General features: G+C 59.0%; 164 protein-coding genes, 3 tRNA genes, 3 pseudogenes and 1 riboswitch (1 of these 171 cut by a window edge). Of the genes and pseudogenes, 94 read left to right on the top strand and 76 right to left on the bottom strand.

Annotated features, from left to right (window positions below; translation table 11 throughout):
• Nucleotides 1–95: 95 nt before the first annotated feature.
• Both PSJ8397_RS12150 and PSJ8397_RS12145 read right to left on the bottom strand, forming a co-directional pair.
• A complete protein-coding gene (locus PSJ8397_RS12150) occupies nt 96–767 on the bottom strand; it encodes a PQQ-binding-like beta-propeller repeat protein (RefSeq protein ID WP_085864858.1) in 672 nt (223 codons plus the stop codon).
• Between the two features lie 36 nt (nt 768–803).
• Nucleotides 804–1,538: a hypothetical protein gene (locus PSJ8397_RS12145; RefSeq protein WP_085864857.1), complete on the bottom strand. Its 735-nt coding sequence runs from the start codon at nt 1,536–1,538 to the stop codon at nt 804–806.
• Nucleotides 1,539–1,718: 180 nt separating this feature from the next.
• On the opposite strand from PSJ8397_RS12145, the gene PSJ8397_RS12140 reads away from it, so the two are divergent.
• Entirely contained in the window at nt 1,719–2,213 is a 495-nt protein-coding gene (locus PSJ8397_RS12140) for a TetR/AcrR family transcriptional regulator (RefSeq protein ID WP_159453143.1), read from the top strand.
• A gap of 12 nt (nt 2,214–2,225) precedes the next feature.
• Here PSJ8397_RS12140 and tnpC read toward each other — a convergent pair whose 3' ends face one another.
• From tnpC to PSJ8397_RS12075, 13 genes are all read right to left on the bottom strand, one after another.
• The gene (tnpC, locus tag PSJ8397_RS12135; protein ID WP_085864855.1) at nt 2,226–3,737 is read right to left on the bottom strand and encodes an IS66 family transposase; all 1,512 of its coding nucleotides are present in this window, start codon (nt 3,735–3,737) and stop codon (nt 2,226–2,228) included.
• Nucleotides 3,738–3,792: 55 nt separating this feature from the next.
• Nucleotides 3,793–4,146: an IS66 family insertion sequence element accessory protein TnpB gene (gene tnpB, locus PSJ8397_RS12130; RefSeq protein ID WP_085864854.1), complete on the bottom strand. Its 354-nt coding sequence runs from the start codon at nt 4,144–4,146 to the stop codon at nt 3,793–3,795.
• Nucleotides 4,143–4,529, bottom strand: a complete 387-nt coding sequence (locus tag PSJ8397_RS12125; protein ID WP_085864853.1) for a transposase — start codon at nt 4,527–4,529, stop codon at nt 4,143–4,145. Before PSJ8397_RS12125 ends, tnpB begins: the two co-directional genes overlap by 4 nt.
• 210 nt (nt 4,530–4,739) lie before the next feature.
• Nucleotides 4,740–6,032, bottom strand: a complete 1,293-nt coding sequence (locus PSJ8397_RS12120; RefSeq protein WP_085864852.1) for a hypothetical protein — start codon at nt 6,030–6,032, stop codon at nt 4,740–4,742.
• Between the two features lie 313 nt (nt 6,033–6,345).
• Nucleotides 6,346–6,816 (bottom strand): P-loop NTPase family protein, encoded by a 471-nt coding sequence (locus PSJ8397_RS12115; RefSeq protein WP_143515454.1) that lies wholly within the window; start codon nt 6,814–6,816, stop codon nt 6,346–6,348.
• Nucleotides 6,817–6,903: 87 nt separating this feature from the next.
• A complete protein-coding gene (locus tag PSJ8397_RS12110; RefSeq protein WP_085864850.1) occupies nt 6,904–7,566 on the bottom strand; it encodes an ATP-binding protein in 663 nt (220 codons plus the stop codon).
• A 173-nt stretch (nt 7,567–7,739) separates the two neighbouring features.
• Nucleotides 7,740–9,068 carry a hypothetical protein gene (locus tag PSJ8397_RS12105; protein WP_143515453.1) on the bottom strand — a complete coding sequence of 443 codons (1,329 nt, stop codon included), beginning with the start codon at nt 9,066–9,068 and terminating at the stop codon, nt 7,740–7,742.
• Between the two features lie 243 nt (nt 9,069–9,311).
• Nucleotides 9,312–9,590: a site-specific integrase gene (locus PSJ8397_RS12100; RefSeq protein WP_085864848.1), complete on the bottom strand. Its 279-nt coding sequence runs from the start codon at nt 9,588–9,590 to the stop codon at nt 9,312–9,314.
• Between the two features lie 30 nt (nt 9,591–9,620).
• Nucleotides 9,621–11,153: a site-specific integrase gene (locus tag PSJ8397_RS12095; protein ID WP_085864847.1), complete on the bottom strand. Its 1,533-nt coding sequence runs from the start codon at nt 11,151–11,153 to the stop codon at nt 9,621–9,623.
• A gap of 150 nt (nt 11,154–11,303) precedes the next feature.
• A tRNA-Gln gene (locus tag PSJ8397_RS12090) sits at nt 11,304–11,378 on the bottom strand.
• A gap of 62 nt (nt 11,379–11,440) precedes the next feature.
• Complete coding sequence (locus PSJ8397_RS12085; protein ID WP_085864846.1) at nt 11,441–12,760, bottom strand: mechanosensitive ion channel domain-containing protein; 1,320 nt, start codon at nt 12,758–12,760, stop codon at nt 11,441–11,443.
• A gap of 100 nt (nt 12,761–12,860) precedes the next feature.
• Entirely contained in the window at nt 12,861–14,480 is a 1,620-nt protein-coding gene (locus PSJ8397_RS12080; protein ID WP_085864845.1) for a capsule biosynthesis protein, read from the bottom strand.
• Nucleotides 14,422–15,117: an ABC transporter ATP-binding protein gene (locus PSJ8397_RS12075; protein WP_085864844.1), complete on the bottom strand. Its 696-nt coding sequence runs from the start codon at nt 15,115–15,117 to the stop codon at nt 14,422–14,424. The genes PSJ8397_RS12080 and PSJ8397_RS12075 overlap by 59 nt, the downstream gene beginning before the upstream one ends.
• Nucleotides 15,118–15,304: 187 nt before the next feature.
• Between PSJ8397_RS12075 and PSJ8397_RS12070 the strand changes: the two genes are divergently transcribed.
• Both PSJ8397_RS12070 and PSJ8397_RS12065 read left to right on the top strand, forming a co-directional pair.
• Complete coding sequence (locus PSJ8397_RS12070) at nt 15,305–15,889, top strand: uracil-DNA glycosylase family protein (RefSeq protein ID WP_085864843.1); 585 nt, start codon at nt 15,305–15,307, stop codon at nt 15,887–15,889.
• Nucleotides 15,882–16,670, top strand: a complete 789-nt coding sequence (locus PSJ8397_RS12065) for an SseB family protein (RefSeq protein WP_085864842.1) — start codon at nt 15,882–15,884, stop codon at nt 16,668–16,670. The genes PSJ8397_RS12070 and PSJ8397_RS12065 overlap by 8 nt, the downstream gene beginning before the upstream one ends.
• Nucleotides 16,671–16,759: 89 nt before the next feature.
• On the opposite strand, the gene PSJ8397_RS12060 is transcribed toward PSJ8397_RS12065, so the two are convergent.
• From PSJ8397_RS12060 to PSJ8397_RS12030, 7 genes are all read right to left on the bottom strand, one after another.
• Nucleotides 16,760–17,689: a 2-hydroxyacid dehydrogenase gene (locus PSJ8397_RS12060; RefSeq protein WP_085864841.1), complete on the bottom strand. Its 930-nt coding sequence runs from the start codon at nt 17,687–17,689 to the stop codon at nt 16,760–16,762.
• A gap of 4 nt (nt 17,690–17,693) precedes the next feature.
• A complete protein-coding gene (gene rodA / locus PSJ8397_RS12055) occupies nt 17,694–18,833 on the bottom strand; it encodes a rod shape-determining protein RodA (RefSeq protein WP_085864840.1) in 1,140 nt (379 codons plus the stop codon).
• A 2-nt stretch (nt 18,834–18,835) separates the two neighbouring features.
• Nucleotides 18,836–20,800, bottom strand: coding sequence for a penicillin-binding protein 2 (gene mrdA / locus PSJ8397_RS12050; RefSeq protein ID WP_085864839.1), 1,965 nt, complete (start codon nt 20,798–20,800; stop codon nt 18,836–18,838).
• The gene (locus PSJ8397_RS12045; RefSeq protein ID WP_085864838.1) at nt 20,797–21,432 is read right to left on the bottom strand and encodes a hypothetical protein; all 636 of its coding nucleotides are present in this window, start codon (nt 21,430–21,432) and stop codon (nt 20,797–20,799) included. The genes mrdA and PSJ8397_RS12045 overlap by 4 nt, the downstream gene beginning before the upstream one ends.
• The gene (gene mreC, locus PSJ8397_RS12040) at nt 21,425–22,348 is read right to left on the bottom strand and encodes a rod shape-determining protein MreC (RefSeq protein ID WP_085864837.1); all 924 of its coding nucleotides are present in this window, start codon (nt 22,346–22,348) and stop codon (nt 21,425–21,427) included. Before mreC ends, PSJ8397_RS12045 begins: the two co-directional genes overlap by 8 nt.
• A gap of 30 nt (nt 22,349–22,378) precedes the next feature.
• On the bottom strand, nt 22,379–23,416 hold the full coding sequence (locus PSJ8397_RS12035; RefSeq protein WP_085864836.1) for a rod shape-determining protein: 1,038 nt from the start codon (nt 23,414–23,416) through the stop codon (nt 22,379–22,381).
• Nucleotides 23,417–23,598: 182 nt separating this feature from the next.
• Complete coding sequence (locus PSJ8397_RS12030; protein ID WP_085864835.1) at nt 23,599–25,158, bottom strand: 2-isopropylmalate synthase; 1,560 nt, start codon at nt 25,156–25,158, stop codon at nt 23,599–23,601.
• 315 nt (nt 25,159–25,473) lie between these two features.
• Here PSJ8397_RS12030 and PSJ8397_RS12025 point away from each other — a divergent pair, with 315 nt between their 5' ends.
• From PSJ8397_RS12025 to PSJ8397_RS12015, 3 genes are all read left to right on the top strand, one after another.
• A complete protein-coding gene (locus PSJ8397_RS12025) occupies nt 25,474–26,133 on the top strand; it encodes an SDR family NAD(P)-dependent oxidoreductase (protein ID WP_085864834.1) in 660 nt (219 codons plus the stop codon).
• Nucleotides 26,127–27,653: a cryptochrome/photolyase family protein gene (locus tag PSJ8397_RS12020; protein ID WP_085864833.1), complete on the top strand. Its 1,527-nt coding sequence runs from the start codon at nt 26,127–26,129 to the stop codon at nt 27,651–27,653. The genes PSJ8397_RS12025 and PSJ8397_RS12020 overlap by 7 nt, the downstream gene beginning before the upstream one ends.
• Nucleotides 27,654–27,787: 134 nt before the next feature.
• Nucleotides 27,788–28,243 (top strand): GNAT family N-acetyltransferase, encoded by a 456-nt coding sequence (locus PSJ8397_RS12015; RefSeq protein WP_235000714.1) that lies wholly within the window; start codon nt 27,788–27,790, stop codon nt 28,241–28,243.
• Here the strand turns inward: PSJ8397_RS12015 and PSJ8397_RS12010 are convergent.
• Both PSJ8397_RS12010 and PSJ8397_RS12005 read right to left on the bottom strand, forming a co-directional pair.
• A complete protein-coding gene (locus PSJ8397_RS12010) occupies nt 28,240–28,872 on the bottom strand; it encodes a MarC family protein (RefSeq protein WP_085864832.1) in 633 nt (210 codons plus the stop codon). The genes PSJ8397_RS12015 and PSJ8397_RS12010 overlap by 4 nt on opposite strands.
• Before the next feature lie 58 nt (nt 28,873–28,930).
• Nucleotides 28,931–30,370, bottom strand: a complete 1,440-nt coding sequence (locus tag PSJ8397_RS12005) for an MORN repeat-containing protein (RefSeq protein ID WP_085864831.1) — start codon at nt 30,368–30,370, stop codon at nt 28,931–28,933.
• A 136-nt stretch (nt 30,371–30,506) separates the two neighbouring features.
• On the opposite strand from PSJ8397_RS12005, the gene PSJ8397_RS12000 reads away from it, so the two are divergent.
• Both PSJ8397_RS12000 and PSJ8397_RS11995 read left to right on the top strand, forming a co-directional pair.
• Nucleotides 30,507–32,165: an NAD+ synthase gene (locus PSJ8397_RS12000; RefSeq protein WP_085864830.1), complete on the top strand. Its 1,659-nt coding sequence runs from the start codon at nt 30,507–30,509 to the stop codon at nt 32,163–32,165.
• Between the two features lie 86 nt (nt 32,166–32,251).
• Nucleotides 32,252–32,680, top strand: a complete 429-nt coding sequence (locus tag PSJ8397_RS11995; protein ID WP_085864896.1) for a DUF1801 domain-containing protein — start codon at nt 32,252–32,254, stop codon at nt 32,678–32,680.
• A 6-nt stretch (nt 32,681–32,686) separates the two neighbouring features.
• On the opposite strand, the gene PSJ8397_RS11990 is transcribed toward PSJ8397_RS11995, so the two are convergent.
• Nucleotides 32,687–33,073 carry a metallopeptidase family protein gene (locus PSJ8397_RS11990; protein WP_085864829.1) on the bottom strand — a complete coding sequence of 129 codons (387 nt, stop codon included), beginning with the start codon at nt 33,071–33,073 and terminating at the stop codon, nt 32,687–32,689.
• 60 nt (nt 33,074–33,133) lie between these two features.
• Here PSJ8397_RS11990 and gltX point away from each other — a divergent pair, with 60 nt between their 5' ends.
• Nucleotides 33,134–34,456, top strand: coding sequence for a glutamate--tRNA ligase (gene gltX / locus PSJ8397_RS11985; RefSeq protein ID WP_085864828.1), 1,323 nt, complete (start codon nt 33,134–33,136; stop codon nt 34,454–34,456).
• A 62-nt stretch (nt 34,457–34,518) separates the two neighbouring features.
• On the top strand, nt 34,519–35,913 hold the full coding sequence (locus PSJ8397_RS11980) for an MATE family efflux transporter (protein ID WP_085864827.1): 1,395 nt from the start codon (nt 34,519–34,521) through the stop codon (nt 35,911–35,913).
• A 237-nt stretch (nt 35,914–36,150) separates the two neighbouring features.
• Here PSJ8397_RS11980 and PSJ8397_RS17405 read toward each other — a convergent pair.
• From PSJ8397_RS17405 to PSJ8397_RS11965, 3 genes and pseudogenes are all read right to left on the bottom strand, one after another.
• A pseudogene (locus PSJ8397_RS17405) lies at nt 36,151–36,438 on the bottom strand (gamma-glutamylcyclotransferase family protein); the annotation flags it as partial.
• Nucleotides 36,435–38,960 (bottom strand): ABC transporter permease, encoded by a 2,526-nt coding sequence (locus PSJ8397_RS11970; protein WP_085864826.1) that lies wholly within the window; start codon nt 38,958–38,960, stop codon nt 36,435–36,437. The pseudogene PSJ8397_RS17405 and the gene PSJ8397_RS11970, both read right to left, overlap by 4 nt.
• The gene (locus PSJ8397_RS11965) at nt 38,957–39,643 is read right to left on the bottom strand and encodes an ABC transporter ATP-binding protein (RefSeq protein ID WP_085864825.1); all 687 of its coding nucleotides are present in this window, start codon (nt 39,641–39,643) and stop codon (nt 38,957–38,959) included. The genes PSJ8397_RS11970 and PSJ8397_RS11965 overlap by 4 nt, the downstream gene beginning before the upstream one ends.
• Between PSJ8397_RS11965 and PSJ8397_RS11960 the strand changes: the two genes are divergently transcribed.
• The 3 genes from PSJ8397_RS11960 to PSJ8397_RS11950 are packed head-to-tail and all read left to right on the top strand — an operon-like array spanning nt 39,642 to nt 41,171.
• Nucleotides 39,642–40,316, top strand: coding sequence for an arylesterase (locus PSJ8397_RS11960; protein ID WP_085864824.1), 675 nt, complete (start codon nt 39,642–39,644; stop codon nt 40,314–40,316). The two genes, PSJ8397_RS11965 and PSJ8397_RS11960, sit on opposite strands and share 2 nt — an antisense overlap.
• A complete protein-coding gene (locus tag PSJ8397_RS11955) occupies nt 40,316–40,930 on the top strand; it encodes an SOS response-associated peptidase (RefSeq protein WP_085864823.1) in 615 nt (204 codons plus the stop codon). Before PSJ8397_RS11960 ends, PSJ8397_RS11955 begins: the two co-directional genes overlap by 1 nt.
• A gap of 37 nt (nt 40,931–40,967) precedes the next feature.
• Nucleotides 40,968–41,171, top strand: coding sequence for a dodecin family protein (locus tag PSJ8397_RS11950; RefSeq protein WP_085864822.1), 204 nt, complete (start codon nt 40,968–40,970; stop codon nt 41,169–41,171).
• 62 nt (nt 41,172–41,233) lie between these two features.
• On the opposite strand, the gene PSJ8397_RS11945 is transcribed toward PSJ8397_RS11950, so the two are convergent.
• A complete protein-coding gene (locus PSJ8397_RS11945) occupies nt 41,234–41,443 on the bottom strand; it encodes a cold-shock protein (RefSeq protein ID WP_085864821.1) in 210 nt (69 codons plus the stop codon).
• Nucleotides 41,444–41,746: 303 nt separating this feature from the next.
• Here PSJ8397_RS11945 and PSJ8397_RS11940 point away from each other — a divergent pair, with 303 nt between their 5' ends.
• A complete protein-coding gene (locus PSJ8397_RS11940) occupies nt 41,747–42,007 on the top strand; it encodes a hypothetical protein (RefSeq protein ID WP_085864820.1) in 261 nt (86 codons plus the stop codon).
• 58 nt (nt 42,008–42,065) lie between these two features.
• Here PSJ8397_RS11940 and ettA read toward each other — a convergent pair whose 3' ends face one another.
• Both ettA and PSJ8397_RS11930 read right to left on the bottom strand, forming a co-directional pair.
• Nucleotides 42,066–43,721: an energy-dependent translational throttle protein EttA gene (gene ettA, locus PSJ8397_RS11935; RefSeq protein ID WP_085864819.1), complete on the bottom strand. Its 1,656-nt coding sequence runs from the start codon at nt 43,719–43,721 to the stop codon at nt 42,066–42,068.
• Nucleotides 43,722–43,792: 71 nt separating this feature from the next.
• A complete protein-coding gene (locus tag PSJ8397_RS11930; protein ID WP_085864818.1) occupies nt 43,793–45,655 on the bottom strand; it encodes a putative bifunctional diguanylate cyclase/phosphodiesterase in 1,863 nt (620 codons plus the stop codon).
• Nucleotides 45,656–45,800: 145 nt separating this feature from the next.
• Between PSJ8397_RS11930 and PSJ8397_RS11925 the strand changes: the two genes are divergently transcribed.
• Nucleotides 45,801–46,436, top strand: coding sequence for a nicotinate-nucleotide adenylyltransferase (locus PSJ8397_RS11925; RefSeq protein ID WP_085864817.1), 636 nt, complete (start codon nt 45,801–45,803; stop codon nt 46,434–46,436).
• 9 nt (nt 46,437–46,445) lie between these two features.
• The gene (gene dacB, locus PSJ8397_RS11920) at nt 46,446–48,014 is read left to right on the top strand and encodes a D-alanyl-D-alanine carboxypeptidase/D-alanyl-D-alanine endopeptidase (protein WP_085864816.1); all 1,569 of its coding nucleotides are present in this window, start codon (nt 46,446–46,448) and stop codon (nt 48,012–48,014) included.
• On the opposite strand, the gene PSJ8397_RS11915 is transcribed toward dacB, so the two are convergent.
• Together PSJ8397_RS11915 and PSJ8397_RS11910 are read right to left on the bottom strand one after the other, a co-directional pair.
• A complete protein-coding gene (locus tag PSJ8397_RS11915; protein ID WP_085864815.1) occupies nt 48,015–48,296 on the bottom strand; it encodes a DUF6525 family protein in 282 nt (93 codons plus the stop codon).
• Nucleotides 48,297–48,374: 78 nt separating this feature from the next.
• A complete protein-coding gene (locus PSJ8397_RS11910) occupies nt 48,375–48,794 on the bottom strand; it encodes a tellurite resistance TerB family protein (RefSeq protein WP_085864814.1) in 420 nt (139 codons plus the stop codon).
• 111 nt (nt 48,795–48,905) lie between these two features.
• On the opposite strand from PSJ8397_RS11910, the gene PSJ8397_RS11905 reads away from it, so the two are divergent.
• From PSJ8397_RS11905 to PSJ8397_RS11895, 3 genes are all read left to right on the top strand, one after another.
• Entirely contained in the window at nt 48,906–50,543 is a 1,638-nt protein-coding gene (locus PSJ8397_RS11905) for a lysine--tRNA ligase (protein ID WP_085864895.1), read from the top strand.
• A gap of 68 nt (nt 50,544–50,611) precedes the next feature.
• Entirely contained in the window at nt 50,612–51,010 is a 399-nt protein-coding gene (locus tag PSJ8397_RS11900; RefSeq protein ID WP_085864813.1) for a DUF4864 domain-containing protein, read from the top strand.
• A 149-nt stretch (nt 51,011–51,159) separates the two neighbouring features.
• Nucleotides 51,160–53,448 carry a glycosyl hydrolase family 28-related protein gene (locus PSJ8397_RS11895; protein ID WP_085864812.1) on the top strand — a complete coding sequence of 763 codons (2,289 nt, stop codon included), beginning with the start codon at nt 51,160–51,162 and terminating at the stop codon, nt 53,446–53,448.
• Nucleotides 53,449–53,481: 33 nt separating this feature from the next.
• Here PSJ8397_RS11895 and PSJ8397_RS11890 read toward each other — a convergent pair whose 3' ends face one another.
• Together PSJ8397_RS11890 and PSJ8397_RS11885 are read right to left on the bottom strand one after the other, a co-directional pair.
• Nucleotides 53,482–53,940, bottom strand: a complete 459-nt coding sequence (locus tag PSJ8397_RS11890) for a HugZ family pyridoxamine 5'-phosphate oxidase (protein ID WP_085864811.1) — start codon at nt 53,938–53,940, stop codon at nt 53,482–53,484.
• Nucleotides 53,941–53,979: 39 nt separating this feature from the next.
• Nucleotides 53,980–54,426, bottom strand: a complete 447-nt coding sequence (locus PSJ8397_RS11885; RefSeq protein WP_085864810.1) for a hypothetical protein — start codon at nt 54,424–54,426, stop codon at nt 53,980–53,982.
• A 57-nt stretch (nt 54,427–54,483) separates the two neighbouring features.
• Here PSJ8397_RS11885 and PSJ8397_RS11880 point away from each other — a divergent pair, with 57 nt between their 5' ends.
• Nucleotides 54,484–54,831 carry a rhodanese-like domain-containing protein gene (locus PSJ8397_RS11880; RefSeq protein WP_085864809.1) on the top strand — a complete coding sequence of 116 codons (348 nt, stop codon included), beginning with the start codon at nt 54,484–54,486 and terminating at the stop codon, nt 54,829–54,831.
• Nucleotides 54,832–54,883: 52 nt separating this feature from the next.
• Here PSJ8397_RS11880 and PSJ8397_RS11875 read toward each other — a convergent pair whose 3' ends face one another.
• From PSJ8397_RS11875 to uvrB, 3 genes are all read right to left on the bottom strand, one after another.
• Complete coding sequence (locus PSJ8397_RS11875) at nt 54,884–55,069, bottom strand: PLDc N-terminal domain-containing protein (protein ID WP_085864808.1); 186 nt, start codon at nt 55,067–55,069, stop codon at nt 54,884–54,886.
• Between the two features lie 152 nt (nt 55,070–55,221).
• Complete coding sequence (locus PSJ8397_RS11870) at nt 55,222–56,055, bottom strand: hypothetical protein (protein WP_085864807.1); 834 nt, start codon at nt 56,053–56,055, stop codon at nt 55,222–55,224.
• Between the two features lie 89 nt (nt 56,056–56,144).
• A complete protein-coding gene (gene uvrB / locus PSJ8397_RS11865) occupies nt 56,145–58,349 on the bottom strand; it encodes an excinuclease ABC subunit UvrB (RefSeq protein WP_085864806.1) in 2,205 nt (734 codons plus the stop codon).
• Nucleotides 58,350–58,535: 186 nt separating this feature from the next.
• Between uvrB and PSJ8397_RS11860 the strand changes: the two genes are divergently transcribed.
• A complete protein-coding gene (locus PSJ8397_RS11860; protein ID WP_085864805.1) occupies nt 58,536–58,847 on the top strand; it encodes an ETC complex I subunit in 312 nt (103 codons plus the stop codon).
• Between the two features lie 56 nt (nt 58,848–58,903).
• Here the strand turns inward: PSJ8397_RS11860 and PSJ8397_RS11855 are convergent, their stop codons facing one another.
• The 3 genes from PSJ8397_RS11855 to PSJ8397_RS11845 all read right to left on the bottom strand — a co-directional run bounded on the left by PSJ8397_RS11855 (nt 58,904) and on the right by PSJ8397_RS11845 (nt 61,412).
• A complete protein-coding gene (locus tag PSJ8397_RS11855) occupies nt 58,904–59,521 on the bottom strand; it encodes a DUF998 domain-containing protein (RefSeq protein WP_085864804.1) in 618 nt (205 codons plus the stop codon).
• An 85-nt stretch (nt 59,522–59,606) separates the two neighbouring features.
• Entirely contained in the window at nt 59,607–60,554 is a 948-nt protein-coding gene (locus PSJ8397_RS11850) for an alpha/beta fold hydrolase (protein ID WP_159453142.1), read from the bottom strand.
• A 159-nt stretch (nt 60,555–60,713) separates the two neighbouring features.
• Nucleotides 60,714–61,412, bottom strand: coding sequence for a dienelactone hydrolase family protein (locus PSJ8397_RS11845; protein WP_159453141.1), 699 nt, complete (start codon nt 61,410–61,412; stop codon nt 60,714–60,716).
• 257 nt (nt 61,413–61,669) lie between these two features.
• Between PSJ8397_RS11845 and PSJ8397_RS11840 the strand changes: the two genes are divergently transcribed.
• The 4 genes from PSJ8397_RS11840 (at nt 61,670) to PSJ8397_RS11825 (ending at nt 64,535) form a co-directional block, all read left to right on the top strand.
• A complete protein-coding gene (locus PSJ8397_RS11840; protein WP_085864801.1) occupies nt 61,670–62,362 on the top strand; it encodes an AraC family transcriptional regulator in 693 nt (230 codons plus the stop codon).
• 85 nt (nt 62,363–62,447) lie between these two features.
• A tRNA-Arg gene (locus tag PSJ8397_RS11835) sits at nt 62,448–62,525 on the top strand.
• A gap of 188 nt (nt 62,526–62,713) precedes the next feature.
• The gene (locus tag PSJ8397_RS11830; protein WP_085864800.1) at nt 62,714–63,367 is read left to right on the top strand and encodes a GNAT family N-acetyltransferase; all 654 of its coding nucleotides are present in this window, start codon (nt 62,714–62,716) and stop codon (nt 63,365–63,367) included.
• Between the two features lie 31 nt (nt 63,368–63,398).
• The gene (locus PSJ8397_RS11825) at nt 63,399–64,535 is read left to right on the top strand and encodes a GNAT family N-acetyltransferase (RefSeq protein ID WP_085864799.1); all 1,137 of its coding nucleotides are present in this window, start codon (nt 63,399–63,401) and stop codon (nt 64,533–64,535) included.
• On the opposite strand, the gene PSJ8397_RS11820 is transcribed toward PSJ8397_RS11825, so the two are convergent.
• Nucleotides 64,507–66,099 (bottom strand): lipid II flippase MurJ, encoded by a 1,593-nt coding sequence (locus PSJ8397_RS11820; protein WP_159453140.1) that lies wholly within the window; start codon nt 66,097–66,099, stop codon nt 64,507–64,509. The genes PSJ8397_RS11825 and PSJ8397_RS11820 overlap by 29 nt on opposite strands.
• A 256-nt stretch (nt 66,100–66,355) precedes the next feature.
• On the opposite strand from PSJ8397_RS11820, the gene PSJ8397_RS11815 reads away from it, so the two are divergent.
• The 8 genes from PSJ8397_RS11815 (at nt 66,356) to PSJ8397_RS11780 (ending at nt 76,305) form a co-directional block, all read left to right on the top strand.
• On the top strand, nt 66,356–67,423 hold the full coding sequence (locus tag PSJ8397_RS11815; protein WP_085864797.1) for a lipid II:glycine glycyltransferase FemX: 1,068 nt from the start codon (nt 66,356–66,358) through the stop codon (nt 67,421–67,423).
• Nucleotides 67,420–68,805: an alpha-amylase family protein gene (locus PSJ8397_RS11810; RefSeq protein ID WP_143515452.1), complete on the top strand. Its 1,386-nt coding sequence runs from the start codon at nt 67,420–67,422 to the stop codon at nt 68,803–68,805. The genes PSJ8397_RS11815 and PSJ8397_RS11810 overlap by 4 nt, the downstream gene beginning before the upstream one ends.
• Before the next feature lie 2 nt (nt 68,806–68,807).
• On the top strand, nt 68,808–70,472 hold the full coding sequence (locus PSJ8397_RS11805; RefSeq protein WP_085864795.1) for a GumC family protein: 1,665 nt from the start codon (nt 68,808–68,810) through the stop codon (nt 70,470–70,472).
• A 1-nt stretch (nt 70,473) separates the two neighbouring features.
• The gene (locus PSJ8397_RS11800) at nt 70,474–71,607 is read left to right on the top strand and encodes a polysaccharide deacetylase family protein (RefSeq protein WP_085864794.1); all 1,134 of its coding nucleotides are present in this window, start codon (nt 70,474–70,476) and stop codon (nt 71,605–71,607) included.
• Nucleotides 71,604–73,052, top strand: a complete 1,449-nt coding sequence (locus PSJ8397_RS11795) for an O-antigen ligase family protein (RefSeq protein WP_085864793.1) — start codon at nt 71,604–71,606, stop codon at nt 73,050–73,052. The genes PSJ8397_RS11800 and PSJ8397_RS11795 overlap by 4 nt, the downstream gene beginning before the upstream one ends.
• A complete protein-coding gene (locus tag PSJ8397_RS11790) occupies nt 73,028–74,233 on the top strand; it encodes a glycosyltransferase family 4 protein (RefSeq protein WP_085864792.1) in 1,206 nt (401 codons plus the stop codon). Before PSJ8397_RS11795 ends, PSJ8397_RS11790 begins: the two co-directional genes overlap by 25 nt.
• Nucleotides 74,234–74,362: 129 nt before the next feature.
• A complete protein-coding gene (locus tag PSJ8397_RS11785; protein WP_235000712.1) occupies nt 74,363–75,388 on the top strand; it encodes a glycosyltransferase in 1,026 nt (341 codons plus the stop codon).
• Complete coding sequence (locus PSJ8397_RS11780) at nt 75,385–76,305, top strand: sulfotransferase family protein (protein WP_085864791.1); 921 nt, start codon at nt 75,385–75,387, stop codon at nt 76,303–76,305. The genes PSJ8397_RS11785 and PSJ8397_RS11780 overlap by 4 nt, the downstream gene beginning before the upstream one ends.
• Here the strand turns inward: PSJ8397_RS11780 and PSJ8397_RS11775 are convergent.
• Entirely contained in the window at nt 76,257–77,378 is a 1,122-nt protein-coding gene (locus tag PSJ8397_RS11775; protein WP_085864790.1) for a glycosyltransferase, read from the bottom strand. The genes PSJ8397_RS11780 and PSJ8397_RS11775 overlap by 49 nt on opposite strands.
• Before the next feature lie 484 nt (nt 77,379–77,862).
• Here PSJ8397_RS11775 and PSJ8397_RS11770 point away from each other — a divergent pair, with 484 nt between their 5' ends.
• A complete protein-coding gene (locus PSJ8397_RS11770; protein ID WP_085864789.1) occupies nt 77,863–78,969 on the top strand; it encodes a sugar transferase in 1,107 nt (368 codons plus the stop codon).
• Between the two features lie 204 nt (nt 78,970–79,173).
• Nucleotides 79,174–79,623: pseudogene (locus tag PSJ8397_RS17265) on the top strand (integrase); the annotation flags it as partial.
• A 169-nt stretch (nt 79,624–79,792) separates the two neighbouring features.
• Here the strand turns inward: PSJ8397_RS17265 and PSJ8397_RS11760 are convergent.
• Complete coding sequence (locus PSJ8397_RS11760) at nt 79,793–80,689, bottom strand: LysR family transcriptional regulator (RefSeq protein ID WP_159453139.1); 897 nt, start codon at nt 80,687–80,689, stop codon at nt 79,793–79,795.
• Nucleotides 80,690–80,874: 185 nt separating this feature from the next.
• Between PSJ8397_RS11760 and PSJ8397_RS11755 the strand changes: the two genes are divergently transcribed.
• The 16 genes and pseudogenes from PSJ8397_RS11755 (at nt 80,875) to PSJ8397_RS11690 (ending at nt 97,585) form a co-directional block, all read left to right on the top strand.
• Nucleotides 80,875–82,257, top strand: coding sequence for an aspartate ammonia-lyase (locus tag PSJ8397_RS11755; RefSeq protein ID WP_085864787.1), 1,383 nt, complete (start codon nt 80,875–80,877; stop codon nt 82,255–82,257).
• A 37-nt stretch (nt 82,258–82,294) separates the two neighbouring features.
• Nucleotides 82,295–83,308: an amino acid ABC transporter substrate-binding protein gene (locus PSJ8397_RS11750; RefSeq protein WP_085864786.1), complete on the top strand. Its 1,014-nt coding sequence runs from the start codon at nt 82,295–82,297 to the stop codon at nt 83,306–83,308.
• A 71-nt stretch (nt 83,309–83,379) separates the two neighbouring features.
• Complete coding sequence (locus PSJ8397_RS11745) at nt 83,380–84,597, top strand: amino acid ABC transporter permease (protein WP_085864785.1); 1,218 nt, start codon at nt 83,380–83,382, stop codon at nt 84,595–84,597.
• 1 nt (nt 84,598) lies between these two features.
• Complete coding sequence (locus PSJ8397_RS11740) at nt 84,599–85,873, top strand: amino acid ABC transporter permease (protein ID WP_085864784.1); 1,275 nt, start codon at nt 84,599–84,601, stop codon at nt 85,871–85,873.
• Between the two features lie 9 nt (nt 85,874–85,882).
• On the top strand, nt 85,883–86,644 hold the full coding sequence (locus tag PSJ8397_RS11735) for an amino acid ABC transporter ATP-binding protein (RefSeq protein ID WP_085864783.1): 762 nt from the start codon (nt 85,883–85,885) through the stop codon (nt 86,642–86,644).
• Between the two features lie 293 nt (nt 86,645–86,937).
• A complete protein-coding gene (locus PSJ8397_RS17040) occupies nt 86,938–87,294 on the top strand; it encodes a LysR family transcriptional regulator (protein ID WP_159453138.1) in 357 nt (118 codons plus the stop codon).
• 15 nt (nt 87,295–87,309) lie between these two features.
• A pseudogene (locus PSJ8397_RS11725) lies at nt 87,310–87,867 on the top strand (LysR substrate-binding domain-containing protein); the annotation flags it as partial.
• A 66-nt stretch (nt 87,868–87,933) separates the two neighbouring features.
• A complete protein-coding gene (locus tag PSJ8397_RS11720; protein WP_159453137.1) occupies nt 87,934–88,908 on the top strand; it encodes a tripartite tricarboxylate transporter substrate-binding protein in 975 nt (324 codons plus the stop codon).
• Nucleotides 88,909–89,041: 133 nt separating this feature from the next.
• On the top strand, nt 89,042–89,539 hold the full coding sequence (locus PSJ8397_RS11715) for a tripartite tricarboxylate transporter TctB family protein (protein ID WP_159453136.1): 498 nt from the start codon (nt 89,042–89,044) through the stop codon (nt 89,537–89,539).
• 4 nt (nt 89,540–89,543) lie between these two features.
• Entirely contained in the window at nt 89,544–91,034 is a 1,491-nt protein-coding gene (locus tag PSJ8397_RS11710) for a tripartite tricarboxylate transporter permease (RefSeq protein WP_085864778.1), read from the top strand.
• A 3-nt stretch (nt 91,035–91,037) separates the two neighbouring features.
• Nucleotides 91,038–91,238 carry a sulfatase-like hydrolase/transferase gene (locus tag PSJ8397_RS17260; protein ID WP_235000710.1) on the top strand — a complete coding sequence of 67 codons (201 nt, stop codon included), beginning with the start codon at nt 91,038–91,040 and terminating at the stop codon, nt 91,236–91,238.
• Between the two features lie 256 nt (nt 91,239–91,494).
• Nucleotides 91,495–91,680, top strand: a complete 186-nt coding sequence (locus PSJ8397_RS17255) for a hypothetical protein (RefSeq protein WP_235000708.1) — start codon at nt 91,495–91,497, stop codon at nt 91,678–91,680.
• Between the two features lie 36 nt (nt 91,681–91,716).
• Nucleotides 91,717–92,550 carry a sulfatase-like hydrolase/transferase gene (locus PSJ8397_RS17250; RefSeq protein WP_235000706.1) on the top strand — a complete coding sequence of 278 codons (834 nt, stop codon included), beginning with the start codon at nt 91,717–91,719 and terminating at the stop codon, nt 92,548–92,550.
• A gap of 265 nt (nt 92,551–92,815) precedes the next feature.
• Nucleotides 92,816–95,509: a hypothetical protein gene (locus tag PSJ8397_RS11700; protein WP_085864777.1), complete on the top strand. Its 2,694-nt coding sequence runs from the start codon at nt 92,816–92,818 to the stop codon at nt 95,507–95,509.
• Nucleotides 95,510–95,529: 20 nt separating this feature from the next.
• Complete coding sequence (locus PSJ8397_RS11695; RefSeq protein WP_143515450.1) at nt 95,530–96,384, top strand: hypothetical protein; 855 nt, start codon at nt 95,530–95,532, stop codon at nt 96,382–96,384.
• A gap of 247 nt (nt 96,385–96,631) precedes the next feature.
• Nucleotides 96,632–97,585, top strand: coding sequence for an SDR family oxidoreductase (locus PSJ8397_RS11690; protein ID WP_085864775.1), 954 nt, complete (start codon nt 96,632–96,634; stop codon nt 97,583–97,585).
• A 130-nt stretch (nt 97,586–97,715) separates the two neighbouring features.
• Here the strand turns inward: PSJ8397_RS11690 and hppD are convergent, their stop codons facing one another.
• The gene (gene hppD / locus PSJ8397_RS11685; RefSeq protein ID WP_085864774.1) at nt 97,716–98,810 is read right to left on the bottom strand and encodes a 4-hydroxyphenylpyruvate dioxygenase; all 1,095 of its coding nucleotides are present in this window, start codon (nt 98,808–98,810) and stop codon (nt 97,716–97,718) included.
• 127 nt (nt 98,811–98,937) lie between these two features.
• Between hppD and PSJ8397_RS11680 the strand changes: the two genes are divergently transcribed.
• The 4 genes from PSJ8397_RS11680 (at nt 98,938) to PSJ8397_RS11665 (ending at nt 102,859) form a co-directional block, all read left to right on the top strand.
• Nucleotides 98,938–99,411, top strand: a complete 474-nt coding sequence (locus PSJ8397_RS11680; protein ID WP_085864773.1) for an Lrp/AsnC family transcriptional regulator — start codon at nt 98,938–98,940, stop codon at nt 99,409–99,411.
• Between the two features lie 98 nt (nt 99,412–99,509).
• Entirely contained in the window at nt 99,510–100,658 is a 1,149-nt protein-coding gene (locus tag PSJ8397_RS11675) for a lytic murein transglycosylase (RefSeq protein WP_085864772.1), read from the top strand.
• 45 nt (nt 100,659–100,703) lie between these two features.
• Nucleotides 100,704–101,963, top strand: coding sequence for a glycerate kinase type-2 family protein (locus tag PSJ8397_RS11670; protein ID WP_085864771.1), 1,260 nt, complete (start codon nt 100,704–100,706; stop codon nt 101,961–101,963).
• A complete protein-coding gene (locus tag PSJ8397_RS11665) occupies nt 101,960–102,859 on the top strand; it encodes an endonuclease/exonuclease/phosphatase family protein (protein ID WP_085864770.1) in 900 nt (299 codons plus the stop codon). The genes PSJ8397_RS11670 and PSJ8397_RS11665 overlap by 4 nt, the downstream gene beginning before the upstream one ends.
• Before the next feature lie 64 nt (nt 102,860–102,923).
• Here PSJ8397_RS11665 and PSJ8397_RS11660 read toward each other — a convergent pair whose 3' ends face one another.
• From PSJ8397_RS11660 to PSJ8397_RS11590, 15 genes are all read right to left on the bottom strand, one after another.
• Complete coding sequence (locus tag PSJ8397_RS11660) at nt 102,924–103,868, bottom strand: phosphatidate cytidylyltransferase (RefSeq protein WP_085864769.1); 945 nt, start codon at nt 103,866–103,868, stop codon at nt 102,924–102,926.
• A complete protein-coding gene (locus PSJ8397_RS11655; protein WP_085864768.1) occupies nt 103,865–104,530 on the bottom strand; it encodes a lysophospholipid acyltransferase family protein in 666 nt (221 codons plus the stop codon). The genes PSJ8397_RS11660 and PSJ8397_RS11655 overlap by 4 nt, the downstream gene beginning before the upstream one ends.
• 82 nt (nt 104,531–104,612) lie before the next feature.
• Entirely contained in the window at nt 104,613–104,906 is a 294-nt protein-coding gene (locus PSJ8397_RS11650; RefSeq protein WP_085864767.1) for a hypothetical protein, read from the bottom strand.
• Between the two features lie 24 nt (nt 104,907–104,930).
• The gene (locus PSJ8397_RS11645; protein ID WP_085864766.1) at nt 104,931–105,614 is read right to left on the bottom strand and encodes a PspA/IM30 family protein; all 684 of its coding nucleotides are present in this window, start codon (nt 105,612–105,614) and stop codon (nt 104,931–104,933) included.
• A 110-nt stretch (nt 105,615–105,724) separates the two neighbouring features.
• Nucleotides 105,725–106,312, bottom strand: a complete 588-nt coding sequence (locus tag PSJ8397_RS11640) for a TetR/AcrR family transcriptional regulator (protein WP_085864765.1) — start codon at nt 106,310–106,312, stop codon at nt 105,725–105,727.
• 146 nt (nt 106,313–106,458) lie between these two features.
• Entirely contained in the window at nt 106,459–107,691 is a 1,233-nt protein-coding gene (locus PSJ8397_RS11635; protein WP_085864764.1) for a mandelate racemase/muconate lactonizing enzyme family protein, read from the bottom strand.
• 109 nt (nt 107,692–107,800) lie between these two features.
• Nucleotides 107,801–108,883 carry a zinc-binding dehydrogenase gene (locus PSJ8397_RS11630; RefSeq protein WP_085864763.1) on the bottom strand — a complete coding sequence of 361 codons (1,083 nt, stop codon included), beginning with the start codon at nt 108,881–108,883 and terminating at the stop codon, nt 107,801–107,803.
• Nucleotides 108,884–109,012: 129 nt separating this feature from the next.
• Nucleotides 109,013–110,254 (bottom strand): TCR/Tet family MFS transporter, encoded by a 1,242-nt coding sequence (locus PSJ8397_RS11625; protein ID WP_085864762.1) that lies wholly within the window; start codon nt 110,252–110,254, stop codon nt 109,013–109,015.
• 105 nt (nt 110,255–110,359) lie between these two features.
• The gene (locus tag PSJ8397_RS11620) at nt 110,360–110,956 is read right to left on the bottom strand and encodes an AAA family ATPase (RefSeq protein WP_085864761.1); all 597 of its coding nucleotides are present in this window, start codon (nt 110,954–110,956) and stop codon (nt 110,360–110,362) included.
• On the bottom strand, nt 110,949–111,740 hold the full coding sequence (locus PSJ8397_RS11615; RefSeq protein ID WP_085864760.1) for an alpha/beta fold hydrolase: 792 nt from the start codon (nt 111,738–111,740) through the stop codon (nt 110,949–110,951). Before PSJ8397_RS11615 ends, PSJ8397_RS11620 begins: the two co-directional genes overlap by 8 nt.
• The gene (locus tag PSJ8397_RS11610) at nt 111,724–112,950 is read right to left on the bottom strand and encodes an endonuclease/exonuclease/phosphatase family protein (protein ID WP_085864759.1); all 1,227 of its coding nucleotides are present in this window, start codon (nt 112,948–112,950) and stop codon (nt 111,724–111,726) included. Before PSJ8397_RS11610 ends, PSJ8397_RS11615 begins: the two co-directional genes overlap by 17 nt.
• Nucleotides 112,951–113,029: 79 nt before the next feature.
• Complete coding sequence (locus PSJ8397_RS11605) at nt 113,030–114,010, bottom strand: threonine ammonia-lyase (protein WP_085864758.1); 981 nt, start codon at nt 114,008–114,010, stop codon at nt 113,030–113,032.
• The gene (locus PSJ8397_RS11600) at nt 114,007–114,849 is read right to left on the bottom strand and encodes an alpha/beta fold hydrolase (RefSeq protein ID WP_085864757.1); all 843 of its coding nucleotides are present in this window, start codon (nt 114,847–114,849) and stop codon (nt 114,007–114,009) included. Before PSJ8397_RS11600 ends, PSJ8397_RS11605 begins: the two co-directional genes overlap by 4 nt.
• Nucleotides 114,850–114,855: 6 nt before the next feature.
• Nucleotides 114,856–115,482 (bottom strand): hypothetical protein, encoded by a 627-nt coding sequence (locus PSJ8397_RS11595; protein ID WP_085864756.1) that lies wholly within the window; start codon nt 115,480–115,482, stop codon nt 114,856–114,858.
• Entirely contained in the window at nt 115,482–116,159 is a 678-nt protein-coding gene (locus PSJ8397_RS11590; RefSeq protein ID WP_085864755.1) for a haloacid dehalogenase type II, read from the bottom strand. Before PSJ8397_RS11590 ends, PSJ8397_RS11595 begins: the two co-directional genes overlap by 1 nt.
• 179 nt (nt 116,160–116,338) lie before the next feature.
• Between PSJ8397_RS11590 and PSJ8397_RS11585 the strand changes: the two genes are divergently transcribed.
• Entirely contained in the window at nt 116,339–116,773 is a 435-nt protein-coding gene (locus PSJ8397_RS11585; RefSeq protein ID WP_085864754.1) for an FKBP-type peptidyl-prolyl cis-trans isomerase, read from the top strand.
• Nucleotides 116,774–116,825: 52 nt separating this feature from the next.
• Here PSJ8397_RS11585 and PSJ8397_RS11580 read toward each other — a convergent pair whose 3' ends face one another.
• Entirely contained in the window at nt 116,826–117,368 is a 543-nt protein-coding gene (locus PSJ8397_RS11580) for an alpha/beta hydrolase family protein (protein ID WP_085864753.1), read from the bottom strand.
• Between the two features lie 433 nt (nt 117,369–117,801).
• Here PSJ8397_RS11580 and PSJ8397_RS11575 point away from each other — a divergent pair, with 433 nt between their 5' ends.
• Nucleotides 117,802–118,761 carry a helix-turn-helix domain-containing protein gene (locus tag PSJ8397_RS11575; RefSeq protein ID WP_143515449.1) on the top strand — a complete coding sequence of 320 codons (960 nt, stop codon included), beginning with the start codon at nt 117,802–117,804 and terminating at the stop codon, nt 118,759–118,761.
• A 125-nt stretch (nt 118,762–118,886) separates the two neighbouring features.
• Here PSJ8397_RS11575 and PSJ8397_RS11570 read toward each other — a convergent pair whose 3' ends face one another.
• Together PSJ8397_RS11570 and PSJ8397_RS11565 are read right to left on the bottom strand one after the other, a co-directional pair.
• Nucleotides 118,887–119,684 carry a metalloprotease gene (locus tag PSJ8397_RS11570; RefSeq protein WP_085864751.1) on the bottom strand — a complete coding sequence of 266 codons (798 nt, stop codon included), beginning with the start codon at nt 119,682–119,684 and terminating at the stop codon, nt 118,887–118,889.
• Nucleotides 119,684–120,472, bottom strand: coding sequence for an enoyl-ACP reductase FabI (locus PSJ8397_RS11565; RefSeq protein ID WP_085864750.1), 789 nt, complete (start codon nt 120,470–120,472; stop codon nt 119,684–119,686). The genes PSJ8397_RS11570 and PSJ8397_RS11565 overlap by 1 nt, the downstream gene beginning before the upstream one ends.
• Nucleotides 120,473–120,728: 256 nt before the next feature.
• On the opposite strand from PSJ8397_RS11565, the gene PSJ8397_RS11560 reads away from it, so the two are divergent.
• On the top strand, nt 120,729–121,739 hold the full coding sequence (locus tag PSJ8397_RS11560) for an ArsJ-associated glyceraldehyde-3-phosphate dehydrogenase (RefSeq protein ID WP_085864749.1): 1,011 nt from the start codon (nt 120,729–120,731) through the stop codon (nt 121,737–121,739).
• Nucleotides 121,736–123,001 carry an organoarsenical effux MFS transporter ArsJ gene (arsJ, locus tag PSJ8397_RS11555; protein WP_268794669.1) on the top strand — a complete coding sequence of 422 codons (1,266 nt, stop codon included), beginning with the start codon at nt 121,736–121,738 and terminating at the stop codon, nt 122,999–123,001. Before PSJ8397_RS11560 ends, arsJ begins: the two co-directional genes overlap by 4 nt.
• A 49-nt stretch (nt 123,002–123,050) precedes the next feature.
• Here the strand turns inward: arsJ and PSJ8397_RS11550 are convergent, their stop codons facing one another.
• A complete protein-coding gene (locus PSJ8397_RS11550; protein ID WP_085864748.1) occupies nt 123,051–124,280 on the bottom strand; it encodes a beta-ketoacyl synthase N-terminal-like domain-containing protein in 1,230 nt (409 codons plus the stop codon).
• Between the two features lie 163 nt (nt 124,281–124,443).
• Here PSJ8397_RS11550 and PSJ8397_RS11545 point away from each other — a divergent pair, with 163 nt between their 5' ends.
• Nucleotides 124,444–125,817, top strand: a complete 1,374-nt coding sequence (locus tag PSJ8397_RS11545) for an NAD-dependent succinate-semialdehyde dehydrogenase (RefSeq protein WP_085864747.1) — start codon at nt 124,444–124,446, stop codon at nt 125,815–125,817.
• 73 nt (nt 125,818–125,890) lie between these two features.
• On the opposite strand, the gene fabA is transcribed toward PSJ8397_RS11545, so the two are convergent.
• Nucleotides 125,891–126,400 carry a bifunctional 3-hydroxydecanoyl-ACP dehydratase/trans-2-decenoyl-ACP isomerase gene (fabA, locus tag PSJ8397_RS11540; protein WP_085864746.1) on the bottom strand — a complete coding sequence of 170 codons (510 nt, stop codon included), beginning with the start codon at nt 126,398–126,400 and terminating at the stop codon, nt 125,891–125,893.
• Between the two features lie 168 nt (nt 126,401–126,568).
• On the opposite strand from fabA, the gene irr reads away from it, so the two are divergent.
• Together irr and PSJ8397_RS11530 are read left to right on the top strand one after the other, a co-directional pair.
• On the top strand, nt 126,569–127,018 hold the full coding sequence (irr, locus tag PSJ8397_RS11535; RefSeq protein WP_085864745.1) for a Fur family transcriptional regulator Irr: 450 nt from the start codon (nt 126,569–126,571) through the stop codon (nt 127,016–127,018).
• Between the two features lie 144 nt (nt 127,019–127,162).
• Nucleotides 127,163–127,606 (top strand): hypothetical protein, encoded by a 444-nt coding sequence (locus PSJ8397_RS11530; protein ID WP_143515448.1) that lies wholly within the window; start codon nt 127,163–127,165, stop codon nt 127,604–127,606.
• Nucleotides 127,607–127,711: 105 nt separating this feature from the next.
• Here the strand turns inward: PSJ8397_RS11530 and PSJ8397_RS11525 are convergent, their stop codons facing one another.
• Nucleotides 127,712–128,575 carry a hypothetical protein gene (locus PSJ8397_RS11525; protein WP_407691744.1) on the bottom strand — a complete coding sequence of 288 codons (864 nt, stop codon included), beginning with the start codon at nt 128,573–128,575 and terminating at the stop codon, nt 127,712–127,714.
• Nucleotides 128,576–128,716: 141 nt separating this feature from the next.
• On the opposite strand from PSJ8397_RS11525, the gene miaB reads away from it, so the two are divergent.
• From miaB to PSJ8397_RS11460, 13 genes are all read left to right on the top strand, one after another.
• On the top strand, nt 128,717–130,036 hold the full coding sequence (miaB, locus tag PSJ8397_RS11520) for a tRNA (N6-isopentenyl adenosine(37)-C2)-methylthiotransferase MiaB (RefSeq protein ID WP_085864742.1): 1,320 nt from the start codon (nt 128,717–128,719) through the stop codon (nt 130,034–130,036).
• Between the two features lie 246 nt (nt 130,037–130,282).
• The gene (locus PSJ8397_RS11515; protein ID WP_085864741.1) at nt 130,283–130,843 is read left to right on the top strand and encodes an OmpA family protein; all 561 of its coding nucleotides are present in this window, start codon (nt 130,283–130,285) and stop codon (nt 130,841–130,843) included.
• A gap of 12 nt (nt 130,844–130,855) precedes the next feature.
• Complete coding sequence (locus PSJ8397_RS11510) at nt 130,856–131,194, top strand: hypothetical protein (RefSeq protein ID WP_085864740.1); 339 nt, start codon at nt 130,856–130,858, stop codon at nt 131,192–131,194.
• 204 nt (nt 131,195–131,398) lie between these two features.
• Nucleotides 131,399–132,370 (top strand): PhoH family protein, encoded by a 972-nt coding sequence (locus PSJ8397_RS11505; RefSeq protein ID WP_235000720.1) that lies wholly within the window; start codon nt 131,399–131,401, stop codon nt 132,368–132,370.
• Between the two features lie 78 nt (nt 132,371–132,448).
• Nucleotides 132,449–132,937, top strand: a complete 489-nt coding sequence (gene ybeY / locus PSJ8397_RS11500) for an rRNA maturation RNase YbeY (protein ID WP_085864738.1) — start codon at nt 132,449–132,451, stop codon at nt 132,935–132,937.
• A 53-nt stretch (nt 132,938–132,990) separates the two neighbouring features.
• Entirely contained in the window at nt 132,991–133,878 is an 888-nt protein-coding gene (locus PSJ8397_RS11495; protein ID WP_085864737.1) for a hemolysin family protein, read from the top strand.
• A 7-nt stretch (nt 133,879–133,885) separates the two neighbouring features.
• Nucleotides 133,886–135,412: an apolipoprotein N-acyltransferase gene (gene lnt, locus PSJ8397_RS11490; protein ID WP_085864736.1), complete on the top strand. Its 1,527-nt coding sequence runs from the start codon at nt 133,886–133,888 to the stop codon at nt 135,410–135,412.
• Between the two features lie 15 nt (nt 135,413–135,427).
• Nucleotides 135,428–135,476, top strand: a riboswitch (SAM-SAH riboswitch).
• A 4-nt stretch (nt 135,477–135,480) separates the two neighbouring features.
• Nucleotides 135,481–136,659: a methionine adenosyltransferase gene (gene metK / locus PSJ8397_RS11485; RefSeq protein ID WP_085864735.1), complete on the top strand. Its 1,179-nt coding sequence runs from the start codon at nt 135,481–135,483 to the stop codon at nt 136,657–136,659.
• A 102-nt stretch (nt 136,660–136,761) separates the two neighbouring features.
• Nucleotides 136,762–137,463, top strand: a complete 702-nt coding sequence (trmB, locus tag PSJ8397_RS11480) for a tRNA (guanine(46)-N(7))-methyltransferase TrmB (protein WP_085864734.1) — start codon at nt 136,762–136,764, stop codon at nt 137,461–137,463.
• A gap of 131 nt (nt 137,464–137,594) precedes the next feature.
• Nucleotides 137,595–138,947: a 3-phosphoshikimate 1-carboxyvinyltransferase gene (gene aroA / locus PSJ8397_RS11475; protein ID WP_085864733.1), complete on the top strand. Its 1,353-nt coding sequence runs from the start codon at nt 137,595–137,597 to the stop codon at nt 138,945–138,947.
• Nucleotides 138,947–139,423: a hypothetical protein gene (locus PSJ8397_RS11470; RefSeq protein ID WP_235000704.1), complete on the top strand. Its 477-nt coding sequence runs from the start codon at nt 138,947–138,949 to the stop codon at nt 139,421–139,423. Before aroA ends, PSJ8397_RS11470 begins: the two co-directional genes overlap by 1 nt.
• Entirely contained in the window at nt 139,420–140,037 is a 618-nt protein-coding gene (locus tag PSJ8397_RS11465) for a (d)CMP kinase (protein ID WP_085864731.1), read from the top strand. Before PSJ8397_RS11470 ends, PSJ8397_RS11465 begins: the two co-directional genes overlap by 4 nt.
• Nucleotides 140,038–140,089: 52 nt before the next feature.
• Complete coding sequence (locus PSJ8397_RS11460; protein ID WP_085864730.1) at nt 140,090–140,605, top strand: polysaccharide deacetylase family protein; 516 nt, start codon at nt 140,090–140,092, stop codon at nt 140,603–140,605.
• A gap of 59 nt (nt 140,606–140,664) precedes the next feature.
• Here the strand turns inward: PSJ8397_RS11460 and PSJ8397_RS11455 are convergent, their stop codons facing one another.
• Nucleotides 140,665–141,312 (bottom strand): histidine phosphatase family protein, encoded by a 648-nt coding sequence (locus PSJ8397_RS11455; RefSeq protein ID WP_085864729.1) that lies wholly within the window; start codon nt 141,310–141,312, stop codon nt 140,665–140,667.
• A gap of 56 nt (nt 141,313–141,368) precedes the next feature.
• Entirely contained in the window at nt 141,369–142,001 is a 633-nt protein-coding gene (locus PSJ8397_RS11450; RefSeq protein ID WP_143515446.1) for a hypothetical protein, read from the bottom strand.
• A gap of 72 nt (nt 142,002–142,073) precedes the next feature.
• Between PSJ8397_RS11450 and PSJ8397_RS11445 the strand changes: the two genes are divergently transcribed.
• On the top strand, nt 142,074–142,469 hold the full coding sequence (locus PSJ8397_RS11445; protein WP_085864727.1) for a rhodanese-like domain-containing protein: 396 nt from the start codon (nt 142,074–142,076) through the stop codon (nt 142,467–142,469).
• A gap of 167 nt (nt 142,470–142,636) precedes the next feature.
• The gene (locus tag PSJ8397_RS11440; RefSeq protein ID WP_085864726.1) at nt 142,637–143,797 is read left to right on the top strand and encodes a DUF2130 domain-containing protein; all 1,161 of its coding nucleotides are present in this window, start codon (nt 142,637–142,639) and stop codon (nt 143,795–143,797) included.
• Nucleotides 143,798–143,806: 9 nt separating this feature from the next.
• Here PSJ8397_RS11440 and PSJ8397_RS11435 read toward each other — a convergent pair whose 3' ends face one another.
• Nucleotides 143,807–144,415: a hypothetical protein gene (locus PSJ8397_RS11435; RefSeq protein ID WP_085864725.1), complete on the bottom strand. Its 609-nt coding sequence runs from the start codon at nt 144,413–144,415 to the stop codon at nt 143,807–143,809.
• A gap of 344 nt (nt 144,416–144,759) precedes the next feature.
• Between PSJ8397_RS11435 and PSJ8397_RS11430 the strand changes: the two genes are divergently transcribed.
• The 7 genes from PSJ8397_RS11430 to trpB all read left to right on the top strand — a co-directional run bounded on the left by PSJ8397_RS11430 (nt 144,760) and on the right by trpB (nt 150,970).
• Nucleotides 144,760–145,827, top strand: a complete 1,068-nt coding sequence (locus tag PSJ8397_RS11430) for a LacI family DNA-binding transcriptional regulator (protein WP_159453135.1) — start codon at nt 144,760–144,762, stop codon at nt 145,825–145,827.
• 245 nt (nt 145,828–146,072) lie between these two features.
• Complete coding sequence (gene rpsA, locus PSJ8397_RS11425; RefSeq protein WP_085864723.1) at nt 146,073–147,737, top strand: 30S ribosomal protein S1; 1,665 nt, start codon at nt 146,073–146,075, stop codon at nt 147,735–147,737.
• A 294-nt stretch (nt 147,738–148,031) separates the two neighbouring features.
• Entirely contained in the window at nt 148,032–148,313 is a 282-nt protein-coding gene (gene ihfB, locus PSJ8397_RS11420; RefSeq protein WP_085864722.1) for an integration host factor subunit beta, read from the top strand.
• Nucleotides 148,314–148,322: 9 nt separating this feature from the next.
• Nucleotides 148,323–148,673, top strand: a complete 351-nt coding sequence (locus PSJ8397_RS11415; protein ID WP_085864721.1) for a LapA family protein — start codon at nt 148,323–148,325, stop codon at nt 148,671–148,673.
• 17 nt (nt 148,674–148,690) lie between these two features.
• On the top strand, nt 148,691–149,344 hold the full coding sequence (locus tag PSJ8397_RS11410; RefSeq protein WP_085864720.1) for a phosphoribosylanthranilate isomerase: 654 nt from the start codon (nt 148,691–148,693) through the stop codon (nt 149,342–149,344).
• Between the two features lie 23 nt (nt 149,345–149,367).
• Complete coding sequence (locus PSJ8397_RS11405) at nt 149,368–149,619, top strand: N-(5'-phosphoribosyl)anthranilate isomerase (protein ID WP_085864719.1); 252 nt, start codon at nt 149,368–149,370, stop codon at nt 149,617–149,619.
• A 103-nt stretch (nt 149,620–149,722) separates the two neighbouring features.
• Nucleotides 149,723–150,970, top strand: a complete 1,248-nt coding sequence (gene trpB / locus PSJ8397_RS11400) for a tryptophan synthase subunit beta (RefSeq protein WP_085864892.1) — start codon at nt 149,723–149,725, stop codon at nt 150,968–150,970.
• 3 nt (nt 150,971–150,973) lie between these two features.
• Here trpB and PSJ8397_RS11395 read toward each other — a convergent pair whose 3' ends face one another.
• Genes PSJ8397_RS11395 through pth form a run of 4 tightly spaced genes read right to left on the bottom strand, consistent with a single transcriptional unit; the run spans nt 150,974 to nt 153,976 of the window.
• Complete coding sequence (locus tag PSJ8397_RS11395; protein WP_085864718.1) at nt 150,974–151,672, bottom strand: SEL1-like repeat protein; 699 nt, start codon at nt 151,670–151,672, stop codon at nt 150,974–150,976.
• Nucleotides 151,669–152,049 carry a DUF2237 family protein gene (locus PSJ8397_RS11390; RefSeq protein WP_085864717.1) on the bottom strand — a complete coding sequence of 127 codons (381 nt, stop codon included), beginning with the start codon at nt 152,047–152,049 and terminating at the stop codon, nt 151,669–151,671. The genes PSJ8397_RS11395 and PSJ8397_RS11390 overlap by 4 nt, the downstream gene beginning before the upstream one ends.
• On the bottom strand, nt 152,049–153,230 hold the full coding sequence (locus PSJ8397_RS11385; protein WP_085864716.1) for a serine hydrolase domain-containing protein: 1,182 nt from the start codon (nt 153,228–153,230) through the stop codon (nt 152,049–152,051). The genes PSJ8397_RS11390 and PSJ8397_RS11385 overlap by 1 nt, the downstream gene beginning before the upstream one ends.
• A 59-nt stretch (nt 153,231–153,289) precedes the next feature.
• Nucleotides 153,290–153,976 (bottom strand): aminoacyl-tRNA hydrolase, encoded by a 687-nt coding sequence (gene pth, locus PSJ8397_RS11380; RefSeq protein WP_085864715.1) that lies wholly within the window; start codon nt 153,974–153,976, stop codon nt 153,290–153,292.
• A gap of 100 nt (nt 153,977–154,076) precedes the next feature.
• On the opposite strand from pth, the gene PSJ8397_RS11375 reads away from it, so the two are divergent.
• On the top strand, nt 154,077–155,342 hold the full coding sequence (locus PSJ8397_RS11375; RefSeq protein ID WP_235000702.1) for a sensor domain-containing phosphodiesterase: 1,266 nt from the start codon (nt 154,077–154,079) through the stop codon (nt 155,340–155,342).
• A gap of 210 nt (nt 155,343–155,552) precedes the next feature.
• On the opposite strand, the gene PSJ8397_RS11370 is transcribed toward PSJ8397_RS11375, so the two are convergent.
• From PSJ8397_RS11370 to trpA, 3 genes are all read right to left on the bottom strand, one after another.
• The gene (locus PSJ8397_RS11370; protein WP_085864714.1) at nt 155,553–156,197 is read right to left on the bottom strand and encodes a 50S ribosomal protein L25/general stress protein Ctc; all 645 of its coding nucleotides are present in this window, start codon (nt 156,195–156,197) and stop codon (nt 155,553–155,555) included.
• A 158-nt stretch (nt 156,198–156,355) separates the two neighbouring features.
• Nucleotides 156,356–157,519 (bottom strand): alpha-hydroxy acid oxidase, encoded by a 1,164-nt coding sequence (locus PSJ8397_RS11365; RefSeq protein ID WP_085864713.1) that lies wholly within the window; start codon nt 157,517–157,519, stop codon nt 156,356–156,358.
• A 130-nt stretch (nt 157,520–157,649) separates the two neighbouring features.
• Nucleotides 157,650–158,441 carry a tryptophan synthase subunit alpha gene (trpA, locus tag PSJ8397_RS11360; protein WP_085864712.1) on the bottom strand — a complete coding sequence of 264 codons (792 nt, stop codon included), beginning with the start codon at nt 158,439–158,441 and terminating at the stop codon, nt 157,650–157,652.
• 153 nt (nt 158,442–158,594) lie between these two features.
• On the opposite strand from trpA, the gene ychF reads away from it, so the two are divergent.
• The 9 genes from ychF to PSJ8397_RS11315 form a co-directional block, all read left to right on the top strand.
• Entirely contained in the window at nt 158,595–159,692 is a 1,098-nt protein-coding gene (ychF, locus tag PSJ8397_RS11355) for a redox-regulated ATPase YchF (protein WP_085864711.1), read from the top strand.
• A gap of 325 nt (nt 159,693–160,017) precedes the next feature.
• Nucleotides 160,018–160,107: transfer RNA gene (locus PSJ8397_RS11350), tRNA-Ser, on the top strand.
• Between the two features lie 348 nt (nt 160,108–160,455).
• Nucleotides 160,456–160,773 (top strand): LysR substrate-binding domain-containing protein, encoded by a 318-nt coding sequence (locus tag PSJ8397_RS11345; protein WP_085864710.1) that lies wholly within the window; start codon nt 160,456–160,458, stop codon nt 160,771–160,773.
• Nucleotides 160,774–160,860: 87 nt separating this feature from the next.
• Complete coding sequence (locus PSJ8397_RS11340; RefSeq protein ID WP_085864709.1) at nt 160,861–162,948, top strand: hydantoinase/oxoprolinase family protein; 2,088 nt, start codon at nt 160,861–160,863, stop codon at nt 162,946–162,948.
• Nucleotides 162,945–164,654 (top strand): hydantoinase B/oxoprolinase family protein, encoded by a 1,710-nt coding sequence (locus tag PSJ8397_RS11335; protein WP_085864708.1) that lies wholly within the window; start codon nt 162,945–162,947, stop codon nt 164,652–164,654. The genes PSJ8397_RS11340 and PSJ8397_RS11335 overlap by 4 nt, the downstream gene beginning before the upstream one ends.
• Nucleotides 164,584–165,075 (top strand): FAD-dependent oxidoreductase, encoded by a 492-nt coding sequence (locus PSJ8397_RS11330; RefSeq protein WP_306372142.1) that lies wholly within the window; start codon nt 164,584–164,586, stop codon nt 165,073–165,075. Before PSJ8397_RS11335 ends, PSJ8397_RS11330 begins: the two co-directional genes overlap by 71 nt.
• Nucleotides 165,076–165,392: 317 nt before the next feature.
• Nucleotides 165,393–166,439 (top strand): peptidase M29, encoded by a 1,047-nt coding sequence (locus PSJ8397_RS11325; protein ID WP_085864707.1) that lies wholly within the window; start codon nt 165,393–165,395, stop codon nt 166,437–166,439.
• Nucleotides 166,436–167,743: an acyl-CoA dehydrogenase family protein gene (locus PSJ8397_RS11320; RefSeq protein WP_085864706.1), complete on the top strand. Its 1,308-nt coding sequence runs from the start codon at nt 166,436–166,438 to the stop codon at nt 167,741–167,743. Before PSJ8397_RS11325 ends, PSJ8397_RS11320 begins: the two co-directional genes overlap by 4 nt.
• Nucleotides 167,744–167,746: 3 nt before the next feature.
• A protein-coding gene (locus PSJ8397_RS11315; protein WP_085864705.1) for an alpha/beta fold hydrolase crosses the window boundary here: on the top strand, nt 167,747–167,916 show its 5' portion. 1,828 nt of this gene lie beyond the right edge of the window; 170 of the gene's 1,998 nt are visible here — the first part of the coding sequence; it begins with the start codon at nt 167,747–167,749; its stop codon lies beyond the right edge, outside the window.

Below are 167,916 nucleotides of genomic sequence, written 5' to 3'. Positions count from 1 at the left end.
ACAACACGAAACGACCACACAGTGCCTTGGGCTACCGCCCACCTGCCCCGGAAACCATCGTCCCGATGGAACCCAGGCCAATAATGCACTAACATTCAAACTGGACCGCTTAGGTGGGGCTGATCAAAGACTGTCGGCGTCTCGGCGTCGGGGCATTTGAGCAGCGCTTGCCCACCACGTTCAGGGCAGGTGCGGTCGAGCGGCTTCACAAAAAGCATGCCATCAGATGTTGTGATGAACCCATTATAGGAAACATCATTAGGCTTGGAACTAGGCAGTTCAGTTTGCTGCAGGATCGCTCCAGTATCGGGATCTAACATAGCTAGGATGTCGCCGCCCACCGCATAGAGACGCCCGTTACCATGCAGGGACAAAACGCCTGGATAGTTCCACTTTTCAACACCAAACGCGGCAATCTGTGTGTTCCAGACCTCATCGAAAGTGTCCGAGTTGAGCTTTGCCACTGTTGGGCCAGTTGAAGCGTCCACATCGCCGTAGACGCCGTAATAGACAAAAATCTCATCTGCGGCGCGGGTGACGATATTGTAGGCGCCAGGATAGCGGCCCATAGCCTCTCTAACCTTGACGCTGTAGTCCGCTGTCTCGGACATATCCTCCGCGAAAATCGCCTCGCCGAATGTGTGGCTTCGCCCTGCATCGCCGTGTTCGAACGCCGTTGCTGTGTTTTGATAAATTCCAAGATTTTCTTGCGCCGCCAAGGGAAGCGCGCAGACAAGGCCGAGACAGGCCATGGCAATCACTTGCATGGTGCATCCTTTCCAAATGTTTTGATGGTCAATCCCTTACGGGTTCACGCGCTGATAGGAGTTTCCAAGAACGTCATTGATGACGAAAGCCAACCCGGTTGCGATGAGGAACTCGTCTTCGTCCAAGACCCTCACGGCGAACGTCCAGCCCTCTGGTAATTGCAAGCGCGGGCCGATGTCAGAAAGATCATCAATGGTCAGGGTCGGATCGACGATCTGAGCATAAGATTGCATGCGATACACACCACCTTCTGGGGACGTCAGTTCATAGACCTCTGCGCCTGCCGAATATGTGAAGGTCGTAAATCGCTGCACCTCGTTTTCTTGGTAGACCGAACCGCCCACTGTACCCTGACCAATGCGTGTCACGATTTCAGCCGCCCAGACCATTTCGATCCCGCCGAAATCGACCACTTTGCCTTCCGCTGTCTTACCTTCACCCTTGATGGCGTTGATGGTCCAATAGCGCGGACCGTTCATTTTGATATCCATTGCGTCATAGGAGGTCTTGAGTTCCTCCGGATCAAGAGCGTCCCACAAGTCCGCAGGGCATTCGTTCAGCCCAATCGTGTTGTAGACTTCAGCGGTGATCTGAAGCCGCGTGCGGAAAATCGGGATGATCTCGCAATAGCGATAATTTCGAATGTCAGTGGGAACTTCGGCAAACTGAGTTCGCGTGACCTCCGGGACGGTCTTGTCTTCCGCTTGCACTGAAGCCGCGCAGGACGCCAGAAGTGCGGCAGTGACGAAGGTCAGTTTTGGATATATCATTAGCGGTGGCCCCCTTGTTGTTTTGCTCTTTGAAAAATCCGGATAGGTTGGTGCTAACTTTCGTGATCTGAGGGAATTTGGCTACTCGGGTTTTTTCCAGGCAACTCAGTAGGCGGAGAAATTTCGCAAGGCATTGGTTTATTGAGAGAAACGCCCAAGCAAATTCGATCTGAGAAGACAGTGGAGTTCATTTCCGAAGCCACTATTCAGGTTTTGGTTGGAGGCGACGGATCAAGTTTCACAACCAATCATATCGCCGAGCGGGCGGGCATATCCGTTGGGACACTTTACCGGTACTTTCCTGACAAGGGCGCAATCCTGCGGTTTGTCGTCCGCCGAGAAATCAAACGCACGTCTGCTTTCGTGCTAGCGGTAGTCGAAACGTCTGGGGCAAACAGCGCGGACAAACTTGTTCGAGACGTGATTGAAGCCTCACTTACAGCATTCAACCGACGTGCCAAAGCGACCATTGCTATTCGCGAGCTGGCACAAAAAGATGACCAACTTTTGTCGGAAATGTTGGACCTACGGCTCGCTATTGTGAAACGTCTACACCACCGTTTGCAGGTTCTTGAACCGGAACGATTTGGGTCGATCTCCTCCGAAGAGCTTGATGCTGCCGGGGAAGCCTATCGCGCTGCCCTTCTCAAGCTTAGTTCTGCCGAACAGGTGTAAGCGGTGCGCCGGTCACACGGGTCTGACAAAATTCCAAGGCAGCAACGCGTTGATTTCCGTTTGTTTATGCCCGCCAGCAATGGCTGTCAGGACGCCGGACAGATAGCTGTGAGGCTCGATCCTGTTGAGTTTACACGTTTCGACAAGAGACGCGATGGTGGCCCAGTTTTGCGCGCCAGCATCGTGACCCGCGAAGAGGGCATTTTTGCGGTTGAGGGCTATGGGACGGATGGTGCGCTCGACGGCGTTGTTGTCGAGTTCGATGCGACCATCGCTGAGGAACAGGCACAACCCGTCCCAGTATTTGGCGATGTATTTCAGGGCTTCTCGGGTTGGCGACTTTGAAGAGACGCGGGTGCGGCTTTGGGCATGCCAAAGCGCGAATGCGTCGATGTTGGGTTTTGAGCGCTCTTGCCTTGCAGCGTGCCGTTGATCGACACTTTGACCGCGCATATCTTTTTCGATGCGGTAGAGCGCCTGGATTTGAGCCAGGCCTTCCTGTGCAATCGGGGCCGCGCCGGATTGGGTGACATCGTGCAATTTACGCCGCGCATGGGCCCAGCAATAGGCCAAAGTAACGTCCTGCGCAGGCCGTTTGAGCAAGCGGTTATAGCCAGCGTAGCCATCCACCTGCAGGGTGCCGCTGAAGCCTTTCAAAATATTGTCTGCATGCTGCCCCGACCGACCGGGCGCATAGGTGAAGGCCACTCCGGGAGGATCATCGCCACCCCAGGGTCGATCATCGCGGGCCAGTGCCCAGAAGTATCCGGTTTTGGTACGTTTGCGCCCGGGGGCCAGAACCGGCGCGGGTGTTTCGTCCATGAAGAGCTTGGTTGAGCGCTGCAGATTGGCCATGAGCGCCTCATAGACCGGGGTCAGTTCAAACGCTGATTTGCCGACCCAGGCAGCCAATGTCGAGCGGTCCAGATCAATGCCCTGGCGGCTGTAAATCTGGGCCTGCCGATAGAGCGGCAAATGATCGGCATATTTTGAGACGAGCACATGGGCGAGCGTCGCTTCGGTTGGCATACCGCCCGCGATGATGTGGGCGGGTGCAGGAGCCTGAGCAATCCCGCCCTCGCAGGATCGGCAAGCGTATTTTGGGCGACGGGTGACGATCACGCGGAACTGGGCGGGGATGATGTCGAGCCGTTCGCTGACGTCTTCGCCAATGACGTGACGCTCTGCCCCGCAGGCGCAGGAGAGTTCAGGCTCAAGGATCACCTCCACGCGCTCCAGATGCTTGGGCAGTGAACCACGATTGGTCTGGCGTGGCTTCGGTGGCCGCACCGGCGCGGTGCGCGCGTCGGCATCGATCTCGGCTTCTACCTGCGCGATGGCCGTCTCGATATCCTCCAGTTCCAGCTCATATTGGGCTGGAACAATCTTCTCGGATTTGCTCCCGAAGAGGGCCTTCTTGAAGGAAGCGACCAGAGCCTCAAGCCGCGCATTCTGATCCTGCTGCGCACGGATGATCGCCTTCAGTTCGGCAATGTCATCGGGCAATGTGTCAGGCTCGGTCATGCCTGTTCCCATAACAAAACAAGGGCAGAATGACCCGTGCAAAGGGGCCCGTGAGTCATTCCGCCGCAGAGGGCGCTGCCACCTCCAAAGGGCGCACGCGCCGCCAATCCAACCCCGCAAACAGCGCCTCAAACTGGGCCGGTTCCAGACGCATCACCCCGTTCTTGATCGCGGGCCATGTGAAGCTGTGATCTTCGAGCCGCTTGTACGCCATCACCAGCCCACTGCCATCCCAATAGATCAGCTTCAGGCGATCAGCCCGCTTGGCGCGGAAGACATAGACCGACCCATCAAATGGCTTCTGGCGCAGTTGGCTTTGCACCAAGGCAGCCAGTCCATCATGGCCTTTGCGGAAGTCCACCGGATCACTGGCTACAAAAATCCGGACATTGTGGGATGGCGTGATCACCTGGACAGGGCCTTTGCGATCTCGGCGATCCGTGTCGCGGGCGTTGCAGCATCAAGACGAACGGTGACGTCCCCCTTGATCACATCAATCATGCCGGAGGATGTCACCGCAAAAGGCTGGGGCACTGGCGCAGGCGCTTCAATTTCCAAAGGCACAAAATCGATGCCCTCCAAGTTCGGCAGGACCAGCTTGCCTTGCCGCGCCAGCCGCCTCCAATCCGACACCGTACTGGGGATCAACTCATACCGCCTCGCAACGGCTTTGACCGTCTCGCCTTCGAGCAGCGTCTCCGCCACAATCCGAGCCTTCAACTCAGGCGGCCAATTCCGCTTGCCATCCGCCCGACGCGGCACACTTGCCAGAAACTCGCTTATAGCTCCCATCGAGAAACTCCCCACAAAACAAAGAAGCCTCTGAATCGCAGATCAAGCGCTATGCTGTAAGTGTGGGAGCGGCGCACCGCTTACGAACAGGTTAGGCAAATCGACATAAGCACACGTGCTGATTTGGCGCTTGCTTTATTGTCATCACTTTCGAGATAGCGACAGCGGTCCGGTACGGCCCAAAGAAGCCTGCGGTGAGGAACTGCTAGGTTAAATGCTGAGCCGAAGACGGTATGTATATCGATCATAACCGTTCATAAGTTGAGGCGTGCTGGTAACGACAAGGTAGGCGTTTGATACACCGGCTAGATCCATGGTGTCGCCGTCATTGACCTCTTCAATCCGCCAGGACTGCCCTTGCAATGTAACCAAACGCAGACGCATTTCTTCACCTTCGAATTCCAGTATCGGAGTGCCACTGGGGTTCTCGATCGCGATGACGTTGTAGCCCCAACCATAAGGCCTTGCATCCCTACGAGGCTGGGTCCAATTTTGGAGGTCTGACGTCATGTCAATAGATGCCGCGACTGGTCTGATTAATGCGCGATCGGCACGCTGCATCTGATCGCCAAAATAATCCTCAAGGCCAGCCACCGCCTCGCGACGTTGGGCACCTGTAAAGACAAAGTTGCTTAGTGTACGGCCAGTGTTTCCAAGGATCATCATTGCCGTCAGTTTGGCATTAAAGTCGGCATAACTATTGGCAAAACCATCAAATCCAAGGGTTTCAACAAATACCTCACGAGGGGTGTTGTCACCTCGATAATAGCCCTGAGAGATCTCTCGCCTGGTCATTGGAGTGTGACGCTGCAGGTACACAAGCAGGGCGTGGAGGGCATAAGGCCGTGTAAAAACAACGTTACCGAAAGGCTTCCCTCGCGGCCATGTTTGCCATTCAGACCAGAACGGCAAATGAGGTGTCGCGACAATAGAAGCAGCCGCATCAAACGCAGTTGCTGAATTTGGAACAAGGTTCCAAGCAAACCAATCGGCACTTGCCTCAGCAATCCAGTAACTGCCAGCTGCCACGCTCTCATACCGATTGGCAACTTGATCCTGCATCACATGAAAGCCTTCGTGATCTAATGTGTAGAGGTCGAACGGGACTGGCTCGTCCAGCTCCATTTGAGAATAGCCGTCGTCGTTTTTCCCGACAGCACTCCCCCAATCGTTTGGAATAGCGTCTTGCACAATGTCATCGTCCGTGACGTGCAAAATGACGTTCGTATAGTAGCCTTCAAAAGCCGCAGTTGGATCAATCATTCCAAAATCATTCACAGCGGCACAACGCATCTTCTCCAAACGGCGTGCCACGAACAATGCGTCGTCCTTCGTATAGGCCAGCGGATGATACCAAACAGCCCAAATATCGTAGGTCACAACGTCATGAATATCTGGGTCGGTGTCAGGGCTGAGCACAGAAAGGTTTTGATAACGTGGGCACGCGTTGATGGTGCCAGCAAAGGCGAGGCAAAAGACAGCAGCGACAAGTATTTTAGACATAGTTCAGGCTCCCTCATACCTTAGCCTTTTACCTTGGTTTAGGTAGATGATGCGACGTACCCACGCAAGACGCAGAAAGTTTCAGACTTTCGGAAGTTGAGAACTGTCAATTCTCACGGGCGGACAGACGCTATTTTCTGACCACATTCCGCAAATGGGAAGATGAAAGGAACTGCCAAATTCAAGTCTGCTTTTTTTGGTCCAGAAACTGATTTTTTGCTAGCGCAGCTAAGGTCCACTTCCCGCCCTCTTTGACCACATGACGAACCTGATGGTAGCGAGAGGCTTGAACCGCCCGTCAACCCTTTCCATCTCAATGCAGCACCGGATCCTCGCTGACAGCGGCGGCTTCGTCGATCAGTTGACTGATGCGCCGCAGTGATGGCGGACGGCCATTGGCGACCGCTGCCAACACCCGCGCGATCAGGCGGTTGGTGACTTCATCAAAGATGCGGCCCGTCGCGAGGGTTTGGATCAACCCCGCCCAATCGTCCCCCTCGGGATAGTCGATATCGAACACGCGGCAGCGGTCCAGCAAGGGCGCTGGGATGCCGGTGCGGGTGTTGGCGGTTAGAATCCAGGTGATCTGGCTCATGTTGTAGCTGCGGCGGGTGTAGGGGCATTCCCATGACGTGGACGAGGACGGCTCAAGCAGGCCGAGCAGTGCGTCGGGCAGCGACACGCGCGACCCTCCGCTGGCCGTCATGGTGCCTGCCTTTTCGATTTCGTCGACGATCGTGATCGGGTTGGCGATGCCTGACTTGGCGATCTCTTGCAGGGGCACGCCGGCCTGCGCGCTTCCCCAAGTGGCGTCGCATCCGGCCACGGTGAAGCTGGCGTTTGAGGCAGCGGCGTCTAACTTGCGCGCAGATTAGCCTGATAGTGCCGCAAGCTTACGGGCGTAGGTCGTCTTCCCGCACCCGGGCGGTCCGATTAAGATCACCGGCGGGAAGGTCAACCAGGTTTGACCTGCGCTGTAGCGTCCGCGCAGCGCCTTGTAGATCCATGTCGATAGATCCCGCATCCACGGGGCACAGGCATGCAATTCGGCGATCATCTCATCCAAGGCATGGGCCGTTAGTGGACCTGCGAGGGTGGGATGATCGGTGGCCAGCTCTGTCACAAACCTCTGCACCTCCTCTTTGCGCCCGTCGGTCTTGAGCGCGCGATCATATTGGCGTTCTTGCAAGCGGTGGCGCTGATGGGCGGCGTCATAAACAAAGCTGACCTGCACGGCATCACGGACAGCGGCCACAAAGGTCTCGCTGGGGTCCTCATGCACAAAACCCAGCAGATCGACGAGGTCCTCATCGATCAGCCCGCGCGCCTCAACGATTTCAGCCACTTGAGCCGTCATCAGGTCGGTGATTTCGTCTTTCACACGCGCCTCGACCATCGCAGGAGAGACCGCACGTGCGCGCAGGTAATCTTCAATGCCGGTGGCTTCTGCATCGCGGAGAAAGTCGGCTTTCATCTCGTCGAGTGATGTGCGGGTGGGGAGGAGTTCGGTGAAGTCTTTGAGCATATGTGTCATCAGTCCATGCCTTTTTGGAGGCCATCAAAGGCGGCTCAATCGGCGCAGTGGATCTGAGAACGTGGGTTTACAGCTTTGGCGCTGCGATAATCGTCGGTGTGTGTATCAACGTTATCGGGTTGATATCTACGCGTTGCGGGTCCGGTTCAAGCCCTTTCATCGGTTTTTGTATCTCAGCCAAGGCCGGGTCCATCCTCCACGGCGTCCCGGACAATCGCCTCGGCCTCCTGCCGCGCCTCCTGCGCAATATCAGGCCGCGACAAGAATGTTCTGATCCGATCAATCGGCGCATCGAGCCGGAAGATCCGAGTGAACAGTTTGTCTTCAACGAAGGCGAAGCGTTTGGCCAGTTTCGTGATCTGTTTGCGAAGCTTCGGGGCCGCAGCCCTCACCGGCGTCGGATCCTTCATTGTCGTGCGTTCTGTTTCGGGGTCATAGGACAGCGTCTCGTTTTCGGCTTCTGACAGCACCGCTTCGATTGCACTCACCTCAGTCTTATAGGTGTCTTTGGCGCGCCGCACGGCGGCCATCTCTTCTTTGACCTTTTGCCGGTCCATCCCAACGGCCTCGTTTTCGGCCTCAACCCGCCTCATGGCCTCTTCCAACGCACTTCTGCGGGCCTCCAAAGCCTTCATCTCTGCCACCATATCCGCCTGCTTCTTTTCCAGCCGTCGACTATAAGTTTCTTGTCTCTTGGCCTCCTTCTCCGTCAGCTCCTTTTTTGCTTCCAACTTTTCTAAGAGCCTTTGGGTCTTTTCCAAAGACGCCCTCTGCTCTGCCACTTTTGCCTCGCTGTCCGCGATCTCGGCCTCCAGCGCGTTCCGCTCAAGGGGTAGGTCTTCGTGCAGCTGTTTCACCGTCCGGTGCCGTGTGTCTGCATAATCCGCACCCGCCTGCAGCCTGTCTTTCTTCTTCCGCCCCCGTTCGATTTCAGGCGCATACCGCTGCATCACTTCCGCCGCTAGATCCTGCAGCGCAGCCATGTCACCCAAACGCGTGGCGTTGCTGATCGGCTCCCCGCTGTCAGTGTACGCCCGCAAGGTGAAGTGCGCGTGGATCGCGGTTTCATCGAGATGCACGACCAGTGCTTCCAGCTGGGTGTTCAATTGCACCGCGATCTCCTGCGCCAGTTCTGTGAAGGCGCGGTCCTGCATCTTGATCGGCAACCGGTTGAACACGTTCTGCGCAGCGCAGCCGAAGGTGATGATGCTAGCCGTTACCACGGCCGCATTGGACTTCAGCTTGCGGGTTCGGCCCGCGCGTCTCCGCAGTGCCTCATTTTCTCGCTGGATGTCCGGCAATGGGCGAAGCTCCATAAGGTAACGGTTCAGATGGCTGAGGTCACCGTCCACGTAGGCAGGCTGCGCCCCGATCCTAAAATCATGGCGTCGCTGGAACTGCGCCTTCGACATGGTCTTAGGCTCAATGCGGACAGAGACCGCGTTGGGGTTGGAGCCTGTGGCGTTCGGGCGGGTCTTGGGTTTGTATGTGTCATGAGACAAGCATCCGCGAGGTCCATGAAAGTTCAAAACCATTCCTGAATAAACTATGTTTGTCATATACTTAATGAAGGCCAACCCAATCACACAACCTACTCGGCATAACCAAGGTTATCCCGCTCCGGTGAAGAGGCGTTGCCCCTTTCAAATCCCCACCAAAGAGGATGCTCCGCCCTCTTTGGAAACACCAAGCCAAGGGGTGCAATGCCCCTTTGGAAACCCATGCAGCCTCGGAATTGACCTGTTCTACTTAAGTTGGCCCAGCCAATTATCGGCAGGTAACTTGTTTACGACCGGTGCGAGTTTTTCGAGGATTTGATCCCGAAAATCGATCATCTTGCGATACCGGCCGTCTGTTTCATCATGGTGTCTATGACCGACCAAGTCCTTAACCAGATCTTTCGGCGCATCCGTTTCATGGCGCAAAACCGAGATGAAGTGGTGTCGGAAGCTGTGGAATGTCCGGCGTTGCGCGCGTTCGCCGAGCTGGCTGTCCGTGACAGGTTTCCACTTTCCATAAAACACATCTCCAAAACTGCCGTTCTCAGTCTGCGGTTACAGCTCCGGAAAGAGGTCAACCTCGCCACGCGCCTTGAGATCAGCCACGTAATCGTGGAAGCCCATCTGAGCCAGTGCATCATGTAAGGGGACCAACCGTTCTGATGCTGCATTCTTGAGGCGCCTATTGTGGTTTTTCCGAATATGGAGGTGCGGATATTTATGCGTCAGGTCAATTTCATCAAGGGTCATCCCCATAATCTCTTCCCGCCGTGTTCCGGACAGACTGGCAACAATCGGCCCCCAATAGAGCCCGTCTTTGATGACCATTGAGCCCTTTTCATTACGACGGATAGAGCTTTGACAGCCCGTCCAAACGGGGTGGCGGGCAATACTCGCCATGTCATCCTCTGAGAACGCCAGCCGTGCGCTGCGTTCATCATCGTCACAAGGCTTGCGCAAACACGACAAGTCCAATGTTTCAGCGGGCTTTGTCCCACGGGATTTAGCAAACTTAAGAAAGCCCTGAAGCGCTGTTACGTTCCGGTTGATTGTTGCAGGAGCAAGACCGACTTTATCTGCAGACAGTTCCTCAGCCCGCTCCAAAATCTTTTCCAATGTCCGGGCTTGGTCCACGGCATTCTTGCAGTAGATCTTAGGCAGCCGCTCCAGAACGCTGACGTAGTGGAACAGGTTTTCCTGGCGCAGGTCGGTGAGCTTTTTGACCTGGGTCGCTTCTGCAAATTGCGCGAGGATCGCCCGCTGCTGTGACACGTCTTTCGCAATTTTCTTTTGTTCGGCTGGGTCATCTACAATGCGGCTTCTGCTGGCGATGTAGTCGGAGACGATCGAGGCCATCACAGTGCTGTACCGTTTGTTCGCATCTTCCTGCGGTTGTTCTGGTGCGGCCAGAGGCTTGTGGAAGGCGTTCTCGGAAGTTTCCAGAACTGGGACGAGGGTGTCTGTGGTAAGGCGGTCAGACCGTTCCAACGCTTCGGCTTGAGCCAATAGACGTAGGGCGCCCACCTTACGGATTGCGAAGGTATCACACTCCGGACGTCCCAAAGCCGTATCAGCCATTGCCCGGCTTTCATCTTTGTAGCTTTGCGATGAGATTTCGGTCTTCAGACGAACAATTTCACTCCGGACAAAGTCAATGTCGTGGGCAGAGAACCCATCCTTCTCAAGGTCTAGGATATCTTCTTGAAAGAGATCGGCAGCGCCCCCACGGGCGGCTACGAAGCGGGCGGCGACAGCGCGACCCCTCTCATTGAGGTATCGCTGCCGCCAATCCTCTGGCGATGGAGTATCTGGCTTGTAACAGCGTTCTTCTTCGATTTTCTCGAGCCGTTGCACGACCAAATCAGACAAGAAGCGCTGGGCCTTTGCTTGAGTGATCCGCTGGCTCTTCATGTGACAAATACAGGTCGCGAAACCGGCGTTCACAAGATTGGACAAAATCTTAGCTGTGGAAAACTTCGGCGTCCGAAGACTGATTTGCAGATATGACGTCTTGGATGCCCAGGCGGGCAGGCGCCTGCGCCAGACATAGATTGCGCCGCGGCGGGTGACATAATTTAGGCCGGTCATCTCAACTTCCCCTCAGACTCGAAGGTGTCGATACTTTCAGTCGCAAACCGAGTGAGATGCATAGACGAGATGCACCTACGAGATGCAGCTGGGACTCAAATCCCAAAACGCGCATCGCGTCTCAAATATTTCAATGGGTTAGGGGAAAGCTGGCTGGGATGGTAGGATTCGAACCTACGGTACACTGTACCAAAAACAGTTGCCTTACCACTTGGCTACATCCCAGCAGCGAGGGTTGAGATACGCAAAACAGAAGACGGGTTCAAGCCCTGAATCATCGATATTTATCATTCCTTCGCCGCGTCTTCGCGCAGCAGGTCTTCGGCCTCTTCTGTTTGACGTTCTGCATCGATCAGCTTGTCTAGGTCTTCGTCGGATTGGGCGGAAACTTCTGCGATTTCGGTTGTCTCATTCGGAGGCGTGTTGGTTGCGTCCGTCTGAGGGCCTGGGTCAGCCGTCAGCGTGCCCCCGCCCATTTCAATGGTGTAGGTGGTGTTGGGCAGGCTGACGCCCGAGGCTTCGATGGCGTATTTGACCAGACGCAGGGTCTCTCCGCGGGCGCGCACCATTGATGTTTCGTTCTGGTTGATCCACCCGACCACGATAATTTCGATGCCCGCGTCGGTGATATCGCCGATCCACGCGTCTGCGGCAGGTTCATCAAGGACAAACGGCAAGTCCTTGACCGTTTTGATGACCAGTTCACGTGTGGACCCCAAGTCAGCGGCGCTGTCGATGCCGATGGTAAAGGTAAACCGGCGTTCGCGGTTCTGGCTGAAATTGATGATCCGCGATTTGAAGACAGTCGCATTGGGAATGCGGATATGGTTGCCATCAAACGAAAGCAGGATCGTCGCGCGGGATGTCAGGCGGATGACCTTGCCCTGATCGCCATTGATTTCCACCACATCGTTGGGGCGGAAGGGTTGGCGGATGGACAGCATCACCGAGGCAATGAAATTCTCGACCGTATCGCGCACGGCGAAACCAATCGCCAAACCGATCAAACCGGCAGCACCCAGGATCGTGGACAGCAGCGCCGTTGCATTCATGATATCAAGAGCAATGACAATCGCCGCGATGAGAAACGCAATGCGCGCCACCGTGCGAAACAGATCCGCGATAAAGGCATTGGGGGCCAACCTGTCCCATGGGTTGCGCCACCGGCCCACCCATGCGCCCAGCCAATTGATCAGCAAGAACACCGTAAGCGCGATCAGGGCCAAGGGCAGTTGCACCAGCAGCGCCTCGATCCGGCCCATAAAACGTTCCATCGCGGGATCCAGCCGCCGGGCCAGATCTGTCGTCTCGGTCACGTCATTCTTAACGGCAACCACACCTTCGATCCGGTTGACCAAGGTGTCCAGATCTTGGGCTTCGATCAGGGAATTTGTGGTCCCACGCAAGGTTACGACACCGTCTGACACGGTGACGGTGACATCGCTGTAATTCCCCAATTCTCGAAGGATATCGCGGATGCGGTTGGCGATATCGGCGTCTTGTTGCACCGATTGTTCTGTCGCGATGGGGCCTGAGGGGGCCTCTTGTGCTGCGGTGAAGGTCGCACAAATCATAAAGGCGGAGAGGAGAAGGGAAAAAAGGCGCATGGAAATACCAAACTCAGAAACTTTCCTGACGTTAGGCATTTCATGGGCAGAGCACCAGCCCGATGGCGCGGCGGTCCGTGCAGACCGCCGCAGCGCAGATTTAGGAGCTTACCTGTTCACGCAGGATGGACGAGGTGAGGGAGATCATCAGGTAAATCCCTGAAAAGATCAAAAACGCCACCAAGGTGTTTTCGAAGGCCCGAGGATATGTCGGCTCATCCGGTGCGATGGGGGCGACGGACACAGACAGATACCTGACTTGCCGGTTGGCTTCGATGCGCGCGGTGTCCATGGACGCCTGTGCGGCCTGCACGTTGGCAACCTCAAACGCGTAGTTTTCTTCGGCCAACCGCAGGCGGGCATCGTTTTCGACAATGGTGCCTTCACCCGACAATTGGGACCGCAAAATATCGATCTGGTTTTCAAGGATCAGGATCTGGCTTTCGACGGCGCGCACCTGCGCCTCATTCGGGCGCCGGTTGTTGTTTAGGGCGGCAAGATTCAGACGTTCGTCATCAAGCTGGACCTGCAGGTTCACGATCCGCTGTTGCAGCGCGGAACTTTCGGCACCAATGGGGCCTTGTTCTGTGTCTTGCTGGATGCTCACCAATTCGGCCAAAGCATCGTTGCGGCGCACCGTTGCCTCTTCGAAGGTGGCGAGGGCGCCGGCCATCTGATCCTCACGAATGCGCTGGGTCAGTTGGTCGACCTGTTCTTCGGCATAGCCCAACAACGCCTCGGAAAATTCCTGGCTTTTGGCCGGATCGGCAGCAATGACTTCCATTTTCAAAAGACCTTCGGTCGTGTCGTATCCGATCTGCACGTTGTCTTGGAAAATGGAATAGGCGGCTTCGACCGTGGCGTCGGGGTCCAGCCGTTGGATCGGGTCAATTGACGGATCTGAGAAATGTTCACGGAACCCGTGGTCCCCATCAAGCCGCATAAATGCCTCACGGGAGGTCATGTAGGACTGAACGGTGATACTGTCCGTCTGGGTGGCGAGGCCCGTGCCCTGGAACAAGCTGCCAAAGCCGCCGCCGCTTTGGCTGTCGGCCTGTTGGATGACAAATTCCGATTTGGTCCCGTACATGGGCGTGGCGATGGCGTAGAAATAATAGCCCGCGGCGACGGTCGGCAGGATGACAAACATCCCCAAACGCACCATCAGCAAATACAGGTTACGGCGGCGCCTGCGGGCAATGTCGCGCTGGATTTCACGGATTTCGTTGATCCGGTCATTGGCAGGATTGGGGGCCGCCCCGACCTGTGTTGACGGCAGGCCTTGCTGGCGCTGAACAGTTTGCGGCAATTGCACGCGCGCCTGATCCGCCGGAACTTTCGCTGTAGCGGCTTGCATCTGGTTGCCCGCGGCGGCCGGACCGGCGGTGGGGGCGACCAGTTCAAGGACATTTGCCCGCTGGAACGGGTCAATGCCGCGTTGACGGAGCTGACGGACAGCGTCAAAATCCGACGTGACAGCAAGCCCTTGTTTCTGGGCCACGCGGCGCGCCATCCGCAACTGACGGCCTGTCAGGCCTTCTTGTCGGATCGCGTCCAGATCCGCCTCAGCCGAGACAGTTTGGGCGCTGTCGACAGCGCCAGAAGCCGCGCCCTGCGGGGCGGCGGTTTCGGTCGGATCAGACGGTGCTGCGTCGGCGGCCTCAGCCGCTGTTGACGAACGTCGTATCCGGAATTTCGGTGCCTTGGGTTTCGTAGTCATAGAGCTGTTTCGCTTCTTCCAAGGTGTCAAACATGGTCAGTCGTCCGTTTTGCAAAACGGCCGCCGACCGGGCGAATTTTTCAAGAATACCGGCTTGGTGCGATACGATGATCACGGTGGTGTTGGCCAGACGTTCGCGTAGGATTTCACCGGCTTTGCGGTTGAATTCCGCATCCGTTGTCTGCGGCATGCCTTCGTCGATGAGGTACATATCGAATTCAAGGGCGAGCATCAGGGAAAACGTGAACCGCGCCCGCATGCCTGAACTGTAGGTGCCGATGGGCATATCAAAGTATTCTTCGATACCGGTCAGCCACCGGCAAAATGCCTCAACATAATCGGGGTCGAGGGAATAGAGACGCGCGATGTAGCGGCAGTTTTCACGCGCGGTGTGCTTACTGACAACGCCGCCCATAAACCCCAGTGGAAATGAAATGCGGCACGCACGGTGGATTTCGCCCTCATCCGGTTTTTCAAGGCCGGCCATCATATTGATCAAGGTACTTTTGCCGGTGCCGTTTGGGGCCAGGATGCCAAGAGAATTGCCCAGTTCCACGCGAAACGATGCGCGATCAAGGATGACCTTGCGCTGGGTGCCTGTCCAAAAGGACTTACTGACGTTTACAAATTCAAGCATCGCTGCGACTGAGCCTCTGATCGGGTCTTTGGTTTGGACTTAGACCCGTTACTGTTCCTATTAAGTGAACAATCTGGCCATATTATGTCGACTTTTAAAGTTATACGCCAATGAAAGTGATGGGGAATTTACTAAGGTTGGCGCATTCGGGCTGGCCAAACGGGTCCATCGGCACAGTTTCGCCCGTATGAGCCTGCCTGATGACATCCGCGCCTGCCGTATTTGTGCTGAGCGTTTTGCCTTGACACGAACGCAACACAGACCGAAGCCGATTGTGTGGTTCCGCCCCACTGCGCGGGTGTTGATCGCGTCTCAAGCGCCCGGGGCGCGGGCCCATGCGGGGCAGCGACCGTTTATGGATCCGTCGGGGGACCGTTTGCGGGACTGGATGGGTGTGGATGAAACGGCGTTTTATGACCAATCCAAGATTGCCATCGTGCCTATGGCCTTTTGTTTTCCGGGATACGACAAGAACGGATCGGATATTCCGCCGCCCAAGGTTTGCGGGGATACGTGGCATCACCGGATTTTTCCAACGTTGCCGAACATCCGTTTGCGATTGATCATCGGGGCGTCGTCCATGCGGTATCATCTGAAAACCCGTGCACCTGTGACGGAGGTCGTGCGGGGCTGGAGGGATCATGCGCCGCACACCTTTGTCTTGCCTCATCCGTCGTGGCGCAATACGGCGTGGCTGAAGAAACATCCGTGGTTCACGGACGACGTTTTACCAGCCCTGCAAGCCCGCGTGAAAGAGGTTTTGAATGACTGAACACACAGAGATCGACACCGCCCACGGCGCAATGATGGCCAATGAGGAAGACGATCTGGCACGGCTGCGGTTTTACGAGCGGTTGGCAGACACGGAACTGTTCATGCTGCTTAAGGGTGAGGCCGAGGGAGATCAGATCAGTCCCGCGATGTTTGAAGTGGAAGATCAGCAATTCGTGCTGATTTTTGACCGCGAGGCGCGGATGGTCGAGTTTTATGGCAAGATTGCGCCTTATGCCGCGCTGTCAGGGCGCGCGATGTCTCAGATGCTGGAAGGCCAACGCATTGGCATGGCCCTCAATATGGGGGTGGCCCCGTCCGCTATGCTGATCCCAGCGGAGGCTGTGGATTGGTTGGCGCAAACATTGGGGGCGGAGGCGCAGCAGGTTGAGGGGCAGATCACCGAGCTGACCGCACCAACCGGCCTGCCTGAGACTCTCCTTGAAGCGCTGGATCGCAAGCTGGCGACCGCTGCCGGTCTGGCGGTGGAGGCCTATTTGTGCGGTGTGACCTATGAGGGCGGGGGGCGCGGTCATATGCTTGCGTTTGTGGGCACGATCGAAGGTGCCGAGGGTGCGCTGACCGCCGCTGTCAACGAAGCACTGGTGTTTTCCGGTGTTGAGGCGGGCATGTTGGATGTGGCCCATCTGGAAGGTGGTGATCCTGTGTCTGAACGGGTCGCCAAAGTTGGTTTGCGCTTTGACTTGCCGAAACCTCAGATGCCACAGCAACCGGGATCCAACCCCGGAATGGACCCCGCGAAACCACCGAAGCTACATTAGGCGCGCCTAAAATTCCGGAATTTTAGGGATAACAAAATTCGAGAATTTTGTTGCCTCCGGCGGGAGTTTTATGGGCCAAGATGAAGGGGTCAGTACCCGGCGGTGCGGTCCACTTGGTGCAGGAACTCTTCGCCGCTTTCCCCACGTTGAATGTTCTGAGCGATGATCTTTGCGGCGGGGTCTGCACGGGTTTGTGAGGCGATATGGGGCGTGACCGTGACCTGCGGGTGATGCCAAAAGGGATGATCTTCGGGCAAGGGTTCTTGCCGAAATGTATCAAGGGTCGCGTGGGCGATTTGGCCACTGTCCAAAGCTGCGATGAGAGCGTCGTCGTCAATCAATGGGCCGCGTCCGGGATTGAGGATGAAGGCGCCTTTTGCCGTTCGAGAGAGTGCCCCGGCATTCAGAGTATTTTCGGTCTGCGGTGTCTTGGGCAGCAGGAGAATCACGATTTCAGCACCGTCCAGCGCATCCCCGACGTCTCCTGACAAGCAGCGGATGTTTGGGATAGACTTTTGCGTTCTCGACCAGCCGGTCACCGGAAAGCCCAAACCGGCGAGCGCTTGACCGCAGGCCGCGCCCAATGCGCCAAGGCCAAGGATGGTGATCGGCCGATCCTGTGCCAAGGGCGGCACGAACCCGTCGCGCCATACGCCATCTTGGCCGTGAATGTGGGTGTCCATGCCTATGTGATGGCGCAGGGTGTGCGCTGTCACCCAGTCGATCATCCCTTGGTCGAGGCCCCCGCCAACCATACGGCAGATCGGGAAGGTGATGGTGGGGTTGTTGACCACATCTTCGACCCCTGCCCAAAGGCGCAACATCGCTTTGCACCGCACGAAAGGCGAAAAATCATCAAGGATGCGGGACCCCGCCATCACGATGTAATCGACGGTTTCGGCTGCATGATCTCTTTGCAGGGCAACGGGGGTGCCGAGGTTGGCAAAAGCGTCGATCAATGCGGGGGCGTAGGTATCCCAGTCTTCTTGGGTGCCTACGAAAAGGGCGTTCACGGTCATGTCGCTATCTTGGTTTGTGGACGTGGGCGGATTGGACCAGGCCGAAGGCGACCATCAGGACGAGCATGGCTGATCCGCCATAACTCACCAAGGGCAGGGGCACGCCCACAACAGGGGCGAGGCCCATGACCATTGCCATATTGACGGCGAAGAACAAAAAGAAGGTTACGGCGACCCCCATCGTGACCAGCGACGCAAACCTGTCTTTGTTGGTGATCGCAGACATCACGCAAAAGATGATGATCAGCGCATAGAGGACCAGCAGACCAAATGCGCCCACAAATCCGAATTCTTCGGCCAATGTCGTAAAGATAAAGTCGGTGTGTTTTTCTGGCAGAAAGTTCAGCCGGCTTTGGGTGCCTTGCATATAGCCCCGTCCCGTCCAACCGCCTGAGCCAAGTGCGATTTTGGCCTGCGTGATGTGATAGCCCGCGCCCAAGGGGTCTTGGGTTGGATCGAGAAAGGTATCGATACGGCGATACTGGTAGTCCTGCAAAATTTGCCATGGGGTGCCGCGGGTTTGGAACACCGCTGTCACCAAGCCCACGCCGCCTGCGATGACTGTCGCGAAATAGGCCCAATGGACCCCTGCGAGGAACATGATCGCCCCGCCGCCCGTCACCAGCAGGATCGTGGTCCCAAGATCAGGTTGGCTGAGGACAAGGTATGCGGGGGCGGCGATAAACAGAAGCGGGATAATGATCCAGAGAGGGCGGCTTACTTTCTTGAGGGGCAGCCAATCATAGTAGGCGGCCAGAAGCATGATCAGGGCGATTTTCATCAATTCGGATGGCTGTAAATCCATCGGTCCCAGATCAATCCACCGTTGGGATCCGTTGCGTTCTACGCCAACAAACTCAACCGCCACCAGCAGCAGCAGCGCCACGACATAGGCCACCACGGCCATGTTGCGCCAAAACCAGATGGGGATCAGGGCCATGATCATCATCACAGCCATCCCCAGGCCGAACCGCTGGCTTTGCGCCGTCACCCACGGATCCATCGATCCGCCCGCCACGGAATACAGCATCAAAAAGCCAAATCCCGAAACGGCGGTGATCAGAAACACCACCGGCCAGTTGAGATACATCAACTTGCGAAAGCCTGATGGGACGTATTTGACCTGATATTCTAAATAGGACATCGCTACGCCTGATCGGCCGTCCGGCCTGGTTGGATGTCGCGGATCATTGCGCTGAGACGGCGTTGTTGTTCTGCGATCCGCCCGCGCATCGCGGATGGATAGGCCTCAAGGGGCGGTGTGCCTTCATAAAGCGCCTGCAGCAACACATCACGGGCGATGGGGGCTGCGGCTGTTGATCCGCCGCCGCCATGTTCCACCACCACAGCGACCGCGTACTTGGGGTTGTCCATGGGGGCGAAGGCCACGTAAAGCGCGTGGTCGCGACGGTTCCACGGCAGATCTTCGTTTCGGGTCACGCCCCGTTCGCGTTCCTCTGCGGTGATGCGACGGACCTGACTGGTGCCGGTCTTGCCGGCCATCTTGAACCGTTCTTCCGCGATGCGCGATCGGTAGGCCGTGCCGCGGTTGTTGTTGACCACGTCGAACATGGCGCGCCGGATTCGTCGCAGGTTGTTTTCATTCAGACCGAGGCTTTCGCCCTCACCGCTGGGTTGTTCAACCCCCCCGATGGATTTCACAAGCCGTGGTTTGACGGCTTTGCCGGTCGCAATGCGCGCGGTCATGACGGCCAGCTGCAAGGGTGATGTGGCGACATAGCCTTGCCCGATGGAGGCGTTCACAGTGTCGCCCACGCGCCATTCCTCGCCCCGTGTTTCCTGTTTCCAGACCTTATCGGGCATGATGCCGGAGCGGACCGCAGACATGGGCAGATCGTGACGTTCGCCAAGGCCCAGTTTGCGCCCCATAGCGGCGATCTTGTCGATGCCCACGCGCTGGGCGATGTCGTAATAATAGACGTCGCAGGATTGTTTGAGGCTGTTGTTCAGATCCATGTTGCCGTGGCCGGATCGTTTCCAGCAGTGAAAACGCACGTCAAACACGTCCGAATGACCGACACAGCGTATGGTTTCATCGGCTGTCACCTGTCCGTCCTCAAGGGCGGCCAAGGCGGTGACCATCTTGAAGGTCGATCCGGGCGGGTAGGTGCCTTGCACGGTTTTCGCAGCCAGCGGTCGGCGGTGCAATTTGGCGTCGATGTCGCGTTCGTTCAGTTCATCCCAAAGGGCGACCGAAATGCCCTGCACAAAGACATTGGGGTCATAGGTCGGGGCCGAACCGATGCCTTTGAGGTCACCGTTGGTGACATCCATGACGATGGCGGCGGCACTTTCACCGCTGAGCCGGGCTTGAATGTAGTTTTGCAGGCGGGCGTCGACGGTCAGCTGCACGTCCGCGCCCGGTGTGCCTTCGACACGGTCGAGTTCGCGCATCACACGGCCTGCTGCGTTCACCTCAACCCGTTTGGTGCCTGCGGAGCCGCGCAGATCCCGTTCTAGGTTGTTTTCCACCATCGTTTTGCCGATCTGGAAACGGGGGATTTGCAACAGCGGGTCCTGGTCGTCGATGCGGCTGAGATCGAAGTCGGACACAGGGCCCACGTAGCCCACGACATGGGCCATGTCTGTGCCTTGCGGATAATGGCGGCTGCGGCCCAACTCTGCCACGACGCCGGGCAGGGCCGGGGCGTTGACCGTCACGCGGCTGATGTCTTCCCATGACACGCGTTCGGCCACGGTGACGGGCACAAAGGCACTGCGCGCCTTGAGTTCTTCGCGCGCCTTTTCCAGCTGTTCGGGGTCGATTGCGATCAGACGGTTGAGGCGGGCCAGAACCTCATCCACGTCGCCTGCGCCCTCGCGGGTCATGGTGATGGTGTAGTGCTGTTCGTTGTCGGCCAGAACCACCCCGTTGATGTCGTAGATCAGACCGCGGGCGGGGGGGATCAAGCCGATGTTGATGCGGTTTTCTTCGGCCAGCATCCGGAATTCGTCCGCCTGATCCACCTGAAGCGTCGCCATGCGTGCGCCCAGCACCCCCACAAGCCCCAGCTGTGCGGTGCCCAGCAGGACGGCACGTCGCGACAGGCGGCGCGCGCTTTCGGCTGTTTCCTTTGGTCCGCGTTTCATAATCGGTGTCCCAATTCGTCAACTGCGCCGGGGGCAGGGCGGCTTACGCCGAAGACGGCGTAAGACACAAAAACCACGGCTGGATAGGCCAGTATTGTAAGGATCATCTGGATCAATGTCAGCCCCAGCGACGGCTGTGCGACCAAAAGCATCGATAGCGTGAAATGGTAGATCAAAGTGATCAGGGTAATGCCCGACCCCACGGTGATCCATTCCAGCATAAACGGCAAGGTGCGCATGGACCGCGCGCGTGATCGCAGGATCTCTGACAGGATCAGGACCAAGGCCGCCCAAAGACCTGGGGGGCGTTGAAACATCAGGTCGGATAACAGGGTGACCGCTGCGATGACAACGACAGGGGCAAACGACGGGCGCCGCGCGACCCAGGCCAGGATCAAGAGCAGCAACAGATCTGGCGCAATCCAGCGCACGGGCGTTGAGAATACCTCAGGCGCGGGGGCGATCGCGTCCGCTGTGATTGAGACGACGTCGTCATTTGGAATGAGGGCCTGCCCGCCAAAGCTGGGCGGGACGGTTTCCAAGGGGATCAGGTGCGAAAAGATGACGCCGAGCCCCAGAAACGTGAAGGTCAGGCGGCCAACCCAGCGGCGGCGGACGATCGACTCATCCATCGTTTGACGCCTCTGACGGTGTGTCGCTGTCCTCGGGGCCAATCAGGACCATAGGCGGCGTGGTCGGGGCCAAAAGAGTGCCCGCGTCTTCGATGCGTGCGGTGGGCTGGCTGCGCAAGACCCGCAAAAACTCCAACCGTTCCAGATCAGCCGACAGCCGTGTCCGCAGCCGCCCGTCCGTTCCGCGCGCCAACTGGCCCACCAAGAGGTCCGCCGGAAACACGCCTCCGTCGCCAGACGTCACTACACGGTCGCCGGGTTTGACCAAGTCGGGGTCTTCGATGAACTGAAGTACGGGGTTGATGGTGTTGTCGCCCGCCAAAATCGCCCGTTGGCCGGAGGGCTGGATGGTCACCGGGATGTTGGAGGACGTGTCGGTCACAAGGATCACACGGCTGGTGTCCTCCCCCACGCCGGAAATGCGCCCCACAAGGCCGATCCCGTCCATCGCGGGCCATCCATCAAGAATACCGTCGTTCGATCCAACGTTCAGCAGCACCGATTGCCGAAACGGAGAGCCGGAATCGGCAACCACAACGCCCGTGATACGGGTCAGTTGCGGGTCCAGCTGTACGTTGATCAGATCACGAAGGCGCGCGTTTTCCTGATCAAGCTGGATGGCGGCCTCGCGCCAGCTTTTCATGTCCTGCAATTCGCGGCGCAGATCCCGGTTTTGCTGGGCAAGCCGCTGATAGGATTGGAAATCGGACAGCAGGTTGACCACACCTGTCACCGGCGCCATGGCCCAATCAAAGCTGGGCACCACGGTGTCGATGACCATCATGCGGAACCGTTCCACGCGGGGGTTGTCGATCCGCCAGATCAAAAACGTCGCAAGCAAAAGCAGCACAATCACACCGACCAGCAAACGCCGGACGGGGCTGACGAAATCCTCGGACTGATCCTTGCGTGCCATGGGGGCAACCCCCGCTTCCTGAGCCGTATTTTAGCTGTCGTAGTCGATAACGTGCCGCAGCTGGGCCTCATATTCCAGTGCTTTGCCCGTGCCCAAGGCCACACAATTGAGGCTTTCATCCGCCACCGAGATGGCAAGGCCGGTCTGTTCGCGCAGGGCGAGGTCAAGTTCCCCCAAAAGCGCGCCACCGCCTGTCAGCATCACGCCACGGTCCACAATATCGGCGGCCAGATCGGGCGGGGTCGCCTCAAGCGCGGTCATCACAGCCTCGCAGATTTGCTGAACCGGTTCGGCGAGCGCCTCGGCCACTTGGGCTTGGGAAATCTCGGTCTCTTTTGGCACACCATTAAGTAGGTCGCGACCGCGGATTTGCATCGACTGGCCGCGCCCATCGTCGGGCATGCGGGCTGTCCCGATAGAGGTTTTGATGCGTTCTGCCGTGGATTCACCGATCAGAAGGTTATGCTGACGGCGCAGGTAGCTGATGATCGCTTCGTCCATACGGTCCCCCCCGACGCGGACAGAGCGGGCGTAAACGATGTCGCCCAGGGACAGCACTGCAACCTCTGTCGTGCCGCCGCCGATGTCGACGACCATATTGCCGGTGGGGTCTGTGATCGGCATGCCTGCGCCGATGGCCGCCGCGATGGGTTCGGCGATCAGGCCCGCGCGACGGGCACCCGCACTTAGAACGGATTGACGGATCGCGCGTTTTTCAACTGGCGTGGCCCCGTGTGGCACACAGACAATGATCTTTGGTTTTGAGAACGTCGAACGACGGTGCACCTTGCGGATGAAGTGTTTGATCATTTCTTCGGCGGTGTCGAAGTCTGCGATCACACCTTCGCGCATGGGGCGGATGGCCTCAATGCTGCCAGGTGTGCGGCCCAGCATCAGTTTGGCGTCTTCGCCCACGGCCAGAACTTTCTTCTGTCCGTCCTTCATGTGGTAGGCCACGACCGACGGTTCGGATAGGACAACGCCTTTGCCCTTCACGTAGACCAGCGTGTTCGCTGTCCCAAGATCGATCGCCATGTCAGACGAAAAGAGGCTGCCAAGTCCAAACATTATCGTGCCGTTCCCATATCAAGTTTGGCCCGCGACTCCCCCGTGGGTGCAGGCTGCGTGGCTTATAGTGGTATGGGGCCAGAGGGGAAAGGGGGATGGGGCGCGCCTTGGCGTAATTTCGCTTTGCAGCGCGGGGACAGGCCGGCCCTGTAATTGGGCCGGCCTGTTAAGTGTCTGCCGCTTTATTCGCCAGCGTCCGTATACCGGATTTCCTTGGTATCCGCGCCGGGGCCGGTTTTCTGGCGGCGCACGATCAGCCGGTTGAGCGCGTTGATATAAGCGCGCGCTGAGGCGACCACGGTGTCGGTATCTGCAGATTGACCCGTGGCAATCCGGCCCTCTTCTTCCATCCGGACGGACACTGTGGCCTGCGCATCGGTGCCCTCGGTGACGGCGTGCACCTGATACAGTTGCAGACGCGCGCCGTGTGGGAAAATTTCTTTGACCGCATTAAAGGTCGCATCGACGGGGCCGTCGCCCGTGGCCTGCACTGTTTTGGTCTCACCTGCGACCTCCAAAACCATGGTGGCCTTCTGCGGGCCGTTCATGCCGCAGATGACCGTCAGATCCTTGAGTTTCAGGTGATCCTCGGCGCCCTCCGACATTTCAATCAGGGCGATCAGGTCTTCGTCGAAGACCTCCTTTTTGCGATCGGCAAGGTCCTTGAACCGGACAAACACGTCCTTGAGTTCATTGTCACCCATCGTATAGCCGAGCTTTTCCAGCTTATCGCGCAGGGCCGCGCGACCCGAATGTTTGCCCAAGGGCAGGGAGGTGCCGGACAGGCCCACATCCTCGGGCTTCATCACCTCGAAGGTTTCGCGGTTTTTCAGCATGCCGTCCTGATGGATGCCGCTTTCGTGGGCGAAGGCGTTTTTGCCGACAATGGCCTTGTTGAACTGCACCGCAAAGCCCGACACAGTGGCCACGCGGCGCGAGATATTCATGATCTTGGTCGTGTCGATTTTGGTGTCAAAGGGCATGATGTCGTGGCGGACGCGCAGGGCCATCACGACCTCTTCCAACGCGGTGTTGCCTGCGCGCTCACCCAGACCGTTGATCGTGCATTCGATCTGGCGCGCACCGCCGTTCACGGCGGCAAGGCTGTTGGCGGTCGCCATGCCGAGGTCGTTGTGACAATGGGTGGAGAAAATCACCGTATCCGCCCCTTCAACCTCAGCGATGAGACGGCGGATCAGCTCTGCGGATTCGCCGGGTTCGGTGTAGCCCACGGTGTCGGGGATATTGATGGTGGAGGCGCCTGCCTTGATGGCGATGTCCACGGTGCGTTTCAGGAAATCCCATTCCGTGCGGGTTGCGTCCATGGATGACCACTGCACGTTGTCACACAGGTTGCGGGCGTGGGTGACGCAGTCGTGGATCCGTTCGGCCATTTGATCCATGTCGAGATTGGGGATCGCACGGTGCAGGGGTGAGGTGCCGATGAAGGTATGAATGCGGGGCCTGGCGCTGTGTTTAACGGCCTCCCAGCAGCGGTCGATGTCTTTGAAATTGGCGCGTGACAGCCCGCAAATTTGGGCGGTCTTGCTGCGCTCGGCAATTTCAGACACCGCCTTGAAATCGCCCTCAGAGGCGATGGGAAAGCCTGCTTCGATGATGTCGACACCCATGTCATCGAGCATCTCAGCGATCTCGAGCTTTTCATGATGCGTCATCGTCGCACCTGGAGATTGTTCGCCGTCGCGCAGGGTGGTGTCAAAGATCAGTACATGATCGGTCATTTTAAAAGTCCTTGTTTATCCTTTGAAAATTGGCGCGTCGTCCCCTCTGAGCGGTCGCGCCAAAAGGCACGCTCAGAGGCGGCTAAGGAGTAGGCCAAGGCGGGCCAAGATATGCGGAGTACGCGTCATAAGGCGGACTATACGCAGGAAACCATGATTGAAAAGTGAATTGTTGAAAAATTGTGTGCCTGCGGCACCCATGATGTTTGATTTGGCGCGTGACTGGCTGGGGCCGGGCTTGGGGCTGGTGTGGATTTAGGTATTTGGGACCCAAAGAAGCTGGAACGCAGCGCCCTTAGGGCTAGGTCGCGCGTTATGAAAAGAGCATTGGTGATCGGGGCACGGGGCGGCATTGGAGCCGCTTTGGTGCAGGAATTGGAAACGCGCGGATATACGGTGACGGGGGTGTCACGGTCGGGCGATGGTTTGGATGTGACAGATGCGGCCTCCGTGGAGCGGATCATGGGCGCGTTGGAGGGCCCGTTCGAGGTGGTCTTCGTGGCTGTTGGCACCTTGGCGGCCGGAGGCGTGCCGGAGAAGTCTTTGGGCGCGATTGAGGCGCGGCGGATGCTGGATGTCTATGCTGTCAATGCTGTGGGACCGGCGTTGGTTTTAGCACAGCTGGAGCGTTTGTTGCCCAGCGATGGGCCGTCCTTTGTGGGCGTTTTATCGGCGCGGGTCGGATCGATCGGGGATAACAAGATTGGTGGTTGGTATTCGTATCGCGCGTCCAAAGCCGCCGTGAACCAGATTGTGCATGGGGCGGCGATTGAGATTGGGCGGAAACGGAAACAGGCGGTGATTGTGGCCTTGCATCCTGGCACCGTTGAGACGCCGTTTACGGCTGGTTACGCGGGTCACAAGAAGGTGGGGGCCGATGCCGCGGCATCGAATTTGTGTGATGTATTGTTGGGGCTGACGGTGGATCAGTCCGGGGCTTTCTTTGATTACGCGGGCGAGGGTGTGCCATGGTGAAGCTTGTTTTGGTGCTGGGTGATCAGCTGTCGGACGATCTGTCGGCATTGGCCAACGCGAACAAAGAAGAAGATGTTGTGGTCATGGCCGAGGTGATGGGGGAGGCGAGCTACGTCCGGCACCATCCAAAGAAAATTGCCTTTCTGTTTGCGGCCATGCGCAAGTTTGCGGATCGGCTTCGCGAGAGCGGATGGGACGTGCGCTATTCCAAGCTGGAGGATGACGACACGCCCGACAGTTTGAATGCGGTTTTGTTGCAACGGGCCGAGGAGGTCGGGGCGACAACAGTGTTGACCACTGAGGCGGGCGAGTGGCGGGTGATTGAGGCGTTGGAGGAGCTGCCTTTGGAGGTCGAGACGCTGGCCGACGACCGCTTTATCGCGACCCATGCCGAGTTTGAGAATTGGGCCGAGGGACGCAAGGCACTGCGGATGGAGTATTTCTACCGTGAGATGCGGCGCAAGACCGGGTTGATGATGGAGGGTGATCAGCCGGCGGGTGGCAAGTGGAACTTTGACCACGACAACCGCAAATCGGCCCCCAAGGATATCGACTATTCCGGGCCTATGCGGTTTCAGACCGATGAGACAACGCGAGAGGTCATCGATGTTGTTCGAGCGAGATTTGCGTCTCATTTCGGGACCTTGGACGATTTTTGGTTCGCCACGGATCAAGGGCAGGCGCGACAGCATTTGGCCCATTGGGTCAAAGGGGGGCTGCCGAAATTTGGCGATTTCCAAGATGCGATGATGGGGGATGAACGGTTTCTGTATCACGCGATTGTGGGGCTATACATCAACGCTGGGCTTTTGAACCCGCTAGAGGTGTGCCGCGCGGTTGAGGATGCCTGGAAAGCGGGTGATGCGCCGATCAATGCGGCGGAAGGATTCATCCGCCAGATCATTGGGTGGAGGGAGTATATTCGGGGCATCTATTTTCTGGAAGGGCCGGAGTATACGTCGCGCAACGCATTGGGGCATCACCTTGATTTACCTGCGTTTTTCTGGGGCGAGAAGACCTGGATGCGTTGCGTTGAAAAGGCGGTTGAACAGACCCGTGAGGAGGCCTATGCCCATCACATTCAGCGGCTGATGGTGACGGGCAATTTTGCCCTGTTGGCGGGGGTTGATCCGCGCCAAGTGCATGAATGGTATCTGGCGGTTTACGCCGACGCCTATGAATGGGTTGAGGCCCCCAATGTCATTGGAATGAGCCAGTTTGCCGACGGCGGGATAATTGCCTCAAAGCCTTATATTTCCAGCGGAAATTACATCGATAAGATGTCGGATTACTGCAAGGAGTGCAGCTATAAGGTGAAGGACAAAACGGGCCCCGACGCATGTCCGTTCAACCTATTATACTGGCATTTTCTGGACCGTCATCGTGACCGGTTTAAGGACAACCACCGGATGGGGAATATGTATCGCGTCTGGGACCGGATGGATGAGGACAAACGAACCACAGTCCTGCGCGAAGCGGATGCCTTTTTGGCAAAACTGAATGCAGGTGAGACGGTCTGAAGGTGAACGCCATTTGGAGATCTGTTCATCAATGTTAACGAAAAAACAGGGTATGGTTTGCGTATGGCACGCGTATGGCTGGCGTATGGCAGGCCCGTGTGGCTTTAGGGGCGGACAGGCCCTAAGCTTTTGATATGGAAGCCGATATTCGAAATTTGCCGTCTGACAGTCCTGAAATGGTTAATGCCTTTGACGTGATGGTCGAGGCTTTCGCTGGCATGGAGGGGCGGATTGATCCCCCGTCGTCGCTCAATTCCATGACTGTCGATGATTTGCGGGATCCGGCGTTGGAGGTCTGGGTGCTGGGGAAACCGATTGTCGGAACCGTTGTGCTGACGCCCAAGCCGAAGGTGCTGTATGTGGGGAAACTGGCGGTGCGGGACCGGCGCCGCGGGGTGGGGCGGCAGCTGTTGGCGCTGGCGGAACGCCGGGCAGGCGAGCTGGGCCTTACGTGGCTGGAACTCGAAAGCCGGGTTGAGCTGATTGAGGTCCATATGGTCTTCAAACGCCTCGGGTTTCGGGAGGTGATGCGGACGACCCATGCGGGGTATGCGCGGCCCACGAGCATTACGTTCCGCAAGCCGGTTTAGCCCAAACCCGGCAGCACGACCTTTACCCCCGCCACAATCATTTCCACGGCAATGGCCAGTAGGATCATGCCCATCAGGCGGGTCATGATCACGCGCATGGTGTCGGTCATCACCTTGGAGATGCTGGCCGCGAAGAACATGACCACAAACAGCATCAAGATGATCATACCAACGACGGCAGCAATCCCCGCGATGTCCAACACACCGGACGCGTTGCCGCCGTAGATGATCAACGTGGCGATGGTGCCGGGGCCCACCAGCATGGGGAAGGTAATGGGATAGAAGGCAAGACTGCTGAGGGTGTTGAGGTGGTCTTGTTCGTCGGTTGATCCATGGTGGGCTGCGATTTTCTGACCCTGCAGCATGGACCATGCGATGCTGGCCAACACGATGCCGCCTGCGATGCGGAACTGGTCCACGGTAACACCGAAGAAGGTGATGATCTGGTTGCCCGCAACAAGGATGATCGCACTCATCACGGCGCAATAGACCGTGATACGGATGGCGAGGCGGCGTTGGTCGGCCACCGAATACCCTTCGGTGAGGGCAAGGAACACCGGAAGGTTCACGAAAGGATTCATGATCGCAAAGAACGCGCCAAAGGCTTTGGTCAGCTCGGTGTAATCCATTGGCGGTCCTTTGGGGGTCAGCGCAAGGCCGCAGCCCGTGTTCCCGGATTTTTCGCGTTTATTGGGTTGCGGTCTCTTCTTCGGGTACCACGCCTTCCGTTGCAGGACTTGTGGCGCTTTGGGTGACCAACGCGCCGTCTTGCCAGTCACCTTCGGCCACCTGACCGGATGAATAGGTCATTGTGCCGGTTCCCTGTCGGCGTCCGGACCGGAACTGGCCGGAATAGACATCGCCGTTGGTGTAGGTCGCAACGCCAAGGCCCGAGATTTCGCCGGTGTCCCACTGGCCTTCGTACACAAAGCCATCGGGCATGGTGATTTTGCCGGTGCCGTGGCGTTGGCCTGCCAGAAATTCGCCTTCGTAGACGGTGCCGTCGGCGTAGGTGGCGGTGCCGAACCCTTCGCGTTGGCCATCCGCCCATGTGCCCACATAGGTGTAGCCGTCCGCATAGGTCATTGTGCCTTGGCCATGGTTTTTGGCGTTCAGGAACTCTCCTTCATAGACCAGACCATTGGCGTAGGTGGCGATGCCGCTGCCTTGGATGACGCCTGCGGACCATTCGCCTTCGTAGGTGGAGCCATCGGGATAGGTGATTTTGCCGCTGCCATCTGCCAGGTCATCAACGAAGGTGCCCGCATAGGTGGAGCCGTCGGGGTAAGTGACTTCTCCGGTGCCTTCGATCTGGCCTTCGGACCAGTCGCCTGCGTAGCGGTAGCCGTCCGCACCAGTGAACGTGCCGGTGCCATGGCGCAGATCGTTGAGGAATTCACCCTGATAGACGTCGCCATTGGCATAGGTCACGGTGCCTGTGCCTTCGCGTTTGCCTGCCACCAGATCGCCCTCGTAGATGTCGCCATTGGGTTGGGTCAGGCGACCTGTGCCTTCGATCTGGCCTGCGGCCCATGTGCCTGTGTAGACCAACCCATCGGGCATCGTCAGGGTGCCCACGCCTTCGCGTTCGCCGTCGGCCAAGGTGCCTTCGTAGATCGCCCCATCGGGATAGGTGATGCGGCCTTCGCCTTCTTTCACGCCGTTGACCCAGGGGCCTTCGTAGATGTAGCCGCCTGGCGATGTCATTTTGCCTTGGCCGTGGTGCATGGCGTTGCGGAAGTCGCCTTCATACACGACACCGTTGGCGTAGCGGGCAATGCCGCGGCCGGTGATTTTGCCGTCGGCCCAATCGCCTTCATATGTGCCGCCATCGGAGAAATTGATCAGGCCGAAGCCTTCGGGTTTGCCAGCGGCGAACTGGCCTTCGTAGATGGATCCGTTGGGGAAGTTGGCCACACCTTGGCCGCGAATCTCTCCCTCGAACCACTCACCCTCGTAGCGGTAGCCGTTGGGCAGGGTGTAGCTGCCTTGACCGTGCTGCAGACCGTTCAGGAACTGGCCTTCGTAGATGCCGCCGTCGTCATACTGCTTGGTCTGAATGGACTGCGCGGTTGCGGATGTCGTCAGCAAAAGGGCTGCGATCAAAGATGGTGCGATGCGTTTCATGCGGGCTGCTCCCCCCAGAGGCTTTTGCGCAGGATAAGGCGAAGGGATGCGTCGCGCAACGGGGGTTTGTGCGCTTCGGCTTCCCCTTGCCGTCTTTGCGGACTAGATGGTGGGACATGCAAGGAAAGGCAGACCCATGACGACCCGTTTTCGCGTGACGATGGCACAGTTGAACCCCACGGTGGGCGACATCGACGGCAATGCCGCCAAGGCCCGCGCGGCGTGGGCTGAGGGGCGCGATGCGGGGGCTGATCTGGTGATGCTGCCAGAGATGTTCATCGCCGGATATCAGACTCAGGATTTGGTGCAGAAACCTGCGTTTGTAACCGCCTGTCAGCAGGCGATTGAGGCCTTGGCCGCAGAGTGTGCCGACGGCCCCATGTTGGGCATTGGCGGGCCGCTGGCCGAGACGCCGAAACTGCACAACGCCTATTTCATCCTGAAAGAGGGCGGCATTCACAACATCACGCGCAAGTATTTTCTGCCCAATTTCAATGTCTTCGACGAAGTGCGCCTATTTTCGCGAAGCGATATGCAGGGCCCGTGGGATGCAGGCCCCTTGCGCATCGGCACGCCGATTTGTGAGGACGCGTGGTACGAAGACGTCTGCGAAGCGATGGTGGAATCCGGCGCGGAGCTGTTGCTGGTGCCCAACGGCAGCCCCTATTTTCGCGAAAAGTTTGATGTGCGTCTGAACAATATGGTGGCGCGCGTGGTCGAGAATGAGGTGCCGCTGGCCTATTTGAACATGGTGGGGGGACAGGACGACCAGATTTTTGACGGGGGGTCGTTTGTCCTGAACACCGGCGGCCACCTTGCGGTGCAGATGCCGTGGTTTGAAGAGGCGGTGTCACAGGTGGATTTCGTCAAGACAGAGGCCGGTTGGGCCGCTGAGGACGGCCCAAAAGCAATTTTGCCCGACGCGTTGGAGACCGATTACAACGCCATGGTGCTTGGCCTGCGCGATTACATGGCCAAGACGGGGTTTAAAAAGGTGCTGTTGGGCCTGTCGGGCGGGGTGGATTCGGCCATCGTGGCGGCCATTGCGACGGATGCGCTGGGGCCAGAGAATGTGCGCTGTGTGATGCTGCCCTCTGAATACACGTCTGAGGGGTCTTTGACGGATGCGAGGGCGGCGGCGGCGGCCTTGGGGGTGCGATATGACACGGTGCCCATCGGGGATGTGCGCGGGGCGGTGACACAGACATTGGCGCCTTTGTTCGAAGGGTACGAAGACGGCCTGACGGAGGAAAACATCCAAAGCCGCATTCGTGGGCTGTTGTTGATGGCCCAATCCAACAAGTTCGGTGAGATGCTGTTGACGACCGGCAATAAATCCGAGGTCGCGGTGGGGTATGCCACGATTTATGGCGATATGTCGGGGGGCTATAACCCCATCAAGGACATGTACAAAACGCGCGTGTTCTACGTCTGTCAGTGGCGCAATGAAAACCACCGAGATTGGATGATGGGCCCTGCGGGCGAGGTGATCCCGCAGGCGATTATCGACAAACCCCCGTCAGCGGAGCTGCGCGAGGACCAGAAGGACAGCGACAGCCTGCCCGATTACCCGATCCTCGATGGTATCCTTGAGATGTTGGTGGACGGGGAGGCGTCTGTCGCTGACTGTGTGGCCGCAGGATATGACCGCGATGTGGTGAAACGGGTCGAACATCTGCTGTATATTTCGGAATATAAGCGGTTTCAGTCAGCGCCTGGACCGCGATTGTCGAGATCGGCGTTTTGGCTGGATCGGCGCTATCCGATTGTGAACCGGTGGCGCGATAACGGCTAAGACGTCGTGTGACGCTCTTTCCCTGCGGAAAAGACGCCCCACCCGCCGTCCCTTATGTGCTATCCATGGCGGAGGAGGGCGACAGGATGGCAGACAACAAGACCAAACCAACCAATGTTGCCGTGGCTGATTTTTTGAGCGCGGTGGCGCATCCTGTGCGGCGGGCCGATGGGTTCGTTCTGGATGAAATGTTTCGCGGTGTGACGGGCTGGACCCCGCGCATGTGGGGGCCGACCATCGTGGGGTATGGTGAATATCACTACAGATATGCCTCTGGTCGGGAGGGGGATTCGCTGGCAACTGGTTTCAGCCCGAGGGCCGGCAGCCTGAGCCTGTATATTATGCCGGGATATCAGGATTATCAGGAGATCCTGGGACGTCTTGGCAAGCACAAGATGGGCAAAGCCTGCCTTTATATCAACAAGTTGGCCGATGTGGACATGGCTGTTTTGGAAGAGTTGGTGCGGCGTGGGCTGGATGATCTGACCCAGCGCTATCCTGTCAAAGGCAGCTGAGGCGGGTTATTCCCACCACCGATCAATGGCTGCGATGTCATCGTCGGACCAGCCGAAGTGATGGGCGAATTCATGGATTGTGACGTGGGACACGAGTTCGGCCAATGTGACGTCTCGGTCTGCCAGTTCCATCAGGATCGGCTGACGGAACAGCCAGACGACATCGGGGCCCATTGGCATGTCGAGGGTGCTTTTCTCGGTCAGGGGGATGCCGTCGTAGAGGCCGGTGATCTCGTCCCGCTGGGCTGTTCGGTCTTCGTCAGGGTCAATCAGGTGGTCCGGTATCCAGTCTTCGACCTGCACGACCACGGCCTGCGCGAGTTCACCAAATGGTGCGGGCAGGTGGGCCACGGTTTCAAGGGCAATGCGTTCAATCTCGGACAGTGTGGTCATGGGGCGGATATGGACATCTTCGCGCCGCTGTGACAAGCGGGGCGCAATCAGGAGACAGCCATGACCACGACCCGTTTTGCCCCATCGCCCACAGGTTATTTGCACATCGGCAACCTGCGTGCGGCGTTGTTCAACTATGCGATTGCGCGCAAGGCGGGCGGGCAGTTTATCTTGCGGATTGACGACACCGACCCTGAACGGTCGAAACAGGAATACGTGGATGCCATTCAGGAAGATCTGACGTGGTTGGGCCTGACGTGGGACCGGATAGAGTACCAATCCAAGCGGTTGGCGCAGTATGATGCGGCCAGCGACAAGCTGATAGCGGATGGCCGCCTGTATGAGTGTTTTGAAACACCGGTCGAGCTGGACCTGAAACGTAAAAAGCAGCTGAACATGGGCAAGCCGCCGGTTTACGACCGGGCGGCTTTGGATCTGACAGAGGATCAAAAAGCGGCGTATCGGGCGGAGGGGCGTCTGGGCCACTGGCGGTTCAAGCTGGATCAGCAGCGGATCGAATGGACGGATGCGATTTTGGGCGATCTGTCGATTGATGCAGCGTCCGTGTCGGATCCTGTTTTGATCCGTGGCGACGGCCAGTATCTGTATACTTTGGCGTCTGTTGTGGACGACACGGAATTTGGCATCACCCATGTGGTGCGCGGATCGGATCACGTGACCAACACGGCGACGCAGATCCAGATGATCGAGGCGCTGGGCGGGACGGTGCCGACTTTTGCGCATCATTCGTTGCTGACCGGACCACAGGGGGAGGCCTTGTCGAAACGGCTTGGCACGTTGGCGTTGCGCGATATGCGGGCAGCGGGCGTGGCACCGATGGCGATTTTGTCCCTGATGGCGCGGCTCGGGTCGTCTGATCCGGTGGAATTGCGAGAGGCCGTGGAAGAGATTGTGGAGGGGTTTGATCTGTCGAAGTTTGGATCGGCCCCGACCAAATTTGATGCGGATGATTTGCAGCCCTTGACGGCTCGTTGGCTGGCGGCGCGGCCGTTTGCGGATGTGGCAGAAGATGTTGCGGCCCTGGGCGTGCCGGATGCTTTGGCGGAACGGTTCTGGAATGTGGTGCGTGAGAACATCCAGTCGAAAGAGGAAATGGGCGATTGGTGGGCTGTGTTCCGCGAGGGGGCTACGCCGCAGATTGCCGATGACGATGCGGCTTTCGTGGCTGAGGCGGTGGGCCTTTTGGGGGAGCCGCCTTATGCAGACGACACATGGGCCACGTGGACTGCGGCTGTGAAAGAGGCCACGGGCCGCAAGGGCAAGGGCCTGTTTATGCCTTTGCGTCAGGCGGTGACGGGGCGGTCGCGCGGGCCGGAAATGGCTGATGTGATGCCCTTGCTGCAGGTGAAGCCCCGCGTTTAGGGGTGGCGCAAACTCTTTGAAAAGAGTTTGATCCCAGAAAATCAAAGGATTTTCTACGCGCCATGGCTGATGCACAGGCAAAATTTCTGACCGGTTCCCTGATGCGGCACATCACAGTTATGGCGCTGACGTCATCTGTGGGGCTGATGGCTGTGTTTGCCGTAGACTTTATCGACATGATTTTCATCGCCATGTTGGGAAAGGCCGAACTGGCGGCGGCCATTGGGTATGCGGGCGCGATCTTGTTTTTCACATCGTCCTTTGGGATCGGAATGGCGATTGCGGGCGGTGCCTTGGTGGCGCGGGCCTTGGGTGAAGGCGACCACGAAAAGGCGCAACGGCAGGCCACCAATGTGCTGATTTATGGCGCGGTGTTCGGGGCTGTGTTCGCAGCGGTCGTGTGGGTCAACTTACCCCCAATCGTGGCGCTTGTGGGGGCCAGTGGTGAGACTGCGGATTTGGCGGTTGCCTATTTGCGCGTGATCATCCCGTCCTTGCCCTTGTTGTTGGTGGGCATGGTCGGCGGGGCGATTTTGCGGGCGCATGGGGATGCGCGCAGGTCGATGATGGCGACCATTGTAGGCGCGATTGTGAATGCGGTTTTGGACCCGATCCTGATTTTTGGTCTGGGGTTGGAATTGCAGGGGGCTGCATGGGCCAGTGTCGCGGCGCGGGCCGCGATTGGTGTGACCGCGCTGGTGCCGATTGTGCGATATTACGGTGGGTTTGGGCGGCCGAATTTCGCGTCCGTGCTGCCGGATCTGCGGCCCGTGGCGATTATCGCGTTTCCTGCGATTTTGACGCAACTGGCGACCCCGATTGGGCAGGCCTATGTCACCCGCGCCATGTCGACGTACGGCGAAGATGCGGTGGCAGGCATGGCCATTGTCGGGCGGCTGACGCCCGTTGCGTTTGCCGTGATTTTTGCCCTGTCAGGGGCCATCGGGCCGATCATCGGCCAGAACTATGGCGCGCGGCAAAGTGAGCGTGTGCGCGGTGCGTTTCGGGACGGGGTCATCTTTACCGGCGCCGTGGTCGTGGGGATGTCGGCCCTGTTGTTTGCGTTGCGTCCGGCATTGCAGATCCTCTTTGATCTCGACGGGCAAGCGCGGGCTTTGGTCTTCTTGTTTGCGGGGCCGCTGTCGCTGTTGTGGTTCTTCAATGGGTTGATTTTTGTGAGCAACGCGGCCTGCAACAATATGGGCCATCCGTTTTATTCCACATGGGTCAACTGGGGGCGGCACACGGTGGGCACGGTGCCGTTTGTTTTGCTGTTTTCTGCGTGGTTCGGGGCGTCGGGCGTGTTGATTGGGCAGGCTGTGGGCGGTGTTTTATTTGCCGGGCTTGCCGTTTGGTTGGCCCTGCGCATCATGGACGACGGAGGCGGGGACACCGGCGCCTTTGATAGCATCGACAAGCAGGCCCGCGTTTTCAGCTGGCTGCACCGGAACCGCTAGCGCCTTGAGGTGGGCGTCGACGATGTCTCGCGTCCTCGCGGCCAAGCGCTGCGCGCGCGGATAAAGCGGATCGGAACGGTCATCAAGGACAGGCCCCCAGCCGGTGGTCGTTTGAAAGAAATGGTCTGGGCCGTCGGGGCCCAAGGTGGCAAAGCCCGCGATGACCACATCGAGATAGCTGAGAAGGATGGGATGACCGGTGGACGGGGGGGCCGTAAGTGCGGGGTTCGCCTCATACACCGCTGTTGCGGTCCTGAACTGGTCGGAGACATCGCGGCGTAGGTAGGCGTGTTCGCGGGCGTCCAGTGCGGCCCAGTCTGCGTTTGGGACCGCCGCGGTGATGCCATGGATGGTGCTGGTGTGGGGTTCGACAGACAGAAACGCGACCGGTCGCGCCTTGGCCTGACACCAGACGCGCCGCCATCCCTTCAGCGTCGCAGGTCGTGGATCGGGGTAGCTGTGGGTGGCCAGATTGACGAGCGACCCGTAGCCGAAAAAGCGTGGCCAATGGGTTTGGTCGGTCATTCGCGGGCCCGAAGGACGCGGGCGGGTTTGGCGGCCAGCGGGCGCAGCGCAAAGAGCAATCCGGCCAGTGATGTGGCCCCCATGCCGCCCAGGATAATTGTGCCCGCAGAGGACCAGATGGGGCGATAGTCCGTTTCCATGATGAATGTGCTGACCGCCCAGCCGCCTGCGATCCCCGCCGCCAAGGCGACGAGACCCGCAGCCAGCCCCAACAAGGCAGACCTCAGGGCAAAGCTGCGCAGGATGCGTCCGCGAGACGCGCCGAGGGTTTTCAGCACGGCCGCTTCGTATGTGCGCGCGCGTTCACCGGCGGCAGCCGCGCCGATCAGGACGAGGAACCCCGTGATCAGTGTCGCAAGCGCGCCATAGCGTGTGGCGGCTGCGATGCCGCCCAAAAGATCAACGACCTGATCGATGGCGTCGCGCACGCGGATGGCGGTGATGTTGGGGTAGGCGGTGGCGAGATCACGCAAGATCGCGGCCTCTGCCTCTGGGTCGGAATAGACCGTGCTGATCCAGCTGTGGGGCGCGCCCTGCAATGCTGCGGGGTTCATGGACATGATAAAGCCGATGCCCGCATCCTCAAACGAGACTTCGCGGAAGGATGCGATGGTGGCGGTGATGTCGCGGCCCAGAATGTTCGTGGTGATCGTGTCGCCAATTTGCAGGCCCATTTCAGCGGCCTCTTCCGCGGCGAAGCTGACCAGGGGGGGGCCGGAATAATCCGTGTCCCACCACGCGCCTGCGGTGATGATGGTGCCGGGTGCGGGGTCGGTGGAATAGGTCACGCCGCGGTCGCCTTGCAGGACCCAGTGGTCGGTCACGTCACGCGCGGGGGTGCCGTTGATTTGGGTGATGATGCCGCGCAGCATGGGGGCTGCTTCATACGAACTGACCTGGGGGTCATTGTCCAACCGGTCGCGGAAGCCATCGATCTGGTCGGGCTGGATGTCGACGAAGAAGTAGGAGGGCGCGACTTCTGGCAGATCGTTGTCGATGGCGGAGCGCAGGTTGCCGTCAATCTGGCCTACAGCCGCCAAAACGGCGAGGCCGAGGCCGAGGGACAGCACCACCGAAGTCGTCTCCCCGCCGCGCGCGCCGATGGACCCCAGCGCAAACCGCAAGGCAGGCCGCCCGCGTGAGAACCGGCGGAACCGCCGTGCGGTCAATCGTGCTAGCGCCGCTGCGATGACCAAAAGGCCCAGCGCAAAAAGGATGCCGCCTGCGGTCCAAAGCGTCAGAAACGCGGTGCCGGAGAAGAGGATCGCCGTGCCAATCAAGGCACCCACAAGCGCGATGGTGGCGATCAGATAGCGCGTTGCGGGAAGGGCGCGCCCTGCACCGAAGGCATCCCGCAAGAGCGTTGCAGCTTTGATGTCTTCGGTTCGGGCCAGTGGCCAGAGCGTGAAGATAAGGGCTGCGAGAAGGCCATAAATCGCGGCCTCAACCAAGGGGGCTGCGTGCAGGGTGAAATCAGCGGGGATGGGCAGGCGAGCCTCAATGATCGGGGAGAAGGCCAGCGGGATCGCAGCGCCGAGAAAGAGGCCAATGGCAATGCCTGCGAGGGTCAGGACGCCGATTTGCAAAAAGTACGTCAGAAAGATCGTGCGGCGGGTGGCGCCAAGGGTTTTCAAGGTGGCGATGACGCCGGTTTTGCCTTGCAGGTAGGAGCGCACGGCGGCCGATACCCCAACGCCGCCCACGGCCAATCCAGACAGGCCGACAAGGATCAAAAACGCCCCGATCCGGTCCACAAACCGCGCGACACCGGGCGCACCCGCGCGCGCATCGCGCCAGCGCAGGCCGCTGTCTTCGAATTGGGTCAGGGCCTCCGCCTCAAGTGCGGCCAGATCGGACCCTTCGGGCAGGCGCAGGCGGTAATTGCTTTCCATCAATGTGCCCTCGGCCAAAAGGCCGGAGTTCGCCAGATCGTTCAAGCGCACCAAAGACCGTGGCCCAAGGCCAAATCCGCCGCCTGAATTGTCCGGATAGCTGAGAAGGATCGCGCTGAGGGTGAAGGTTTGATCACCCAATTTGAAGGTGTCCCCCGGTGCGAGCGCCAACCTGTCGGCCAGCACCCGTTCCATCACACCGCCAGGGTAAGTGCCGTCACCGGCAAAGGCCTGGGCCAGTGGCATGGCCGGGTCAAGTTCTACCGCGCCAATGAGGGGGTAGAGGTCATCGACGGCTTGCACCTGTGTCAGGCCGCGTTCGGTGGTGTCCCGTTCAACGACGACCATCGACCGGAAGTCGGTGGTTTCAGAGACGTCCCTCGCGATGCTGTCCATCCAATTCCGCTCAGCCTCATTGGCGAAGCGGTAGGTGAACCGCACGACGGCGTCGCCGCCCAGCAAGGACGCGCCCTCCGCCTCAAGCCCCGATTGGATCGACGCGCGGACCATGCCCACAGCGGCAATGGCGGCAACGCCCAAGGCAAGACAGGCCAGAAAGATGCGAAAGCCGCGCAAACCGCCACGCAGTTCACGTTTGGCAAAGGTCCAGGCGAGGGCCAGCTGGGTCATTCTGCGGCCCGAAGGGTGGTGTCGATCCGTCCATCGCGCAGCCGCAAGACATGATCACACCGGTTGGCCAATTCATTGCTGTGGGTGACCATGACCAAGGTTGCGCCGTGGCGGTCGCGCAGGCCGAACAGCATGTCGATGATTGCGGCGCCGTTTGTTTCATCAAGGTTGCCTGTGGGTTCATCCGCGAGCAGCAGTTTGGGGCGGGGGGCCGCCGCACGGGCCAGCGCCACACGTTGTTGTTCGCCGCCCGACATCTGCGCGGGGTAGTGATGGGTGCGGTGGGCGAGGCCCACGGCCTGCAATTCCGCCTCGGCCCGATCGAAGGCGTCGCGGTGGCCTGCCAATTCCAGCGGCGTGGCGACGTTTTCAAGGGCGGTCATCGTGGGGATCAGGTGGAAAGATTGGAACACCACCCCCATATTGTCCCTACGAAAGCGTGCAAGGTCGTCTTCGCCCATTGCGGTGATGTCAGTGCCAAGCGCCGCGATGGTTCCAGAGGTGGCGGTTTCCAGCCCGCCCATCAACATCAGGAGAGACGATTTGCCCGACCCGCTTGGCCCCACCAACCCCAATGTGTCGCCCGCATTCACCGTAAGGGAGATGTCATGCAGGATGTCGACAGTTCCCGCATTTCCCCGCAGGGACAGGGAGACGTTTGAAAGCGAGAGGGCATCAGTCATGGGGCGGGCCTTTGAACAGGTCGGATCATGGTCATGTAAGGTGCTACGCACGGCCCGCAACCTCGGATTGGGATTGATTTTAGGTATCTCTGCTGCGCAGGCCGAAACGGTGACCATCGCGGCCCTGGGGGACAGCCTGACACAAGGGTACGGTTTGGTGCAGGAGGACGGATTTGTGCCGCAGTTGGAGGCGTGGCTGCGCGCGCGAGGAGCGGATGTGACCGTGATCAACGCAGGCGTATCGGGAGATACGACGGCCGGGGGGCTTAGTCGGGTTGCGTGGACCTTGACGCCAGAGGTGGATGCCATGGTGGTCGCACTTGGCGGCAATGATCTGTTGCGGGGGATTGACCCCGCGACCAGCCGCGCCAATCTGGATGGGATTTTGCAGGCGGGCGATGAGGCGGGAGTGGATATGTTGCTTGTCGGGATGGAGGCCCCGTTGAACTACGGCGCGGATTTCAAGGACCAGTTTGACGGGATGTATGGGGAGCTGGCCGAGGCCTATTCCATCCCGCTTTATCCGACGTTCTTTGACGGTTTGCTGGCCGAGGGTGACATCAACGCGGCCCGTGCGGCCTATATGCAGGCGGACGGTATTCACCCCAATGCGGACGGTGTTGCCCGCATCGTAGAGGCGATGGGACCTGCCATTTTGGCCCTGATCGAGTAGTGCCGGGACGGTTTTATCTGACAGCACCCCAAGCGGAGGTGTCGGCATTCGCGCGGGCCGATCTGCCGCCCCTTGCCCCACGCCTCAATATAGCCCCGGGGGAAGAGGCCTTGGCCCTGACCGCGGGCGGCCCGACGACGATGCGGTGGGGGATGATCCCCGTGGGCCGCACCAATGCCCGCGGGCGGCCTGTGATGGACACGCTTGTGAACGCGCGGTCCGAAACGGTGTTTGACAAATCGGCCTTTGCGGGTGTTCAGCGGGCCGTTGTGCCTATGAACGGCTGGTACGAATGGACGGGAGAGGCAAAACGCAAAACGGTTTGGCGCCTGCGGCCCAAATCCGGGGATGTCGTTGGGTTTGCATCTGTATTCGATATTTGGAACGGACCTGGCGGTGTTAAGGTGCCCCAATTTGCCACGCTGACCTGTGCGCCCAACACCGATGTGCGCGATATTCACCACCGTATTGGGGTGATCCTGATGGCGGATCAGGTGCAGGATTGGCTGTCAGGTGACGAAGAAACCGCGCGCGCCTTGATGAGGCCTTTGCCCGACGGTTTGCTCAAGATCGAAAAGGCTGATGATGTGGACCTCGCCTACGTTGGCCATTAGCGTGTGACCGGCAAGCCAACAAGAAAGGGAACACATCATGTCGATTGCAAAAGTCACCGAAGTCATCTCGTCCTCATCCAAGTCATTTGATGACGCGATTGAAAATGGGATTGAGCGCGCGTCCAAGACCCTCAAAGGGATTACGGGCGCTTGGGTGGCAGACCAGAAAGTCACCGTGAAGGACGGCAAGATTGACGAGTATCGGGTCGTCTTGAAAATCACGTTCGTATTGGACGATTGATCAAAAAAAAACGGGCGCGGCAGAGGGATCTGCCACGCCCGTTCAATTAGTCGATCCCGGACTTAGTCGTCGAGAGACAGGTTGATCGCGCTTTCGCGGCCGTCACGGCCTGCTTCGATGTCGAAAGTCACTTTCTGGTTGTCTGCCAGACCTGTCAGGCCAGACCGCTCAACCGCGGAAATGTGAACGAAAACGTCCTTGGAGCCACCCTCAGGGGCAATAAAGCCGTAGCCTTTGGTGGTGTTGAACCATTTTACGGTGCCGTTAGCCATACCGTCATTCCTTTTGTAGTTCCGCTCGCAACATGCAGCGGACCGGCGCGTCAGTGCAGAGGATCAAGTGACTGGGCCGAAAGGTGCAGTATGGATCGTGTAGTAACGTAGCACTTGAGGATATGGGGCTGACAGGCCGGTAAAGCAAGGGCAAACGCGCATTGCGTTGATATTGGGCAAAGTCCAGCTTGGTGCGTACAGGGTGGGCATTTGGCAAAATTATGGGAATGTCGGCGGTCGTTTCCCCTGATGCCCATCGTTGGGGGCGTCTATGTTTGAAGCCTAGCAATTATGGGGGTTCAAATGTTTAAGTTCTTGTTTTCCAAGGCTGGTGCCGCGCCTGTTGAAACCCAACGTGAGACAGTTGAACGCGCATTGGGGGAGTTGAACGGCGTGCTTGCCCTGATGGCGGACAAAGCCAAGATCGGCGTCAATCTAAATACGTCGTTGATCGAAATTGATCTGCCGGATCAAATGCCCGACGAGGCCCTTGCCCTGCCCAAGCCGGATGACACGGCTGATGAGGGCGAGGCCACATTGGCGGACGAAAAGGCTGCTGCGTAAGAAAATGGCCGCTGTGTAGGAAAAAGGCGGCCTGACTGGGCCGCCTTTTGTGTTGGTTTTAACGCGCGAATTTCTTGTGTTTCATCCGCTTGGGTTCCATGGCATCGGCCCCCAGCCGCCGCTTTTTGTCTTCTTCGTAGTCCTCAAAGTTGCCTTGGAACCATTCCACGTGTGCTTCGCCTTCGAAGGCGAGGATGTGGGTGCAGATCCGGTCAAGGAAGAAGCGGTCGTGTGAAATGACGACGGCGCAGCCCGCAAAATCAACGAGCGCGTCTTCAAGCGCGCGCAACGTTTCGACGTCCAGATCGTTGGTCGGTTCATCGAGGAGCAAAACATTGCCGCCGGATTTCAACAGCTTGGCCATATGCACGCGGTTGCGTTCACCGCCCGACAGAACGCCGACCTTCTTTTGCTGATCGCCGCCTTTGAAGTTGAAGGCAGAACAATAAGCGCGGGAGTTCATCTGCGCATCACCCAGTTGGATGATTTCGCCCCCCGATGAGATTTCTTCCCAAACGGTGGCGTTGGCATCCAGCGCGTCACGGGACTGGTCCACATAACTCAGCTGCACCGTATCCCCGAAGCTGACAGACCCCTGATCCGGTTCGATCTGACCGGTCAGCATGCCAAAGAGCGTGGATTTACCCGCACCGTTCGGCCCGATGACCCCGACAATGCCACCGGGCGGCAGATCAAAGCTGAGGTTTTCGACAAGGAGTTTGTCGCCCATGGCTTTGGACAGACCCTCAACCTCGATCACTTTATCCCCCAGGCGGGGGCCGTTGGGGATGATGATCTGCGCGCGGCCCATTTTTTCGCGTTCGGACTGGTTGGCCAGCTCATTATAGGCGCTGATCCGTGCCTTGGATTTTGCCTGGCGGGCTTTGGCGCCTTGGCGCATCCATTCAAGTTCCCTCTCAAGAGTTTTTTGTTTGGATTTGTCTTCCTTGGCCTCACGTTCAAGTCGCTTTGCCTTGGCCTCAAGCCAGCTGGAGTAGTTGCCTTCGTGCGGGATGCCGGACCCGCGGTCGAGTTCAAGAATCCAGCCGGTGATGGCATCAAGGAAGTAGCGGTCGTGGGTGACGATCAGGATTGTGCCTTTGTAATCAATAAGGTGCTGCTGTAGCCATGCGATGGTTTCCGCGTCGAGGTGGTTGGTCGGTTCGTCCAACAGCAACATATCCGGCGCGTCCAGCAAAAGCTGGCACAGCGCCACGCGACGTTTTTCACCGCCCGACAGGGTGGTCACATCGGCATCATCGGGCGGACATCGCAAGGCCTCCATCGAGACATCAATTTGCGCATCGAGATCCCAAAGGTTCTGGCTGTCGATCTCATCTTGAAGTTTCGCCATCTCATCGGCGGTTTCATCGGAGTAATTCATGGCGAGTTCGTTGTAACGATCAAGGATCGCCTTTTTGTCAGCGACACCCAGCATGACATTTTCACGCACTGTCAGATTGGGATCGAGTTCGGGTTCCTGCGGCAGATAGCCCACGCGCGCGCCTTCGGCGGCCCAGGCTTCGCCCTGAAATTCTTTGTCCTGACCGGCCATGATCCGCATCAGCGTTGATTTACCTGTGCCGTTCACACCGACCACGCCGATTTTCACGCCGGGTAGAAAGTTCAAACGGATATTTTCAAAAACCTTTTTGCCGCCGGGGTAGGTTTTGGAAACGCCGTCCATGAAATAGACGAATTGATAGGCTGCCATGTGCTTTGATCCTACTTCAAAGGAATTTGCATCGTGATACGCAAGCGGCGCGCGGGGTGCAAGGAAGGGGATCAGGCGCTTTTGTTGTGTTGCTCACGCTCAATCAGCCACGCGCCCACATCGTGTGACGCAATCGGTCGGGACAGCCAATAGCCTTGGAGGAACGAGCAGCCCATTTCGTGCAAGACCTGCGCTGTCGCGTCATCTTCGACGCCCTCTGCGATGACCACAATGCCAAGGTCGACGCAAAGTTCGATGGTTTTCTGGACGATTTTGCTGCTGACGGGGTCGGTCAGCATTTTGGCAACGAGGCTTTGGTCAATTTTCACCCCGGAGACCTGAAGGGCCGCCAGGTGTGAGAGGCCTGCAAAGCCAACGCCGAAGTCATCAAGAAACACCTGAAACCCTTCATTGCGCAGATCGCGGATGACAGCCGCCTGAGACGACGTTTCTGCCGCATCCCCAAAGTCGGTGGTTTCCAAGACTTCAATTGTGATCTGGGACTTATCGATACCGGCGGTTTCGACGCCCCATAGAAGCCGACTTAGAAAGTCCGGTCGCGCCAAAAGGTCGGGCGACGCGTTGAACGACATCCGTTTGTCGCTGAGCCCAGCTGAATTCAAAGCCTTTTTCATCTTGATGGCATTTGACATGGACAGCATATCCAGTTCGCCCAACAAGCCGATGTCTTCGACGATCGGTATGAAATCGGCGGGCATCATAGCGCCGCGATCGGTCGTGGGGCCCTTTCGGACCAGGGTTTCAAACCCAGCGATGTCACCCGTCTGCATATCTATGACCGGCTGAAACGCATATTCGAACGCGCCGGATGCAACTGAATTTGCCAATTCCTGGGTCATTTTGATTTGCGCTGCGTGTCTGTCGTGAAGGACGCGGTCATACAGCTCAATCCGGTTTCGACCCGCATTCTTCGCCTCGTAGAGTGCGAAATCCGCCTTGATGAGGAGTTTGTCGCCGTTCGTTTCGCCCGGTGCCGCCTGAGAGGCCCCGATGCTGGCACCGATTTGCAATTGGAAACCAGACCACCCGAAGGGTGTATTAATGGCTTCTATCAGGCGCTGACCGACGCTGTTGAGGTATTCGAGATCTGAGCTGTTCGGGCAGACAACCACGAATTCATCCCCTCCGATGCGCGCAACCATGTCTGACTGCCGTAGGTTGTTTCGAAGGGTATAGGCCGCGTGGCACAAGACTGCATCGCCAGCTGAATGACCGTGCGTGTCATTGATGTCTTTAAAGTTATCAAGATCGACGTGCAAAAGACCGACAGTGCCCTGCAATGCGTCCTGCAGGGCAGTGTCGATGAACGACAAGAACGCCGTGCGATTTGGAAGCCCCGTCAGTTCATCATGGGTTGCTTCATGTTCGAGTTGGGCGCTGATTTTCTTGAGCGTGCTTTCTTTTTCAACTTGATCGGTCACATCGCGGCACACCAGGATCGCATATTCCTTGGCATCGTTGCTGCGGTGAAAGGAAACACTGATCTGGTTCCAAAAGATCTCTCCGTTGCTGCGTTGATTGGGGAACAGCTGAAGGCGGTCCCACGTGGGGTCAGCAGGGTCGTATTCAAAGGCCGCAATTTCCGCCTTCGACAGACGCTGATCCGGCGGAACCGCAAATTCCATTGGGTTGCGTCCAATAATGTCGTCCGATGTGACGCCAAGGACGTTGCAGTAGGCTGCATTGCACCACAGGACTCTGCCCCGCATGTCCTGAACAATCAGGCCATCTGATGTAAATTCAGCGGCGAGCTTATATCGGTCACGGTCACTGAGGATTTGACTGATGTCGAGATGGCATTGCGTGATCATATCGTTCAGATCGGCGTTGTCTTTCGACACACGCCATGCCCAAGGACCAAGGATCATGACGGCCGAGGCAAGTCCGATGAAGATGATGATGAAGCTAGTCAAGATCTGCTCAAGTCAAAATTTCCAAACCAATACCAGCGCAAGTATTTTGTTTGTGTTAATCAACGTCCTCCAAATGTTTCGATTTTTAATGATCTGAAGACCGTGTGAATTGCCTTTGCGCCGGCTGCTGCGTAAGGGTTCGGGCATGAACAGATATGGGAATCCGATTGCCCGATCAGGACAGGTCGTGGGGCTGTTGGGCGGATCATTCGATCCCGCGCACGCAGGCCATGTTCATATCACGAAGGCCGCGCTTGAACGGTTTGGGCTTGACCGTGTTTGGTGGCTGGTCAGCCCTGGCAATCCGTTGAAATCCCGTGGCCCTGCCCCGATTGAGGACCGGATGGGACGCGCAGCGAAGCTGATGCAGCATCCCAAGGTGCAGATCACGGATATCGAAACCAGATTGGGTACGCGGTATACGGCGCAAACGCTTGCCGCATTGCAAATGCGATATGACGGGGTGCGGTTTGTCTGGCTGATGGGGGCCGATAATCTGGCGCAGTTTCATCAGTGGCAGGATTGGCAGGAGATCATGGCGCGGGTGCCTGTGGGCGTTTTGGCGCGGCCCGGTGATCGGTTGGCGGCGCGCATGTCGAAGACCGCCCGCATGTATCGCGAAAGCCGCCTGATTGGTCGGGCCGCGTTCACATTGGGGCAGGCCACGGCCCCTGCGTGGTCGTTTGTGAACCTGCCCATGAACCAGATGTCATCTACCGCGATCAGAAAGGCGGGCCGGTGGACGTCGGACGCGGTTGTTGCGGATGCGTCAGGCGCGTAAGGATACACCATGTCTTCGTTTGTTTCTCGCAGAGCTTTGTTAGGCGGTTTGCTGTCCAGCGCAGCAGGGGCAGCCACTGCGGGGGCGCCTTTGTCGTCGTTGCGACCCGTCGCACGGACCGCTGCCGAAGCGGCCCCCCTGACCGAAAGTCTGATCCCGCGCATCGCCCCGAGGGTCCGTGCCCGCATTGAGGACATCATCGCTGAGGCCAACCTGGGCGGCACGGTGGGGTGTGTTCTGGCCCGTGCAGATACGGGTGAGATTTTGGAAAGCGTCGAGGCTGATGTGGCGGTGCCGCCCGCCAGTGTCACCAAGTCCGTGACGGCGCTTTATGCCTTGGATGCGCTGGGCGGTTCGCATCGGTTCACAACGCGCGTTTTTGCTTTGGGGTCGATTGAAGCGGGTGTTTTGCGTGGTGATTTGATTTTGGCGGGCGGGGGCGACCCTACGTTGTCCGCAGATCATTTGGCCGATTTGGCCCAGGCGGTGGCTGATGCCGGCATCACACGGGTTGAGGGGCGGTTTTTGTGTTTCCGAGGGGCGCTGCCCTATGCGGAAGAGATCGAACCCTCGCAGTTGGATTACCTTGGCTATAATCCGGCCGTCAGTGGGCTGAACCTGAATTACAACCGTGTGCATTTCGAGTGGAAACCGGTTGGCGGGCAGTGGCAGACGACGATGGACGCCCGCACGGAGACCCGCGTGCCGCCTGTTAGCATGGCGCGGGTGTCGATCGTGGATCGCCGGACGCCCGTGTTTGACACGAGTGCGCCCGATGTCTGGACGGTTGCGCTGTCGGCCCTTGGCAATGGCGGGTCACGGTGGTTGCCTGTCCGGCAACCCGCGCTTTATGCGGGCGATGTGTTCCGCACTTTGGCGCGCGAGGCAGGTGTGGACATGGCGCGGCCCGAGGTGGTGGATGATCTGCCGCCCGGCGGGGTAGAGGTTGCAGCCCATCAAAGCCCCACGTTGCGCACCATCTGTCAGGAAATGTTGCTGTATTCCACCAACCTGACGGCGGAGGTCTGCGGGTTGGCCGCGACCCAAGCCAAGATGGGGCGTCCGGTGGATATCGTTGGGTCGGCGGCCGAGATGACCCGTTGGTTGGGCGAGACCTATGGCGTTGAATGCGATTTCAAGGACCATTCGGGCCTGAGCGATGAAAACCGGATTGCCGCGTCAGCCATGGCGAAAATCCAGCTGGAGGTGGGGGCGGGCGACCCGCTGCGCCCGATCCTGCGGCGCATTCCGCTGCGGGATGCGGACAACAATCGTTTGGACAGCTATCCCGCCGTCGTCCGTGCCAAAACTGGTACGTTGAACTTCGTCAGCGCCTTGTCGGGGTATATCGAGACCGTGGACGGCACGGATTTGGTGTTTACGATCTTTACGGCAAATCTGGACCGGCGGGCGCGGGGCAAGGCCTCGGGCGATGAGGTGCCCGAGGGGGCCATCGCGTGGAACAGACGGTCCAGACGCCTGCAACAGCGGCTTTTGCAACGGTGGGGGCTGATCAACAGCCAGGCCCCAGCACCGGACCTTGAGGACCGCGAGGTTGAGGTTTTTCTGGTCGATTGATCAGCGCAGGTTGGCAACCTCAAGGTAATCCGGTCCCCAGACAAATCGTGCATCCTTGGCAATCAGGCGATCCTGCAAAGCGTCCAGTTCGGCCAACGCGAGGGCCGCATCGCCCGTGCGCTGCAAGGCGCGATCATAGGACCGGGCGACGGTCTTTGCGCTCCATGGACGTTTGGCGTGGGCCATCCAAAGGCGAAGCGGCGCGGGAAGGCGGTCATATCCGAGCATCGGATCGCCGCTGGCGCGGGATTTCAGGCGGGTTCTGCCACGGTTGGTCGGCACGGCTCATGTCCAATCAGGTGTTTGAGTGGATTTGATATGTTATAACATAACGGGCCGCAAGACGGATGTGTTGATCTGTTAAAGCACCATGTGCCGCGCGCGCGCACCCCGTTCGATGGCGGCCGCATGCAGGCGGTCAATCTCAAGCTCGTACCGCAGTTCTTCGAGCAAACGCAGTTCAGACTGGCGAATGTCCCCGTCTGCTGCGGCCACGTCACAGGCCAGCGCATAGGCGGTTTCATTCAGACGTTCCGGCAGGGCATCGCGGATGAGGCCAAAGAGCGCATCCAGCCCGTCTTCTTGATCAAAAAGATCAAACACCGTTTGGGAAATGCGCGGGACATGATCCGCGTCGTAATTGGCAAAGACGGGCAGGTTGTTGATGATATTGGTGATTTTCACCAACTCGGCTGTCCGGATTTCCTCATCGCTGGCGGAGACTGCGATCATGACGGCGCAGAGTGCGTCTTGAGAGGTGAGAGAGGGCGTTTCGGACATATGCTGGACCTTTCGTGTTCCTTACCCATTTATTGACGCGGATGCTGCACTGCAATAGGTGCAGCGACGTCCCGCCTATGGGGCGCGAAAACGAATAGATTGGAACCTGACATGACTGCTTTGCGTGATGCTGCGATGACCTCAAAGGCTTGGCCTTTCGAAGAGGCGCGCCGGTTGTTGAAACGGGTGGAACGGTCGGGTAAGGATCATGTGTTGTTTGAAACGGGCTATGGCCCATCAGGCTTGCCGCATATCGGGACGTTTGGGGAAGTGTCGCGCACCACGATGGTGCGCCGCGCGTTTGAGGTGATTTCCGATATTCCCACACGGCTGATTTGTTTTTCGGACGATCTGGACGGGATGCGCAAGGTGCCGGGCAATGTCCCGAACCCTGAGCGGTTGCAACAGTATTTGCAGCTGCCGCTGACAGAGGTGCCGGACCCCTTCGACACATACGAAAGCTTTGGCCACCACAACAACGCCATGTTGCGGCGGTTTCTGGATACGTTTGGGTTTGAATATGAATTCATCTCCGCCAAGGACTATTACGAGAGCGGCCAGTTTGATGAGGTGCTATTGCGGGCGGCGGACCGTTACGATGATGTGATGGCCGTGATGCTGAAGTCTTTGCGTGAAGAGCGGCGTGCGACCTATTCGATCTTTTTGCCCAAACATCCTGAAAGCGGGCGGATCATGTATGTGCCGATGAAGAACGTCGACGCGCGCGAAGGCACGGTCACGTTTGATGATGAGACGGGCCGGGAGTGGACGGTGCCCGTCACGGGGGGCAACGTGAAACTGCAGTGGAAGCCGGACTTTGGCGCGCGCTGGGCGTCGCTTGGCGTGGATTTTGAGATGTACGGCAAGGACCACAGCACCAACACGCCAATTTACGACCGGATTTGTGAGATTCTGGGCGGCAAAAAGCCAGAGCATTTCACCTATGAGCTGTTCCTAGACGATCAGGGCCACAAGATTTCAAAGACGAGCGGTAATGGCGTGTCGATTGATGAATGGCTGACCTATGCGGCCACGGAATCCTTGTCTTATTTCATGTACCAAAAGCCAAAGACGGCGAAGCGGATGCATTTCGATGTGATCCCCAAGGCGGTGGATGAATACCACCAGCAGCTGCGGGCCTACCCGGGCCAGACGCCGGACCAGCAGGCGAACAACCCTGTGTTTCACATCCACGGGGCGGACGTGCCTGCCTCAACCATGGTTGTGCCGTTTGCGATGTTGCTGAACCTCGCCTCTGTCAGCCAAGCTGAGGACAAAGACAAGCTGTGGGGCTTTATCAACCGTTACGCGCCTGCGGCGTCGCCGGAGTCGAACCCTGATCTGGACGCCGCCGCAGCCCATGCCGTGCGGTACTACAAGGATTTTGTGGAGCCCACGAAGGAATTCCGCGCACCCGAGGCCCACGAGGTTGCGGCGCTGACGGCATTGGCTGATGCGTTGAAATCCGATGAGGCGGCGTTGGCCATCATCGCTGAGAAGAACGCCAAAGAGGGCAAGGACGCAGAGGCCCCCGCCGTGGATTGGGGCAATGATGAGTTCCTGCAATCCATCGTGTTTGCGGTTGGCAAAGTGCATGGGTTTGATCCGCTGCGGGCGTGGTTCTCGACCCTCTATGAGGTGCTGTTAGGCGCCAAGCAGGGCCCTCGGTTCGGCGGGTTTATTGCCCTTTACGGGCGCGAAGAAAGCATCGCGCTGATCGAGGCCGGCGCGCGGGGCGAGTTGGCCTGAGCCTGCCCATTTGAAACCATTCGCCGATCCTTCGCGTATCTTTCACAGGATATGCGAAGGAGACGGCGATGAAATCTTGGATTTTGGCAGCAGGTTTGGCGGTCACCCCACTGGTGGCCTATGCGCAGGAAACCTCGATCGAGGGGGTGATCACCCAGCAGCTGCAGGCGTTCAATGACCGCGATGTAGCCGGGGCGTGGCAGTATGCGAGCCCTTTGATCAAAGGCATTTTTGGCACGCCGGACAACTTTGGAAATATGGTTCGAAATGGCTATCCGATGGTGTGGGACAATTCCGATGTGCGGTTTCTGGACCGAACCGACATGGGGCAGGTGACCCGACAGGAGGTCCAGATCCAAGGGCCGGATGGGCTGTTTTATATCCTTGATTATCAGATGGTTGAAACCACCGACGGATGGCAGATCAACGGCGTTCAAGTGATCCCCGCGCCCGACATTGTGTCGTGACTGTTGCGCACGAGGGCGGGGCACCGTGACGGTGGCCTCAGACCTCATTTACTGATCCGATTTACCCCTTTTGTCGAAGGTCGCCCCGTCTCGGGCGGCCATGGGCTTGGGGGTTGCATGGCGTGACCCCGTAAAGAAGGGGTTTTGCGATGAACAAGGTAATCACCGACGGTCTGGACCTGATGCCGCCGCCATTTGTGGATGGATTGGATGTATGGTCCAGCGGCGATGGCACTCCGGGGTCTGATACCTATGCCGGTGCGGGTGGCGGGGCGTTCGTGCCTGCGGATCAGGATTTTGCCGGTGCGCTCGAAATCGTCAAAAGCAACAGCGTGCAGCAGCTGCGCTACATGGGCGAAACGACGATCCTGCCCGGTTGCTATCTGAAAGTGACGGCGCGGGTAAAGTGCCTGTCGGGTGCGCTGCCAAGCGTGCGCATTGCGGGTTGGCCTGGGCAAGCGGGCGGGTCCGAACTGACGGGTGTAACAACGACGGGGCCGTCGGTTGCGTTGACGGCTTACGGCCAGGTGTTTGAGGTTACGGCGATCATCGGGACGGGCCAACGCAACGGCGTCGATATGGTCTGGGCGGATGCCAATTACGGGCACATCGGTCTGGATTTGACCGGGCCAAACGGGGCCGTTGTCCGTGTCGATGATATCGAGATTGAGGACATCACGAGCGCGTTTTTGCGCGACATGTTGGGCATCGTTGACGTGCGCGATTATGGCGCCGTGGGGGATGGTGTCACCGATGATGCCGCAGCCTTTGAGGCCGCAGACCGCGACGCCAATGGGCGTGAGGTAGTGGTGACGGCGGGCACCTATTTTCTTGGCGACCATGTGACATTCCAAAGTCAGGTCCGGTTTGAGGGCAAGGTCATTATGGGCGAAGAGCACCGCCTGATCTTCCAGAAGAACTTTGATTTTGAAACCTATGCAGATGCGTTCACCACCGAAGAGATCGCGTTCCGCAAAGGGTTTCAGGCCTTGTTGAACTTCTCCGATCACGAGTCCCTTGATCTGGGTGGACGTCGCATCGCGGTCAGCGCGCCGATCGATATGCACGCGGCCGTCAACAACCGCCCGGAATTCGCGACACGGCGCGCCATCCGCAACGGCCAGCTTGAGGCGATCCCGGGAACCGCGTGGGACGACGAGGTGGTCACGGCGCAAGCGACCTATGCCAATAGCGATCCGCTGGTCCTGACGAATGTGACCAATGTGGCGGCGATCCAGCCCGGATCCTTGATCACTGGCAATGGTGTGGGGCGTGAGGTTTATGTCAAATCCGTCGATGTGTCGGGCAGCCGCGTTTATCTGAGCAATCAGCTGTTTGATGCGCAGGGCACGCAGCAATATACGTTCACCCGCTTTAAGTACATTCTCGACTTCAGCGGCTTTGAAAAGATCTCTGACTTGATCTTTGACCACCTTGAATTCCGCTGCAATTCGGCGGCCAGCGCCGTTTTGTTGCCAGAGCGTGGATTGATCATTCAGTTCCGCGATTGCTGGTTCAACAAACCCAAAGACCGTGGGATCACATCCCATGGGGAGGCGTGTCAGGGGATGATGGTGGACCGGTGCAATTTTGAATCCGCCGAAAGCCCAATCCCGACGCAGCTGCGCAAGTCGCTGTGTTTCAACACCAACAAAAACGATGTCAAAATCCGCAACAACCGGTCTGCACGGTTCCGTCATTTCGGGATCATGAACGGGTCTGGCAACATCATTTCCGGCAACCACTGGTTCAACGGCGATGATGAGGTCGCAGGCGTGCGATTGGGCGGTTTGATCCTGACCAATCCAAGCCCGATTACGACGGTGACCGGCAACTACATCGACAACAATTTCGTAGAATGGACGAATGAACATGACGCATCGCCTGAGGTGTCCGGTTTTTCCTTCAGCGGGTTGTCGATCACCAACAACATCTTCATGTGCATTGATGCGACACCGGCGTTCCGTTGGATCGTGATCAAGCCATACGGGCCGGGCCATTACATCAACGGTATGAACGTTCAGGGCAATATTTTCCGGACCTTCGGTGTTGATATCGAACGGGTTGAGGATGTGGACACGACCTTTGCTGAGCTCAATCACGACCGTGCGCGCAATGTGATTTTTCAAGGCAATTCGTTCCACGGCATCGAACAGCAGACCCGCAACCCCTACATCGACGTTCACACGCAAGCGACCGAAGATCAGACATGGGTGGTGGACACCGCTGGTTACTTGCCCTTTGGCGGCCAAGCCCGGGTTTTGGATTCGATTGTACCTGTTTTCGCGGTGCGCAATGCGTCTGGTGATGCTGTGTTTGCCAATCCCTATACGTCGCAGGAACAGGGCGCCGATGATACGCAGTTCTATGTTGTCTGGCCGGAACCTGTCCGTGGGCAGGTGCGGTTCTCCGTTCGGATGGACAATCCGGCGGTATAACTGGATTGGGGCGTCCTTCGGGGCGCCCCTTTATTAGGTCAGGTCTTCGGGGGTTAGATGAAAGGCTTTTCCAAAGCCACCATTCAGATGGGCTTCGGAGACGATAAGGGTCAGGAAATGGAAGTCGGTAAAATCGATGTAGAGCTTTGATTTAGGATGCAATGACAGCCACGGTGCCCTTAGGGCGCCCTTATCTGCCATCACGGTCTTGCACTGCAATGTCAGCCGGGGGTGAGTCAGTGGATCGCCTTTGTCCCCAGGCTCCCCCACCAGAAGGGAACAGATGGGCCTGTCTTTCAGCGCCTTCGAATGAGCGGACAGGTCAGAGACCAGAAGGCGCATCGCGCCATCAATCCAGCCACACGCGACACGGGTCACCATCGGGCTGGCGTCGGGTGTCAGGACGCCCAAGGCCGCATGTCGCGCGCCGTGCAACAGCGATGTGGCCAAGGATCGGGCGTCGTCATCGGTGGGGCGGATCGGATTGGTCATGGGACTATGGTGGCGGCAAATACGGACAGCGACAAGCGACTAGGACAGCGCGGGGATGTCTGCGGGGCAGGCGCGGAAGGCTTGCACTGCCTCGGCCGCATCACGTGTATCCGCGGTCACCCTTGCGCCCCCCGCCAGTGCGGCAAGGCCTGCGTTGAATTCAATCCCGTCGAGAACATTCCCGAAACCGCGATCCCGCACGCTGAGCGTGGCGCCATCTGCGCTGATCACGTGGCGCGTGGTGCCGATGGTGACGGGGATGCCGCCCTGAAATGTCATTTCAAACGACGCCGACGCGGGCCATTCACCCTGCCTTAGGGTGATGAACAAGGCGTACTCCGGTAAGCTGTCGTCATAGGTGATCGCGATTTCCGCCGCGTCTGCCTGATGGGTCAAGGTGCAGATGGGATCGGGTGAGAACGACCAGGCTTGGCCCATCGTCGGGGCCATTGCGGCAATCAGAATGAGGGGCGCACGAAGGGTCATGAAATAGAGGTAGCAGTCTGTTTGGTTTTGGCTAGTCTGATCACAAAGGAGACCGCAATGACACAGACCCCCAATGATATGGTTGCCGCTGCTTCAACCGAAGTGCCGCGTATCTCACACGGTGACGCACGCGCCCTGCACGGGCAAGACGGCGTTGTTTTTCTGGATGTCAGAGAACCCGCAGAGCTTGCCGGTGGGAAGGTCGCGGGCGCGGTGGCCATCCCGCGCGGCGTTCTGGAATGGCAGACGGCGGAGCTGGGTGATGCAAAGACCGTCGTGATCTACTGCGCCGCCGGAGGGCGAGCGGCCTTGGCCGGAGAGACGTTGAAGAAATTGGGATTTGAGGACGTCCGCAATGCGGGCGGTTTTAAGGACTGGGCCGAAAACGGTGGCCCGGTCGAATAGGGGACGTGCGACAGCCCCACATTGGCACATGCGGGGCTGCCTGCAGGGTGATTTAGGCCACTGTGGTGGAGCCGCGTGGACCCGCGAAAAACCACACGATCAAGCCGACGACTGGCAGGATCAGGATCAGTAGCGTCCAAAGCACTTTGGCGCCGGTCGTGGCGCCGGATCCGATGATTTGCACGATGGCGTAGATGTTCGCGATCAGGATCAGAAGACCCAAAATTCCATATTCCATTTTCTCTCTCCAAACGTTGGATGTCTGGGAAATGAACAAGGATATGATGCCGAATGTTCCGAAAAAATCTGGTGGGCGGAATAGGGGGTGGGGTTTTAGGGGTAATCTTATGCGCGGGTAAGATATTGTTAATATTGTGTTAATTCTGAGGTTTAGCCGTGTATGGACCGCACGGCTAACACCACCGCACCGAGCAAGATACCTAGAAAGGTAAAGGGGAATTGGTGAATGTTGGAGTTCAACGCCAACCATTGATTGACGCGCAACATCTTGGAGGCGACGCGCGCAAGACCGCCCACAAAGAATGCAATGCTTTGCACAAGGGTCAGTAAGAACATCGATGAAATCCCAAGGCCGATCCCCAGAACCAGCATACCTTTTATGCCCAGCTCTGGTGCGGCGGCGGCAAAGTTGTGCATTTGAACAGGCGGGGCGCCTTCAGGGCGTGCTGGCGCATCAAGAAACCCCAAACTAGAGAGCAGCGCCATAAAGCCGAACCACAAGAACAGTGACAGAACAATGTCCAGCAAGATACAAAGAGGATATATTTCCCATGCTCGTTGCTTTTTGCAAAAAATTTGGCGGGTGATCAGTGTGCTCATCAGGTCCAAAGGCATGCTAAATGCCGCCACAATCGATAGGGTGACAGCAAGACCAAGGGTAGAAATAGCCTTATGAACAAGGTTGGTATTCTCTCCATTGGGCAGATTTGGCACTCCGCCGAGAATAATTGAAAACATTGCTAACGCACCGACAAAAGAAATGGCGGACAACATCCATAACCGGATCGGCCTGAGCCACAGATTGTCGGGCAGGGCAAAGGACACAAGTCCCCCGACAAGCGCCTGCTCCATCTTTGGAAAATCGGTTCCCTCGAACCCAAAAAGATACCAAGATACCTTTTCGCGCACAGGTTTGTGCAGCATCGCATCAAGCAGGCCGAAAAAGGCCGCATAGCTGGCGATCAGTGAAATCACGTTGGACATGGCGCGGCCGCCCCTTCTTGGCACCCTTTAAGGGAAGGCTGCCAAAAGGAAATTCGTCTGACAATCTTTTCCTTTGAACACCGAGGGGATTATCCGCCCCGTTTCTTCCGCGGCTTCACACCACCGCGCTGCCCCGGCCGGCCTGCGGTGGAGCGGCCTGTCATTTTGTTGGCTTCTGACACGGCCTTGTCGACGGCCTGCTGGCGCGCCAGGGGGTCGTCGGAGACGACGAGGTCCACGGTCTCTAGGCGTTTGACTTCGTCGCGCAGGCGGGCGGCCTCTTCGAATTCGAGGTTCTCGGCGGCCTTGCGCATGTCGGTGCGCAGCCCTTCAAGAACTGCCTGCATATTGGCGCCTGGGTTTTCGACCGTGGCGGTGACGCGGTTCATGTCCACGTCGCCTTTGTAAAGACCGGCCAGAATATCTTCGACGTTCTTTTTGACCGTCTCGGGCGTGATGCCGTGTTCCTCGTTGTAGGCGATCTGTTTGGCACGGCGGCGTTCGGTTTCGCCCATGGCCCGTTCCATCGAACCGGTGATCTTGTCGGCATACATGATCACGCGGCCATCGGCGTTTCGGGCGGCGCGGCCAATGGTCTGGATCAACGAGGTTTCAGACCGCAAGAAGCCTTCTTTGTCGGCGTCCAAAATGGCCACCAGCCCGCATTCGGGGATGTCCAAACCTTCGCGCAACAGGTTGATGCCGATCAGCACGTCAAACGCGCCCAGCCGCAAATCGCGCAGGATTTCAATGCGTTCGATGGTGTCGATGTCGCTGTGCATGTAGCGCACGCGGATGCCGTTTTCGTGCAGGTATTCTGTCAGATCCTCGGCCATGCGTTTGGTCAGCGTCGTGACCAGCGTGCGGAAGCCGTCCTGTGACACGCGCCGGATTTCGTCCATCACGTCGTCCACCTGTGTCTCCACGGGGCGGATTTCGATCACGGGGTCCAGAAGGCCCGTGGGGCGGATGATCTGTTCGGTGAAGACACCGCCCGTCTGGTCCAACTCCCACGACGCGGGCGTGGCGGAGACGAAGACGGACTGGGGGCGCATGGCGTCCCATTCCTCAAACTTGAGGGGGCGGTTGTCCATGCAGCTGGGCAGGCGGAAACCGTGTTCGGCCAGCGTGAATTTGCGCCGGTAGTCGCCTTTGTACATGCCGCCGATCTGTGGGACGGAGACGTGGGATTCGTCTGCGAAAACAATGGCGTGGTCGGGGATGAATTCGAACAGGGTGGGGGGCGGTTCCCCCGGTGCGCGCCCTGTCAGATAACGCGAGTAGTTTTCGATCCCGTTGCAGACGCCTGTCGCCTCCAACATCTCAAGGTCGAAATTCGTGCGCTGTTCCAGGCGCTGGGCCTCAAGCAATTTCCCCTCAGCGACAAGTTGATCCAGCCGCATCCGCAGTTCTTTTTTGATGCCGATGATGGCCTGCTGCATCGTGGGTTTCGGCGTGACGTAGTGGGAGTTCGCGTAGATGCGGACCTTGTCCATCGACTGCGCTTTTTCACCGGTCAGCGGGTCGAATTCGGTGATGCTTTCCAGTTCTTCCCCGAAAAACGACAGCTTCCACGCGCGGTCGTCCAGGTGGGCGGGCCAGATCTCAAGGCTGTCGCCGCGCACGCGAAAGGTGCCGCGCTGAAAGGCGTGGTCGTTGCGGCGGTATTGCTGGGCGATCAGATCCGCGATGATTTGACGTTGATCGTAGTCGTTGCCTGCGTGGATGTCCTGGGTCATCGCGCCGTAGGTTTCCACGCTCCCGATGCCGTAGATGCACGACACGGACGCCACGATGATCACATCGTCCCGTTCCAAGAGCGCCCGCGTGGCCGAATGGCGCATGCGGTCGATCTGTTCGTTGATCTGGGATTCTTTCTCAATGTAGGTGTCGGACCGCGCGACGTAGGCCTCGGGTTGGTAGTAGTCGTAGTAGCTGACGAAATATTCGACGGCGTTGTCGGGAAAGAAGCCTTTGAATTCGCCATATAACTGCGCAGCGAGGGTTTTGTTGGGCGCAAGGATGATGGCGGGGCGTTGGGTTTCCTCGATCACTTTTGCCATGGTGAAGGTCTTGCCGGTGCCCGTGGCCCCCAACAACACTTGGTTCTGTTCGCCGTCCAACACACCTGCGCTGAGTTCCTTGATCGCGGTGGGTTGGTCGCCTGCGGGTTCAAATTCTGTGTTCAGTTTGAACTGGATGCCGCCTTCCATTTTTTCGCGCGTGCGCACGTCCTCTGCCGGATTGGCGAGGTAGGTTGGCGTCTCGGATTTATCGGAATGAGCGTAAGGCATGCACGATATGTGACACGGGGGGGCGGATGTTCAAGGGGGGCTGCTGACAGCGGGGTGTCAGCAGTCTGTCAGCGCGGCGCGGGCGCCTGCGTTCAAATGCGACCATTTCACCCCGTTGGGCACGCGCTGCCCTCTTGCGCGACACACCGGAATCCACGATATAGCCCCCAGCCAAGGGAGACCGCCATGCGTGCACGTATCTATCAGCCAGCCAAAACTGCCATGTCTTCGGGTGTGGCAAAGACCAAAGGTTGGGTTCTGGAATTTGCGCAAACCTCTGCTCGGGAAGTGGACCCGCTGATGGGGTGGACATCATCGAGCGATACGCAAACGCAGGTCAAAATGACCTTCGACAGCAAAGAAGCGGCCATGGACTACGCTGAGGCCAATGGGATTGAGGCCGTCGTGCAGGACCCCAACAAGCGTCGCGCAAACATCCGCGCAGGCGGCTACGGCGAGAACTTTGCCACGAACCGCCGCGGTGCCTGGACCCACTAAGGCCGCTCATGTCCCATGCCGCGATGAGTGTCCTGGGGGACAGACGCGTCCTTGTGCTAGGCCGGGGACGGCAAGACCAGACTAAGGTGTAGGATGAGTGCGAACATGGTGTAATCAGCCAACCTTTGCCAAAAGCCACGCAAATCTGCCTGTTCGGGGCTGAGCATCATGAAAAAACCGATGCCGCTGCACATCGCGACGCAGAGTATGGCCGCCCGAGTTTGCGGCGACACCTTATTCGCAAGGCCCATGGCCAGCAGAATAAGCCCGAAGGTTCCCGATAGATATGCCACAAAGCCCGACAGGTTATGGATGAATTGCCGGACACTGCCTTCAAGGGGGCAGCCGAAATCACATGGGAAAAGGACGGCGAACAGGTATCCAGCGGATAGGCCGAACGACCAAAGGCCAAGGGCGAATTGCGCAAGTCGGAACCCTGTCAGACGTGCGCAAAGGCCGTAAAGTGCAATCGCGCTGGACAGGGCGACGGGCAGGAACCCAAACCCGTTGATGAACGCCGCAAATGGCGCATCTTTCGCGCCCAATTCACTGATATAATTGCCGTACCACGTGTAATCGGGTCGCAGTGACGCGATCACAGCGGGCACACCGACCCCAGAGATCACGAGGACAGTTACAGCCCAATAAAAGAGCCGGACGTTCAAGGCGGTCATGGGTCACTTTCCGTAAAATGAAGCCGGATTCGCGTGATGAAAGGTGGTGGCCCCAACTGCTGGCGCGTGTTTGGACGCCTGTTCTTTATGTCGGGTCCACGGCGCGTAGGAAGTCGAGATAGATGTCAGCCGTCGCGCGCGGCTGATCCAACATGGGCAGGTGCCCGCACCCGTCCATCACCCGAAGTTCACCCTGCGGCAGTGCCGCAACCAAGGGTTCGGCGCCGCTCACATGGAAGATGCGGTCAGGGGTGCACCATACGACAAGGGCGGGCATCGGCAAGGTCGGGGCGAGGTCCAGCACGGTTGGTGGTTGTGACTGGTGATGCACAACATCCCAAATCTCCAGATTGTGGTCGGCTGTCGCGACCTCTGCCTGCATCCAAAGCGTCAGGATGGGACCGGGAACATAAGGAATGTCGGGCGAAAGCCATGCGTTGCGTTCGGCAAAATCCGCTTCCGATTGGACCACAAGGGGCAAATCGCCCGCTGCGCGGGCGGTGTCCATGTCGCTGGGCACAGATGTGGGCACGCCCAATGGGCTGCCGATGTAGGCAAGGCTCAGGACACGGTCCGGCGCATCCGTTGCCAAAAGGCTTGCCACATATGCCCCCATGGAGTTCGCGCCAATATGAACGGCGTCAAGATCAAGCGCATCCAGGACGGCGGTCAGATTGGCCGCTTGGATGCCAAGCGCATAGTCGTCAGCCGGCAGTTTGGCGTTGTCCCCAAACCCCGGCAGATCAAGGAGGATCACGTGATAGTCATCAACCAAAGGGCGCGTCATCTCAATCCAGTGCTCCTTGCGGGCATAGATGCCGTGCAACAGCAGAACGGTCTCGCCCGTGCCGCCCTCAAGGTAGTGAATATCGCCAACAGGGGTTGAGACCGTTTTCGCCTCAAGACCTGCGGAGGTGTTGTTGATCTGGATCAGCAGCCGCGCGGTGGGGAGTGGCGCAAAGATCCAAGCGATTGCCAGCACCACAGCCAGCCCCGAGACCGCTATGCCAAGTTTTTTTGCAAGTCGTTTCATGTTTTTCCCCCCCAATGATGAACGGTGATTGCGACCACCGGTTGCGGGCGTGCTTGCCACAAGAAAGCAGCGCGGCATTGAAGAAACGTGCGGATGGTGTCGGGAGGGGGCGGGGCCCAGGGGATGGGGACCGGGGGATGGTGACCGGGGAGGGGGGTGTCAAAGTCGCTCCCGAAGGAACGCCAGCGCATCGCGGTACACTGCGTCGCTTGCGCTGTTGGTCGTGAGCGTGGCGTGGCCCTTGCCCGGCAAATCTGGATGTCTTTCGAAATACGACCCCAAAATCTCAGCCGCGGCCTCCAGATGCGTGCTTCGGCACAGATGATCGCGCTGATACCGATAGGCTTTCACGCAAGGCATGGCTTTGCCTGAAAGACCATTTCGAACATCCGCCCGTTCACGATCCGACAGGCCCAACGTTTCGATTCCGGTGAAAAAGGGAGCGGACGGTTGGCAGGAGACGACGGCTTTCACACTGGGTTCCGCTATGGCCGCTATGGCAAATCCTCCCGTCATGCACATACCGATCACGCCCGTCTTCGCACCCCCATTTTGCGCCGCGACTTCAACGGCCAACTCGCGCAGCCACATGGAAATGGGGCGGGCCTTCGTGGCCGGATCAGCGGCAAAAAGGGCGCGAAACTCTCTTGAAAGGCAAAATCCCAACATACGCGCGGCCCCCATTTCAGTGCCAGGCGTCATGTAGAGGAGAGGCATGTACACCTTAAAACCCTCACCGGCCATCCGGCAGCAAAAATCAAGAAAGGATGGCGACATGCCGGGCAGCTCATGCAGAATGATCAGGGGCTTTGTGCCGGTCTTGCTGACGTAAACAGGTCTCGACAGGGACACCCCCATGTGGATCGGATCTTCAAATCCAGATAGCCTTGACGGATTGACCATGGCCTTTGCCCCTGTGTTGAAAACGCAGGCATATCGCGCCGCTTAAATGGCGGTGCACATGCGTTCGGTGGGGATGCTTCCAACCTGAAGGCGATTTCGCATTGAAGAAACGTGCAACTTTTTGGCAGGCCCTCCTCCTTCCCAAAGACGCAATGCTTGCGGGCTGCTAGGGTGTTCCACGAACCACAGTGTCCGTAACAAAGCCCGCGATCATGCAGAGTATTCATTTCCGCAATCATCTTTTCGCCTTTCAGCCGGGTGATCTTGCAATGCATGAAAACCTGATGCCGTGCATCATCCTTGGCCGCCGCGCCCCCGTTCGTGTCAGTGGCCAAACCACGGACATCGAGGCAAACGCGGAGTGCATCCGGCCCGGCGTGCCGCATTGCGTCACCGTCCGTGATGGCGGCGCGGATATCGTCTATTTCGATGGGCTGCGTCTGGAAGGCAGCAATGATTTTGCGTCTTTGGATGGGGAGTGGCACGGCCTTCCCGATGCGTTCAAGACGGCGGACCGCGTGCGCATCACGTCCTTTCGAAACAGGCTGAACGGGGACACGGTGCCGCCTGATCAAAGCGTGATGCAGCTGATCCGCCAGATCTATGACGATCCCTTGCGTCGCATGTCACAAACCGATCTGGCCCATGCGATCGGAATAGAGCGCACGTTGGCCTTGCGGCATTTCAAGGACACCACGGGCCAAACGTTTCGGAAATTCAAAATCTGGGCAGCGATGGTGCGGGCCACGCAGCTTGCCCTGCGGGGGGAGGGCATCGGGAATGCCGGACTTGCCGCTGGCTTTTCGGACGCCTCACATCTGACACGGACAGCTGCCACCGTTTTTGGCGTGACGCCGACGCAGGGGCTTTCTGGGCTATCGGGGCTAATCAGCGTTGAAGCCTGAGGGGCTTTGGGTGGCCATGAATAAGACAGCCAATGCTGAGGCCTCTTGCACCCCAAGCCCTAGCCCCGTTATGAGGACAGCGTGCGGGCCGTTAGCTCAGCTGGATTAGAGCAGGGAACTTCTAATTCTCAGGTCGGGGGTTCGAGTCCTCCACGGCTCGCCATTATGCCATTTTGCCAATGTCCGATGATACATTTGTCCCACGACACCCAAGGATTTACGCGATTGCGCGTGGCGCTGACTTGACCAATTCGGGCAGGCAGGGAAAAGCGGTCCTGCGCTGATGGTTCGTGATTCAGATGGGGCAATCTGTATGACGCAAGCCGGTCAGGCGCGTTGAGGGAGGACAAGATGCAGAAGATGGTCGAGAGCTTGCGCGCACGCGGGCTGTGGGGCACGGCCAAAAAGGCGTGGACCGTCTACGTCTATCGCGCCACCCATGACATGCAGTTTCGGCGTGATTTCAATGACATCAAGTCAGAGCCTTATGACGAGGGCACTCCTTATCATGTGCATGCCATCACGGCGGTGGATGATCCGGCCGTCACACAGCTTCGCCAGGATTTTCCCAAAGCCGCCCCCTCTCTTGTCGGTTATGTGCAACGGGGATGTGTTGTGCATACCTTGTCCAAAGAGGGCGCCATTGTCGGGTTTCTGGTGACGGCGCTGGTCGATTTTTATGACACCAACCACTTTCGGCGTTGGTTTCGCCTTGCACCGGATGAGGGGTATTGTTTCGGCTTTTTCGTCGCACCCGAAGCGCGCAAGGGGCCGGGGGCGAAGATCCTGATGATGGAGGTGTTTCGCTGGCTCAAGACGCATCGCGGGATCACGCATATTCATGCTATGTGCGACACCGAAAATCGCCCTCTGGTGAGGTTCTACAAGATGAACAAATTTCTCGAAACCGGACAGGCGGTGGATCTGTTCAAGATCTTTGGCTTTCACTGGTCCCGTATGACCGCGTTCCGCGGACATCCCCCGCGCAAAACCACCAAGCGCTGAGGTGCTTGTTTTGACGGAGGAGAGCCAAGTCATGACGGACGTCAAAGTTTTAAAGTCTCTGGCAGAGATCAATGAGATCGCGACCGAATGGACCGAGTTGCACACGGCAGCCAATGGATCCCCGTTTTCCCATGTGGGCTGGCAACAGGCTTGGCTGAAGGTTTATCTGGAACCGGATGTGACGCCGGTTGTCATCACCGTTTGGAATGCGGGTCAGTTGGTGGCCGTGGCACCCTTTGCGATCCGGCGGGCGCCCATTGGCAAGTTCAAACGCTTTCGCCCCGCCCACCTGACCATGCTGGCCCCAGATCGCACCGGGTTTCACGATCTTCTGGCCCGCCCCGGATTTGAGGACGCTTTCCGGGCTGTGTTCAAAGCTGCGGCAAACCTTGAGGGCGTCGCCTATTTTGACCTGACCCCGATGCAGGACAACCCCGCGTTGGGCGTGTTTTGTGACGCCGCACGGACGGCGGGCGCCTGGGTACACAGCCGCGATGAAATCACCACCAGCATCGCCGATCTGTCGGGCGATTGGGACGATTATCTGGCCCGGCGGGGGGCGTCGATGCGCAAGGGCATCCGTCGCAACCAAAAGAAACTGGCACAGGATGCGTTTGAATTTCGTGTTGTCGAAACGCTGGATGACGACGGGCTGGAGGATATGTTCAGCATCTCCGAGAGGTCATGGAAGGCCATCGGCGGCACGGACATCGGCAGCGATGACACCCATCGTCGCTTTATTGAGGAGCTTTTCGCGACATTCGGCCCCAGCGGTGCGATGAGCTGTCTCGTCCTCTATCACGAAGGCGTCGCGGTGAGTTCTTGTCTTGATCTGTTTGCAACTGGAACGGCTTACGGTCTCATTTCTGATTATGACGACAGTTATGCCAAAATGGGGGTCGGGCGTTTGGTCCATGAAGAGGCGTCCCGCCTCAATCAACAGCGTGGGATCACGACATATGACTTTCTACGTGCGACCCATTTCACGCGGTCCTATGGGGATAGGGACACCAGTTATCAGCGCATCCGCATCTCAACCCGTCCTGGACTGACGCGGATGTTGGCGCAGGCGGAACGGCGATTGGCGGCTTTGCAACGGGCTTACGGTCTGCGCCGCAAGAAGGGCACGGGCCGACGGTTTATTCTGGGCGAGCGACCGAAGGACTAAGGCCCAGTTTTCGCAAAATGGCCAAGGCCTCGGGCAGACGGAACGCGGCGCAAAGCGCCATATAAACCAACCCGAGGGCGCCGAAGCCAAGCCCCAGCCCAACAATCGCCCACAGGGTGTCCGCCCCGGCAAAAAGGGTCGAGTAGCCCGCATAAGACAGCGCACTGGCCAGGATGGCAGCCACAAAAATGACAGCCAGATGCCGGGTCTGGTCCGGATCAAGCACAGGCCCCACGATCCCGCGGACCCGCACGGCGTTGAACACCAAAAAGACCAGGGGGCCTGCAATGGCCGCCAAACCAATGGCAGCCACCCCCATGACAGGCAACAGCAGCATACAGATTGCGATCCGTATGCTGAGCGCGACCGCACTGGTGATCACATAGTGGCGTGCGATGGGTTGCGCACGTGATGACAAGATCACGGCGTCCAAGATGGAGGCAGGCGTGTTCACCACCGTCGAGATTGAGAAATAGACGATAAAGCTGGCCACCAGCAGGGCGCTGTCGGGGGCGAAATTTCCGTTGGCCAGCAAGACCAGCGACACCGGCTCGCTGAGGGCTGCCAACCCCAGCGCAAGGGGGGCCACGCAGAAGAGCGCCAGCCGGATGGCCTGCGCGATGGATGCGCGCAGGGCCTCGGCTTGGGCGGGCGTGGGGGATGCGACGGCCAGCTCGGAGAAGTCTGTGTAATTGACCGACAGGATGGATTTGACCACCTCCACCGTGGCAATGGTGCTGATGCGTTGGCCGAGACTGAGCGCGGTGATCGTGCCGACCGCGAGGAAGGAGGCGAAATAGCTTTCGGACAAGGTGGACAACAGGAAATACAGGCTGAGCGCGATCGTGGCGATGACACGGTTTCGAGTATCGGCAAAGCGGGCCGGATTGGGGGCCGTATCTGCGACAGCCTCGGTCAATTCAGCCTCGCGCATAAGCTTGCTGCGGGCGCGGTAGATCACGACCGCGGTCAGCACATGACCGACCAACAGACCGACCACCACCCAAGAGATCCCGCCCCCGAACGGCACGGTCAGAAGCGCCAGCAGGATCAACACGCGCGGCAAAAGCCGGGCCGCCACGGGCAGGGAAAACAGCCGCAAGGATTGCAGCGTGGCGCCAATCAGACTGGTGGATAGGATCAGCGGCAGGGAGATGGCAACAATGGCAAAGAACTGTGCGGCTTTCTTGCCCGTCGCGGGATCAAGACCAGGTGCGATCAGGCCCACGATGAACTGCGGGAAAACCAACAAAAGAACGGCAAACACCAGACCCACCGCCAGAAACCGCCGCTCCAGTCGCAAGGTGCCATCCAACACGTGCCGCAACGATGTCTCACGTCCTTTGGCAACCAGATCGGGGACGAAAATTGCCTCGCTGAAGGAATCGGCCAACAGCGTCCAGCTGCCGATGGTCCGCCGCACCAGGAAAAAGGCGTCGGTGGCCGTGGTTGCACCGAACAGGAACGCCACCCCGAAGGTGGCGGCAAAGCTTAGGACTATGCCCACAAGCCGCAAGGCCAGCACCCGTGTGACACTGAGCGCGGTTGAGACAGTCTTAACCATCTGTAAACGTCTTGATGTGCTGTCCCCAGATATCTTCCCGGACATGGGCGCCCAGCGATATGTCGGAAAGGCCTTTGGTCACTGTGGGTCCAGTCTAATTGCGGTTGTGTCCGGCGCCGCGCGAATTGCGGGCTGCAACTTGCAAGGTTAATTACAGTGGTTTGAGGGATTACGATAGGCTAACTGCCGGAAATTGTTTAAAGAACCGCAGAACTGAAGCGCAAGCCGCCACGCGCCGCTGGCATGTAGGAGCAAAATGAACCCGCTACAGGTCGATATCCTGGAGGCCTTGGACGAGGCGGCCCGCGCTGAGGCGCGCCGGTTCATGTCCGGCTGCGTGTCGCAAAGCATCCACCAATCGCTGGACTGGCCGCTGCTGAACCCGCCAACGGCGCGGCAGACCTATTTGTATTTTCTGGTGCGCGATCAAGAGCGCCTTGTGTCCGCCGGGGTACTGCGGCTGACAGCCGTGGTTGCGGGCCTCAAGGTCGCCGCGATCCATCGCGGGCCGGTGACGGCCACACTTGAGGAATTGCCTGCCGTTTTGCAGGTGTTGTCGCAGGCGCTGCGTGGGCGGGGTGTCGTCAGTTTGACCGTGAACCCCCATTGGACCGGTCAACAGGGTGCCGAAATCCCTGACGTTTTAGCTCCTCTTGGCTTTGCACCAGTGCCGGAGGGCTTGCAGAATTTCCCAACGGCGACCGCACTGATCGACTGTACACAGACCACCGATGACATGATGGCCGCCATGACCCAAACGGGCCGCCGCCACCTGCGCAAATCAGCCAAGGCGGGCGTCACCTGCAGGCCCATGGCCACCCGTGCAGAGGCAGAGCTGGCCAACCAGATCATGGCCGCGATGAGCGTTGAGACGGGCCTCACCCTCGACAGTCAGCATGATTTCACGGCCCATTACGATTTCCTGTCCGCCTACCCCGATCGAGGATCCATTCTAGTGACGGAGGTGGAGGGCAAAGTGTTTGGCGCGGCAGTCAATTACATGGAGGGCGCGCGCGGGTTCAACATGTTGCTGACCACATCGTCACAGGTGACCGTGCCGCGGGCCTATCAGCTGATGTGGGACAGTATCCTGTCCGCCAAATCCACGGGAGCCACCTCTTTCGATATGGTGGGCTTCCCGGATGAGGACCGGGAAAGCGACGCAGGCATGAAGACCCGTGGGGCGTTCAAACGCGGGTTCGGGCCGCAGATCGTCAAACTGCCCCCCTTGATGACAAAGCCCCTGCGCCCTGTGCTGCATCACATCATCGCCCAGGCGCGGATCCTGCGCCGGATGCGCAATCGCGTGAAAGGGCGGACATGATAAAGGTGTTATGGATTTGTATGGTGCTGGTGCTGGCACTGCCCTTTGGGGTGCGGGCGCAACCTTTGGACGGGGACGCGCTGTGGTCCTTGCAGGCGCGGCCCAATGCCCGCCTTGGCCTCGCGTTTCCGGGGGCGGACCCGCAGTTTTACCCGCTGATGTCGCAGGCGGGTCTGGGCGTGGTGCGGGTCACTGCGAACTGGGGCCGGATTTCGCCGCAGCGGGGCCAGTGGAATTTTTCAGGCCTGGATCGCCGCGTGCGGGCCCTGGGCGATCTGGGGATTGACGCCTTCATCACCTTTGAAAGCACCGCGGACTGGGCCACGCAGCAGGGCCAACCTGTTAAGAACGCGACCCCGAATGACATGGCCGAATGGGCACAATTCGTGGCCACGGTGGTTGAACGTTACGACGGAGACGGACAGGGTGACATGCCAAGGCTGCGCCGTCCCGTGCGCTACTATCAGGCGGCCAACGAATTCATGAGCCCGACCAACAGGTCAGGCGGTTGGGCGGGCACCCACGCAGAGCTTTTGACCTATATCAACACAGCCCATGACGCTGTGAAATCCGCCGACCGTCGTGCAGTCTTTGTGTTGGGCGGCATTGCGGCCTTCAACATGGATATCGCCCTGCTGGATGCCGGACTTGCCCGGTTTGAGGTGCGCCAATCCTGGTCGGCCAGATCACAAACCGTTTTTGATCCCCGCGACTTGGACAATCCGGTCATCCGCGATCTGATCGAAAACCGGTTCAAACAGATCATCACGCGTGCCCGCTATGACATGGCCGATGTGCATCTTTATGGTCCCGAGAGCCGTGATGGGGCCCGTCTGGCCTACATGCGGCAGCTTTCGCGTCGGCCGGTGCTGTCCAGCGAATGCGGTGGCCCGTCGCTGGATTACGGCGGCCAATACAGCGGGCAGGCCCATTATGCGGCAGTCTTGGAACGCAACCTTGAAACACTGGCTGCAGGTGCTTCGTTTTGCCTGTGGTTCGGCCTGGGTGAAGGGATCACTGCGACCTATGGCAACCGCCGCGTGCAGTTGTATGACCGCCAAGAGCGCGAAAAGCCGGGCGTGCACGCCTACCGTTTGTTGGCCCGCCTGATTGACGACCGGACCGAAGTCACGCGGTTGGGTGCGGATGCCTTTGTCTTGCGAACCGGATCGGACCGGGTCTGCATCGCCACCCACGGGCGCGGCCACGGCGCCCTCGCCCTTGCCTGCGGCGCGGATGCACCCGCGCTGTGTGTGACAAATGCACAAGACCAGCGCACCTCTGCAGGGGATCTGCGCAATTTGCCGCAATTTTGCCCCGAAGATGGTGTTGTGATCGCCGGATCCGGGCTTTCCCAACGTCTTGCCGTTTTGGATGAATAATTATGCTGTCGCACTATTTTGAACTGTTGTCTTTGTACCGGCTCCGGATTTTGATCGGGGCTGTGGTGTCGGGCGTTGTGGTTTTGTGCCTGTCGTTTGTGCTGCTCAAGACCAGCCCGACCTACACGGCCTCCGTAACGATGAACATGCAGCCCTCCGAAGAGGCGCTGTTGTTCAACCGTCAATTCTTAGGCCAAAGTCAGTTCAACCCCGCCACGATCATCACCCAGACGCACATCGAACGCTTGCTCAGCCGTCCGGTTGCGGAACGCGCGCTGGATGCCTTGCTGGCGGATGTGCCCGACGAACCGCTTGATCCTGAGGTTTCCTTACTCGGGCAGATCAAAGGCTGGATCTGGCGCACCTGGACCCGCATCAACTACGGTGAATTCCGCGAAGTGCCCGAACGGGTGCAGCTTCTGAATGATCTGCGTGAGTCCCTCAATATCGAAACCGTGGAAGGCTCTTACATTCTGCTTGTCGAGGCGAGCTATAAGTTCCCCAGTACCGCCGCCGACATCGCCAATGCGGTCGCCAACGCTTACGTAGACATCGCCGGTGAGGAATTTCTGCAAGAGGCAGACCGCGCGGCCGAAGGGTTGCGTGTGCGCGTCGATCAGGGCGACGAGGAGTTGCGCCGTCTTGTCGCCGCCCGTGATGCCTTCCGGTTGGTCAACGACATCTCGGACGTGGAACGCCAATCGACCCTATTGTTGACCACTATTCAGGCAGGGCTGTCGTCTCTGGCGGAAGACCAATTGCGCCTGCGCACCAAACAGGCCGAACGGGCGACTTTGTTGGAGGAGATTGGCAATTCGTCCTCGAACTCGCGCGGGCCGCTGCAGACCCTGGACCGTGAGATCGAAGAGTTGCAGCAACTGATCGAATTTCGGCAGGATTTTCTGGATGAACAAAGCCGCGAGGTGCAAACCCTGGTGGAGAGGGATACGGAAATCCGCACGCTGAGCGATGAGATCGCGGTGAAACGCGAGGATCTGCGCGCCCTGCGGCAGCAATTGCAAAGCTTCGAACTGGCAACCGGATCACAAGCGCGCCAAATCCGTCTGATCGCACCCGCCGTTCCGCCGGTGTACCCCCGTTCGCCCAAGGTCTTCATCAACACGGTCGCCGCAGTGATCGTTGGCGGCCTGCTGGTTTTTGTGGTCGCCGTGATGCAGGACATCCTGGGGTCGTTCATTCGCACCCGGTCTGATCTTGCGGCGGTGGTGGGCAATCGCGCGCTGCCTACGGTCGATCCGGCCTGGCTGCGAAAGGTGCCGATCTGGCGCCCCCTTCGTCGCATCCGCAACGCACGCCGCCTGCGCCGCTTTATCGAGGATTTCGGCCAAAAAATGAGCGTCGAGGCCGGCTGGACCAAGCCGAACCTGTTCCTGACCGGCTACATGGATCAAGAAGAGCTGATCGACGTGCGCAATTTTATCGCTCAGGTCATCAAACGCTCTATTGCGCGGCCTGGCGTCGATGAAAGTTTTCGCGTCTCGGCTGTGGGGCCCATTCACACGATCAAGAACTGGGACGAGTTGCCCGAAGGTCAGGTCATCGTCGTGACGCATCCCGATCAGAAAAGCGATTTTGATTTCACCGGTGTGATGCAGCTTGGCACGGCCCCGCCCCGCAGCCCGTTGTTTATGTTGTGGAAAACCTGACATGGCAGACCGGCGCAAAATTCGTGCGCTGAGGGTTGGGCTGGCAGGCGCGGGCGTCCTGCTGGGGCTGGTGTTGTTTGCAGCGGGGGCCGCTATTTGGGGCGCTGCTGTGATCGCGGCCTCGGTGGTTTCATTGGCATGGCGGCGGGGCGTGCCGATCATGGTCTATCATTCGGTGTCGCCCGATGCGTCCTGGCTGCCTTGGGCACGCAATATCTCTGTTCGGCCCGAGGTCTTTGCCCGTCACATGGGTCATCTGGCCCGCAGCGGCTGGACCGTTGTGCCTGATCAACTGCTGGGCACGGATCGCCCTGTGCCGCGCCGGGCGGTGGTTCTCCATTTCGATGATGCTTATTTGAACACGCTGATTCACGCAGTGCCTGTGCTGCGCGACCATGCACTGCCCGCGACGATCTTTGCCTCAAGCGATTTTATCGATCCTTCGACCGGCCTGCGGACCCAAGAGCGCGACATAGGCTATCTGAACGGGGCCGAATTGCGCCACATCGACGAAGACCCGCTGTTCGAAATCGGCTGCCACGGCAAGGACCACGCGCGTGTGCCGGTGGCGGGGCAGGGACACGACAGGCCGGATGCCTGCGCCTGGGGGCCAGAGACGGCCTGGCTGTGGTCGCTGATGCCTGGCAACAAGTCCCGTTGGTTCGAAGGCGCGCCGCCCGCCGCCCCCTATGTGCCCGCCAATGATTCCAGTTTAACGGGCCGGATTGTGCAGGATGGATCGGTCGAGGACGAAGCCGCCTTTCACGCCCGTGTCCGCACACAGTTACAGCAGGCCCGCATCCATCTGTCGGGCCTACTGGGCCGTGATATCACCTATCTGTGCTGGCCCTTTGACCGCGTCACGCCAGCGGCCTTGAAGGCTGCGAAAGCGGCTGGTTTTCAGCGGTTTACAGGCGGTCGGGGCGACAACCGAAATGTGACGGACCCCGTCGTTCTGTCACGGACCCATGTGAATGACTTTGCCGCGGGCGCGGCCCCGCTGTGGGTCGAAACGCTCGTGTTCCGGGCCAAGCTTGAGGTCGCGTCCGGCAACCTGTTGTGGTTGCCCATCACGCTTGTGGCCAACCGGCGCCGCAAACGGGCCTCTCCGTTCCTGCATGGTCATATCGCATGACCGCGCGGCCCGCCCCCACAAAACCACTGTTGCCAGAGCTGGCGATTGGCCTCGGGCTTGGCCTGATTGCGGCGCTGATGACGCTGGTGTTTGCGCTGGCGATCCATCCGGTTGTGGCGATTGCACTGCCGGTTGTGATGGCCGTCGGGCTGGCGCTGGCAGCGCGTCCCGAAGTGGGCGCGTTCTTTCTGATCTTCTTTGCCTATCTTGACGGGATTTCGGACAAAATCTTTGCGGTCAGCCCGATTTCAGGGTTCAAGCTGATCACCGCGGCCACGATTTTCGGCATCGCCGTGATTGCCCATAAACACCGCACCCAGTTTCGCGCGATCCTGGCTTCTCCCATCGCACTTTGGGCCTTCGGGTTTTCCTGCGCCTGGTTGATCGCGATTTTGCTGGCCGACAGCAAATCCGTAGCCGTTGAATGGGGCAGCCGGTTGGGCACCATCAAGCTATTGTTGTTCTTGATTATCTTGTCTTTGCGCAGCCAAAGCCAGATCACCGCCGGAATTTTGTGCCTGGCGCTGACATCGGCGATCTCGGCGGTGTTGCTGATTGTGGATACGATGTTGGGGATCACCTTGGTCTCCACCAGCGAAGCGGCGACGACGGCACGCACCGCCGAAGGGTTCGATCGCTCATCGGGCGGGTCGCAATATAATCCCACAACGGCTGCGACGATGTTGCTCTGCGGGACGATCATCGCGCTGGTTCATGCGGTGGAGTCCCCCAAGTGGCGCCATTACATGGTGGCTTTCGCCCTGCTTGGCACGGCGGCGGTGGTGCTGTCCTTCGCCAGGTCGGCGGCCTTGGTCTATGCCATCATCGCGGTCGCGCTGGCGGTGCGCTATGGCAAGCACCGTTTGTTCATGCCCTTTGCGATCCTGGGCGCTGCAGCGGCGATTGCCATGCTGCCCTTCGTGCCCGCCAGCTATTTTGAACGCATCGCGTCGATTATGAACGTGTTTTTGGGCGGCGGCGGGGATTGGACGCTGGGCCGCCGCATGACCTACAATGTCATCGGCATGGACCAGCTGTTGCAAAACCCGATCTTCGGGATCGGCCCCGGCAATTTCGCAGAGGTCTTCACCCATCAGGACTATCGCTATCTGCCGGGTAGAACCCTATGGGGGCGGCAGTTGCACAACATGTATCTGTCTGTGGCGGTGGAATACGGGCTGGTCGGGTTCACCTTCTTTGCGGGGTTGATCATCACCGCTTTCCGCATGGCGCGCAGCGTCGCCCGAACGCCTGCCAACGAGGACCTGCGCGCCTTGGCCGTGGCGCTGACGTATGGGATGGCCGCCTATTACATCGTCAGCGTGTTCGTCCCCAATGAGTACAACAAATACACGTGGATCCTGCCGGCCCTGTCGGGTGCCCTTTGGCTGCTGAATACGCGCAAACTGCGGGAGGCGGCATGGCCCACATCCTCATCACCGTAAGTGAATTTCCGAAGGTCACGGAAACCTTCGTGCTGTCCAATGCGCTGCATTATCAGGAACAGGGGCATCGCGTCGGCATCTTCCACGTCAAACCGTTCCGTGACGCTGAGGTCGTGCACCCCCACGCGCGGCCGATCCTGCAGGCAGGGTTCACCTTTGGCTGGTTTGACAGGCGCAGTGCCGCTGCCTTGGCCGCTGAAACCTTGCGGGCACCGCACCGCGTGCTGGGCCTGTTTGGGCAGATCGGGGCCGCGTTCTGGCGGGAGCCGAAACGGCTGGCGGCCACGCTGGCCCTCTTTCCCAAGGCCACGGCGCTAGCACGGCATTGCCGCCGTGAAGGGGTTGATCACATCCATGCGGAATTCGCAGGCTACCCCGCCACCGCCGCATGGGTCGCGGCCAAGCTGTCCGGGGTGCCGTTTAGTTTCTCGGCCCATGCCCACGATATTTTCCTGACCCAATCACTGTTGGTAACCAAGGCGACGGAGGCATCCTTTGTCCGCGCGATTTCCCATTTCAATCGCGATTTTCTGGCGCGGATTGACGGGTTCCCCGCAGACAAAATCTGCGTGTTACGCTGCGGTGTCAGCTTGCCGCAAGAGGTCCCAGTGCCGGACCTGCAGGCGGGACAGCCGTTGCGCATCGTCTTTGTGGGCGCGCTGTTGCCGCGCAAGGGGGTGGATGTTTTGCTGCGGGCTTTGTCCGATCTGCCGCAGGGATTTGAGTGGTCCCTCGATATCATCGGTGGTGGGTCGCAGGATGCAAGCCTGCGCAAACTGGCCGCCACACTGACGCTGAAAAACGTCACCTTTCACGGCCCGCAATCCTCTGACGTGGTGCGCGCAGCCATGGCGGAGGCCCATGTGGTCGTCGTCCCCTCGCGGGAGGGGGAAGGTGGCCGGTCCGAAGGGATCCCCGTTGTCCTAATGGAGGCGTTGAGCCTTGCGCGGCCGGTGATCACCACCCGTCTGTCGGGCATTCCCGAACTGGTTGAGGATGGCGTCACGGGCCTGCTGTGCCCCCCTGATGATGTGGACGCTTTGCGCGCGGCCCTTTTGCGGCTGCGCGAGGATTACCCCGCCGCCCGCGCCATGGGCCGACGCGGCCGCGAACGGGTTGCGGAAGATTTTGACATAACAAAAACCGCCGACGCATTGCTGACGCGTATTCTTGAGGTCTGAAGGATGATCGTTTTTCTGTTCTGGTTCAGCATCTTGGCGATGGCATACGTTCTTGTCGGTTACAGCTTATGCCTGTGGCTGCTTCACCGCATCAAGGGCAAACGCCCGGTCCCCGCGATGCCTGCCCCCATGAAGGTCAGTTTTCTGATCCCGGCCCACAACGAAGGCGCGATCATTGCCGAAAAGATCGAGAACACACTTGGTCTGTCCAACACAGGCGGACACGAGATTGAGGTTTTGGTCATTTCGGACGGGTCCACCGATGATACCGTCGCCAAGGCCCGCGGCATTGATGACCCCCGCCTGCGGGTGGTTGAAACGCCCGGGCGGTCGGGCAAACTCAAGGCGCTCAATCAGGCGTTGGAGCTTCTCAGCGGCGATGTGGTGATCTTCTCGGACGCCAATGCGCTGCTGTCCGATGGTGCCTTGGATGCGATCATGGTGCAGTTTGGCGACCCTCACGTGGGCGGCGTATGCGGCCAGATCACGGTCGAGGGTAAATCCAAAGGCGGCATTGCGGGGGCGGACGCGCTGTTCTGGCGGTATGATCAATGGCTCAAGGGGGTCGAAAGCGATCTGGGCGGTGTGGTGTCGGCGCAAGGGTCGATCTATGCCATGCGCCGCCATTTGACCGGCCCCATACCGCAAGGCGTTGCCGATGATTTCCTGATGTCCGTGCGCGGTGTGGCGCAAGGCTATCGGCTGGCCTTCGCCCCGCAGGCGCAAACCGTTGAACGGGTCACGGAACGGGTGGGTGATGAAATGGGGCGCCGCGTGCGCAGTACGGAAATGGGTTGGCGCGGGCTGATGATGATGCGGTCGGTCATGAACCCCGCGCGCACCGGGATCTATGCGTGGCAGTTGATTTCGCACAAATTTCTGCGCCGCCTGATGCCGCTGTTTCTGGCTGTCGCTTTCTTGGCCAACCTGGCCTTGATGGGAAGCGGGACGGGCTGGTTTGTCTTGGGGCTGTTGCAAATCCTGTTCTACGCTCTGGGCCTTGGCGCGGCCTATGTGCCCGCGATCCGTAGACTGCCCCTGGCCCCGAAAGTGATGTTCTTTTGCATGGGCAACCTCGCTATGGCGCTTGGGATCTGGAAATACTACCGCGGGGTCGAAAGCTCTGTCTGGACGCCTATTCGGGATGACGCATGATGGCGAAACGCATTTTTATCCTTGGGCTGCAGCGTTCCGGCACCACGTGGCTGGCGAATATGCTGGCCGCCCTGCCACAGGTCGCCGCCGTCGCCCATGAGGATCACCGCGGCGTCCATGAAAGCGTCTTCTTTTCGCATTTTGCGCGCGGGTTCGGGCCATGGCAGGATGCGGACGCGCGAAAGGCCTTCTGCGAGGCTTTCGCCGCAAGCGATTATTACCAACTGACCGAACATGAGCCCGAGTTGCTGCCGGAACTGGTCGACAGCAGCGATGATTACGGCGACGTCTTTGTGCGCGTCATGGACCTTTATGCCGCCGTCGAAGGCGCGGAGGCGTGGTTGGAAAAGTCACCGCATCATACGCTGATGGCGCGGCAGCTTTTGCGCGCGGCCCCGGATGCGCATCTGGTGATGGTCGCACGGCGCACGCAGGATCTGATCCTGTCGCGCCTCTATGGGTTTGGGCGCACACCGCAGGCCGGGATCAAACGTAAGCTGGATGTCCTGCGCGGCAGTCTGACGGCGGCCCTTTATCGACGTGAGATGCGCCGCCTTGCGGCCAGCGAAAACGCGCTCTTCGTCACCTATGAGGCGCTGAAAAACGACCCTGATCATGCGACCCGGAAGACCATCCTGTCGTTCCTTGAGATTGAGGCCGACCCCGCCCAGATGGAAAGCACCTATTCGGCCAACACCAGCCACACCAACGATGAGGCCCGCCAGCTCAGTCTGGATGAGCTGTGCATCATGTATCTGGGTTTGGGTCTTGCGCGTCTTGTGCCTTTGTCCGCGCTCAAGGCGGTGCAGCGTCGCCGGGCCCATCTGCGCGGGGTGGATTGGCCGGACTGGGTCTGGACGATGACGTCCTACGATCCCACGGTATCTGACCCGTCGGAGTTGTCCGACAAGGACTGAAAAAACGCCACATGGGCCTGCACGGCGCTGTCCTTGGTGTAGCCCGCAGCGATTTTGAATCCCTCGGCCTGTGCCGTTTCGCGGGCGACACGGTCCTGCGCGAACGCGGCGATCTGCTGGGCGAGCTGTTCGGGGTTCCGCGTGTCACACAACAGCCCCCCGCGACCACCGGCCAACAGATGCGCAGGCCCGAAGGGGCAATTGACCGAGGCCACGGGAACGCCGTGGGCCATCGCCTCAACCAAGACGTTGCCGAAACCTTCTACGTGGGAGGTGCACCAAAGCATATCCGCGCCCCTGAACGCCGTCTGCGCGTCAGGCACCGCCCCCGCCAATGTGACCACATCGCCCAAGCGCAACCGCGCAATCAAAGCCTGCAGCCGGTCCCGTTCCGGGCCGTCGCCATGCAGTGTCAACCGCGCATCAGGCTGGACCTTGTGCAGCTCTGCGAAAGCCTGAATTGCTAGGTCATAGCCTTTCTCGGGGCTCAGCCGGCCCAAGGTCACAAAGTGCCGCGCACGATCCGGCAGGGGGCGGGCGGTCGCGATGGCGTCCACAACCGGATTGGGCAGGACCACACAGGGCGGACAGCGACGACCAATCATGGCGCGGTGTTCGTCCAGAATGGGTTGCAAGGGGGCCGTGATCGCCACCGCATCCGGGTAAAGCTGCCGCATGATCGCACGGCGCAAAGGCGCGAAGCGGCGCGTGTCGAGGAAGGCCTGCAGGGGAATATGTTCGCCCAGCACAAGGCGCGGCGCGCGCCGACGCCCCATCCGCCGCGCGGCCAGCAGCGCCATCACATTGGCCGCATTCGTCGCCGTCCAGACCAGATCGACAGCTTCGCGGTGCAGCAGATAGGCCAGCACCTTCGATCCGCCCACGACTTTGGCGCCCTGCAGATCAAGCACTTGAACATGGGGCGGCACATGGTCCAACAAATCGCCCTTTCGCGACTGTAGGATCAAGATCACCTCAAGCCCGCTGTCATCGGGCCAGCGTTGTAGCAGGCTCAGCATCCCACGTTCGATCCCGCCGGTCCGCAGATGGGGCAATAGCACTGCAATTTTCATCGCGGGTTCCTTACGGCGGGGCGTTTCCAAGACGGGCTTTGCGCACAATGGCGCAGGACACTCCTACAGAACAGCCATAATGCGAGGGGTGAAATTATACGCCTTTTGCCGAATCAATCGGGCCACTTGCCGAATTTATCTTGGGTGAAATTTGGCCAAAATAGGGCACGGATTGTAAATTGTGTGGGCTCCTCAATTTTGACGTGTCTCCCTATTGTTTACCTTAGGGAAACAATAGGCTGCGTTTGCAGTCGAATGTTTGATCAAATCACTGATTTTATTCAAAAAAGAAGCAATTTCGCGCAGAGTTTCTACCTTTCTCGCGCAAAGGCTGAGACTGGTTGCCCTAAGGGTAAACAATTCGTTAATATTGAGGCGGAACTGAGGCATCTGCCGTCTCGGTTTTCAACGATCAACACAATCTGATGTAACGCGCAATTTCGTCTGACTTGCGCGAACCAAGAAATTTGGGACGACGCTGCCAATGTTGGATTCTTCTCCGTTCGATTTGAAAGCATTCGATGCGCATGTGCGCGCAACACGGGCGCGTACGTTGCAGGTCTTGCAACGCTCAGCGCCGGGTGGCTTCGTGCCGGTTTATCCGCGCTTTCATGCGGCCTACAACCGCATGATCGGTCTGGTCCTGTTCTTGGCAGCTCTCCCCCTTTTGGTGGTTTTGACTGTCTTGGTGTTGGTGATCCAGGGCCGTCCGATTTTCTACGCAGGGCCCCGCTTGGGTAAGGATCAGGTTTCGTTTAACATCTTCAAATTCCGCACTTTGGATACTGCCAAAGCCAAAGCCCTGACCGCAGACAAAGTGCTGCCGCGCAATTCCAATATCGAAACCCGCATGGGCAAGTTCTTACGTGGCTCCCGTTTGGATGAACTGCCGCAGCTGTGGAATATTGTGCGCGGTGATATGAACATCGTCGGCCCCCGACCGGTTCGCCCGGAATTGGCCCGCACGGAGCAAATGCTAAATCTGCACTACAATATCCGCTTTGCCGTTGTCCCAGGTTTGATCGGGCCAACCCAGGCCTATCTGTGCCACGGGACGTCCAAGCGCATCCGCGCCCGGTACAATTACGGCCTATGTTCGCGTCGCGTGTCCTACATTCGGGAAATTGCCCTGTTTACGCGTGTTGGCTGGGCTGTGTTGTCCACAACAGGGCGCTTGGTGATGAAGAAGCTTCGCCCCAATCAGGCGGCTGCGGACAGCGCGCAGACTGCACAGCTTTGGAATTTGCGCTTGAAGACTGCAGGCGGACAGGTGCTGCCGGCATTGGCCTTCGAGGGGATGAAAATCGGTCTGCCGCACGGTCAGAACATCACAGCCGGAATCTTGTTGATCGACCAAGCCAAGGGCCTGCGAAAGGCCAACGTGGTCCTGCGACGTCTAAGCGCGCCAGACGGCGATTTGACACATCAGGTCGTCCCAGCGGATGAGGTCGCAGTGCATTTAGTTGGACGATATTTGATGAAAGACGCCGTCGTTCAGCCGGTCCAACCCAGGCCGCGTCCGGAACATGACGTGGCAATCCTGCGGGGCAAGCGCCCGATCTTACGCCCGGAACAGACTGTCATTTCCTGATTGGCGAAACCAGGTCTCCGTGTTTGACATGACCACTTGCTGCGGCAATCCGGTCACATAAACCACCCCAATATGATGCAGCGAGGCAAGGTGATCTGTTCGTTGCACCTCACGGCTGCGTTGCGAACACTGGCTCATTCGCTGAGTGACCGCAGGGCGTGAAGCGTTCGACGCGCGCTTGGACGGTGGATCGGAGGGCAAAATATACCAAGGGTCCGACTTCCCGCAACCACCCCGAAATACAGAGCCTTAAACAAGAGGCGAATTATCGGTCAAAAGCGGTCATTTCTGCCAAAGCAGGTCTGGGCGATCCGGGCGAGACTTGAGTTGGCGGGTTATCTGCGCGATCTGAATTTGTTCAACGTCGCCATCGACAGCAAGCTGCGCGGCTGTGATCTGGTCAAAGTGGTCTTATCCGACCTGGTAAAGGATGATCGCGTTCGGGAACGCGTTTCAGTGACCCAAAGCAGGACGAAGCGCCCGATCCAGTTTGAGTTGACGGAAAACACGCGTGAAACTGTACTGTCCTGGGTCAAATCGCCCCAGATGTTTGCGTGCCGGTTTAAGTTTCCTGGTCGCTTCCATGACAGGCCACATATCTCAACACGACAGTATGGGCGGCTCGTTCGTGATTGGGTCGCATGGAACGGAATCTTACGCGTTTTGTTATTCTCGCACGAGCGAGGTTTCCCTTCAAAGCTTTCGTCTTCTTTGCATGATCCAGCTGTCGCAGAAGCCAAGTGTACGTTTCATTTCACTCGAGAAGGGCATTTGACGTCTGCGATCAGAAGGTGTGATCATCCTTGAGGTTCCCTGTCTGCCATCACTCAGCCAACAATCTGACTTTGTCCCAAAATCTTCCAGTTGATCGCGTCTCTTTTCTCTTGCCTTCATAAAGGCTGACTTTGATTGGTACCTCGAAGAGCCCCGCATCGGGAGAAATGTTCTGAAGCGTTCCTGCAGCAAGTTCATCTTGCACAAGAGCTTTGGGCAGCCAGGCGATCCCAAGTCCTTCAATCACTGCTGACTTGAGCGCCGCTGCAATCGAATCTTCGTAGACTGGCAAAAGGCTGGGTGGCTCTGGGCAGCGTTCAATCATCAGATTGGTCGTACGCCCCAGAAAGCTGATCTTGCTGTATTTCAGGTATGGCACGTCTTGGTCCCGAAGTGAGAAGACTGGCTCATCATGATCAACACGACTAACGGGGATTAGGCGATCTTCACCAATGCAATAGCTTGCTCGGTCAAGGACGTGATCACCCGTCTGGATATCCTTGTGAGAGTAGCACAGCATAGCATCCACATCGCCAGAAATCAGCGCTTCAATGCAGCCTGCAAAATTGTCTGCGACAATCTGAAAATAAGGTGCACGACCGTTCGGATAGAGGTTCTTTATCATATTTGGTACGTAGGAGACGGACAAAGACTGGAGTGTCGCAATACGTATTTTTTCTGATGATGCCCCTGCTTCGGACAGCTCCGTTCGGGATCTTTCCCATTCATAAATCATACTTTGCGCTGTCGGCAAAAACTTTTGACCGGCCTCCGTTAGAACGACAGGGTGAACGGAGCGGTCAATGATTTCCGCGCCCAGCGCGTATTCCAGCCGTTTGATCCGCCGTGTAAAGGCAGGTTGCGTCACATTCCGTTTCTCGGCGGCGCGCGCAAAAACCCCCGTTTGAGCCAGCGCGACAAAGTCCTGAAGCCAAGCAATTTCCACGACGATGCTCCTTTCCCTGAATCTCCAGCTGTACACAAAAGCATACAAATAAACATTGCCGTTTCGGTAATGCGCCTGCTGTTTTCGCAAGATGCACGACGAGCAATTAAGATGCCCAATCGGCATTTCCCAAATCAACAGCGTTTCGACCAACCTTAGGCCAACGGCAAAATAAGGTTTCAAAAATGCGCTGCGAACGAGACACGCTTGGTGAGGTGGAGATAGCGACGGACGACGCCTTCGGGAGCCAGACGGCGCGCGCTGTTCAGAACTTCCAGATCTCTTCTAAGCGGTTGTCCGACTATCCTGACATGGTGGCTGCGCTGGCGACGGTGAAGCTTGCTGCCGCGAAAGCAAATGCTTCGGTCGGCGCATTGTCCAAAGAAAAAGCGCAGCAAATCGCCCTTTCGGCTGAAGAAATAATCGGTGGCAAACACCACCAGCATTTCCCAATCGACATGATGCAAGGTGGGGCGGGCACCTCATCCAACATGAACTGCAACGAAGTCATCGCGAATGTCAGTCTGAAACGTATGGGCCATGCTTATGGGGACTACGCCCATTTGCACCCCAATGACGATGTGAACCGGTCACAGTCAACCAATGACGTGTATCCAACGGCCATTCGCATCGCGCTGTTGAACGGGTCTGCCAGTCTCTTGAAGGAGTATGGATTGCTCCGGGACTCTTTGCGGGCCAAGTCGGAAGAATTCAAATCCATCACCAAAGTGGGTCGTACACAGTTGCAGGATGCCGTGCCTATGACGGTTGGCGACGAATTTGGCGCCTTTGCCTCGACACTTTCAGATAATATCGAGCGCGTGCGTCAAACCCGTGAAACCCTACGTGAGGTCAATCTCGGCGGCACAGCAATTGGGAATGGCATCAACGCACCCAAAGGGTATCGCGAACGCGTCATCCAGATCCTGTCGGAAACCACCGGCTATGATTTCTACAGTGCTGAGAACCTGTTCGGCGCAACCTACGATCAAGGAGCACTCGTCCTCTTCTCAAGCGCGCTGAAAAGCGTCGCCGTCAAGCTTTCCAAGATTAGTTCTGACCTGCGCCTTTTGGCCAGCGGCCCACGTGCCGGCATCGGAGAGTTGCAGTTGCCCGCCGTTCAGGCCGGATCCTCCATCATGCCCGGTAAGGTGAACCCAGTGATCCCTGAAGTGGTCAACCAGGTGTGCTACGCGGTGATTGGCAACGATCTGACGGTCACGCTGGCGGCGGAGGCGGGCGAGCTACAGCTAAACGCAATGGAGCCTGTGCTGCTTCTGCGGTTGATGGATTCCATCAATCTGCTTGAGAACGCCATGCGAACCCTGCGCGAACGCTGCGTCGTTGGCATTAAGGTTGATACCGAACGGTGCGACGCGCTTTTCAAAAACAGCCTCATTCTGGCAACCGAGCTGGCGGTCCATGTCGGATACGACCGCGCCAGTGCGATTGCCTATCACGCCAAGAAAGAGGGGCTGGGCCTGATCGAGGCCATCAGAGCATCCCCCGATATCCCACCCGAGGTTCTGTCCGCGCTGACCGGACAAAGAACAGACCGCGTCGCATGACGCATTTCAAGTCAGCATCAAAACAGTGGAGGAAACCATGAAATTTCTTAGAAACGGAGCCGCCATCGCGCTCGCCTTTGCGCCGGTGTCCGGCTTTGCTGATACGCTCGAAGATGTGCAGGCGCGCGGTCAATTGCTGTGCGGCGTGAACACCGGTCTGTCCGGCTTTTCATTTACGGATGCGGACGGCAACTGGACCGGCTTTGACGTTGACATGTGCCGCGCGGTTGCGGCGGCGGTTCTAGGGGACGCCGACGCCGTGGAGTACATCCCGCTCACTGGCAAGACGCGCTTTACCGCGCTCAGCTCCGGTGAAATCGACTTCCTGTCGCGCAACACGACCTGGACCTATTCCCGTGACAGTGATCTTGCGGCCAACTTTGTTGGCACCAGCTATTATGACGGTCAGGGTTTTCTGACGCGGGCCGAATTGGGCGTTAGCTCCGTCATGGATCTGGATGGTGCAACGATTTGCATCAAGACAGGCACCACAACAGAACTCACCCTTTCCGAGTTCTTCCGCTCGAACGGCATGACTTATGAACCGGTGCCGATTGAATCAGATTCAGAAGCACAACAGCAGTACAATGCAAAGTCTTGCGATGTGTTCACCGCAGATGCCTCGGCTCTGGCTGCCAACCGCGCGAGCTTTGCCGACCCAGACGCCCACGTCATTTTGCCGGAAATCATTTCCAAAGAGCCGCTTGGGCCCGCTGTGCGTCACGGTGACGACCGCTGGCACGACATCGTTGGCTGGACGTTGAACGCGCTGATTGCTGCGGAAGAACTGGGTATCACGTCTGAGAACGCCCGCACGCTGGGAGACACGACGAACTCGCCTGAGATCAAGCGTTTGCTGGGTGTTGACGGTGATCTGGGTGCGATGAACGGATTGTCGGCCACATGGGCCCAAGATGCCATCGCGGCTGTTGGCAACTACGGTGAGATATTCGACCGCCATCTGGGCACCGACACCGTGATCGGCCTTGAACGGGGCCTGAACGCACAATGGTTCAACGGCGGGCTGCAATACGCACCTCCCTTCCGTTAATTGATCCTCCCTGAGATCAGCCGGGTCTTCTCCTGCTTGGCTGATCTCCCTTTCAGGCATTCGCTATGACTATGAACTCTACTCCGACGGAGAGCCCAGACGCCTTCCGCGTCTCGCAACTCCTTTCCGATACGCGATATCGGGCCAAAACGCTTCAGACCATTGCTGGTGTCCTTATCATGCTGTTCCTTGGATGGTTGGCCGCGAACACGCTGTCGAACCTCAATACCTTGGGCAAACCACTTTCGTTTTCCTTTCTGGGGGACAAAGCGGGGTATGACATCAATCAAAGACTGATCCCCTATACGGCCGAGGACACGCATCTGCGGGCGGCCCTGACGGGCCTGATGAATACGCTTGTTGTCGCTGTGCTTGGATGCCTGACTGCAACCATCCTGGGCCTGTTTATCGGCATTGCGCGGCTTAGCCCCAACGCCGGGCTTGCGCGCCTTGCCCGCGTCTATGTCGAAATTTTCCGCAACGTACCGCTGCTGCTTTGGTTGCTGTTGATCTTTGCGCTGTTGACCGAAACGCTCCCCGCACCGGATGCGTTTCGAGGAGAAGACCCGTCCGCGACCCTGATCTTTTCAGACAGCGTCGCGGTCACAAATCGCGGCGTCTTTGTGCCGAGCATCTCGTTCAACCAACCCCGGTTTGGCTGGCTTTTGCTTGGCTTGATCGCAGGACTGAGCGTTCTGGCGGGCCTACTGCGAAGCGCGGCAAAACGGCACCAGTCGAAGACAGGTCGTCCTGTGGCCCTCGGCCTTCCGATACTAGCGACCTGGGCTCTGTCCCTTATGGCGCTCGTTTACTGGGCCGGACCAACGGTATCCTACCCAGAGCTTCGCGGCTTTAACTTCAGGGACGGTATTCACCTGCGCACGTCCCTTGTGGCGCTGTGGCTTGCGCTGGCGCTGTATACTGCTGCCTTCATCGCGGAAATCGTGCGGGCGGGCATTACCGCCGTAAACAAAGGCCAAAAGGAAGCCGCAGCCGCACTTGGCCTGCGCGGCGGTCAAACCATGCGACTGGTCGTGCTGCCACAGGCGCTGCGCGTGATCATTCCGCCGTTGATCTCGAATTATCTCAATCTCACCAAGAACTCATCGCTTGCTATCGCAGTTGGCTACATGGACCTCACCGGGACATTGATGGGCATCACACTCAATCAAACCGGGCGCGAGTTGGAAACTGTTCTTCTTGGCATGAGCTTCTACCTCGCAGTCTCCATCTCAATCTCGCTTGTGCTGAATTGGTACAACGCCCGCGTTCAACTTCGGGAGAGATAATATGTCCCAGTCAAACGACCTTATCCCGCCCCGCCCAGCACCTCAGAGTGCGAACGGCATCCTAGGCCGCATCCAAGCGCTCGCGGCCCAAGGACCATCACATCTGATCCTGTCCGTGATCTCGTATGCTGCCATGGCGGCGATGATCTGGCTTATCCTGCGGTGGGCGATTTCGCCAACATGGACTGCCGGATCGCTGGCCGAGTGTCGCGAAATCCTGCAAGGCCAACACGGCAAAGCCTGTTGGGGCGTGATCAACGAACGGTGGTCGCAGCTTTTGATCGGCTTTTATCCAAAGGCGGAATTCTGGCGTCCTGCCTTGGCGTTCGTCCTGCTTGGATTGGCCATATTTGCAATGCTTCGGGTGAATGCACGGGCAATGGAACGCAAACTAGCAGTCATCCCCTTTGTCCTGACGCCCTATCTGCTCTGGGGCGGCCCAATCTGGAGTTGGGTCGTCCTGTTCGGGGCCGCTTGCCTATTGCTTGTTATGAACAAGTTGCTGCGATCCACCAACGCAAAGGCAGACTTTGCCATCAGGATTGCGTTCATCGGTGCAGCAGTCTGGCTGGCAATGAACATTTCCGATGCCTTGCCCCCCAGCCTCAAAGACCTTGGTCTTGAGCCTGTCAAAAGTCGTGAGTTCGGCGGGTTCTTGTTGTCATTCCTGATCGGGTTGTCCGCCATTCTGTTTTCGCTGCCCATGGGCGTTGCCCTTGCACTTGGCAGAACGTCAAAGCTGCCGCTTCTACGCGTTGTCTCGACGGGCTTTATCGAATTCATCCGTGGCGTTCCCCTGATCACACTGCTTTTCATTGCGTCCACGTTGCTCAACATCTTTCTACCGCCAGGAACAAATTTCGACATCATCGTGCGCGTAATCATCATGGTGACGCTGTTCGCATCCGCCTATATCGCCGAGATTGTGCGCGGCGCCTTGGCCGCCGTCCCCAAAGGACAAACAGAAGGGGCAGCCAGCCTTGGGCTGAACTACTGGCAGACCCAACGTCTGATCATCCTGCCCCAAGCCTTGAAGATCTCGATCCCTGGCATCGTGTCGACCTTCATCGCAGTCTTCAAGGATACGACGCTCGTGTCCATCATTGGCCTGCTCGACCCGCTGGGGCTTGCAAACAACATCCGCGCCGACAGCGCCTGGACCGGAATCGTCTGGGAAATCTACGGCTTCGCGGCGCTCATCTTCTTCATCTTCTGCTTTGCCATGTCCCAGTACTCCATGTGGCTGGAACGGCAATTGCAAACCGGACATCGCTAGGAACACCCCATGAAACACGCCGTCCAACAAACCCCCGACACTGCAATCCAGATCACCGGCCTGAACAAATGGTACGGGGCCTATCACGCCCTGCGCGACATTAATCTAACGGTGAGACGCGGCGAAAAGATCGTGATCTGCGGGCCGTCTGGGTCAGGCAAATCAACGATGATCCGCTGCATCAACGCGTTAGAAGAACATCAAGAAGGGCAGATCACTGTGGACGGCACGGTGCTGTCGTCCGATCTGAAAAACATCGACACTGTCCGATCCGAAGTCGGGATGTGTTTTCAGCACTTCAACCTGTTCCCGCATCTGACGATCCTGGAGAACTGTACTCTCGCCCCGATCTGGGTGCGCAAAATCCCGCAGGCCGAAGCGGAAGCGACGGCGATGCACTATCTGGAAAAGGTCAAAATCCCCGATCAGGCGCACAAGTATCCCGGCCAGTTGTCAGGCGGCCAGCAGCAACGTGTCGCCATCGCCAGATCCCTGTGTATGAAGCCTCGCATCATGCTCTTCGACGAGCCGACATCGGCGCTTGATCCTGAGATGATTAAGGAGGTTCTCGACACAATGGTGGCCCTCGCCAACGATGGGATGACGATGCTCTGTGTCACCCATGAGATGGGTTTTGCCCGTCAGGTCGCAGACCGCGTGATCTTTATGGATCAGGGCCAAATCGTTGAAGAAAACACCCCCGAGCCCTTCTTCGAGAGTCCGAAAAACGACCGCACTAAGCTGTTTCTCAGCCAGCTTCTTGGTCATTAATCGTCCTGAACAGTGCAAATAAGTTGTATATATCTGCACGCTTGGGAGGCCGGATCAGAACCGAAAGCCGGCGTCAAAAGTGGATGGACGCCGACAACACCACCCGCCGGCATTTCGCACGTGCCGGCGAACGACCCGTTGTGATCAATTGGCAGCGAATGGCAGAATCCAAACCCGATCAGCAGGTGAAAAAAGTAGCTTTATCTACGCCAGATACCGTCCAACAATGGGGAGTAGCTCACCGGAAACACGCTATAGACAGTGGGGGCCTTGAACCGCCAGTGTCCCCAAGTATGACCTTAAGAATCCGGCTTAAACATCTTCCGGCGTTTCGCGCGATCATGAATGCGGGGTCGATTACGGCGGCGGCCCGTATGGTTAACCTGTCGCAACCTGCGATCAGCCGGTTGCTGGCTGTTTTGGAGGAAGAACTTGGGTTCAAGCTTTTCTACCGTCGGGGACGCCGCCTTGTTGCGACCGTCGAAGGGCAATCGTTCTTTCGCCGCATCGAGGGAACGCTGAGCGGCATTGACGACATCCCCTCAATCGCGGCGGATGTTCGGGTCAACAGCTACGGGCGGTTGCGCATTTGCAGCATCGGCCCCCTGCTTTTGGGGGATTATCTGCCGAAAGCAACGGCGCGCTTTTAAGGAGAGTTTCCGGACGCCAAAGTCACGATGGAATGGCGGCGGCGCGAAGACATCGACGAATGGGTGTCAAGCCGTCAGGCCGACATTGGCTTCACGCTTTTGCCAATCGAAAGCAATTCCGTGACCTGGCGCAAGCTGATCACAGTGCGTGCTGTGGCGATCTTTCCCAAGGGCCACCGTTTTGACGGGCGCGAGACCGTACATGCGTCCGAGCTACGGGATGAGACGACAGTTCTGCCGAAACAAAACGTGCGCCTCAGGCAGTATAGCGACGCCGCCATGTTCGGCGATCAGGGCGATATGCGCGTTGATATCGAAACCTCGACCGCCGTGACCTCCTGCCATCTGGTGGCCAACAATGTCGGTGTCGGCATCAGCGATCGGTTCAGTGTTTCCGGTCTGGGCCGCGACCGGTTGGCGATCGCGCGCCTGGAGCCGGAGCTGACCCTAACCTATTGCGCAATTTGGCCCAAAGATCGGGAGCCCTCACAGCAAGCCATGGATTTTCTGGATGCGGTCGCACAGGTCGGTGGCGAATTTTTTGAAGCCTTTCCAGAGGCTTGCCCTGTGTGATCCTCTGAGACTAGGCGCGGGAGGACGCGCATGTGCCAACATCTCGGGCACACAAGAGAGGAAAAAATGCTGAAAAAAACAACAACTGTTACGGCGGCTCTGGTGGCCGTTCTGGCCACGCCTGCACTGGCGGAATGGCCCGAGCGGCCCATCAACATCACCGTACCGTGGCAGGCCGGGGCTGGCGCCGTCGACCAGATGACGCGTCAGTTGCAGGCCACCGTGGCCGAGGGTGACTTGTCGTCCCAACCGATCACCGTCTTCAACGTCGGTGGTCCGAACCCCGTGGGATTGCGCCAGTCCATGTCCGCGCCGGCTGATGGCTACAACTTCGTCGTCGTGCACACCGCCATGATGACGCTTGAGGCCGCGGGCAAGATCGATTTTGGCTATCAGGATTTTGAACCTGTGGCGCGTTTGGGGCAGTTCTGCCAGACGACGTCCGTTCACAAGGACACGGGCATCACCTCGCTGGATGAGCTGCTTGAAAGGGCCGCGTCAGAGCCAAACACATTGGTCCATGGCGCGAACCTTGGGGCGATCAACCACGTCTATGGCATTATGGTCGAAGACCTGATGGAAGGCGCGGAGTTCCGCTTTGTCCAGACGGGCGGTGACGCAGGCACCTTCCCTGAAATGAAGGGTGGGCGCGTGCAGGTTACGGGCTATTCCGCCGCCGGTGCCACGAACTTCGCCCTGGGTGCCGACGGCGCGCCGGACCCCGAAAGCCCGGTGCAGATGCTGGCCTATGCGGGGCCAGAGCGTCACCAGAACTTCCCCGATGTGCCGACCTTTGTTGAGCTTGGCCATGACCTGATCTTCTGCGTGGATGGCTGGTACTTTGCGCCCGCAGGCACGCCGCAAGAGGCGATTGATGGCTTTGCCGCGATGATCGAGGCCTCATTGGCCGATGAAGGCATGCAGACCTTCCTCGACAGCAAGGCGATGGTCGGCAACTTCCAGGCTGGCGATGCTCTTAGCGCCGAGATGGATCGGCAATGGGCCGCCATCAAGGATGTCGCCGCGCGCGCCGCAAATTAAGAGGATGCGCTTGGGTGAAATGGGCGCGGTGTGCCGATGAGTGTGCCACGCCCGTTTTCCCGGATCCTAGTTCCTCTGGATGAAACGAAACCGCGATTGGTGTGCCCCCGCGCAGCCAGTCCACAGGGTCCTTATGCAACGCTATTTTCTCCCACTCGAGGCTTTGGTGTCCGCTGGCCTGTTTGGTGTCAGCGCCATCTTTCTGGTATCATCGCTGGGCTTGCCTGCGGGCACGTTTGACCCGCTTGGGCCGGGGGCAGCGCCGGAAATGGTCTCTGGCTTGCTGTGCCTTTTGTGCTTGGTTGTGCTGGTGCGGGGCATGCGGCGCGCAGCAACCGGTGCCGAAAACGAGGTAGAGGTTGCCGTCGACATCATCAAGCGCGAGGGCGAGGAAAGCCCCTTTGCACTGGCCGGGTTCTTTGGCCTGCTTGTCGCCTACCTTCTGGCGTTCCAGTTCCAGCTTGGCCATTTCATCGCCATTACCATTCCTTTTGTTTTTGCCACGGTGCTGCTTTTGGGGGGCCTGAGCTTGCGCAATGGTCTCATTGCGCTGCTGCTGTCTGTTGGGCTGTCGGTCGGCTTTTTCTATGTGATGACGGATTTCTTCACCATCCGCCTGCCGGGGATCTAGGGTCATGATCGACGGTCTTCTCGCCACGTTTGAGCCGTTCCAGATGCTGATGATCTTCATCGGTGTCTTCTCTGGCATCATCGTCGGCGCCATCCCGGGGCTGACCGGTTCGATGTTGATCGCCCTGACCTTGCCGATCACGTTTCATATGACGCCGCTGCACGCGACCAGCCTGTTGGTGGCGATGTATGTAGACTCGATCACCGGGGCGCTGATCTCAGCCACGCTGTTGCGCATGCCCGGCTCACCGGCGGCGGTCATGACCACGCTGGACGGCTACCCTTTGGCCAAATCCGGCCAACCGGGCGGCGCGTTGGGCCTGGGCATCGCCGCGTTGTTCTGGGGGTCGCTCTTGGCCTGGATCGCGCTGGCCACATTAACCAAGCCGCTGTCAGAGCTGGCGGTGATCCTTGGCCCATTCGATTACTTTGCGCTGGTGATGATGGCGATGGTACTGATCGCCTCCGTCGCGGGCGGCGATATGATAAAGGGGCTGATCGCGGGCTTCCTTGGTATGCTGGTGACCTTCCCGGGCATTGATCCGTCGGGGGGCGAGATGCGGCTGATGTTCGGCGTCGATGGCCTGATCGGCGGGTTCAAATTTCTGCCCGTGCTGATCGGTGTCTTCGCGGTCAGGCAGATCTTTGCGGACGTGCTGACCATCAAGCACAGGCCTGAGCCGGTGATCAACACCAACAAGGGCCTGTTCATGTCCTGGGGGGACCTGCGACGGTTCTCGCCCAATATCCTGCGCTCCTCCTTCATCGGGACCATCGTAGGGATCCTGCCAGGCGTGGGGGCCTCTGTGGCCTCGGCGATTTCCTACCTTGTCGCGCGGCTGCAATCCAAAACGCCAGAGAAATTCGGCAAAGGGTCCGAAGAAGGCATCGTCGCCTCAGAGGCCGCAAACAACGCCAGCGTCGGCGGGGCGCTGATCCCGCTGCTGGCGCTTGGCATTCCAGGTTCGGTGGTGGACGCGATCCTGATCGGCGCGTTGACCATCCATTCGATCCAACCGGGGCCGCTCATGTTCGCCTCGAACCCCGATATTGTCTGGAACGTTATCGCTGTCGATCTGGTGGCCACGTTTGTGATGTTCGCGCTGATGCTGGGCCTCGTGCGCTTTTACATCCGCGTGGCAGCCGTCCCCAAAACATACCTTCTGCCGGTGATCATGGTCTGCTGCGTCGTCGGGGTCTACTCTCTCAACAACACGATGTTCGACGTCTGGACCATGTTGGGCTTTGGCGTCGTGGGCTTTCTGCTGGAACGCGCAGGCTTTTCGCTGGGACCCTTCGTGATCGGTTATATTCTGGCCAAGGTGGCCGAGGCCAAGCTGCGTCAGGGCCTGATGTTCACCGATGGCGATATCTCTCCGCTGTTTACCTCACCCCTGTCCGCGTCGCTGCTGGTCATCGCGGTGATCCTGCTTGTCTGGTCGCTCCGCCCGGAACGCCGCCGAAAATCCGCCGCACGCCACGCCAAAGGGGCCTAGTCGATGAAAACCGTTTTCCTTTTGTTTGACAGCCTCAATCGCCGCGCGCTCAGCTGCTATGGCGGCGACACGGTGACGCCAAATTTCCAGCGGCTCGCGGATCGGGGCATCACCTTCGACAACCATTATGTCGGCTCATTGCCCTGCATGCCGGCGCGGCGCGACATCATGACCGGGCGGCTGAACTTCATGCACCGCTCCTAGGGGCCGCTGGAGCCGTTTGACCAGACCGGGTCAGAGATCCTGAAGGCCAACGGCACCTACAGCCACCTGATCACCGACCATTACCATTACTTCGAGGATGGCGGGTTGAACTATCAAAACCGATTTAACTCCTGGGAGCTTGAGCGTGGTCAGGAATGGGACCCCTGGAAAGCGGTGGTGGACGCGCCCTTTTGACCACTTCAAACAGACCTACCACCCCCTGCAATACGAAGAGGAAGGCGGGCGCGCGCGCGGCATGATCAACCGCCATTTCATCGCGCGCGAGGAGGACTATTCAATGGCCCGCACCTTTCAGCGGGGGATCGAATTCCTCGACCAGAACGGACAGGCGGACAACTGGTTCCTGCAGCTGGAGTGTTTTGACCCGCATGAGCCCTTCGCCGCGCCAGAGGCGTACCGCGAACACTATCCCACCGGCTAAGACGGCCCGATCCTCGATTGGCCGCGCTACAAACGTGTGGAGGAGACCGAGGACGAGATTGCCGAGATCCGGGCCAATTACGCAGCACTGGTCACGATGTGCGACGCCTATCTGGGCAAGTTGCTCGATTACTTCGACGCCCATGACCTTTGGCAGGACACCGCGCTGGTCGTGTCAACGGACCATGGGTTCATGCTGGCCGAACATGACTGGTGGGCCAAAAGCCGGATGCCGTTTTATAACGAGATCGCGCGTATCCCGTTCCTGATCTATTCGCCTGCGCATGCGCATCTGGGCGGCGAGCGCCGCAAGAGCCTGACGCAGAATATCGACATTATGCCGACGCTGCTTGATTTCCACGCGGCACCGATCCCGGGTACCGTCACGGGGCATTCCCTGCGCGGCGTGATGGACGACGACACGCCTGTTAGACGCGCCGCAATCTACGGCCAGTTCGGAGCCGCGACCAACGTGACCGATGGGCGCTACACCTACTTCAACTACCCCGATAACATCGCTGATCAGAAGATTTTCGAATACACGCTGATGCCGAACCACCAGCAGGCCCCCTTCGCCGTCGAAGAGTTCGAAGGCGCGTCCCTTGTAGAAGGTTTCGGCTTCATGCGCGGCTATCCGGTCCTGAAGCTTCCCGCCCGCCCTCACCCGCGCCGCGGGCAGGGATCGGTGATTGCCGATACACAAACGGTGCTGTTCGATCTGCACGCAGACCCGGGCCAAATGCGTGCGATCCGAAACGAGGCGGTGGAAGACATCCTGCGCAGCGCCACGGCAGAGATTTTGCAAGACCACGAAGCACCCCAGGAGGCGTATGAACGACTGGGCCTTTTGGCGTTGGACGGCGTCGACTAAGGGGGCTTATGCGTGCCGGGGGCGTTCGTCGGAATTGACGGCTTGGGCGGCAAAACCTTCAATCGGTCGCCACGGTTGCACACATCCGGCTTGTCCAACGATCACTGAGTTGGAGTGCCTTACGGTATCGCATATGCAGCGAACACCCAATGGGCGCAGTGTCGTCGCGCTTGAATGCAACGGCGAAATCCGTCAATCTCATCCTGAAGAAAGACCGCTTGAGATAAATTATTTAACATTTCATGATCTAAATTGATGGTGCAATATGGCCTCTTCCGCACTTAGTCATCTCCGTCAAATCATTGATGACGGCACACACGATCCCGACACGATCTACCAGAAGCAATTAAGCTGGTTTGTTGAGACATCAGACCCGGTTGAAGGGGCCTATGTCGAATATGTGGTCCGCCCGATGTACGAATTATTCGGCAAGCGGGCTTTGCATTTGGAGGATGCGGACCGCCACAGGTTCGGCAAAGTTGTTCAATGGATGTCCAATCATGCGCAGGACAGTCCTTGGACCGGTTTTGACAAGTTTCAGCATTTTGTTGCCGGACAATATCTGTCCCATGAATATGGCTATTGGGCATCAGCGACAGCAGGTGTCGGCGTTGAGATTTTTGACGAATTCAAAGCGAAATGGCTGACCTTTTCCGATTATGTGGGGCTTACAGAAAACGCGTTGCGCCCGCACCATGTTGGCTTTGATACAGTCGATGCCGACTTCACGCTTCAGGGCGCTTTGTGGGCGGATGTCGTTGACGATTTGACCCCTGCGCATCGGCTTAGCTTTTTCCGGGCTGTGACGTCGAGCGGGTCTCGCTATTCGGAATTCTTCGCTCCGGCGTCAAACGGGGCTGCAAACGCCGTATCAGAAGACGCCTTTTCCCTTGTCACGTCTTCTTATGATTTTGATGAGACGCTCGCGCAATTAGGGCTTCCGGCAGAGCTTAACGATTATCTCAAAGACCCGGAAAACGACGCTTCAAATTATGTCTTGCGCCGCACTTTGAAGAAATTCCCAGGTGTTACCCCCGAGAATCCGCAGGCGTTAAAACAACCCGATGAAGCCCTACCTGCAGTCCTCTTGAATGCGGTCGATAAGGTGAAGTTCGTTGACGTCAGCACGCTTGTTCCGTCCGAGTGGACCACGCAGCAATTGGCAGAGTTCGAACGCAAAGCGGATGCTCTCAAAAAGGCGAATGCGCAACTCAGCGCCAAGGAATTACGTTACCAAACTTACAAAACACAAAAGAAACAACTGGATAACGCATATTCTGTGGTGTCGGGTGTCAATGACATCCTGTCTGTTTTTTTCCCAGACTCGCCAGAACTAGACAAGGCCTTTAAAGCCTTCAAGGTTGTGCACAAGATCGCCTCCATCACCACGGCCCTCAACTTCAAGCAGATCGGCGCGATGGCGGCGTTTGGGGGGTATGCGGCAGCCTTTTCGTTGGCGGCCGGGCTTTTTGGCAAACGCAAAGACCCCAATGCGCAAGTTTATAAGATGCTTAACGCATTGATGAAACAGGTTGCGAAATTGTTTGAAGCGATCCGGGTGATGCGCCGCGAAATGCACGAGCGCTTCGACCAGCTTACCAAACAGCTGCGGGATCTAAGCTTGCAAATTGCTGAGCTTACCGAGCTTGTTGAGGCCGGACACGCCCGTATTGAAGATAAGCTGGCCCGGATCGAAACTGTTTTGGCCCGCGATCTGCCGAAAATCATTTCAACCCAGCAAGACATCATCCGCCTGATGTACCGGATCGAAGAAAACAACCTGCTATCGGAGGTTGACGGCCTGTTCTTGACGCGCCTGCGCCATGACACCCCGGTCGCCTTTGACCATTATTTGGAAAAAGGACCGGTCAATCTGATCAGTTGGGTGCGCAATCACGGGTTGGACGCATCGCATGCCCGCCAGATTGGGTCACCAGGAGCACATACAAAACTGGCAGAGCTGAGCAGTTCGCGTCAGTACAAGGGCCGGCTTTTGCATCAAGACGGAAGTCTTCTCTCAGAGCGTCTCGCAGATTTGGTTGAAACGGATCCCGATACCGGCGCACAGTATTTTGACGTGATTGATCGGTTTTTGCTGTTGGAGATCATTCAGTATTACAACACGCTTGTGGCCGTGTTTCCTGAATTCAACTTTGCGGCCCCACGGGACAGTGAAGATGTTGCGAATGCCAAAGACGACATCAAAGAGCTGTTGCGCTTTATCCAAAAGCATCAGGAACTGGCGCAAAGTGTGTTCTTTGACGTGGCTGAAATCTCAGACAAGGCCGCAGTCGACCGCGGTTTTCTTGGGGTTCTTTATGGCATGCTGCGGCATGACATCAATGACTTGAGGAGCCGTGTTTACAGAGAGCAAATTCGCCTGCAACGCTCAACGTCTAATGCACAAGCACGCGAAGTGGACCTTCTTGCCCTTACGCATATCGACAGCCTCAAGAACCCGGGCACAACCTGGATCCAAGGCCCACTGGATGATCCAACATTTGATAAAACACCTTTGGCAGTTTTCGAGGATCCGCAAAGGTTTGAACGTCTGCTGGAATTGCTTTTTGATGATGCGGACCGCACAGAAGAGATGTTGGAGGCCCAGCACACCGAAGCGGCTGAGCTTTTGACAACACCGGAAAACGAGGCTGCTGTGGAAGAGGCACGGTTCAACAGCCCGTTGCCGATGTCTTTGATCAACCGGCTTCGAAACATATCGTGTTTTGTCGAAAGTGACGCAGGTGACGAGGTCGCGATCAAGCTGGACTTGGGATCTGAATGGTTGCTCAAGCTTCCCGTGGAGATCGCGTTGCAAATCGCCGATGGCTCTGCGGTTTTTGAGTTGGAGATAGAGGAAGAGCGGCTCGAGACCTATAATACCTTGGCTGATATCCCCAGAGGGGTCCCACGGGGAGGGCGAACGGATCGGCACGGGCGCACCTTTATCGATCCTTAAATCAGGACAGGAGACAAACCATGAGTTGGACAAAATGGAACGGTCGTGCTGTCGAAGGCGGAAGGATGGTGAATTCTGCGCGCTTTTACACGCGCTATCGGGGCAATCTAAAGGTGACACTTCGGGTCAAAAAGCGCCCACAAGATGGGGGCGACGTGCTTCTGACATCTGTTGTCGAGGTGCCGATACCAGACCAAACCTATGAAGCAAAGATCAGCCACACCGATAGCATTCGCGCCAAGCAAGGGAAGATGGCCAAAACAATTGCGGAAGATTTCGAGAAACGGATCAAGAAATATCTCTCCGATGTTGATCGCAACGCTTTCAGACGCGCGATGGCATATGAGGCGCCCGCGGGAAAGGCGGCTTATCTCACTCCATTGCGCAAAACCCTGATCGAACAAGTATATAATCTCACCAGCCAATCAGACGAATTGGACCAGCTCATAGATACGGTAGAGGCGATCACTGCTTTTGTCGAATTGGGCCTTTTGGACGCACTGGATCAAATCAACCCAGAAATGCAGGCTGCTTTGACACGGTTTCGGCGTGCCAAACTTTTCCTGGGAGAGGCGGGCGTCAAGGCCGGCTTCCAGGACACGCTTAACGGTCTGACTGATGAAGTTTCCGCGCCTCTTGGCGATCAGGGCCTGTACGGACTTGGTGGGAAATGCCTGGACCAGCTCGATTTGGCGGCATGGGATTTTATGGCGTCGCTCTACGATCTTTTGCTGCTAGTGGCCGATACACAAGACATCGCCGAAGTGGACCGGTTCAACGCAACAAGCGCAGATTTGAAGTCCGCGCAAACGATGCTTCAGGGGCTGCTCGCATATTCCCAAACGTATCATGACAGCACGGATCTTGCCGGATAAATCATAGGGGCCATGACGGCCCATCTAGGATAGACGTAAACGGCGATAATGTCTGACGTCGCCAATCTAACCCTTGGGCGACACGGGTTTGAGGCGAATTTGGAGAGCGACTTTTCTGTCCTGGGAAAGGTGCGACGGTTGAACAAACATCGAAACGGATATCATCTGTTTGCCGCCATGGGTGGGTGCGATATGTGCTTGCAAACAACACATCAAGCCGCGCGCCGAGACGTGCAGAGGACGGAAAATGACAAACACACCTTTCGGCCCCAAAGGCTGGACACCTGCGCGTCTTGGCGATCAATCGGGTAAGACCTTTCTTATCACAGGCGCCAACTCTGGCACGGGCTTTCAGGCGGCGCATACTCTTCTGAAGACGAATGCCAAGGTGGTGATGTTGAACCGCTCTGCGGAGAAATCGCAAGCGGCCATCGCGGAGTTGAAGCGAGAATTCGGCACAGATGCAGACGTGTGCTTTGTCCGCATGGACCTGTCCGTTTTGGAGAGCGTGCGCGAGGCCGCTACTGAGGTTCTGAAATCCGTATCCCGTATCGATGCGCTGATCAACAACGCGGCCATCGCGCAAGTGCCGACACGGCAGCTGACTGTTGACGGGTTTGAAAGTCAGCTTGGCACCAATCACATGGGGCATTTTCTTCTCAATGGGCTGCTGTTCGACCGCATCGCGCAAAGCAAAGGCCGGATCGTAGTTGTTGCCAGCCTTGGTTATAATATGGGCCTCAAGACGGTTCGGTTCGACGACTTGAACTGGGACGGGGGCTACGGCGCGAACGCCGCCTATTCGCAAAGCAAGCTGGCGCAGATGATGTTCGCTTACGAATTACAAGACCGCTTGTCAGCTGCACGACGCAAGGACGTTGAGGTTTATGTGTGTCATCCAGGGTCGTCCTCGACATCGCTGATCACGACCAGCGGCAGCCGCACGATGCGTTTCATTTGGTGGCTTATGACCAAGACGCCATTGGTCCAGACTGCGGAACAGGGCGCATATCCTGAGATCATGTGCGCGACCGAAAAGGCCCTGACCGAGCAACGCGCGCTTTATGGTCCGACAGGCCGGTTGGAGATGGTGGGCCCTGTCGGCAAGGGGACGTTGAACGCCCACGCCCTCGACAAGGCTGTCATGACCCGGCTTTGGGAGGTATCCGAGCAGGCCGTCGGCCACGAATGGCACCTTTGAAAGACCTTGACCACTGACCTTCCCCCAGAACGAACAGTGCTGCACGTTCGGCACTTTGGAGCCTGGAGATGGGCCCGCAACCAGATCAGGCGCAGCCCAGTGCGGATTGAACGGGACTGCCGTCCCCCTCTCAATGATCGTTTAAAACGCCGCGTTCAATCTGGTCAGCCTCGATGCTTTCAAACAGCGCTTTGAAATTGCCTTCACCAAAGCCATCGTCGCCCTTGCGCTGGATGAACTCAAAGAAAATCGGCCCAATGACGGTCTTTGAGAAGATCTGCAGCAAAATACGGGTTTCGCCACCACCGACGACGCCTTCGCCGTCAATCATGATGCCGTGCGTCTTCATCCGGTCAATCGGCTCTTGATGGCCGGCAACACGCGATTTGCTCAGCGTATAGTAGGCGTCTGGTGGGCCTTTCATGAACGTGATGCCGCGGGACGCGATTTCGTCAGTGGCGTCATAGATGTTGCGGGCGCCCACGGCGATGTGCTGGATCCCTTCACCGTTGTAGCGTTTCAGATACTCGACGATCTGCCCGGTTTCTCCACGGTCTTCGTTGATCGGTATGCGAATACGGCCACAAGGTGAGGTCAACGCACGGGACAGCAGACCTGTAAACTTGCCTTCAATATCGAAGAACCGGATTTCCTTGAAGCCGAACAAATCACCATAAAACTTGAACCAGACGTCCATGTTTCCCTTGTGCACATTGTGCGTCAGGTGATCGAGGTAGTAAAACCCGACCCCCTCAGGATGGGTCTTCTGGACCCAGTTGAATTCGTCGTTGTAGGGGTTCGCCTCGTAGTACTTATCAATGAAGTAAATCAGCGATCCGCCGATCCCTTTGATGGCGGGGACATCCATGGTTTTGTCGTCGCCCGTGTAGGGCGTCGCACCCTTTGACACCGCATGATGATAGGCATGTTCTGCATCCACAACCCGCCACCCCATCGACGGGGCGCATGGGCCATGGGCGTCAACGAAAGTGCGGGCATGGCTGCCTGGTTCGTTGTTGATGATGTAGGTGATGTCGCCTTGCTGCCACAGTTCAATCGCTTTGGTTTTATGGGTCGCCGTGTGGACATAGCCCATTTTCGCAAACAAGATGCGCAGCTCTTCAGGGTTTTCATGGGCGAATTCGACGAATTCAAACCCGTCTGTGCCAGCAGGGTTTTCGGCGTTGATCGTCGATTTGGGGGCGTCGTGGGGGAAAGGTCCCATGGCTGATCTCCTCTGTTGTTGCGAGGATAGGTTTGTTTGCGTGCAATGGGTGCGCAAATATGGCGGAATATATCACATATATTGCGTGATAATTGCGGACTATCGCGGATTTTTGTAATCTTAACGCATGATAAATCTTGATTCGATGGACATCCGGCTCTTGGCCGCACTTCAAAAAGCGGGCCAAGCCTCAGCGGCTGATCTGTCAAAACAGCTTGGCCTGTCCGCGTCGCAAATCGGACGGAGACGTCAGCGGCTTGAGCAGGCGGGCTTCATCGATCACGTCGTTTTTCGATTGAACGCCAAAGGTCTTGGCCTCGATGTTCAGGCGTTCATCCAGATTCAAACGGACGCACAAACCGGGACTGCGCATCAATCGATCCTGAAACTGGTGAACAGCCAACCACAGATTGTTGCCGCGTGGACGCTGACCGGCGAAGCGGACTACATTTTTCGCGTCTTCTGCCCCAGCCTGCCCGATCTGAACGATCTTATTCAAAACACGCTGTTGGCACATCCCGCCATCGGACGCGTGCAAAGTCAAATCGTCATGGGGGAGTTGTTGGATGACACCGCGCTGCCCCTCGATCATCTGGTCTAGGGGCCGACATCCATTCGCGGTGAACCCTGTCCTGCGTGTCTGGATGTTTTTGGCGGTTTGCGCCTTTTCCTTACGCGAGGGACGGTTAGGATAGGGGTATGTTGATAACCCGTCGTTCCTTGTTGGCCGGCACGGGTGCGGCGTTGGTCGCAGCCTGTGCACCGGCTGTGTCCCCCGTTTTGCCAACCCGCAGCGCCGCGCAGACCCTTGCGCCCGATCTGCAACCTGTTCCGCGTGCGGATTTTTCCGCCTGGGTGGCCCGCTTTCGCCTTCGGGCGCGGGCGGCGGGGATTTCGGATGCCACATTGGATGCGGCTTTTGCGGGTGCGGGGTATATTCCGGGCGTTGTGGCGCGGGATGGGACACAGATCCAAACCCGTCGCACGCTGGAAGAATACCTGTCCATCGCAACGTCCGACGAACGGATTGCCAAGGGGCGCGCAGCCTTTGCGCGCCATGAGGCGACGTTGCGCGCGATCGAGGACCGCTACGGCGTGGACCGGCTGATCGTGGCCGCGATTTGGGGAATGGAAAGCACATTCGGCGAAAAACGCGGGGCGATCCCGGTGGTGTCCTCGACGGCGACGCTGGCCTTTGATGGACGACGGGGCGCGTTCTATGAAAGCCAGTTGATTGCGGCGCTGCGGATTTTGCAGCGGGGCGATACGACGCCCGAGCGTTTGACGGGCAGTTGGGCGGGGGCCATGGGCCACACCCAGTTTATTCCCACGTCCTTTGAAAGTTTTGCCGTCGACTTCACTGGTGACGGGCGGCGCGATATTTGGGGGGATGACCCAAGCGATGCCCTTGCCTCGACCGCCAGTTATCTGGCGCGGAACGGTTGGCGCACGGGCCTAAAATGGGGGGCGGAGGCCGGCACCGGCGGGCCTGAGGGGCGCACGATCCAGCCGCAGGCAGGTGGGGTGCGCTTTACCGTGACGCGTAATTTCAACGTGCTGAAAACCTACAACAATTCCGATCTTTATGCGCTGGGCATTGGCCATTTGGCGGACCGGATTGGCGGTGCTGGCCCCTTGCGCGGCAGCTTTCCACCGGATGCCAATGGCCTGACGCGCGATGATCGTTTGGCGTTGCAACGGGGCCTTGTGGCACGCGGTTATGATCTGGGCACGGTGGACGGGGTGATTGGCGCCCGGACCGAGGCCGCGATCCGTGATTTTCAAACCCGTCAGGGCGTTGCCGTGACCGGGCGAGCCACCCGAGATGTGCTGGATTTGCTGCGATAGAGGCCCCAAGCAAGGATGATCCCGAAACCAAGACAGAGACTGAAGATGGCCAAACTGAACGACCCAAACGCCTTTTTGCGCAGCCTGTTTGACGTGGCTGTCGCCGCAGCGGACCCGATGGCCTGCGTGCCAGCAGCGCTTGGGGCACGGCCCAGCGGTCGCGTGGTTGTTCTGGGCGCGGGCAAGGCCTCGGCCCGGATGGCTGAGGCGCTGGAAGACGCGTGGGGTCCGCAAGAGGGGTTCGTGATCACCCGATATGGCTACGCACGCCCCTGCAAAGGGATCGAGATTGTCGAAGCCGCCCACCCCGTGCCAGATCAGGCGGGTGTGGAGGCAACAGCGCGCCTGCTGGACATCGCGCGGGGGCTTGGGGCCGATGACACCTGCATCATGCTGATCTCAGGCGGGGGGTCGGCCTTGCTGTGCGCGCCAGCGGACGGGCTGAGTTTGGACGACAAACAGAAACTGGCGGCGGACATGCTGGCCTCTGGCATGCCGATCGGTGACATCAATGGCATCCGCAAGGAGTTGTCGGCTGTAAAAGGCGGGCGGTTGGCTGCGGCGGTCCATCCTGCGAAATTGGTGTGTCTGATGATCTCAGACGTGCCGGGGGACGACCCCGGCGACATCGCCAGCGGGCCGACTGTGGGGCACGCGGGCGACGCGGATCTGGCGGCCCGAACTTTGGCCAATTGGAACGTGACGCCACCGCCCGCGATTGAGGCCTTTCTGCGCGCAGGCGGCGCGCCTGTGGCCGCGGATGATCCGCGTCTGGCAGGTGTCGAAAATCACATCATCGCAGCACCCGCGCAGTCATTGGCCGCCGCCGCGCGGATGGCTGAGGATCACGGGGTTGAGGTGCGTCTCTTGGGTGATGATCTGGAAGGCGAGGCCCGCGATCTGGCGGCCGCACAGGCCGCACAGGCCATCGCGGTTGCGCAGGAACGTCTGCCCCATGCCGTCGTGTTGTTGTCGGGGGGGGAATGCACTGTGACGCGACGAGGGGACGGTATTGGCGGGCCGAATGCTGAGTTTACACTGGCCGCAGCGGTGGCGTTGAGGGGGCATCCGAACATCTACGTGCTCGCCTGCGACACCGATGGTGTCGATGGCGCGGCAGAGGTCGCGGGCGCTGTTGCGGGGCCTGACACCTTGGCACTGGCCGAGGCCATGGGCATTTCAGCCGAGGCGCAGTTGAACGAAAACAACGCCCACGGCTTTTTCGAACGCATCGGTGCGCAGGTGGTGCCCGGCCCGACGTTGACGAATGTAAATGATTTTCGCGCCATTCTGGTGATGCCATGACGCGGTGGTTGCGCCGTGTTGGGGGGCTCTTCGCGGTGCTCATCGCCCTGCTGGGCCTCATGGTTGGGTGCAATTCCTTGCCCCAGCCGGTGCAGCCCCCGCCCGATGAGACGGTGAGGGTTGCGACATACAACGTGCATTACATTTGGCTGAACCGTGCGCGCGGGGATTGGTCTGTGGGGGATTGGGAGCGGCGCAAAGGCCCGCTGCAGGCAGCGTTTCGCGCGATGGATGCGGATGTCGTGGGCTTTCAGGAGATGGAGAGTTTCGGGCGCGGTGTCGCCCCGCAAAACCTGACGTTGGAGTACCTGATAGAGCAGAACCCCGACTACGGTGCGGCGGCCATCGGCGATCCTGCGGTCTTTCCTTATACGCAGCCGATTTTCTATCGCCGGGCGGCGTTGACGTTGCGTGATCAGGGGTGGTTCTTTTTCTCGGACACGCCAGATGTGATCTATTCGCGGACGTTCAACGGGTCATGGCCCGCCTTTGCGTCCTGGGCTGAGTTTGAGGACCGCGCGAGCCACGTGTTCCGCGTCTACAACATTCACACCGAATACCGCAGTGCGTCGAACCGCAGGCTGTCGACGGCGTTGGTGGCCGACAGGATCACCGAGCCCGCGTCGCGGATGCCGGTTTTTGTGATTGGTGATTTCAACGCGATCCGAGGGTCGGCCACGTTGCGGAACCTCGAAGACGTTGGCGTCACGTTCTGGCCTGCGCAAGGATCCACGTTTCATTTCAATCGCGGGCTGAACCTGTTTCCGGCGATTGACCATATCGGCGGGACGGGCGGGATCGAACCGGTGGGGGAGACGTTTAGCCTGCGTGGCAAGTTTGAGGGCGAATGGCCGACGGATCATTATCCGGTCGTTGGAGATTTCCGGTTGCCGTAGCGCGGGGCAAGGCCGTCGGATTTTGAGTTTTTCTAGTCAGATGAAGGGGGGCGGGGCGCGCGCCCTAGACGTAGATCAGGTTGATGACGTGGTAAAAGATCGGGGCAGCGAAGATCACGCTGTCGAATTGGTCCATAAAGCCGCCCTGGCCGGGGATCAGGTGGGACCAGTCTTTGACACCCCGGTCGCGTTTGACGGCAGCAAAGACAAGATTGCCGAACATGCCCACCAGCGAGGCGAGGCCCGCCATCAAGGCGGCGCCGAGGATTGAAAACGGTGTCATCCAGGCGAGCAGGCCCCCGATCAATGCAGCGCAGATCACGCCGCAGGCCATGCCTTCCCAGGTTTTGGCCGAGATGCCTTCGATGATGCGTTTGCGTCCGATGCGACGCCCAAAGAAGAAATCCAGAAGGTCGCCGAATTGCACGACCATGATCAGGAACGCGATCAGCAAGACGCCACGGTCGGCGGGGTAGCCGTCGACCTGCATCGACAGCAGGGCCGGCACGTGGGACATGCAGAAGACTGCGATCATCAGCGCCCATTGCGTTTCCGCCACGCGCACCAGGAACCTGTCTGGATTGCCGCGCAGGGCGGACACTACGGGCAGCAGCAAAAACGCATAGACCGGGATGAACACGGAATAGAGCGTTTGCCACCCCATCCCCACAAACAGGTATTGCAGCGGCAGGATCACAAAGAACGCCAGCGCCAACGACAGATGATCGGCCTTTCGTTTGCTGGTCAGGGTCAGGAATTCGCGCAATGCCGCAAAGGAGGTGAAGGCAAAAAGCACCACGATCCCGATCTTGCCCGCGATCAGGGCCAACGTGAGCAAAATGACCATGCCCCACCAGCTGCGCACGCGAGTCATGAAGGTTTCGATCACCGGATTGTCGTGGCCGGCGCGGGCGCGCAAAACCTCGCCAAAGAAGGTCAGGGCTGTCATCAGGCCGCAGGTCGCGATGAACAGCCACAAAAGTTCTGCTGTGGTGGATGTGACCGTCATAGCCGTTCGCCCTTGGGGGCAAGATCTGCCAAAGCATCGGCGGCGCGGGCCAGGAAGGCGTCTTTGTCTTCATCGGCGCCCACATGAATGGGCGCGCCGAAGGTTACGGTGCAAATCAGGGGCAGGGGGATGACTTCGCCTTTGGGCATGATGTCAGTCACATTTGCGATCCATGTGGGCACCAGATCAACCTGCGGCCGAGCGCGCCCCATATTGTACAGCCCCGCTTTGAACGGCAGTAGGGGGTCTTCGGTCATGTTGCGATTGCCCTCGGGAAAGATGATCAGCGATGATCCGTCGTCCAGCGCATCAAGGATGTTTTGCATGGGGTCATGGTTTTCGGCGCGGGCTTCTGGCCGCCTGTCCACGAGCACGCAGTTGAAGACCTCGGGCCCCACAAAGGCGCGCAGTTTGTTTTTCAGCCAATAGTCCGCGGCCGCCACAGGGCGCACGGTGCGGCGCATGTTGGGGGGCAGCACGGACCAGATCATCGGCATGTCTGCGTTGCTGACGTGATTGGCGTAATAGACGCGCTGGCGATGCACCGGTTCAATCCCGCGCCAATCGGGGCGCACCGCTGTCAAAAAACGAACCAGCAGCGAAATGGCCAATCCGACAATCTTGGCCGCAAGGCGGCGGGGTAGGGCAAGAAGCGTTTTCATCAGAACCGACTGTGGCCGAGGTTTGTAAAATAGGAAAGGCCGCACATGCCAGGAGAGGGGCACGTGCGGCACGGTGTTGTGTTTAAGCGGCTTTGTCGTCCTCGCCGCCGATGTATTCGGACAGCAGGCGTTCGTTGCGGGCCTCTTCGACGCGGGTGATGCGGTCCTCGGACAGACGTTCATCAAAGCGCAGTTTGACGAAGTTCACCAAGGACAGGGTCAGCAGAAGAATGCCGATGCCCCAGTAGCCCTTTGTCGCCAAAGGCACGTCCGTGGACATGTAAAGGGACAGGCCCAGCATCGCATAGGCGATGACCACGCCGATGCCGTTGAAGAAGATGATCAGGCCGTTGTCGGATTTGTTGAAATTGCTCATGGGATTTGTCCTTTCGATATGGGGTTATTTGGAGGATTGGGATTTCAGGCGGGACAGAACGTCATCTGCGGTGGTGCGCGTGGCTGCCCCGCAGCCTTGATCGGCCAGACGATCGGCGAGGGTTTCGTGACCCAGATCGCGGTCGATCTCACGCAGGATTTCCGATTGTTCGAAGGGGTCATCGCGGCCCATCACACGGGCGATCAGTTCCTCTGCCTCGTCGGTGGCGGAGGCCCCGCCGAGCGATGTGTTGAGTTTGCTTTGAATGGCTTGTTCACGGCGCACGGCGCGGGCTTGGATCGCCCCTTGTTTGAGGTCGATGATCCGTCGGTGGCCTGCCTCAATCGACGACCGCAGGCGCATGACCTTTTGATCCAGGCGCGCGCAGGTTTCCGTGCGAATTGTCAGCTCATTTTCCATCTGCGCGATGGCCTGTGCTGCCTCAGCGGCGAGGTCGTCACGCTCTTTGGACAGCGCATCGGTAGCGCGGTCGGTCATATCGAAAATCCGCGATTTCAGGGCGTCACGCTGGCGGTTTTCACTGCGTTGACGCTGGATGAGAGAAGCCAAAGTCGCCTTGGCTGCCTTCAGGGAGGTTTCAGCTTCGCGGATCTTTTGGTCGATCAGCTCAATCGCGAAGGCGTCGCGCACACGGTCTTCGGACCGCGCATTTGCGCCAGCGATCAGGGTTGAGAGGGTTTTGAACATGGTGGGTCCTTTCTATCTTTTTTGTGAACGTTGTTCATAAAATACAGATAGAAAGGTGCGCTGGGTAAAGCAAGTGATTTTTTGAACAATGTTCAAAAATTGGCGTGTAACTAGGTCAAGTGACTGAAAACAAGAGAAATCATTTTATCGAGATGGGGGGCGGGCACGCCTGCAGATGCCTCATCCAGTCCCAAAAGGACGATTCCATGGACGGAAGAAAACAGCGCACGGGTCAAAAGGGCGCGTGTTTCAGCGTCGTGATCTGGGAACAGGACCGACAGCGGGGCGTCGATGTAAGTGAACAGCTGATCCATCTCGGCCAGATACCAATCGGGGGCCGTTTCGCCTGGTGGACGTTCAATATCAAACAGCGCGCGCCACAGGTTGTAATGACGTGCGGCGAAGGCGTGGTAGGCCTGCGACATTACGATGAGCTGCGCATGCGCATCTTGCGGCGCATCTGACAATGCCTCAGCCACTGCGGCGCCCAGATGTCTAAAGGTGCGGGCGTTTACGGTCAGCACCAGATCATCAAGATCCCCGAAGACGTTATATATCGCACCGAGGGCGCAGTTTGCGTCTTTGGCGAGGTCGCGGGCGCGCAGGTTTTTGAGGCCGTTGGAGGCAATTCGGCGTTCGGCGTTAACAATGAGAGTGTCACGCAGGGCGGCGCGGCGGGCGGCGACTTTACCGGACATGGGGGCTCCTTATGAACTGTGTTCAATTCATAATCGGCGGGGGAGCCTTTGGCAAATCGGCCTTTCAGGGAGAGTTTTTTGGGTCAGATGAAGCGGGGGCGGGGGCGCGTTAAGGTTAACGCGTGCCCGGTTGGGCAGGGGGGTGATTAGGGTGTTTTGACCGGCGCGCCGCCTGCAAAAACGTTGGGGGCGTGATAGCTGATCGGGCCGTCTTGCATTTGCAGATGGAGGCCGTCCCCGGTGTAGGGATGGGCGCGGGCGAGGTCTTCGTCGACGTCGATGCCGAGGCCGGGGGCTGTGGGGACAGGGATGTAGCCGTCCTCAACGGTGATGCTGTTTTTGATCAGGGCGGCGTGGAAATCCGTCTCGATTGTTTCGGCCATCAGGATGTTCGGCAGCGTCGCCGCAAGCTGGATATTGGCGGCCCATTCGATGGGACCTGCATAGAGGTGCGGGGCCACTTGGGCGTTGTAAACCTCTGCCAGGGTTGCGATTTTCTTGGTTTCCCAGATGCCGCCTGAGCGGCCCAGGGCGGGCTGCAGGATCGTGGCTGCCCCACTGCGCAGGACGGTGGCAAATTCCGCCTTAGTGGTCAGACGTTCGCCTGTGGCAATGGGGGTTTTGACGGCTGCCGTGACCTTGGCCATTTCGCCCACAGCGTCGGGCGGAATGGGTTCCTCAAACCACAGGGGGCTGAAGCAGTCGATCGCCTGGCCCATGCGAATGGCCCCGCCGGTGGAGAACTGACCATGGGTGCCAAAGAGCAGATCTGCTGCTGGTCCCACGGCCTCGCGGATGGCAGCACAGAAGTTAACGGATGTCTCGATATCATGCAGCGACGGCATGTGGCCGGCGCGGATTGTATAGGGGCCGGCGGGGTCGAATTTGACGGCTGTGTAGCCTTGGGCGACGTAGGCTGCGGCGGCCTCGGCGGCCATGTCGGCGGAGGCCCAGAAGTCTGGAAGTGTATGATTTTGTTGGGGATATAGGTAGGTATAGGCGCGAATGCGGTCGTTGAGGCGCCCGCCGATCAGGGCATGAACGGGGCGGTCGCGGTCTTTGCCCAAGATGTCCCAGCAGGCGATCTCAAGGCCCGACCATGCGCCCATGACAGTGAGATCGGGCCGTTGGGTGAAGCCCGCCGAATAGGCGCGACGGAACATAAGTTCAATGTTTTCAGGGTTTTCGCCGTGCATATGGCGGGCGAAGACGTCCTTGATGACATGGGTCATCGCATCCGGGCCGACAGAGCTGGCGTAACATTCCCCCCAGCCGGTGATGCCGGTGTCTGTCGTGACCTTGACCAATATCCAATACCGTCCGCCCCAGCCGGGGGCGGGGGGCGCCGTGACGATGATGTCGAGGTCTTGAAGTTTCATGGGACGAAATCCTTAACGATCTGGATCTATGATTGACCAACTGGCCTTACCCATTCACCGGTATGGCTGGCGTATGGTTTGCGTATGGCTCGCGTATGGCAGCCTGCCATCAGAACACGATGACGTTGCGCTTGGCGGCCCCTGTTCGGGTGTCGGCAATCGCCTCGTTGATCTGATCCAGCGACCAGCGGCCCGAGATCAGTTCATCCAGTTTCAGACGACCCTGACTGTAGAGGTCAACCATCCACGGGATGTCCCGCTTGATGACCACGTCGCCCATTTTGGACCCGATCATGCCCTGACCGGCGGCGGCGAAATTAGCGGCCTCATACACGCTTTCGTCGCCCACGCCGGGCATGCCGACCATGACGATATTGCCGCCCTTGGCCAGATAGCGGGGCGCGTCGTTGTAGACGGGGGCCACGCCAACGGTGACGAGGACCGCATCTGCGCCACGGCCCATGGCCTCTTTCGCGGCGCGCCAGGGCGCATCTTGGCTGGCGAGGATCGCGTCGGTGGCGCCGAAGTCTTTCGCCACATCAAGTTTGCTGGGTTCCATATCCACAGCCACGATGCGCCGCGCGCCTGCGATGGCGGCCCCTTGGATGGCGTTGAGGCCGACGCCGCCTGCGCCGATCACGACAACGTCCTGACCGGGGCGCACCTTGGCGGCGTTGACCACCGCGCCGATGCCGGTGATGACACCGCAGGCCAGAAGAGAGGCGGCCTCCATCGAGATGCCGTCGGGAAAGGTCACGACCTGAGAGCTGTCAACGACGACCTTCTCAGCAAAGCCGCCGCAGGCCATGGCCTGATGCAATTTGCCCCCATCGGCAGTTTTGATCGGGCCGTGGTCGCCGTCGTAGGGCGTTTCGCAGTTGGTGGGCCGTGCCGCGCTGCAGCTGGGGCAGGTGCCGCAGGCGCGGATCAGCGTGACGACGACACGGTCGCCCAGAGCGATGCCTTTGGCATTGGGTCCGGTGGCGGTGACGGTGCCTGCGGCTTCATGCCCGTAGACCGCCGGCAGAGAGCCGCCCCAGATGCCGTCCGCATAGGAGATATCGGAGTGGCAGATGGCGCAGGCGGCCAGGGTGACCTCAACCTCTTCGCCCATGGGCGCGCGCAGTTCGATGTCTTCGATTTGGAAGGGTTCGCCAAAGGCATGGCAGACGGCGGCTTTGATGCGGGGCATTGGGGACCTCTGGACGGTGGGTATCAGTGTCCGGTGAGGGTGGCGGGCCAGCTGCGTTTGCGCAAGTCTGAAAGCGACGTGGTTGCGTCGTTTGGGGAAGGGTGACGTGGCGGGAGGGTTGGGGCAGTGTCAAGGTGTGGCGGGCACGCGGGGGCGGCCCAGGAAGGTGACCATGCAGACGATCATCAACAGGGCGGACAGGGCGAAGGCGGCACCCGGCAGGTGGACGCCGGTGCCGTCGGTAAAGACCCAGAACAGTTGGGTCATGACCAGCGGGGAGAAGATCATTGCGATGGATTTGGCCGATGCGATGACGCCCTGCAGTTCTCCTTGTTGGTCGTCGCCTGCGCGCTGGGACATCAGGCCTTGGAGGGCGGGGGTAACGACAGCGCCCAATGCTGTGAGGGGGGTAAAGGCCAGTGCGATCCAGCCGTTGGTCAGCAGGGTGAGTGCGAGGAAGGCCACGAAGTTGAAGGTGATGCCGTAGATGATCGTGCCGCGTTCGCCGAAGCGGCGCAGGACGGGGCGGATGAGGACGCCCTGGACGAGGGCCATTCCGATGCCGAACATCGCAAGCGATCCGCCGACCATGCCGGGCGACCAGCCGAACGCCTCTTTGGTGAAATAGGCCCAGGTGGCGGGGTACACGATGAAGGCGAATTCATACAGGAAGACGAGGAAGATGAGGCGGCGCAGTCCGTCGAGTTGGCTGAGCGCGCGGAAGGCGCCGAAGGGGTTGGCGCGGCGCAGGGAAAACGGGCGGCGGATGCGGTCGGTGACGGTTTCGGGCAGGACGTAGTAGCCGAAAAGGAGGTTGAGCGCGCCGAGGGCTGCGGCGGCGTAGAATGGCGCGCGTGTGCCCAATTCTCCCAGCAGGCCACCGATGACGGGGCCCAGCACAAAGCCCAAGCCGAAGGCGGCGCCGATAAGACCGAAGTTTGCTGATTTCTCTTCTGGCTTGGAGATGTCGGCAATAAACGCCGCGGCGGTGGATTGGGTTGCGGCGGTGATGCCGCCGATGACGCGGGTCAAAAACAGCAGCCAGATGGAGCCTGCAACGGCCATGACCAGATAGTCGACGGTCATCACCGCAAGCGAGACCAGCAGGACAGGACGGCGGCCGAACCGATCAGACAGGGAGCCCAAGATGGGGCCGAAAATGAATTGCATCACTGCAAAGGTCGTCGCCAGCACCCCGCCCCAGAGGGCTGCTGTGCCAAGCGTGCCGCCCTCGACCTCTCGGATCAGATCCGGCATGACGGGCAGGATCAGACCGATGCCCATGGCATCCAGCATCAAGGTGATGATGATGAAAGTGATGGCGCGTTTTCGGGCGGCGGGCTCGGCTGGCGCGGGATCGGTGACAGTCATAGGAAAGCAGTAGTCTGAACGGATTGGTTTCGCAAAGGGCAATGTGTCCTGTGCGGCGGGAAACAAAATTCCGGAATTTTGTTGGGCCCTGAGACAAAGGGGGGGTTATGCGTTGTCAGGCAGACCAAAATGTGTCTGTATCCGATCCGCTGCACTCTCGGCGGAGAGGTTTTCTGTATTCACAAGCAGCATGTCAGCGGACGCGCGTTCAGACACATGACAGGTGAACCTGTGTCTGTCTTCAAGCCCTCGCAGATGGGTGTCGGACCAATGCAGATCACGTTTTGTGGGCTTGTGCGCCAGTCGATTTTCGCTTTGATTTCGGATGCGTCGGGTCTCAAACGGGGCGGACAGTTCAACCCAGCAAATGCGCCGACCCCGTGCTTCGAACCGAGCGGCAATGGACGTGATGTAGTCCCGTTCGCCCGGGATGTCGTAGGCGCATGCGAAGGTGAAGATATAGCCCTGTGCGGTGCTGGCCTCAAACGCATCAAAGAACGCATCACGCAGTCGGCCCACAAGGGCGCGGCCCTCGGGTGTGCCGTAGCTGAAATAGGGGGCTGCGACTTCGATCGTGATGTGGTTGTGGAAAAGGGGATAGCCTGTCCGCTTTGAAAGGGCCTGTCCTACGGTCATTTTTCCGACCGCGGGCGCGCCGAGGATGATGACAAAATCGCCCTGTTGGGTCGGCGGGTCAGACATGTCCGACCCCTTTCAGGAATACCGCAATAAGATCGGCCACCATGTCCGGGTGCGTGAGCGGGGCCATGTGGCCTGCGCCGCGGATCAGGTGAAACGTGCTGCCAGGGATCAGGTCCGTGGTTTCGCGCACCAGATCGGGCGGGGTGGCGGCATCGAGCGTGCCGCATAAACCCAAGGTGGACAGCCGCAAACCGGAGGTGGGGGTGTAGAAATCGGTGCCTGCGATGGCCTCGCACGTGGAGGCATAGCCTTCGGGCGGGGTGGCGCGCAGCTGCGCATCTAAGGGTGCGTCGTGGGGGCCAAGGGGCGTCCAGCGGGTGAGGATATCCGGCGCGAGGGCCGCCATGCCGCGGGTGCGGGCGGTGCTGGCACGTTCACGCCACGGTCCGGGTTGGCCGAATTTGGCGGCTGTGGCGACAAGCCCCAACGCGCGCACCAGATCAAGCCGTTTGACCGCCAGTCCTTGGGCAATCATGCCGCCCACGGAATGGCCGATCACGCAAGCTTCTTTGAGGGCGAAGTGAACGCAGACCGCCTCGGCATCCGCTACGAGTTGGCCCATGGCGTAGGGACCCGTGGGGGCGTCTGATGCGCCGTGGCCGCGCAGGTCATAAGTGATGACGCAGTGGTCGGGAAAGTGGCGGATGACGCCCTGCCAGACGGTGTGATCAAGGCCAAGCGCGTGGATGAACAGCAGCGGCGGGCCACTGCCCGTGCTGGTGGCGTGTAGGGTGGCGCCTTTGGCCGCGATTTTATGTGTGGTGGTTTTATCTGTGGGGGCCATCGCCCAGCACCATATGCGCCATGATCTGTCCGTGATCCGAGGCCAGTTTGTTGTAGGGGGCTTCGGGATGGGAGCCGTCTGTCAGGTGGTCGTTGAGGACGGAGAAATATTCCATCTCGCCGATGCTGTCCTTGTGGTCTGCGAGGAAGTGGCGGGACATGTAGATTTGGTCGATGGATTCGAAGACGCCACCGAAGGCCGACGTATAGACCATGTCGCGGGCGGACTTGCGCACGAACAGACGTTCTGCAGAATGCAGGCGAACGCGGTCGATGTCTTCGCGGATCTGGTCATTTTCGGCGTCTGAATAGCGATCCGCACGGTGTTTGGCGTCGTGGCGGAGCATCCAGGCGTAGTTTTTGAAGGGCACTTCGCCGGAGATGATTTCAGAGGAGACGGAATGTTCGCTGTCGTTGAAATCGCCCAGGACCATGACGGGGCGGCCTGCGTTGAGTTCTTCGATGATTTCGCGGCGGAGCACCCAGGCTTCCGCCGTGCGTCTGAGGGCCGCACGCAGGGAGCCCAGCGCGCGGGCGGTGGGGTCGTAGTTGGTGAGGTCGGCGGCGGGGGCATGGTCTGCGCCATTCGGAGTGATGTGTTCGCCCAGTTTGGATTTCAGGTGGCAGTTGAAGACGGTGATGATCTGGTCGCCCCCGTTTGTGGGGATGGGCACGCGCGCCTTGAGGATCGGGCGGCTGAGGCGGTTGATCCGGAAAAAGCCCGCGCTGTCGTCGCCTTCGGTGCCGCGCAGGCGTGAGAACGGGATATCGAGGGGTTCGGGCAGGTCTTGCAAAACTTCGGGATCCTCTGCAAAGCCAAATCGCGACAGGATCGCGACGCCGGGGCGGCGCTGGCCGGGTTCGCCGTCCAGTACGTTGGGTGCCACGGCTAGCCCGCCTGTGCCGTAGGGCGTGTAGGCGAGTTTTCGAAAGATGGCTTTGCGGTGGTAGCGTTTGGACGGGTCGGGGACGGCGGCGTTGTTTGAGGCGGCCCCTTCGGCGTCGGCCTCTGCAATGACGGCGCGCAGGGCGTCTTCGTCAAAGATTTCCTGAAAGCCGACGATGTCGGCATCCATGGTCAGCAGTTGGTCAGACAGCCACGCCTGTTTCCAGGCGTGTTCTTCGGGGGTGTAGGATTGGAATTCGTAGTATTCCTGATCGGGCCCGATGAGGTTTTTGACGTTGAAGCTGGCGATGGTGAAACGGGTCATGTCTGTCCTTTGCGGGCGAACAAAATTCCGGAATTTTGTTGCCTCCGGCGGGAGTTTTTCTGGTCAGATGAAGAGGCGGTTACGCCACGGTGTCAAGCGCGCGGGTGAACATGGCGGGGTCGACGTTGCCCCCCGACAGGGTCGCGATGACGGTGTCTGTGGTGATGCCCGGGGAGAAGAGGGCGGCGGCCAAGGCTGCGGCGCCGCCGGGTTCGAGCACGAGTTTGAGACGCAAGAAGGCGTGGGCCATGGCCTGAAGGCATTGGTCTTCGGTGACGGTGAGGCCCGCGCCGCACAGACGTTTGAGGATCGGGAAGGTCAGATCGCCCGGTTGAGGGGTGATGATCGCGTCGCAGATGTTGCCGGAGGTGGCGGGGTTGCGTTTGATCTCGCCCGCCTCAAGCGAGCGTTTGACGTCGTCGAAGCCTGTGGGTTCAACAGGACGGGCGGTGAGGGTCGGGGCGTCGGCCTCTAGCGCCAAGGCGATGCCTGAGGTGAGGCCGCCGCCGCCGCAACACACCAGAACGTCGGCGTCGGTGATGTCCAAGGCGGCGGCGTCTTCGGCAATCTCAAGTCCTGTGGTGCCTTGGCCTGCGATGACGTACCCGTTGTCGAAGGGTTTGATGAGGGTCAGGTTTTGGTCGGCGGCAAGGCGCGCGCCTATGTCGTCGCGGTCTTCGGTGTCGCGGTCATAGAGGACGACGGTCGCGCCAAGGGCGCGGGTGTTGTCAATCTTGAGCTGCGGGGCGTCAGCGGGCATGATGATTGTCGACGTTGTGCCATGCAGGGCTGCGGCGTAGGCCACGCCTTGGGCGTGGTTGCCCGACGAGAAGGCGATGACGCCGCGTGCGCGGGTGTTTGGATCCATTGCGCTGATCGCGTTGTAGGCACCACGGAATTTGAAGCTGCCGGTGTGTTGCAGACATTCGGGTTTCAGCAGGACGCGCCGTCCGGCGAGGTCATCCAGAAAGGGTGAGGACAGCAGGGGCGTGCGGCGGGCGTGGCCGCGCAGGCGCCGGGCCGCTGTCCGGATATCGTCTATGGTGCAGGCGTCTGTCATAGGTCGGTGATCCAGTCTTTGAGGGTGCTGATGGCCTCGGGCTCATCAAGGAACGGCACATGGCCACGGCCTGTGACCACGGCGGCGTGGGCGTCGGGGCGGCGGTTGCGCATGGTGTCAAACGTGGCGGCTGTCAGCAGGTCGGAGGCATCGCCGCGCAGCATCGCCAGTGGCAGGCCCGCCATGGCATCAAAAAGCGGCCAGAGGTCGGGGACGGGCTGGGCGCCGGCGTCAAGCACTGCGTCGCGCAGACGAGGGTCGTATTTGATCACGAGGCCTGTGTCGGTTTGTGCGTAGTGGTTTCGAACCTCGGCCAGCCAGCGGGTGTGGGGCACTCCGGTGAAGTGGGACCACGCGCGGGCGCGGAAGTGCGCGGCCTCTTCGTGGGTGTATTGTACGGGATTGCGGCCGATGTAGTCTTTGATGACGCTGAGCCCTGCGGGCGCGATTTCGGGGCCGATGTCATTCAGTGCCACGCCCAGCAGGCGATGTTTTGCGGTGGCGGCCAGCATCATGGCGATAAGGCCACCACGGGAGGTGCCCAGGATCGCGGTCTTTTCTAGGCCCAGATGATCGAGCAGGGCCAGTGCGTCTGCGGCTTCGTGTGGGATGGTGTAGGTGGCGGGATCGGCCCAATCTGACTGGCCGCGCCCGCGGTAATCCATGCGGATCAGGCGGATGCCGGTGGCCAACAGTTGCGGGGCGACATGATCGAAATCATGGCTGTTGCGGGTGAGACCCGCAAGGCAAAGAACAGGCAGGCCGCCGTGATCTTCGGGGCCTTCGTCTATGTAGTGCAGGCGGGTGCGGTCTGCGGTGGTGAAGCTGGAGGCGGTCATCTGTGGTCAGTCGGTGTGATCATGGTCGTGATCATCGCGTGGGGTTGGGGGTGCGACGTCCGTCAGCAGGGCTGACAGGCTGGTGTGGCCGTCAATGGTTTTGACGGCAAACAAGCTTGTCGGAACGCGGGCGAGCTGGCCCCAATCGTCGCAAGGAATGGCGCTGATCATGGATTGCAGGACAAGGCGGCGTTCGTCAGCCGCGGTATCGATGTCCCCCAGCCCTGCGAGGGCTGCAAAGGTGTCTAGGCCCTCAAGGTCGAGGCCGTCGTGCAGGGGGTCCGCGTGGTCTTCATGATCGTGATCGTGCAGGTCGGGGTAAGCCGTGCTGGTCGGGATGGACACGGCGACGGTGTTGTCTGGCGCGCGGATGACCTGAACGAGGCCAATGAGGTAGGTGTCGTCTTCGAGGGGCGATTGCCCCAAGGCCATCAGCGTGCCGCCCTGATCGCAAAAGGAATAAGCGGAGATATAGGCGGGCTCGCCCACGGGCGTGTCCATCAGAAGGTTGGCCCCAAGGGCGCGCATGGCGTCGGCGTGGGGCACGTCGATGGCGAAGGATTGGGCCGTGGCCGGCGGGGTGAGCATCGCGCAGAGTGCTGCGGCGCAGATCATCACCCGCGGGGGTGTCATCACACCAGATCCAGCAGCGGTTTGAGAGATTTGATCGTGCGGTGCGGTGCGGCCCAGAGCCTGTCTTGCGGCGCGCCCGCGCGGTTCACCCAGACGGTGGCAAAGCCGTAGCCTGCCGCACCGGCTGCGTCCCAGCCGTTGGAAGAGGCAAAGAGGACTTGCGCTTGCGGCACATCGAAGCGGTCCCAGACCAGATCGTAGACGGAGGCGTGGGGTTTGTAGATTTGGGCGTCTTCGACGCTCAGCACATCATCGAGGTATTGGCCAATGCCCGATGAGCGCACGGCGGGCACCAGCATGTCGGGCGATCCGTTGCTGAGGATGGCGATATTCACGTCCTTTTCGCGCAGGGCCTTGAGGGTAGACACGACCTCGGGGAAGGCGGGGCATTCCTTGTAGACGGCCAGCAGTTTGGCGCGCAGGGCGTTGTCGCGCAGACCGTTGTTTTCCATGGCCCAATCCAGAGCGTCCTGGGTCACCTGCCAGAACGGGATGTGACGGCCGCCGATGGCGCGCAGCCAGGTGTATTCGAGCTGTTTGGCGCGCCAATCCTTTGACAGCGTCCCCCAGACGGCGGCGAGTTGCGCTTGGCCGGGCTGTTTTGCGACCTCTCTTGCGGCGGCGTCCACGTCAAAGAGGGTGCCATAGGCGTCGAAGATGCAGGTGGTAATGGTCATGGGCTGCCTTTCAGTTGCGGATAGCTTTGCACGCATGCTGCGGGTTGGAAAGCCCTTGGGTGGGGGTGTGATTTGCAAATTGATGTGACGGTTGTTAGGCCTGCGCCAAACAAGGAGCAGACCCGCGCGAGATTTCGCGCGACCCTCCCCCATTCATCCCCCCAGATCAGGAGACTATCATGGCCGCAGTCAAGGCAGGCGATACCGTATTCATTCACTACACCGGCACGTTGACCGATGGGGCGGAATTCGACAGCAGCAAGGACCGTGATCCGCTGGAATTTACGGTCGGGTCGGGCATGGTCATCAAGGGGATGGACGACGGGTTGTTGGGCATGGACGTGGGCGACAAGAAGCGGTTGGAGATCCCCGCCGCTGACGCCTATGGCCCGATCAACCCCGAGAACCGCATCGCGGTGCCGCGCAGTCAGCTGCCCGAAGATATTCCGGTTGAGGTGGGTCTGATGCTGCAAATGCAGGGCCCGCAGGGGCAGGCGGTGCCGGTCACGATTGTTGAGGTCACCGACGAGGAACTGACTTTGGATGCCAATCACGCGCTGGCGGGCAAGGATCTGATTTTTGAGATCGAGTTGGTGTCTGTGAAAGCAGGCTGAAACAGACGCGATGTGCGGCCCAGGTGGTGCGGGCCGCACGTTGCCAGAGTGTTTAGAGGTTCAGGTCCGCCGCGATCAGGTCGATCACCTGATCATGGAGGGCGGCACGGTCCGATCCTGCGGGGTCTGTACAGACGGGATCGTCGTTTTCGGCCTCAAGTGGGGTTGCGCCCTGTTGGGTGCACAGCGGCAGGAACATGAAATGCGACGCAGGTGCGATGCGGGTGATGTCCGCGTGGGGCACCAGTGCGGCAAAGCCGCTTTGGTCGAAATCCGTGGCCAGCAGCCTGTCTTCGCCCGCGCCCAGTGCAATGAGGCGGGTGGGGACGGTGAGGGCGGCGGTGTGTGCGGCATCGAGATTCCAGATCAGGCCCGGGTCCACGGCCGTCACATGGGTGATGCGCGGGTCCGCGTAGGAGGCGTCAAAGGCGTTTGCATCCATGCCGGCGATGTTCACGCCGCCGCCGATCAGATCATTGCAGTGGCTTGAGGTGTCGCGGTGATCAACGCAGTGTTGCACGAACCCTGCGTGATTGGCCTGCACCCCGCCTGCGGCCAGTGTTGTCCAGCCGCCATAGCTGAACCCTGCGGCCATGCGACCGTCCGGTTGAGCCCGCCCATGCCGTGGCTGAGGATGACCACGGGGTGGCCGTCCGCCGATGCGGCGGAGGTCGCATCGCGGGACGCAGGGACGCCGTGAAACAAGGGGTTTTGGGCCACGATCCGGTCCGCGCCATCGGCGTTTGAGGGATACCAGACGACGCCCGCTATGGCGCTTTCGTGGTGGGCGGCGGGCACGGCAATGTCGCGCAGGCCGGGGGCGGTCTCAAGATCAACGCGAGGTTCGCCGAGAATGCTGGAGGCGTCGGCGGCGCCGATAGCTGTGACCCCGGCCAGAGCGGAGAGTGAGAGGGTGAGGGTGCGGTTCATGGGGGCATGTCCTTTCGGGAGTGAAGTGATGCCCCGAAGGTTTGTTTTTTGCGCCTATCGCGCGACCTAGAACCGGTTTGAGGACCTAAATGGCCTGAATGAGACCTGCCACAGGACTTGCCGTGATGCCCAGTTTGCCGATCCCCATGATCTCATCCCTGATCCTGATGTTCTTGTTGGTGCAGATGTGGGTGTCGGGGCGGCGCATGGGGCCGCTTGCGCTGTTGTTGGCTGTATGTGCCGCGCAGGGCGTGATCATTTCGCTGGCGCGGCACTACGGCGTTGCGGGGATGCGGGCGGTTCAGGCGGTCATGGCCGCCGTGATCCCGCCTTTGGTCTTTGTGGCGTTTCAGGTGACGGCGGTGCGCGGGGTGCGGGCGCGGGATGCTGTGCATTTGGCGGCCCCTGTGGCTGTGGGGGTGGCCCTGTTGGTGATGCCGCCCATTTTGGATGTCCTCATCCCTGCGGTCTTCGTGGGGTATGGGTTGGCGGTAGTGTGGCTTTCGTTGCAAGGGGCGGATGCCGTGCCGCGGATGCGGCTGGCGGCGGGTGATTTGCCTTGCGTTATCTGGACATTGATTGGCGTCTCGCTCATCGGGTCGGCTTTGTCGGATGTGCTGATAGTGGCGGTGCAGATTGCGGGGGTGCCGCAGTGGCAGCCGTGGATCATCAGCCTGTATTCCAGCGGGATGTTGTTGGTGATTGGGAGGCTGGCCCTGTCCGGCACCTTGGAGGCGTCGGCGCCGGAGGAGACCGCAGCCCCTTCTGCACAGGTCAGCGAGGCTGACGCAGCTTTGGTTGCGCGGCTTGATGCGTTGATGGCGGCAGAGCGGCCGTATCTGGATCCGGACCTGACGTTGACGCGTCTGGCGCGGCGGTTGATCGTGCCGGTCAAGCAATTGTCGGCGGCGATCAACAAGGTCACGGGTGAGAACGTGTCGCGCTACATCAACGCAGCGCGGATCAGGGCCGCGCAGGCCGCGTTGGGGCAGGGCGAGAGCGTCACCAGCGCGATGCTGGCGTCCGGGTTCAACACCAAGTCCAATTTCAACCGTTAGTTTTTGAGGGTCACGGGGCGGGCGCCATCCGATTGGGTGCGGGCCCATCGTGAGGGGGGCGCGTGAGGGCGTAGGTGGGGTTCAGGTATTTTTGACCCAAAGAAGCGGGGCGTGGTTTGTGGCCATCAAATGTAGCGCATGAGGGTGCCCAGGCCGCCCCAGAAGAAGGCAGCTGCCGTGAAAGCCCAAGCGGCCAAGCACAGGTAGGCGCGCCGTTTGGACATGCGGGCGTAGGGGGGCGTTCCGTCGTGGCCGCGGGTTGAGATCAGGTGTTGCGCGCCCATGAGCACGATCACCAGCAGGAAGATGCGTTGGTTCAGCACGGCCATGAGGCCGATAAGAGCCGTGGCTGTGGCGAAGATATAGAAGGGGGCTTTGTCGTTGATGGCTGTGAAGATGGTCGACGTCAGGCGGCCTCCGTCCAGGGGCCAGATGGGCAGCAGATTGAGAAAATTGAGTGCGCCGCACACGCTGCCGAACACTGCAAGCGGGTAGATCAGATCCGGAAAGCTGGCGCCCAGGATCGGGATAAGGGTGAAGGCCAGCACCATGGGGGCCAGGCAGATGGCGGGGCCCATGAGGGAGACGAAGACCTGTTCTTCCTGCGTTGCGGGCGCGCGCGACGAGATGGCGTAGCCGCCCAGCAGCGGGACAAGACGGAAGCTGGCATCGTGGTGGCCGATCACGCGGTAGGCGGCGACGTGGCCGAATTCGTGGATCACAACGGTGATGATCAGCGACATGCCGAAGACGGGTCCGAAGATGAACCAAGCGGCGATGACGGCCAGCGCCGAGATGCCGATGCCTTTGGGATCAAGGCCAAGGATCGTGGTGCGCAGCTTTGATGTCCAGCCGCCACGCAGGATCAGGAACGTGCCAAAACACGCGCCCAACGCCAGGGCAAGGCTGACTGTGGGGTTCATCAAAGGTTGTCCAGCGCGGGCATCATCATGGTGTGCAGGCCACCGTCCACGTGGATGATTTCGCCCGTGGTGCAATTGCCTGCGTCGGAGGCCAGGTAGACGGCGGTGCCGCCTACGGCTTCCAACGTTGCGTTGTGCCGCAGGGGAGCGTTGGCTTCGGCGTATTTGAAGGTGCGGCGGGCGCCCGCAATGGCGGCCCCGGCCAGTGTTTTCATCGGCCCGGGAGAGATGGCGTTCACGCGGATGCCGTCGGGGCCAAGATCCGCCGCAAGGTAGCGGGTGGCGGATTCTAATGCGGCTTTGGCGACGCCCATGACGTTATAGTTGGGGGTGATGCGCTGGCTGCCTTCGTAGGTCAACGTCAGCAGCGTGCCGCCATTGGGCATCAGATCACGGGCGCGGCGGGCCACGTCAATGAAGCTGTAACAGCTGATGTCCATGGAGCGGCTGAAGTTGTCGCGGCTGGTGTCGGACACGCGACCGGTCAGTTCGTTCTTGTCGGAATAGGCAATAGCGTGGACGACGAAATCGATGCTGCCCCAGCGGGATTTCAGGGCATCGAAACACGCATCCATAGAGGCGTCGTTGGTCACGTCTGCTTCGACCAGAAAATCGCTGCCGGTGCTGTGCGCCAAGGGGCCGACCCGTTTCAGCAAACCTTCGCCCTGATAGGAGAACGCCAGTTCCGCGCCGGCGCGGTGCATGGCGTTGGCGATGCCCCACGCGATGGAACGGTCGTTTGCGACGCCCATAATAAGCCCGCGTTTGCCGGTCATTGAAATGGTCATGGGTCTGCTCCGTTTAGTTTTGAAGGGTTTGCGCCGGAATGGGGGTGCGGGTCAAGGTTTTGGGGGGACAAGGGGGCGGGCGGTGTCACAAAACCTTCACTATGTGTCGTGTGACACTTCCACTATGGGCGGGGTATGAACGCCCTCGTTTCAACCTGTTCGGCGCCACGAGCTGCCCTTGCCATTGCGTCTGAGGATCAGCCCCCCCTACAAGGTTGCCCACGAGTTCGGTCAGATCAAAGACGAAGGATAACACATGACAGTTTATGCCCTGAACGGTCTTGGCCGGATTGGTAAGCTTGCCCTGAAACCCTTGCTGGCCCATGTGGCGCAGTCGGGCGCACAGATCGCGTGGATCAATGACGCGGTGGGTGATCCTCAGATGCACGCGCATCTGTTTGAATTTGATACGGTGCATGGGCGCTGGGGCGCGGACTTTGGCCATGACGAAGAGAGCGTGACCATTGATGGGGTCCGCCTGCCGTTTATTGGCACCCGCGATATTGCGGACTTGCCGCTGGAGGGGGTTGATGTGGTGATTGACTGCACCGGCGTCTTCAAGACGGAGGCCAAACTGGCCCCCTATTTTGAGGCGGGCGTGAAGAAGGTTGTCGTATCGGCGCCGGTAAAGGACGGCGATGCGGCCAATATCGTCTATGGGGTGAATCACGACATCTATGACGCGGCCCGCCACCGCATCGTGACGGCGGCCAGTTGCACGACGAACTGTCTGGCCCCCGTGGTGAAGGTGATCCATGAAAACCTGCGGATCAAGCACGGGTCCATCACCACGATACACGACGTGACAAACACGCAGACCATCGTGGATCGCCCCGCCAAGGACTTGCGCCGCGCACGGTCTGCGTTGAATTCCCTGATCCCCACGACGACGGGCAGCGCCACAGCGATCACGTTGATTTACCCCGAGCTTACGGGGCGGTTGAACGGACATGCGGTGCGGGTACCGTTGCTGAATGCGTCCCTGACCGATTGTGTATTTGAGGTGGAGCGCGAGACCACCGCGGAGGAGGTCAACGCCTTGTTCAAGGCCGCCTCGTTGGGCGCGCTGGCGGGCATTCTGGGCTACGAGGAACGCCCTTTGGTGTCCACCGATTACACCAACGATGAACGTTCCAGCATTGTGGATGCGCTGTCGACGATGGTGATCAATGGCACGCAGGTGAAAATCTACGCGTGGTATGACAATGAAATGGGGTATGCGCACCGATTGGTGGATGTGGCGGTGATGGTCGGGGGCCGTCTGTGACCACGGCGCGGCCTGAGGGGCTGTCGGCCTATATCGCGGTGACGGCGGCCTATTGGGCGTTCATGCTGACGGACGGCGCTTTGCGGATGTTGGTGTTGTTGCACTTTCACACGCTGGGCTTTTCGCCGGTGCAGTTGGCGTATCTGTTTGTGTTGTATGAGGTCGCGGGGATCGTGACGAACCTGTGTGCGGGCTGGATTGCAGCGCGGTTCGGGCTGACGTCGACGCTTTATGCGGGGCTGGGGCTGCAGGTTGTGGCGTTGGTCGCCTTGGCCCAGTTGGATCCGAGTTGGGCTGTGGGTGCATCGGTTGTTTTTGTGATGCTGGTGCAGGGGGCCAGTGGCGTGGCCAAGGATCTGGCCAAGATGTCTTCGAAATCGGCGGTCAAACTGCTGGCACCTGCGGGCGATGCTGGGTTGTTCCGCTGGGTGGCCTTGCTGACGGGGTCCAAGAACATGGTCAAAGGCGTGGGCTTTCTGATGGGGGCTGCGCTGCTGGCGACGGTAGGGTTTGTTGGTGCCGTGCTGGGGATGGCTGCAGTTTTGGCGGTGATCTTGATTGCAGTGCTGATCTTTATGCCGACGGGCCTACCCAAGGGCCGCGCGGACGCCAAGTTCTGGGAGGTGTTGTCCAAGTCGTCCAATGTCAATTGGCTGAGTGCGGCGCGGGTCGTTTTGTTCGGTGCGCGGGACGTTTGGTTTGTCGTGGGCATCCCGATTTATTTCTACGCGGTCCTGTCGGACGGCACGACGGACGGCAATCGCGCGGCGTTCTTTATGATCGGGACGTTTATGGCGGTGTGGGTGATCCTCTACGGGTTGGTGCAGGCCAATGCGCCCCGCATTCTGCGCGCCAAATCGCGCCCCACGGCGGACCTGATCGCGGCGGCACGGGGCTGGGCGTGGGCCCTTGCCACTGTGCCGGCGGGTCTGGCTGTGGCGGCTTTGGTCGCGAACGGACCGCAAGGTTGGCTGACGCCGCTTGTGGTTGCGGGGTTGTTGGTGTTTGGCGGGCTTTTTGCCGTGAATTCCTCACTGCATTCGTTCCTGATCCTGTCGTTTACCTCGGCGGGCCGGGTGACGATGGACGTGGGGTTTTATTACATGGCGAATGCGGCGGGCCGGTTGATTGGCACGCTGGCCTCCGGGATCAGCTATCAGATCGGGGGCTTGCCGCTGATGTTGGGGATCGCGGCGTGCATGGTGGCCCTGTCGGCGGTGGCGGTCGGGTTTTTATCGCCGCCACAGCAGCAGACAGACTGACAGCGCGCAGATGGCGCTGTGCAGTGTGTCTTAGGGCGCGCCTGCGGGCTTACCCGCGATATTTGCTCATCAACATGGACCCGTTGGTGCCGCCAAACCCGAAGGAGTTTGTCATCACCGTGTCGAGGCCTGCATCCGCCTTGAACGCTGTGGCGATTTCGCTGGCGTTGATGGCGGGATCGAGGGTTTCGACGTTGATCGAGGGGATGATGTAATCGCCCTGCAGCGCCAGCAGACAATAGACGGCTTCCTGTGCGCCCGTGGCCCCTTGGGAGTGGCCGGTCATGGATTTGGTCGAGGAAATGGGCGGCGTGCTGCCTGTGCCGAAGACACGGCGCACGGCCTCAACCTCACCCACATCGCCGACGGGTGTCGATGTGCCGTGGGCGTTGATGTAGCTGACGGTTCTGCCCTCGGGCAGGGTCGCCAGCGCGCCGCGCATGGCGCGTTCGCCGCCTTCGCCGGAGGGGGCGACCATGTCGGCGCCGTCTGAAGTGGCGGAGAAACCGGTGACTTCGGCGTAGATTTTCGCCCCACGGGCGAGCGCGTGATCGAGGGATTCCAGCACAACCATCGCGCCGCCGCCTGCGATGACGAAGCCGTCGCGGTCCGCGTCAAACGCGCGAGAGGCGCGGGTGGGCGTGTCGTTGTACTTGCTCGACATGGCCCCCATCGCATCAAAGAGGCACGAGAGCGTCCAGTCCAATTCTTCGCCGCCACCACCGAACATCACGTCCTGATGACCCAGTGCGATTTGCTGGGCCGCCATGCCGATGCAGTGCAGGGATGTGGAACAGGCAGACGTGATCGAGAAATTCATGCCCTTGATCTTGTAAGCCGTCGCAAGGTTCGCGCTGACGGTGGAGGACATGGTTTTGGGCACGGCGAACGGCCCGATGCGTTTGGTCGATCCGTTTTTCAACACGGTCTGATGCGCGGCCAGCATGGCGGATGTCGACGGCCCGCCGGACCCTGCGATGAGGCCGGTCATGGGGTTTACGACCTCAGCCTCGGTCAGGCCAGCGTCTTCGATCGCTTGGCCCATGGCGATGTGGGCATAGGCTGCACCCGGCCCCATGAACCGCAGGGTGCGTTTGTCGACATGGTCTGCGATGTCGATCTTGAGGGTGCCCGCAACCTGGCTGCGGAACCCGTGTTCGGCCATCTCCTCGGAGGCCACGATGCCGGAGGTGCCTGCGCGCAAGGCCGCGTCCACTTCGGCGGCGTTGTTTCCGATGGGGCTGACGATGCCCAGCCCTGTGATGACGACTCGTTTCATATGCTTTCAGCCGTGCGGATTGGCACAGCTGCCCCTTGTTCGATTTCCCCCCGTGTAGGGGAGCAGGCGCAAGGGAGCAAGGGCAGGGCGGCGCACGTTGTGGTGGAACTTCGTCAGGTAGTGGGCCGTTGGGGGGCAACCCAGACAGGATAGGAGCTTACCCATGTCAAAGATTGAGACCATCAACCCCGCGACCGCCGAAACCCTGAACACCTATCAGCTGATGTCCCAGAACAAGGCCTTTGCCGCCGTCGAGGCCAGCCATGCGGCCTTTACCGACTGGCGCATGACGTCCCACGCGGACCGCGCGGAGGTGCTGCGATCCATCGCGGGCGTGCTGCGCGACAATGTCGACACGCTGGCAGAGCTGATGACCCGCGAAACCGGCAAGCTGAAAAAAGATGGCAAGACGGAGGTCGAGCTGTGCGCGGCGATTTGCGAATACACGGCCGAAGAAGGTCCAGCACAGCTGGCCGATGAGGACCGTACATGGGGCGACGGGCACCGCGGTGTCGTCACCTATCAACCCATCGGCGTCATCTATTCCGTCCAGCCGTGGAATTTCCCGATCTATCAACCCATGCGGGTTCTGGCCGCCGCCATCATGGCAGGCAACGGGTGCGTGCTGAAACACGCTGAGATTTGCACGGGCAGCGCGCTCAAACTGCGGGAGTTGTGCATCAAAGCAGGTCTGCCGGAGGATTTGTTTCAGGTCATCATCATTGATCACGACACCAGTGACAAAATCATCGCCCACGACAAAATCCGTGGTGTGACCATGACCGGCAGCGATGGCGCGGGGCGTCATATCGGGACGAAGGCCACCGAGGCGTTGAAAAAGACGGTGTTGGAGTTGGGGTCGAATGACGCCTATCTGGTGCTGGAGGACGCGGACATCGATTTGGCTGTAAAATACTCCGTCATGGGGCGTTTGTATAACAACGGTCAGACCTGTGTGTCGGCCAAACGGTTTGTGGTGACCGAAAAGGTCTATGATGCGTTTACCCAGGCCTATGTGGCGCAAATGGCGGATGTGGCCATGGGCGATCCGATGGATGAGGACACCGTGCTGGGCCCGTTGTCGAGTGATGATCAGTTTCAAACTGTCAAAGATCAGGTCAAGGAGAGTGTGAAGGCCGGTGCCAAAGTGCTCTGCGGTGGCACCCCGCCCAAGGCCGAGGGCGCATGGTATCCCGCGACGGTGTTGGGTGATGTCACGCCCGGTATGCCCGCCTATGATGACGAAATTTTTGGGCCCGTGGCCGCAGTCATTCGGGCCAAGGACGATGAAGATGCCATGCGGATCGCCAATGACAGCCGCTATGGTCTGGGCGGGGGGATTTTCTCGAAAGACGAGGACCGCGCCTTGGAGCTTGCCCGCAAGCACTTTGACACCGGCATGGTGCGGATCAACAACTTCGGCGCAGCGGATCCGAATATGCCCTTTGGCGGCGTGAAAGATTCCGGGTACGGGCGCGAACATGGTGGTTTTGGCCTGAAGGAGTTTGTGAACGCCAAGGCGATCTTTATGTCCTGATGTCACAGGCTTAGGCACGAAAAAGGGCGGTCCAGAGGTGGGCCGCCCTTTGGAGTTCTGGATCGCTTTGGTCTCAGCTTTCGCTTAGCGCGACTTTCATGTCTTTGACTTCGTAGGCCAATTCACCGTCGACCTTTACGATGCCGTCGGCCACGCCCATGGTCAGACGACGGGTCTGGACGGCTTTGGTAAAGTCAATTTCATAGGTGATCATCTTGGCAGTGGGGCGCACCATCGCCTTGAGTTTGATTTCCCCCACACCCAGCGCGTAGCCACGCCCTGTCCAGCCCCGCCAGCCCAGGTTGAAGCCGGTCAGCTGCCACAAGCCATCGAGGCCCAGACAGCCGGGCATGATCGGGTTGCCGGGAAAGTGGCAGTCAAAGAACCAAAGGTCCGGCGTGATGTCGAATTCTGCCAGCACGTGGCCTTTGCCGTGGGCCCCGCCATCGCCCGAGATGTCGGTGATCCGGTCCATCATCAACATGGGCGGTTCGGGCAATTGCGCGTTGCCTGGTCCGAACAATTCACCGCGGGCGCATTTCAAAAGGTCGTCACGGTCGAAAGACGTTGGAAAATCGGACATGGGCCTGTTCCCTCATGTTGGTGGCTTTGGCGCCGTCTAACAGAGACAGGCGGGCAGCGGCAAGGGTCGCGCGCGCGCCCAAACTGCGACCAATTGCGAGGGGTTCGCATTTGCGATTGAAAGGAGACGACTTTCCCCCATATGATAAGGTGATCAAGGACAGAGCAAATGACAAACGCCCCGACCCAGACAAACACAGCGCAGGTGGAAACACCCCAAGACCGTGGCACAACATGGCTTGCCGGTGCCGGATTGCGCCCGACGCGTCAACGTGTGGCGCTGGCGGGGCTTTTGGTGGGTGACGGACGCGACCGCCATGTAACCGCCGAAAGCCTGTTTGAGGCCGCGGGGCGCACAGGCGAAAAGGTGTCACTGGCGACGGTTTACAACACCTTGCGCGCCTTTTGTGACGCGGGTCTTTTGCGTGAGATCACGGTTGACGGATCGAAAAGCTATTTTGACACCAACATGACAGACCATCCGCATTTCTATTGGGAAGACGACAACCGTCTGTCTGACGCGCCTGCGGAACAGCTTGAAATTGCGCGGGTGCCGGATGCGCCTGAGGGGGCCGAGATTGCATCGGTTGATGTGGTGATCCGCCTGCGCCGCAGTTGATGTGGCCGGCTGAACCCGCTGTTGAACCCCGTCTTTTTTGGCGGGGTTTTGTTTTTCTGGTGTGAGTTTACCGCACATTAAGAGTGAATCGGTCACACCTTGGGCATGACACATGCTGCCAGACCCTCACCCCGCCCGATGCCCATGGATGCGCCACAGGCCCAGCCCGTGGCGATGAATTTCACCTTGGCCGATCTGTCGTCTGATCTGCTGCTGAGAGAGGTGTGCCTGCTGCGCGATTGCGTGGCTGTGGCCCGCGCGCAGTGGCGGTTTGAGATTGACGCTGCTGTGGTGCTGCCCGCCCAGATGCAGATGTTAGCCGTTTTTCAAACGGGCGCGTTCGGTGTGCGGCAAGCGATGGCCGTGATCCGGCAGACCTTTGCGGATCATGTGGGGCGGGATGGCACCATGTGGGACGGCCCCATCAAATACCGTGAGGTTCCGCAGGAGGCCGTACCCGTGCGCCGTGCCTTCATTGAGGCCGCACCCGTCCGCATGGGGCTGGTGTCCGATCCATCCGATTGGGCGTATAGTTCAGCACACAGGCTGGTGCCGCAGGCCCGCGCGCTGGGCGTCAATGTCGCGTGATGTCGGTTGGATTGACGTCAGACGCGTCTGGCCCATGGCTTGAAAGTGGGCCTTGTTGCGCGCCTGATTTTGGGCCTGTTTGCTGGCCGGATTAACGCGGGAGGGCTAGAACCACTGTCCCGGCTCCATCAGGCCAAGATCCAACAGCTGTTGGGAGTGCCATTCGAACGGCACTGAATTGTGCCACTTGAACGTCTCGATGTCGTAGGTGCTGCCTGGATTGCGCTTGAGCGCCTTGGCCGTGCGGAAGGAACACACGGCCGCCGTCAGGTTGTGATGCCAGGGGCAGCTGTAGGTGTTGTATTCGGGATCGTTGAATGTGTGGTCGGGGTGAAACACCAGATCCGGTTTGTTGCGGAACAAAGACACGCGATCAATCCGGCGGCGCGGGGCGGGGATGTGTTCCTCAAACCGCCAGCGCAGGCCGCCAAAGAAATCCATCTGACGGTCCAGATCATTGTTCCAACGATCCTTGCGCGCCAGGGCATAGTAGCCGGTCTTGTCCATATGGGCGTCTTCGATGCACACGGCGTTGGTGTTTTGCCACAGATCGCCGGTATACAGATCAATCACATAGGTCAGGATCGTGTCGCGGCGTTCTTCGACGTTGAAGGCGATCATCTCCCCCACGGTGCGGTGTTCGCAGAACGGGTGGAACAGGAATTCGGCGTTGTAACAGTAATAGATCCACACATCGCCCGTGGCCTTCATCACGCCGTTGACCGCATTTTCCAACGCGCCTGCCGACAGCATGTTGTACGTCACGCGGATGATTTTGTCGGCCACGTCGTCCGCGATTTGAAATTCCGGCATGGCAAAGACGACGGTATGGCGAAAGCCGGCGGCGATGTGGTGACGGATGGTCGCGTCCAGCTCAACCTCATCCTCGGCGAAGATCAGCGCGATGGGGCCTTTAGCCAGAGCGGCCGTGCCGTTCTTGAGAAAGCTGGATAAATCGTGGTGGTGGATCATGGTGCGTGCCGCTTGCCTGCCTTGGCCGCAATGTCTGGCAATTCGGGCGTCATTGCAAGCGTCCGGTGGGTGGGGTACATGCGGCGCGACCATCCCGACCGCCCGCCCGTATTGATTGCTGCACATAAAGGCCGCGCCATGACCGAGACGCCGAAAAACACCAAAAAGCTATATGTGAAAACCTATGGCTGCCAGATGAATGTGTACGACAGCGAACGCATGGTTGAGGCGCTGGGTGGGCAGGGGTACGAGGAAACCAAGACCCCGGATGACGCGGATATGATCCTGCTGAACACCTGCCATATCCGCGAAAAGGCCGCCGAAAAGGTCTATTCGGAATTGGGGCGGTTCAAGGGGCTGAAGGCGGCGAACCCTGATTTGAAGATCGGTGTGGCGGGATGCGTCGCACAGGCCGAGGGCGAGGAGATCATCCGCCGCCAGCCGATGGTCGATTTGGTCGTGGGCCCGCAAAGCTATCACCGGTTGCCCGCCATGGAGCAAGCGGTGGGGGAAGGGCGCAAGGCTCTCGATACCGAATTCCCCGATGACGACAAATTCGACACCTTGCGCAAACGGGCCAAGACCAAACGGGGGCCGACGGCTTTTTTGACCGTGCAGGAGGGGTGCGACAAGTTTTGCGCGTTCTGCGTGGTGCCGTATACGCGCGGGGCTGAGGTGTCGCGCCCTGCCGACCGGATCATCCGTGAGGCGCAGGAGTTGGTCGAGGCGGGCGTCAAGGAAATCACACTGTTGGGCCAGAATGTGAACGCCTATCACGGTCATGACGGCGGGCTGGCGGGCCTCATTTGGGCGCTGGATAAGGTGGACGGGCTGGAACGGATCCGGTTCACGACGTCCCACCCCAACGACATGGACGACGCCCTGATCGAGGCCCATGGCACCTGTGATAAGCTGATGCCCTATCTGCACTTGCCGGTTCAATCCGGGTCGAACAGTATCCTCAAGGCGATGAACCGCAAGCATACGCGGGATGAGTATTTCCGCCTGATCGAACGGATCCGCGCGGCACGGCCGGATTTGCTGTTGTCGGGGGATTTCATTGTCGGCTTCCCCGGCGAGACTGAGGCCGACTTTGAGGACACGATGGATCTGATCCGAGAGGTCCACTACGGGCAGGCCTATTCGTTCAAGTATTCGACCCGTCCGGGCACTCCTGCGGCGGAAAAACCGCAGCTGCCGGATGACGTGATGGACGACCGGCTGCAGCGGTTGCAGACGCTTTTGCGCGACCAGCAGCGCGCCACGCAAGACGCGATGGTCGGGCGCACCGTGAAGGTTCTGTTTGAGAAAGCGGGCCGCGAGGCGGGGCAGATGATCGGCAAATCGGAGTATTTGCACGCGGTCTTTGCACCGTGTGAGGACGTTGCCGTGGGCGATTTGCGTGAGGTTGAGGTGACAACCTCGGCCACAAATTCCCTCGGGGGACGTTTGGTTTAGGCCCAACATCTTGCATGAGCTTTGCCAGATAAGTGCTTGACGTCTCGTCCGAAAGGGATGGGATTTGTCGACAGTGCCCGATGGTTGCCCAAATTTGTTGCGCAAACAGACACAATATATAGACATTTTGTCTTTCATTATGGCTAAAATTTGGTAACGATAGCGACATAATGTGACGTGACGCCGAATGGGGGGCACTGTTCGTGGTCGCGATATTGGGACAGTGACAGGAAGGTTGGAACGACCATGACATCGAAATTTTTGACGACACTGCAAACCGGATTGGGCGTCGCGCTCGCGGGTGCGATCGCGCTGGCAACGCCCGTGTCCGCCCAGCAGACCATCACCGGCCAAAGCTATGAGCCGACAATCTGGGTTGACCCCGATGGCTGCACCCACTGGGTGATGGATGACGGCTTTGAGGGCTATATGTCGCCACGCCGGAACCGCGATGGCTCCCCCATCTGCATGCGCTCCGAGATTTGCGGCATCGTGCCGACGGACACCTTGTTCGAAAACGACGAACCCTGGATTTCCAACGCAGACAAGCAGCGTTTGATGGCGTTCTTCCAACAGGCGGATGCCTTTGGTTTCCTGATCTATGGTCATACCGACAGCAACGCGTCTGACGAATACAACATGCGGTTGTCCAACCAGCGCGCCAACATGGTTGCGGGCATCGCGCAAGACACTGGCGCCCGCGTCGTGGACGTGCGCGGTTTTGGGGAACGTCGCCCACGGGCCGACAACCACACCCACGCTGGCCGCGCCGAAAACCGTCGCGTCGAAATCTATTGCATTCGCTAAGGAGCAGAACTGATGAAAGCACTTAAATTCACTGCTCTGACCGTGATGGGATTGACCGTTTCGGGCTGTGGCGAGGCGGCATTGACCGCATTGAACATCGAAGGCGGCAACCGGACGGGCGCTGAGCGTTTCGTGGACGCAGGGCGTGACGAGAAATCGCTGACACAGCTGGTGGCTGGCATCTGGGTGGACCCGAATGGCTGCGATCACTGGATCATTGACGACGGTATCGAAGGCTATCTGTCCGAGCGTCTGACGCCGGATGGTCGCCCTGTGTGTTCCGGTGTTGCGCCACCCTCCACCGCCGTGGGCCCGTTCAACGAAGGCACGGATATTCCTGATCCGCTGTAAATTTGGGCACTTGATCATGACAGGGGCTGCGGGAACAACCGCGGCCCCTTTTTCGTTTCCGGAACTATATTTGTGCATACTGCGTCTTGCACCGCCAAGGCCAAGACGCCACCATAGACCCAGACAAGTTTGGAGAGTTGTTTGACCACCAGGACAGATGCGGGCCAACGGCCCCCGACCCCCTATGAACAGGACGCCGCCCCCGTGGTGTTGGAATTTCCAGACAACTTTCTGCTGATTGATCTGTGCGGCGAACATGACCGCAACCTGGCCGACATTGAACTGAAGCTGGGCGTGCAGGTGTTGCGGCGCGGCAATCAGCTGTCGATCCACGGGGAGGCCGAGGCCACAGCAGAAGCGGCAGAGGTTCTGACTGCCCTCTACGAACGCCTTGAGGCGGGCCGCGCAGTTGAAGCCGCCGACATCGACCGTGAGGTTCGCATGGGCGCGTCCGAGAAGGCGACGGGCAGTCGCGCGGGCGACCAGATGGAGTTGATCAAGGGCCCCGATGGCGACCGGGTTGAGATCAAGACCCGCAAAAAGATCATTGAGCCCCGCACCGATGCGCAAAAGGCCTACGTCAAATCGCTGTTTGAAAATGAGCTGGCCTTTGGCATCGGGCCTGCGGGCACGGGCAAGACCTATTTGGCGGTGGCTGTGGGGGTGAACCTGTTTATCGGCGGCCATGTGGACCGCATCATCCTCAGCCGTCCGGCTGTCGAGGCGGGCGAAAAGTTGGGCTATCTGCCGGGCGATATGAAAGACAAGGTCGATCCGTATATGCAGCCGCTTTATGACGCGCTGAACGATTTTCTGCCGCAGAAACAGGTGGTTAAGCTGATCGAGGAAAAGAAGATCGAGATCGCACCCCTGGCCTTCATGCGCGGCCGCACGCTCAGCCGCGCCTTTGTGGTGCTGGATGAGGCGCAGAACGCGACGACCATGCAGATGAAGATGTTTCTGACCCGTCTGGGAGAAGGCTCCCGCATGGTGATCACGGGGGACCGGACGCAGATCGATTTGCCGCGCGGCGTGTCGTCAGGCTTACGGGATGCAGAACGGCTGCTGACGAACATCCCCAAAATCGGCTTCAATTACTTCAGCTCCAAAGATGTGGTGCGCCATCCGCTCGTCGCGGCCATCATCGAAGCCTATGAAAAAGATGACCCCAAGTAGTCCGTTGTTTCGCTGTTTCAGAAATATGCCGGGGGGAGGCCGCAGGCCGGGGGGCAGCGCCCCCACCCGGGTCCGTGCATGACGCCCGTCGATATCATCATTGAAGACGATCGCTGGAACGAGATTGCGCCCCTTGCAGATCGCGCGGTGACGGCTGCGCTTGAGGGCGCGGGGCTTGAGCCGTCGGCCTATGAGGTCAGCCTGTTGGCCTGTGACGACACCCGCATCGCGGCGTTGAACGAAGATTTCCGTCAAAAGGGCACGCCCACCAATGTGCTGTCCTGGCCCAGTGCGGAACGTGGTGCCATCGCGGAGGGTGAGATGCCCGTGCCGCCCCAGCTGCCTATCGAGGCTGAATTGGGCGATATCGCCATTTCCTATGACACCTGCGCGGCAGAGGCGGCGGCGGGGAAGATCCCGTTTGAACATCATGTCATCCATTTGATCGTCCACGGAACCCTTCATTTGTTGGGATTTGATCACATTCGCGACGGGGATGCGGCGCTGATGGAAGGGTTGGAGACAGAAATCCTTGGCAAACTGGACATCCGTGACCCATATTCGTAAGGCAAGGAACCCCCGGGTGTGCGTGTTGCGCGGCCCTTTTTGGAATGGAGACGATGGGCGACAGTACTGACGGATCTTCTAGCGCTGCGCGAAGCGCGCAGGCGGAGGCCCCCCCAAACACGAGTGAGCGCGGCTTTTTCGGCCGCATCGTTGAGGCGCTGAGCCCGACAGACACCACTGATCAAAATGCAGCCTTGGCAGGATATGTGCCTGCAGGTGAAGCGCGCGGGATGATGAACCTGCGCCGCAAACGGGTTGAGGATGTCATGATCCCCAAGGCCGAGATCACCGCCGTCCCCGTGACCATCAGCCGCGATGATCTGGTGCAGGTGTTCCGCGACAGCGGGCTGACGCGCCTGCCGGTCTTTGACGGGACATTGGATACGCCCATCGGTTTTGTGAACCTGAAGGATTTTGCGTTGACCCACGGGTTCAATGGCAATTCCAAGACGTTTGATCCGCGCGGACTTGCGCGGGAGCTGTTGTTTGTGCCTCCGTCGATGCCTTTGGGCGTGCTGTTGCAAAAGATGCAAACGGACCGGATCCATATGGCCCTTGTTATTGACGAATATGGTGGCACGGACGGGTTGTTGACCATTGAGGATTTGTTGGAACAGGTCGTCGGAGAGATTGAGGACGAACATGACGCTGATGAGGCGGAGTTGTTCACCGAAGAAAAGCCCGGCGTCTATTTGGCCGAAGCCCGCACACCGCTAGATGATTTTGAGGCCGAAATCGGCATGCCCCTGACCGAACATGAAGAGATTGACGAGGAAGAAATCGACAGTCTTGGTGGTCTGGTCTTCATGCTGGCCGGTCATGTTCCCGCCCGCGGTGAGATGATTTTGCATCCCGAAGGCCCCGAGTTTGAGGTGCTGGAGGCCGATCCGCGCCGCATCAAACGGTTGCGCGTGCGCATTGCGGGCAAGGCCGCGGGCTAGGCGCGGTTTGGCCCTGCACCCCTCGCATCTGGAGCAACGGCTGGCCGCGACCCCACGGGTGCTGCGTTGGGTCGTGTCGCTTGGGTTGGGGGCCGTGGTTGCTTTGGCCCATGAACCGGGCCTCGGCGCATGGCCGGTTTTGGTGGGCTTCACCCTTGCCTGTCTGATCTTACCTTTGGCCCCACGTGCGGCGGCCCTGCATGGCTGGCTGTTGGGGGTGGGCTATTTCGCCGTGACTCTGCGCTGGATCATCGAGCCCTTTTTGGTCGACGTTGCCCGTCACGGCTGGATGGCGCCCTTTGCGTTGATCCTTCTGGCGGGCGGTTTGGCGTTGTTTTGGGGATTGGCAGGATGGGCAGTCCGCGGCCTGTCTAGGGGGCGGGCCACGGGGATTTTGTGGTTTGCCCTGAGCCTTGGCGCAGTTGAGCTGTTACGTGGCCACATTTTCACAGGGTTTCCCTGGGGATTGCCCGCCTATGCCTTGGTGGGTGGGGTGTTTGATGTCTGGCTGGCGTGGGTCGGACCCTATGGATTGACGGTGCTGACGCTGGGGCTGGCGGGGGTCACGGCGCTGGCGTTGCATCGCGGCTGGACGTTGATTTGGCCAAGTCTTGTTGCGGTGTATTTTGCGACTGTGGGCCTGCAGGCCATCACGCCGGGCGCGCCTGCGCCCACAGACACGGTGGTGCGCGTGATCCAGCCCAATGCGGCGCAACATCTGAAATGGGACCGCGACTGGATGGGCGTGTTTTACGACCGCGCGCTGTCGTTGACGGAGGCGGGGGAGGCGGCGGACGTGGTCGTCTGGCCGGAAACATCCGTGCCCACTTTGTTGCAATATGCGGGTCCCCTGTTTGAGGACATGGCCCGCGCGGCCCGTGGTGCGCCTGTGCTTGCGGGGATCAATCGCCAACAAAACGGGGCGTTCTACAACGCGGCCGTGGTGCTGGACGGGGCAGAGGTGGCCGACATCTACGACAAGGTGCATCTGGTGCCCTTTGGCGAATACATTCCGTTTGCTGCTCTGCTGCGCCCCTTGGGGCTTGGTGTTTTGGTGGATCAGGTCGCGGGGTTCAGCCCTGGGACGGGGTCCGGGTTGATGGACATCGACGGGTTGGGCCGCGCACGCGTGCTGATCTGCTATGAAGGGATCTTTCCCGAAGAGATCGCTGTGGACGGGCCGCGGCCTGATGTGGTGGTGATCATCACCAATGACGCATGGTTTGGCCCAGGCGCTGGCCCACGCCAGCATCTGGTGCAAGCGCAGGCGCGGGCGATTGAACAGGGGCTTCCGGTGATCCGGTCGGCCAATACGGGTATTTCCGCCGTGATCGACGCACGCGGGCGCATCAAGGCGCAGCTGCCATTGAATGAGGCGGGTTTTGTGGATGCGGCTGTGCCTGCCACGCTGCCGCCGACGCTGTATGCACGGATGGGGGACTGGCCGTTGACTGTTGCCCTGCTTGCCACACTTGGGATTGGGCTGGCGCGGCGGCGGCGCTTTGACGTTGACGGCCCCGCCCCTCGGGCGTAGGGGCGGGCTATCTCATTCCGACCACAACGGCTTCCTGACGTGGATCGGCAAACCTAACGGAGCATTTCATGGCACGTCAAAACTATACTTTCACCTCGGAATCTGTGTCTGAGGGGCACCCTGATAAGGTCTGCGACCGGATCTCAGACGCGATATTGGATGCCTTTCTGGCCGAAGATCCAATGGCCCGTGTGGCGTGCGAAACCTTTGCGACCACGAACCGCGTGGTGATCGGTGGCGAGGTCGGCCTGACCGATCAGGACAAGCTGGCCGAATACATGGGCAATGTGGATCAGATCGCGCGCGAGTGCATCCGCGACATCGGATACGAGCAGGACAAGTTCCATTGGGAAACGGTCGAGGTCACGAACCTGTTGCACGAACAATCGGCCCATATCGCCCAAGGCGTAACCGGAGAGCGCGGCGATGAAGGCGCGGGCGACCAAGGGATCATGTTCGGCTATGCGACGAACGAGACCGAGGCGCTGATGCCAGCCCCGATCCAGTTCAGCCACGCGATTTTGCGCCGCTTGGCTGAGGTCCGCAAAGACGGGACCGAGCCCACGTTGGGCCCTGATGCGAAATCGCAGTTGTCGGTGGTCTATGAGGGCGGCAAGCCTGTGGGCGTGTCGTCGATCGTGCTGTCGACACAGCATATGGATGAGGCGATGACCAGTGCCGATGTGCGCGCTGTGGTGGAGCCTTACATTCGCGAGGTGTTGCCAGAGGGTTGGATTTCCGACGCCACCGCTTGGCACGTGAACCCGACCGGAAAGTTTGTGATTGGTGGCCCTGACGGGGACGCGGGGCTCACGGGGCGCAAGATTATCGTGGACACCTATGGGGGGGCTGCGCCCCATGGCGGCGGTGCGTTTTCGGGCAAAGACCCGACCAAGGTGGACCGCTCGGCGGCCTATGCATCACGCTATCTGGCCAAAAACATTGTTGCGGCGGGCATGGCCGACAAATGCACCGTGCAGTTGAGCTATGCGATTGGTGTGGCCGCACCTTTGTCGATTTATGTCGATACGCATGGCACCGGTGAGGTCGAGGCCTCCGCCATTGAGGCCGCGATTCCACAGGTGATGGATTTGACACCGCGCGGGATCCGCACGGCGCTGGGCATGAACAAGCCGATCTATCAGCGCACGGCCGCCTATGGCCATTTTGGCCGTGCGCCTGAGGCGGATGGCGGGTTTTCGTGGGAACGCACGGACCTTGTCGAGGCATTGAAAAAGTCTGTCTAAGACTTTTACGAAGAGGGGGGTCCGGTGCTGACGCACCGGACTGACCTGCTGCCCGCTTTGCGCGGACTTGAGATGCGGCGACCCAGCGGGTAAGGGGACGCCATGACACATCCCACCCGACCCCACCGCAATTTTTATGGCCGCCTGAAGGGCAAGCACCTGAAGAAATCCCAAGAGGGATATCTGGCGGAGGATTTAGAGGCGTTGTCGCCTGGGCCCGTGTCCTGGGAGGACAACCCGGAGCGGACGCCTTTGGATTTGGCGGCGCTGTTTGGTGGCAAGGATGTCTGGCTTGAGATCGGGTTTGGCGGGGGTGAGCATCTGGTGCACCAGGCGGCACGGAACCCGGGCGTGGGTATCATTGGGTGTGAACCCTACATCAATGGGGTGGCCATGCTGCTGGGCAAGGTCCGGCAGGCGGGGGTCGAGAATCTGGCGATCCATCCCGGCGATGTGCGCGATATGTTTGATGTGTTGCCCGATGCCTCGATCTCAAAAGCGTTTTTGTTGTATCCTGATCCGTGGCCCAAGGCGCGTCACCATCGCAGGCGGTTTGTGACGGCGGAACATCTGGAGCCGCTGATGCGGGTGCTCAAGCCGGGCGCTGAATTTCGGGTCGCCACAGACATTCCCGACTATGTGCGTCAGACCCTCGAAGAGGTTCCGCGCCAGGGGTTTGAGTGGTTGGCAGAGCGTGCGGAGGATTGGCGCACCCCGTGGGGGGATTGGATGTCGACCCGTTACGAACAAAAGGCGCTGCGCGAAGGCCGGACGCCGCATTATCTGACGTTTCGCAAGATTTGAGGCGGGCGGGTCTAAAATTCCGGAATTTTAGACCCTTGGGATAGGTATTTTTGACCCAAAGAAACGGGGGGGGCGTGGACCTTTGAGCTGCTGCGGCGTATCAGGCGGCAGACGATAAAAGGATACGCCCTATGTCCAGCCACGGTGACCCAATTCCCATGACATCCCGCAAGGGAGGCCCTTTGAAGGGCGAGGCGCTGGTGCCTGGGGATAAGTCTATTTCACATCGGTCTTTGATCCTTGGCGCGATGGCTGTCGGTGAGACGCGGATTTCGGGATTGCTGGAGGGCGACGATGTTTTGGATACGGGTCGCGCGATGGAGGCCTTTGGGGCCGAGGTGATCAACCATGGCGGCGGTGAGTGGTCGGTCCATGGTGTCGGTGTTGGTGGGTTTTCCGAGCCCGATCAGGTGATTGATTGCGGCAATTCGGGCACCGGTGTGCGCCTGATTATGGGGGCTGTGGCGACAAGCGATATGACTGTGACGTTCACGGGCGATGCATCGTTGAACAGCCGCCCGATGGGGCGTGTGACGGACCCACTGGCCTTGTTTGGCACGCAGAGTGTCGGCCGCACGGGCGGGCGGTTGCCCATGACCTTGGTGGGTGCGGCGGCGCCGGTGCCTGTCCGTTATGTCGTGCCCGTGCCGTCTGCGCAGGTGAAATCTGCGGTGCTTTTGGCGGGGCTGAATGCGCCCGGACAGACGGTTGTGATTGAACAAGAGGCCACGCGGGACCACACGGAGCGGATGCTTGTTGGTTTCGGTGCTGAATTGACGGTTGAGGAAACCGATGAGGGGCGTGTTATTACCCTGACCGGCCAGCCTGAGTTGCAGCCGCAGACCATTGCGGTGCCGCGTGATCCGTCTTCGGCGGCCTTTCCGGTTTGTGCGGCGCTTTTGTCCGAAGGGTCAGACGTTTTGGTGCCCAATATCGGGCTGAATCCCACACGGGCTGGGTTGTTTTACACCCTGCAGGAGATGGGCGCGGATCTGACGTTTGAGAACATGCGCGAGGAGGGGGGCGAGCCTGTCGCAGATCTGCGCGCGCGGTATTCCCCTGACATGAAGGGGATTGAGGTTCCGCCCGCCCGCGCGGCGTCGATGATTGACGAATATCCTGTGCTGTCGGTGGTCGCGGCCTTTGCCGAAGGGCAGACGGTGATGCGCGGGGTCAAAGAGCTGCGTGTGAAGGAGAGCGACCGTATTGATGCCATGGCTCAGGGGCTGCGGGCTGCCGGTGTTGAGGTCGATGAGGGCGAGGATTGGTGGATTGTTACGGGGCGCGGCTTTGGCCATGTTCCGGGCGGGGTCACTGTCGAGAGCCGTCTGGACCACCGGATTGCCATGTCGTTTATGGTGATGGGCCTTGCGACCGAGGCCCCGATGACGGTGGATGACGGCGGGCCGATTACTACGTCTTTCCCGATTTTTGAGCCTTTGATGACAGGGCTTGGGGCGGCCATCTTGCGGGCGAACCGCTGATGGTGTGGCTGCGCCGTGTGGCGGGTATGGTGGCCTTGACCACCTATCTTGTCATGGGCGCGATGCTGTATTTCACCGTTTTGCCCGGGGCGGGCGGGCTGTGGCCGCCGGATTTTCATTTGCGGGGCTATGATGTGGCCTCAATCACGCCCTTCGTCATGATGCTGAGCGATGAGGCGCGCCAGACCTACGGTGCGGTTCTGATGACGTGGGACCGTGTTTTCATTGCGTCGCTTGCGGCGTGGGTGATTGCCATGGGTTGGCGCGGGGGATGGATGCGTTGGGCTGTGGCGTTTCTGGCGGTGGTTTATGCGGCGGTTGACCTGAGTGAGAACGCGGCCATCTACCGTTTTGTCAGCCAAAGCCTATTGGACGCGCGTCTGGTGGACGCCGCGCATCATCTGACCATGGCGAAATTTTCGGCGCTTTATCTGTGTTTGTTGGTTTTGATTGTGCATCTGAGGAGAACCGCGTGAGCTTTACAGTGGCAATCGACGGGCCTGCGGCCGCGGGCAAGGGCACGATTTCAAAGGCGGTGGCGTCGCATTTCGGGTTCGCGCATTTGGATACGGGGCTTTTGTACCGTGCGGTGGGCGCCAAGGTGATCCATGGGATGGACCCGTTGCAGGCCGCGCGCACGTTGACGCCGCGCGATCTTGAGGCGGATGATTTGCGCACCTCTGCCGTGGCACAGATGGCCAGCAAGGTCGCAGTGATTGGTGAGGTGCGGGGCGCTTTGGTGGCGTTTCAGCGCAGTTTTGCCGCCCGCGATGGGGGGGCTGTGCTGGACGGGCGCGACATTGGCACGGTGATTTGCCCCGACGCGGACGCCAAGTTGTTTGTGACCGCCAGTGCTGAGACACGGGCGGAACGGCGGTTCAAGGAACTGCAGGCGCGCGGGCAGGCGGATACGTTTGATCAGGTGTTGGCCGACGTCAAAGCGCGCGATGCGCGGGATGCGGGCCGGACGGAGGCGCCGATGGTGGCCGCAGGCGATGCGGTGCTGCTGGATACGTCTGAGATGTCGATCGATGATGCGGTTGCGGCTGCAATAAAAGCGATCGAATCCTCACGAAGCGGTGGTTTGTAGGTGAACGCGCGCTTCGCTAGGGTCGGTGTACCCCAGCGAAAGGTGCCGCGTTATGTTCCGATCCCTTCTCCTTAGCATTGCCCTGATGGGGGCGACGCCGGTCTTCGCCCAAGAGGAGGCGATGACGGCGGACCGTCTGATTTCGATTATTGTAGATCTGGACCCCAGCGCGCAGCCCACGCCAGCGGGGATTGAGCTGACGTTGGAAGACATCCCCGTGTTGGTCGTTTTTGCCCCCGGCGCGGACCGGATGCGGGCAATGGTGCCCATTGCGGCGGTGGAGGATGTGACGCCTGAGGAAATGAACCGCATGATGCAGGCCAATTTCGACACGGCGTTGGACGCGCGGTATGCGGTGGCGCAGGGGCGCGTTTGGGGTGTGTTCATCCATCCGCTTGCCGCGTTGGAGCGTGAGCAGTTTATATCGGGTCTGGCGCAGACGGTGAATTTGGCGCGCACCTATGGGACGCTTTATTCCGGTGGGGCCAATGTGTTTGGCCAAGGCGATTCTGCGCAAATCTATCAAGAGCTGTTTGAGGATCTGATCGGTCGGGGGCAGGATATATGACACCCGATCCCGTCTATCGTAGCCCACGGGCCTTGGTCGTGCGCCTCCGGCGTGTCCGCCTAGAAATGGGTCCTGTGGTCGGCCAGATCGGGGGCATCCAGATGCGGGATTGCATTAAATGCCGTCAGAAACGTGCCCTGATCGCGAATGCGGAATTTGTGCAGGGACGAGTTGAAGACCGGCAGCAAAACGTGCGCCATCTGCGTTGTGTTCAGGCCTAAGGCCCCGCGCATCACCATCGCGATCACCCCACCTGATGTGACGCAAAGGACGCGTTTTCCGGGCTTGGTCGCCTCGGCCAGGGCGGCCCAGATCCGGGATTCGAACGTGGCGAAGGGTTCGGCGCCGTTGATGGTGGCCTGTTCCCATGCGGTCAGCGTTTGGGGCATATGGGTGAAGAAATCATCGGAGGTTTGCGGCGGCGTTAGCCCGTGCACGGCAGCCATATCGCGGGCCAGGGCGAAGTATTCCATTTCATTGAGGCGCGCATCGTGGGCGTCAGGGGTGTAGCCCATGCCTTGCGCGGTTTCACGGTGGCGGCGCATGGTGCCCGACAGGACCTGATCGAAGGGGCGTTCATGGGCCTGCATCCATTGGCCCAAAAGTTTCGCTTGCGCATGGCCGAGGTCTGACAGGCGGTCGTATTCTTCCTCGGACGTGGCACCGGAATTGGCCTGCCCGTGCCGGACCAAAAACAACTCACCCATGTGCCACCTCTTGTCGTCTGTTGAGGGGGCGTTGTGCCACGGGTTTGCGGCGCTGGCTAGAGAGGGTCTTGGCCGACCAGATCGACCCAGAGTTCGGCGGCGCGGGCTGCGATGCAGGCGCGGGCGTCGTCTTGGGTGGTGCAGGTGTTCAGGTTACGGGCCTGAAGGTCAGTGATGGTGGGGTCATCGTGGGTCAGGGCATCGACGGCTTGCACCCAAAGGGCTGCGTGAATGTCGGCCAGATCATCGCATTCGCTGGGCAGGCCATCACAGCTGAGGTCGGTGAACAGCGGAACGACACCTTCGTCGAACATAATGTCAGCGGTCAAGGCCACGCAGTGATCGCGGGGCAGGGCTGTATCTGTGGGCAGGGTCTCAATCGGGGTGCTGTCGCAGCCGATATCGCCTGCGATGCGGGCGGCGATGGCGGGCAGGCCCTCGTCCTCAAGCGGGACGGGACAGCCGGACAGGGGGGTGTCTGCGCAGACAAAGGCGGCTTGGGCCACGGCGCGTTTGAGGATGTAGGCCGCCTCAAGCGTGTCGGCGCAGGCCGTGGCCAGATCGCGGGCGTCCGGCTGCGCAGTGCAGACGGCGAAGGCTGAGGAATAGTCAAACATCGCGGGGCGCGGGGCCCAGTCGGCGTGGGCCGCGTGGGGCAAAAGCGCGAAAAGAGGCAACAAACGGATCATCGGCGCACCATAGCCGGAACGGCCAGATGCGCAATCTTGACCGCGTGGGGCCATAGGCGCATCGTTGCCGCCATGAAGAAGTTGAAACAGACCGCGGCCCAGATGGTGGCCGCCGCCCGCGCGCGAATTGAAGAAATCGAAACGGCGGATCTGATCGCGCGGGTGGATGACCCTGACACGGTCATCGTCGACATCCGCGATATTCGCGAACGCCAGCGTGGGCATATTCCCGGCAGCGTTCATGCCCCGCGCGGGATGGTGGAATTTTGGGTCGATCCGGACAGCCCCTATTTCAAGGAGGTGTTCGGGCAGGACAAACGGTACGTGTTTCATTGCGCGTCCGGCTGGCGGTCGGCGCTGACGGTCGCTGTGTTGCAGGACATGGGATTTGAGGCGTCGCATCTGAAGGACGGGTTCGGGGATTGGCAAGCCAAGGGCGGGCCAGTGGAGGTTCCCGTGCGGGACTAGGGGGCGCAGTGGCCCCACCCAAGCGGCCATGGCATGACCAACCGCGTGCTGGACATCGGGCCGCGTTTGACTGCGGTGGACATGACGTACGATCCTATGTGTTCATGGCTTGTTCTTCGCGGGGTGCGCGATAGACTGGGACGTCTGTTGCCAAGGGAGTTTGGTTCATGTCCGACCTGAAGATCACCTGTCCGACCTGTTCGTCCGACATTGAATTGACCGAGCAGTTGGCCGGACCGTTGATGGCAGATCAACGGGCGGCGTTCCAGGCGCAGTTGGAACGCCAGAAGGCAGAGATGGCCAAAGGGATGGCCGAGGCTGAGGCGCGCGCAAAGGCTGCAGCACAGGCGGAGGCGGCGGATGAGGCGCGGGCCTTGGCCGACCGTGTGAAAGAACAGGACGTCAAGCTGCGCGCGGCGCAGGCCGCACAGGCGGCGGCGATGAAACGGGAGCAGGAGCTAAAAGACAAAGAAGCGGAGATGGAGCTGACGTTGCAGAAGATGCTTGCTGCGGAACGCCCTGCGCTTGAGGAGAGGTTGGCGCGTGAGGCGCAGGAGAAGGCATCGTTGAAGGAGGCCGAGCAGGCCCAGAAAATCGATGCGTTGACGAAACGGATTGAGGATTTGCAACAGCGCGCGACGCAAGGATCCATGCAGACCCAAGGCGAGGCCGCAGAGATGGTGTTGGAAGACACGCTCGCGCAGGCCTTTGGCATGGATGGGTTTTCGCCCGTTGGAAAGGGGCAAAGCGGGGCCGACGTGCGGCAGGATGTGATGGGGCCGTCCGGTGCGGTGGGCGCGATTTTGTGGGAAAGCAAACGCACCAAGAATTTCACCGCAGGATGGCTGCCCAAGCTGCGCGATGATCAACGCAGCGCGGGCTGTGAGGTTGCGGTTTTGGTGACGGCGGCGTTGCCCGACGGGATCGACAGTTTCGGATTGGTCGATGGCATATGGGTCTGTGCGCCGCGCTATGCGGTGCCTTTGGCATCGTCTTTGCGGCAGGGCCTGATCGACGTTGCGTCGGCCAAGGGACGCGCGATGGGGCAGGAAACCAAGATGGAAATGATCTATGACTATCTGACCGGCGTTCAATTCAAGCAACGGGTTGATGCGATTGTGGAGCGGTTCGAAGACATGCAGGACAACCTGCGCAAGGAACGTGTGTTCATGGAAAAGCAATGGGCGCTTCGTGCAAAACAGATCGATCTGGTGATTGGATCGACAGTCGGCATGTACGGTGATGTGCAAGGCATCGCGGGACGGTCCATGCCCGAAATCAACGGGGTCGAGAGGTTGATGATCGGGCAGGACCCAACGTCGGACTGAAAAGCAGCCCTATTTGTGGTCTTCAATCACCTCGGCCGCCGTCTTTGATGTCTGGGCGGCAAAGGAAATCAGGTTTGAGACGACGTGCGTTTCCCTGATCGTGGCCAGTCTGTAGGCCACACGTTCCACCGCCGCCGCACAGTCTTGCAACGTTTCGACGATATCATAAAGGGTCAGGTTTGGTTTGTTTGACCCCATCCGCGGTGCGGTCTTGGCTTCATACGCTTTCAGTCGGTCCGGAGGCGGCGCATTATGGGTTGAGACCTCGAGGATCTCGATGTTCTGCTGCGCAAACGCAGTCCGCAGCAAGCTTTGCATGGAAGAGGCCGTGGACGTTGCTTTGCACACAACGATGATTTCACCGTCGTAATCGATTGCAGACAGCTTTTCGACGACGGACACAATGTCGGGTTTTTCAAAGTCAGACGCGATAAAGATCTGCCTGGCATCGAGGCCGTGCAGGTCTGAGGTCTGGAATGTTGCGAGATTTATAAAGTGTGTTCCGTCACACTGTGGCACCTCATATCCGGCGCCGGCCCAAGCGCTGGTGTGAATCAAAAACGGGATCGCACCCTTGTTCGATGGGGTTGTGTCAGCGGTGTCGTCGATCGTCGTCATAACGCCTCACTTTCAGCAGTTTTCTGGGCGGAATCAGTTGCGGCCCAGTGTCTTCATATGCCGGATGTGCCGAAGTTAACCTTTGTCGTCAACAATTAGTTAATCGTTTAACAAAAAAAAGTTAATCGATTTAACCAATTATTTAAACGATTGAATGACTTATAGTGCTGTGGTAGTTTTAGAAAATTGAAGCGTGTTTCCTTTTGCCGGCTCCAGTGCTGTTGCCGGTGACCAGAAGGGGCGACGACAGGCATTGAATTGTGTCTCGGCGGCCTTGCCAAGCCGCTGTGTTTTGGGGAAGTCTGCCTCGCTTCATGTGGGGCTTCGATGAAGGACGTACATGGATGAGCGCAGGTGGGCGTAGGCCGACTTTGAAAACCATTGCGGCGGAAACGCAGCTTTCGACAGCTGCTGTGTCCCGTATTTTGCGTGGCGATAAGAAGTTTAGCGAAAAGACCATCCAGATGGTCCACGAAAGCGCGGCCCGCGTCGGCTACATTCCCAATCAGGCAGGGGTAAAGCTGCGGACCGGGAGGACGGGGTTGATTGCCTTCGTGTTCCCATCCGAGTTGTCGTCAGAAGCCATGCTGGGTGAAATGATCAATAGTATCGCGTCTTCACTTAAGGGGACGGACCATCGGTTGACCATTTACCCCACGAGTTCCGAAGACGAACAAAAGTCCCTTGTGCGCGAAATCGTCGACAACAGGTTGGCGGACGGCGTTATCTTGAACAGGGTTCGGCCGGAAGATGAACGTGTGCATTTCATGATGGAAAGAGGGTTTCCCTTCATTGCCCACGGACGTTCGGATTATGCGCCGCAGCACGATTTTGTAGACTTCGACAACTATGAATATGCGCGGCGGGCGGTGTGTGATCTTGCGGATGCGGGGTGTCGCGACATTAAGTTGCTGGCGCCGCCAATGGATCAGTTTTACGCAGTGGAATTGATGCGGGGCGGTTTGGACGCAGCGCGCGAGAGAGGGATTGCGTTTTCGTCCATTCAGGGCGTGTCTTTCGAAAACGGGCTTGGGGCGATTGCGGCGGCCCTTACTGAGTTGTGTGTGGCGGGGGCCTGTCCTGATGGGCTGGTGCTGCCATCGGGGCGGATTTGCTACTTTGTATTGCGGACCTTGCAAAAAGGGGGCGTATTTACGGGGCGCAATATCCATCTGGCAACAAAGGATAGTCCAGAAAGCGGATATGAGTTTGACGACGCCATTTTTGTCTATTCCGAAGATGCTTGGCATGCGGGCGCGAACCTGGCCACTGGACTGTTGCGGCGGATCAATGACAGCAAGGCCCCGCTGTTTCAGGTGCTGGATCAGCCGGTGCCTGCACACAGAAAAATCGCATCGGCTGTTTTGTCACCGCAAGATGCCCTAGGTGAGCACTCCGCACCCCTTGCATAGCTGTGCACATCGGCCTATACGCGCGGTCGTTGATGGGCCGTGAGAGCACACAACGGGCAGGGTCGGAGTTTCCGGCCCTGTTTGTTGTTCCTTGTTAAGAATTCAGGGCCCTGACACCAACTGCCCCCGTCACACCGAAGGTGGGCGATTATCCAAAGACCGGCGGACACAACCGCACGGCCCGTTAAAACCCCGCCGGTGAATGCCGGCTTGAAAAGGAAACAGTTAGATTGGCTAACGCATCTATGGAGGAATTCGAAGCCCTCCTACAAGAAAGCTTCGAGATCGACACGCCGTCTGAAGGCAGCGTTGTCAAAGGTAAAGTCATCGCAGTCGAAAATGGCCAGGCCATCATCGACGTCGGCTACAAAATGGAAGGCCGCGTTGACGTCAAAGAATTCGCAAACCCTGGCGAAGCCCCTGAAATTGCTGTTGGCGACGAAGTTGAAGTGTTCCTTCGCGCCTCTGAGAACGCCCGTGGCGAAGCTGTCATCTCCCGCGAGATGGCGCGCCGTGAGGAAGCATGGGATCGTCTGGAAAAAGCATATGCAGACGAAGAGCGCGTCGAAGGCGCCATCTTCGGTCGCGTCAAAGGCGGTTTCACTGTCGATCTGGGCGGCGCTGTTGCGTTCCTGCCCGGCTCTCAGGTGGATGTGCGCCCCGTGCGCGATGCGGGCCCTCTGATGGGTCTCAAGCAGCCGTTCCAGATCCTGAAAATGGACCGTCGCCGTGGCAACATCGTTGTGTCCCGTCGTGCGATCCTCGAAGAATCACGTGCCGAACAGCGCGCTGAAGTCATCGGCAACCTCACCGAAGGTCAGGAAGTCGACGGCGTGGTCAAGAACATCACCGAATACGGTGCCTTCGTTGACCTTGGCGGCGTAGACGGCCTGTTGCACGTCACCGACATGGCATGGCGTCGGGTCAACCACCCGTCCGAGATCCTCTCCATCGGGGAGACGATCAAGGTGCAGGTCATCAAGATCAACAAAGACACACACCGCATCAGCCTTGGCATGAAGCAGTTGCAGGCAGACCCATGGGATGCCGTGGCCGCCAAGTACCCGCTGGATTCTGTCCACACGGGCCGCGTGACGAACATCACCGATTACGGTGCGTTTGTTGAGCTGGAAGCTGGCGTTGAAGGTCTGGTTCACGTGTCCGAGATGTCTTGGACCAAGAAGAACGTGCACCCCGGCAAAATCGTCTCCACCTCTCAGGAAGTGGAAGTCATGGTGCTGGAGATCGACGAGGCCAAGCGCCGCGTGTCCCTCGGCCTCAAGCAGACGATGCGCAACCCATGGGAAGTGTTTGCAGAAACACACCCCGAGGGCACGGAAGTCGAAGGCGAAGTCAAGAACATCACCGAATTCGGTCTGTTTGTTGGCCTCGAAGGCGACATCGACGGCATGGTTCACCTGTCCGACCTGACATGGGAAGGCCGTGGCGAAGACGTGATCGGCGATTACCGCAAGGGCGACATGGTTCAGGCCAAAGTCACCGAAGTGGACGTCGAGAAAGAGCGTATTTCGCTGTCGATCAAAGCCATGGACGGTGATCCGTTTGCGGATGCCACAGGCGACGTCAAGCGCGGTTCCATCATCACTGTCGAGGTCACCTCGATCGAGGATGGCGGCATTGAGGTCGACTATGAAGGTGCGAAATCCTTCATCCGTCGTTCTGATCTGTCCCGTGACCGTGCCGAGCAGCGCCCAGAGCGTTTCCAGGTCGGTGACAAGGTCGACGTGCGTGTGACCAACATCGACAGCAAGACACGTCGTCTTGGCCTGTCCATCAAGGCCCGTGAGATTGCAGAAGAGAAAGAGGCTGTTGAACAGTTCGGCTCCTCTGATTCTGGTGCGTCCTTGGGTGATATCCTTGGTGCAGCCCTGAACAAGGGCGACGAGTAATCGTTCCTTCGGCCTTCGGGCCATGACATTTAAAGGCCCCGTCTGTGTGAACAGGCGGGGCTTTTTTCGGGTCACATGTGCGAATCGGCCCCCTTGACGACGTGGGGCGGAGGTTTCCAATTTGCGGTCTTGCCCTGTGCTAATCGTGGACGGTGGGGGCAAATCGGCGCAAAACGCTTGATATCGCGGCGAATTCCCCGTGCTGCGTTCTTTCTTGATGATGAAAACCGTCTTATAGTCCTCAGCAGCGTGGCCTTTCTGCGGCCCTGCACGAGACTGCCAGAAGGAAAAGACATGATCCGTTCCGAGTTGATCGAGAAGATTGCCGAAGAAAACCCGCATCTTTACCAGCGAGACGTTGAACGAATTGTGAATACCATTTTCGACCGTATCATCGACGCCATGGCACAAGGCGACCGCGTTGAATTGCGCGGGTTCGGCGCCTTTTCAGTGAAAAAGCGTGACGCCCGTTTGGGGCGGAACCCACGGACGGGGGAAGCCGTTCAAGTGGATGAGAAACATGTGCCGTTCTTTAAGACGGGTAAGCTCTTGCGGGACCGGCTGAACGGGAAGTAGGAAGGCGCTATGAAATATATCAAATACACCTTCTGGGGCGTTGTGGCCCTGTGTTTGATCGTGGTGGGCATGGCCAACCGCGATATCGTCACTTTGCGCGCCATGCCCGAGGTTTTGGCCACGCCGTTGGGTGTGTCGCCTGACATTCAGATGCCGCTGTTTATGGCGCTGTTTATCGGCGTCGGCATCGGTTTGTTGATCGGTTTCCTGTGGGAATGGGTGCGGGAGCACAACATGCGCGCGGATGCGCGGGCGAAGGCCCGTGAGGTGGACGCGTTGAAACGTGAAGTAGACGCGTTGAAGGACAAGCAGCACGAAGGCAAGGACGACGTCGTCGCCTTGTTGGACAAAGCCAGCTAAGCCCGCGTCGCGCCGCAATGTCATCTCATGTGTCTGTCAAAATGTGCGGTCTGCGTACGGTCGCGGATATTGCGGCCGCTGCGGCGGCTGGGGCCGTTTACGTCGGTTTTGTGTTCTTTCCCAAGTCACCGCGCAATGTGTCGATTGCTGAGGCTGCGGCGCTGGCGCTTGAGGTGCCCGTGGGGATCATGAAGGTGGCATTGGTGGTGAACCCGGACGATGCGTTCCTAGATGATTTGTTGGATCACGTCGCGATTGACATGATCCAGTTGCACGGGGGCGAAAGCCCCGAGCGCGTGGCCGAGGTGCGTGCGCGCTTCGGGTTGCCGGTGATGAAGGCCATTGGTGTGGCGGGGCCGGAGGATCTGGCCAAGATTGACGTCTATTCTGCCGTCGCCGATCAGCTTTTGATTGATGCAAAGCCGCCCAAGGATGGGGAATTGCCGGGGGGCAATGGGTTGACGTTTGATTGGCGTTTGTTGGCGGATCGCAAGTACTGGACCAAGCCTTGGATGTTGGCCGGTGGGCTGACACCCGAAAATGTGGGTGAGGCGGTGCGACTGACCGGCGCGCGGCAGGTGGATTTGTCATCAGCGTTGGAACGTGCGCCAGGCGTCAAGGACGCGGCCAAGATGGCAGACTTCGGCGCGGCCGTGGCAAGGATTGGTTAACCACGGGTCGGTTAGAGTCAGCCATGACCCAGTTGCCTGACACCCCCGCCCAATGGTTCCGACATTTGTTTGATGCGAAAGCTGCGAAAGACGGCGGCGTGGTCCGTCGCAAGGTGCGCGATATGGAGCGCATGGTTGGCCGTGATCTGTTCGAAAATGAAATCGCGCGGCGCGGGTTTACCGCTGTCGAGAACGTGGGTCAGGTTGTGATCTTCTGCAACCAGGAGCCGGTCTGCCGGACAGTGGGCGGTGGCAAATCCTCTTCGAGGATTTGACTGCAGACTTTCGAGGAAAGTCTGGGCCCCCTGCGGCAGTGTTTCGCTTTACGCTTCACGTCGTGCAGGCTAGACCGTTCCAAGCGTGCACGGGAGACAGATGATGCCTGAAGATCTTATCAATTCCTTTATGACGGGTCCGGACGAAAAGGGCCGGTTTGGCGACTTTGGCGGACGGTTCGTGTCCGAAACTTTAATGCCGCTGATCCTTGAGCTGGAGGAGCAGTATGAGCATGCCAAGACGGATGACGCCTTCTGGGCTGAGATGCATGATTTGTGGACCCATTATGTGGGTCGCCCGTCGCCGTTGTATTTCGCGGAACGTCTGACAGAGCATTTGGGCGGGGCGAAAATCTACCTCAAACGGGATGAGCTGAACCACACCGGCGCGCATAAGATCAACAATGTGTTGGGCCAGATTATTTTGGCGCGCCGCATGGGCAAGACGCGGATCATTGCAGAGACGGGCGCGGGTCAGCACGGGGTGGCGACGGCGACGGTTTGTGCCAAGTTCGGGTTGAAGTGCGTTGTTTATATGGGCGCGCATGATGTGGAACGTCAGGCCCCGAACGTCTTCCGCATGAAGCTGCTGGGCGCCGAAGTCATCCCTGTGACATCCGGCCGTGGGACGTTGAAAGACGCCATGAATGACGCATTGCGCGATTGGGTGACGAATGTGCGCGATACATTCTACTGTATCGGCACGGTCGCCGGTCCGCATCCTTATCCTGCGATGGTGCGCGATTTTCAGGCCATCATCGGTAAGGAAGCGAAAGAGCAGATGCAGGCCGCCGAAGGTCGCTTGCCGGATACGATCATCGCGGCAATTGGCGGCGGGTCGAACGCCATGGGGCTGTTTTTCCCGTTCCTCGACGACAAAGAGGTGAACATCATCGGCGTTGAGGCCGGCGGCAAGGGCGTGAACGCCAAGATGGAACATTGTGCATCCCTGACCGGCGGGCGCCCTGGGGTGCTGCACGGCAACCGGACGTATCTGTTGCAAGACGACGATGGGCAGATCCTGGAAGGGTATTCGATTTCGGCGGGTCTGGATTATCCGGGCATCGGGCCGGAACACAGCTGGCTCAATGATATTGGTCGTGCGCAATACGTCAGCATCACCGACAAAGAAGCGCTTGAGGCGTTTCAGTTGTGCTGCACCACGGAAGGCATCATTCCGGCGTTGGAACCCAGCCACGCCCTCGCCCACGTGATGAAAATCGCACCGGAGCTGCCCGCCGATCACATCATCTGCATGAATATGTGTGGCCGTGGGGATAAGGATATCTTCACCGTCGCCCGTCACCTTGGGTTCGATATGACGGGGCCTGAAGGGCGCAACGTCGAGTAACGTCTAGTTCGCCAAGGCGTCCAACTGGCGGTTGGCGAAGGCGCAGGCAGATGCCGTGGGCGAGGTGCTGAGAAGGCAGGTTTGGGCGTAAAGTTCAATTGCGCGACCGGAATTCTGGGCCACGCCTTCGCCGTATTGATAGGCTTGGCCCAACATTGCACAGCCCCATGGATCGCTGCTTTTGCAGGCGATGTTGAATGTTTCAAACAGGCAGTCGACCTTGTCGTCCCATGGCGTGAGGGACACAACATCACCTTGCAGAGGGACATTGCGGATGCCGCCCCCGCGGTTCGTGCAGCCCGACGGTTGACCGCCGGCGCAGGCGATGGCGTGCCCGTAACGCGCAGCAAGGCGGACGTCGTCCAGATCAGCTTGTTCCAAGAGGACAGCCACATGCAGGCAGGCGCGGGCGTCGGCATTGTCCACGCAAGCGGTGACGCAGTTTTCAAAATCAGCGCGACAGGTCGATCGGTTTTGGTACGACGTGCGGCCAACCAGACGCGCCCATAGGGACTGATCGGTCCGGTAGATGTCAGCGGGGCATTGGGCCATTAAGTCTGGGGCGCGGGTCACGGCAAGCAGACGTGTTTTGGCCGCCTCAAACAAAGCGTCGGTCTGCGCGTGTGCGGTGCTGATTGGCCCGAAGGACAGGCAGAAGCACAGCACCAGATACCGTGCGATTTGACCCCACGGGCGTTTCATTCGGCGGGATCGCTGCTGTGTTGTTGCAGTATGTCCATCGGCACAATGTCCAACGCCTTTTGGTGGGTTGCAGCCATGTTGACCTGTGGCGCGCAGCCTTCGTCGTGGGCTTGCAGAAACCGAGAGGCGCACAGGCACCAGCTGTCGCCGGGGTTCAAGCCCGGAAAGTTGAATTCAGGACGCGGGGTGCTGAGGTCATTGCCCACGTATTTCGAGTAGGCGAGAAATTCAGCTGTCAACACGGCGCAGACCGTGTGGCTGCCTCGGTCTTGGGCGCAGGTGTCGCAGGCCCCGTTTCGGAAAAAACCGGTCAGCGGATCGGTCGAGCACGGCGCCAAAGCCTCACCCAACACATTCAGGGACGGGTCCATGTCCATCAGTCTAACCTTTCTGCGATGCGCCGGAACATATCGACATTGCTTTGCCCGACGCCCGGTTGGCGAAATTTGCGATCGGCGGCGTTGACGGCAATGACAACGCCCCGTCGACGATCAATGTAGATGTATTGCCCATAAACGCCACGTGCCAGAAATTGACCTTTCGTCGCACCGACCGGCACCCACCATTGATAGCCGTAGCCGTAATTGCGCGGGTCTGTCGGGGCGGAGGGGGCTGTGGCCTCTTCAATCCAATCCTCAGAGACGATGCGGGTGCCGAAGGCGATCCCGCCAGATGCAATCATGTGCCCGAAGAGTGCGTAGTCATGTGTCGTGAGGTTCAGCCCGCCCAACACGAAGGCAACGCCATCGCCATCGGCCGAATAATAAGGTGGCTGCATCGTGCCCAGCGGAGTCAGGATTTTTTCCGTCAACAGGTCGGGGATGGTGCGCCCCGTGGCCCCACGGATGACCATGCCGATGACATGGGTGTCGATGGATACATATTGCCACTCCGCCCCTGGTTCGATGAAGGTCTCTGTCAGGTTTGCTGCGAACTCGTCCATGGACTGACCAAAGGCCAGCACGCGGCCCATGCGATTGATGTCTGACCAGAAGTCCAGATAATCCTCATCAAAGGTGACGCCGGACGACATCTGCAGCACGTTTCGGATGGTGGCCCCATCGTAGGCGCTGCCCACAAGGGCGGGCACGTATTGAGTGACGGGGGCGTCCAGATCGGGGAGTGTGCCGTCTTCGTGCAGGATGCCCAACAGGGTCGACAGATAGCTTTTGGCGACGGACCAGCTGATCCGGCGCGATTGGGCGGGGTTGGATTCCTCTTCGGCGGTCAGCGGATAGCTTTCGTGGCGGATGACGCCGTTTTGGGCGACGATGATGCCTGTGACGGATCGGTCGTTGAGCCAACGAGCAAACCCGGGCGGCATGTCCATGTCCGCCCCGCGCCCCAACCGGTTTGTGCGGTCGGGATCGACGGGCAGGGGGGCCGTGTTGAACATCGTGTCCATGGCGATGAAGTTGCCGACGATGCGGTCTTCGGCAAACAGAGAATTGACCGCCAAAAGCCGCATGACGCGATCACGGTGCCATAGGCCAAGGGCCACTGTGATGATGATCACAGCCATTAGACCAAGGCCGGTCCATTTGAAAAATCGTGTCATGTGATGCCCCCTTGGCGGCAAGGGTGGCACGGGGTCGTGATGGGCCGCAAGTCCGGGGTTTAGCGGAATTTTTCGGCAAGCTTTTGGAGTGCCGTGCGGGTATCGGGTGCATCCTCAGCCACGGGTGTTTTGATGGGTTTTTCGGGCTGCGCCTTCGGTGTCGTTGTGCTTGATCTTGGGGGAGAGACGCGCAGGGCGATGGCATTGAGAAAGCCGGGCCCGTCGTCAGCGGCCAGTTTCACCGCACCGTCTGACGTGCCGCGCAGCACATCATCCAGCCATTCCTGTTCGGCCTTGGCAAAATCGGCCAACACGTAAGACGGCACGCGGTCCTTATGGCCCGGGTGGCCCACGCCCATACGCACACGGTCATAGTGGGGGCCGATATGTTGGTGAATCGACCGCAACCCATTGTGGCCCGCATGCCCCCCCCCTGATTTGACGCGCACCTTGGCGGGGGCGAGGTCAATTTCATCATGAAAAACAGTGATGTCGGTGCTGTCGAGTTTGAAGAAGCGCATCGCTTCCCCAACGGACTGGCCCGAAAGATTCATGAACGTCGTGGGTTTGAGCATGATCACCTTTTCAGACCCGAGCTTTCCTTCGGTCAGCTGACCCTGAAATTTTGCGCGCCAAGGGGCGAAGCCATGGTCATCCGCGATGCGATCCAGCGCCATAAAGCCGATGTTGTGACGGTTGTGCGCGTATTTCGCGCCAGGATTTCCGAGGCCGACAAAGAGTTTCATGCCGCGTCTATACCGTGTGCGGGCCCGTCCGCCTACCCATCAAAACCCCGCGAAAATTAATAAGAATGCAATCTGATTTGGTAACGGGATGTTGATGTTCATGGGCGATAACATCCTCAATGGAATGGAGTTGGATTCGATGACTGCGGTTGCCCCTGCTGCAATTGCCCTGATGCCGCGACTTGTCCCCGAAGCGGGGGACGTCATTGCGAACACCCTGGCGTTCTTGCGCAATCATTTGAACATGGACATCGCCTTTTTGTCTGAGATCAAGGGTGATCAGATGGAATTGGTCGCGGTGGATGCACCAGGGTTCGAACATCTGGCGGCGGTTGGCGATATATTGGACTTGGATGATGTCTATTGTCTGCACATTCTTGAAGGCCGGTTGCCGGAACTGATCCCTGATACCGAAGCGATTGAATTTTGCTCGCAAATCCCCATCACCAGCAGGATCCCTGTTCGTGCCCATGTCAGTGTGCCAATTTGGCGGACGGATAAATCTGTGTATGGCATGTTTTGCGCGGTGGGACGGCAACCCCGTAAATCTCTGAACGCCCGCGATCTTGAGGTGGTTAAGGCGTTTGCCGCTTTGGCGGGGGACGAAGTGAACGCGCGACTGGATCGGGACAAACAATCAGGAGACAAAAAAGACGCGATCTTGAATGTTCTTGAAACCGGGTCGTTTGAGATTGCTTTGCAGCCGATACAGCGTCTCAATGATCAGGTGGTGGCAGGTTATGAGGCTTTGTGTCGGTTTTCGCCCCTCCCGTATCGGCCCCCAAACATCTGGTTTCAGGATGCGAGTGACGTGGGCCTACAAATCCCGCTGGAGCTTAAGGTCATCCGTCAGGCGGTGGCCCTTCTTGATGAAATTTCAGACGACCAGTATTTGTCAATCAACACCTCAGCGGCGACCCTCGGATCAGGCGAAATCGCTGATTTGATCCCACGGGTTCACGGGCATCGCGTGGTCATCGAGATTACGGAGCATGCAGCCATTGAGAACCTTGATGTCCTCTTGATGGAAATTGACCGATTGCGGGACATGAAGGTCCGGATTGCGGTCGACGATGCGGGCGCGGGGTATTCCGGCCTGCAACAGATCATTCGTCTACGACCGGATGTCATAAAGCTTGATATGTCGCTGACCCAAGACGTGGATAAGGATGTGGCGCGTCGGTCCCTTGCGTCTGCGATGGTTCAATTTGCCGCTGACACCCATGCGAATGTGGTCGCTGAAGGGATTGAAACAGCGGCCGAGCTTGAAACGCTCCGATCCATTGGTGTGGAAATGGGGCAGGGGTATTTTCTAGGTCGCCCCGAATTGTCAGATGACGTACTGGCGAAGCTGAAATCTGCCTAAAGCGTGCTGGGCCGAATGGGATTGTGAATTTCAATTGATCGCAATCGAAGGAGGTGTCGTTGAACCGGCAAGCCGAGCGGGCCGGGACCAGATCGCCTCGGCTTTACCTCCATCTGCCGTCTTGTGATCATTGCATTTAGGACGATGGATTCTGCCAACAAAAAAGGCGCACCGGATGGCGCGCCTTTAAAGTCTTAAAAGGGGCGGAAATTACTCTTCGCCGCCCTCTTCATCCGCTGTGCCAGCGCCTTCGTCGGCATCATCGCCATCATCTTCGGCAGCCAAGCTCGATGGGGCCTGAATGTTCGCGATCACGAAGTCACGATCGATCGTGGGCTTTGTGCCCTTTGGCAGATCAACGGAGTTGATGGTGATCGTGTCGCCGATCTCCAGCCCTGTCAGATCAACGGTGATGTTTTCTGGGATGTCGCCGGCGGTTACGACCAGCTCAACCTCGGGACGTACCACGGTGAGGATGCCGCCTTTTTTCAGGCCTGGTGCCGCGTCTTCATTTTCGAATTCGACCCCGATGAAAAGGTTGATTTTCGATGTCCGCTTCAAACGCAGCAGGTCGATGTGTGTGGGCAGGTCTTTGACCACGTCGCGCTGCACGTTACGGCAGATCACGCGAACATCTTCCTGACCTTCGACTTTGAGGTTGAACAGCGTGCTGAGGAAGCGGCCAGCTTTCAACATTTTGAACAGCACGTTGAAGGGCACGTTGATCGCAATGGGATCAGCGTCGCCACCGTACACAACGCCGGGAACGAGGCCGTCGCGGCGGGCTTGACGGGCAGCGCCCTTGCCTGTGTTTTCGCGGAGGGTTGCGTGGAAATCTGGAACTTGGCCAGCCATATCTGTCGTCCTTTCAATTCGCGCGTCGCCCATAGTCTGGTGGCGACCCACTTTGCCATGTCAGGACCTGCGCAGATTCGGGCGGGCCCCAGTGAAGCCGTGCAGATACGACAGGTTCGGACGTTTGAAAACCCCTTTTATGCAGGGGTTTGATAGGGCTAGACCCAGCGGCCTTCAAAGTCTTCGGGGACCAAAAGCACGTCACGATCAAGGGTGTTCACATCACGCCGCCCACACAGAGCCATGGTGATGTCGAGTTCTTTGTGAATAACTTCAAGCGCTTTGGTCACGCCGGCCTCGCCCATGGCGCCCAACCCGTGAATATAGGCGCGCCCGATCATGACGCCCTTTGCCCCCATCGCCAGCGCTTTGAGCATGTCCTGACCGGACCGGATGCCGCTGTCGAGGTGAACCTCGACACGGTCGCCGACGGCTTCAACGATCGAGGGCAGCATGCGGATGGAGGACAGCGCGCCGTCCAGCTGCCGGCCCCCATGGTTGCTGACAATGATGGCATCTGCACCGATTTCAGCGGCCATTTTGGCGTCTTCGACGTCCAAGATGCCCTTGAGGATCAGCTTGCCGCCCCACTTTTCTTTCAGCTTGCGAACGGTGTCCCAATCCAGCGCCGGATCGAATTGTTCGGCCGTCCATGAACTGAGCGAGTTCATGTTTTCAACGCCTTTGGCGTGGCCCACGATGTTGCGGAACGTGCGCCGTTTGGTCTGCAACATCTCAATCCCCCAACGCCACTTTGTGGCGAGGTCCGCGATGACGGGGGGCGTCATTTTGGGCGGCGCGGTCAGGCCGTTCTTGAGGTCTTTGTGGCGTTGGCCCAGAATTTGCAGATCGAGGGTCAGCACCAGCGCCGAGCAGCCCGCGCGTTTGGCCCGTTCGATGATGTTGTCGACATAGTCTTCGTCGCGCATCACATAAAGCTGGAACCAGAAGGGTTTGGTGGTGTGTTCGGCCACGTCCTCAATCGAACAGATGGACATCGTCGAGAGGGTAAAGGGGACGCCGAATTTTTCAGCGGCACGGGCGGCCTTAATCTCACCATCGGCGCGCTGCATGCCGGTGAGGCCGACAGGGGCCAAGGCAAGCGGCATGGCGACGTCTTCACCGATGAGCGTGCTGGCCGTGGTGCGGTTGGTCATGTCCACGGCGATGCGTTGACGCAGGCGGATTTTGTCAAAATCGCTTTCGTTGTCGCGAAAGGTTTGTTCGGTCCATGACCCGCTTTCGCAGTAATCATAGAACATCTTGGGCGTGCGCCGTTTGTGCAGCTTTTTCAAGTCGTCGATGGTTGTGATGACTGACATGGCGCGACCTTTTCGTTGAATTGGTATGAATGACTTACCAATTTAGGAAAAACGGCGCAAGGTTGCGGAGGACATTTTCTGGATCAGAAAATGACAACAAACTCTTTTTACAAGAGTTTGCGCGCCCGGATCAGGCGCGGTGCGCCCCATCGGCCAGGGTTTTCACAAACGCCAGAACATCGGCCACTGCCTCACCCTTACCGATTTTTTCCACAATGGCGGAGCCCACGACGGTGCCATCGGCCACGCCTGCGATGTCTTCGGCCGTTTGTGGATCGCGCACGCCAAAGCCCACGATGACCGGCAGATCGGTTGAGGCTTTGATGCGGGCCACTTCGGGTGCGACATCGGCGGCCTGCGCGGCGGCAGCGCCTGTCGTGCCGGTGACGGAGACGTAGTAGACAAAACCTGATGTATTCTGCAGCACCTTTGGCAGACGTTTTTCATCCGTCGTGGGGGTGGCGAGGCGGATGAAGTTCAGGCCTGCGTTTTGGGCGGGAATGCAAAGTTCGTCGTCTTCCTCAGGCGGCAGGTCAACGATGATCAGACCGTCGATGCCGGCCTCTTTTGCCTGTGCCAGAAAGGTGTCGACGCCGCGGGAGTAGATCGGGTTGTAGTAGCCCATCATCACAATCGGGGTTGTGTCGTCCTCTTTGCGCAATTCACGGGCGATTTGCAGGGTTTGATCGAGGGTCATGCCCCCTTCAAGCGCACGCTGGCCCGCCAGTTGGATCGTCGATCCGTCGGCCATGGGGTCAGTAAACGGCAGGCCGAGTTCGATGATGTCGACGCCCGCGTCGGGCAGGCCTTTGACGATTTGCAAAGAGGTGTCGTAGTTCGGATCGCCCGCCATGACATAAGCCACGAAGGCCTTTTGACCCTTTGCGGCGAGGTCTGCGAATTTGGCGTCGATGCGAGTCATGTGAACGGTTCCTTTTTCAAGCCTTACGCGGTGTGACGCAGGCCCGCGGGAAAATCAATGCCCGTTCTTGGGGGCCTTATTTTGTTGGGACGCTTGCGGGTTTGGGCCTTGGCCAGTAGAAGCGCGGCGAGCACAACACGGAGAGCATGTCAGATGGGTTTCAAAATGGGTATCGTTGGCCTTCCGAATGTCGGAAAGTCCACTCTTTTCAACGCATTGACACGGACAGCGGCGGCGCAGGCTGCGAACTTTCCGTTTTGTACGATTGAGCCCAATGTGGGTGAGGTCGCGGTGCCGGACGCACGTTTGGACACCTTGGCGGGTATCGCGAATTCCAAATCCGTGATCCCCACACGTATGACATTTGTGGATATTGCCGGTCTGGTGAAGGGCGCCAGCAAGGGGGAGGGGCTGGGCAACCAGTTCCTCGCGAATATTCGCGAAACGGATGCCATCGCCCATGTGTTGCGGTGTTTTGAGGACGGCGACGTGACCCACGTAGATGGCCGTGTCGATCCTGTGGCGGATGCTGAAACGATTGAGACCGAGCTGATGCTGGCCGATTTGGAAAGCATCGAAAAGCGTCTGCAAAACATCATTCGCAAGGTGCGTGGGGGTGACAAGGACGCCGTTCAGCAACAGCGCCTTCTGGAAACCGCGAAAGAGGCGCTGGAAAACGGCCAGCCGGCCCGCACGGTTGAGGTTGACGATGATGACGTCAAGGCGTGGAAGATGTTGCAGCTTCTGACGACCAAGCCGGTTTTGTATGTCTGCAATGTGGGTGAGGCAGAGGCGTCCGAGGGCAACCAGCACTCCGCCGCCGTCGCTGCCATGGCCGCCGCGCAAGGGAACTCACACGTCATCATCTCCGCACAGATCGAAGAAGAGATCAGCCAGTTGGACGACGACGAAGCGGTCATGTTCCTGGAAGAAATGGGTTTGGCGGAAGCGGGCCTCGACCGTTTGATCAAGGCAGGCTACGAGCTGCTGCATCTGGAAACCTATTTCACCTGCGGCCCAAAGGAGGCCCGTGCATGGACCATTAAAGAAGGCACCTTGGCCCCGCAGGCCGCGGGCGTCATCCATGGTGATTTCGAAAAAGGTTTTATCCGCGCCGAGACAATAGCCTACGACGATTACGTGTCGTTGGGCGGGGAGCAGGCCGCTAAGGAAGCGGGCAAAATGCGGGCTGAGGGCAAGGGCTATGTCGTCAAAGACGGCGATGTCCTGCATTTCCTGCACAGCAATTGAGGCGGACGTCCGGTTCAGGCCTAAAATGGCGACTTCGGCTTTATGAGTAAGACGCGGGTCGCGCCTGTACCGTTGCCATTCATACACGAATGAGACCAACAAGAGCGTCTTGAACTGCAAGGCATGCGGCATCTTTAAAAGGATGGCGACACGGTGCGAATTGGTGGGGGTGTTGCGGGCAGCCTGAGCCCTCTGTGGGGTTTTGCCCCTTTTTGCGGAAGGCATCGGCCGGTCCGGTGTGACGGTGGCAGGACCGGGCAGACAGTCAGCACGACGGTCACTTTCCGACTTGCCCCTCAGGTGCGGTGACGCTAGACGGGTCAGCGGAGACGTGGCCGAGTGGTCGAAGGCGCTCCCCTGCTAAGGGAGTAGGCCCGGAAGGGTCTCGAGGGTTCGAATCCCTTCGTCTCCGCCATTTAATCTAGCGAACATGCTGGGATTTCTCACTTATTTCTCTTTCGATCAAAATGGGGTACATTTGAGGGTACAATATCGCGTAACCTCTGCATACCTCCATCCGCAGTAACTGACCCCTCACCAGACTATTTACCACCGTTCTGACCTCCGTCTTTCGAGGTGGCACGACCTTTTTTCCGTTTCGTCCTGAACACTTCTTACCGAGGTTGAACCGGCCAACATCGGTTTGTAAACGAACGGCCCATAGCTGCCGTTCACCTGCAAGTGAAGATGCTGCGGTCGCAGCCTGCACAGGGGACATTGGTCTTTTTGAACGACTTTTGTCGGCGTGAGCGCAAACGTACATATGTCAAGGGGCCAACCGAAGTCGCGTTTGCACGATCTTGCAACGAAGCGTGGTTTGAGGCGTGAGAGGATCGTTCATTCCAGTGCTTTGTCTGCCTGTGTTCCAATGACCCTAGAAGGGTTGGGAGTTGCGCTATTGCCCGAACGGCTTGTGAGCGCCGAGATTGCATCGGGTGAGCTACACCGCGTGGAGGCTGATTGGGTCCCTGAACCTTTGTCATTCTATGCGCGCTTCGCGCCCGCCCGTGCCGGCCTTTACGTAGAAAAAGCAGCGCAGATCGCAAAGGACGCAATGCGGCCCTCTTACTTAGATCAATAAAAATGATCCGGGTGAGAAATTTAATCGATTTGATTATTTGACCTTTTTTGGAGCAACTTTGTAGGGAACCTAAAGCAGGAGCCCAACATGACAGCACCTACCGTTCGCCTTGGCGTCGATATCGGCGGCACATTTACCGACGTTGTATTGGAAAAGGACGGTATGCCGTTTTCGACGAAGGTGCTAACGACCTACGCGGCACCCGAAAATGCAATCATCGACGGGATGCATCAGGTCTGTACCAAGGCAGGTGTGACGCCGGCGCAAATCGGACAGATCATTCACGGCACCACGCTTGCCACCAACGCCTTGATCGAACGGCGGGGCGCGAAAACGGCGTTGATCACGACACAAGGCTTCCGCGATGTTATCGAGATGCGCACGGAATCGCGGTTCGAGCAGTATGATCTAAACCTGAACCTGCCAGACCCGCTATTACCCCGTCAGATGCGCTTCACCGTTGCAGGACGCGTTGATGCGAATGGTCAAATCCTCGTGGAAATGGATCGAACCGAGGTTGAGGCCGTTGTCGACAAGATTGCCGAAGCCGGTTTTGAGAGTGTCGCGGTCGGCCTGATCCATTCCTATTTAAACCCCGCACACGAGCAATTGGTACGCGATGTCTTGGCCGAAAGACTGCCCGATGTCTCGGTGTCAATTTCGTCCGAAGTTTCACCGCAGATGCGCGAATACGAACGCTTCAATACCGTCGTTGCCAACGCCTATATCAAACCCCTCATGGCGTCTTACCTTGGCCGACTAGAGGATCGTTTGAAAGCCGAGGGTGTGACTTGTCGCATCTTCCTAATGCACTCTGGTGGTGGGATCATTTCGATCCAGAACGCTGCAGATTTTCCTGTGCGTTTGGTTGAATCTGGGCCCGCAGGGGGGGCTGTTTTTGCCGCGCACATCGCGGCGCGGTACGGTCTCGATAAAGTTCTGTCGTTCGACATGGGCGGCACGACCGCCAAGATTTGTCTTATCAAGAACCAAACGCCGAAAACGTCCCGTGTGTTCGAGGTCGCGCGGACATATCGGTTTAAGAAGGGCTCTGGCATGCCGATCTCGATCCCTGTGATCGACATGGTGGAGATTGGCGCGGGCGGGGGATCGCTGGCGCATGTGGATGCGTTGCGCCAAATCCGTGTTGGCCCCGAAAGTGCGGGGTCGGAACCGGGGCCTGCTTGCTATGGCCGCGGCGGAGAACGCCCTGCAGTTACCGATGCGGATTTGGTGCTTGGTAAGCTTGATCCCGACAACTTTGCCGGTGGTTCGCTCAAACTGCATCCGGATCAATCCAAATCCGCATTGGCAGGTCACGTGGGCGAAACACTCGACATGGATGCCGTCGAAGCCGCCTTTGGCGTGGCCGAAGTCGTTGATGAAAACATGGCGAATGCCGCCCGTGTCCATGCGGTCGAAAACGGTGAAGACCTTTCGGAATATACGATGATTGCATTTGGTGGCGCTGCTCCGCTGCACGCAGGTCGTCTGGCTGAGAAGCTCGGGGTCAACAGATTGCTTGTACCACCCGGGGCAGGCGTTGGGTCTGCCATCGGCTTCCTTCGCGCACCGTTCAGCTTTGAGGCAAACCGGTCCGTCTACATGACGCTCAGTGACTTTGATCCTGCGCGGATCAAGGGCCTGCTGACCGACCTTATGGCCGAGGCAACCGGTTTTGTACGCACTTGCGACGAAGTCAGCCCGATCCTGTCAGAATTCAAAGTTTACATGCGCTACATTGGGCAAGGTTGGGAAATCCCGATCTCGTTGACGGAAGAGCAAGCCATGAACCCCGATGTGGCAACGTTCGAGGCACGGTTTATCGAAGACTACACAAAACTGTTTGGGCGCCCGGTCTCAGGTATGGATATCGAAATCACTGTCTGGTCCGTGAACGCCACGACGCCGCCAGAAGACGTGGCGCGAATGGACGAGACCAACGGTGAAGCCTCTGCAACACCGGATGGAACGCGCCAGTTGTTCGATGCGGCATCGGGAAAATTCCTCGACGCCGATGTTGTCAAACGGTTCGATATGACGGCAGGCGACCGGGCAACGGGCCCCGTTGCGGTGGTGGAAGATGAAACCACGATCATTGTACCCGCCAGCCGAGATGCGATCCGCCAGCCAGACGGCTGCATTGATGTTATCACCAAGGAGGCCACCCAATGACCCAAGAGCATTCAAAAGTTGCCTATCAGGTGATGTGGAACCGTCTGATCTCGGTCGTTGAAGAGCAAGCGCAAGCCTTGGTCCGCACTGCGTTTTCGACGTCCGTGCGTGAGGCGGGAGATTTGTCAGCCGGGGTCTATGATGTGGCTGGCAACATGCTGGCACAGGCGGTGACTGGAACACCCGGGCACGTCAACGCTATGGCCGATGCGGTCGCACATTTCATCCGCAGGATTGGGCGCGACAACATCCATGACGGCGACGTCTATATCACGAATGACCCGTGGGAGGGCACGGGCCATTTGCATGACATAACAATGGTCACGCCATCCTTTCATGGTGGCGCACTGGTTGGGTTCTTTGCCTGTACCGCGCATATCGTCGATATTGGCGGTCGCGGGTTTGGAGCGGATGCGCACAGCGTCTACGAAGAAGGCCTCTATATTCCGATCATGAAATTTGCGGACAAAGGCGTGGTAGATAAAACGCTGACCCGCATAATCCGCGGTAACGTACGCGAGCCAGACCAGTTGATTGGCGATATCTACGCGCTGGCCACCTGTAACGAGATCGGCCACCGCCGCCTTGTGGACATGATGAAAGAGTTCGCACTCAACGACCTGAACGGCATCGCGACCTTCATCCTCGACAACTCGCGCCGTGCGACCATTGAACGGATTGCAGCCTTGCCGCAGCAAACCGCAACCGGTGAGATGACAATGGACGGCTTTGATTGCCCCATCACTTTGAAAGTCAAAGTGAGCGTGCAAGGAGACCGTATTGTTTCAGATTTCACTGGATCTTCCGGCCTCGACAAGAAAGGCATCAATTGCCCACTGGTCTATGCAAAAGCCTATGCTTGCTATGCTTTGAAGGTCGCCATTGCGCCCGAAATCCCGAACAACGCGGCCTCGCTTGCTCCGTTTGAAATCGAAGCCCCGGAAAATTCCATCGTGAACGCGCTTCACCCGGCACCTGTTGCCCTACGCCATATCGTTGGGCACTTTGTTCCGGACGCAGTCTATGATGCCTTTGACAAAATCGTACCCGGGTTGGTGCCCGCTGAAGGGGCGGGATGTCTGTGCAATTTCCAAGTGTCTTTGCGCCCGCGCACCGATGCACCTGCGCCCGCGCATGCCCGTCGCTCCGAGGTGCTCACCTTTAACTCCGGCGGTTCCGGCGCGCGGCCCGAACATGACGGATTGAACGCCACGGCCTTTCCGTCGGGCGTAATGACAATGCCGATTGAAGCCACAGAACACGCAGGCCCAGTCATCATCTGGCGCAAAGAGCTTCGACCGGATTCAGGCGGCGCTGGCAAAACGCGGGGGGGGCTCGGTCAATACATGGAAGTTGGCGCGCAAGAGGGGCATGAGTTTGACATCCAAGCCATGTTTGACCGCGTTGATCATCCGGCACGTGGTCGGCGCGGAGGTAAAGCCGGTGCAGCCACGACAATCGTGCAGGACGATGGCACTGCGATGAACGGCAAAGGCAAACAATTCGTGGCCCACGGGCGCAAAGTCGTCATGGCCTTCCCTGGCGGTGCTGGCTACGGCGACCCGTCCGAGCGGTCTGTCGATCTCGTCAAACGGGATTTGGCACGTGGTTATATCTCGGCCGAGACGGCCGCGCGTGACCACAACCTATCCGCCGCCGACATCGCAGACGTCGAAGCAGCCGTCGCAAGAGGGGACAGCGTATGAATACCCAGACACCCAACAGTACATCCTAGACGTGGTCATCATTGGCGGGGCGATAAGGGGCGCATCCGCCGCCTGGTTCCTGTCTGATGACATGGATTTTGACGGCACAGTTCTGGTCGTTGATCGCGACCTGACCAACGAAAACACATCGACGATGCACACCAATTCGTGCATGCGACAACAGTTCTCGGGTGAATTAAACGTGCGGATCAGCCAGTTTGCCGCTGACTTGGTCAAAAACCTGCCCCGCTATATGGGCAACGACGACCGCGTGCCTGAGCTTTCGATCCGGTCGTTTGGCTACATGTATCTGGCCGATAACGAAGGCTTTGCGGACGTGCTGCGTGAAAGCCAACAGGTGCAGTTGGCTGCAGGTGCTGCGGCCCAACTGATGACCCCCGAGCAGATCAAAGCGGCCTAAACGAGCACTTGGAGCGGCACAAAAGCGCGACAGGTCCAGACCTCCGCGAGAGGATCGCTGAAGAACTTAAGAAATATGGGCTAGGTTTCCTGCCCTCAGACGGTGCAATAAGCTTTGTCGGGAAATGGACCGGGCTGATCCAATCGGGTCAGGCGATCTGGGGCTTAACGGGGGCCGCAGGTGATCCTGCCCCTTGGGTACCCATGACGCGCCCCCACGTTGCGTCCAGGATATCCATTTGGTTTCAAATATTATCGTTGACAGAGTCCCGTTCGACTGCGCCTAATTACTAAACGGTATAGTAAAGAAAGCGTGAGATGCTTCAAGAACGACCAGAGGGAAAGTGGATTGCCAGCTTTCGGCGGGTGCTGAAATTGAACGGCATCGGCGCGGGCACGTCTGTCGCGATTGTCGCGGAAAGCCAGTCCCGCCCCATCCTGCGTGAGCTGAGCGCGCTGGCGCTTTATGATCTGGGGGCGGAGTATTTCACGGTGGATTTGCCGACCCCCTCGCAAACCGCGCCGGTGCCTGTCAAATCCACTGGCGCGTCGAACGCCATCGCCAACATGCGGCCCGTGATTGAAGCCCTTAAGGGCGTGGATGTCATCGTGGACGTGACCGTCGAAGGCCTGTTGCACGCAGAGGAATGGCCCGAGATCGAAGAGGCTGGCACTCGTCTGTTTGTGGTCTGCAATGAACACCCCGAGATCCTCGAACGGACAGAACCGCAGGCCGCCCTTGGCCCCAAGGTGGACCGCGGGATTGAGATGCTGCGCGATGCGTCGCAGATGCGGGTAACGTCGAAGGCAGGCACGGATCTGGTGATCGACATTCGGGATGCGCCCTGTGGCGGCACGCCCGGTTTTACCGAGGCCCAAGGTGGCGTGGCGCACTGGCCTGGTGGGCTGTGCCTGTGTTTTCCCGGCAAGAACACGATCAACGGCCGTATCGTGATGGCGCCCGGTGACATGAACCTGACGTTTAAAACCTACCTGAACAGCCCGTTGGATTTTCGCATTGAGGATGATTTTGTGCGTGAAATTGGCGGCGACAGTGTCGATGCAGACCTGTTTCGCGAATACCTCGCGGCGTGGGAGGATCCCATCGCCTATGGCCTAAGCCATGTCGGCTGGGGCATGAACCCACGGGCCCGCTGGGAGAGCATGGCGCTTTATGACAAGCGCGACGTGCAGGCCACGGAGTTCCGCGCTTGGGCGGGTAATTTCCTGTGGTCCACAGGGTCAAACCAATACGCGGGCCGTTTTACGCTGGGGCATTTCGATCTGCCCATGCGCGGCTGCACCATCACACTTGACGGAACGCCCGTGGTCGTCGACGGCCACCTGCAAGGAGATTTGGCATGAATTTCGCAGACTACTATGACCTGAGCCGCTTTCGCCCCGAACACATCGCGATGTTGGAAAAAATCAACGCGCTTGGCCCCAAATTTGCCGAACGCGCCCCCGAGCATGACCGTGATGCAAGCTTTCCCACACAAAATTACAATGAGCTGCGCGAACATGGTTTTCTAAAGTTGGTGATCCCGGAAGAGTTTGGCGGCATGGGGTTCACGCTTGGCGAATATGCCACCATCGGGGCCGAGATCGGCAAATACTGTGGGGCCACGGCGCTGACGTTCAATATGCACACTTCGTCCATGATGTGGCTGCGGTTCATGTATGAAATGGACAATTTGACACCCGAAGAGCGCACGGCCTTCAAACGTATGCGTGAGTTGCAGTTCGCCAAGGTCGTCAATGACGGTGCAGTCTTTAGCCAGCCGATTTCCGAAGGGGGCGCCAACTGGACGTCCGAGCCGATCAAAACCAACTGCCGCCGCGTCGATGGCGGCTGGGTGATCAATGGGTTCAAGAAGTTCGCGTCGCTGGCAGGCAACTGCGACTATTATTCGATCGTGTGCACCGAACATTTCGAAGGCAAAGAACCTGCGCACGAAGACACGATGGATTTCGCGGTGCACAAGGACGCGCCGGGCTTGTCCATAGTGGGTGAATGGGATCCGATTGGCATGCGCGGGACGGTCAGCCGTGATTTGATCCTGAAGGATGTGTTCGTGTCGGAAGACGACATGATGATGCCCGCCGGTGTCTTCGGCAAAACCCTGTCGCAATGGCCCCATATGATGGCGACACTGACGCCCGCCTATATGGGGGTCGCCCAGTCGGCCTATAATTTCACGGTCGATTATCTGGCTGGAACGCTGCCTGACCTGCCGCCCATCGACCGGCGGGTGTATCCCACGAAACGGGCGACCGTCGGCAAGATGTTCCAGAAACTAACCGAGATGCGCAACCTTTGGATCAACGCCTTCCTTGAGGCCAAGCCCTTCCCATCAAAGGCAGAAGTCATGCGCATTTACGCGGCACAATATTCGGTCATGGAAGGCGTGCAGGAAATGGCTGCCCTTGCGATCCGAACCTGTGGCGGGCAGTCCATGTTGAAATCTCTGCCGTTGGAACGCATCTATCGTGACAGCCGGTGCGGGGCGCTGATGCTGCCGTATACGACTGAAATTATGGAAGACTACCTGGCGATGATGTCCGTCTATGACATGGACGACATCGACAAGGTGAACACCGAAACTGTATCGGCGCGGATTTCCATGTGGCGTCCTGCGCAAACGGCAGACGACATCGCGGCGGAATAGGGCATGGCCACTTCGTCCGTGCATGTCGTCCGCAAGATCGCTGCATCCCGCGAAGCGGTCTGGGCGGTCTTGGGCACGTTTGATGTCTCATGGCATCCCGCTGTTGCGTCCTGCGATCTTTTGCGGTCACCGGACGGGGCGCTGTTGCGCAGCTTTACGGATCTGGACGGCCA

It is taken from the genome of Pseudooctadecabacter jejudonensis, assembly GCF_900172275.1.
GTDB lineage: Bacteria > Pseudomonadota > Alphaproteobacteria > Rhodobacterales > Rhodobacteraceae > Octadecabacter > Octadecabacter jejudonensis.
The sequence above is the reverse complement of the archived record's forward strand: the minus strand, read 5'-3'. Positions and strand labels throughout refer to the sequence as shown.

What these genes read in the sequence shown, in the direction of transcription:
- PSJ8397_RS12150 (WP_085864858.1), bottom strand. Translation starts at nt 767, where the DNA reads ATGCAAGTGATTGCCATGGCCTGTCTCGGCCTTGTCTGCGCGCTTCCC.
- PSJ8397_RS12145 (WP_085864857.1), bottom strand. Translation starts at nt 1,538, where the DNA reads ATGATATATCCAAAACTGACCTTCGTCACTGCCGCACTTCTGGCGTCC.
- tnpC (WP_085864855.1), bottom strand. Translation starts at nt 3,737, where the DNA reads ATGACCGAGCCTGACACATTGCCCGATGACATTGCCGAACTGAAGGCG.
- PSJ8397_RS12125 (WP_085864853.1), bottom strand. Translation starts at nt 4,529, where the DNA reads ATGGGAGCTATAAGCGAGTTTCTGGCAAGTGTGCCGCGTCGGGCGGAT.
- PSJ8397_RS12120 (WP_085864852.1), bottom strand. Translation starts at nt 6,032, where the DNA reads ATGTCTAAAATACTTGTCGCTGCTGTCTTTTGCCTCGCCTTTGCTGGC.
- PSJ8397_RS12110 (WP_085864850.1), bottom strand. Translation starts at nt 7,566, where the DNA reads ATGACACATATGCTCAAAGACTTCACCGAACTCCTCCCCACCCGCACA.
- PSJ8397_RS12095 (WP_085864847.1), bottom strand. Translation starts at nt 11,153, where the DNA reads ATGACCGGCCTAAATTATGTCACCCGCCGCGGCGCAATCTATGTCTGG.
- PSJ8397_RS12085 (WP_085864846.1), bottom strand. Translation starts at nt 12,760, where the DNA reads ATGCGCCTTTTTTCCCTTCTCCTCTCCGCCTTTATGATTTGTGCGACC.
- PSJ8397_RS12080 (WP_085864845.1), bottom strand. Translation starts at nt 14,480, where the DNA reads ATGACTACGAAACCCAAGGCACCGAAATTCCGGATACGACGTTCGTCA.
- PSJ8397_RS12075 (WP_085864844.1), bottom strand. Translation starts at nt 15,117, where the DNA reads ATGCTTGAATTTGTAAACGTCAGTAAGTCCTTTTGGACAGGCACCCAG.
- PSJ8397_RS12070 (WP_085864843.1), top strand. Translation starts at nt 15,305, where the DNA reads ATGAGCCTGCCTGATGACATCCGCGCCTGCCGTATTTGTGCTGAGCGT.
- PSJ8397_RS12065 (WP_085864842.1), top strand. Translation starts at nt 15,882, where the DNA reads ATGACTGAACACACAGAGATCGACACCGCCCACGGCGCAATGATGGCC.
- PSJ8397_RS12060 (WP_085864841.1), bottom strand. Translation starts at nt 17,689, where the DNA reads ATGACCGTGAACGCCCTTTTCGTAGGCACCCAAGAAGACTGGGATACC.
- rodA (WP_085864840.1), bottom strand. Translation starts at nt 18,833, where the DNA reads ATGTCCTATTTAGAATATCAGGTCAAATACGTCCCATCAGGCTTTCGC.
- mrdA (WP_085864839.1), bottom strand. Translation starts at nt 20,800, where the DNA reads ATGAAACGCGGACCAAAGGAAACAGCCGAAAGCGCGCGCCGCCTGTCG.
- PSJ8397_RS12045 (WP_085864838.1), bottom strand. Translation starts at nt 21,432, where the DNA reads ATGGATGAGTCGATCGTCCGCCGCCGCTGGGTTGGCCGCCTGACCTTC.
- mreC (WP_085864837.1), bottom strand. Translation starts at nt 22,348, where the DNA reads ATGGCACGCAAGGATCAGTCCGAGGATTTCGTCAGCCCCGTCCGGCGT.
- PSJ8397_RS12035 (WP_085864836.1), bottom strand. Translation starts at nt 23,416, where the DNA reads ATGTTTGGACTTGGCAGCCTCTTTTCGTCTGACATGGCGATCGATCTT.
- PSJ8397_RS12030 (WP_085864835.1), bottom strand. Translation starts at nt 25,158, where the DNA reads ATGACCGATCATGTACTGATCTTTGACACCACCCTGCGCGACGGCGAA.
- PSJ8397_RS12025 (WP_085864834.1), top strand. Translation starts at nt 25,474, where the DNA reads ATGAAAAGAGCATTGGTGATCGGGGCACGGGGCGGCATTGGAGCCGCT.
- PSJ8397_RS12020 (WP_085864833.1), top strand. Translation starts at nt 26,127, where the DNA reads ATGGTGAAGCTTGTTTTGGTGCTGGGTGATCAGCTGTCGGACGATCTG.
- PSJ8397_RS12015 (WP_235000714.1), top strand. Translation starts at nt 27,788, where the DNA reads ATGGAAGCCGATATTCGAAATTTGCCGTCTGACAGTCCTGAAATGGTT.
- PSJ8397_RS12010 (WP_085864832.1), bottom strand. Translation starts at nt 28,872, where the DNA reads ATGGATTACACCGAGCTGACCAAAGCCTTTGGCGCGTTCTTTGCGATC.
- PSJ8397_RS12005 (WP_085864831.1), bottom strand. Translation starts at nt 30,370, where the DNA reads ATGAAACGCATCGCACCATCTTTGATCGCAGCCCTTTTGCTGACGACA.
- PSJ8397_RS12000 (WP_085864830.1), top strand. Translation starts at nt 30,507, where the DNA reads ATGACGACCCGTTTTCGCGTGACGATGGCACAGTTGAACCCCACGGTG.
- PSJ8397_RS11995 (WP_085864896.1), top strand. Translation starts at nt 32,252, where the DNA reads ATGGCAGACAACAAGACCAAACCAACCAATGTTGCCGTGGCTGATTTT.
- PSJ8397_RS11990 (WP_085864829.1), bottom strand. Translation starts at nt 33,073, where the DNA reads ATGACCACACTGTCCGAGATTGAACGCATTGCCCTTGAAACCGTGGCC.
- gltX (WP_085864828.1), top strand. Translation starts at nt 33,134, where the DNA reads ATGACCACGACCCGTTTTGCCCCATCGCCCACAGGTTATTTGCACATC.
- PSJ8397_RS11980 (WP_085864827.1), top strand. Translation starts at nt 34,519, where the DNA reads ATGGCTGATGCACAGGCAAAATTTCTGACCGGTTCCCTGATGCGGCAC.
- PSJ8397_RS11970 (WP_085864826.1), bottom strand. Translation starts at nt 38,960, where the DNA reads ATGACCCAGCTGGCCCTCGCCTGGACCTTTGCCAAACGTGAACTGCGT.
- PSJ8397_RS11960 (WP_085864824.1), top strand. Translation starts at nt 39,642, where the DNA reads ATGGGGCGGGCCTTTGAACAGGTCGGATCATGGTCATGTAAGGTGCTA.
- PSJ8397_RS11965 (WP_085864825.1), bottom strand. Translation starts at nt 39,643, where the DNA reads ATGACTGATGCCCTCTCGCTTTCAAACGTCTCCCTGTCCCTGCGGGGA.
- PSJ8397_RS11950 (WP_085864822.1), top strand. Translation starts at nt 40,968, where the DNA reads ATGTCGATTGCAAAAGTCACCGAAGTCATCTCGTCCTCATCCAAGTCA.
- PSJ8397_RS11945 (WP_085864821.1), bottom strand. Translation starts at nt 41,443, where the DNA reads ATGGCTAACGGCACCGTAAAATGGTTCAACACCACCAAAGGCTACGGC.
- PSJ8397_RS11940 (WP_085864820.1), top strand. Translation starts at nt 41,747, where the DNA reads ATGTTTAAGTTCTTGTTTTCCAAGGCTGGTGCCGCGCCTGTTGAAACC.
- ettA (WP_085864819.1), bottom strand. Translation starts at nt 43,721, where the DNA reads ATGGCAGCCTATCAATTCGTCTATTTCATGGACGGCGTTTCCAAAACC.
- PSJ8397_RS11925 (WP_085864817.1), top strand. Translation starts at nt 45,801, where the DNA reads ATGAACAGATATGGGAATCCGATTGCCCGATCAGGACAGGTCGTGGGG.
- dacB (WP_085864816.1), top strand. Translation starts at nt 46,446, where the DNA reads ATGTCTTCGTTTGTTTCTCGCAGAGCTTTGTTAGGCGGTTTGCTGTCC.
- PSJ8397_RS11910 (WP_085864814.1), bottom strand. Translation starts at nt 48,794, where the DNA reads ATGTCCGAAACGCCCTCTCTCACCTCTCAAGACGCACTCTGCGCCGTC.
- PSJ8397_RS11905 (WP_085864895.1), top strand. Translation starts at nt 48,906, where the DNA reads ATGACTGCTTTGCGTGATGCTGCGATGACCTCAAAGGCTTGGCCTTTC.
- PSJ8397_RS11900 (WP_085864813.1), top strand. Translation starts at nt 50,612, where the DNA reads ATGAAATCTTGGATTTTGGCAGCAGGTTTGGCGGTCACCCCACTGGTG.
- PSJ8397_RS11895 (WP_085864812.1), top strand. Translation starts at nt 51,160, where the DNA reads ATGAACAAGGTAATCACCGACGGTCTGGACCTGATGCCGCCGCCATTT.
- PSJ8397_RS11890 (WP_085864811.1), bottom strand. Translation starts at nt 53,940, where the DNA reads ATGACCAATCCGATCCGCCCCACCGATGACGACGCCCGATCCTTGGCC.
- PSJ8397_RS11885 (WP_085864810.1), bottom strand. Translation starts at nt 54,426, where the DNA reads ATGACCCTTCGTGCGCCCCTCATTCTGATTGCCGCAATGGCCCCGACG.
- PSJ8397_RS11880 (WP_085864809.1), top strand. Translation starts at nt 54,484, where the DNA reads ATGACACAGACCCCCAATGATATGGTTGCCGCTGCTTCAACCGAAGTG.
- PSJ8397_RS11875 (WP_085864808.1), bottom strand. Translation starts at nt 55,069, where the DNA reads ATGGAATATGGAATTTTGGGTCTTCTGATCCTGATCGCGAACATCTAC.
- PSJ8397_RS11870 (WP_085864807.1), bottom strand. Translation starts at nt 56,055, where the DNA reads ATGTCCAACGTGATTTCACTGATCGCCAGCTATGCGGCCTTTTTCGGC.
- uvrB (WP_085864806.1), bottom strand. Translation starts at nt 58,349, where the DNA reads ATGCCTTACGCTCATTCCGATAAATCCGAGACGCCAACCTACCTCGCC.
- PSJ8397_RS11860 (WP_085864805.1), top strand. Translation starts at nt 58,536, where the DNA reads ATGCGTGCACGTATCTATCAGCCAGCCAAAACTGCCATGTCTTCGGGT.
- PSJ8397_RS11855 (WP_085864804.1), bottom strand. Translation starts at nt 59,521, where the DNA reads ATGACCGCCTTGAACGTCCGGCTCTTTTATTGGGCTGTAACTGTCCTC.
- PSJ8397_RS11850 (WP_159453142.1), bottom strand. Translation starts at nt 60,554, where the DNA reads ATGAAACGACTTGCAAAAAAACTTGGCATAGCGGTCTCGGGGCTGGCT.
- PSJ8397_RS11845 (WP_159453141.1), bottom strand. Translation starts at nt 61,412, where the DNA reads ATGGGGGTGTCCCTGTCGAGACCTGTTTACGTCAGCAAGACCGGCACA.
- PSJ8397_RS11840 (WP_085864801.1), top strand. Translation starts at nt 61,670, where the DNA reads ATGCAGAGTATTCATTTCCGCAATCATCTTTTCGCCTTTCAGCCGGGT.
- PSJ8397_RS11830 (WP_085864800.1), top strand. Translation starts at nt 62,714, where the DNA reads ATGCAGAAGATGGTCGAGAGCTTGCGCGCACGCGGGCTGTGGGGCACG.
- PSJ8397_RS11825 (WP_085864799.1), top strand. Translation starts at nt 63,399, where the DNA reads ATGACGGACGTCAAAGTTTTAAAGTCTCTGGCAGAGATCAATGAGATC.
- PSJ8397_RS11820 (WP_159453140.1), bottom strand. Translation starts at nt 66,099, where the DNA reads ATGGTTAAGACTGTCTCAACCGCGCTCAGTGTCACACGGGTGCTGGCC.
- PSJ8397_RS11815 (WP_085864797.1), top strand. Translation starts at nt 66,356, where the DNA reads ATGAACCCGCTACAGGTCGATATCCTGGAGGCCTTGGACGAGGCGGCC.
- PSJ8397_RS11810 (WP_143515452.1), top strand. Translation starts at nt 67,420, where the DNA reads ATGATAAAGGTGTTATGGATTTGTATGGTGCTGGTGCTGGCACTGCCC.
- PSJ8397_RS11805 (WP_085864795.1), top strand. Translation starts at nt 68,808, where the DNA reads ATGCTGTCGCACTATTTTGAACTGTTGTCTTTGTACCGGCTCCGGATT.
- PSJ8397_RS11800 (WP_085864794.1), top strand. Translation starts at nt 70,474, where the DNA reads ATGGCAGACCGGCGCAAAATTCGTGCGCTGAGGGTTGGGCTGGCAGGC.
- PSJ8397_RS11795 (WP_085864793.1), top strand. Translation starts at nt 71,604, where the DNA reads ATGACCGCGCGGCCCGCCCCCACAAAACCACTGTTGCCAGAGCTGGCG.
- PSJ8397_RS11790 (WP_085864792.1), top strand. Translation starts at nt 73,028, where the DNA reads ATGGCCCACATCCTCATCACCGTAAGTGAATTTCCGAAGGTCACGGAA.
- PSJ8397_RS11785 (WP_235000712.1), top strand. Translation starts at nt 74,363, where the DNA reads ATGAAGGTCAGTTTTCTGATCCCGGCCCACAACGAAGGCGCGATCATT.
- PSJ8397_RS11780 (WP_085864791.1), top strand. Translation starts at nt 75,385, where the DNA reads ATGATGGCGAAACGCATTTTTATCCTTGGGCTGCAGCGTTCCGGCACC.
- PSJ8397_RS11775 (WP_085864790.1), bottom strand. Translation starts at nt 77,378, where the DNA reads ATGAAAATTGCAGTGCTATTGCCCCATCTGCGGACCGGCGGGATCGAA.
- PSJ8397_RS11770 (WP_085864789.1), top strand. Translation starts at nt 77,863, where the DNA reads ATGTTGGATTCTTCTCCGTTCGATTTGAAAGCATTCGATGCGCATGTG.
- PSJ8397_RS11755 (WP_085864787.1), top strand. Translation starts at nt 80,875, where the DNA reads ATGCGCTGCGAACGAGACACGCTTGGTGAGGTGGAGATAGCGACGGAC.
- PSJ8397_RS11750 (WP_085864786.1), top strand. Translation starts at nt 82,295, where the DNA reads ATGAAATTTCTTAGAAACGGAGCCGCCATCGCGCTCGCCTTTGCGCCG.
- PSJ8397_RS11745 (WP_085864785.1), top strand. Translation starts at nt 83,380, where the DNA reads ATGAACTCTACTCCGACGGAGAGCCCAGACGCCTTCCGCGTCTCGCAA.
- PSJ8397_RS11740 (WP_085864784.1), top strand. Translation starts at nt 84,599, where the DNA reads ATGTCCCAGTCAAACGACCTTATCCCGCCCCGCCCAGCACCTCAGAGT.
- PSJ8397_RS11735 (WP_085864783.1), top strand. Translation starts at nt 85,883, where the DNA reads ATGAAACACGCCGTCCAACAAACCCCCGACACTGCAATCCAGATCACC.
- PSJ8397_RS17040 (WP_159453138.1), top strand. Translation starts at nt 86,938, where the DNA reads ATGACCTTAAGAATCCGGCTTAAACATCTTCCGGCGTTTCGCGCGATC.
- PSJ8397_RS11720 (WP_159453137.1), top strand. Translation starts at nt 87,934, where the DNA reads ATGCTGAAAAAAACAACAACTGTTACGGCGGCTCTGGTGGCCGTTCTG.
- PSJ8397_RS11715 (WP_159453136.1), top strand. Translation starts at nt 89,042, where the DNA reads ATGCAACGCTATTTTCTCCCACTCGAGGCTTTGGTGTCCGCTGGCCTG.
- PSJ8397_RS11710 (WP_085864778.1), top strand. Translation starts at nt 89,544, where the DNA reads ATGATCGACGGTCTTCTCGCCACGTTTGAGCCGTTCCAGATGCTGATG.
- PSJ8397_RS17260 (WP_235000710.1), top strand. Translation starts at nt 91,038, where the DNA reads ATGAAAACCGTTTTCCTTTTGTTTGACAGCCTCAATCGCCGCGCGCTC.
- PSJ8397_RS17255 (WP_235000708.1), top strand. Translation starts at nt 91,495, where the DNA reads ATGATCAACCGCCATTTCATCGCGCGCGAGGAGGACTATTCAATGGCC.
- PSJ8397_RS11700 (WP_085864777.1), top strand. Translation starts at nt 92,816, where the DNA reads ATGGCCTCTTCCGCACTTAGTCATCTCCGTCAAATCATTGATGACGGC.
- PSJ8397_RS11695 (WP_143515450.1), top strand. Translation starts at nt 95,530, where the DNA reads ATGAGTTGGACAAAATGGAACGGTCGTGCTGTCGAAGGCGGAAGGATG.
- PSJ8397_RS11690 (WP_085864775.1), top strand. Translation starts at nt 96,632, where the DNA reads ATGACAAACACACCTTTCGGCCCCAAAGGCTGGACACCTGCGCGTCTT.
- hppD (WP_085864774.1), bottom strand. Translation starts at nt 98,810, where the DNA reads ATGGGACCTTTCCCCCACGACGCCCCCAAATCGACGATCAACGCCGAA.
- PSJ8397_RS11680 (WP_085864773.1), top strand. Translation starts at nt 98,938, where the DNA reads ATGATAAATCTTGATTCGATGGACATCCGGCTCTTGGCCGCACTTCAA.
- PSJ8397_RS11675 (WP_085864772.1), top strand. Translation starts at nt 99,510, where the DNA reads ATGTTGATAACCCGTCGTTCCTTGTTGGCCGGCACGGGTGCGGCGTTG.
- PSJ8397_RS11670 (WP_085864771.1), top strand. Translation starts at nt 100,704, where the DNA reads ATGGCCAAACTGAACGACCCAAACGCCTTTTTGCGCAGCCTGTTTGAC.
- PSJ8397_RS11665 (WP_085864770.1), top strand. Translation starts at nt 101,960, where the DNA reads ATGACGCGGTGGTTGCGCCGTGTTGGGGGGCTCTTCGCGGTGCTCATC.
- PSJ8397_RS11660 (WP_085864769.1), bottom strand. Translation starts at nt 103,868, where the DNA reads ATGACGGTCACATCCACCACAGCAGAACTTTTGTGGCTGTTCATCGCG.
- PSJ8397_RS11655 (WP_085864768.1), bottom strand. Translation starts at nt 104,530, where the DNA reads ATGAAAACGCTTCTTGCCCTACCCCGCCGCCTTGCGGCCAAGATTGTC.
- PSJ8397_RS11650 (WP_085864767.1), bottom strand. Translation starts at nt 104,906, where the DNA reads ATGAGCAATTTCAACAAATCCGACAACGGCCTGATCATCTTCTTCAAC.
- PSJ8397_RS11645 (WP_085864766.1), bottom strand. Translation starts at nt 105,614, where the DNA reads ATGTTCAAAACCCTCTCAACCCTGATCGCTGGCGCAAATGCGCGGTCC.
- PSJ8397_RS11640 (WP_085864765.1), bottom strand. Translation starts at nt 106,312, where the DNA reads ATGTCCGGTAAAGTCGCCGCCCGCCGCGCCGCCCTGCGTGACACTCTC.
- PSJ8397_RS11635 (WP_085864764.1), bottom strand. Translation starts at nt 107,691, where the DNA reads ATGAAACTTCAAGACCTCGACATCATCGTCACGGCGCCCCCCGCCCCC.
- PSJ8397_RS11630 (WP_085864763.1), bottom strand. Translation starts at nt 108,883, where the DNA reads ATGCCCCGCATCAAAGCCGCCGTCTGCCATGCCTTTGGCGAACCCTTC.
- PSJ8397_RS11625 (WP_085864762.1), bottom strand. Translation starts at nt 110,254, where the DNA reads ATGACTGTCACCGATCCCGCGCCAGCCGAGCCCGCCGCCCGAAAACGC.
- PSJ8397_RS11620 (WP_085864761.1), bottom strand. Translation starts at nt 110,956, where the DNA reads ATGTCTGACCCGCCGACCCAACAGGGCGATTTTGTCATCATCCTCGGC.
- PSJ8397_RS11615 (WP_085864760.1), bottom strand. Translation starts at nt 111,740, where the DNA reads ATGGCCCCCACAGATAAAACCACCACACATAAAATCGCGGCCAAAGGC.
- PSJ8397_RS11610 (WP_085864759.1), bottom strand. Translation starts at nt 112,950, where the DNA reads ATGACCCGTTTCACCATCGCCAGCTTCAACGTCAAAAACCTCATCGGG.
- PSJ8397_RS11605 (WP_085864758.1), bottom strand. Translation starts at nt 114,010, where the DNA reads ATGACAGACGCCTGCACCATAGACGATATCCGGACAGCGGCCCGGCGC.
- PSJ8397_RS11600 (WP_085864757.1), bottom strand. Translation starts at nt 114,849, where the DNA reads ATGACCGCCTCCAGCTTCACCACCGCAGACCGCACCCGCCTGCACTAC.
- PSJ8397_RS11595 (WP_085864756.1), bottom strand. Translation starts at nt 115,482, where the DNA reads ATGACACCCCCGCGGGTGATGATCTGCGCCGCAGCACTCTGCGCGATG.
- PSJ8397_RS11590 (WP_085864755.1), bottom strand. Translation starts at nt 116,159, where the DNA reads ATGACCATTACCACCTGCATCTTCGACGCCTATGGCACCCTCTTTGAC.
- PSJ8397_RS11585 (WP_085864754.1), top strand. Translation starts at nt 116,339, where the DNA reads ATGGCCGCAGTCAAGGCAGGCGATACCGTATTCATTCACTACACCGGC.
- PSJ8397_RS11580 (WP_085864753.1), bottom strand. Translation starts at nt 117,368, where the DNA reads ATGGCCGCAGGGTTCAGCTATGGCGGCTGGACAACACTGGCCGCAGGC.
- PSJ8397_RS11575 (WP_143515449.1), top strand. Translation starts at nt 117,802, where the DNA reads ATGAGACCTGCCACAGGACTTGCCGTGATGCCCAGTTTGCCGATCCCC.
- PSJ8397_RS11570 (WP_085864751.1), bottom strand. Translation starts at nt 119,684, where the DNA reads ATGAACCCCACAGTCAGCCTTGCCCTGGCGTTGGGCGCGTGTTTTGGC.
- PSJ8397_RS11565 (WP_085864750.1), bottom strand. Translation starts at nt 120,472, where the DNA reads ATGACCATTTCAATGACCGGCAAACGCGGGCTTATTATGGGCGTCGCA.
- PSJ8397_RS11560 (WP_085864749.1), top strand. Translation starts at nt 120,729, where the DNA reads ATGACAGTTTATGCCCTGAACGGTCTTGGCCGGATTGGTAAGCTTGCC.
- PSJ8397_RS11550 (WP_085864748.1), bottom strand. Translation starts at nt 124,280, where the DNA reads ATGAAACGAGTCGTCATCACAGGGCTGGGCATCGTCAGCCCCATCGGA.
- PSJ8397_RS11545 (WP_085864747.1), top strand. Translation starts at nt 124,444, where the DNA reads ATGTCAAAGATTGAGACCATCAACCCCGCGACCGCCGAAACCCTGAAC.
- fabA (WP_085864746.1), bottom strand. Translation starts at nt 126,400, where the DNA reads ATGTCCGATTTTCCAACGTCTTTCGACCGTGACGACCTTTTGAAATGC.
- irr (WP_085864745.1), top strand. Translation starts at nt 126,569, where the DNA reads ATGACAAACGCCCCGACCCAGACAAACACAGCGCAGGTGGAAACACCC.
- PSJ8397_RS11530 (WP_143515448.1), top strand. Translation starts at nt 127,163, where the DNA reads ATGGATGCGCCACAGGCCCAGCCCGTGGCGATGAATTTCACCTTGGCC.
- miaB (WP_085864742.1), top strand. Translation starts at nt 128,717, where the DNA reads ATGACCGAGACGCCGAAAAACACCAAAAAGCTATATGTGAAAACCTAT.
- PSJ8397_RS11515 (WP_085864741.1), top strand. Translation starts at nt 130,283, where the DNA reads ATGACATCGAAATTTTTGACGACACTGCAAACCGGATTGGGCGTCGCG.
- PSJ8397_RS11510 (WP_085864740.1), top strand. Translation starts at nt 130,856, where the DNA reads ATGAAAGCACTTAAATTCACTGCTCTGACCGTGATGGGATTGACCGTT.
- ybeY (WP_085864738.1), top strand. Translation starts at nt 132,449, where the DNA reads ATGACGCCCGTCGATATCATCATTGAAGACGATCGCTGGAACGAGATT.
- PSJ8397_RS11495 (WP_085864737.1), top strand. Translation starts at nt 132,991, where the DNA reads ATGGGCGACAGTACTGACGGATCTTCTAGCGCTGCGCGAAGCGCGCAG.
- metK (WP_085864735.1), top strand. Translation starts at nt 135,481, where the DNA reads ATGGCACGTCAAAACTATACTTTCACCTCGGAATCTGTGTCTGAGGGG.
- trmB (WP_085864734.1), top strand. Translation starts at nt 136,762, where the DNA reads ATGACACATCCCACCCGACCCCACCGCAATTTTTATGGCCGCCTGAAG.
- aroA (WP_085864733.1), top strand. Translation starts at nt 137,595, where the DNA reads ATGTCCAGCCACGGTGACCCAATTCCCATGACATCCCGCAAGGGAGGC.
- PSJ8397_RS11470 (WP_235000704.1), top strand. Translation starts at nt 138,947, where the DNA reads ATGGTGTGGCTGCGCCGTGTGGCGGGTATGGTGGCCTTGACCACCTAT.
- PSJ8397_RS11460 (WP_085864730.1), top strand. Translation starts at nt 140,090, where the DNA reads ATGTTCCGATCCCTTCTCCTTAGCATTGCCCTGATGGGGGCGACGCCG.
- PSJ8397_RS11455 (WP_085864729.1), bottom strand. Translation starts at nt 141,312, where the DNA reads ATGGGTGAGTTGTTTTTGGTCCGGCACGGGCAGGCCAATTCCGGTGCC.
- PSJ8397_RS11450 (WP_143515446.1), bottom strand. Translation starts at nt 142,001, where the DNA reads ATGATCCGTTTGTTGCCTCTTTTCGCGCTTTTGCCCCACGCGGCCCAC.
- PSJ8397_RS11445 (WP_085864727.1), top strand. Translation starts at nt 142,074, where the DNA reads ATGAAGAAGTTGAAACAGACCGCGGCCCAGATGGTGGCCGCCGCCCGC.
- PSJ8397_RS11440 (WP_085864726.1), top strand. Translation starts at nt 142,637, where the DNA reads ATGTCCGACCTGAAGATCACCTGTCCGACCTGTTCGTCCGACATTGAA.
- PSJ8397_RS11435 (WP_085864725.1), bottom strand. Translation starts at nt 144,415, where the DNA reads ATGACGACGATCGACGACACCGCTGACACAACCCCATCGAACAAGGGT.
- PSJ8397_RS11430 (WP_159453135.1), top strand. Translation starts at nt 144,760, where the DNA reads ATGAGCGCAGGTGGGCGTAGGCCGACTTTGAAAACCATTGCGGCGGAA.
- rpsA (WP_085864723.1), top strand. Translation starts at nt 146,073, where the DNA reads ATGGAGGAATTCGAAGCCCTCCTACAAGAAAGCTTCGAGATCGACACG.
- ihfB (WP_085864722.1), top strand. Translation starts at nt 148,032, where the DNA reads ATGATCCGTTCCGAGTTGATCGAGAAGATTGCCGAAGAAAACCCGCAT.
- PSJ8397_RS11415 (WP_085864721.1), top strand. Translation starts at nt 148,323, where the DNA reads ATGAAATATATCAAATACACCTTCTGGGGCGTTGTGGCCCTGTGTTTG.
- PSJ8397_RS11410 (WP_085864720.1), top strand. Translation starts at nt 148,691, where the DNA reads ATGTCATCTCATGTGTCTGTCAAAATGTGCGGTCTGCGTACGGTCGCG.
- PSJ8397_RS11405 (WP_085864719.1), top strand. Translation starts at nt 149,368, where the DNA reads ATGACCCAGTTGCCTGACACCCCCGCCCAATGGTTCCGACATTTGTTT.
- trpB (WP_085864892.1), top strand. Translation starts at nt 149,723, where the DNA reads ATGCCTGAAGATCTTATCAATTCCTTTATGACGGGTCCGGACGAAAAG.
- PSJ8397_RS11395 (WP_085864718.1), bottom strand. Translation starts at nt 151,672, where the DNA reads ATGAAACGCCCGTGGGGTCAAATCGCACGGTATCTGGTGCTGTGCTTC.
- PSJ8397_RS11390 (WP_085864717.1), bottom strand. Translation starts at nt 152,049, where the DNA reads ATGGACATGGACCCGTCCCTGAATGTGTTGGGTGAGGCTTTGGCGCCG.
- PSJ8397_RS11385 (WP_085864716.1), bottom strand. Translation starts at nt 153,230, where the DNA reads ATGACACGATTTTTCAAATGGACCGGCCTTGGTCTAATGGCTGTGATC.
- pth (WP_085864715.1), bottom strand. Translation starts at nt 153,976, where the DNA reads ATGAAACTCTTTGTCGGCCTCGGAAATCCTGGCGCGAAATACGCGCAC.
- PSJ8397_RS11375 (WP_235000702.1), top strand. Translation starts at nt 154,077, where the DNA reads ATGGGCGATAACATCCTCAATGGAATGGAGTTGGATTCGATGACTGCG.
- PSJ8397_RS11370 (WP_085864714.1), bottom strand. Translation starts at nt 156,197, where the DNA reads ATGGCTGGCCAAGTTCCAGATTTCCACGCAACCCTCCGCGAAAACACA.
- PSJ8397_RS11365 (WP_085864713.1), bottom strand. Translation starts at nt 157,519, where the DNA reads ATGTCAGTCATCACAACCATCGACGACTTGAAAAAGCTGCACAAACGG.
- trpA (WP_085864712.1), bottom strand. Translation starts at nt 158,441, where the DNA reads ATGACTCGCATCGACGCCAAATTCGCAGACCTCGCCGCAAAGGGTCAA.
- ychF (WP_085864711.1), top strand. Translation starts at nt 158,595, where the DNA reads ATGGGTTTCAAAATGGGTATCGTTGGCCTTCCGAATGTCGGAAAGTCC.
- PSJ8397_RS11345 (WP_085864710.1), top strand. Translation starts at nt 160,456, where the DNA reads ATGTCAAGGGGCCAACCGAAGTCGCGTTTGCACGATCTTGCAACGAAG.
- PSJ8397_RS11340 (WP_085864709.1), top strand. Translation starts at nt 160,861, where the DNA reads ATGACAGCACCTACCGTTCGCCTTGGCGTCGATATCGGCGGCACATTT.
- PSJ8397_RS11335 (WP_085864708.1), top strand. Translation starts at nt 162,945, where the DNA reads ATGACCCAAGAGCATTCAAAAGTTGCCTATCAGGTGATGTGGAACCGT.
- PSJ8397_RS11325 (WP_085864707.1), top strand. Translation starts at nt 165,393, where the DNA reads ATGCTTCAAGAACGACCAGAGGGAAAGTGGATTGCCAGCTTTCGGCGG.
- PSJ8397_RS11320 (WP_085864706.1), top strand. Translation starts at nt 166,436, where the DNA reads ATGAATTTCGCAGACTACTATGACCTGAGCCGCTTTCGCCCCGAACAC.